The organism is Sphingomonas pokkalii, from assembly GCF_003096275.1.
In the GTDB taxonomy this organism is placed as follows: Bacteria; Pseudomonadota; Alphaproteobacteria; order Sphingomonadales; family Sphingomonadaceae; genus Sphingomonas; species Sphingomonas pokkalii.
The window spans coordinates 1,082,651-1,253,143 of the sequence record NZ_QENQ01000001.1 but is presented as its reverse complement, the minus strand read 5'-3'; the positions used below and the strand labels follow the sequence as shown (position 1 = coordinate 1,253,143).

145 protein-coding genes, 2 tRNA genes and 4 pseudogenes (1 of these 151 running past the window's edge) are annotated in these 170,493 nt (G+C 64.8%); 79 read left to right on the top strand and 72 right to left on the bottom strand.

Annotated features, from left to right (window positions below; translation table 11 throughout):
• The 6 genes from DD559_RS05670 to DD559_RS19750 form a co-directional block, all read right to left on the bottom strand.
• Positions 1-929 (bottom strand): alpha/beta hydrolase family protein (locus DD559_RS05670; RefSeq protein WP_116468325.1); only part of this gene is annotated, 929 nt, incomplete at its 3' end.
• Positions 930-932: 3 nt separating this feature from the next.
• The gene (locus tag DD559_RS05665; RefSeq protein ID WP_116468324.1) at positions 933-1,835 is read right to left on the bottom strand and encodes a VOC family protein; all 903 of its coding nucleotides are present in this window, start codon (positions 1,833-1,835) and stop codon (positions 933-935) included.
• A gap of 10 nt (positions 1,836-1,845) precedes the next feature.
• The gene (locus DD559_RS05660) at positions 1,846-2,961 is read right to left on the bottom strand and encodes an FAD-dependent oxidoreductase (RefSeq protein ID WP_116468323.1); all 1,116 of its coding nucleotides are present in this window, start codon (positions 2,959-2,961) and stop codon (positions 1,846-1,848) included.
• Positions 2,948-3,361 (bottom strand): C-glycoside deglycosidase beta subunit domain-containing protein, encoded by a 414-nt coding sequence (locus DD559_RS05655; RefSeq protein ID WP_240610137.1) that lies wholly within the window; start codon positions 3,359-3,361, stop codon positions 2,948-2,950. The genes DD559_RS05660 and DD559_RS05655 overlap by 14 nt, the downstream gene beginning before the upstream one ends.
• Positions 3,361-4,377 (bottom strand): sugar phosphate isomerase/epimerase family protein, encoded by a 1,017-nt coding sequence (locus tag DD559_RS05650; RefSeq protein WP_116468322.1) that lies wholly within the window; start codon positions 4,375-4,377, stop codon positions 3,361-3,363. The genes DD559_RS05655 and DD559_RS05650 overlap by 1 nt, the downstream gene beginning before the upstream one ends.
• A gap of 14 nt (positions 4,378-4,391) precedes the next feature.
• The gene (locus DD559_RS19750; protein ID WP_165830994.1) at positions 4,392-4,532 is read right to left on the bottom strand and encodes a hypothetical protein; all 141 of its coding nucleotides are present in this window, start codon (positions 4,530-4,532) and stop codon (positions 4,392-4,394) included.
• Between the two features lie 326 nt (positions 4,533-4,858).
• Here DD559_RS19750 and DD559_RS05645 point away from each other — a divergent pair, with 326 nt between their 5' ends.
• The 4 genes from DD559_RS05645 to DD559_RS05630 all read left to right on the top strand — a co-directional run bounded on the left by DD559_RS05645 (position 4,859) and on the right by DD559_RS05630 (position 9,820).
• Complete coding sequence (locus DD559_RS05645; protein WP_240610136.1) at positions 4,859-5,998, top strand: Gfo/Idh/MocA family protein; 1,140 nt, start codon at positions 4,859-4,861, stop codon at positions 5,996-5,998.
• A complete protein-coding gene (locus tag DD559_RS05640) occupies positions 5,995-7,188 on the top strand; it encodes an MFS transporter (RefSeq protein WP_165830993.1) in 1,194 nt (397 codons plus the stop codon). Before DD559_RS05645 ends, DD559_RS05640 begins: the two co-directional genes overlap by 4 nt.
• A 13-nt stretch (positions 7,189-7,201) precedes the next feature.
• Positions 7,202-8,836, top strand: coding sequence for a GMC family oxidoreductase (locus DD559_RS05635; protein WP_116468320.1), 1,635 nt, complete (start codon positions 7,202-7,204; stop codon positions 8,834-8,836).
• A 78-nt stretch (positions 8,837-8,914) separates the two neighbouring features.
• Positions 8,915-9,820: a LysR family transcriptional regulator gene (locus DD559_RS05630; protein ID WP_116468319.1), complete on the top strand. Its 906-nt coding sequence runs from the start codon at positions 8,915-8,917 to the stop codon at positions 9,818-9,820.
• A gap of 9 nt (positions 9,821-9,829) precedes the next feature.
• On the opposite strand, the gene DD559_RS05625 is transcribed toward DD559_RS05630, so the two are convergent.
• From DD559_RS05625 to DD559_RS05610, 4 genes are all read right to left on the bottom strand, one after another.
• Positions 9,830-13,081, bottom strand: a complete 3,252-nt coding sequence (locus DD559_RS05625) for a glycosyl hydrolase (RefSeq protein ID WP_206364455.1) — start codon at positions 13,079-13,081, stop codon at positions 9,830-9,832.
• A gap of 130 nt (positions 13,082-13,211) precedes the next feature.
• Positions 13,212-13,613 carry a C-glycoside deglycosidase beta subunit domain-containing protein gene (locus DD559_RS05620; RefSeq protein WP_116468317.1) on the bottom strand — a complete coding sequence of 134 codons (402 nt, stop codon included), beginning with the start codon at positions 13,611-13,613 and terminating at the stop codon, positions 13,212-13,214.
• The gene (locus DD559_RS05615; RefSeq protein WP_116468316.1) at positions 13,606-14,523 is read right to left on the bottom strand and encodes a sugar phosphate isomerase/epimerase family protein; all 918 of its coding nucleotides are present in this window, start codon (positions 14,521-14,523) and stop codon (positions 13,606-13,608) included. Before DD559_RS05615 ends, DD559_RS05620 begins: the two co-directional genes overlap by 8 nt.
• Positions 14,520-15,746 carry an FAD-dependent oxidoreductase gene (locus tag DD559_RS05610; protein ID WP_116470738.1) on the bottom strand — a complete coding sequence of 409 codons (1,227 nt, stop codon included), beginning with the start codon at positions 15,744-15,746 and terminating at the stop codon, positions 14,520-14,522. Before DD559_RS05610 ends, DD559_RS05615 begins: the two co-directional genes overlap by 4 nt.
• 141 nt (positions 15,747-15,887) lie before the next feature.
• On the opposite strand from DD559_RS05610, the gene DD559_RS05605 reads away from it, so the two are divergent.
• Positions 15,888-16,535 carry a TetR/AcrR family transcriptional regulator gene (locus tag DD559_RS05605; protein ID WP_116468315.1) on the top strand — a complete coding sequence of 216 codons (648 nt, stop codon included), beginning with the start codon at positions 15,888-15,890 and terminating at the stop codon, positions 16,533-16,535.
• Between the two features lie 132 nt (positions 16,536-16,667).
• On the opposite strand, the gene DD559_RS05600 is transcribed toward DD559_RS05605, so the two are convergent.
• The gene (locus tag DD559_RS05600; protein ID WP_165830992.1) at positions 16,668-17,822 is read right to left on the bottom strand and encodes an ROK family protein; all 1,155 of its coding nucleotides are present in this window, start codon (positions 17,820-17,822) and stop codon (positions 16,668-16,670) included.
• A 125-nt stretch (positions 17,823-17,947) separates the two neighbouring features.
• On the opposite strand from DD559_RS05600, the gene DD559_RS05595 reads away from it, so the two are divergent.
• Positions 17,948-19,240 carry an MFS transporter gene (locus DD559_RS05595; protein ID WP_165830990.1) on the top strand — a complete coding sequence of 431 codons (1,293 nt, stop codon included), beginning with the start codon at positions 17,948-17,950 and terminating at the stop codon, positions 19,238-19,240.
• Here DD559_RS05595 and DD559_RS05590 read toward each other — a convergent pair.
• Both DD559_RS05590 and DD559_RS05585 read right to left on the bottom strand, forming a co-directional pair.
• The gene (locus tag DD559_RS05590; RefSeq protein ID WP_116468312.1) at positions 19,237-20,187 is read right to left on the bottom strand and encodes a glycerophosphodiester phosphodiesterase family protein; all 951 of its coding nucleotides are present in this window, start codon (positions 20,185-20,187) and stop codon (positions 19,237-19,239) included. The two genes, DD559_RS05595 and DD559_RS05590, sit on opposite strands and share 4 nt — an antisense overlap.
• A gap of 2 nt (positions 20,188-20,189) precedes the next feature.
• A complete protein-coding gene (locus DD559_RS05585; protein WP_116468311.1) occupies positions 20,190-22,943 on the bottom strand; it encodes a TonB-dependent receptor in 2,754 nt (917 codons plus the stop codon).
• Between the two features lie 310 nt (positions 22,944-23,253).
• Here DD559_RS05585 and DD559_RS05580 point away from each other — a divergent pair, with 310 nt between their 5' ends.
• Genes DD559_RS05580 through DD559_RS05570 form a run of 3 tightly spaced genes read left to right on the top strand, consistent with a single transcriptional unit; the run spans position 23,254 to position 25,695 of the window.
• Positions 23,254-24,477, top strand: coding sequence for a glycerophosphodiester phosphodiesterase family protein (locus DD559_RS05580; RefSeq protein ID WP_165830989.1), 1,224 nt, complete (start codon positions 23,254-23,256; stop codon positions 24,475-24,477).
• 55 nt (positions 24,478-24,532) lie between these two features.
• On the top strand, positions 24,533-25,141 hold the full coding sequence (locus tag DD559_RS05575; protein WP_116468309.1) for a DUF2059 domain-containing protein: 609 nt from the start codon (positions 24,533-24,535) through the stop codon (positions 25,139-25,141).
• A complete protein-coding gene (locus tag DD559_RS05570) occupies positions 25,138-25,695 on the top strand; it encodes a hypothetical protein (RefSeq protein WP_116468308.1) in 558 nt (185 codons plus the stop codon). Before DD559_RS05575 ends, DD559_RS05570 begins: the two co-directional genes overlap by 4 nt.
• A gap of 264 nt (positions 25,696-25,959) precedes the next feature.
• Here DD559_RS05570 and DD559_RS05565 read toward each other — a convergent pair whose 3' ends face one another.
• The gene (locus DD559_RS05565) at positions 25,960-26,925 is read right to left on the bottom strand and encodes an IS481 family transposase (RefSeq protein ID WP_116468307.1); all 966 of its coding nucleotides are present in this window, start codon (positions 26,923-26,925) and stop codon (positions 25,960-25,962) included.
• A 379-nt stretch (positions 26,926-27,304) separates the two neighbouring features.
• Here DD559_RS05565 and DD559_RS20350 point away from each other — a divergent pair, with 379 nt between their 5' ends.
• A complete protein-coding gene (locus tag DD559_RS20350; protein WP_368389693.1) occupies positions 27,305-27,622 on the top strand; it encodes a transposase in 318 nt (105 codons plus the stop codon).
• 192 nt (positions 27,623-27,814) lie between these two features.
• On the opposite strand, the gene DD559_RS05550 is transcribed toward DD559_RS20350, so the two are convergent.
• The 4 genes from DD559_RS05550 to DD559_RS05535 form a co-directional block, all read right to left on the bottom strand.
• A complete protein-coding gene (locus DD559_RS05550) occupies positions 27,815-28,273 on the bottom strand; it encodes a MarR family transcriptional regulator (RefSeq protein WP_116468304.1) in 459 nt (152 codons plus the stop codon).
• A 99-nt stretch (positions 28,274-28,372) separates the two neighbouring features.
• Positions 28,373-28,870: a response regulator transcription factor gene (locus tag DD559_RS05545; RefSeq protein ID WP_116468303.1), complete on the bottom strand. Its 498-nt coding sequence runs from the start codon at positions 28,868-28,870 to the stop codon at positions 28,373-28,375.
• A gap of 126 nt (positions 28,871-28,996) precedes the next feature.
• Positions 28,997-30,145, bottom strand: a complete 1,149-nt coding sequence (locus DD559_RS05540) for a sensor histidine kinase (protein ID WP_116468302.1) — start codon at positions 30,143-30,145, stop codon at positions 28,997-28,999.
• Positions 30,135-31,343 (bottom strand): sigma-54-dependent transcriptional regulator, encoded by a 1,209-nt coding sequence (locus DD559_RS05535; RefSeq protein WP_116468301.1) that lies wholly within the window; start codon positions 31,341-31,343, stop codon positions 30,135-30,137. Before DD559_RS05535 ends, DD559_RS05540 begins: the two co-directional genes overlap by 11 nt.
• 126 nt (positions 31,344-31,469) lie before the next feature.
• Between DD559_RS05535 and DD559_RS05530 the strand changes: the two genes are divergently transcribed.
• The 12 genes and pseudogenes from DD559_RS05530 to DD559_RS05485 all read left to right on the top strand — a co-directional run bounded on the left by DD559_RS05530 (position 31,470) and on the right by DD559_RS05485 (position 45,250).
• Positions 31,470-32,756 (top strand): efflux RND transporter periplasmic adaptor subunit, encoded by a 1,287-nt coding sequence (locus tag DD559_RS05530; protein WP_240610135.1) that lies wholly within the window; start codon positions 31,470-31,472, stop codon positions 32,754-32,756.
• A 12-nt stretch (positions 32,757-32,768) separates the two neighbouring features.
• Complete coding sequence (locus tag DD559_RS05525; RefSeq protein ID WP_116468300.1) at positions 32,769-33,446, top strand: ABC transporter ATP-binding protein; 678 nt, start codon at positions 32,769-32,771, stop codon at positions 33,444-33,446.
• A gap of 10 nt (positions 33,447-33,456) precedes the next feature.
• The gene (locus DD559_RS05520; RefSeq protein WP_116468299.1) at positions 33,457-35,868 is read left to right on the top strand and encodes an ABC transporter permease; all 2,412 of its coding nucleotides are present in this window, start codon (positions 33,457-33,459) and stop codon (positions 35,866-35,868) included.
• Positions 35,861-37,108: a TolC family outer membrane protein gene (locus DD559_RS05515; RefSeq protein WP_116468298.1), complete on the top strand. Its 1,248-nt coding sequence runs from the start codon at positions 35,861-35,863 to the stop codon at positions 37,106-37,108. Before DD559_RS05520 ends, DD559_RS05515 begins: the two co-directional genes overlap by 8 nt.
• Positions 37,109-37,259: 151 nt before the next feature.
• Positions 37,260-37,425, top strand: a pseudogene (locus tag DD559_RS20345) (transposase); the annotation flags it as partial.
• Between the two features lie 189 nt (positions 37,426-37,614).
• The gene (locus tag DD559_RS19745; protein ID WP_165830988.1) at positions 37,615-37,761 is read left to right on the top strand and encodes a hypothetical protein; all 147 of its coding nucleotides are present in this window, start codon (positions 37,615-37,617) and stop codon (positions 37,759-37,761) included.
• A gap of 118 nt (positions 37,762-37,879) precedes the next feature.
• Positions 37,880-39,289 (top strand): radical SAM protein, encoded by a 1,410-nt coding sequence (locus tag DD559_RS05510; protein WP_116468297.1) that lies wholly within the window; start codon positions 37,880-37,882, stop codon positions 39,287-39,289.
• Complete coding sequence (locus DD559_RS19740; RefSeq protein ID WP_116468296.1) at positions 39,282-39,476, top strand: hypothetical protein; 195 nt, start codon at positions 39,282-39,284, stop codon at positions 39,474-39,476. Before DD559_RS05510 ends, DD559_RS19740 begins: the two co-directional genes overlap by 8 nt.
• Positions 39,477-41,660 carry a peptidase domain-containing ABC transporter gene (locus tag DD559_RS05500; RefSeq protein WP_116468295.1) on the top strand — a complete coding sequence of 728 codons (2,184 nt, stop codon included), beginning with the start codon at positions 39,477-39,479 and terminating at the stop codon, positions 41,658-41,660.
• Positions 41,661-41,712: 52 nt separating this feature from the next.
• A complete protein-coding gene (locus DD559_RS05495; protein WP_133243781.1) occupies positions 41,713-42,942 on the top strand; it encodes a radical SAM protein in 1,230 nt (409 codons plus the stop codon).
• Positions 42,939-44,114, top strand: a complete 1,176-nt coding sequence (locus DD559_RS05490; RefSeq protein WP_116468293.1) for an aKG-HExxH-type peptide beta-hydroxylase — start codon at positions 42,939-42,941, stop codon at positions 44,112-44,114. Before DD559_RS05495 ends, DD559_RS05490 begins: the two co-directional genes overlap by 4 nt.
• A complete protein-coding gene (locus DD559_RS05485; protein ID WP_133243780.1) occupies positions 44,108-45,250 on the top strand; it encodes a hypothetical protein in 1,143 nt (380 codons plus the stop codon). The genes DD559_RS05490 and DD559_RS05485 overlap by 7 nt, the downstream gene beginning before the upstream one ends.
• Before the next feature lie 41 nt (positions 45,251-45,291).
• On the opposite strand, the pseudogene DD559_RS20090 reads toward DD559_RS05485, so the two are convergent.
• Together DD559_RS20090 and DD559_RS05480 are read right to left on the bottom strand one after the other, a co-directional pair.
• Positions 45,292-45,415 (bottom strand): annotated as a pseudogene (locus tag DD559_RS20090) (transposase); the annotation flags it as partial.
• A 138-nt stretch (positions 45,416-45,553) separates the two neighbouring features.
• Positions 45,554-46,041 (bottom strand): annotated as a pseudogene (locus DD559_RS05480) (DDE-type integrase/transposase/recombinase); the annotation flags it as partial.
• Positions 46,042-46,131: 90 nt separating this feature from the next.
• On the opposite strand from DD559_RS05480, the gene DD559_RS05475 reads away from it, so the two are divergent.
• From DD559_RS05475 to DD559_RS05460, 4 genes are all read left to right on the top strand, one after another.
• Positions 46,132-46,680: an RNA polymerase sigma factor gene (locus DD559_RS05475; RefSeq protein ID WP_116468291.1), complete on the top strand. Its 549-nt coding sequence runs from the start codon at positions 46,132-46,134 to the stop codon at positions 46,678-46,680.
• Positions 46,664-47,611, top strand: coding sequence for a FecR family protein (locus DD559_RS05470; RefSeq protein ID WP_116468290.1), 948 nt, complete (start codon positions 46,664-46,666; stop codon positions 47,609-47,611). The genes DD559_RS05475 and DD559_RS05470 overlap by 17 nt, the downstream gene beginning before the upstream one ends.
• Before the next feature lie 77 nt (positions 47,612-47,688).
• A complete protein-coding gene (locus tag DD559_RS05465; protein ID WP_240610134.1) occupies positions 47,689-50,655 on the top strand; it encodes a TonB-dependent receptor in 2,967 nt (988 codons plus the stop codon).
• An 11-nt stretch (positions 50,656-50,666) separates the two neighbouring features.
• Positions 50,667-52,301 carry an FAD-dependent oxidoreductase gene (locus tag DD559_RS05460; protein ID WP_116468288.1) on the top strand — a complete coding sequence of 545 codons (1,635 nt, stop codon included), beginning with the start codon at positions 50,667-50,669 and terminating at the stop codon, positions 52,299-52,301.
• 107 nt (positions 52,302-52,408) lie between these two features.
• Here the strand turns inward: DD559_RS05460 and DD559_RS05455 are convergent, their stop codons facing one another.
• The 4 genes from DD559_RS05455 to DD559_RS05440 all read right to left on the bottom strand — a co-directional run bounded on the left by DD559_RS05455 (position 52,409) and on the right by DD559_RS05440 (position 61,831).
• The gene (locus DD559_RS05455; protein WP_116468287.1) at positions 52,409-55,489 is read right to left on the bottom strand and encodes a TonB-dependent receptor domain-containing protein; all 3,081 of its coding nucleotides are present in this window, start codon (positions 55,487-55,489) and stop codon (positions 52,409-52,411) included.
• A 658-nt stretch (positions 55,490-56,147) separates the two neighbouring features.
• On the bottom strand, positions 56,148-57,539 hold the full coding sequence (locus DD559_RS05450; RefSeq protein WP_116470736.1) for an NAD-dependent succinate-semialdehyde dehydrogenase: 1,392 nt from the start codon (positions 57,537-57,539) through the stop codon (positions 56,148-56,150).
• Between the two features lie 105 nt (positions 57,540-57,644).
• Positions 57,645-59,408 carry a DUF885 domain-containing protein gene (locus DD559_RS05445; protein ID WP_116468286.1) on the bottom strand — a complete coding sequence of 588 codons (1,764 nt, stop codon included), beginning with the start codon at positions 59,406-59,408 and terminating at the stop codon, positions 57,645-57,647.
• A 47-nt stretch (positions 59,409-59,455) separates the two neighbouring features.
• Positions 59,456-61,831 carry a glycoside hydrolase family 127 protein gene (locus DD559_RS05440; RefSeq protein ID WP_116468285.1) on the bottom strand — a complete coding sequence of 792 codons (2,376 nt, stop codon included), beginning with the start codon at positions 61,829-61,831 and terminating at the stop codon, positions 59,456-59,458.
• Positions 61,832-61,957: 126 nt separating this feature from the next.
• Here DD559_RS05440 and DD559_RS05435 point away from each other — a divergent pair, with 126 nt between their 5' ends.
• Positions 61,958-64,717 (top strand): DUF5695 domain-containing protein, encoded by a 2,760-nt coding sequence (locus DD559_RS05435; RefSeq protein ID WP_116468284.1) that lies wholly within the window; start codon positions 61,958-61,960, stop codon positions 64,715-64,717.
• Between the two features lie 251 nt (positions 64,718-64,968).
• Positions 64,969-66,468 carry an OprO/OprP family phosphate-selective porin gene (locus DD559_RS05430; RefSeq protein ID WP_116468283.1) on the top strand — a complete coding sequence of 500 codons (1,500 nt, stop codon included), beginning with the start codon at positions 64,969-64,971 and terminating at the stop codon, positions 66,466-66,468.
• 38 nt (positions 66,469-66,506) lie between these two features.
• Here DD559_RS05430 and DD559_RS05425 read toward each other — a convergent pair whose 3' ends face one another.
• The gene (locus DD559_RS05425) at positions 66,507-67,691 is read right to left on the bottom strand and encodes a M24 family metallopeptidase (RefSeq protein WP_116468282.1); all 1,185 of its coding nucleotides are present in this window, start codon (positions 67,689-67,691) and stop codon (positions 66,507-66,509) included.
• On the bottom strand, positions 67,688-68,929 hold the full coding sequence (locus DD559_RS05420; RefSeq protein WP_116468281.1) for an NAD(P)/FAD-dependent oxidoreductase: 1,242 nt from the start codon (positions 68,927-68,929) through the stop codon (positions 67,688-67,690). The genes DD559_RS05425 and DD559_RS05420 overlap by 4 nt, the downstream gene beginning before the upstream one ends.
• A gap of 140 nt (positions 68,930-69,069) precedes the next feature.
• On the opposite strand from DD559_RS05420, the gene DD559_RS05415 reads away from it, so the two are divergent.
• Positions 69,070-69,714, top strand: coding sequence for a GntR family transcriptional regulator (locus tag DD559_RS05415; RefSeq protein ID WP_116468280.1), 645 nt, complete (start codon positions 69,070-69,072; stop codon positions 69,712-69,714).
• A gap of 3 nt (positions 69,715-69,717) precedes the next feature.
• Here the strand turns inward: DD559_RS05415 and DD559_RS05410 are convergent, their stop codons facing one another.
• The 3 genes from DD559_RS05410 to DD559_RS05400 are packed head-to-tail and all read right to left on the bottom strand — an operon-like array spanning position 69,718 to position 73,081.
• Positions 69,718-71,124, bottom strand: a complete 1,407-nt coding sequence (locus tag DD559_RS05410) for an amino acid permease (protein ID WP_116468279.1) — start codon at positions 71,122-71,124, stop codon at positions 69,718-69,720.
• Positions 71,125-71,149: 25 nt separating this feature from the next.
• Positions 71,150-72,148 (bottom strand): 4-hydroxyproline epimerase, encoded by a 999-nt coding sequence (locus DD559_RS05405; RefSeq protein WP_116468278.1) that lies wholly within the window; start codon positions 72,146-72,148, stop codon positions 71,150-71,152.
• Positions 72,149-72,157: 9 nt separating this feature from the next.
• Positions 72,158-73,081 carry a dihydrodipicolinate synthase family protein gene (locus DD559_RS05400; RefSeq protein WP_116468277.1) on the bottom strand — a complete coding sequence of 308 codons (924 nt, stop codon included), beginning with the start codon at positions 73,079-73,081 and terminating at the stop codon, positions 72,158-72,160.
• A 282-nt stretch (positions 73,082-73,363) separates the two neighbouring features.
• Between DD559_RS05400 and DD559_RS05395 the strand changes: the two genes are divergently transcribed.
• The 3 genes from DD559_RS05395 to DD559_RS05385 all read left to right on the top strand — a co-directional run bounded on the left by DD559_RS05395 (position 73,364) and on the right by DD559_RS05385 (position 78,436).
• Complete coding sequence (locus DD559_RS05395) at positions 73,364-76,249, top strand: TonB-dependent receptor domain-containing protein (protein ID WP_116468276.1); 2,886 nt, start codon at positions 73,364-73,366, stop codon at positions 76,247-76,249.
• Between the two features lie 111 nt (positions 76,250-76,360).
• Positions 76,361-77,086: a response regulator transcription factor gene (locus tag DD559_RS05390; protein ID WP_116468275.1), complete on the top strand. Its 726-nt coding sequence runs from the start codon at positions 76,361-76,363 to the stop codon at positions 77,084-77,086.
• Between the two features lie 3 nt (positions 77,087-77,089).
• Positions 77,090-78,436, top strand: coding sequence for a HAMP domain-containing sensor histidine kinase (locus tag DD559_RS05385; RefSeq protein ID WP_116468274.1), 1,347 nt, complete (start codon positions 77,090-77,092; stop codon positions 78,434-78,436).
• A 55-nt stretch (positions 78,437-78,491) separates the two neighbouring features.
• On the opposite strand, the gene DD559_RS05380 is transcribed toward DD559_RS05385, so the two are convergent.
• Positions 78,492-80,882, bottom strand: a complete 2,391-nt coding sequence (locus DD559_RS05380; RefSeq protein ID WP_116468273.1) for a TonB-dependent receptor — start codon at positions 80,880-80,882, stop codon at positions 78,492-78,494.
• An 841-nt stretch (positions 80,883-81,723) separates the two neighbouring features.
• Between DD559_RS05380 and DD559_RS05375 the strand changes: the two genes are divergently transcribed.
• The 6 genes from DD559_RS05375 to DD559_RS05350 all read left to right on the top strand — a co-directional run bounded on the left by DD559_RS05375 (position 81,724) and on the right by DD559_RS05350 (position 92,955).
• Entirely contained in the window at positions 81,724-82,977 is a 1,254-nt protein-coding gene (locus tag DD559_RS05375) for a tyrosine-type recombinase/integrase (protein ID WP_206364454.1), read from the top strand.
• Positions 82,978-83,671: 694 nt separating this feature from the next.
• The gene (locus DD559_RS05370) at positions 83,672-86,818 is read left to right on the top strand and encodes a hypothetical protein (RefSeq protein ID WP_133243779.1); all 3,147 of its coding nucleotides are present in this window, start codon (positions 83,672-83,674) and stop codon (positions 86,816-86,818) included.
• Positions 86,819-86,925: 107 nt separating this feature from the next.
• Positions 86,926-88,227, top strand: coding sequence for an SIR2 family protein (locus DD559_RS05365; RefSeq protein WP_116468270.1), 1,302 nt, complete (start codon positions 86,926-86,928; stop codon positions 88,225-88,227).
• The gene (locus DD559_RS05360) at positions 88,224-90,320 is read left to right on the top strand and encodes an ATP-binding protein (RefSeq protein WP_116468269.1); all 2,097 of its coding nucleotides are present in this window, start codon (positions 88,224-88,226) and stop codon (positions 90,318-90,320) included. Before DD559_RS05365 ends, DD559_RS05360 begins: the two co-directional genes overlap by 4 nt.
• A gap of 234 nt (positions 90,321-90,554) precedes the next feature.
• Positions 90,555-91,775 carry a hypothetical protein gene (locus DD559_RS05355; RefSeq protein WP_206364453.1) on the top strand — a complete coding sequence of 407 codons (1,221 nt, stop codon included), beginning with the start codon at positions 90,555-90,557 and terminating at the stop codon, positions 91,773-91,775.
• Positions 91,776-92,008: 233 nt separating this feature from the next.
• Positions 92,009-92,955, top strand: a protein-coding gene (locus DD559_RS05350) for an IS630 family transposase (RefSeq protein ID WP_116468268.1) whose coding sequence is annotated in 2 segments (ribosomal slippage) — positions 92,009-92,345 and positions 92,345-92,955 — 948 coding nt in all. Because the reading frame shifts where the segments join, the coding sequence is not laid out codon by codon here.
• Positions 92,956-93,191: 236 nt separating this feature from the next.
• Here DD559_RS05350 and DD559_RS20340 read toward each other — a convergent pair.
• The 3 genes from DD559_RS20340 to rlxS form a co-directional block, all read right to left on the bottom strand.
• A complete protein-coding gene (locus DD559_RS20340; protein ID WP_206364452.1) occupies positions 93,192-93,635 on the bottom strand; it encodes a helix-turn-helix domain-containing protein in 444 nt (147 codons plus the stop codon).
• A gap of 11 nt (positions 93,636-93,646) precedes the next feature.
• Positions 93,647-94,072, bottom strand: coding sequence for a CopG family transcriptional regulator (locus DD559_RS05340; RefSeq protein WP_116468266.1), 426 nt, complete (start codon positions 94,070-94,072; stop codon positions 93,647-93,649).
• Between the two features lie 75 nt (positions 94,073-94,147).
• A complete protein-coding gene (rlxS, locus tag DD559_RS05335; RefSeq protein ID WP_116470734.1) occupies positions 94,148-96,109 on the bottom strand; it encodes a relaxase/mobilization nuclease RlxS in 1,962 nt (653 codons plus the stop codon).
• Positions 96,110-96,418: 309 nt separating this feature from the next.
• Between rlxS and DD559_RS05330 the strand changes: the two genes are divergently transcribed.
• Entirely contained in the window at positions 96,419-96,781 is a 363-nt protein-coding gene (locus tag DD559_RS05330; RefSeq protein WP_116468265.1) for a hypothetical protein, read from the top strand.
• A 1-nt stretch (position 96,782) separates the two neighbouring features.
• Here DD559_RS05330 and DD559_RS05325 read toward each other — a convergent pair whose 3' ends face one another.
• From DD559_RS05325 to DD559_RS05305, 5 genes are all read right to left on the bottom strand, one after another.
• Positions 96,783-97,706 carry a nucleotidyltransferase and HEPN domain-containing protein gene (locus DD559_RS05325; protein ID WP_116468264.1) on the bottom strand — a complete coding sequence of 308 codons (924 nt, stop codon included), beginning with the start codon at positions 97,704-97,706 and terminating at the stop codon, positions 96,783-96,785.
• Positions 97,707-97,777: 71 nt separating this feature from the next.
• Complete coding sequence (locus DD559_RS05320) at positions 97,778-97,987, bottom strand: sigma factor-like helix-turn-helix DNA-binding protein (protein ID WP_116468263.1); 210 nt, start codon at positions 97,985-97,987, stop codon at positions 97,778-97,780.
• A complete protein-coding gene (locus DD559_RS05315) occupies positions 97,984-98,892 on the bottom strand; it encodes an ArdC family protein (protein ID WP_116468262.1) in 909 nt (302 codons plus the stop codon). Before DD559_RS05315 ends, DD559_RS05320 begins: the two co-directional genes overlap by 4 nt.
• An 866-nt stretch (positions 98,893-99,758) precedes the next feature.
• Positions 99,759-100,535: an anti-sigma factor family protein gene (locus DD559_RS05310; protein WP_116468261.1), complete on the bottom strand. Its 777-nt coding sequence runs from the start codon at positions 100,533-100,535 to the stop codon at positions 99,759-99,761.
• Complete coding sequence (locus DD559_RS05305) at positions 100,532-101,059, bottom strand: RNA polymerase sigma factor (protein ID WP_206364451.1); 528 nt, start codon at positions 101,057-101,059, stop codon at positions 100,532-100,534. The genes DD559_RS05310 and DD559_RS05305 overlap by 4 nt, the downstream gene beginning before the upstream one ends.
• A gap of 131 nt (positions 101,060-101,190) precedes the next feature.
• Between DD559_RS05305 and DD559_RS05300 the strand changes: the two genes are divergently transcribed.
• The 9 genes from DD559_RS05300 (at position 101,191) to DD559_RS05260 (ending at position 108,494) form a co-directional block, all read left to right on the top strand.
• Positions 101,191-102,270: a catalase family peroxidase gene (locus DD559_RS05300; RefSeq protein ID WP_116468260.1), complete on the top strand. Its 1,080-nt coding sequence runs from the start codon at positions 101,191-101,193 to the stop codon at positions 102,268-102,270.
• Positions 102,267-102,869, top strand: coding sequence for a cytochrome b (locus DD559_RS05295; RefSeq protein WP_116468259.1), 603 nt, complete (start codon positions 102,267-102,269; stop codon positions 102,867-102,869). The genes DD559_RS05300 and DD559_RS05295 overlap by 4 nt, the downstream gene beginning before the upstream one ends.
• Entirely contained in the window at positions 102,866-103,756 is an 891-nt protein-coding gene (locus tag DD559_RS05290; RefSeq protein WP_116468258.1) for a LysR family transcriptional regulator, read from the top strand. The genes DD559_RS05295 and DD559_RS05290 overlap by 4 nt, the downstream gene beginning before the upstream one ends.
• A 206-nt stretch (positions 103,757-103,962) precedes the next feature.
• A complete protein-coding gene (locus DD559_RS05285; RefSeq protein ID WP_116468257.1) occupies positions 103,963-105,042 on the top strand; it encodes a YeiH family protein in 1,080 nt (359 codons plus the stop codon).
• 43 nt (positions 105,043-105,085) lie between these two features.
• The gene (locus tag DD559_RS05280) at positions 105,086-106,066 is read left to right on the top strand and encodes an MBL fold metallo-hydrolase (protein ID WP_116468256.1); all 981 of its coding nucleotides are present in this window, start codon (positions 105,086-105,088) and stop codon (positions 106,064-106,066) included.
• Between the two features lie 20 nt (positions 106,067-106,086).
• On the top strand, positions 106,087-106,380 hold the full coding sequence (locus DD559_RS05275; protein ID WP_084584471.1) for a hypothetical protein: 294 nt from the start codon (positions 106,087-106,089) through the stop codon (positions 106,378-106,380).
• Entirely contained in the window at positions 106,368-107,207 is an 840-nt protein-coding gene (locus DD559_RS05270; protein WP_116468254.1) for an MbnB/TglH/ChrH family RiPP precursor modification enzyme, read from the top strand. The genes DD559_RS05275 and DD559_RS05270 overlap by 13 nt, the downstream gene beginning before the upstream one ends.
• Positions 107,194-107,889 (top strand): HvfC/BufC family peptide modification chaperone, encoded by a 696-nt coding sequence (locus DD559_RS05265; protein WP_240610132.1) that lies wholly within the window; start codon positions 107,194-107,196, stop codon positions 107,887-107,889. The genes DD559_RS05270 and DD559_RS05265 overlap by 14 nt, the downstream gene beginning before the upstream one ends.
• A complete protein-coding gene (locus DD559_RS05260) occupies positions 107,886-108,494 on the top strand; it encodes an HvfX family Cu-binding RiPP maturation protein (RefSeq protein WP_116468253.1) in 609 nt (202 codons plus the stop codon). Before DD559_RS05265 ends, DD559_RS05260 begins: the two co-directional genes overlap by 4 nt.
• Before the next feature lie 133 nt (positions 108,495-108,627).
• Here the strand turns inward: DD559_RS05260 and DD559_RS05255 are convergent, their stop codons facing one another.
• The 13 genes from DD559_RS05255 to DD559_RS05195 form a co-directional block, all read right to left on the bottom strand.
• A complete protein-coding gene (locus tag DD559_RS05255; RefSeq protein WP_116468252.1) occupies positions 108,628-109,251 on the bottom strand; it encodes a 2-dehydro-3-deoxy-6-phosphogalactonate aldolase in 624 nt (207 codons plus the stop codon).
• A gap of 2 nt (positions 109,252-109,253) precedes the next feature.
• Positions 109,254-110,483: a 5-aminolevulinate synthase gene (gene hemA, locus DD559_RS05250; protein WP_116468251.1), complete on the bottom strand. Its 1,230-nt coding sequence runs from the start codon at positions 110,481-110,483 to the stop codon at positions 109,254-109,256.
• Between the two features lie 13 nt (positions 110,484-110,496).
• On the bottom strand, positions 110,497-110,619 hold the full coding sequence (locus DD559_RS05245) for a DUF2474 domain-containing protein (RefSeq protein WP_116468250.1): 123 nt from the start codon (positions 110,617-110,619) through the stop codon (positions 110,497-110,499).
• Complete coding sequence (cydB, locus tag DD559_RS05240; RefSeq protein ID WP_116468249.1) at positions 110,619-111,626, bottom strand: cytochrome d ubiquinol oxidase subunit II; 1,008 nt, start codon at positions 111,624-111,626, stop codon at positions 110,619-110,621. Before cydB ends, DD559_RS05245 begins: the two co-directional genes overlap by 1 nt.
• A complete protein-coding gene (locus DD559_RS05235; RefSeq protein WP_116468248.1) occupies positions 111,616-113,022 on the bottom strand; it encodes a cytochrome ubiquinol oxidase subunit I in 1,407 nt (468 codons plus the stop codon). Before DD559_RS05235 ends, cydB begins: the two co-directional genes overlap by 11 nt.
• A 62-nt stretch (positions 113,023-113,084) precedes the next feature.
• Positions 113,085-114,464, bottom strand: coding sequence for an aminotransferase-like domain-containing protein (locus DD559_RS05230; RefSeq protein ID WP_165830986.1), 1,380 nt, complete (start codon positions 114,462-114,464; stop codon positions 113,085-113,087).
• A gap of 57 nt (positions 114,465-114,521) precedes the next feature.
• Positions 114,522-114,839 carry a hypothetical protein gene (locus DD559_RS05225; protein WP_116468246.1) on the bottom strand — a complete coding sequence of 106 codons (318 nt, stop codon included), beginning with the start codon at positions 114,837-114,839 and terminating at the stop codon, positions 114,522-114,524.
• Between the two features lie 5 nt (positions 114,840-114,844).
• Positions 114,845-115,276 (bottom strand): DUF983 domain-containing protein, encoded by a 432-nt coding sequence (locus DD559_RS05220; RefSeq protein ID WP_116468245.1) that lies wholly within the window; start codon positions 115,274-115,276, stop codon positions 114,845-114,847.
• A 76-nt stretch (positions 115,277-115,352) separates the two neighbouring features.
• Positions 115,353-116,405: a HoxN/HupN/NixA family nickel/cobalt transporter gene (locus DD559_RS05215; protein ID WP_116468244.1), complete on the bottom strand. Its 1,053-nt coding sequence runs from the start codon at positions 116,403-116,405 to the stop codon at positions 115,353-115,355.
• Entirely contained in the window at positions 116,402-117,103 is a 702-nt protein-coding gene (locus DD559_RS05210) for an aquaporin (RefSeq protein WP_165830981.1), read from the bottom strand. The genes DD559_RS05215 and DD559_RS05210 overlap by 4 nt, the downstream gene beginning before the upstream one ends.
• A 1-nt stretch (position 117,104) precedes the next feature.
• Complete coding sequence (locus DD559_RS05205; protein WP_206364450.1) at positions 117,105-117,440, bottom strand: SH3-like domain-containing protein; 336 nt, start codon at positions 117,438-117,440, stop codon at positions 117,105-117,107.
• Entirely contained in the window at positions 117,440-118,093 is a 654-nt protein-coding gene (nthA, locus tag DD559_RS05200; protein WP_116468241.1) for a nitrile hydratase subunit alpha, read from the bottom strand. Before nthA ends, DD559_RS05205 begins: the two co-directional genes overlap by 1 nt.
• Complete coding sequence (locus DD559_RS05195; protein ID WP_116468240.1) at positions 118,093-118,422, bottom strand: SH3-like domain-containing protein; 330 nt, start codon at positions 118,420-118,422, stop codon at positions 118,093-118,095. The genes nthA and DD559_RS05195 overlap by 1 nt, the downstream gene beginning before the upstream one ends.
• A gap of 492 nt (positions 118,423-118,914) precedes the next feature.
• Between DD559_RS05195 and DD559_RS05185 the strand changes: the two genes are divergently transcribed.
• Positions 118,915-119,850, top strand: a complete 936-nt coding sequence (locus DD559_RS05185; RefSeq protein ID WP_206364449.1) for an MBL fold metallo-hydrolase — start codon at positions 118,915-118,917, stop codon at positions 119,848-119,850.
• Positions 119,851-119,861: 11 nt separating this feature from the next.
• Here the strand turns inward: DD559_RS05185 and DD559_RS05180 are convergent, their stop codons facing one another.
• A complete protein-coding gene (locus tag DD559_RS05180) occupies positions 119,862-122,942 on the bottom strand; it encodes a sensor histidine kinase (protein WP_165830980.1) in 3,081 nt (1,026 codons plus the stop codon).
• Positions 122,920-123,669, bottom strand: a complete 750-nt coding sequence (locus tag DD559_RS05175; protein WP_116468237.1) for an ATP-binding protein — start codon at positions 123,667-123,669, stop codon at positions 122,920-122,922. The genes DD559_RS05180 and DD559_RS05175 overlap by 23 nt, the downstream gene beginning before the upstream one ends.
• 173 nt (positions 123,670-123,842) lie before the next feature.
• Between DD559_RS05175 and DD559_RS05170 the strand changes: the two genes are divergently transcribed.
• Entirely contained in the window at positions 123,843-124,475 is a 633-nt protein-coding gene (locus DD559_RS05170) for a response regulator (RefSeq protein WP_240610131.1), read from the top strand.
• Here the strand turns inward: DD559_RS05170 and DD559_RS05165 are convergent.
• The 3 genes from DD559_RS05165 to DD559_RS05155 are packed head-to-tail and all read right to left on the bottom strand — an operon-like array spanning position 124,462 to position 127,312.
• Positions 124,462-125,643: a M48 family metalloprotease gene (locus DD559_RS05165; RefSeq protein WP_165830979.1), complete on the bottom strand. Its 1,182-nt coding sequence runs from the start codon at positions 125,641-125,643 to the stop codon at positions 124,462-124,464. The two genes, DD559_RS05170 and DD559_RS05165, sit on opposite strands and share 14 nt — an antisense overlap.
• A 58-nt stretch (positions 125,644-125,701) precedes the next feature.
• On the bottom strand, positions 125,702-126,466 hold the full coding sequence (locus DD559_RS05160) for an SDR family oxidoreductase (protein WP_116468234.1): 765 nt from the start codon (positions 126,464-126,466) through the stop codon (positions 125,702-125,704).
• A gap of 42 nt (positions 126,467-126,508) precedes the next feature.
• Positions 126,509-127,312 (bottom strand): SDR family NAD(P)-dependent oxidoreductase, encoded by an 804-nt coding sequence (locus tag DD559_RS05155; RefSeq protein ID WP_116468233.1) that lies wholly within the window; start codon positions 127,310-127,312, stop codon positions 126,509-126,511.
• A 98-nt stretch (positions 127,313-127,410) separates the two neighbouring features.
• Between DD559_RS05155 and DD559_RS05150 the strand changes: the two genes are divergently transcribed.
• Complete coding sequence (locus tag DD559_RS05150) at positions 127,411-128,364, top strand: GlxA family transcriptional regulator (protein WP_240610130.1); 954 nt, start codon at positions 127,411-127,413, stop codon at positions 128,362-128,364.
• Between the two features lie 109 nt (positions 128,365-128,473).
• On the opposite strand, the gene gstA is transcribed toward DD559_RS05150, so the two are convergent.
• Together gstA and DD559_RS05140 are read right to left on the bottom strand one after the other, a co-directional pair.
• Positions 128,474-129,097 carry a glutathione transferase GstA gene (gene gstA, locus DD559_RS05145; RefSeq protein WP_116468232.1) on the bottom strand — a complete coding sequence of 208 codons (624 nt, stop codon included), beginning with the start codon at positions 129,095-129,097 and terminating at the stop codon, positions 128,474-128,476.
• Positions 129,094-129,504: a hypothetical protein gene (locus DD559_RS05140; protein WP_133243778.1), complete on the bottom strand. Its 411-nt coding sequence runs from the start codon at positions 129,502-129,504 to the stop codon at positions 129,094-129,096. The genes gstA and DD559_RS05140 overlap by 4 nt, the downstream gene beginning before the upstream one ends.
• A gap of 170 nt (positions 129,505-129,674) precedes the next feature.
• Here DD559_RS05140 and DD559_RS05135 point away from each other — a divergent pair, with 170 nt between their 5' ends.
• The 4 genes from DD559_RS05135 to DD559_RS05120 all read left to right on the top strand — a co-directional run bounded on the left by DD559_RS05135 (position 129,675) and on the right by DD559_RS05120 (position 134,375).
• Complete coding sequence (locus DD559_RS05135; RefSeq protein WP_116468230.1) at positions 129,675-130,136, top strand: (2Fe-2S)-binding protein; 462 nt, start codon at positions 129,675-129,677, stop codon at positions 130,134-130,136.
• The gene (locus tag DD559_RS05130) at positions 130,133-132,277 is read left to right on the top strand and encodes a xanthine dehydrogenase family protein molybdopterin-binding subunit (RefSeq protein WP_116468229.1); all 2,145 of its coding nucleotides are present in this window, start codon (positions 130,133-130,135) and stop codon (positions 132,275-132,277) included. Before DD559_RS05135 ends, DD559_RS05130 begins: the two co-directional genes overlap by 4 nt.
• Position 132,278: 1 nt before the next feature.
• Positions 132,279-133,613, top strand: a complete 1,335-nt coding sequence (locus DD559_RS05125; protein ID WP_116468228.1) for a c-type cytochrome — start codon at positions 132,279-132,281, stop codon at positions 133,611-133,613.
• A gap of 117 nt (positions 133,614-133,730) precedes the next feature.
• The gene (locus DD559_RS05120; protein WP_116468227.1) at positions 133,731-134,375 is read left to right on the top strand and encodes a response regulator transcription factor; all 645 of its coding nucleotides are present in this window, start codon (positions 133,731-133,733) and stop codon (positions 134,373-134,375) included.
• Positions 134,376-134,386: 11 nt separating this feature from the next.
• Here DD559_RS05120 and DD559_RS05115 read toward each other — a convergent pair whose 3' ends face one another.
• Positions 134,387-136,333 (bottom strand): ATP-binding protein, encoded by a 1,947-nt coding sequence (locus DD559_RS05115; RefSeq protein WP_116468226.1) that lies wholly within the window; start codon positions 136,331-136,333, stop codon positions 134,387-134,389.
• Between the two features lie 190 nt (positions 136,334-136,523).
• Here DD559_RS05115 and DD559_RS05110 point away from each other — a divergent pair, with 190 nt between their 5' ends.
• Complete coding sequence (locus DD559_RS05110; protein ID WP_240610129.1) at positions 136,524-136,868, top strand: carboxymuconolactone decarboxylase family protein; 345 nt, start codon at positions 136,524-136,526, stop codon at positions 136,866-136,868.
• Between the two features lie 46 nt (positions 136,869-136,914).
• Here the strand turns inward: DD559_RS05110 and DD559_RS05105 are convergent, their stop codons facing one another.
• On the bottom strand, positions 136,915-137,787 hold the full coding sequence (locus tag DD559_RS05105; protein WP_116468225.1) for an aldo/keto reductase: 873 nt from the start codon (positions 137,785-137,787) through the stop codon (positions 136,915-136,917).
• Between the two features lie 3 nt (positions 137,788-137,790).
• Entirely contained in the window at positions 137,791-139,218 is a 1,428-nt protein-coding gene (locus DD559_RS05100; RefSeq protein ID WP_116468224.1) for an aldehyde dehydrogenase family protein, read from the bottom strand.
• 197 nt (positions 139,219-139,415) lie between these two features.
• On the opposite strand from DD559_RS05100, the gene DD559_RS05095 reads away from it, so the two are divergent.
• The 6 genes from DD559_RS05095 to DD559_RS05075 all read left to right on the top strand — a co-directional run bounded on the left by DD559_RS05095 (position 139,416) and on the right by DD559_RS05075 (position 145,533).
• A complete protein-coding gene (locus DD559_RS05095) occupies positions 139,416-139,787 on the top strand; it encodes a response regulator transcription factor (protein ID WP_206364448.1) in 372 nt (123 codons plus the stop codon).
• Between the two features lie 193 nt (positions 139,788-139,980).
• Positions 139,981-140,127 carry a hypothetical protein gene (locus tag DD559_RS19735; protein ID WP_165830978.1) on the top strand — a complete coding sequence of 49 codons (147 nt, stop codon included), beginning with the start codon at positions 139,981-139,983 and terminating at the stop codon, positions 140,125-140,127.
• A gap of 55 nt (positions 140,128-140,182) precedes the next feature.
• Complete coding sequence (locus tag DD559_RS05090) at positions 140,183-140,902, top strand: hypothetical protein (protein WP_116468223.1); 720 nt, start codon at positions 140,183-140,185, stop codon at positions 140,900-140,902.
• A gap of 3 nt (positions 140,903-140,905) precedes the next feature.
• The gene (locus DD559_RS05085) at positions 140,906-142,534 is read left to right on the top strand and encodes an FAD-dependent oxidoreductase (RefSeq protein ID WP_116468222.1); all 1,629 of its coding nucleotides are present in this window, start codon (positions 140,906-140,908) and stop codon (positions 142,532-142,534) included.
• Between the two features lie 80 nt (positions 142,535-142,614).
• Positions 142,615-144,627 carry an ATP-binding protein gene (locus DD559_RS05080; protein WP_133243777.1) on the top strand — a complete coding sequence of 671 codons (2,013 nt, stop codon included), beginning with the start codon at positions 142,615-142,617 and terminating at the stop codon, positions 144,625-144,627.
• Positions 144,628-144,699: 72 nt separating this feature from the next.
• Complete coding sequence (locus DD559_RS05075; protein ID WP_116468220.1) at positions 144,700-145,533, top strand: alpha/beta fold hydrolase; 834 nt, start codon at positions 144,700-144,702, stop codon at positions 145,531-145,533.
• Positions 145,534-145,681: 148 nt separating this feature from the next.
• Here DD559_RS05075 and DD559_RS05070 read toward each other — a convergent pair whose 3' ends face one another.
• Positions 145,682-146,512 (bottom strand): alpha/beta fold hydrolase, encoded by an 831-nt coding sequence (locus DD559_RS05070; protein ID WP_116468219.1) that lies wholly within the window; start codon positions 146,510-146,512, stop codon positions 145,682-145,684.
• A 613-nt stretch (positions 146,513-147,125) separates the two neighbouring features.
• On the opposite strand from DD559_RS05070, the gene DD559_RS05065 reads away from it, so the two are divergent.
• The 3 genes and pseudogenes from DD559_RS05065 to DD559_RS20080 all read left to right on the top strand — a co-directional run.
• Positions 147,126-147,983: an alpha/beta fold hydrolase gene (locus tag DD559_RS05065; protein ID WP_116468218.1), complete on the top strand. Its 858-nt coding sequence runs from the start codon at positions 147,126-147,128 to the stop codon at positions 147,981-147,983.
• 44 nt (positions 147,984-148,027) lie between these two features.
• Positions 148,028-148,828: an alpha/beta fold hydrolase gene (locus DD559_RS05060; RefSeq protein ID WP_206364447.1), complete on the top strand. Its 801-nt coding sequence runs from the start codon at positions 148,028-148,030 to the stop codon at positions 148,826-148,828.
• Between the two features lie 45 nt (positions 148,829-148,873).
• A pseudogene (locus tag DD559_RS20080) lies at positions 148,874-149,126 on the top strand (IS3 family transposase); the annotation flags it as partial.
• Between the two features lie 263 nt (positions 149,127-149,389).
• On the opposite strand, the gene DD559_RS05055 reads toward DD559_RS20080, so the two are convergent.
• Positions 149,390-149,465: transfer RNA gene (locus tag DD559_RS05055), tRNA-Ala, on the bottom strand.
• Positions 149,466-149,678: 213 nt separating this feature from the next.
• On the opposite strand from DD559_RS05055, the gene DD559_RS19935 reads away from it, so the two are divergent.
• Positions 149,679-150,773: a DUF2171 domain-containing protein gene (locus DD559_RS19935; protein WP_206364446.1), complete on the top strand. Its 1,095-nt coding sequence runs from the start codon at positions 149,679-149,681 to the stop codon at positions 150,771-150,773.
• Positions 150,774-150,976: 203 nt separating this feature from the next.
• Here the strand turns inward: DD559_RS19935 and katG are convergent, their stop codons facing one another.
• Entirely contained in the window at positions 150,977-153,175 is a 2,199-nt protein-coding gene (gene katG, locus DD559_RS05045) for a catalase/peroxidase HPI (protein WP_116468216.1), read from the bottom strand.
• A gap of 253 nt (positions 153,176-153,428) precedes the next feature.
• On the opposite strand from katG, the gene DD559_RS05040 reads away from it, so the two are divergent.
• Complete coding sequence (locus DD559_RS05040; protein ID WP_116468215.1) at positions 153,429-154,745, top strand: cystathionine gamma-synthase family protein; 1,317 nt, start codon at positions 153,429-153,431, stop codon at positions 154,743-154,745.
• A 21-nt stretch (positions 154,746-154,766) separates the two neighbouring features.
• Here the strand turns inward: DD559_RS05040 and DD559_RS05035 are convergent, their stop codons facing one another.
• Positions 154,767-155,198, bottom strand: coding sequence for an acyl-CoA thioesterase (locus tag DD559_RS05035; RefSeq protein WP_116468214.1), 432 nt, complete (start codon positions 155,196-155,198; stop codon positions 154,767-154,769).
• Between the two features lie 373 nt (positions 155,199-155,571).
• Complete coding sequence (locus tag DD559_RS05030; RefSeq protein ID WP_116468213.1) at positions 155,572-156,780, bottom strand: LL-diaminopimelate aminotransferase; 1,209 nt, start codon at positions 156,778-156,780, stop codon at positions 155,572-155,574.
• Between the two features lie 130 nt (positions 156,781-156,910).
• On the opposite strand from DD559_RS05030, the gene DD559_RS05025 reads away from it, so the two are divergent.
• From DD559_RS05025 to clpS, 3 genes are all read left to right on the top strand, one after another.
• Positions 156,911-158,647, top strand: coding sequence for a PHA/PHB synthase family protein (locus tag DD559_RS05025; protein WP_116468212.1), 1,737 nt, complete (start codon positions 156,911-156,913; stop codon positions 158,645-158,647).
• 303 nt (positions 158,648-158,950) lie between these two features.
• Complete coding sequence (locus DD559_RS05020) at positions 158,951-159,520, top strand: phasin family protein (protein ID WP_240610128.1); 570 nt, start codon at positions 158,951-158,953, stop codon at positions 159,518-159,520.
• A 167-nt stretch (positions 159,521-159,687) separates the two neighbouring features.
• Positions 159,688-160,020, top strand: coding sequence for an ATP-dependent Clp protease adapter ClpS (clpS, locus tag DD559_RS05015; protein WP_116470728.1), 333 nt, complete (start codon positions 159,688-159,690; stop codon positions 160,018-160,020).
• A 17-nt stretch (positions 160,021-160,037) separates the two neighbouring features.
• On the opposite strand, the gene DD559_RS05010 is transcribed toward clpS, so the two are convergent.
• The gene (locus tag DD559_RS05010; RefSeq protein WP_116468210.1) at positions 160,038-160,745 is read right to left on the bottom strand and encodes a Crp/Fnr family transcriptional regulator; all 708 of its coding nucleotides are present in this window, start codon (positions 160,743-160,745) and stop codon (positions 160,038-160,040) included.
• A gap of 147 nt (positions 160,746-160,892) precedes the next feature.
• Here DD559_RS05010 and murA point away from each other — a divergent pair, with 147 nt between their 5' ends.
• From murA to trmB, 4 genes are all read left to right on the top strand, one after another.
• A complete protein-coding gene (gene murA / locus DD559_RS05005) occupies positions 160,893-162,176 on the top strand; it encodes a UDP-N-acetylglucosamine 1-carboxyvinyltransferase (protein ID WP_116468209.1) in 1,284 nt (427 codons plus the stop codon).
• 85 nt (positions 162,177-162,261) lie between these two features.
• The gene (locus tag DD559_RS05000) at positions 162,262-163,023 is read left to right on the top strand and encodes an EAL domain-containing protein (RefSeq protein ID WP_116468208.1); all 762 of its coding nucleotides are present in this window, start codon (positions 162,262-162,264) and stop codon (positions 163,021-163,023) included.
• Positions 163,024-163,192: 169 nt separating this feature from the next.
• Positions 163,193-163,930, top strand: a complete 738-nt coding sequence (locus DD559_RS04995) for an EAL domain-containing protein (RefSeq protein WP_240610127.1) — start codon at positions 163,193-163,195, stop codon at positions 163,928-163,930.
• 49 nt (positions 163,931-163,979) lie between these two features.
• Positions 163,980-164,660: a tRNA (guanine(46)-N(7))-methyltransferase TrmB gene (gene trmB / locus DD559_RS04990; protein WP_116468207.1), complete on the top strand. Its 681-nt coding sequence runs from the start codon at positions 163,980-163,982 to the stop codon at positions 164,658-164,660.
• 80 nt (positions 164,661-164,740) lie between these two features.
• Here trmB and DD559_RS04985 read toward each other — a convergent pair whose 3' ends face one another.
• From DD559_RS04985 to DD559_RS04975, 3 genes are read right to left on the bottom strand one after another with little or no spacing between them, the layout of a single operon-like run.
• Complete coding sequence (locus DD559_RS04985; RefSeq protein WP_116468206.1) at positions 164,741-165,376, bottom strand: heme exporter protein CcmB; 636 nt, start codon at positions 165,374-165,376, stop codon at positions 164,741-164,743.
• A complete protein-coding gene (ccmA, locus tag DD559_RS04980; RefSeq protein WP_165830933.1) occupies positions 165,373-165,942 on the bottom strand; it encodes a heme ABC exporter ATP-binding protein CcmA in 570 nt (189 codons plus the stop codon). The genes DD559_RS04985 and ccmA overlap by 4 nt, the downstream gene beginning before the upstream one ends.
• On the bottom strand, positions 165,939-166,343 hold the full coding sequence (locus tag DD559_RS04975) for a metallopeptidase family protein (RefSeq protein ID WP_206364445.1): 405 nt from the start codon (positions 166,341-166,343) through the stop codon (positions 165,939-165,941). The genes ccmA and DD559_RS04975 overlap by 4 nt, the downstream gene beginning before the upstream one ends.
• Positions 166,344-166,392: 49 nt before the next feature.
• Here DD559_RS04975 and DD559_RS04970 point away from each other — a divergent pair, with 49 nt between their 5' ends.
• Positions 166,393-166,686 carry a 4a-hydroxytetrahydrobiopterin dehydratase gene (locus DD559_RS04970; RefSeq protein WP_116468203.1) on the top strand — a complete coding sequence of 98 codons (294 nt, stop codon included), beginning with the start codon at positions 166,393-166,395 and terminating at the stop codon, positions 166,684-166,686.
• A 58-nt stretch (positions 166,687-166,744) separates the two neighbouring features.
• Here the strand turns inward: DD559_RS04970 and DD559_RS04965 are convergent, their stop codons facing one another.
• The gene (locus DD559_RS04965) at positions 166,745-167,479 is read right to left on the bottom strand and encodes an energy transducer TonB (RefSeq protein WP_116470726.1); all 735 of its coding nucleotides are present in this window, start codon (positions 167,477-167,479) and stop codon (positions 166,745-166,747) included.
• Between the two features lie 93 nt (positions 167,480-167,572).
• Here DD559_RS04965 and DD559_RS04960 point away from each other — a divergent pair, with 93 nt between their 5' ends.
• Together DD559_RS04960 and DD559_RS04955 are read left to right on the top strand one after the other, a co-directional pair.
• Positions 167,573-167,893: a hypothetical protein gene (locus tag DD559_RS04960; RefSeq protein WP_116468202.1), complete on the top strand. Its 321-nt coding sequence runs from the start codon at positions 167,573-167,575 to the stop codon at positions 167,891-167,893.
• 114 nt (positions 167,894-168,007) lie between these two features.
• A complete protein-coding gene (locus tag DD559_RS04955; RefSeq protein ID WP_116468201.1) occupies positions 168,008-169,804 on the top strand; it encodes an aminopeptidase P family protein in 1,797 nt (598 codons plus the stop codon).
• A gap of 51 nt (positions 169,805-169,855) precedes the next feature.
• Here DD559_RS04955 and DD559_RS20250 read toward each other — a convergent pair whose 3' ends face one another.
• Positions 169,856-169,987: a hypothetical protein gene (locus tag DD559_RS20250; RefSeq protein WP_276308173.1), complete on the bottom strand. Its 132-nt coding sequence runs from the start codon at positions 169,985-169,987 to the stop codon at positions 169,856-169,858.
• A gap of 101 nt (positions 169,988-170,088) precedes the next feature.
• On the opposite strand from DD559_RS20250, the gene DD559_RS04950 reads away from it, so the two are divergent.
• Both DD559_RS04950 and DD559_RS04945 read left to right on the top strand, forming a co-directional pair.
• Positions 170,089-170,163 (top strand) — tRNA-Thr (locus tag DD559_RS04950).
• Positions 170,164-170,465: 302 nt separating this feature from the next.
• A protein-coding gene (locus tag DD559_RS04945; RefSeq protein ID WP_116468200.1) for a hypothetical protein crosses the window boundary here: on the top strand, positions 170,466-170,493 show its 5' portion. 155 nt of this gene lie beyond the right edge of the window; only the first 28 of its 183 coding nucleotides appear in the window; it begins with the start codon at positions 170,466-170,468; its stop codon lies off the right edge, out of view.

Below are 170,493 nucleotides of genomic sequence, written 5' to 3'. Positions count from 1 at the left end.
CCCATATGGCCGTTGAGGTTCATGTCCTCGGCCTTGGCGAAGAAATCGTCCATGTCCTTGGCGCCGAACGCCCACATGACGTGCGCCCAGTAATGCGGCACCGGGTTCTCGCCTTCGCGCTTCAGGCGCTTCTGCTGGACCTCGGCCCAATTATGGTTGGCACCCCAGCAGGCGCCCGAGGCGAAGCGCGGCTCATAGGCAACCGCGCGTGGCGCGAAATGGCCGCCGAGCGAAATGCCGGTCATGCCGATGCGCTTGGGATCGACGTCCGGCTGCTGCTCCAGCCAGTCCACCGCCTTGGACGCCCAGTTTTCCGAATGCGGATCGACCGGCAGGCCCTGCAGCCGCAGCGCCTCGCCCGAGCCGGGCTGGTCGACGCAAAGAGCGGAGACGCCGCGCCGGGCCAGCGCCTCGGGCAGGCGCGACCAGTAGAGCAGCTCCTTGCAGCTATCGAGGCCGTTGCAATAGACGACCACCGGCTTGGGCCCCTCGCCCGGCGCGCGGGTGTAGAGCGCCGGCATGGTGCCCTGCGCCAGCGGGATCTCGACGCGCTCGCGGTCGATCTTGCCGAGTATGGTCGCCTTGTCGAAGGCGCCGCGTGCCTTGGCATAGGTCTCGGTGCGGCCGGGATGGCCATGGCCCTGCATCCGCTCGGCGGTGAACAGATAGAGTGCAGCGCGCTCCAGCTTGGTCGCGGCGGAGAAGGCGCGGCCCTTGGCCTCGTCCTCGCCGGCAAGATCGATCAGCTTGTCGCCCATCGCCGCCCATTGCGCCATGAACTGCGGGGTGCCGGCGTCCGCGCCGCTCGCCGCCGCGTCCTTGATCGGCTGGCACATGTCGACGATCTCGCCGATCTGCCCGCCGCTCTCCATCGCGATCGCGACCGAGAGGTTCCAGATGTAATTGGGGAAGACTTCGAACAGCGCCACCGCTCAGGCCTCCACGGCAGTGAACAGGCCGGGGTTCGGCGCCGGATGCGGCAGCGTCTGCGGGCCGCCGGTGCCGATGCCCCACTGGTCCATCACCAGCGGCGCGGGCGTGTAGACCTGGTGCTGGTGCGCGTCGAAATCGACCTCCTCCAGCTCGGACGTGTATTCGGCGACGAAACCGTTCGGCGTGACGAAATAGCTGAAGGTGTTGTTGCCCGCGGTATGGCGCCCCGGGCCCCAGCCGATGCCGGTGCCGTGCTGCTTCAGCCGGTGCGCGCCGCGCATCATGTCGTCCACGCTCGGCATGTCATAGGCGACATGGTTGAGGCAGGGCGGCCCGGGCAGCAGCGCGATGCGGTGGTGCGCCGAGTTGCAGCGCAGGAAGCACATGAAGTCGCCCAGCCAGTCGGACACCTTGAAGCCGAGCACCTCGGTGAAGAACCGCACCGCCGCCTGGTGGTCCGGCGAGTGCAGCACGATGTGGCTGATCTTGAGCGGCACGCCTTCCCAGCGCGCCAGATCGCGCTTCGGGCTGCGGGCGACGTCGCTCGACACCTCGAACAACAGGCCGTCGGGCGAGAAGAAGCGGAAGCCATAGCCGCCGCCGGGGCTGGTCAGCGCGGCGGGCGCGCCGACGATACGGCAACCCGCCGCGCCGACCTTGGCGTGAAGGGCATCGACATCGCCGCGGCTGTCGGCGGCGAGCGCAATCACGTCGACGCGGTTCTCGTCGGCGGCACGCAGACGGACGACATGATGCTCGTCATGCCCCTGAGTCTTGAACCAGGCCATGCCGTCCTCGCTCGGCACCGGCTCCAGGCCCCATTGCTCGGTATAGAAGGCGCGCTCGGCGTCGAGGTCCTGCACCCCATAGCCGACATAGCGGATTTCGGTGACACGGCTCATTTCGGTTTCCTCAGATCGGCTGGGCGGTGACGGCGAACATCTCGGCCGTCGCCTTGTGGTTATCGATCGCCGGGCCCTTGCCGAGCTGGCCCATGCAGATCGCCAGGCTGGCGTTGACGATATAGGCGCAGCGTTCGTAGCGGCGGGCGCGATAGGCGGTGAAGGCGGCGTCCACGCTGTCGGCCTTGGCAAGCTCGTCGGCCAGCACCAGGCTGTCCTCGATCGCCATGCCCGCACCCTGCCCCAGATGCGGCGTGGTGGCGTGGGCCGCGTCGCCGAGCAGGCCGATCCGCCCCTTGTGCCACGGGCCTTTGACCAGCATGGCTTCGAGCGGCCGATAGACCACGCCGTCATCGTCGGTGATCTGCACGGCGAGATCGCGGATCGCCGGCGCGCATTCGGCGAGCTTGGCGCGCATCGCCGCCGCCAGCCCCTCGCGCGGATACCAAGGATTGCCCGGCTCCGGCGTGGTGGCGAACATGTACATCAGCGCTTCGCTGATCGGCACCAGCCCCAGGCCGGTACGGCCATTATAGACCTGCAGCGCATCCATGCCGGCAGGACGCGGGAAATTGTACCGCCAGACCGCCTGGCCGGTATATTCGGGCGCCTCGGTATCGGGCAGGATGGCCGCGCGGGTCTGCGAATAGACGCCGTCGGCGCCGATCACCATGTCGTAGATGCCGCTGGTGCCGTCCGAGAAGGCCACCGCGACCCGCTCGCCATCGTCGACCATCGTCTGCACGGTCACGCCCAGACGCACGTCGGCGCCGTTGTCGAGCACGCGGTCGCCCAGCACCTTGTGCAGCGCGGGCCGGCCGATGCCGACATTGGCAGGATAGCCCTCGGCCAGCTTGGGCGCGGGCACGCGGGCGACCTTCGTGCCGTCCGGGGCGAAGATCTCCACCGCGTCGAAGCCGACGCCGGCCGCGATATATTCGTCGAGGATGCCGAGCTGGGCGACCGCACGCACGACATTGGCCTGCTGGATGATGCCCACGCCATAGACCGACCAGCTCGGGTCGCGCTCGATCACCGTCAGCCGGTGGCCCTGCGGCGCCAGCGCGATCGCCGCGGTAAGCCCGCCGATCCCGCCGCCGACGATCAGGATATCAAGCGGCGGCATCGGCCGCCTCGGCCAGCTTCACGCGCTTGGTATCGCTGTTGACGGCGGGGAAGGGCAGATAGGAGATGCGCAGCTGCTCGGTGAGCGACAGCTCGTGCTCGCCGGCCGGGAAACCGCCGGGATGCTCGACCAGGATCGTCGCCTTGGCGCCGAACGCCCAGCGCCGGTCATAGGCGGTTTCCATTTCGTCGAGGGTAAGCGGTCCCCGCCCCTCGTCGAACCGCACCGCCTCGCGTGGCAGCAGATTGCCGTCGATCGCGACGTCGAGCTTCTCGACCATCGAAAGGGTCAGGCCGCGATAATAGCCGAGCTTGGCTTCGAAGGCGAAGCCGGTCGGCGCCTCGGCCGGGCCGGTGTTCCGCACGCTGCCGGCTTCGATCAGATATTTGTCGAACATCATCAGGCGGGTTCCTTCTCGGCGCCGAGCGCGGCTTCGGCCTGGGCGATCAGCCGATCGAACATCACGTGCTGGCGGCGGACCTGCTCGCGGCTGTCCACCTCCATCGCGTCCTGGATCCAGCGATTGCCTTCATATTCGCTGGAAAGCGTGCCCTCCCAGCCGCACTTCACCAGCTCCGGAATGACCTCGTCATAGGCGATCGCCGGATCGGTGCAGTCCTCGTTCATCTCGTAGAACTTGGCCTGGATGTGCCGGAAGTACGGCGCATAGTCCTTGAGCCGCTTCGGGTTCGCATAAGGCGCGTGGCGCAGCGTCTCGGCCATCGCGATCTCGGCCTTGTTGCCGCCGCGCTTCACCGCGACTTCGTAGATCGTGTATTCGGCCATCACCTTTTCCTCGTGCTGATCCACGATGAACTGGGTGATTTCCGGCCGCGCGCCTTGGCGCTCGAAGCGGGCGCGGAAGGCGGGCGGGTAATGCTTCATGAAGATGCCCATGTCGGGCAGGATGCCGAGATGGCGCGTGTTCAAGCGGTCGGCGACCTCGATCGTGCGCAGGATCCAGGCATGTTCGAGATGCCAGGGCGCATGGACTTCCACACCCATATGCACGTCCAGCTCCTCGGCATAGGGGACGCAGCGCTCCAGAATGTCGGGGCGCACGAACACCAGCACGCGCATGTTCTTGATGCCGAGCCGGTTGCACAGCGCCAGATCGCGGCGGATGCTCGCGACCTGCTCGTCATCCGACAGCAGTTCGCCCTTGCGCAGCTTGGTGTCGAGGAACATGTCGTAGCAGGTGAAACACGCACCGTGCCTGGCGAGCATGTCCTGCCAGCGCGCGATCTCCACATCGTCGATATTGGGGAAGGCCGGCATGTTCTGCTCGGGCAGGAGCTCGATGCCCCTGGCGCCGAGCGACACCGCATGGGCGATCGCGTCCTCGACCGTCATCTGGCCGAGGAACATCTCTTCCTGGTAGCTGTAGAGGCTGACGCCCCGCTGGATTTTGGACACGATGGCTCCGTGGGTTACAGGCGGCAAAGGGCGGCGCCCTGCGCCATGGCGAATGCCCATGCACGCGGATCGACCGGGCCGGGAGTCGGGGCAGTCGTCGGAAGAGTCGCCGCGCCGAGCGGCGGCGTCCGGGTGCGCATGGTCGCGTGCAGCATTTCGAAGCTCCTCTCACTGCCGAGCGGCTTTGCTGCCGTGCCGAAACCAGGCCCACCGCTTCTTGCCAAATATGTAGGCCGCAATGTCGAAATCCCGGAAATCGATTGTTTTGATAGCAATCAATCCAAAACAGTGATTGGAAACGGATTACATATCCGTTACCTGGATTATCTTCGATCCATACAATAAATTTCAAAAATCGTCGGGTCGGCGTCAGAAGAGCAGGGAGCCCGACAAGAAGGCTCGGCTGAAGAGGAGAGGCCATGCGCCGGAGCCCGCTGCGGGTCCCCATGTGGGGGCCCTGCCCGTCCGAAGGGATCGCCTGATGCGCCGGCTGCGCATGGGGCTGATCGGGGGCGGACCCGGCGCGTTCATCGGCCCGGTGCATCGCATCGCCGCGACGCTCGACAACGAGATCGAACTGGTTGCCGGCGCGTTCAGCCGCGCACCGGAAAAGTCGCGCCAGGCGGGCAAGGCATATGGCGTCGCCGCGGACCGCAGCTATCCGAGCTGGATGGCGCTGATCGAACAGGAGCGCGTTCGCCCCGACGGCATCGATTTCCTGACCATCGCGACACCGAACGACACCCATCTGCCGATAGCTCGCGCCGCGCTGGCGGCGGGGATCGCGGTGATGAGCGACAAGCCACCGACCGCCACCCTCGCCCAATCGCTGGAACTGGCCAAAGCCGTGCGTGACGCCGAGCGTCCCTATGCACTCAGCTACGCCTATAGCGGCTATCCGCTGATGCGACACGCCCGCGCGCTGATCGCAGCGGGCGGAATCGGCACGGTGCGCAAGGTGGTGGTGGAATATCTCCAGGGCTGGCTCGCCGCCCCGATCGAGCGCGCCGGCAACAAACAGGCCGAATGGCGCACCGATGCCGGCAAGTCCGGCGTCGGCGGCGCGATCGGCGATATCGGCGTGCATGCCTTCCACCTTGCCGAGTTCGTGACCGGCCTGCCGGTAGGGGCGATCAACGCCGATCTCGCCGCAGTCGTGCCGGGGCGCGCGCTGGACGATGATTGCAGCGTACTGCTGCGCTTTGCCGGCGGTGCGCGCGGCGTGCTGCTCGCCTCGCAGATCGCGATCGGCGAAGCCAATGGGCTGACGCTGCGCGTCTATGGCGACAAGGCGTCGATCGCCTGGCGGCAGGAAATGCCGAATCAGCTGCTGCTACACCACCTCTCCGGCCGCACCGAGATCCTCACCGCGGGCGGTGCCGGATTGCTACCGGCCGCGACCGCCGTCACCCGGCTGCCGGCCGGGCATCCCGAAGGCTATCTCGAGGCCTTCGCCAATCTCTACCGCGACTTCGGCCGCCGCCTGCGCGGCAAGCCGGCGCCGGACCTGCCGGGAATCGAAGAGGGCATCCGCTCAATGCGCTTCATCGAACAGGCGGTGGCGGCCAGCCGCGACGCATGCGGCTGGGTGCCGCTCGAACCAGCGAGGGAATACGCATGACCAGCATCGCCTCCCCAATCCCAGCCGCCCCCGCGCCGATCCGCGGCGAAGCTGGCAAGGGCATCACGCTCATCGCCGCCCAGATCCTGCCGGTGATGGCGGTCGTCTCGCTCTTCCCCGCCATTCCGCGGCTGTTCGCCCAGTTCGGCGGCCACCCCCAGGCGGGGCTGCTGGTGCCGATGATCGTCACCATGCCGTCGCTGTGCGTCGCACTGTTCGCGCCGTTCGCGGGCGCGATCGCCGACCGCTTCGGCCGCCGCCCGAGCTTCCTGCTGGCGCTGGCCGTCTATGCGCTTGCCGGGCTCGCGCCGCTGGTGCTCAACGATCTGTATCTGGTCGTCGCGAGCCGCGGCGTCCTCGGCCTTGCCGAAGCGGTGATCGTCACCAATTCCAGCGCACTGATCGGCGACTATTTCGGATCACAGCGACATCGCTGGGTATCCTGGGTGGGGGTCTCCATTTCGATCGCGGGCACCCTGCTGGTCGCCGCCGGCGGCGCACTGGCGGACATCAGCTGGCGCGGCCCCTTCGCCATCTACGTGCTGGCCATCCCCACCCTGCTGCTCGCGCTGCTCTACATCGACGAGCCCGCGCGCCGCGACACCGACAAGACCGCACCGCTCGGCTTTCCTTGGGGCCCGGCGCTGGTCATCGGCGCCGTCACCATGGCAACCTCGATTCTCTATTATGTCGAGCCGCTGCATGTCGCGAGCGCGCTGATGGCCAAGGGCGTCGGATCCTCCACCGCGGTCGGGCTGATCCAGGCCTGCACGTCGCTCGCCTATATCGCCGGCGCGTTCCTCTATCGGCGGATCCATGCCCAGCCGGTCGGCGTGCTGCTCGGCCTGGCCGGGATCCTTACCGCGATCGGCCTGGCCATGATCGGCCTCGCCACCCACTATCCGCTGGCGGTAGCGGGTGCCGCGATCCAGCAGTTCGGATCCGGCCTCGTCATCCCCGCGCTGATGGCCTGGGGCCAAGCGATGCTGCCGCTCGAGCAGCGCGGCCGCGGCATGGGCATCTGGGCGACCGCCTTCTTCGCCGGGCTGTTCGTCTGTCCGCCGCTGGTCGGGCTCGGCCAGCGCGCGGTCGGCGGCCTCGACCAGGCGCTGCTGCTGTTCGCCGCGATCACGCTCGTGCTTTCCCTTCTCTCGGCGCTGTTCTTCCGCACCAGCGCCGCCCGCCACTGACGAGACCCGATTCATGACCGAGACGACCGAGAGCTTCGACTATATCGTGGTGGGCGCTGGCTCGGCGGGCTGCGTGCTCGCCGAGCGGCTGAGCGCCGACGGCCACGCCCGCGTGCTGCTGATCGAAGCCGGCGGCAACAACGAGACCGAACTGGTCAACATGCCGCGCGCCTTCATGAAGATGTTCGGCAACCCGACCTATTTCTGGCACTTCCCGATTACCGAGCAGGAAGGCCGCCCGGCCGGCGAAACCTGGTCCTATGGCCGCGGCCTGGGCGGATCGAGCTCGACCAACGGTACCTGGTATCTGCGCGGCGAGCCCGCCGATTATGACGGCTGGGCGGCAATGGGATTCCCCGATTGGCGCTGGGCCGAGATCCAGCGCTGCTTCCAGGCGATGGAAAGCTATCGCGGCCCCGGCGCCGGCGCCGGGCGCGGCCGCAACGGACCGCTGCAGATCACCCGCCTGCCCTTCCGTTCGCCGGCGATCGGCGCGGCGATCGAGGCCGGCAGCCAGATCGGCCTGCGCGCGGTGGAGGATATCAACGCGCCCGACGGCCCGCGCATCGGCTATACCCAGGCGACGGTGTCGCGCCGCGGCCGACGCGCCTCCAGTTACCAGGCGTTCCTGAAGCCGGCGATGCGCCGCCCGAACCTCACCGTCCTGCTCGACTCGCTGGTCGAGCGGGTGAAGATCGCGAATGGCCGGGCCACCGGCGTGGCGGTGCGCACGGCCCAGGGCAGCCGTTCCATCGCAGCGACACGCGAAGTGATCCTCTCGGCGGGCGCGCTGCAGAGCCCCAAGCTGCTCCAGCTTTCCGGTATCGGCCCCGTCGACGTGCTGGAGCGCGCTGGCGTACCGACCATCCTGCCGCTGGCACAGGTCGGCCGCAATCTCGCCGACCATCTGATGTTCACCATGTCGTGGCGGCTGCACAAGGATCCGGGCGCCAATCGGGAATTTTCCGGCTGGCGGCTGACCAGCCACGTCCTGCGCTACTATCTGACCCGCAAGGGCATGATGGCCTATACCTCGCCCGAGGTGACGGCCCTGCTCGCGATAGACTCGCCGCCCGAATGGCCGGACGCGCAGTTCGGCGTCGGCCCCTATTCGCTGCGCACTACCGAAGAAATCAAGGCCGATCCCGGCCGCGGCGCGCTGGAGGACCAGCCCGGCATCAGCGTCAACGGCATCGCGCTGCGCCCGAAGAGCCGCGGCACCGTGGCGATCCGCTCGGCGGACGTGGCCGATCCGATCGACGTCCATGCCAATTGGTGGGGCGATCCCGCCGACAAGGCCTTCCTCGTCAAGATGGTCCGCCTCGCCCGCCGCTATATGCGCCAGCCTGCGCTCAAGGACTTTGTCGGCGAGGAGCGCGTGCCCGGCGAGCGCTTCCAGAGCGACGAGGATATCGCCCAGCAGATGGAATGGCTGGCCAGCCCCGGCCTGCACTCCACCGGCACCTGCCGCATGGGCACGCCGGAGACCGGCGTGGTCGACGGGCGTCTCCGCGTCCACGGCATCCAGGGCCTGCGCGTCGTCGATTGTTCGGTGATGCCGGTTCAACCCGCCGGCAACACCAACGGCCCGGCGATGGTGATCGGCTGGCGCGCCGCCGAGCTGATCCTGGAGGACAATGCCCGCTGATCCGGTGATTGCGGCACCCGCTATCCATCGATAGCATCGATAGAAAAGGGGCGAACACGCCCGCCGGAGAGGAATGGAATGCGGTTCAAGGGCTTGGATCTCAACCTGTTGGGCGCGCTCGACGTGCTGCTCGATACGCGCAGCGTCTCGGCCGCCGCCCGGCAGATGAACCTGAGCCAGCCGGCGATGAGCGCCGCGCTCACCCGGTTGCGCGACTTTTTCGGCGACGAATTGCTCGTGGCGCAGGGAAAGCGCATGTACCCCACCGCCTATGCGGAGGCGCTGGTGCCGCAGGTGCGCGAGTGCCTGGACGCGGTGGAATCGATGCTGGTTACCTCGGGCCGGTTCGATCCCGCTACCAGCCAGCGCCGCTTCCGTCTGATCCTCTCGGATTATGTGATGACCGCCGTTCTCGCGCCGGCGTTGCAGACGCTGGCGGCAACCGCCCCAGGCATCCGGCTGGAGATCACCCTGCCCAGCCCGGAGACGGGGATCGAACTGCGCGAGGGCCGCGCCGATCTGTTCGTCGCCCCTGAACAGTTCATCTTTGCCGACCATCCCAGCGAACTGCTGTGCGAGGAGCGCTATGTCGTCGTCGGCTGGGCGGAGAACCCGTTGTTCGAGGATGTGTTGACGCTGGAGGATTTCAGCAATGCGGGCCATGTGGTGGTACGCTTCGGCGGCCCGCGTGACCTGTCCTTCGCCGATCGCCAGGTCCGCCTTCTGGGTATCGAGCGGCGGATCGAGGTAGAGGCGCCGTCTTTCACCACCCTGCCCTGGCTGCTGGTCGGTTCGCAGCGGCTGGCACTGATGCAGGAGCGGCTGGCGCAGCGCGTTGTCCCCACGCTGCCGCTGCGCACCGCACCGATCCCCTTCCCGTTCCAGCCGATGCGGGAAATGATCCAGTATCACAGCAGCCGAAAGAACGACGAAGGGCTGCGCTGGATGATCGAGCGCCTGCGCGAGCCCGCCGTGCTGATGTGACGCCGCCGCTCACGGCGAGGTGAGGATCCGCACCGGCCCGATCAGCCCGGAGTCGCGCAGCGGCGCGCCTGGGCGATACACGTCGTCTGGACCGCCCTTGGCAACGCCGATGAGGTGGTTCACCCAGAGATTGGCGACCTCCACTTCGATCCGGTTCGCCCCTGGCCGCAGCCGGCCGGTCACCGCAAGCCGGAAGGGCGGCTTCCAGGCGATACCCGCTTCCACGCCGTTGATCCGCACCCGCGCCACCTCGCGCACCTCGCCCAGGTCGAGCATTAACCGATCCTTGGTCGCCAGCGCAGCGGGCACATCAAGCGTGCGACGGTAGACGGCGGTGCCGGAGAAATGATGAAGCACCGCCTTGTCGGTCTTGGTCCAGGAGCCTGTCGGAAGTGGCAGAGTGCCGATTCCCGGAAACGTCACATCCCAGCTGTCGTCGATCACAAGCGCCTGCTCCCAGGGGCGCTCCGCCACCGAAGCGGCGACAGCCGTTGCCGCGCGGCGGAAGAGGACGAACACCGATCCGCTTGCTTCCAGCGCAAGCGGAACGAAGGTGCGGCCGTCCTCAATTCGATAACGGATGGGCCGGATCTCGCCAGTGTCTGCGAACCACAGCTCGGGAACCAACCCCGTGATACGAAACGCCATTTCGCCCCGGACCGGCGCCGTGCCATGGTTGGCGACAAACCAGAGATGGCCGGCGTCGAGTGCGCGATGGACGACGCCGAGCGCACTATCGGCGACGCCCGGCATTTCCCAGTCGCGCACCACGCCGCGCGCCTTCAGCGCTGCCGCACAATCGGTCCAGACGTGGTTCCGCGCCTGCCTGTCCCACAGCCGATCGACCAGCGTCGCGACACGGCGGGGGTCATCGGCAAGGCTGGGCGAGCCCGCGGGGCGCGGGCCCACCACCGTCGCCCCGCGTTCGACCAGCGCGGCAATCCGCTCCAGCACCGCGAGCGTCATCCTGTTCGCGCTGTCGCCGCCCAGTTCGAGCAGCGCATAGCGCGCACCGCCTTGCGTCCGCAGCGTACCATCGGGTGCCACCGAAAGTGCCCCGAGCAGAATTTCGCGGCTGACGAAATCGAAGCCATGGCCGGGAAGAACCGGCACCGGTGATTCGCCATACAGGCCGGTGATCGGCGCATCTTCGCCCGCGAAATAGGCGATGTCCGCCACCGGTCTGCCCTGCTGGAGCAGATAGGAGGCGCGGGCGAGATAGTCGGTCCATCCCCGCGCCATTTCGGCCCAGGTCTCGTGCCGGCTGAAATATTGGCCGAGCAGCGGCGCCAGCGACATCCCCGGCCGGTCCTCGGTCGGCTGGTGCGGCGAGGTGTGGATCATCACCCGGTTGACGCCCAGCGCGAAGGCCCAGTCTGCCGTCGCCTTCAGGTCGCGCGGCGCGAACCCCCAGGGACTGCCGAGGGCAGTGAAAGTCTCCGCCGCAACCAGCGGCTTGCCGGCGACATGTGCGACCGAGGCGGCGCCCTGGAGATCGGCGACGAAGGTCTGGCGCGGCGTGCCGCCAGGCGGCACGGTCCAGATCGCCCCCATCGGCACATCCGCCACCGCGCGCATCGCCAGATCGTCGCCCAGTTGCGGGCGGTGATCCTCCAGCGCCTCGGCATAATAGGTCATGCCCCGCGCCCTGGCAGCCGCCGCCAGCACGCCATAATGGTTGCGGGCCAGCAGTTCGGCTATCGTCTGGCGGAAGTCCCAGAGGAAGCGGTCGGTCTTCCCGGCGCTCTCGACAATGCGGCCGGTCAGCGTCGGCAGCCACGGAACCGGGTCATAGCCGCGCGCCCGGCGGAAAGCCTCGATCATCGCGGGCGTCCAGTTCTGCGGACCCGCCTCAATGCTGTCACTGAGCAACGCCGAGAGGGGTGCAGGGCTTGCCGCCTGCCCATATTTGTCGAGATAGGCCTGCGCATAGCCGCGCACCGCATCGGCATCGAGCTTGTCGACTTCCAGCCCGGTCGCCTCCGCTGGCGCGGGACCATTCTGCTGACCGGTCAGGGCATAGCCGAACCTGAGGATCGTCCAGTTGCCCGCTGGCGGCCGCCAGTCGAGCGTGCCGTCCGGTCGCAGGCGCCGGGTAAGGTCGATCATCTTGGCCATCGCGATCGGTGCATCCGCAGCACCAACCTCCGTGGGGATCGCAGCATAGCGCTCCGCCGCCGCGAAGCCCGCTTTCTCGGCGGCATGATCGACACGGCCATGCGCGAACAGCGCAAATTCGGAAAGGGGCACGCTATCGGATGGCGGCGGTGCTGGCAGCGGCACGACGCCGGATGCGACCGGCGGCATACCGGCGTCCGCAGGGATCGTCAGCCGCACCCGGAAATAACGTGCGCGCACCGGTGCGAAGGCCGAGGTGCGCACTTGCGCCCCGCCCGCCGGAAGCGTGGCGACGCGTCGGTAGCTGCGCCCGTCGTCGCTCGCCTCGAGCGTCGCGTCAGCGGGCGGTGGTGCGCCGAAGCCGCGACGACCGGGCAGGCCCAACGTCACCGAGCGCGCCGTGATGCCGCGTCCGAAATCCTGCACGAGCCACGCCTCGCGCGTGCCGGGCGCGAAGGGCAAGGCGATGGCGGTGCCGAACATGCCGTCGGACAGCAGCGCCCGGCGCACCGCGCCGCCGGTCGACCGCGCCGCGAGGGGCCGCAACCGATCGTCGGCCTCGGGCAGCGCCAGCACCCGGACGTCGCGGTAGAACGGTGCGAGCGGCGTCGGGCCAGCCATGTCCTGATAGGGTCCAGCAACAGCCGGCGGCAGCGGCAGGCGGCCATCGAATCGGCGACCACCGGTCACCCGCGTCTCGCTCCACACCAGCTTCTTCATCGCCTGACCGGGCGTGACGAACGGGGCGCCACTGCTGCTCCAGCCGGGCGAAGAGGCGATGCCGAAGCGCAGCCCCAGTCGAGCGGCGGTGTCGGCACTGCGCCGCAGCGCTGCCGCCCATCCTGCGCTACCCCACGCCAGACGATCGGGCACGGTCTGCGGCGTGGCGAGGTTCCCCTCGAACAACTGCACGCCACCGATGCCGGCACGCGCCATCCATTCCAGGTCGCGCTCGGCGCCCTCGGCGGTGACGTTGCCATTCATCCAGTGCCACCAGGCGAAAGGCCTAGCTTCCGCCGGCGGTGTGCGAAATCCGGCCTCCAGCGGATCCGGCTGCTGCTGGGCGACAGCAAAACCGGGCACCTGCAACAGGCAAGCCGCGGTGCCGGTCAGCGCCGCCTGCGCACGAGACTTCAACTTCACGGTTGCGACATTCCCTCTCCGGCTCGTTGCGAGCCTTGCAGGGACTGTCTGCCATGCGCTGCATCGTCAGGAAAATCGATGCTATCGATCCGGAGCATCCATGTCGCGGATCGATGGCTGTGACCGTCCCTCACAATATGATGGTCACCTCCCGGGAATCGCGCATCGGCACCGGCCGAAACTGCGGCGGGAAATAGGGATGCCGCATCCAGATGATGGTCTCCACCCGATGGACTCCCGGCACCAGTCCGCCCGGCCGATCGATCAGCACGTCGATCGTCTCGCCTACCGACCAGCGGGTCTCGGTCTCGCCGTCCAGGTCGGCCAGCCCGAAGGTCCGCCCCTGAAAGAGGATGCGATTGTCGGCAGCGGCAAAGTGCTCCCCGTCCACCGTCACGTCGACGCCTTCGATCAGCGACAGCCGCATGCCGCGATAATTGGGCTGGCGCAGGCGCAGGCGAAAGCCGGTGCGGGCGCCCTCCGGCCCCAGGTTCGAAAAGCCGCTGCTCTGGATCGTGCTGCGTTCAAGCATGGGCCTGCTCCCCGTTGCTGGTCTGGGCATCGTAGGCGCGTTCGAGGCTGCGGATCAGCGCGTGCTGCCGCCGAACCTGCTCGATCGCCAGCCAGGGATCGCGCACGCCTTCATATTCGCTGGACAGCCAGCCGGTATAGTGAAGCTTCTTCAGCGCCGGTACGATCCGCTCCCACGGAATGTGGTGATCGTGCAGCTGCGCATCGATGTGATGGAACTTGGCCTGGATGAACACGACATGGTCGATCACCTCGGCGAGGTGCTCCACCGGCACCTTGATGCCGTTCAGGAAGCGCATCGCCTTTTCGCGCATCTCGGGCGTCTCCCCCGGCCAATAGGGCAGCGGCCGATCCTGGAAGATGCCGGTATCGATCAAAAGCCCGAAATGGCGCGTGCCGGTGCGCTGGATGAAGTCGACATAGCTCTCCACCACCGGGTGCCGGATCGGCGTCGGCGCGTGAATTTCGGGGCAGATCACCACATCGAGCTTGGCGGCAAGGTCGAGCACCCGCTCCACGGCGGGCTCCCAGATCGGATGCGGGGTCAGTTCGTCGTCGATCACCCCGAATTTCGGCCGCACGAACCGGAAGCCGAGCCGGTGCGCGAGCTGCAGGTCGCGCGCCAGCGTTGCACTTGCCTCTTCCGCCGTCAGCACCCGCTGCTTCTGCACGCAGGTATCGACCCAGCAGCCATAGTTGGTCGGTTGCAGGCCGAAGCGAGCGACCAGCGTGAACCAGCGATCGAACCATGCGGCCGGCGGCTCGGGATAGCCGGCCAGATGGGTTTCGCCGAGGATCTCGATGCCCGCCGCCCCCGCCTCGGCGACATGGTAGAAGGCATCGTCCAGCGTCAGCGCGGTGCCGAAGTCATCGGTATAGCTGTAGAGCGATACGCCATAGTTGAACGTCATGCCGCGGCCTCCTGGCGCCGATGGATGGGGACATAGGGTTCGGCGTCCTCGATCTCTGCGAGCTGGGCCACGATGTGCGCGGGCATGTCGTCACCCACCATCTTTTGCAGGAACGGCGTATGATCGAACACCAGGTCGCGGATCGGCCGCAGCGGCGCTGGCAGGTGATGGAACATGCGGCCGGTATGATAGGCACCCTGCGTCACCTGCGCGGTGTGCGGCTTGCGGCGATCCTCGTAGCGCTGGAGCGCACCCTGCACCGCCGCGGTGTCAGCAATATCCACCGCTGCCAGCTCGCGGGCGAGGAAATAGCCATCCTCGATCGACATGCCGGCGCCATAGGCGGCGTAGGGCGAGGTCGGGTGCGCCGCGTCGCCGACCAGCGTCACCCTGCCCTTCGACCATTGCGGTAGCGGCGGCCGGTCGCGGATCTCCCAGCGCTGCAGATGGGCTGGCGGGGTCGCGGCGATCAGTTCCTGCACCTTCGCCGGGAATTGCGTTGCCCGGTCGCGGCAAAAGCCGTGGAGATCCACCGGCGGTGGCGCATCGGGATCGCAGGCCTCCAGCACCCACCATTCATAACCCGATTTGCCCTCGTGGCGGATCGGCGTGTAGCTCACTTGGGTCGTGCGGTTGTGCGAGATCACCCCGATCCCGTCCGGCGCTTCGTCGAGGAATAGATAGCCGCCCACCAGATGCAGCCGCTGGTGCCGGATCGGCTGATCGCCCCAGAGCTGCGCGCGCACCATCGATCGCAGACCGTCGGCACCGATCACCACATCGGCTTCGGCCGTGGCGCCGTTGGCGAAGGCTAGCTGCACCGCATCGCCGGCATCACGCATTTCCCGCAGTTCGTGCCCGAGCTTCAGGACGGCGGGCGGGAGCGCCGCGAGCATCCGCTGGTACAACCCCCAGCGCAGCAGCCCGATGAAGCCGCCACCATATTCCCGCACCACCGCATCCGGCAGGTTCACCACCGCGCGGTTCTTGCCCTTGGCATTGCGGAAGAACACCTGGCACGGTGCGCCCAGATCGACGGTGTCGACGCCGATCAGCTTGAGGACTTTCTGGGGTGGCGGCCACAGGTTCAGGATGTTCCCTGCCGCCTTCACCTCGCCCGCGCGCTCGTACAACGTGACGTCGAATCCCACGCGGATCGCCGCTAGCGCGGCCGCCATCCCGCCCGGCCCCGCGCCGATGATCGCAATACGACCTGATGCCATCGTCAACCTCCTCATCCCGTTCGTCGCGCCCGTCGGTCCGGGGCAATCTGATTCGTGATTAGATTGCCTTCTAATCATTGCTTAGATTCTTGGCAACGGCCTCTTTCGAGCATAAGGCGAGGTTGGAGGTACCCGAGAACCATGGCTGCAGAGCCCGCCGAGCGGCGCCCCTATCATCGCGAGGATTTACGCCGAGACCTGTTGCAAGCCGCCGATGCGCATGTGCGCGAGCACGGCCATCACGGTCTTTCCGTCCGCACGCTGGCGCACGCAGTGGGCGTCTCGCCGGGCGCGCCCTATCACCATTTCAAGGACCGTCGCGAACTGCTGCTGGCCGTCGCGCTGGATGGCTATGCCAGGCTCGGGGAAGCGGCGGCGCTGGCCATATCGGCAGGCGCGAGTCCGGCCCAAAATCTGTTGGAACTCTGCCTGTCGTTCATCGACTTTGCACAAGCGAATCCACGCCTTCTCGAGTTGATGTATGAAAGCGAGCTGACGAGCCCGGCACCCGATCCAGCGTTGCTGCACCATCAGCAGGCCGGCCGCCATGCGCTACAGGTGCATCTGGAAGCAGCCCTGCCGACGCTTTCGGAGGAAGAACGAACGCTGCGGCTGCTGTCCTTGTGGTCAACGGTTTACGGCTTCGCGTCCTTGCGCAATAAACATCTGATCGACCCCTTCGAACCCACCGGCAGCAGCGCAGATGCCGTTACCCGCGGTACGATGGCCCTGGCGGTACGCGCCGCCTTGAGTCCAGCGCCGTTATTCGAAGAACATGCGCGCGAATAAGCTGGGCTCCGCCGTTAGCGCGCGATGTCGTGATCAGCCTGGACGGTGCGCCCGATCCCCTGCCGGTGCAAGGATGCGCGCGTCGAATGAGTTGGGAAGGGCATCAGCATCCCGAAAACATCATCTCGCTCTCTAGGTCTGTTCCAGGAAGAACGCCTTGCGCAGCGGCAACATCGCGGCGCCGATGCCGACGGCGTCCCCGTGCACTTCCGTCGGAACGACAGCCGGCAGGGGAAACGGCATATCGTTGCGCGTCGGCGTGGCGGGCAGGATGGTCTCTCGTGCCAGCGCCGCGGCGATCGGGGCGGGAAGGCGGCCGCCGATCACCACCTTTTCCGATGCGACCATATGGCCCAGCAAAAAGGCAAGTCGTCCGATGGACTTCCCCGCCTCGCGCACCCATTGCGCGACGCCGGGGGTGTCCAGGCATACCCGCCGCACCATCGCTTCCACGCCTTCGTCGGGACCGCCCGCCGCGCGAACCGAGGCGTGCAGCGTATCCAGGCTCGGATACAGGCCGCCGAGAAGCCACAAGACGCCACCGAAGTCGCCGGCATTCCCCAGCCGCCCCTGCACGACCCGACCATCGACCGTTACGCCCCCGCCAAAGCCATTGGTAAGGTGGCAATAGCCGAAATTCCTGCACGTGCGACCGACACCGACCAGCCCCTCTGCGACGGTTGCGGCGGTCCCGTCATTCTCGCTCAGCATCGGCAACGCCAGCGCGGCCCCGAGCGCCTCCGCGACGTCCAGGCCCGCCCAACCGGCGAGTTGGACCGGCGGATTGAACCGCGACGGCTCGCCCGGCACGAGAAAGCCCGAAACCCCGGCGCCGGCGCCGATAATGCGTGTCGGATCGATTCCCGCCTCGGCGATCAGCGCCGTCTTGAGCGTTCGCAATGCTTCGAGGACCGACACGGGTGCCATGTCGGACAAGCCGATCGTGCGCGCGCCGCGGACCTTGCCGGCAAGGTCGAGGATCGTGACTCCCACCGCGTCGCCCACCAGCGTCACGCCAATCGCAAAGGCATAGTCGGGCGCTAGCGTCACCTGCACGCTGGGATGCCCGCGCACCCCCGGCGAGCGCTCGCCCAGCACAACGATGCCGGCGGCGTGAAACGTACCGATCAGCCGGGCGACACTGGGTTGCGAAAGATCGAGCACCTGGCTGAGCGACGCCTGGCTGGCCCCGCCGGTACGCAGCAGGTGATCGAGAACGGCCCGCCCGCCGCTGCTGATGCTGGGCACCCAATCCGGCGCACGGAACGAGGAAACAGGCGAAGGCAACTGGGTTTCTCCCTTGGGCGACGGCGCGACCACAGCTCATTGCATACCGCGCGGATACTATTCAAGAAACTGCCACATCCATGTGGCAAGCCGCATGGCTCTCGACGGCGAGAAAAGGAACCGGGATGGCGAGCGTCACCACGGCGATCGATCGATGCGGCGCCATGCCCCGCAATCGCTGGAGCCCCGCCCGGGTACGGCACCGCTTTGGGGCCGCCCATTTCGCCAAGAGCATGGTCTGGTCGTTTTCGGACCTGCTGCTCGCCTGGTTCCTGCACGCGGTGCTGCACATTCCGGTGGAGCGAGTGGCATTGTTGCTGTTCGTCCTGCTGCTGGTCGGCGCGGTCTGCAACGCCGCCGCCGGCGCGCTGATCACCTGGTCGCGCATGTCGCGGCGCGCGCTGGTTCGCCTGCATTTCCTCGCCAGCATCGCAACGACGATCGCGCTGCTGGCGCAGTTCGCGGACAACGGCGGTGTCGGCACCGCGCTCGCCGCCGGCATCCTGTTCCGCATCGCCTATGCCTTGTACGACGTGCCGCAGACCGCGATGACCTCGCTGCTGCCGCGCGACAGCGGCGACGCCCATCGCTATGTCGCGCTGCGGACGACGCTGGGCGCGGTCGCGCGGCTGATCGTCACCGCCGCGAATTTGGCGATTGCCCAGCTTCCAGCCGCCCTGTTCACGACCGGCGCGCTGCCGCTGCTGCTCGGCTTTGGCGTGCTGGTGGTGGCGACCGCCTGGATCCTTCGCGATGCCGATGCGGGTGCGCCGCCCGCCGCATCCTGCGAAGCCCCCGCCCGGGCATCGCTGCGACCGCCCCAGGGAACGCTTCCGATCCTGACTGCCTTCTTCCTGTCGACCCTCGGGTTCGCGACGCTCAGCCGGCTGCTTCTCTTCTACCCGCCGGCGCCCGGCCTCACGGCGCTGGGCGCGTGGCTGCTCCTGCTCTTCAGCGTGGGAACGGTACTTGGGCCATCGTTGGCGCTGCACTGGATCCGCCGCTGCGGCTGGAACCGCGCCTGCATTGCCAGCGCGGCGCTGGGCATGGCCTGCGCATTGCCGCTGTTGACATTGCCTGGCCTGCCCGGGCCGCTGCTGGGGGGAGCATTCGGCTATGGCCTCGGCCTCGGCGCTGCCGGCGCCCTGCTGTGGCAGGCGGCGACCGATGTGGTTCGCGTCCATGCGGAGCGGTGCGGCGAGCGTGCCGATGCACTGGTGTTTGGGCTGGTCATCTTCACCATCCATATCGCCATCGCCATCGCCCTCGGCGCGCTGCCGCTGGCCGTTCTGGTGCCCGCGCTCTCCAGCGGCGCGGGCATCGTCTGGCCGGGCCTGGCGATCACCTGGGGCAGCGGCGCGGCCGTGGTCGCGTTGCTGCTGTACCGCCGCGCTGCCCCCGCATCCGCACCCGCCTAGGTCTTCCGCCGCGGCAGGGAGGCGCGAAACACCAAGAGTGCCTCGGGCTCGTCCGTCTGAAACACGGTCACGCCGTCGGTCAGCAGGCGGCCCCACACGGCCGCCGGATCGCGGAGCGCATCGAGATCGCTGTACGCCCCTTCCACAAAGCCCTCGAAGATGGTGTTGACGAGCAACCGCAGCCCATGGCGCCGGGCAAGCGCGGCGACGGACGACAATTGCTCCGGGCGCAGGCGCGGCAATTCGGCGCCGATGGGCCGCTTGCCGTCCAGCTGCCGGGCAAGCACCGCGGCCAGGTCCGCCTTGCCCTCGGCATTGAGCAGGATCGGCATGAACGGCACCCGGTCATAGGGCGTCAGCCCGGCGAGCGGCGGCGTGGCGATTCCTGCCTCGGTCTTGATGAACACCCGGTCCTGCGCCCCTGCCCGCACGACGGCCTCGATCACCTCGGGATAGATCGCCGCCTTGATGTCGAGGTTGAGCAGAATCCGCCCGCGCGCCGCCGCCAGCATCTCGTCCAGCGTGACGATGTGCTCGTCGGTGAGCGGCGCCGCGGCGCCGCCCAGATTCTGCCGCAACCGCAACGCGCGCAGTTGGGCGAGGCTCTGCGCCGCCACCCGCCCGGTGCCATTGGTGGTGCGGTCGACGCTGTCGTCGTGGATCATCACGAGATGGCCGTCCGCCGTGCGCAGCACGTCGGTTTCCATCACATCGGCGCCGATCGTCACGCAATGCTCGAGCGCCAGCAGCGAGTTTTCGGGCGCCGGCCCGAGACCATGCCTCGGCGCGGGATTGTGGCAGCCCCGATGCGCGACGACGATCACGCCGTCGAGTTCGGCGAAGCGTGCCTGGACGCCGGGCGCCGCCTCCCGCGGCGCGGCGAGCGCCAGGGGGGCGGGCAGCAGGAGAGCGAAGGCCAGGACGCCCTGGCGAAGGACCGACACCATGCTCAGAACTTCGGCGTCAGGCGGATGCCGACCCAGAAGGTGGTGGGCACCGAATAGCTGTCCTTCAGCAGATTCTTGCCCGGCCCGGTAAGGCTGGTGATCCGCGAATGGGTGACGTTGCTCACCTGCCCGAACAAGCTGATGCCCGATCGCACCGCATAGCTGGCGGAGAGATCGACCTGGTCGCGCGCCGCCCAGTAGAGGTCCTGCCAGGTCACGTCGTTGACGATCGCCCGCAGCGCCTTGCCTTGCCGGTTATAGGCCGCCCGCAGCTCTAGCCCGCCGCCGTTGTAGAACAGGGTGCCGTTCAGCGTATAGTCGGGCTGGCCGACCAGCCGGTCGATCGCGCGCTGGCCGCCGGCGCTCAGCGGCACGGTGATCCGGCCATCGAGATAGGCGGCGTTCACGCTGGCGCCGAATCCTTCGAGCAGCGTGCCGGGGGCACCGAACGAGTTGATCACCGCGTTGAACTCGGCGCCGCGGATACGGGCATCCGAGGCGTTGACCGGGCGGCTGACCAGCGCGTTGACATAGGTGACGCCCGACGACGGATCCGTGAAGCCGGGGCTGGAAAGCGTGAAGATCTCGTCGTCGATCTTCTTGTTGAACAAGGCGACCGAGACCATGCCGCCGCGGGCGCCGCCGAAGCGCCAGTCGGCGGCGAGGTCGAGGTTGGTCGACTTGCGCGGGCGGATGTCCGGGTTGCCGATGGTGACGGTGACGCCGGTGGCGTTGGGATTGCCGGCATCGGACGCGTTGACGAAGTTGATCGCGCTGCGCGCCGCATAGGCGTCATAGGGCGGGCGACCGATCGTGCGGCTGGCGCCCGCACGCAGGTCGATCGCCGGCGTGGCGTGCCAGGTCAGCAGCGCGCTCGGCAGCAGATAGTCATAGTCCGAGCGGGTCGGGATGTCCTGGAACACCCCGGCGCGGCGGATGCGGCCGGTCGTCGCCTGCCTGGTGCTGTCGAAATGCACGCCCGCCTGCGCATCGATCGCGTCGCTGGCATAGCGCACCAGGCCATAGGCACCGAAGATCTTCTCGCTGTGGCGGAAATCGTCCTGGTTGTTGAAGCCGCTCTGGTCCGTCCGGTTGAACATCGACGTGGGCAGCGCCGAAAGGATCGCGTTGGCGCGGCGCGGATCGATCGTGATCAGGTTCAGCCCGTCCGAATAGCGAAGCGGCGCCCCCTGCGGCCCGAGCACGTCGGCGATGCCGAGCCGCGGCGCGCTGCTGTTCGGGGCATATTCGGTGCGATCGACATTATAGGTCGGCCGATCGTCGGTATAGCTGGCGCCCGCATCGAAGCCGATGCCCTGCTCGCCCGGCCGGAAGCTATAGTCGATCCTTCCCGTCCAGATCTTGTCGTCGGCATAGCGCTTATAGTCGGGCCGCCAGTAGAACAGGCTGTAGGCGCTGTAATCGTAGAAGGCCGATCGCGCGACCGGGAAGCGGAAGTTGAACGCGCTGGTATCGTACGTGAAGCCGAGCGCCGGCGAGGTGTTGACGCTGGTGCCACCGCCGCCGGGCGCCGCACGACCGACATTGGTGATGTATTTGATCATTGCGATCGGTTCGTCATAGGTGGCGAAGGAATAGCCGCCGCGCAGGCTCAGCCGATGTGCGGGCGTCGGCGTGAAGTCGATCCCCGCCTGGCCCATGCGCGTCCGGCTGGTGAGCTGCTGGCTGGCATAGCCGATCTCGATGTCGCCGGCCGGATAGCTGCCCGACGTCGCGGTCTGGCCGGTGACGATGCCGCGGTTACGCGGATCGATCAGCAGCTCGTTGCGCTGCATGTCGTCCTTGAAATAATAATAGCCGCCCGTCACGAAGCCGTGGACGGTATCGCTCAGCCGCGCCTCGAACTTGCCAGTCACGCCGTAACGGTCGCGCTTGTCCTGCACATACCAGTATTTGTCCTGCTGCGGCACCGCATAGCCGTTGCCGAGATTGGTGCCCGACTGGAGCTGGCCGGCAGCGTTGTAGAAGCCGTAATGCACCGTGTCGGTGGTCATATGGGTTTCGGTATAGCTGCTCAGCGTCTGGTAATTGGCCGAGACAGTGAGGCCGAACTGCTGCTCCGCGCCGAAGGTGAAGCTGCCGGTGCCGACCAGGCGATAGCCGAGGTCCGGCTGGTCATAGGGCTGGCCGTTGTCGCTGGCGTGGCCGAGCGAGGCTTCCAGGTTGAAGAAGGGCTTGCCGCCATTCTCGAAGGCGCTGCGCGTCTTGAGGTTGATCGCGCCCCCGATGGCGTTGGGATCGAGATCGGCACTGAAGGTCTTCACCACCTGGATCTCGCTGATCATCGACGAAGGCAGGATGTCGAGACGAACACCGCGCGTGACCGAGCCTAGATTGCCGTTCGGCGTACCCGGCGAGGCGACCAGCAGACCGTCGATGGTGACGTTGTTGTAGCTCGGCCCCAGGCCGCGGATGACCGGCGTCGAGGCCTCGTCGCGCGGATGCTCGTTATCGATCGCCGGCAGCGCCGACAGGCCGGGGACGCGGCGCAGCGCCTCGACGATGGTGGCATCGGGCAGTGCACGCACGTCGGTCGCACTCACCACGTCGATGATGTTGGCGGCGGCACGCTTGCTCTCGATCGCCGTCAGGTTCGCGCGGCGGATGCCGGTGACGACGATGTCGCCCTGGCTGTCCGGCTGGTCGCCCGGCGCGGTTTGCGCGTGCGCCTGGCAGATCGAGGCCGCGAGCGCCGTTCCGGCGAGCGACAAGAGCAGTTGCGTACGTATGGACATGAGACCCCCTTAGCGAATCATTCTTGCATCATATTATTCACAATGTATTACATTTGCGCGACTGCCTCAAAGGGCCGCACCCGCCTCCTGGGTATAGGTCGAAAAGCACCGAGGGAGCAGCTAGCCAAGAGCATGCCCCGACATTTTTATGTCATGCATCGCGAATACAACTCGTTCCGTAGTACGTTGGAAGGGGAATCCGGCGCGCTACCGGCATCGCGACCGTCCGGCCTTGGCGACTGTCTTTCCGTTCCTGTCGTGCCGGCACCGGTCTCGATGTGCGTTCGTCACCACACCCCAAGGAGAAACCATGATACGCCTGCTTCATGCCGCGCTGGCGCTCGCCGTCGGCCTGTTTCTATGGGCCGGCCCGGCCGCAGCCCAGGGAAACCCCTGCGGCCTCAATCCAGCCAAGATCATCACCGAGATTCGGCATCCGCATAAGAGCGAACTGACGGTACTCGTCGCCCATCGCGGCCTGCATGCGCAGCTGCACACCGACGCCTTCAGCAGGACGCCCGAAAACTCGCGCGAGTCGCTCGACAATGTTGCGGCAACCTGCTTCGAAGCGGCCGAGATCGACATTCGCCGGACCAGCGACGGCGTTCTCGTCCTCTCGCACGACTTCAAATGGGGGCGCGAAGCCGAAGTGCCCCAGGGCGGCATCTGTTGCTACGATCCGTGGAAGGATACCGGCGGCAATCCCGACGTGGGCAGCGTCACCTTCCAGCAGACGAAGATCTGGAAGCTGCGCAATTTCAAGAACTGGCAGACCGGGATCTGGGCGGAAACGCCCGTGTCGCTCCCGGAAATATTGAATCACTACAAAAGCAAGGGATTCGGCTTCGTCCTGTTCATCGACGTGAAGAACAAGGACGACTTTCGTCAGGCATGGATCAACGTCGTCCAGGCCGGCATGAATGAGCGCGTCGTTTTCAAGATCGGAGCCACTGAATTCCCACGCGCGATTGATTTCAGCAAGTTCATGTCCACCAATTACCTGGGAAGCTGGGGAACGGACGCGAACCATATCAACTTCATGCCCGTGTACAATACGGGCGACATCGGCAACCGGGGCATTGCCGGCGGGCGAGGTGAAAGCGGCGTCCTTGATTCCCTGATCTCCTACGAAGATTGGGAAGACGATACCGGCCAGAATTTCTTTGCCGCCGCCGAGGTCAACATGAAGGCACCGGGCGCCATTCTCGCCAGCCTGCTGATAAACCTGCAGCGCGGCGATCGTGGGAATTTCAGCTCCGGGATCTTCCACCCGATCACGGAATATGGCGACCCCAAGACAAACAGCTATTATTATCGCAGCGATGCGAGCTGCTGTAACAAACTTTCCGCCTATTACTTCAACGGAGGATCATCCCTTCCTTCCGACACGGTCGACCTTCGCGAAAATCGGCCATTCATCCTTCAACATGTTTCTGGAAATTACTTCAACATCGTCACGAGCGACGATGTTTACAATTTGAACAGCGAAATAGCCAAACTCAATCGCCGAAATACCCTGAAATACTTCAAGTGAAAAATCTGGGTGATCGGCGCCGCCGGTCACCCATGCACGACCATCAGGAGCATCCATGTCGCAGATCCGAACCCTCCGGCGCGCGTGTGCCGCCGGCCTGTTTTGCAGCGCCCTCGCCCTTCTGGGCAGTTGCGCGCAGGGGCCCTCCGAACCGTCGAAGGACGGCCAGGCCAAGGCAGCCGCCGGCATAGACGCCGCCACGGCGCGCAAGCTGATCGAGGTGAGCGGCGCGAAGGCCGAAGTGGAGCAGATCCTCGCCGAACAGCGGGCGAGCTTCGCGAAATATGTCGACTATGCCGTCAGCAGCTTGCCGGAACCGAAACCGCATTTCGCCGAGCGCAAGGCGGAACTGGTCGCAGCCTATCGCAAGGAACAGGCGAAGTACGCCGAGAAGCTCAACTGGGCGCGCATCGAACCCGGGGTCATCAAGGCGTTCGGGGGAATCGACCCGAACGACGCGGCCGCAATCGAGGCCTTCTACCGCACACCTGCCGGAAAGGCATGGGCCAAGGCGTCGCCGGCCTTGAAGATCGGCATCGCGGACGCCGTCACGAAGGTCACCAAGGAGATCGCGCCAGACACGTTCGAGGCAACGGAACAGCTGCAGAAGAAGGTCGATGCGATCAAGCTGGACCGGCTGAACCGCGCAGGAGGAAAGGAATGATCCTCGATCCTTCGCGGCGCCTGCCCGCAGGCTTGCCGGCGTTCTGGATCGCCGCGGGTTTCGGCTTGCTGTCGCTGCCCGGATGCGGCTGCACTCCCAGCGACGACGCGACGGGTGTCGTCGCGTTCGTCGCGAGCAACGGCGCGATGCCTGCCGGGCATGCGAAAGCCATGTCCGGCCCCGTCGATGCCACACCCCGCCGTCATGCGCCGCCGATTCCGCCGACACTGGCGCCGATCGCAGGAGGCGAACGCACCGACAAATGGGTCGGGACCTGGCGAAGCGATACTGCCGGCATGCTGATTGTGGAAGGCACCGGCGTGGCCGGCAACTATACCGTCACCAGGCCGCTCGCCGGGCACGACGCTGAAATGCGTACCTTCCCGGCGAAGACAAACGGAGCTGGAATCGTTGTCGCTCTCGGCAATGCGGTCTCGACGCTGCGCGAAGCGTCGCCGGCCGAAGCGCGGATAAGCAGCGATGCGGCCACACAATGCATCGTGGACGACGCGCGGAACTATTTCTGCAGGCGCCAGCCATCGCCCCAGTTGTGAGCTTTCAGAAGCTTGTTCCCCTGCGTGCCGGGCAAGGCTGATGTTGCGACACGTCCGCATGTTGGGAGCGCCCGGATGCCGCCTGCTGTCCGTCGTCAGGGCATTTGGCGCAGATGGGGCCGCCATACCGACTCCTGGCGCGCAGCGTCGCTTCCAAACCGTAGGCGGGCCGGTAGCGGCCTTTTCATTCGTCGGTAGCCAGTCTCATCCGCGCAAGCCTGCCGAGGCGCGCTGCACAGAGTCCTGCCAGACGCTGTCCCGATACTAGGTGTTTAGTCCCGAGGTGTGGCGATACGGGTCGATTTTGAATCGGGTTGGATCTTCTGTCCAGACGCGAGCGACGTATTCATAAGGCGTCAGGCCACGGAGCGTTTTCAGCCGGCGGGCATGATTGTAGGCGTCGATGAAAAGGCGGAGGTGCTGGCGCAGTTCGTCATGACTACCGTAATGGTAGCGTTTGACGGTGGCGTCCTTGATGGTGCGGTTCATCCGCTCGACCTGGCCGTTGGTCCACGGATGGTTGGGCTTGGTCAGACGGTGCTCAATGCCGTGTTCACGACAGATCTGGTCGAAGCGGTGGACGCGGTAGCGGGCGGTTGGGCCGTTCCGGTTGCGTGGGAGGTCGGCGAACTGGATGCCGTTATCGGTCAGGATCGTATGCAGATCGTACGGCACAGCTTCGAGCAGGGCCTCCAGAAAGGCGACAGCGGTCGGTCGATCGGCTTTCTCATGCAGTTGAGCAAAAGCGAACTTGGACGTGCGGTCGATGCCGACATAGAGATGCAGCTTCCCCTCTTCGGTGCGCACCTCGGCAATGTCGATGTGGAAATAGCCGATCGGGTAGACCTTGAAGCGCTTCTTCTCAGCAGCCTGTCCTTCAAGCGCTGGCAATCGGCTGATGCCGTGGCGCTGGAGGCAGCGGTGTAGCGACGACCGCGTGAGGTGCGGGATCGTCGGTTGCAAAGCATAGAGGCAATCGTCGAGCGGCAGCAGCGTATGGCGCCGGAACGCCACGACCATCGCCTCTTCCTCAGCGGTTAGCACGGTGGAATGAATGGCCTTCGGCCCCATTGGGGCATCGCTGACACTCCCCCGCTTGCGCCACTTCTGCACCGTCGTCGGGCTGATCCCATAGCGACCGGCGAGCGCCCTTACGCTCTCTTCACTCCGCTGTATCGCTCGACGCACTGCCTCCGTCGTTCGGGCGCTGCCGTGTAGAACCTGGCCCATAGCTCCTCCCGCGCTGCATGCTGGCCCATCGTACCACCACACTGCGGGATCAAACAGTCCGTCCAAGACGATCTACAACCGGTTCATTCGCTGGAGCCGCATGGGTGTGTTCAACAAGATTTTCGCGGCGCTGGCGGCCAAAGGTGGAAAACCGGATCAGCTGATGATCGATGCCGCCCACCTCAAAGCGCACCGTAGCGCAGCCAGCCCGCTTAAAAAGGGATGTTCCCCGGCGTATCGGGCGCACCAACGGGAGCCTGAATTCCAAGCTGCATGCCGGCTGCGACGGCAAGGGCCGGCCTGTGGTCATGCTGCTTAGCGAAGGGCAGATGGGCGACTACAAGGGCACGGCCCTGATGAGCGACGCATTGCCAAAGCCCTGCTGGCCGATCGCGGCGACGATGCCGACTGCTTCCGCGCCGCCCTGACCGAGCGCGGCAGCACCCCCTGCATCCCGCCAAAGGCCAACCGCAAAGTCCCGATCTCACACGACACAGGGCTCTACCGCCAGCGCCACAGGATCGAAGACATGTCCGGGAAACTCAAGGACTGGCGCCGCATCCATGCCCGCTACGACCGTTGCGCCCACACATCCATGTCCGCGATCTGTATCGCCGCAACCCTTCTCTCCTGGCGCAATCAATGCGCCCTGAGCCTAGGACAATACCAGCCCTTCGGCCCGGCGAGCCCCGGCTGATGCATTCGCGGGCGATGATCAGATCCTGACCGAAATCATCGCCCCCGTGCAGCAGCACATCCGCGCAAGGTTCTGATTGCGGATGATAATGCACCAGGACCGCCCTAGGCTGTTGCGGCGGCCCTGGCTGCGGGGGATGATATTGCACGTCGAAGTCTGTCGCGCCGAGGCCGGCTTAGAAAGAAAAGGCGCTCACCCTCCGAGACGCGATGCGGCGGCCTGAACATCCAGCCAGTGCTCCGCGGCCTCGATCAAGCGCGTGCGCATGGTCACATTGGCCCTGCGTCTGTCGGTGGTATCCCAGTTACGGCGAATATACCCCAGCGCTTCCAAATGCTCGATATGACGCAGCGCCGTCGTGGTCGAACCGCCGCTCAAGCTACAGAGCTGCGACACCATAAGTTGTCGGCGTTCACGCATTGCGACGTAGAGCTCGAGGATCATGTCCCAGCTCGGATCGTAGAAGCGAACGCCGTCGAAACAGGCCGCTCGTCGCCGCCGCCCGGTCAGCAGTGCCTTTGCGTCGCGCAGGCGACGCTCGTCAACGTTGGTGGCGGAAGAAGCGGCGGCGAGCAGCGTGTTCTCGACCTGTTTGCGCGGCATTCGTACGACGATGTCGACCAGTTCGTCTTTCTCCGGAGCTGTACCCATAATCGTCTCGATCCCTTCCAGATGTGGGATTCAGGACGTCCTCCCCGGAGAAGATTTGGCAAATGCTTGCATGACGGCTTCTCCGGCGCAGAGCACCCCTCAATATGATCCCAGCCGAAGCAGCAGCAGCAGTGTGAAATAGGCCAACCCTGCAGCAGCCAGCCCGATAGGAGTTACGATCGCGATAATCGCGGTCCACGACACCACCTGCCTCAAGGAAAGCGTGTTTGCTGCCGCCCCCACTGTCGGCCACGGGCGAGAGAGCGCAGAATCGCCATGGGTGGAAGGTAGAGCGTTTGCAGGGTGCAAACCCTCTACCCCCTCCTCATGCTCCGCCAATAGACGAGCAGCTTCAAACCGATTGGCCACGCCAAGAATATTATTGGCCTTCAACAGCTGCTTATCGACGGCGCGATAGCTAGAGCCGGTCAGTGCCGCAATTTCCTTTGAGCTCCGGTTCTGGCGTACAAGCTGCAGGTAATGACGCTGCCTTTCACTCAGTTTCTCGACGGAGGCGGCGAGTCCCGTAGCTGGTGGATGCACTTGCCGCGCTTTTGAAATCGGGCCTGATCTGGGCTGGACGGGCGGAATCGGCATGAAACCACATTGCAAGATGGAAAGGTTCGCTTCCAGATCGTAAATGGGAGGAAGGGATAATTTTATCCGAAGCTTGGTCCGCGCATTGAAGGCGTTTCCCCCCCGTCGGGAGTGGTTCATACGCGATCAGGCGAGGCCTGCCTTCATCTGCAACGGTATCTGCAGCCGAAATGTGGTGGCCGGTACAGACAACATCACCAACGTCCCGCCATGCGCCTGGGCGATCTGGCGGGCGAGGCTTAGGCCGATGCCGGTGCCGGCGGGCTTGGTTGTTGTAAACGGTCGGAAGATTGCTCTTGCCTGTTCGACCGGGACGCCTGGGCCGTTGTCAACCACGTCAATTGTCAGCGCCGCGCCATCGGCGCTCGCGGAAAGATGTACGCTCGGTGGAGCGGAGCCAACACCTGCAGCCTCGACCGCGTTCTGCAACAACGCCCAGATCGCCTGGTTCAACTGGTCTCGATCGCACCTTGCGGACAGATGCTCCGACACGTCAATGCTTAGCAGCGCGTCGGGCCAACGGCCGACAAAGAGACGCGCCAAATCTCCGATAAGCTCTGTCACCGAAATTTCCTGCGCCATCGGCGGAGGAAGCCGCGCCAGCGAGCGATAGGCCTCGGTGAAGCGTTGCAGGCTCTCGGCGCGACGCGCAAGCGTGGTGAGTATCTCCGCCAACAGTCCAGGATCGCGTGCCTGAGCCGCCACGGCGGTAACCCCGCTCTCGGCGAGCGCGACGATAGGCAGGAGGCCATTGAGCAGTTCGTGCCCCAGCACCTGGATCATCTCTGCGCTGGCCCGGGCTTCGGCGGTGCGTTCCTCGCTCTCGACATCGACAAGCGCGACGACGACCTGCGCGCCCACCTCAACGCGATCTGCGCGCCAGCTCCGCCCCGCATGGCGCAGGTGCGAGGCAGCCCGATCAAGCAGCGGCAACGGTGGCGGCATCACCCGGTCGTCAGTATCAAACAGCCTCCGCGCCGCGCGGTTGAGCGTACGTACGACGCTGCCGTCTATCAGCAACAGCGGGGTGGGCGAAGCATCTAGAAGCAGCCGGTGGACGCTGGCTTCTCGCTCCGCCCTACAGGCTGGCGGCGGCGTGATTGGTGGTGGCTGCCGCAGCGCCAATACGATGAGCACGGTCAGCCATGCTACGCCCAGTAGCGCGCCGGTTAACGCTAGCCAAAGGCCCCGCGCGCCCGCCGCACCCGCTGCTGCGCCCGCCATCGCGAGCAGCAACGCGAGCGTGATCGCGGTGCGGGTGCGACTAGAGGCCATGCTGCGCCATGCGGCGGTAGAGCGTGCCGCGGCTGATCCCCAACGCTGACGCGGCACGCGAGACGTTGTAGCGATGCTCCTTAAGCGCGGCCTCGATCATCAGCCGCTCGGCATCGTTGAGGCTAAGGGCAGGCGTCGGGGCCGGCCCGGTATTGCTAGAGATAGGACGGATCGCGGCGGCGTCGATCATGCCGTCATTGGATAGCAAGGCGGCCCGCTCGATCGCCGCCGCTAGCCCGCGTACCTCGTCGGGCCAGTCGGAAACGATGACCATTGCCTCGGCGGCTGGGCTGAGCCGGACCGGGCCGCGGCCATAGGCCTCGCCTGCGGCCAAGGCGAAGTGGCGGGCAAGGATCACGGCATCCCCGCGACGCTGCGCAAGCGGCGGTATCGCGATTTCAACGGTCGCCAGGCGCCGGCGCAGCGCAGGGGACAGGGTAGCCACATCGTCGGCGATCCCGATACAGCGCAGCCCCGGCAGCAGCCGATCCGCCAACCGCGCCTGGGCGACGGGCGCGAGTTGATCCGGATAGCGCAGGATGACGGTACCGCTCTCGGCGTTGAGCGCCTGCCATTGTTCCGAATCGCGCAGGTCGATCCGCACCGCTTTGACGGCAGCATCTGCAGATGCTGCGTGGATCGCATTCGCGACCAGCGTACGCCCCGAACCTGACGGACCGGTAACGCACACGCTTGCCGCCGTCGGCCCGACCCGACGCACCAATGCCCGAACTTGTTCGATACCCGCGGAATCGCCGAGAATCGTGCTGGCGGTAGGGCGGGGTGCGTCCCGCCTGCTGCCCCCCCCCTCGCTCGTCTGGGCGATCACCGCCGCGCATTTGGCGAACAGATCATCCTTTCGCCACGGCTTCATCAGAAAGTCGCGCGCGCCCGCCTGCATGGCGGCAACGGCGATTCGGATACCGCTATGAGCGGTGATCACGATCACCCGTGCATCCGCGTCATCGGCCATGATTCGAGCGATACAGGCCAGTCCCTCCTCGCCACTAGACATGCCTGGGACGAAGTTCATGTCGAGCAGGATCACATCGTAGCGATGGCGCGCGAGTAGTGAATATGCAGCCGTGGGATCGGCCGCGATCGTGAGACGGTGGCCGGCAAGACGAAAAAGAATCTCGGTGGCACGCGCGACGGTCGAATCATCCTCGACCAACAGCACATTCCATGCACTTGACATGTTCTGAGACTGCCCAGTTCCGGACAGATTGTGCAACCCAGTTTGGTGGTTGGTAGCGCTCGAAAAAGAACATTCTTTTATAACAATGCGTTAGATTCTTCGACGACGGACAGTGACAGTGTCGTCATGATGACCGAACAGCCGATGCACGCAACTAGCGCTTCCGGTGCAGCGATGGACCGCAGGGTCACGCGGTCGCGTGCCCCTTGGTGGCGGCGGCGCGCCGTACTGGTGCCGCTGGCGGTTGTCGCCGTTGCGATCGCGATCTGGCGTCTGATCCCCGCAACCGGTTCGACCAACGTCGTCGGCACCGACATCGAGATCAACGCGGTAATCCGTGCGCCTTTTGCCGATTACCTTCCCGTCCGCGCTACCATTGCGCCGCGAGTCACTACGCTGGTCGGGGTACTCGCCGGTGGCCAGGTCGAGAAGCTCGTCGTCCAGGACGGCGTCATGGTCGCCGAGGGCGAGCCGCTGGCGACGCTCGCCAACCCGACGCTCAAGCTCGACGTGCTGACCCGCGAGGCGCAGATCGCCAGCCAGCTCGGGGGCGTCGCCGGCGAGAATTTGGGGATCGAGCGCAATCGCCTCGACCGCGCCGGTCAGATCGCCCAAGCCAACTACGATCTTATCAAGGCACGCCGCGAGCTGGGCATCCGCCAGCAACTGCACGACCAAGGCTTCCTGTCCGATGCCGGGGTCAAGAGCTATGCGGAGGAAGTCGCCTATCAGGAGAAACGCGTTTCCCAACTCCAGTCAGGCGGCGCTGCCGAGGCGCGCATCACCGCCACCCAAGGCAGTCGCCTCAACGATACGCGCGGGCGACTCGAGCGCAATCTCGCTGCGGTGCGCGCCGGGCTAGACGCACTCGTCATTCGCGCGCCGATGGCAGGTCGTCTCACCAACTTCATCCTCCAGCCGGGCCAGACCCTGAAGCCAGGCGATCCTGCGGGACAAGTCGATAGCGAAGGCTCTTGGAAGCTGATCGCGGATGTCGACGAATATTATCTAGGCCGCGTCGCCGTTGGCCAAAGAGCGCGGACGGCGGACAGCGTCGCATTGACGGTTTCGAAGGTACTGCCCGCGGTGACGGACGGGCGTTTCCGCGTCGAGCTGACGTTCGACGGTACGCCACCCGCGGGCTTGAACCGCGGTCAGACCCTGGACATCCGCATCACCCTCGGCAGCACTGCGACCGCACTGGTTGCGCCGGTCGGCGGCTGGCTCGAGGCTGGCGGCGGCACCTCGGCCTTCGTTCTCGACCCCGACGGTTCCCACGCCCGCCGTCGCGCCGTGAAGACCGGGCGCCGCAATCCCGAACAGGTCGAAATTCTCTCCGGCCTCCGGCCGGGCGAGCGCATCGTCACCAGCAATATGTCGGCCGTGAAGGGCGACATCCTCAACATCCGCTGAAAGGGAAGCTCCGTGATTCGCCTCGAGAAAATCCAGCGCCGCTACGTCTCCGACGAGGTCGAGACGACCGCACTCGCCGATATCGATCTCCATGTGGCGCCTGGCGAATTCCTTGCCATCATGGGCCCCTCCGGCTGCGGCAAATCGACATTGCTCAACACACTCGGCACGGTCGATCGACCGACCGGCGGGCGCTACTTTTTCGGCGACCGCGATCTGGCATCACTGGATGAGAGGGAACTGGCGAAATTCCGGGGCGCAACGCTCGGCTTCGTGTTCCAGAGCTTCAACCTCATTGACGAGTTGACCATCGAGGAGAATGTCGCACTCGGTCTCGCCTATCGCAAGGACGCCGGCGACCGGAAGGCGCGGGTCACATCGGCAATGGACAAGGTCGGTATCGCCCACCGCGCCCGCCACTTCCCGCACCAGCTGTCGGGCGGTCAGCAGCAGCGCGCCGCCATCGCCCGCGCCATCGTCGGCGATCCAAAGCTGATCCTCGCCGACGAGCCAACCGGCAATCTCGACACCGCGAACGGCGAGCAGGTGATGAACATCCTCACCGGCCTCAACGCAGAGGGCGCGACCATCGTGATGGTTACCCATTCCCCGAGCCATGCCGATATGGCGAAGCGCCGCATAGACATGCTCGATGGCCGCATCGTCGCATCCGCTCTGCGCATGATTTGAGGGCCAGACGATGAACTATTTCGCTCTAACCTCGCTCTATCGTTCGCTGACACGCCATAAATTCTATGCCGTGCTCAATATCGGCGGTCTGGCAGTTGGAATCGCGGTGTTCTTCGTGCTCGCTCTCTATGTGCGGTTCGAAACGAGCTACGAGAAATGGCTGCCGGATCATCATAAGATCTATGTCGTGCAAAGCGTATGGAATACGCCGGGCAGCCCGCAGGACGGTGCGTACAACTCCACGATGGGCAGTCTTTTCGAGCAGCTTAAGGAGGATTTTCCTGATATTGTAGGCACGCGCATTCGAAGCGGCCCTGGAAGTGTTCTTCGTGATGGGGTTGCCACGTCTGAGTCGTTGGCCCAAGTAGATCCATCCTTCTTCGAAGTTTTCGATCTGCCGATGATCCGCGGGGACGGCAAGCGTGCCCTGAGGGCGCCAACTGCCGTCGTGATCAGTGAAAGCACGGCGCATAAATATTTCGGCGGAACTGATCCCATCGGTCAGACCATGACGATCGTGAGGGGCACTCCCGCGTCCTTCCGTGTTACCGGCGTCTTTCGCGATTTACCCAAGAACAGCGATTTTGATTACAGCATATTGATACTTCTCCCCAATATTACGTCCGACGAATCTTGGTTTCACTGGGGGAATCGCTCTCTCGAGACGTATTTGCGCTTTGATGATCCAGCTGCAGCCCGCGCCTTTGCCGGTAAACTGAAGCCCTTTGTAGATCGCCGCGGTGTCGCTGATCTGGGAGAAAATCCTTCAGCAAGATTCCGCTTGGCGCTGTTGCCCCTGGATCGCGTGCACTTGGAGCCAGAGGGGCAGGCAAGTTCTAGCAAAAAAATGCAAGTGGTGACACTCGGACTAGTTGGATTCTTGGCGTTTCTTATCGCAATCGTTAACTATATAAACCTCGCGACAGCGCGCGCTGGGCTCCGATCCAGAGAAGTGGCAATGCGCAAGGTGCTGGGGGCACACAGATCTACCTTGATACGGCAGTTTATGGGTGAATCCATGCTGACTGTCGCGATAGCGGCACTCGTCGGTCTAATACTCTCCGAACTCAGCCTGCCACTTATAAACGCAGCAGGTGGTTTATCGTTGAGCATTCCATACACAATAGCCGTTCCAGTGCTTTTAGCGTTGATAGTGATTGGAGGAACTATTGCTGGCTTCTATCCGGCAATAATGTTGTCCCGCTTTTCAGCAGCGGCAGTGCTAGCGTCAGCGCGCACTCCGGGTGGCGGGCGTACGGGCACGCGGATACGCGAGACGCTGGTCGTGTTCCAGTTCAGCTTGGCCATCGCATTCATAATCGCCACCAGCGTGCTGGTCGCGCAGATTCGACATGTCCGGCAGTCTGATCTGGGCTTTAAACGCGACGGATTGCTAATCATCCGTTCATTCAGAAACGAACAGATCGATGATGCACGCGGACGAGCCCTGCTCGCCTCCATTCGCCGCATCCCTGGCGTGACCGGCGTGGCGATCGCGGACAGTGCAGCCGGTGGCAGCGGAAGTGACAGCAGCATCAACGTTCCCCTTCCGGGCGTCCCCGGCAAAGGGCCCTCCCTGCGCAAGATCACCACGGGCGCTGGTTTCTTCGACGTGTACGGCGCACGCCTGCTTGCAGGCCGCGTCTTCGACGATGCGCATGGCGGTGACGACATGACGAATCGCGCGAAGAGCGATGGACAGAACATCGTCATCAACCGTCGGGCCGTCGGCACCTTGCGCTTCCGCTCGCCAGAGGACGCGATCGGCAAAACGGTCGGCGGCGACGAACCGCGTACGATCATCGGCGTGATCGACGATATGCGCTTCTTTTCGCCACGTTTGCCCAATGATGCGACCTATTATCTTTTTCGACGAGATTTGTCGTCAGGTGCTGTCGCGACCGTTCGGTTCTCCGGAGATCCGCGCAGCATCGTTGCCGCAGCACAGCAGATATGGCGGCGCACCGCACCGCAAGTGCCGTTCGCGGGCGAAACCGCCGATAGGCGACTGGACCTGTTCTATGAAGCCGATGACCGTGCCGCACGCCTATTCGGGATCGGCGCAGGCCTTGCCGTTCTAATCGGTGTTGTCGGGCTATGGGGGCTCGCCTCGTTCAACACCCAACGGCGCATTAAGGAAATCGGTATCCGCAAGGTCCTTGGCGCCTCATCGCCAGATATAGTGAAGCTGTTGGTCGGCCAATTTATGCGACCGGTGCTGATCGCCAATCTCATTGCGTGGCCCCTGGCCTTCTTGGCGATGCGGACCTGGCTCGCCGGATTTGAAGACCGGATCGCATTGTCACCGCTCTATTTCATCGGCGCGACGCTATTTGCGATCGGCATTGCTGTTCTGACGGTAATCGGTCAGGCGCTACGTGCCAGCAGAGCGGCGCCGTCATGGGCGCTGCGGCATGATTAAGTGGCTCATAATGGCGTCTTCCCTGGTGCTCGCCGGTCCGGCACCGGCGCAGACGCTGCGCGAGGCGATCGCGGCGGCCTACGAAAGCAATCCGCAACTTGCCGCTGCCCGGGCACGGCAAGAAGCCCTAGCCGAAGCACCGGAACAAGCCCGAGCGGCCGGGCGGCCCGTTATCAACTCAACGGGCGATACGGGATACGACCGGTTCACCTATGGAAGTTCCGCGTCTGCCAGAATCGGTGCCGTATTACCGATCTGGACTGGCGGGCGGGTAGCGTCGGCGGTCCGCGCGGCAACCGGTGACGTCGCGGCTGGCGCCGAAGGGCTGCGGGATACCGAGGCCGCGGTTCTCGAGGACGTCGTAGCCGCCTACGCGGCGCTTCTCTATAATCAACAGGCAGTCGAGGTGGCAAGGGTCGGCATCGAGCGACTCGATCGTCAGGTAGCGGAAGCGAAATCTCGTTTCGATCTGGGCAAGGCGACCCTCACCGACATTGCGCAACTGAAGGCGCAACGCGCAACCGTGGTTGCGAACCTTGCGGACGCGGAAGGCGCTCTGGCCACAGCCGCCGCCGCCTATCGCGCCGCCGTGGGGCAAGATGCCGGCACCCTGTCCGCAGACGTTCCCCCGCCCGTCGCGTTGCCGGCCACGCGTGCGGCAGCGCGCGAAGCGGCAAAGGCGGCCAACCCCTTGCTGCTCCAGCAACGACGCGTGCTTGAAGCCGCGGCGGCACGAGTTGATCAGGCACGCGCAGAGCGGGCACCATCGATCGATCTGGCGGGCAGCTATGGCGGCGGCGCCCGGCTCGTGGACCGTGAAGTGCACGGATACCGGTCGGCGGCGGCGATCGGCATAGCCTTTAGGCTGCCATTGTTGACCGGCGGCTTGGTTTCCTCCCGCGTTCGCCAAGCCGAGGCGGGCGCGCGCGCGGAGCATTTCCAAGCCGACGCGGCCGAACGCGAGGCCTTGCGAGCAGTCGATGCCGGATGGGCAGCGGTTACTGCCGCGCAACTGCGCTTGCGGGCAAGTATGGAAGGGCTCGACGCAGCGGACATCGCACTGAAGGGCGTCCGTGCCGAATATGGCTTCGGTCTTCGCTCAACGATCGACCTTCTCGTCGCAGATCAAAGCTTCCGTGCGGCGCAATTGGCAGTCGCCTCGTCACGTGCCAACGTGCTGGTGGCGCAAGCGGCGCTTCTGCGCGCGACGGGGCAATTGGACGAGGCTGCGTATCAATAGGCAAGCTTGTTGTACCAAGCAGCGGTGGTTCGACCGCATTGACGCATCGCCTCCACCCGGGTGCTTGGGCATCTCCCGTGCTTTGACGATTGAGATGCGTTCCCGCGCCTCCTTTCCATGCCTCGCAATCCGGGTCACCATGCTCTGACACAGGCCCTACCGCCAGCGCCACAGGATCGAAAACATGTTGGGGAAACTCAACGACCGGCGCCGCATCCATACCCGATACGACCGTTGCGCCCACATTCATGTCCGCGATCTGTATCGCCGCAATCGTCCTCTCCCGGCGCAATCAATGCGCCCTGAGCCAATTTTAGTGAACGATATTTTGGAGTGGTAATGCTCCAAATCTTGAAGTTAATAAGGTTATTTTAGAAGACATTGGTCAGACTACTTGATAGTTATTGGAATCGTGGGATTATGAATTGCCGGTATCGAAAGAACCGAGTCGATGTGAATTGTCTCTCGTTCTCGATGAATCGGTTTCATTAGTGAAGGAGGTAGCAATGAATCCCACGCACGATCTTCCCGAAAATTCGGTCACCGAAGAAAACTCGGCAAATCCGAGTGAGATGTCTGAGCTGATGCGCGCACACCTCGACATGGTCGAGGGCGGCGCGGCAAGCTTCTCGGCTTGGTACTCCAACCCCTAAAGCAAGAGCGATTCGCATCGTATCGCCACGTTCGGTTGCCGATACTCAACGGCAATTCCGCAACCAGCGAACGATGCGAATCATTCATCGCGTCTCAAATGGGCTCAATAGATTTTAGTTGACCCAGCTGCTCCACTGCAAAGTCCCGGACGGGCTTTCAATCGAGCCGACGCATTCACCGATGGAGGCTCATGCGATGGACGCCCAACACTTAGTAGCAGGCAGGTGGCAGAACGTTTCACCGAGTGCGCCCCGTCAGCTATATGTAGCTTTCAAAGTTGCAGAGGTATGTAACCTGGCGTGTGGCTATTGTTACTTCTTCGAGCAGGCTGATCAGAGCCACTCGACTGCGCCCCGCTATATGTCGGATACTGTTGTTGAGCAGTCGGCACGCTTTCTAGGCCTGGGGGCAAAGGCGCTAGGAATTCCGAACGTCGCATTGGCGCTGCATGGTGGAGAGCCACTGATGCTAGGGAAGAAGCGGTTCGATCGCGTCTGCGAGATATTAAAGGCAGGCGTAACGCCACACGCGACATTGCGGCTAGCGGTGCAGACGAATGGGGTTCTGCTCGATCAGGAATGGATCGAGTTGTTCGCCCATCACGACATCGCCATCGGCCTTAGCATCGATGGCTCGCGGGAAATCCATGATGCAGCACGGCCCGATAAGAAGGGCCGCGGCAGCTTTGACCGAGTCGTCAAAGCTTTGCGGCTGCTACAGGAAAACGAATCACGCGGCACTATAAAGAAATTCGGGATTCTGTCGGTCATCGACCCGGCGATGTCATGTGATGACGTCTATGACTTCTTCTTCAGAGAGTTAGGTGCGAAAAGCCTGTATCAGCGTGCGCCCAATCTGAACTGGGCAGATTCCAGCGAATCCACGATTGCACATGTCAATCATTTTATGGCTGCGATGTTCAATCGGTGGGCGTATGAAGATGATGCGGTCGTTCAGATCCGACACAATATAGAGGCCCTTCATCCTCTACTCCACGATGAGGGAGCCTTCGCGCGGGTCACCAATATTCTGGATCTCACCCAGGCCATCAGCATTCGCAGTAATGGTGATGTCTGCCCTGACGATTCCCTGCCGCCAGTTTCGATGCGGTACCGCCAGCTAGGTACAAACGTAACAAACTGTTCCCTCGAGACCTTCTATTCATTGCCGATCTGGAATGAAATCAATGAGGCATTGGGCGAGAATGGGTCGGAATGCCGAACATGTGAGTGGTTTGGACTCTGCGGAGGTGGCCCGGCAGTCACGCGCTATCATGAAGAGGATAAGTTCTCCAAGCGTAGCGTCTTCTGCGCTGGCTACAAACGGCTTTACGAAGCCAGCCGAGAATATGTGGAACAATATCTCGATCCATCAGACGTTCGCGCCCGAATGCGGCTCGCATCGGAAACGCTGACGCGGCACGCGGATGCATTGAACGCGGGTACACCTCTCTCGAGCGACACCGATCGCGCATCGAGCGTGCCTTCCGCCGCCATCCTTACCCATTCTTCCCTCCTTCATGCCTGAGCCGGTCGATCATGACACGCCGTTCTTGGCCGAAGCGTTGCGCTTCCGGTATCGCAGGCACTGGGGCACCGTGCCCGAACAGGAACGGTGGACCTGGCTGTACCATGTGTACCTTATCGTGGGTTGTGTGCTCGCCAGCGTGGCCATCCTCCTTATCGATCACATCGCTGGATGGGGGGTGTTCTAGATGAGCCGCTGGCCCCGACGCGCATCGAAGATCGACCCTGTCCTTCAAGGTGCTCACGCGGAATGTGGATTGGCTTGCGTTGCAATGATATTGCGGCACGCGGGCGCCGAACATACCTTGGCCGAGTTGCGCGAGCGTTGGAGCGTGGGGCTGCGCGCGATATCGCTTCGGCAACTCATTCAAATTTTTGGGGATTACGGCATTTCCGGCCGCCCGATTAAGACGTCGTTGGATGGTCTGCGTCGGATCAAATATCCCGCGATACTTCACTGGGACTTTGGCCATTATGTCGTGCTTGAGCGGGCCACGACGAAGTATCTCGAGATCGTGGATCCGGCGGTCGGGCGTCGCCGGATCACTGCTCGGGAGGCGTCTCGGCATTTTACGGGCGTGACACTGGAGTTGGAAATCACCGCCTGCGCGCCGCGGACTGCGACGGATCGGCGGGAAAGTGCCATTCAACTCCTATTGCCGGACCTGCGAGCGCAGTTGATCGCCGCCGTCCCAACCTTGCTCGTTTCGATCACCGTGAGTCTCGCCGCGCTGGTGCTGCCGCTGTTTCTGAAGGTCGGATTCGAGCGGTTGATTCCAGATCGCAGCTTGCCACTGATCCATCAAACTGCCTTGCTTTTCGCCATTGTCGCCTGTGCGCACTTGCTTCTGCAACTGTCCCGGGTCGGCCACATGGCAAAGGTTCGGGCGCGCCTGACGCAGACGATGGCGCAGGCACTATTCAGGAAGCTGATATACGCCAAGGCGAGCTTTTTCGAAGAACGCCCTGCCAATCGCCTCGCAAGCCAGTACCAGGCGGTCCAATCCATCTCGTCGGTCATGACCGAACAGATACTGACCAACGGTGTTGACATTTTATTCGTAGTACTAGGCGTCGCCCTACTGCTCGCGACCGATCTCCTGATCGGAGCGACGTTTGCAATCGGCATTCTCGCCTTCTTTGCGTTCCAGCTTGCCGCCATGCGCGAGACCAACGCACGGCTCGGCGCGAGCATTCAGGCTGAGCTTACAGAAAATGGCTATGTATTTGAAACAATGGACAGTATGTCCGCAGTAAAGGTATATGGCGCAGCTAGTGAGAGAATTTCAAGCTGGCACAATGTTCACGGCGAAACTGCTCGTGCCCAAAGTCTATATTGGTCATATCTGGAAGGTTTTCGCGCCAAGCAGGAATGGTTAGGAAATCTTACATGGATATCAACGGTTTATCTATCAATTTGCCATAATTTGGCTGGATATATTTCGGTTGGAACCGTAGCGGCCATCGCATCCTGGGGTGGTTTCATTTTGGTCCGAGCGCGGGAGGTTGCGCGGGGAGCACTTGCAGCGGCTTCGTTGAGGACGCATTTCGCGCGGATCGACGATATTATTCACGCTCCCGATGAAACGCGCACCGCAACGACATCGTCTTGCGGAGGCAATGTCGGCCCTGTTCTGGATGAAGTTGGCCTGGACGAGCTGTGGTTTCGCTACAGTGTGTTCTCTCCCTGGATACTTAAAGGCTGCAGCCTTACAGCAAGAAGCGGCGAACTGGTGGGGATCACCGCGCCATCGGGCACCGGCAAAAGCACGCTCATCAAGCTCATGGTCGGACTTTTGGAGCCCGCCAGCGGCACCATCGCCGCCGGGTCCTGCCGGGAAACCGGCGCCGCGGTTGCGCGAATCCGCTCCAACGCCGGTGTCGTGCTTCAGAACGACGTGTTGGTCACGGGCACGATCCTCGACAACATAACCTTCTTCGATGTCGAGCCAGACCTTAATCGCGCGGCGGAATGTGCGCGCCTAGCTTGTATTGACGACGTCATCGAAGGGCAGCCGCTTGGCTATGGTGCCCTTGTCGGCCGTCGTGGCGCAGGCTTCTCGGCCGGGCAGATCCAGCGGCTGCTCCTGGCGCGCGCGCTGTATCGGGATCCTGACGTCCTGCTGCTCGATGAGTTCTCGGCGAATATGGACGAGGCACTTGAAGCACAGATTCTGTCCAACCTGCAACAGTTGAAGAAGATTATCATCGTAGTAGCACACCGTCCGCAGGTTCTATCGGCATGTTCAAAGATTTTTTCTTTGAAGGATGGCAATCTGGTCGAGCAACCATGTGCATCATCGCCGTCGATGGATTCCATGATGCGGGCAGAATGCCACTCGGTGGCTGCACCATTTTCGTCCTTACTTTAGGAAAGCGAATTTCCAGCAAAGGCCCCGTGATAGAGTTTTGCAGGAGGCGAAAATGCCCGATAAAAAGATATCTCTATACGTCGTTATTAAGGTTGCAGAGGTGTGCAACATAGCTTGCACATACTGCTATTTTTTCTTCGGCGGCGATGAGAGCTATAAAGAAAAGCCCGGCTTTATGCCGCATGCCACAATGGTAAAGACGGCAAATTTTCTTCGAAAGGGCGTGGAGGATTTAGGTATCACGGATCTTACGGTTTGCTTCCACGGTGGCGAACCATTGATGGTAGGGAAAAGACGATTTGGTGCATACTGTCGGGCGCTTAGAGAAGCGCTCGATGATATCGTGCGGCTGCGGATCGACGTTCAGACAAATGCCATGTTGGTCGATGATGCCTGGATACAATTGTTTTCCGAGCATGACGTTGGCATCGGTGTCAGTATAGATGGTCCCGCGGCAATGCATGACCGTGTGCGTATCGACAAAAACTACGTCGGCACTCATAGTCGGACCGTTGAAGGTCTTGCAAAATTGCAGCAAGCAGTTGCCAATGGGCAAATTCGGGCTCCAGCAGCAATCTGCGTGCTCGGTGAAGATTCCGATGCAGCCACGCTTTTTGATTATTTTTTCGATGAGCTGAAGGTTCGGGCTGTCTCGTTCCGTGCGCCGATTATGGACTGGGGCACGCTCTCACCCGAGGTGGAAGCGCGAACCCGCGTATTTTATCGAGAACTTCTCGACCTATGGCTGTCGAGAGGTGATCCAGGGCTCACGATCGAGCTGTTCCGGCGCTTGTTCGGCGGCCTTCTTGCTGACCATAACTGGTTTCCGGCAACCCATGAACTTCCGCTGATCGTTGTGCGATCCGATGGTGCACTCTGCCCACACGACGCACTCGGCCCGCTCGATCTGCAATATCAGAACTCCGGTTGCTCGATCTTCACGCATTCGCTCCAGTCCTTCTTCGATCACAATCTCTGGGGCACAATGGCCTGGGGATTTCACCTTCCGGAGCAGGAATGTAGCAGCTGCAAATGGGCGGGTGCCTGCGGTGGCGGCGATGTGGAAAACCGCTTCGACCCGGTCGCGGGTTTCAAGCGGAAGAGCGTGTATTGTGAGACATATCGGGATGTCTGCGACCGGTTGCACCTTTATGCCGCAAGATCGATGTCGACGGTCGAGATCGACAGAAGGTTATCGCGGCGGCGAGCCACGCTATTATCCCTTCGACAAAAAGAAGTCGATCGATCGGCGGTGATTCCAGTGCTCGGAGAGCTGACATGATCGATGTGGCTGGTATCTTGAAAGGGGTCGCCACATTTCGGGATAATGGCCATGCCACCGTCGCGCAGCTGTCCCGCGCCTATGGGCGCGCAACCCTGGATCGAGTCCGGGGGTTGCCTGCGATCGCAGGAAAGTATGAGCAGCTTGTTTGCGACGCGCCTGCGGTGTTGGCGCGCAGCGGGGTAGAATGCTGGTCTCCTGCCTTCGGGCGGGCCAACGAACTGGCGGCGGGCTCCGTCGAGTTGCATCCATTGGCGTTTACGCAAGCCGTGCTGGCGCTGGCCGGCTTAGGATGGTCCGGTGACGCCACTCTGAACGTGGGCGCCGGCGGCACATTATTACTACAGCACTTCCAGGTGCGCGTAAATGGGACGGTAGTCATCACGTCTCGTGATGGCCGGATCGATATTATATCGGATGGGGATGTCATGCACTTCGAGCGGAAATCGAAAGAATTATACCTGGTCAATGCTCCGATCGCTGTGCAATCTTCAACCTTCGGTATTCCAATAACCTTCGGCTATGCTATTGATCCTGAACTTGTTCGGCCCTCCGATATACCAATTAACGAGTCGGGTATGGCCGCTGCCAAGCAGTCTATCGAAGCGGCGATCGACCTGCTGTCCGAATTGGGATCGGGCGCCGTGTCCTGGGTTTTGCAGGCAGTTCGTCAAATTTCGGCGGTGGGTGCAAACAGCAGTCACGGTTTCGTCGGCAGAAGTGTTTCGATGCGACCAGGGCATATTGTCACTTCGGCGCCGCACCATCCGGTACTGATCGCGGAAACGCTGGTGCACGAAAGTTCGCATCAGATGTTCAATCTCTGCCGCTGCCTTGGCCCATATGTTCGCGACGGCGGTGGCGACCGCATGTTTTGCTCTGCGATAAATGGGCGCCAGCGAACGATCGATCGGGTTGCACTGGCGCTGCATGCTATGGCCAACATGTACATGTTGTTTGATGAAATCGTTGCTTCCGAACATGAATATAGCGAAATAGCGCGTGCTAGACTTCGCAATTTCTCTCAAGTCGCTCTTTCTCTAGCGAGAACGGTGTCTGAAGAGATGGAATTATTCACGGATCTGTCACGCGAATTTATCGAGAATATTGTCGATGTAACACTGATGATACACGGCAAGCATCACCTCGATAATGCTGAAGTTCTATGCTGATACCCGATCTCACCTCCGGAAATACACTATCTTCGCATTTCATGCTTAACGTGTTTATCGGCCTTCCAAAGACGGGAACCACCTTCATCCAGCAGCGATTGCACGCGCTGGCGGCGCCGATGCGGAATCAGGGCGTCCATGTCTTTCGTGGCCGTCCAAATTACAATGATCTGTATCTCCTATTCAGCCCTGAGCCGGAAAAGGAGCACGATAATGTTCGGAAAGGTCTCACGTCTCGAGATGCAGCGGAAGCGCGCAACCGAACGATCGTGCGAGAATTCCGCAGCGAGCTCGATTCGTGGCGGGCTGGGCCGTTCCGCACCGGGGTCTTATCCGGCGAAGCATTGGGGCTTCTTTCGCCCGAAGGCGCCGTCGAGCTGCATTCGATGCTGGCTGAATATGCCGATGCGATCAACATCATCGTCTTCACCCGTAACCCAATCGACTTCGCAACGAGTTTTGCGCAGGAACTCATCAAGGGTGGCAGCACCATCGCACGCGAAGAGAAATGGCCGTCGCTGCCGTGCTATGCTCGCCGGATCGGTGGGTTTGCAGAGGCATTTGGGCGCGATAACATCACCGTCGTCGATTATGATCACGCCTCCAAACAGCATGGAGGGATTTTGCGACGCGCCCTTCAGGTGATGGGGTTGCCGCCGGCGGTAGACGAGGACGAGCCGGCAGGTACGCGACCCAATGCTTCGCTCTCTATGAATGCAGTGCGAATCTTGAGCAGAATTAACGAAATTTATCCCGTTATAGGTGTTCCTGAACCAAAGTTGGTTGGCAGAAAGACGATCATTGATCTTCTTTCGAAAATTGGCGGGGATAAGTTTTCTATGCCGCCACATTGGCGGAAGATGGTAAAAAATCTCTCGCTGGATGATTGCATCTGGTTAAGGGACGTATTCGGGATTGACTATACGTCGTTTGATATCTCTCGTTTGCATAGTAAAACGGTGGATATTCCGGAGATTTTTCTTGATGATCTCGCAAATATTATTTATGAGGCGAGCTGTAAAGTAGAGGTATTTATTTCAGATAGCTTGAGATTTCGATCCGAAGCTGCAGCCCATCGTGGGGATGTTGATAGCGTAGCGATGCTGCAACGTTCTTTGCAGATGATACTTTCTTGAACAGACTCAAAATCCTCCAGGCTCAGGGCGCATTGATTGCGCCAGGAGAGAACGGTCGCGGCGATACAGATCGCGGACATGAATGTGGGCGCAACGGTCGTAGCGGGTATGGATGCGGCGCCGGTCCTTGAGTTTCCCCAACATGTTTTCGATCCTGTGGCGCTGGCGGTAGAGCCCTGTGTCGTGTGGGATCGGGACTTTGCGGTCGGCCTTGGAGGTGGCTCGGTTTGTCTGCACAGGCTCGCGGCATGGATAAGTGGAGGGCCGCTGGTTGCTCATGCCGCTGCGGGTAGCGGCTGGTCGAAGTGTATCTAGCCAGGCGCGCGGCTTTCCGTCCATGCTGATGGCGATCTGCTCGCGGTGCAGGATGGCGGTGAAGGCGGTGCTGGTGAACTGCGAACCCTGGTCGCCGTTGAAGATTGCCGGCTTGCCATGGCGCGCCAGCGCCTCGATGCAGAACGCAGCATCGAGCGAGATCGATATCCGCGATGCCAGCACCCTCCGCTTGAACCAGTCAACAATGGCGACGAGATAGACGAAGCCGCGTGCCATCAGCACATGGAGCCTGCCCCGGCGAAGGCCGGGGTAATGTCGGTTGCCCCCCGCCTTCGCGGGGGCAGGCTCTGGTTGGGCCGGATTACCGCCAGATTGCGCAGCAGATAGGGATAGACCTTCTGCCAGGGTGTCGGCTTCAACGTATTCGGGCGCCGGTAGAGCGCCTCCAATCCCATCCGCTTCATCAGCGTCGCCACGTGAAGCCGCTCCCTCGCCACGCCCTTGCTCGTGTAGAGTGGCGATTATTTCTGCTCGCAGGGTGACGGAAAGCGCGATCTCGTGTCTCGAACGATCGGTATAGGAGAGCGGCCACGGAACGGACAGCTTTGGCGGAATGGGTAGGGCGCGAGATCCTGCCCCATGAACGCGATCTGCGCACTTGGTTGCGCTCGCGTGTGATGGCGGCTGCCGACGTGGAGGATATCGTGCAGGAATGCTATTGCAGAATCGCACAGATCACCGACGTCTCCCATATCGCCGAGCCGCGCGCCTATCTGTTCGCCATGGCGCGCAACCTCGCCCACCGGCAGCGGCGGCGCGCCCGCGTCGTGCGGATCGAGCCGATCGCGCAGAAGGAAGACAACGAACTGGCAAGCGATCTCCCCCTGCCCGATCGGATCGCAGCGGGCCGGCAGGAGCTTGATCGCGTGCGCGCCGCGCTCGGCACCTTGTCCGATCGCGCCCGTCGGATCTTCCTGCTCCGGCGCATCGACGGGCTCAGCCAGAAGGAAATCGCCGCGCGCCTCGGCGTCACGGAGGCGGTGGTGGAGAATGATGCCAGCCGCAGCCTTCGCGCGATCCTGCGGATATTGACCGAACCGTCGGACGCCGCATCCCCGGCGGAGGAAGGAAGAGCCCATGTCCGATCGCGTTGAGCAAGCGGCGGCCGAATGGGCGCTGCGCCATCCGCTCGATACGGCGGGGGCTGCCGCGCTCGAAGCGTGGCTGGCGGAAGATCCCGCCCATGCCGGTGCGCTGCTGCGGGCAATGGCGGGGCTCAGCCTTGTCGATCAGGCCATCGCCCCGCCGCGCGCCGACCTCGCGGACGAACCGCCCCCGCCGTCGCGCCTGCGCCGCCGCCTTCTCGCCGGTGCGGGCGCCGCGCTTGCCGCGAGCATCACCGGCCTGTTCGGATGGCAATATTGGCGCGCGCAGCACGTCGAAACCGCACGGGGCGAGATCCGCCGCCTGCCGCTTGCCGATGGATCGGTTGCGATGATCAACACCGACAGCGCGCTCAGCGTCGCGCTGGAGCGGGATATTCGGCGCGTCTCGCTCGATCATGGCCAGGCCTGGTTCCAGGTTGCCAAGGATCGTGCCCGCCCCTTCGTGGTCGATGCCGGGATCGCGCTGGTGCGGGCGGTGGGAACCGCCTTTTCGGTCGAGCGCCGCGATCAGGGCGTGGAAATCGCCGTGACCGAAGGCAGCGTGGCGGTGTGGGCCGCCGACGCCAGCGGCGCGATGACGATCATCGAGGCCGGCCAGTTCGCACGCTTTCATGCCGGTGCGACAGCGCCCGTCGTCGGCACGGCGCCTGCCGCCATCACCCGCGCGCTGGCCTGGCGCAGCGGCGAAATCGCGCTGGAAAACGAAACCGTCGCAAGCGCCGTCGCCCAGTTCAATCGCTACAACCGCCAGCAGCTGGTGGTGGAAGATTCGCAACTGGCGCGCGAGCGGCTGATCGGCCTGTTCCAGATCGACAAGCCGGGCGACTTCGCCGCAACGCTGGCCGCGTCGTTCGATGCGCAGGTCATCGCCACGCCGCAGGAAATCCGCGTCACACGCAAAAATGTGGATCGGCGCTGACGGAAACGCGGTTGCGCCGGCTCGTAGGGTGGGAGCGTCTCGCAACAGAAGGCGCCGACACAGGGAGAGGTTCACCCATGATTTCCGTGCGTTCGCAGATGCTCGGCTCCGCGGCCATTCTATTCGCGTCGGTCGCCCCAGCGGCCGCGGCGGCCGCCCAGACCCGCCAGTTCGATGTCGCGGCGCAGCCCGCCCGCACCGGCATTCCCCAGTTCGCGCACCAGGCCGGCATCCAGATCCTGGTGCCCGGTCCGCTGGCGGAGCACCTCCGGGTCAACCGGGTGAAGGGCGCGCTGGATGTCACCGCGGCGCTGCGCCTGCTGCTCGACGGGACGGACCTTGTGCCGGTGCGCGCGGGCGGCGCGATCGTCCTGCGCCGCCGCGCTGCGAACGAGTCCGCCTCGCTCACCCCCGCTGCCGCGCAGGTCGAACCGGCGCCGATGCCGCTGGCGGCCGAGCCCGCAGCACAGGCGGAGCCGACCGCCGGCGAGGAAATCGTCGTCACCGGCATCCGTGCCTCGCTGCAGCAATCGATCAACGTCAAGCGCGCCGCCGGCAACATCGTCGACGTCATCACCGCGCAGGACATCGGCAAGCTGCCTGACCAGAATGTCGCGGAGTCGATGAGCCGGATCACCGGCGTGCAGATCACCCGGCGCGAAGGCGATGGCTCGAACTTCACCGTGCGCGGCATTTCGCAGAACCGGCTGGAGATCAACGGCCGCACCTTTCTCGGCCCCGGTGCCGGCGGAAGCGCATCGCTGGAATCGGTGAGCCCGGAGATCATCTCCAGCATCGTCGTGTCGAAATCGCCGACCGCGGACATGCCGGAAGGCGCACTGGGCGCCACCGTGAACCTCAAGACCAAGCGGCCGCTGGAGCTTGCCGATTTCGTCGTCAGCGGTCGCCTGCAGGGCGCCTATACCGATCAGGCCGACCATCTCGGCTATCGCGGCTCCGCGCTGGTTTCGAAGACGTTCGGCGACAAGGTCGGCATCCTGGCGAGCGCCGCCTATTCGAACACCCACACGCGCGGCTATGCGTTCGACACCGGCGGCTGGACCCGCACCAACAATATCGACGGCAATGGCGACGGGGTGAACGATCCCGGCCTGTACCGCCCCAATCGCTATATGGCGCGGATCTACGATCGCGCCGAGGAACGGCTGACGCTCAACAGTTCGCTCCAGTATCGGCCGGGCGAACGCTGGGAGATGATCCTCGACGGCACCTATACCCGGCTGAAGCGCAACCGACAGAGCGCCAACTACCAGATCCTGTTCAACGACAATGACGTCGGGGCGGTGGCGGACGGGAGCGGCACCGTGGTGCGCTCAACCTATACCGGCGTCACCGTGCGCCCGCTGGTCTATGACGAGCCGACCGAGTTCAAGTCGACCAATATCGGCTTCTCCACCAGATATGCGGGCGAGATCGTGACGGTGAAGGCCGACGCCTCCTACGCCAAGGGCCTCGGCACCGATGGCGGCCCGGGCGCATCCTTCACCTATGTGGTCGTGCCCCGCGCGGGGCGCACCGCCAACGCCACGATCGACTTTTCGCGCGGCGGGACCGTCCCGGACCTGTCGCTTGCCTCCAACTTCAACCTGAACGATCCGACGCAATATCAGCTCGCCTCGATCTTCGAGAACGACTTCCGCACCGACAATAGCGGCTATGACGGCCGGGTGGACTTCACCATCCGCACCGATGCCGGCCCCCTGAAATCGATCGAGGTCGGCAGCCGGTATGAATCGATCCAATTCTATTCCGAAGCGCCGCAAAACATTCCGACCGCGGCCAGCCTGTTGTCGCGCGGGGACAAGAATGGCGACGGGATCCTGACCGTCGATGAGCTTCCCGGGCTGGTCTACAACAACCGGCAGGGCAGCTTCTATCCGGGCGTGCCGGGCACCTTCCCGCGCGACATCCTGGGCGGCACGACGAGCAAACAGGCCGCACGCGATGCCTTCGGCCTGCCGGTGCCGCGCGCAGACACGATTCCGTTCGGGCGCGTGTCGATCAAGGATGTCCGCCAGGACACGCTGGCCTTCTATGCCAAGGGCAATGTCGAAGGCACGATCGGATCGCTGCCGCTCACCGGCAATGCCGGCGTCCGCTACATCAGCTTCGAACGGATTTCGTCAGGCTATCTCTCCGATACGCAGCCAACGGCATCCAAGTCGCGCTTCGGCTATTGGCTGCCGAGCGCCAACGCCTCGCTCGAGCTTCGCCGCGATCTCACCTTCCGGCTCGCCGCGGCGAAGGTCGTCGCGCGGCCCAGCCTCAGCGACGTGGGCGTGAGCTTCGTGCCGCTGTTCGTCTCGCGCACCGGATCGCGCGGCAATCCGGCGCTGCGCCCGTTCGAGGCGACGCAATATGATGCCACGCTCGAATGGTATTTCGCGCCGTCCAGCGCGTTGACGGTCGCCGGCTTCTACAAGAATGTTGATTCGTTCACGCTCAACCGTACCCAGAGCGAGTTCATCCCCGGCCTGTCGGACCAGATCGATCCCAGCACCGGCCAGACCTATGGCGCCTTCCAGATCACCCAGCCGGTCAACGGCGCATCGGGCAAGATCAAGGGCGTCGAACTCGCCTATCAGCAGTCGCTCCGGTTCCTGCCGGGCCTGCTCGGCAATCTGGGCGTGCAGGCCAACTACACCTATGTCGACAGCGAGACACCGCTGATCGACGAGGCGACGCGCGCGCGGCTGCCGCTGCCCGGCCTGTCCAGGCACAGCTACAATCTCATCGGCTTCTATGAAGACAAGACGCTCTCCGCGCGTGTCGCCTATATCTATCGCTCCAGCTATCTTCTCGGCCAGGGCAGTGCGGCAGCCGGTGGCAGTTCCTATGCCGCCGGGCGCGGACAGCTCGACGCCTCGGCACAGCTCAACCTTACCCGCAGCCTGCGGCTGACGGTGGAAGCGATCAACCTCACCCGCTCGATCGACCGGCAGTATCTGCAGGAACAGCTCCGGCTGTTGACGAGCGCGCGCGAGGATCGGCGCATCTTCTTCGGTCTGGCGGCGACGTTTTGAGGCGCGCGGGGATGCGATCGCTGCTTCTCGCTTCAGCGGCGCTGCTTGCCGCGCCCACGCCCGCCATGGCGCGGCAGGCCCCAGCCCCCGCCGATATCGTCATCTATGGCTGCACCGCAGGGGGCGTGATCGCCGCGATCGAGGGACGGCGGCTCGGGCGCAGCGTCACGCTGGTCTGCCGGGACGCCTATCTCGGCGGAATGACCACCAATGGCCTTAGTTGGTCCGACACCGGCAACCATCGAGCGATCGGTGGGCTCGCGCTCGAATTCTATCGGCGTGTGAAGCGGCACTATGACGACCCGGGCGCCTGGATCCACGCGCCGCGACCGGCACGCGCCGAGAATTTCGTCGATGATGGCGCAATGTGGCAGTTCGAACCGAAGGTTGCAGAACGCATTCTGGAGGATTGGGTGCGCACCGCCGGCGTCCGTGTCGAGCGGAGCCAGCCGCTCGACCGCGGTCGCCGCGGTGTTGAGCGCCGCGGCACGACGCTGGTCGCCTTCCGGTCGAAGGCAGGAAGGCGGTTCGCCGGGCGCATGTTCATCGACGCCAGCTACGAGGGCGACCTGATGGCGGCCGCGGGGGTCTCCTTCACGGTCGGGCGCGAGGCGAATGCCACCTATGGCGAAGCGCTGAACGGCGTTCAGCTCGGCAAAACGACCAACCATCAGTTCACGCTCGATATCGACCCGTACAGGGTGCCCGGCGACCCGAGCAGCGGCCTGCTTCCGCGGATCAGCGCCGATAAGCCTGCGCCGGACGGGAGCGGTGACACCAAGATCCAGGCCTATACCTACCGGCTGTGCCTGACGGACGTGGCGGCGAACCGTTTGCCGCTGCCGAAGCCGGCCGGCTATGATCCCAGCCAATATGCGCTGCTCCAGCGTTACATGGACGCGGGCTATCGCAACTTCTTCCAGAAGTTCGATCGCATTCCCAACGGCAAGGCGGATGTGAACAATTTCGGCGCCTTCTCCATCGACAATATCGGCCGGAACTATCGCTACCCGGAAGGCAGCGATGTGGAACGCCAGGCGATCGCCCGCGAGCATATCCGGTATCAGCAGGGCCTGTTGTGGTTCATGGCGCACGATCCGCACGTGCCGGCCGAGACCCGTGCGGAGATGGGGCGCTGGGGGCTGTGCCGCGACGAATTCACGGCAAACGCCGGCTGGCCGCGGGAAATGTACGTCCGCGAGGCGCGGCGGATGGTCTCCGATTTCGTGATGGCGGAACCGCAGGTGCGCGGGCTGCAGCCGACGCCGCGACCGATCGGCATGGGTTCGTACCAGATGGATTCGCACAACACCCAGCGGATCGTCGACGGCGAAGGCCATGTGCGCAACGAAGGCAATATCGAAGTGCCCGTCGGCCACGCCTATCCGATCAGCTACGATGCGATCGTGCCGAAACGCGCGGAGGCACGCAATCTGCTGGTGCCGGTGGCGCTGTCTGCGTCGCACATCGCCTATGGCACGATCCGGATGGAGCCGGTCTTCATGATCTTGGGCCAGTCCGCCGCCGCCGCCGCCGACCTGGCGATCGCAGGCGACCTGCCCGTGCAGGCGGTGCCCTATGCGCAGTTGCGCCAGCGACTCCTGTCCGAGGGCCAGATTTTGGCGCTCGCCGGTGGACCACGATAGGCCTGGAGCAGGGGATATCGCCGCACATCTGCGTGGAGATGCGATACCCCATAGGCATCGGGGCGGCACAAGGGCCGCCCCGATGTGTTTTGGTCAACGCTGTGCGTTCAGAAGTTGACGTTCACGCCTGCGCTGAAGTTGCGGCCGACGAGACCGGCATAGTGCCAGCTGCTCAGATAGTTGGGGTTGCTGGTATAGGCACCCGCTGCCAGCGGCGCGCGGGCATCGGTCAGGTTCTGGACGTTGACGAAGAACCGGAACTGCTCGTTCACCTTCACCGCGGCGTTCAGGTCGACATAGATGAACGGGCGGATGAAGCACTGGCGGGTCTTGTCGACGCCGTCCGGCACGGGAGCCAGGTTGTTCTTGCACGACAGGTCGATTACGCCGGTTGTTTTGTCGGCCGCGATGCGATCGGCTGCGACCTGCTTGATCCGACCGACATAATAGGTCGTCGCCGTGAGCGAGAGCTTGCCCATTTCGAGGCTGTTCTGCCAGTTGCCACGGATGCGCGGCGTGCCGCCACCCGAAGACAGCCGGTACGGCCCAAGCGTACCTGCATATTTCTGCACCACGCCCTCCGGGGTCACCAGATCGAGGCGAAGCACGCGCGTGACGTCGAGGCGGCTGATCAGGCGCACATTGTCGGACAGGCGCAGGTTGGCGCTTGCCTGCATGTCGATGCCCGAACTTACCTGATAGTTGGCGTTGACGTAGGGGACATCATACACCAGCAGGCGCGGCAGCGCGTTTGGGTTGACCGGATCCGGCGCATCGATGACGCGGCAGGCATAGCCCGGCCCCACTGCGGCGAGCGCGGCGCAGCCATCGACCGCGTTGGTCTTGCTGTAATAGGCGTCGACGGCCTTGGGACCCAGCGGGCCGCTGACAATCAGATGCGATTTCTTGATATTGTAATAGTCGACGGTCAGGTTCAGCCAGCGCGTCGGCTTCAACATCGTGCCGACCGTGATGCTGCGCGACACTTCCGGCAGGATGTTCGGGTTACCCTGGGAGCCGCTGCCGATATTGTACGTGGTGGTGTAGGCAGGATTGCCCGGATGGGCGAGGACGAACGCCGATTTCGGATCCAGCGTAAGGGACGAGAAGCCGGCATAGCTGCTGGCCGGATTGTTTTCCGCGAAGGTCGGTGCGCGGAAACCCTGCGAGTAGGTAGCGCGGAACGAGACCTGCTCGATCGGCGTGTATTTCACGCCCACCTTGGGCGAGAAGTGGCTGTAGCCCTGCGAGTAATGGTCGTAGCGGCCCGACACATTGAGGTCGATCGCGCGCGTGAACGGCGCGTCGATTTCGAAGAAGCCGGCGGTAACGGTCTGGCGGCCCTGGGCCGACGAGGTGTTCATGCCGTAATAGGCCAGATCGAAATTCGCGTTGCGGTTCATCAGCGTTTCGCGACGGATCTGGAAGCCGGCGCCCACGTTGAGGTCCCCACCCGGCAGTTCCATCATCGACTTGATGAGCGAGCCACCGATCGTCGCCACCGTCGAATAGGACGGGGTGGTGCGATCCGGCGATACCTGATTGCGCACCGCCGCGCTGTTCTGTTCCGGATTGACGAAATTGTAGGCGCCGGTGTTGATCGCGTTGATCAGGCCCTGGATGTTGATGAAGCCGCGTTGCGTGACGCTGAGATTGTCACGGGCATAGACGCCGTTCAGGCGGAAGCGGAAACCGTTGCCGAGATCGCCCGAAATACCCGCGGTCGCGCGGTACACGTCGACAGCGCGGAAGCTGCCGGCCGGGATGTCGCCGAACAGATAATAGATGCGCGCGGCGCCTTCGGCAGGTGTGCCTGCGGCGTCGGCAGCAGCAGCGTAGGGGTTATTGGGGTTCACCCGCCGGTCCGCCGCGGTGGCGCAGTTCACGCCGGCGGCGCAGACATAGACCGGCAGCACGATGCCGGGATTGTTGGACGCAATCGCCGCGGAGCCGCCGAACGGCTGGGTCTGGCGGATGCCTGCAGGCGTGCCCGTGATCGTGACTTCGGAACGCGAATAGCTGCCCGAGGCAAAGGCCTCCCAATTGTCGGCCAGGCGCACGGTTAGGCGAGCGGTCGTCGAATAGCGCTGCTGCTTCGGCTGGATGATCGAATATTCATCCGGAAGGTTATGGGCGCAGCCGGTGCCCTGTGCTGCACCCGAAGTCACGGTGAAGGTGCCGAAGGGGCAGCCGTTCGGGTTGAGCAGCTGATACTGGTTGCTGAGCGGCGCACCGACCTGACCGGCCAGGGGATTGTTGAGGTCGGTCTGCCGCACGCGGGTGACGACCGCCTGCGGGTTGGGGGTCACCAGCGATTCGTCGTTGAGGTTCTGGTCCTTCAGGCCGCTCGGACGCAGGTCCAGCGTGTTGAACGGATAACCGCGCGAATGGTTGGTGATGAACCCGTCATAGGTGTATTCACCGTTGACATAGAAGTTCCAGCCCTTCTCGCGATAGTCGCCCACGCCGGCGGTCAGCGTCGCCCGGTAGTGCGAACCGTCGCCATGGCCCGTGGTGCCACCCTGCACCGAGCCCGAAACGCCCTGGACGTTCTTCTTGCTGATGAGGTTGACCACACCACCAATCGCATCCGCCCCATAGGTGGAGGAGGCGCCGTCCTTCAGCACTTCGATGCGATCGATGGTGCTGAACGGAATCGAGTTCAGGTCGACATAGGCGTTGTGGCCGTCGTCGTTGAGCGGAAAGTTCGCCGAGCGCAGGCCATCGATAAGCACGACGGTGGACGAAACGCCCAGGCCGCGAAGCGATACGGCGGCACCGCCGGCCGAGAAGCCGTTGCGGAAGCCGGTCGAAATCGAGCCGGCGCTGTCGGCCGAAACCGAGCGGATCGCGTCCTGCGCGGTGGTGATGTTGGCCCGCTGCAGCGTCGCAGCGCTGAGCACGGTCACGGGCGAGATCGAGGAGGCGTTGGAATCGCGGAACAGCGTTCCGGTGACGACGATCGCGGTGCCCTGGCCAGCGTCGGGTTGCGCTGCGGGTGCGGCATCAGCCTGCCGATCCTGGCCTGTGGTCGCATCGGTCTGCTGCGACGCAACATCAGCATCGGCGGCAACGGCTCCCGTCATCGTCGACGGCACAGCGTCCTGCGCGTGCGCTGGGGCCACAATCGCGGTAAGCAACGCCGCCGTCGAGATCCCGTATCGCAGAGTTAAAAACGCGGAATTCATTAAAGTCACCAAGCCCTTCCCTTTAACGCAGCAGCGACTTTTCGTCGCTTGCACACCCCATGCCCGGGTGCTGCGATGGGCGCGCGCTATCATCGGCGACGTTAATGATCCTTTAAAAGGACCCGGAAGCTCAATGGATACTTCCGCAACATCATCCAGAAATTTCTCACTAAGCAGACCGATCTTCAATAAAACTAAGCAATACTTCTATGTTTCAGATATAGTATCGCAACTTTTTACAAAGTTTATCATTGATAACATTATAAGTTCAATGCCATTAAAAAATATGTATCATAAACATATCGTAAAATGATAAAATAATACCCATCATCTTCAAAAATATTACAACTATTCTGGACATTCAGAATAAAATGAAAAGAAATATATAATATATAAACTTCAACAATGTTGAATTTATTCTACCTTATAACGATAGTATACAATATTTACGCAAGATTACCGATCGCAATCGCGAACGATTTGACAGAAATTATGACATATTTGCATTCTACAATGTCACAGTATTTTGCATTGCAGATGGCATCCATTTCGCATTTGCAGCAATAAGCGAGGCACCGCCATTGCGCGGAGACGAAACGGTCCGGTTTCGAGCGGGGCTTTCCGCGATCTGAACGGCGGCGCCCCGCGTCCTTCGCGTTCAGAACGGCGCGTCGATATCGACGATGTCGATCAGCTTGTGGTTCACAAACTCGCGGATCCCCAGACCGAGCAGTTCCCGGCCATAGCCGGAACGGCGGATTCCGCCGAACGGCAGATCGGCCTTCACCATCGTCGGGTGATTGACGAACACCATCCCGGTCTCGATCCGCCGAGCCACCGCCGCGCCGCGTTCGGGATCGCAGGTGAACACCGAACCGCCGAGACCGAAGGGCGAATCATTGGCGATGCGGATCGCATCCTCCTCGTCGCGGGCACGGAACAGCATCGAAACCGGGCCGAAAAACTCCCAGTGCCGGGCAGGATTGCTGTCCCCCACGTCCGTCAGGATCACGGGCTGCACGAACGCGCCCTGGTTCGGCACGTCCGGGCCCACGGGCGTGGCGGTCGCGCCATGGGCGACGGCCTGGGCAACCATCGCCCGCACATCGTCCGCCGCCTTTTGCGAGGAGAGCGGCGCCAGCGTCGTCTCGGCATCGAACGGATCGCCCATGCGCAGCGCCGCCACGCCCTCCCGGTACCGCGCCAGGAAGCTGTCATAGAGTTCGTCGGCGATGATCATCCGCTTCGAGGAGACGCACACCTGCCCGCCATTCCAGTGGCGGCCGAACACCGCCCATCGCACGGTCTTTTCGAGGTCCGCGTCCTTCAGCACGACGAACGCATCGGCACCGCCCAGTTCCATCGTCGATTTCTTCAGCGCCTTGCCCGCGATCGCGGCCACCTGCGCGCCGGCCGCTTCCGACCCGGTAAGCGCCACCCCGTGCACGCGCGGATCGGCGAGGATCAGTTCGACCTGATCATGCGCGGCATAGAGGTTCAGGAACCCTCCTTCCGGCAGTCCCGCCTCGCGCATCAGCGCCTCGAACGCCGCTGCGCATTGCGGCACGTTCGAGGCGTGCTTCAACAGGATCGTGTTGCCGGCCGAAAGCTGCGGCGCGATGATCCGGGCGATCTGGTAATAGGGGAAATTCCACGGCTCGATCGCGAGCAGCACGCCCAGCGGATCGCACACCAGCACCGCCTGCCCCTCGGCCGGATCGGCCACCGGCAGCGGTTCCGGGGCGAGCAGCCGCTCGGCATTTTCCGCATAATAGTCGAAGATCGCGGCGGACAGTTCCACTTCCGCCTTCGCCTCGCCGATCAGCTTGCCCATTTCCAGCGTGAGCAGCGGGGCATATTTCTCCACGTCGCGGCGCAGGATCGCCGCCGCCGCCCGCATCACCGCCGCACGTTCGGCAAAACTGGCATCGCGCCAGCCGAGAAAGGCCCGATGCGCGCGATCGATCGCGGTGCGAACCTCGTCGTCGGTCGCCGTCGGAAAGGTCTTCAGCGTTTCGCCGGTATAGGGATTGGTGGTCGCGAAGGACATGCCGGGCTCCATGCTCGTGCCGCGCGGGGGCGGCGGATGCGGGTTTCCGGCATGTCATGCGCCGCGCGAGACCGCGGCTGAATTGGGGCTAGTACGGACTCCGGCCTATTCCTCGTCGGGATAGGGCCCCTTGCCGCCGTCCCGGATGAACTGGTCGGTGCGCAGGTCGATCACCGTCAGCGGCACGGATCCCAGCTGCAGCATCGCATCGTGCCAGGCACGGATGTTGAAGCGCCCGCCCAGTGCCTTTTCCGCCCGCGCCCGCGCGTCGAGCAGCGCCAGTTCGCCCATATAATAGCTCAGCGCCTGCCCCGGCCACGCGATGTAGCGATCGACTTCGGTCTCGATCTCGTGATTGCTCAGCGCCGTATTGTCGCGCAGGAACTGCTGCGCCTTCTCGCGACTCCAGCCGAGCGCGTGGATGCCGGTGTCGACCACCAGTCGCGACGCGCGCCACATCTGGTAGCTGAGCATCCCGAACCGGTCATAGGGCGTTTCGTACATGCCCATCTCGACGCCCAGCTTCTCCGAATAGAGCGCCCAGCCCTCGCCATAAGCGGAAAGATAGGTTTCGCGCCGGAACGCCGGCAGCTCCTTGTTCTCATTGGCGAGCGGCATCTGGAACGCATGGCCCGGCGCGCTTTCGTGCAGGGTCAGCGCGGTGAGCTGATAATTGGCCCGCGATTTCAGGTCATAGGTGTTGAGCAGATAGATGCCCGGCCCGCCCCGGCCGCTGGTGTAGAAGGGCGCGAGATCGGCCGGCACCGGCTTGATCGCGAACCGGCTGCGCGGCAGCCGGCCGAAATACTGGCTGGCCTTGCCATCGAAGGTCTTGGCGATCCAGGCGGCGTGCTCCAGCAATTCCTGCGGCGTCTTCGGGTAGAAGCGCGGATCGGTGCGCAGAAAGGTGAGGAAGGCGGTCAGATCGCCATCGAACTTCACCTCGCGCATCACCGCCAGCATCTCGGCGCGGATCTTCGCCACTTCCCGCACGCCGATCGCATGGACCTGCTCGGCGGTCATGTCGCGCGTCACATATTCGCGGATCTTGGAACGGTAATAGGCCTGGCCATCGGGCAGATCGGTGGCAGCCAGCGCCTTGCGCGCACCGGGCATATATTCCGTGCGGAGGAATTGCAGCAGCTTGGCGTGCGCCGGGATCACCGCCTCGCGTATCGCCGCCATCCCTTCGCGCCGCAGCGATTCCTGCACGGCGGCAGGGATCGCGGCCGGAAACTGCCGGAACGGCGCATAGAACAGATTGTCGTCGCCCGGCGCCTCCACCACCTGCGCCACGCCGATGTCGCGCCCGGCCAGGGTGATTTGCGGCGGCGTGAAGCCGCGCTGCAACCCGGCACGCATATTGGCGATGTTCTGATCGAAGTAGCGCGGCACGTCGCGCAGCGTCTTCAGATAGGCGCGGTAATCGGCCTCGCGCACGAACCGCCCGCGCGCCGCTTCCGCCACGTCGCTCCAGAAGCTGGTGTCCGAGGTGAGCGGCTTTTCATAATCGCGGAACCGTTGTTCGGCGAGCAGTGCATCGATCTGCCCCTTATAGACGAGGTAATCGATCCGCCCCTTGGCCGAAAGCTTGGCGGGATCGATCGCCGCCAGTTGCCGTGCCGTCTCGGTCCAGCGGGCAAGGCGCGCGGCCTGGGCGGCAGGGCCGGCATCGGGCAGGCCGCCGGCGGGGCCGTTGGGCGTATCCTCCCCCGGCCCCTGCTGCTGGCGGCGCCAGGCATATTCCGCTGTGTAGAGGGCCTTCAACCGTGCGTCGGCGGACATCGGCGTCCGCGCGGGCGGCGTGCCTGCAGCGGCAGGCGCGGCGAGCGCGAACAGGATCAGGGGCAGCAGGGGCTTGGCGTTCATCGATGCAGGCTCGCTCGCAGGAGGAGAAGGAGAGGACAGGCGTCAGGCTATCCGGACGTGCGTGCGGTGAACAGCACCACGCCGAACACCGGACCGGCGGTATCGCGATCCTTCGGCACGAACCGCACGCGGATCGATTGCTTGCCCTTGGTCAGCGCTTCCGGCAGCGGATATTCGACATCGAAGAACTTCCCCGGCCGATCGCTCTCCTCCAGATGCTGGGTCGCGATCTTCACATCGTCGACCAGAATGTCGAAAGCGCGGCTGCGCTCGCCGCCCCAATAGGTCGCCTGGAGCACCAGCGGGCCTTCGCGCGTCTTCAACCGGAAGTCGAACCAGCCGCCCGAGCGCGCATCCCGCCCCTGTCGCCCGCGATAGGCGACGGGGTAGGACGCACCGCCCGTGCGCAGATCATGATCGCGTTCCGGCTGCATCTCGCCCAGATGCATCACGTCCACCGCGCGCGCCTGCACGTCCTTCAGCCGTGCCTGCTCGGCGAAATAGGTAGCCTGCTCGGCCTTCCATGCGTTTTCGCCGAAGCGCTTGAAATAGACGGCACTGCGCCGATCCGCCTGGCGATAGAAGGGGACGAAACGCAGATCGCCGGGGCGCACCACCCCTTGGGTGGCATAGACGGCAGGCTCGGCCTCGGCACGGAATCCGGCGAGCAGATCCTGCCCCACCATCGCCGGGTCCGCCCCGTCCCACGGATCGGATGCCGCGCCCAGATCGCCCGCCAGCACCAGCGGCCCGTGCAGCACTGCCACGACCGAATCATCGCCCGGCGTCGCTTCCAGCCGGGGCTCCATCGGCAAGGTGATCGCCAGCGCGTCGCCCGGCTTCCATGCCCGTGCGACGATCGCATAGCCCTTGTCGAACATGGCGCCGGCCGGCTTGCCGTTGACCGTCACTACCGCCCGGCCCTTCGCCCATCCCGGCACGCGCAACGCGATGGCGAAGCGGCCCGGCTTGGCCAGCGCCGCCACCGTCAATGTCGCCGTGCCGCCGATCGGATAGCTGCCATCGAGCACCAGCCGCGCCCCTTGCGCCTTCCACGTCACCTCCGCCGGCACGTACAGGTTGACGAGGAACGTCCCTTCGCCTTCCCAGAACGCCGCTTCGCCATGCTTGGCATGGCTTTCCATGCCGGAGCCGACGCAGCACCAGAATTCCTCCCGATCGGGCTGCGCGAACTGGCGCACTGCCCCGCTCATCAGCGGCGTCATATAGGTGAAGCCGCCGGTCTTCGGATCCTGCGCCGCCATCACATGGTTCAGATGTGCCCGCTCGTAAAAGTCGAACAGCGACGCATCGGGCTTCCAGGCGAACAGATGTCGCGTCAACTTGAGCATGTTGTAGGTGTTGCAATGCTCGCACGTCTGATCGGTGATGTGCAGCGCAATGCTGTCCGGCGCGGCGAAATATTCGCGGTCGGCATTGCCGCCGATCACATAGCTGTGGTGCTGCGTCACCCGCTCCCAGAAGAACCGCGCTGCCGCGGCGTCGCCGCCATCGCCGGTCAGTTCGTGGATGCGCGCCAGCCCGATCAGCTTGGGCACCTGGGTATTGGCGTGGAAATTGGCGAGCTTGTCCTCCCCCGCCTTCAGCGGATCGAGCACCCGGTTGTCGTACAGCCGCTTCGCCACCACCATCCAGCGCGGATCGCGGGTGCGGGCATAAAGCTCGGCGAAGCTTTCGTTCAGCCCGCCATATTCGCAGCCCAGCACCTGCTGCATCCGATCGTCGTCGAGCGCAGCGAACACCCGTTCGAAATAGCTGGCCAGGCCCAGCGTCACCTGCAGCGCCTGGGGGTTGCCCCAGCCGACATGGACGTCGAGCAGCCCGGCGAACAGCTTGTGCACCGTATAGAGCGGCGACCAGGACCCGTTGAGATCGAACCCGCCGGACTTGATCTCCCCGCGCATGATCTCGCCGAAGATCGCCTCGCCATCGACGATCGTGCCGTCTGGCTGCTTGCGTCCCAGTGCACCGACATAGCCGGTGCCGCGCTTCGCCTGCGCCGCCGCCAGTTCGGCGACGATATAGTCCGCGCGACGACGCATCTCGGCATCGTCGGTCTGCTGCCAGGTGAGCACCAGCGCCGTGAGGTAGTGACCAAGCGTATGGCCCGCGATCGTATCGCTTTCCCAGCCGCCATAAATCGGCGCCTTCGGCTCCATTCCCGCATATTTGCGGAAGTTGTGCAGCAGCCTGTCGGGGCTGAGCGCCAGCAGGTAGCGATGGTTCAGCGCGACTGCATTGGCGAAGTCGGACGGGCGCAGCCGCAGCGCGGTAAGCGGCAGCGGCGTTAGCTTTGCAGGCAGCGCTGCGACCCCAGCCGCCCGGGCAAGCCCGATGCCGCCGCCGGCGGCGAGAAAGACACCGCTCGTACCCGCCAGCACTTCCCTGCGCGTTCTGTTCATTCGTCATCCCCTCGCATTATCGTATACGATCTACGAAGCTCTGCGCTGCCGGTCAACGCCGGATCACGCAACAATATACCGTATAATATCGTTGACGCGTTTCCGCCCCCATGATCTACAACGGGAATGCGCAAGCTTCGCTCGATTTTCCTCGCCGCCGTCGCCTTTGGCGGCATGACGATGCCGCTGGTGGCAGTGCCCGCTGCGCCCGGCGCAACCACCACCTTCCCGCCGGTGCACAGCACCGCCTTTCGTATCGGCGGCTTCGCGCTTGCCCTGCGCAGCGATACCCAGACGCTGGCACGGCTATCCCCCGTCACAGAACCCGCCTTCGATTTCGTGCCGGGCAACCGCGAGGCGGAGCGACAGGGCGATGGCTATGCCCATATCGGCGATATCGATGTGCGGCTGCGCAGCGCAGGCGGCGGCTGGCGGGATTTCGCATCCTGGCACCTCCGCCGGCCGATCCGGCTGCTCGCCACCGGCGGCAATGTGTTCGCAGCCGCGGATATCAGCGCCAGCATGGGGCCGGGCTTCCCGCTGCGAATCGAACGGCGCTGGCTGAACCAGGGCGGCGTGCCGGTGCTGCGCTTCCGGCTGGTGAACCCCACCGACAAGCCGATCGAGATCGGCGGCCTCGGCCTGCCGATGGTATTCGACAATATCATCCGCGATCGCACGCTCGAAACCGCCCATGCCCAGGCGAGCTTCGTCGACCCCTATATCGGCCGCGATGCCGGCTATCTTCAGGTCACGCGCCTGAACGGCAAGGGGCCGGCGCTGCTGGTGCTGCCCGATGGCCGCACCCCGCTCGAAGCCTATGCACCGCTCAAGACGCCGAAAGAGGCCGGCGCCGGCGCGGTGTTCACCGACAAGAGCCCGCGCAGCCAGGTCTCCGAAGGCTTTTACGACTGGACGATCGCGTCCAGGGGCTTTGCCGAGCAGGAATGGCGCGGCGCGGGCGAGCAATGGAACGTGCCGACCAGCTTCACCCTGGCCCCGGGCGCGGCGCGCAGCATCGGCGTGCGGCTGGTGCAGGCGCCGTCGATCCGTGGCATCCAGCCGGCGCTGGTCGCGCAGGGCCGCCCCGTCGCGCTGGGCGTGCCCGGCTATGTCGTGCCGAACGACCTCGAAGCCTCGCTTTTCCTCCGCTACCGGGCACCCGTCGCCCGAATCGACGTGGCACCGGCCGGCGCGATGACGGTCTCGGCAGCGGGAACGGTGAACGGCTGGCGCCGCTATGCGGTGCGCGGGCTGGGCTGGGGGCGCGCGCGGGTGACGATCACCTATGCCGATGGCACCGCGCAGACCGTCAGCTATTTCGTCACCAAGCCGCTCGAACAGACAATGGCCGATCTGGGCCGCTTCACCACGACGGAACAGTGGTTCGACGACGCGAACGATCCCTTCCATCGCGCGCCCGCGATCCTCAGCTACGACCGCGCGAGCGCGCGGATCCTCACCCAGGAGCCGCGTGTCTGGATCGCCGGGATGAGCGACGAAGGCGGTGCCGGCGGCTGGATCGCCGCCGTGATGAAGCAGCTCGACAATCCCGATGCGGGCGAGATCGCCAAGCTGGAAACCGTGATCGACCAGACGATCCTCGGCAAGCTGCAGGTCGCCGGGGGCGATCATGCCGGAGCCGTGAAGAAAAGCCTTTTCTATTACGATCCCGCCGCGTTCCACGGCTTCTACGATCCGGCATCCGACTGGTCGAGCTGGACCAGCTGGCCGAAGAAAGAGGCCGACGATCTCGGCCGCTCGTTCAACTATCCGCACGTCGCGCTCGGCTATTGGGTGCTCTACCGGCTCGCGCGCAACCACCCGGGGCTGGTGACGCATCACGATTGGCGCTGGTATCTCGACCATGCCCGCTGGACGATCGTGGCGATGATGCGCGACGCGCCCTACTACACCCAGTTCGGCCAGATGGAGGGCAACGTTTTTGTCGATATCCTTAACGCCCTGAAGCGCGAAGGACTGACGCAGCACGCCGCCCAGATCGAAGGCTTGATGAAGGGCCGCGCGGATCACTGGAAGGGCCTCGCCTATCCGTTCGGCAGCGAAATGGCCTGGGATTCGACCGGCCAGCCCGAAGTCTATGCCTGGATGCGCTATTTCGGCCATCCCAAACAGGCTGCGGAAACGGTGGAGGTGATCCTCGGCTATGATCCGCTGATCCCGCACTGGGGCTATAACGGCAATGCCCGGCGCTACTGGGATTTCTTGTACGGCGGCAAATATCCGCGCATCGAGCGCCAGATCCACCATTATGGCTCGACCAACAACGCGCTGCCGCTGTTCGAAGCGTTCCGCGCCGACCCCACCGACCTGCACCTGCTGCGCGTCGCCTATGGCGGGTTGATGGGCGGCATCACCAATATCGATCGCGATGGCTTCGGATCCGCCGCCTTCCACGCCTGGCCCGATCGGATGGCCTGGGATCCATATACCGGCGACTATGGCTCCGGCTTCTTCGCGCACGCCTATGCTGCCGCCACCTATCTGGTGCGGGATCCTGTGTTCGGCTGGCTCGGCTATGGCGGCAATGTGCGAACCGCTGCCGATGCAGTGACGATCGTTCCGAAAGACGGCGCCCGCAGCCGGCTGTTCGTGGCCCCGGCGGGGCTGTGGATCACACTGGAGGCGGGGAAGATCGCCTCGGCACGCTATCAGCCATCCACCGGCGTGGTGACGCTCACGCTCGATCCGCGCACCGCAACGACGCCGCGCGCCCTGCTGCGGCTGGAAAGAACCGTCGCCGGGCCGCGCTACGTCGTCGAGGCAGGTGCTCCCGAGCGCGGCGGAACGACGCTGCCGCTCACGGCGGCACCGCAGGAAATCAAGCTAGTAAAGTCCAGAACCGACAGCAAACCCGCCTTGTAACACCTAAGGAACTCTACCTATCCGAAAGACGGCAGTGCAAACCCATCGCTCGCCACAGTGTTTTCATTTATATATGATTTTCTTATATTTACTGAAAACACCTTACAAATGCATGCCTTCTTGGAGCCTGCTGCTCCACAAATATAGTGAACCGCTTTCTGCGGGGCGGAGTCCGGCCTGCGACTTCTTCGGCCTATAGTAGGGAAGATCGCTGGACACGGCGATCCCATCTCAATCATGTCGGGGAACTCATGAAAATCTCGCTGCTCGCGGGTGCGGCTGCGTCCGTGCTCGTTTTCGCTACGCCTACGCTCGCCCAGAGCGCACAGTCGGACCAGGCCGAGCTGATCAGGCTCCTGCGCGCGCAGACCGAAGAAATCGCCGCCCTCCGGGCCAGGCTCGATCGACTCGAAGGCCGCCAGCAGGCCGCACCGGCGGCGCAGGCGGTAACGCCTGCAACCACGCAGCAGGCACCGCAGGCACCGCGCACCCAAGTCGCCAACGACGACGGCGTGCCGGACTCCTTCGCCCCGCAGCTCGCCTCTGCGGATCTGGCCGACCAGACCGTCCAACAGGCCCGCTCGGCGCAGAATCTGTCCAACGTCACCACCGAATGGCGCGGGGGCCTGCCGATCTTCCGCTCGGCGGACGGCAAGTTCCTGTTCAAGATGCGCGGCCGCATGATCAACCACGTCAGTTCGACGTTCGGCTCGAAATATGGTGCGCGCAATGAAACCACCACCGGCGCCCGCGCGCTGCGCATCGGCATCGAAGGCGCGGTCGGCCCGCATTTCTTCTACCAGTTCGAAAACGACTTCGCCGACAACACCTCGGACGTCGGCACGATGTTCGTCGGCTGGCGGGACGACATTGGCAAGGTTTCCTACGACGTCCGCTTCGGCAACATGTTCAACGATCGCAGCTTCGAAGGTTCGGGCGGTTCGGACGCGCCGCCGTTCCTGGAGCGCAACGTCGTTGCCACCTCGATCATTCCACAGCGGGGCTTCTACGGCATCGCGCTCATGTCCCGCCTGTTCTGGGATCGCGGCCACGCATCCATCACGCTCAGCGGCGACAGCGTCGATGCCAGCCAGGGTATGAACGACGGCCGCACGGTGATGAGCCGCGTGCATTGGAACCCGTTCAAAACCGATCGCTCGATCGTCCATCTTGGCCTCTGGGGCTTTGATGAGTCGCTGTCCTCGCGCAGCCCGGGCACGCTTACCCGCAACACTGTGATCGGTGGCCGCTTCAACGGCAATCTTCGCGTGCAGACCGGCACGCTTGTCGGCGGCACCGGCACCACCGGCTATGGCGTCGAGGTGGGCGGCTATACCGGCCCCTTCTGGGTGATGGGCGAAGCAGGCAAGCGCAATGCGCACCTGAATGGCGGCCGGCCGGATTTCGAAAGCAAGGCGTGGAGCCTTTCCACCGGCTTCTTCGTCACCGGCGATCTACCGCCCTACAACCCGCGTCTCGGCACCTTCGCCCAACCGCGCGTGCTGCGGCCGGTGTTCGAAGGCGGCCCCGGCGCGATCGAGCTGCTCGCCCGCTACGAGAGCGTCGACTATTCGGGCCTGCCGACTGGCGGCAAGGGCACGGCGGCCACGATCGGCACCAACTGGTTCCTGGACAGCATCATCCGCGTCCAACTGAACCTGATCCAATGGAACACCAACAACCGCGCGGGCTCGTTTACCGGCAAGGATAATGGCCAGACGGTCACTGCCGGCGTCGGCATCACCTTCTGATCTGCAAGCGGCCGCCGTGCGAACGGCGGCCGCTTCGTTTATGCCAGCCGGTCGATCGCCGCCTGCGGCTCGGTGAACCAGCGCGGGCCGGTTTCGGTCATGTGGAAATGGTCCTCCAGCCGTACGCCGAAGCGATCGGGCACCACGATCATCGGCTCGTTCGAAAAGCACATCCCCACATCGAGCGGGGTTCGGTCCCCGCGCACCAGATAGGCCGGCTCGTGAATCGACAAGCCGATGCCGTGGCCGGTGCGGTGCGGCAGCCCCGGCAGGCGATAGTCCGGCCCCAGCCCCGCCTTCTCCAGCACCGTCCGCGCCGCCATATCTACGCGCTCGCACGGCGCACCAAGCTCGGCAGCGGCGAAGGCGGCGGCCTGCGCTTCCTTTTCCAGCGACCAGATCGCCTGCTCCTCGTCGGAAACCCGGCCGAACGCATAGGTGCGGGTGATGTCCGAATGATAGCCTTCGACGGTGCAGCCGGTGTCGATCAGCACCAGCTGGCCTTCCTCCAGCGCCTGCTCGCCGGGCAGGCCGTGCGGAAAGGCCGTCGCGCGGCCGAACTGGACGATGCAGAAGCTCGATCCCGCCGCACCCAGCGCGCGATGCGCCTGATCGATGAAGCGCTTCACCGCGCCGGTGGTGATCCCCGGCGCCAGGATGCGCGCGGCGGCGAGATGCACCGCCAGCGTCATGTTCTTCGCCTGCTGCATCAACGCGATCTCGGCGGGAGACTTGCGCATCCGACAGCCGTCGATCGCCGGCGCGCCGTCGACCAGCGACACCCCCGGCGCGGCACGACGCAATCGCTCAGCCATCTGGAAGGGCAGCGCCGGATCGATCGCAAGCGTTGCAATACCCCCCAGCGCATCGGCAACGAGCGCGAAGGGATCCTCATCCTCCTCCCACAGCCGCATGTCGGCGGTGATGCCCAGGTCGGCGCTGAGCGAGCCCAGTTCGAAGCGCGGGCAGATCAGGATCGGCTCGCCGTGGAGCGGCAGTAGCATCGCTACCAGCCGCTCGGTCGCCCCCCAGGGCACGCCGGCGAAATAGCGCAGCGACGTGCCGGCATTCACCAGCAGCGCCTGCGCGCCCATCGCCTCCAGCCGCGCGCGCACCGCGGCGATGCGCGCCAGCCGCTCGGCCTCGCTGATCGCCGGCGCGCGGTCCGCCCAGGGAGTAAGTGCGGCCAGTTCGGCCGCGGCAGTGGAGCCGCCGATCGTCATTGCTTGGTCCTTGATCCGAAACGTTCGATAGAAAAGGGCGCGAGGTCCACCACCGGGGGCGCATCGGCGGCCAGGGCGGCAACGATCTCTCCGGTCAGCGCCGCGAGCGTGAGCCCGAGATGCTGGTGGCCAAAGGCATAGAGCAGGTTTGGCGCCCGCGCGCTCCGCCCGATCGCGGGCAGGTAATCGGGGAGCGTCGGCCGCGCGCCGATCCAGCGGGTGAACGGTCCGCGTAGCGGCAGGCCCAGCGCGGCGACATGCGCTTCCAGACGTTCCCATTTCGCGGGATCGGCGGGCGTATCGATAGCAGCGAATTCGACAAAGCTCGCCACCTGCACGCAATCGGCATAGCGGGTGACGATCATCGATCGATCCTCGAACACCATCGGCGGCAGGTCGGCAGGCCAGTCATGGTCCGAGGTGCGCAGGTGGTAGCCGCGCTCGGCGATGATCGGTACCCGCCGCCCCAGCGGCGCGAGCAGCGTGCCGGAACGCGCACCTCCCGCCACCAGCACCGGCCCTTCCGCCAGCAAACTGCCGTCCAGCCGCACCCGCGCCGCGCCATCGACCATTTCCAATCCCGCCGCACCGGCGCGAAATACGCCCCCCGCCGCCGCGAGCGCCGCCCGCAACGCCCGATCCAGCCTCCCCAGATCGGCAATCTGCGCCGTATTGGTGAAGCGGATCGCGTCTGCCAGCGGGCCACCGGGGAACGCCGCGCGCTCGGCCCGGCTGGTGTCGCGAAACGCGGCCGTGCCGATGTCTGCGGCCATCCAGGATCGCCAGCCTGCCGCTGCCGCTGCCGGACGCGACCAGGCGACGATATGCCCGTCGATGCGCAGCAGACCAGGCTGGCCCAGCGTTTCGCCCAACCGTTGCCAGGCCGGCATCGCCTCCGCCAGCAGGCCGCCCAATGCCGCCTTGCCGACGGCAAATCGCGCCGGCCGCGCCGCACCCAGCAGCCGCAGCCCGAAAGGCAGCCAGCGCCGCCACGCCGCCGGCGGCAACCCCACTGCACCGCCCGCGGCGAAGCGCCGCCGCGGCAGGCTGCGCACGGTAGCCCAGGATGCGAGCGGCGCCACCTGCTCGATGGCGATATGGCCGGCATTGCCCCAGGACGCGGCCTGCCGACCAGGATCGTCGTCGATTACCGTCACCGCGAAGCCGGCGCGGGCAAGGGCAAGCGCGCTCGCCAAGCCTACCACGCCTCCGCCGATCACATTCATTTCTCGCTGCATCGGCCTCATCTTGCCGATCCCACCTCCGATGTATACCGTATTTCCAATGCTGAACCGTTAGATGATGCTAGTGCCACTAACGGTTGCCGAGAACCGGCGCGGTTGGCAGAAGCGATCGCCCCGACGGAGGATTTCCTATCATGAGTATCGTAGTCCGCACCTTGTCGGAGCAGATTTTCGCGATCGTGCGCGAGCAGATCGTTTCGGGCAAATTGCCGGTGGATCAGGCGATCCGGCAGGATGCCCTGGCCAACTCGCTGGGGGTCAGCAAGATCCCGCTGCGCGAGGCGCTGGCGCGGCTGGAGCAGGAAGGGCTGCTTGTCGGTCAGGCGAACCGCGGCTATTTCGTCCGCGCCATGTCGTCCGGCGAAGCCGAGGAGATCTATGCTCTCCGGCTCGCCATCGAACCCGATGCCGTCGTGGCGGGTGCGTTGTCTGCCACGGATGCGGATCGCGCGGCCGCGCGCGAGGCACTGGCCGCGCTCGATCTCGCCGCCGCCGAACATCTCGATGAAGTCGCCGCGCGGAATCGTGAATTCCACATGGCGCTGGTACGCCCCGGCGGTCGACTGCTCACCACCCAGCTCGTCGAACGGCTTCAGATCCTGTCCGAGCGCTATGTCCACAAGCACCTCGAACCGGCCGGCCGGGAAGATCGCGCCCATCTCGAACATGCCGATCTGATCGACGCATGGGAAACGGGTGACGTCGATCGCGCCCGCGTGCTGGCCCGCGCGCATATCGAAGGCACCCTCACCGATCTCCGCCGCCAGTTGAACGGCTGAGCCTCAGCCCCGCGCCAGCACGCTGCGCGCGCGACCATAGAGGAAATAGACGGCAAGCCCCGCAACGTTCCAGAGCAGGAAGCGGAGCAACGTCTTCTCGGGCAGCGAGAAGAGCAGATAGAGGCAGCCTAGCACCGCCAGCGTACCGACGACATAGGGCTGCGGGCAGCGGAAGATACGGGGCGCCTCGGGCGCGCGGCGGCGCAGCAGCATCATACAGATGCCCACGGCGATGAACGCGATCAGCGTGCCGGCATTTGCGAGTTCCGCGATCTCGTCGAGCCGGAGGAACCCAGCGACAGCTGCCACGAACAGTCCGGTGATGCCAGTCACCAGCACCGGTGCGCCGGTGCGCGGGGATACCTTGGCGAGGCTTCGCGGCAACAGCCCGTCCCGTGCCATCACGAAGAAGATGCGGCTCTGCCCGTACATCATGACGAGGATCACCGAGGGCAGCGCGACCAGCGCCGCGGCAGCGATCGCCCAGGCGGCGAGCGGATGGCCCAGCGTGCGCAGCACCAGCGCCAGCGGCTCCGGCGAGTTGCCGAGCACGGTATAGGGCATCGCCCCCACCGCCGCGACCGCGACCAGGATATAGATGGTGGTGCACAGCGCCATCGATCCGACGATGCCGATCGTCAGGTCGCGCCCCGGCCGCTTGGCTTCCTCGGCCGAGGTGGCGACGGCGTCGAAGCCGTAAAAGGCGAAGAACACGATCGCCGCAGCCGCCATCACGCCGCGCGTGCTGCTGCCATCGGCATGGGATGCGAAACCGTACGGCATGAAGGGGTGAAAATGGGCGGTGTCGAAGCCGGGCAGCGCCAGCAGCACGAACACGGCGAGCGCGACCAGCTTGATCACCACCAACACGATGTTCAGCGTGGCGCTCTCCCGCGTCCCGGCCATCAACATGCCGGCGATGGCGAAGGAAACGAGCACCGCAGGCAGGTTGACGATGCCGCCGGCATGCGGCCCCTGCAACAGCATCGCCGGCAGATGGACGCCCGCCGATTGCAGCCAGCCGACCAGATAACCGGACCAGCCCACCGCCACCGCCGAACAAGCCAGCGAATATTCGAGGATCAGGCTCCAACCGACCACCCAGGCGATCGTCTCCCCCAGCACCGAATAGCTATAGGTATAGGCGCTGCCGGCAGTGGGAATCATCGTCGCCAGCTCGGCATAGGCAAGCGCGGCGCAGGCGCAGACCAGACCAGCGATGACGAAGGCCAGGATCACCGCCGGCCCTGCCCGCTCCGCTCCTACGCCGGTCAGCGTGTAGATGCCGGTGCCGACAATGGCGCCGACGCCGAGCGCGATCAGGTGCGGCCAGGAAAGCGTGGGGCGCAGCCGATGCGCGCTATGGCCCGTGCTGCGTTCGATCGGTTTGATCGGTCCCCAAAATCCCATGCAACCCCCGTTTGTGTCGTTGTCGTCAGACGACCGAGAAACCAGCCCAGAACGGGTCTTCGCGATCGATCCAGATGGTGTTGAAACCGGTCGCGATCGCCGATCCTTCGATTGAAGGAATGATGCCGGGCCGGTCGCCCACCATCACGCTATCCTCCACCCGGCCGATGAACCGGCTGCCGATATAGCTTTCATGGACAAATCGATCACCCACCTTCAGCCGGCCCTGATGGGCCAGATGGGCAAGCCGCGCCGAGGTGCCGGTACCGCACGGGCTGCGATCGATCGCGCGCTCGCCATAGAAGACGGCGTTGCGGCCATCGGCGCCCTCGCCCTTCGGCTTGTCGGCCCACAGGACATGGCTGACCCCGCGGATGCGGTCGTCGAGCGGATGCACCGGCTCGATCGCGGCGCGCATCAGCGTGCGGATCGTGCGGCTGAGCTCGACGATGCGCGAGGCGCCGAGATCGTCGAGCCCGGTATAAGGCCCCTGCGGCTCGATGATCGCGTAATAATTGCCGCCATAGGAAACATCTACGGTCAGCGGGCCGAAGCCAGGCACCTCGATCTGGATTCCGGTGGCGGCAACATAGGCGGGCACGTTGCGGATGCGCACCCAGCGCACCCGGTCGCCCTCCATGCCATATGCGATGTCGATCACCCCCGCCGGTACTTCGATCCGCAGCTGGCCTGGCGTGCGCGGGGTGATCAGGCCGTGCTCGAGCCCGAAGGTCACCATGCCGATCGTGCCGTGGCCGCACATTGGCAGGCAGCCCGAGGTCTCGATGAACAGGATCCCGCAATCGGTATCGTCGCGGGTGGGCGGGTAGAGGAACCCGCCCGACATCATGTCGTGCCCGCGCGGCTCGAAGCACAGTCCGGTGCGGATCCAGTCGAAGCGCTCCAGAAAGTCCGTGCGCCGCGCCAGCATGTCGCCACCGCGTAGCAGCGGCGCACCGCCCGCCACCAGCCGCACCGGGTTTCCCGCGGTGTGGCCGTCGATGCAGAAGAAGGTGTGGCGCATGTTCGGGATTTACGCTGCCTTGGCCTCGCGCCGGCTCGGCCGCGTCGCCGCGGCTTCCTCAACGAAGCGGATCACCTGCGCACGGCGTTCCCCCGACAGCGGCAGGCGCGGCATCCGCACGCGTTCACTGCCCCGGCCCATGATCTGCTCGGCGAGCTTGATTGATTGGACGAGGTCATGTTCGGCGTCCAGGTGGAGCAGCGGCATGAACCAGCGATAGATAGCCCGCGCCTCGTCGAACCGCCCCTCGTTGAACGCCGCGACCAGCCGCACCGATTCTTCCGGGAAGGCGCTGGTTAGACCCGAAACCCAGCCCGATGCGCCCAGGAACAGCCCTTCGAGCGCTACATCGTCCAAGCCCGCCATCAGCGTGTAGCGATCCCCGTAGCGGTTGAAGAGATCGGTGAAGCGGCGCGGATCGGGCGCGCTTTCCTTCACCGCAACGATGTTCGGCACGTCCACCAGCCGGTCCAGCGTGTCGGTGTCGATCGAGACGCGATAGGCCGGGGGGTTGTTGTACAGCATGATCGGCAGCGACGTCGCCGCGGCCACCGCGCGAAAATGCGCCTCCAGCTCTTCGGCGGTCGGCACATAGACCATGGCAGGAAGCAGCATCAGCGCATCGATGCCGATCTTCTCGGCATCGCGGACATATTCGATCGCGCGCGCGGTGGTGAATTCCGAAACGCCCGCCACCAGCGGCACGCGTCCGCCGACCGCCTCGACACCGGCGCGCAGCACCTGCCGCTTCTCCTCGGCTTCCAGCGAGTTGTTCTCGCCGCAGGTACCGAGCAAAATCAGGCCATCGACACCGTCGTCGACCAGCGCCGTCTGCGTCTTCTGGGTGGCAGCGAGATCGACGGAAAGGTCCTCGGCGAACTGCGTCGTCGCTGCAGGGTAAACACCGGCCCATAGCGGCTTGCGTGCATTCATCGAAACATCATCCTCCAAAGCATCACGTTTTCGTATACGGTATTCTTCCTTAACGCAAGCGTTGTCCTACCATTTGCGGCGTCGCTCCGCCATCCGGCGCCCACCAGCGCATCACCCCACAACCCCCAGTCCCGCTGCTATTTTTAGGATATCGTATAAAATATTTGACGGATTGGTGCAAAAAATGCTGCAATTGCGCGACTCATAAAAAGGGGGTTACGGGCCGTGTGTAATAATAATACAATTCGGGCATCGGTAGCGGCGGGCGCGCTTGCGGTCGCGATGTTGGCGAGCAGTGCGCAGGCGCAGCAGGTTGCAGAGCCGGCAAGCCCATCGACCGAAGCCAGTGACGGCCCCAGCGAAATCCTGGTCACGGGCACGCGCATTGCCCGCCCCGATCTGGCGAGCAATAGTCCCCTGACCACCATCAGCGACAAGGAAATCCGCTATCAGGGCGTTGTGAATGCGGAGACGCTCCTCGCCCGGATGCCGCAGTTCACCCCGGACGCGAACGACAATGTCTCAAACGGTGCAGACGGGTCGGCACAGATCAACCTGCGCAATCTCGGCTCGAACCGGGTGCTCACGCTGATCAATGGCCAGCGCATCCTTTCTTCGCAGGCGACCGACATCAACTTCATCCCCACCGCGCTGATCGAGCGTGTCGACGTCGTGACCGGCGGCGCCTCCGCGGTCTATGGCTCGGATGCGATGTCCGGCGTCGTCAATTTCGTGCTGCGCGATCATCTCGACGGCTTCCGGCTCGACGCGCAGACCAGCTTCGCCCAGCACACCAACGACAATGCCTATGTCCGCGGCCTGGTGTCGGCAAAGGGCTATCAGTTGGCGCCGCGCAGCGTGATCGACGGCGGGAAGCAGGACATCAACGGCGCGTTCGGCAAGACCTTCGCCGATGGCCGCGCCAAGATCATGCTCTATGGCGGCTATCGCCACACCGAGCCGGTGCAGCAATCAACCCGCGATTATTCCTCCTGCGCGCTCAACGCCGCCAGCCAGACCAATCTGGTTTGCGGCGGGTCGAGCAACACTACCTTCGGCACCTTCGCGCCGCTCGCAGGCCCTAGTGCCGGCCTGGGCTATCTCACCAATGCGCGCGACGGTTCGAAGAACTGGGTACCGTACGACGCCAGCTACGCGTATAACTACTCGCCGACCAACTACATCCAGCGCTCCGACGAGCGCTATACCGGCGGCGGCTTCGCATCGTTCGAGATCGCGCCGGTCGCCAAGGTCTATGGCAGCTTCATGTGGATGAAGGATCACACCTTCTCGCAGGTCGCGCCGTCCGCCCTGTTCCTCGGCACCACCTTCACCATTCCCTGCAACAACCCACTGATGAGTAGCGCGCAGGCCAGCGCGCTGTGCGGCACCGCCGCCGGCACCAGCGCCACCACCGATACGCTGATCGGCTATCGCCTCGACAGCACCTATTCGCGCCGCGACGATCTGCGCCACCAGGACTATCGCTACAATGCCGGCGTGAAGGGCGATATCGGCCAGGGCTTCCGCTATGACGTGAGCTATCTCTACGCGCTGTCACGGTTCGACGAGACCTATCTCAACAACGTCGACAATGTGAAGGCGCAACGCGCCCTGAACGCCGTGCTGGTCGGCAGTACGCCTACCTGCCAATCCAAGATCGACGGCAGCGATCCGGCCTGCGTGCCGATCGACATCTTCCGCGCCAACGGCATCAGCGCATCCCAGGCGCAATATCTGTTCAGCCCATCGAATACCGCCTCGCGCAACACGCTCGAAGTCATGTCGGGCACCGTCAGTGGCGACCTCGGCACCTTCGGCCTCCAGAGCCCCTGGGCGCGCCGGGGCGCGGGCATCGCGCTGGGCGTGGAACATCGCCGAGAAACGCTGCGCTACACCGTCGATGAAGTTGCAGCCCAGGGCGGCGCGGCCAATGCAGACGGGGTGATCAGCGTGAACGAAGCCTATGGCGAACTCGAGCTGCCGCTCGTCGCCGACGTTCCGTTCCTTCACGAACTCACCGTCAACGGCGGCGTGCGCTACTCCTCCTACACCAACGAACAGCGGTCGACCTCGACCAAGTCGTCGTACAAGGTGTGGACCTACAAGGCCGAACTCGCCTGGTCGCCGGTGGACGGCGCGCGCTTCCGCGCCAGCTACAATCGAGCGATCCGCGCGCCCAATATCAGCGAACTGTTCGGCGCGCGCGGCATCGGCAACGTGTCCCTGAACGATCCGTGCGCCGGTGCCACGCCCGAAGCTTCGCTGACCACCTGCAAACTTACCGGCGTAACCGATGCGCAATATGGCCATATTATCCAGTGCCCGGCCGACACCTGCTCGCAATCCTATGGCGGCAATCCGGCGTTGAAACCGGAAGTGGGAGACACCTACACCTTCGGCGTGGTGCTGACGCCGAAGCAGGTGCCCGGCTTCTCGCTTTCGGTGGACTATTACCACATCAAGGTGAAGGGCTATATCGGCGGGATCGGGCCATCGCTGGTGGTCAGCCAATGCACAGCGACCAGCGATCCCTTCTATTGCGGGCTGTTCCGGCGCGATCCGCGAACCGGCGCATTGTTCGGGTCGAACGGCTATGTGGTCGGCAGCACGCTAAACACCGGCTATCTGCGCACCTCCGGCATCGATGTCGGCGCAAGCTATCTCACCCGTATCGGCAGCCTCGGCAAGCTCGACGCCAGCATCGTGGGCACGTGGCAGGAACAACAAACGGTGGAAACGCTGCCCAACCTCGGCACCTATGACTGCAAGGGTTATTACGGTTATAGCTGCGGCCAGCCCAATCCGGCCTGGCGCCATGTCGGCCGGCTGACCTGGATCGCGCCGGGGGAGAAGGCGACGCTATCGCTCGCCTGGCGGCATTTTGCCGGCACACAGCTGTCCAGCCTGTCCTCCAATCCGTTCCTGACGGGTACGCCCAGCATCATCAACGCCAGAATCCCCAGCTATAACTATTTCGATCTCGCCACCACCATTTCGGCCGCGAAGCAGCTGCAGTTCCGCGCCGGCATCAACAACCTGACCGACAAGTCGCCGCCGGCGATTGCCTCCGGCGTCCTCGCCAGCTTCGGCAACGGCAACACCTATCCGGGCGTGTATGATCCGCTCGGCCGCACCGTCTTCTTCGGCGCGACGCTCACCTTCTGATCCGGCCCGAACCCGGCCCGACGCCCCGTCCCGCATCCGCGCGACAGGGCGTCGACGGCGGGCCAAGAGCTGCGTAAAGGGGAAGCCATCCGCCGTGAGGACGATTTCGTGATGCGTACCCCTGCCTCCCCTTCGCCTGATGCCGACGATACCGCTATCGCGCTCCGCGCGCTGGTCGTGGAAGACGATGCCGAGCTTTCCGCCTTGCTCGCCCGCCAGCTGGGCGGCCTCGGCTACGAGGTACAGGCGGTCGGCGATGGACGTACCGCGATCACCGCGCTGGCCGATACGCGGTTCGATGTCGTGCTGCTCGATCGGATGCTGCCCGTGATCGACGGAATCGATGTGCTGCAGCGAATGCGCGGCGAGGGCGTCGAAACCCCGGTAATCCTGCTCACGGCGCTTGGGATGACCGCCGAACGCGTCGAAGGGCTCGAAGCAGGCGCCGACGACTATATCGTCAAGCCGTTCGAGATCGAGGAACTCCATGCCCGCATCCGCGCGGTGCTTCGCCGCCGCGCCGCCCCGGCAACGGACAATGCCACGCTCACCGCCGGCGATGTTACCGTCAGCGTGCTGCGCCACCGCGTCACCCGCGCGGGCAAGGTGATTCCGCTGCAGAAGACCGAGCTTCGGCTGCTTGCCGAACTGGTGCGCGAAGCGGGCAATGTGCTCACGCGGCCGATGCTGCTCGAACGGGTATGGGGCTATGATTTCGTGCCCACCGCGAATGTCGTCGACGTACACATCCTGAAGCTGCGCCAGCGGCTCGACATGCCGGGCCTGCCCGACCCGATCGTGACGGTGCGCGGCGTCGGCTACATGTTCTGCGCTTGATCGGTGCGGCGGCTCCGATCGCTGCGCGGGATTTCGGCATGGTTCGCCCTGCTGCTTTCGGGGGCGACGGCGGCCAGCGGCGTCGCCGTCTATCTCGCGCTGGTTAGCGCGGTCGATCGCCAGGTGGACCTGCGGATCGAAACGGAAATGCGGGACGTGCTCGCCGGCCATCCCACATTGGCGGAGATCGCACGGCGCATCGCGCGCAAGCAGCAGACGCGCGAAAGCGGCGATATCGGCTTCCTGCTACGCGACATCCGTGACAGGCCGATCGCCGGCAATGTCGTGCCTGCGAAGCCCGTTCCCATCGGCTTGTCGACGCTGGGCGCGGAGGCCGCAATACCGGGGCTCAGCCGCGGTCGCGCGTTGCGGACCGCATTGGCTGGCGGCGGCACGCTGACGCTGATCGCCGAGAGCGAGCCGATCGACCGCCACGATCGCAAGCGCCTGCTGATCCTCGCCGCCGGGTTCGGTAGCGTCGTGCTGATCGTAGTCGCCGGTATCTACGCGCTGACCGCGACCATCCGCGCCAATATTCGTGCCCTGCGCGGCACCGCTGAGGCGATCATCGACGGGGATCTGCGCGCGCGCGTGCCGGTGGAATCCGCGCGCGGCGCCTTTGGCGGGCTTGCGGCGACCTATAACCGGATGCTCGATCGGATCGGCGAGTTGATGGCGGGAATGCGCAGCGTCTCCAACGATGTCGCGCACGATCTCCGCACGCCGCTGGCGCGGCTGCACGGCCGGTTGGCGGCACTGGCCCGCGCGCCCGAAGCGGCGCCGGTACGACAGGAGATCGTCGCCGCCGTCGCCGAGAGCGAGGAGATCCTTGCCCTTTTCGCCGCCATGCTGCGTATCGCCGAAGTCGAAGGCGGCGCCCGGCGGGCCGGCTTTACCCGGATCGACCTTGCCGAACTGGTCGCGGATATCGTCGAGGGGCTGGCATTGTTGGCCGAAGATGGCGGCCGGCAGCTGGTTGCCGCACCAGCCGGCGCACCGATCGTGATCGACGGCGATGCGCGGCTGCTGACGCAATTGCTCGTCAACCTGGTCGAAAACGCGATGGCACATACTCCCCCTGGCACCACCATTCGCGTCGAGCTGGCCACTGCGCCGGGCGAAGCACTGCTCAGCGTGTGCGACGACGGGCCGGGCATCCCGGCCGAGGCACGGGAACGGGCGCTCCGTCGCTTCGGCCGACTGGAAACGAGCCGAAGCAAACCTGGCCATGGCCTGGGCCTGCCGCTCGGCGCCGCGATCGCCCAACTCCATCGCGGCAGTCTGGTACTGGAAGATGCCGCGCCGGGGCTGGCGGTGCGGGTTCGCCTGCCGGCGGCCGGCATCGCATGAAAAAAGGGGTCGGGCGACATCGCCGCCCGGCCCCTTTTCAGCATCGTTAACCCGATCAGAATTTCAGGCTGACATCGCCGCCGAAGGTGCGCGGCGGGTTGTAGTTCGCATACTCCCCGAGCACGGCGGCATTCGCTGCCGAACGGCGATAGATGTAGGTAGCGTCGAGCAGATTGCGCGCCCACACCGAGAAGGTGACTTTCTGTCCGCGATCGTTGAGCGGCACGTCCGCCAGCGCGATCCGGCCGTTGACCACGAAGCTGGCATCGGTCTTCACCGGTTCCGCCTGGAAGCTGTACTGGCTGGAGGCATAGTTGGCGTCGATGTGCATCCGCACCGCCATGCCGTCGCCGCCCACCGGCACTTCGTAATCGGCATAGGCCGATGCGGCGTTGCGCGGCGTGAACACCGTATAGACCTGGAAGGGCGCGTTGTTGAGGAACGGGTTCGCCGTCGGCGGCACCTTGGTGTACGTATAGGCATAGGCCGCGCCCAGCGTGACGTGGTCCACCGGCCGCACCGTCAGATCGGCCTCGACACCACGAATCTTCGACGTGCCGGGGGCGTTACGCGTTTCTTCGGTATGAAGGTTGAACGTGGGGCTGGCCGGGTTGGTGTCGACATTGTCGAAATCGGTCTGGGTGCCGGTGCGATCCATGATGTAACCGGCCAGGTTCAACCGGACATGGTGATCGACCAGGTCCATCTTCGCGCCGATCTCGTAGGACTTCACCTCTTCCGGGCCGAACGCGCTGAAGGTCTGCGAACGATCATTGGCACCGCCGGCGCGGAAGCCGGTGGCGTATTTGGCATAGACCTGCGCCGTCGGCGCAACATCCACCGCCAGCGTCACCATCGGATCGAAGCGGGTCTTGTCATAATCGAAGGTGAAGGCCGAGCTTTTGCCCTGCACGGTGTAAAGCAGGCCGCTGCGCTTGTCCTTGGTCACGCGGCCACCGACGGTGAGGTGCACCATCGACAGTGCTTCGGGGGAATAAGTCGCCTGGGCATAGGCGGCGTAGCTGGAAGCCTTGGCGCGGCTGGCGCGCTGAACGAACCAGCTGTCGCGATCCCAGCCCTGGTTACCCGAAGTGATCGCGCCGGACACGGTCGGGCTCAGCACGGTATAGCCGGTACCGTCCGCGTTCCACTGGTTGCTCGACGGCGTAGCGGCGAATTCGGTGGCGTGCTCGTTGAAATAATAGAGGCCGGCGACGTAATCGATCTGGTCGCTATGCCCGACCAGCTGGAATTCCTGGCTGAACTGGCGCTGGTGCAGGTTCGACAGGCTGTAGCGGCTGAACTTGCCGTTGGGCGCGAAGATGGTGCGATGCGCGCCACCCGAATTGTCCCACTGCGCCGTGTCGACGCCGCGCCATGCCGTGATCGAACGCAGCTCGATATTCGGTGCGACATCATACTTCAGGTTGGCGGTGAAGCCGTGCGTATCGTCGACACTCACCTGCTGCGGTACGCCGATATCGGCGACCTTCATGCGATCGCCCCCGCTCACCTTCACCAGCGGCGAAAGCGGCGCGATGCACTTGGCGGCGCCCGCCGGGCAGGTCAGCGTGCTGCCGGTATAGCTGCCGACCGGGAGGTTCAGCGGGTTGTAGTTAACCAGCTGGCTGTAGTTGGGCGTGTTCTCGTCCCGCGCCTTGTCATAGGAGAAGGTAGCGGTGAAACCGTCGACCGGCTTCCACTGCGCCGTCGCGCGGCCACCGACGCGGTTGAACTGGTTCCAGCCGGCCTGGCCGTCCAGCGGGTTCTTCACGGTCGGATCCTGGTGCTGGATCAAGCCGTCCAGCTTGACGGCGACATTCGCGACCGCCGGCAGATCGAGGTGAAGCTCGCCATTATAGCTGCCGTAATTGCCGAAGCCGGCCTGCGCACGGCCATCGAACACACCGGTCGGCGCCTTGGTGACGATGCTGACCGCGCCACCTTCGGTGTTGCGGCCGAACAGCGTGCCTTGCGGGCCGCGCAGCACTTCGATGCGCTCGACGTCGAACAGCGCGGCGTTCAGCCCCTGCTGGCGGCCGAGATACACGCCGTCGATATAGACACCGACACCCTGGTCACGTGCGGTCTGATTCGCGTCGAACGGCACGATGCCGCGGATGCCGACGGTGAGCGCGGACTGGCGCGCTTCGAACGTGGCGACGCGCAGCGACGGCACGCCGCCATCGGCCAGATCGATCAGGCTCTGGATGTGGCGGTCCTTCAACATCGTCGGGTCGACGACGGAGATCGCGATCGGCGTGCGCTGCAAATTCGTCTCGCGCTTGGTGGCGGTGACGACGATCTCGGTAAGGCCCTTGTCGTCCGCGGCAGCATCGGTGCCGGCGGCGACCGCTGCCGCGACCGTCTGGCCATGCGCCAGCGCCGGGCTCGCAAAAGCGGCGCCCAGCAGCAGGGCGGCGCGAATGCGGTTGATGTTCGACATGGTGGATTCCCCTAGCCGGGATCATTCCCGGTCGGGGCGGCTTCTATGTATAATTATAGTCAGTTCGATGACACTGTATGTAATATATTAGCACAAACCATATCATTTTCGCTTAATGTTCACCACTGCGCAAATTATATAACGTAGATTTTCAACCACTATTTACAATTATACGACGTTTATCAATATTTTTCTGGAAATTTAATCCTCCCAAGCAAGAAATGAACGCGTATTACTTTACACAATATCATCATCCGGTGATCCTAAAATACATCAAATCCCGTATCTAACCCGGAAACTCCGTCACAGCGGCAAATCCACTCTGCTATGCGCACGCATCAGGCCTCTCCGTTCACCCAAGCGACGGATATCGGCAAGAACATGAGATCTATGCGAAAAATGCGCTCCTCCGTCGGGCGAGCTTCATTCTCCCGGCATTCATTTGGCGCGGCAACGCTACACATGATCGACGGCAGAGCGAACCGACAGTCTTTAGAGAAAAACAGCGCGAACGCACTTGCGAGACCAGCGATAGCAACGTCGCCGAACCGGCTCCGGCGCACTGTCGTCGCCGAAGGGAGAAGCTGAAATTTGTGCTAGAAGGCGGTGGTGGAGCTGAGGGGAATCGAAGTGCCGCATGCGCAGGGGGCCGCGGCAGTGCACACTCGTCCGTTATCACATTGATATAAAGCGATTTATGCATTCATAAATGAGTGCGCCCAATCCGGAGCTGTTCGGTCGCGTTTAGGGCTTTCCGCCGCTGATTTTATGACCGATATTATGACCGAGATTGTCACCCAGAAGCCGGTTGATCTTATGACCGGGGCGAGGGATTTCAGCCATGCTCAACAAATTGTCTGCGCGGGGAGTTGCCGCTTACTTGAACCAAAGGGTCTCGAAAGCCGTCGCCTACGGGGATGGGGGAGGATTGTACCTGCGGCTGAGACCTAACGGTGTGGCGTCTTGGTTCTTTGTCTCAAGCGTTGGCGGGAAGCGTCGGGAGATCGGACTGGGCTCCGCGATCGACGTCAGCCTGAGCCATGCGCGTCAGCGTGCGGCCGAGTTTCGGCAGGCGATTGTTGAGGGGAACGACCCATTCGCTGACCTTGCCGCGGCGAAAGCGGCCGCTCGAAAACAGAAGTTCGACAACTTCGGGCAGTTTGCCGACGCCTTAGTGGACGAACTCTCAGCCGGCTGGTCAAATCCAGTCCACTTGAGGCAATGGCGTGAGACCTTCCGAACCAAAGCAAAGATACTGCGCCACCTTGAACTTGAGGAAGTCACCACGGACGCTGTGCTGGATGTCCTCAGACCGCTATGGATAACGCAGAACGAAACCGCGAGCCGAGTTCGAGGTCGCATCGAGCGAGTTCTGGATGCGGCTCGAGCTAGGGGACTGATCACCCCACCTTGGGAGAACCCTGCGAGATGGCGGGGGCATCTCGCTCACCTACTACCGCCGCGTCGCAAGCTCACTGCGCGAGGGCATCAGGCGGCAATGCCCTTCGAAGAGATCCCGCAGTTCATCCACAAACTGCGCCAACGCTCCGCGTTGGCCGCTAGGGCGCTGGAACTCACCATTCTTTGCGCCACCCGCACGAACGAAACCCTGAAAGCAAAACGGAAGGAATTCGATCTGGAGCGCCGCACGTGGATTGTCCCTGCGGAGCGAACCAAAATGCGGAGAGAGCATCGCATACCCTTGAGCGATCGCGCCGCTGAGATCCTCGCGCCCCTCTGCGAGCCGTTGGGAAGCGACGACTACGTCTTCGCCGTGTCCGAAGGTAATCCGCTCTCGCAGATGTCTATGATGATGCTCCTCCGGCGGATGGGATATGGAGATTACACGGTCCACGGAACGGCGAGATCGTCCTTTCGAGATTGGGCCGGCGAGTGCACCATGCATTCGGAGTCAGTCGCCGAAGCTGCGTTGGCCCATAGCGCCGGTGATGCCACTGTCCGAGCGTATCGCCGCGGCGACGCCTTCGAGAAGCGGCGATCACTGATGGCCGATTGGGCGACCTACTGCGCTTCCGCCAGCGCGGGCTCCCTCCCGACGGATGGCCCTGAACTGGAAGAACCCCCGGCAACGTAGGCGCCCTAAGGCTGCAAAGATAACGCTTCGAACGAAATAGATTCATGCAAAACCTAACTCTCACGGCGAAAACACGGGTTCGAGTCCCGTAGGGGTCACCAGCGATTTCAATCGCTTAGCTGCTGAATGGCTGCACGAAGGTGCAACTTACTGCAAATTTACTGCAAAACCGTAGCTGGAAATCGGCGGACTTTCACAGATTGTTCCGGAGCTGCGACGTTCGTCTCCTCAGCCGGTCGAACGCTGAAAATGCCCGATTCGCACCGGGTCTTCGGCGCCGGATGCAGTGATCCCGAAAGCCATCCATTCAGCCATGAATCAATGGCCATCAATTGCGTGGAAACCTGCCGACCCACTAGTCGTTAAGGCAAAGGCGGGCCGCATCGACCGGTTCGCTTGCGTGTAATCTGCGTGTCGATGTCGACGTAAAGACCAGCCTAACTGGGCGGCGCAATCTTCCCTAGGTGGGCCGGAACAGTCCACCGCCTCGACCTTCCACCAGCCCGTTCGCAAGCGCCTCGATGGGCGGCGCTATGAGTCTCGACCACACAATCAAGCGTGTCGCAGGACCGCCTACTGTGTCGATCTCCAGTACCACGTGCGCCTCGTCACGACAGCGTCCGCTTCAAAGGTTGAGGCTTACCAACACGTGTTCCATAACCCTAGGATAGTGCTCCGACGACGAAGGGGAGAGATGACAGACGGTGGATCCGCACTGCTCGGCAGAGGTGCCGGCGCGTTTTTGCCGCCGTTGTTCCGCCGTGTGCGCGAGGAACTCGCTCGCCGCGGCGCCGGCGACTTGCAGGCGAGCAATCCGGCCTCCATCGACAATGAGCTCAACGAAGCGATCCAAGTCCTCCTCGGCGAAGCAGACACCTTGCCGGACCACATCCTCGGCTGGATCAAAGGCCGATTGTCTGATCCACCGTCAATTTTCGCGGACGCGGAGGCGCGCGACTGGTTGCGGCGGGACGACGTGCGTGCGCTTCTCAAGCGATCGGCCTTGGCATTGGTGGCCGGCGCCGATCTCACTGCCGAGATCGAGGAGGCGAAGCGGCTCTATGCAGTTTCGTCGGACGACGGCGCTTGGCTCGGTGAGCCGCTGTTCGTCTATGGCGTCTCGTTCCTCGCGCTCACTCTGAAAGCCAAGGTCAGCAGCGATACCAGGCTGATCCTTTCCGCAGCCAACGTGCACGCCGAGCAGAGCGCCGCCCTTCTGGAGCGGATCGAGACCAAGCTCGACGGGGTCGCAGTCGCCGTTCGCACTGCGAGCACAACCGCAGAAATTACTGCAGAGGGGCGCTGGCTTCCGGTCGCATTCGGCAGCGACCGAGGCATAGCCCCTGCGCTGCTCGGTGAGATGCTCGGTCCAGCCGATGTCGCTGCCTGCCCAAGACTGATCGAAGCGGACACGCTCCTTGCCCAGCTCGAGGCAGTCGGCGCTGCTCGCATCGCCGGTGTGCCCGGCGCTGGCAAATCAATATCGATGCTGCAGGTTGCTAACCAGATTGCTGGGCGCGGATGGCGAGTGGTCCGCCTGGATGATGCGAACGCGTCGCTGCCCCCACTCATTGCTTCGAACCAGCCTGTTCTGCACCTCATAGACGATGCGCACCTCGCTAATCCCGTGCACGTGCGGCGTCTGGAGGAAGGCTGCGGCCCATCCACCTGGCTCTTGAGCGCTCACACGATCGCCCCCGGCAAAGTCGCCGCGCGCGGAACCGTGCATCTCGATGCCGTTCGCGCCGTGAAGACCATCGCCAACGGGCTCGAGGCCGATTACGGGCGAACTTTTGAAGCCGTGCGTCGGCTTGATGACCGGATCGGCGCATCGATGGGCGACGAGCGGCTGGAGGATCGGCTGAGAGCAGCGGCGACTGCGGATGTTCCTTGGCAGTTCTGCTTCATCCTGAGCGGCGGATGGCGCCGCGCTACGGCATTCGCTGCATCGGCCCGCTCGGCAGGGGCCGATCTGACGCTGGCAGCACTCGCGATCCGTCAGCTCGCAGCGCGCGATGCCCATTTCGCTCCAGAGGAAGCCCACGTGCTGCTCGACGGCATTGTGGAAGACCAGCGGATCGCGTCCGCGATTGACTGGCTACTCGCCCAGCGGCTGCTCCTGAGGCCCGATGATCTGCGATGCCCGCACCAGCGCTTCGGGTCCGTGCTGATCGACCAGGTTCTAACTGGAGTCGAGGCCGAGGAGCGGCAGCGCTTCCGCCTGGTTCTGCAGCGTGTCTTGAGCAATCCGAGCCTGCCCCTTGCCGGACTCGCGACGTTGATCCATGATTTGCGGTATGCGCATGCCGGGAATCGGTACCGCGGCTGGTCCTCGATGGTCGATCCGGACTGGCTAGAGCCGGGGCTGGCAAGATGCTGGAGCGCGCAAAGCCCGATCGAAATTCGAGATGCCGCTTGGTTCCTATCCGAGATCGGCGGAATTCACCCAAACGAGAAGGCGCTCTTCGCGGCACACCAGTCAACGATCTCGGACTGGATCGCCACCTGTCCAACTGGCGCCTGCTATGCCCTTGGCAACCTGGCAAACCATATCCTCAACATCGACGAGGCGCTGGGCACAGCGATCAGGTACCGTATCGACAGCGCGGTCTTCACGCGGAATATCGATGCGGGCGACGCGCGGCGCACAGCAGAAGTGATTGCACTGGCATCAAAGCTGCGTTTGCATTGGGACAAGTCAGCGGGACGGGCGGCATTCCTGCAGGCGCTCGATCGGCCCGCACTATCCAGATTGATGGCAGAGTGGCCCGCATCACTACCGCTTTCCTACGCTGCCGAAATCTCCAAATTCATGGTCTACGCAGACGAAGCCTATGGCTTAGAGATCACAGAGGCGCTTTCCGGAGCCATTGGAGCCCCGATTGCAGCCGACCCGATAGACGCGTTTCACGAACTGAACGATGTAATATCGCATTCGCTCAGACTGCTGGATGTGCTGGGCATCTATGTTGGCAAACGCGCGCCCAATCGGAGACGCAAGGCGATCGGCAGGAAATACGCTGCTGTGTTCGCCAAGGCGTCGCTCGCGGCGTCGATCTCGTCCGCGAAGAAGCGCGATTACCAAAGCTGTGCGATGCTGCTGTCGTTCCTGCAGGACATCGCGCACGAGACTTTCTGCACGGTTGTCCGAGCGATCGACTGGGACGCAGTGAGCAGGACGATTGGCGACGACTGGTCTGGTGGCGGAGGCGACGGAGAAGTGCTGCTAGGCGTCGCCTTTGGTGATCCCCAGATCAGGCCGGTACTCAAAGACCTGATCGCACCACACCTCCCGTCCATGAGGGTTATGGCTGCACGCCTCGCCCTCATGTTCCCCGACCTCGCGATCGAACAACTCAATGCCGGCCGCCTGGTCGGCTTCGATCACCGATGGGAATGGGGAGCTCTTATCACCGGTCATGTTGCGGCGGTCCGCCCCAATCTTCTCGACCGGTTGCTGCAAACCAACTTGAAGGAACTGGCGGACAGCCTTTCGCAACAGCACCCCAATTATTTGCACGAGAAACTCCTGCTGATACGCATCATCGCCGATGTCACGCCTGATGCATTCGATCGTTTGCTGAGCCTTATCGAACCGGCCAGTGCTGCGATTGGCTGGCGCAAGGCGCTCCGAGGAATTCAAAACGAATATGAGCGTGACGCTCAGTCGAACGCTCGGGCACTCGCTGCCTTTCTCGTGGAGCACGCGTTGAGAAAACAGGACGCAGTCGGTGCGATGGCGCGCGAACTGCGCCGGTCCTTTCCTCGCGCGTCTGTTCCCGACGTGAAGACCCTTGAGTCTCCGGGCCCCTACGCCGCCATGAACCATAGCAACGCATGAGAGGGTACGAAGAACCGTGACCGAGCCAGCGGAGAATGGAGCTTACGGCGTCTCGGTTGACCGGGTCAGTTATGGCACAGCTTCATTGATACAGGTCGGGGGAAAGTATGGAGTGGAAGGCGCACGGCTACCGGGTGGGAGCTTCAAATGAGACCTTTGACGACATCCCGACGGACGCGGATGAGCTCGATCAGTTCGTCTCGCTGCACCGTCGCCGAATCGAGCCCTGGCTATCTGCGGTTTTTCAGGCAGAGCATCTCAACCTGCTGCTCGGCAGCGGATTCACGACATCTGTCGCGTTCGCGGCGGGGGTACCCGCAACGGGAATGGATGTGGCTGCTGGCACTTCGCCCCATGCCAAGGCAATCATGGATCATGCTGCCGCCAGCGCCAAGAAGATGGGACGCGGCGAAGCCAATATTGAGGATCAGCTGCGCAGCGCCATTGCCGTGCTCGACGGGCTCGACATCATCGATAAGGATGCTGCGAAATCCGTCCGTTCCGACATCAACTCTGCAATCGAGACCTTTCTCTATTCGCTCCTCGCGACCGAACGGGGCATCGCCGACGCCGACAGCGCGCCAGCCTCCGCCATGCTCCAGTCCTTTCTTCTGAGCTTCGCCAGCCGTGCGGCATCACGCGAGCGGCTGCACGTGTTTACGACCAATTACGACCGACTGATCGAACGCGGGTGCGACGATGCCGGCCTGCGCATCATCGATCGGTTCGTAGGCACCTTGCGCCCCTTGTTTCGCAACACTCGCATCGAGCTGGACTATCACTATAATCCGCCGGGAATCCGTGGTGAACCGCGCTTCATGGAAGGCGTCGTTCGCCTGACGAAGTTGCACGGCAGTCTCGATTGGCGCTTCGACGAGGCTACGCGGCGCATTTATCGCGCCGAGACTCCCTTTGGGGCGGCGGAAGATCATCCAAGCCTTCCGGATTCTCCCGTCGATACTGTCATGATCTATCCAAATCCGGCGAAAGACGTCGAGACGACTCAATACCCCTATGCGGAGTTGTTTCGAGATTTCGCTTCTGCGACGTGCAGGCCAAATTCCGTCGTCGTCACCTACGGCTACGGCTTTGGTGACGATCACATCAACCGGGTGCTCCTCGACATGCTGTCGGTGCCATCTGCGCATCTCGTTATCATCGCGTTCGATCTCGATGATCGCATCAAGGGGTTCCTTGCGCTGACCCGGCCAGCCCAGGTCAGCCTCCTTGCTGGCCGACATTTCGGAAGCCTTCAGCGTCTGGTCGACGACTATCTGCCAAAGCCCGCGCTTGACTATATTACCGGACGGATGTCGGAGCTCCTGAAGAACCGGGCCTTCACCGAAGTCCCGGTTATCGTCGCGGCACCGGCTGCGGATGCGCCGGCTGAACAGGGCGGTGCCGCATGAGGTCTCCTATCGAGCGGTTGTCCGAGTTGGTCATCGGCACGGTCGAGTCCATCTCGTCCGACGAAATCCGCGTCCTCCTAGATCTCGATGCGCCACAATCAACCGCACTCAATACCGGTACGCCGACCAGTTTTCCCCGCCTCAACAGCTATGTTCTGATACCCAATGAGGCTGGCGCGACGGTGGCCTATGTCACCTGGATCGGCATCGAGCGCTCGCCATATCCAAAACGCTCGGGGCTGAAGGACTTCGGCCTCATCGACCTGCCGTTTCCGCTGCGGAAAATGACGCTCACTCCGATTGGCACGCTGACCGTGCGCCGCGATCGCCGAGCAGGAGCCAGCGTTTACGACCTCAGCCGCGGCGTGGTCGCTTTTCCCTCTGTCGGCGATCAGATCCTCATACCGACGCCCGAGCAGATCGCAGCCATTGTCGGTGCAAAGGACAAGGATCGCCGTGTCCGGATCGGCTCTTCGCCGCTTGCCGCAAACACCTCGATCATGGTCGACCCTGACAAGATTTTTGGGCGACACGTCGCTGTGCTCGGTAATACCGGCAGCGGCAAGTCCTGCTCGGTTGCAGGTCTAATCCGATGGTCGCTCGACGCCGCGCAAACTGCGCTCACAAACCCGGCTCAAGGGCCCAACGCTCGGTTCATTATTCTCGACCCCAATGGGGAATACGCCAAAGCGTTCGCCGATCGCGCTGGCAATGTCCGGCTGTTCCGCGTGCCACCCGTCGACGACCAGAAGGGTGAGCGAGCGTTGCGCCTGCCGGCCTGGCTCTGGAACGGCCATGAATGGACGGCGGTGTCGTTCGCCCGCCCGGGCGCGCAGCGACCGCTATTGCTCCAAGCCCTTCGTGACCTGAAAAGCGGCAATATCGCCGGCGTGCCGGCGGAGGCGCTGGTTCGGCGGCACATCTACTCGTACAGGCTGCTGGTCGATGCCTTGCTCGCGCGCGGACCGGCGGCGTTTGCGGGCGATGCCGGGCCACGACGCCAATGCGGGGACCTGATGGACAATATGGCGGCGGATTGCGACGCGATGAGCGCGCGGCTCGACGGCAACGCTGCGGCAATGCTCACCGACATTGCCGCGACCATTCGAGATGTCGCCAATAATCGTCGCGGAAACAATGGTTGGTTCAACAGCTTCTCTGTCGAGGAAATTGAATCTGTTCAGGCTGCCCTGCAATCATTCCTCGATCAGGTCGAGGATGCCTTGGCGGCCGCGCAAATCACCGAGGATGCGCCGATCCCCTTCGACGTACAGATGTTGCCGGATCACCTCGAGCGGATCGCCGCGACCGAAGGGGGCGGACTTGCGGGCTTCATCAGCACGCTTGGGATGCGAATCCGGGGAATGATGGCGGATCCCCGGCTCGGGCAGGTTGTCGGCAGCGAACCGCAGATCAGCTTCGATACTTGGCTAGACGACTTAGTCGGCAGCAACGCGTCGGCGAACGGTCAGGTGGCGATCATCGATCTTTCGCTCGTTCCCTCCGAGATCATCCATATCGTTGTCGCTGTGCTCGGCCGACTGACTTTCGAGGCATTGCAGCGCTACAGACGGCTGCATCCGGACGGCAGGCCGCTGCCCACGACGCTGGTCCTGGAAGAAGCGCATAGCTTCGTTCGCCGCGGCGGGAACGATGAGGGCGTTCCTGAAAACCCCGCGCAACTCTGCCGCGAGACGTTCGAAAAGATCGCGCGTGAGGGACGAAAGTTCGGCCTGGGCCTCATGCTATCTTCACAGCGACCGTCCGAACTGTCGCCAACCATCCTTGCCCAGTGCAACACCTTCCTGCTTCATCGGATCGTGAATGACCTTGACCAGGCGTTGGTCGCACGCCTTGTTCCGGATAACGTTGCTGGTCTGCTGAAGGAGCTTCCCAGTCTGCCATCGCGTCAGGCCGTGCTTCTTGGTTGGGCGACGCCGATCCCGTTGCTGGTCGAAATGGACGAACTGGCAGAGGAACATAGACCGCAATCTTCAGACCCTGATTTCTGGGACGTGTGGACCGGCAAGAGTCTGCGCGTGATCGACTGGCCTGCGCTCGTGCAGGACTGGATTGGCGAGCCGCCCGCGTGATCCTAAGCGGGAAGTTCGGCAAGTTCACTTGGCGATCAGTATGCGCGGTCTGAAGGCCGCCTTGCGCGCTGGGCCATCGACGGGCTGATAGCCGCTCTTTGAGCGGAGAGGTGATGTCGGACGAGATCGGGTCAACGGACGTTGGGGCGAGTACCCGCAATCGCCTATAGCGCTCGCCGCAGCGGAAATATAACGTCTGGCCTAAGATGGAGAATCGAGAGAGACAGTCCCGACGTGCCGAAAGAAACGCCCAGCAAAACGCTCGTGAACAAGCCTAATCCGAAGAAAATTGTTAAGTCGCCTCCGTCTAAGGCAACCAAGCCTGCGGTGACTAGCCCGGCTGCTGCGAAGCTTTCTGCGAAGGCGGCTGCAGGACCAAAGAAGACTCCCAAACCGCGCGATCCGAGCAAGACCGAGCGCAACCGGATCATCAAGAAGATGTCTGAAGAACTGCGCTCGATGGTCGACCAGGTACTGGCTGAAACCGGCTGGAAGACCGAGGCTTCGCTCAACGCGGTAATCGGGGGCAAGGCGGCAGAATTCATGGACCTTCACCATGCGCAAATACTCTCACCCGATTCCTACCTTTCGCTCTACATAAAGGGCTTTGACGAAGCTAAGGCGCAATGGGGCGCACAAACTCATCGCGAAAATTATGAGCGATTCAAGAATTCTGAGATCGCACAGAAATATTTTGCACTGTTTCTCAAGCGTTCCTACCTCAAGCATTTCGACGAATATTCGCGGATGCGTCCGCAGCTCGAAGAGTCGATGATCTGGATCGGCCAGAACAAGGCGCATTATGGCCTGTTCATCACCCCCACCTGGCGCAAGGGCGAGTGGGTCAATGACCGCAGCGAGATCCGGCACTTCCCCAAGCGTTATTGGACGATCGGCCATGTGCTCGCATCGGGCCTTGTCGTCGACGGCGACGAGGATCCGATCCGCTTCGCCGACACCGAGGCCTATCTTGCCTTCTTCAAAAACACTTTGGTGCGCGCCTCAGGCTCGCCGTATGAGAGGGCGATCGCCCAGCACTATATCGACTTTGTGCGCGCGGCACCTGAGCCCGAGCATGTGCCGCTCCTCATCCCGGAATTTCGCTATGGCGGCAAGGATGCCAAGCACGGCTATCGCCTCGACTTCACGATCATCAACCCGTTCACGATGGAAAAGGTCGGTTTCGAGCTTTCGCCTTGGTCAACCCACGGTCAGCTTAAAGGAATAAAAACAAAGACACAGGCCGAGATAAACGAAGAAGCCAAAGCCAATTTCGAGAAGGAGGCAGATAAGCTTCGCGCATATTTCAAGAAGCATGGCGTCTATGCGCTGATCTACACCGACGCCCAGCTTGCCGATATCCCCGGCCTTTTCGCCGAGATGGAGAAATATCTGAGCCCGGTCGACAAAGTTCAGCAACTCGATTTCGAACTTCTTAACGCGTTTTTCAAATGAACGACCCCGCTACGCCCGTTTGACTCGGCGGGCAGATCAGGCGGGATCTCCCTCGTGGCGTGTACAAACAACGCCCATGCCATGACTGGCTTTCTTTTAATTCAGGTTCTGGTGTCATCTCATATTTTTCCCAAGCACCTAGAGCGGTTTCCACACGATCTGAGTCGTCGGGGATTCCCATTTGCGGCGTGATGTGATTCACGCTTCCTGCTGGTGGCAGGAGGCCAGCATGGATGGCGCGAACGCTTTCACAGGACCTTCGAGACAGGGTTGTCGCCGCAATTGACGGCGGCCTGAGCTGCCGTGCCGCGGCGGCGCGCTTTGGTGTCAGCGTGTCGAGTGCGATCCGCTGGCGACGTCTTGCGTTGGAACATGGCCGTGCCGTGGCCAAGCGACGCGGCGGCGACCGGCATTCGGGCAAGATCGAAGCGCACGGCGACTTCATCCGGGCACTGATCGCCGAGCAGGGCGACATGACCCTGGCGGAGGTTCAGGTGCGGTTGATCGAGCGCGGTGCCATGGTCGGGATCGGCACGGTGCATCGCTTCTTCGTCCGTCACGGGATTACGCGCAAAAAAAGACCGGGCACGCGATCGAGCAAGACCGTCCCGACGTCCTGAGGCAACGCCAGCGCTGGTTCGACGGCCAGATCGATCTCGAGCCCGAACGCCTCGTGTTCATCGACGAAACCTGGACTGCGACAAACATGACCCGCAGCCACGGGCGCTGCGCCAAGGGCGAGCGATTGCGGATGGGCTTCCCGCATGGCCATCGCAAGACCACAACGCTGGTCGCCGGCCTGCGCATGACCGGCATGGTCGCGCCGATGGTGCTGGACGGGCCGATCAACGGCGATTGGTTCGAAGCCTATGTGGCGCAGGTCCTGGTGCCAGAGTTGCGGCCCGGCGACGTCGTCATCATGGACAACCTCTCGAGCCACAAGCGGGCCGCCGTGAAAGAGCGGATCGAAGCGGCCGGAGCAGCCCTCCGCTTTCTCCCGCCCTACAGCCCCGACTTCAATCCCATTGAAAAGGCCTTCTCCCGCCTCAAGGCCATGCTGCGCAAGGCGGGCGAACGAACTGTCAACGGGCTGTGGGGTTTGATCGGCAGGCTCGTCGACATCTTTCAGCCCGCCGAATGCGCCAACTACTTCAGCTCGTGCGGCTACGAACCGGAATGAGTGGAAACCGCTCTAGATCTAACAATATTCTCGTATAAACTCACTCCGTCTTAGCGGAGGATCCAAAAAGCCTAGAAGAAGTAGATTTTGCGCACTGCCGAACGTGCGAATGGCCGGTGTTGGCGCAAACCGACGCCCCCGGTCACTGTGACGAACGGCAGAAAAGTCCCAAATTCATTCTATCTCGCATGTCAGCTCTACGAATGTTCCAAGCAGAGGCCCAAGCCAATACTATCTCAGCGAGAGGGCGTGAGGGGGGATGAACGATCCACGCCGGCCCCGTCGTCTCGATCATAGAGCGCCAAAATCATACGCTCGACAACGCCGTCTTCTGCTTTCCTCCGCCGTCCCTCGTCCGACGACGAAAGTTCGCGACGAACCGCCTCGGGGGTCGAGGCAAGGCTCGCCGTCAAAATGGCATTGGCCAGAAACGGGTGCATCACCTCGGCTAAGGGGGGCCGGGCGCCGTCGCCTGCGGTGGGACCGCCACGCTGAAGCAACGCATCGATGCTGGTCATAGGCACAAGGGTGATTGCCCCCACCTTGATCACCCCGATCTCGCCGGCCTTAATCAGCTCGTAGAACTTCGACCGGCCGATGCCGGTGATACGGCAGGCATCAGCAATCCGCAGCGTGATGGGCGACAGGTCGGTGTTCGGCTTGCTCAGCGTAGGACGCATGGGACGCTCCTTCATCTGTCCCTCCCCAGTTCTGGGGATTGACGGTTGGCGATGCGGTTGTTCGTGTCGCCCCGGGCGATTGCTCGACCGACGAGCTCGACGAAGGCGTCGTAGCGAAGCCGGCCGAGACGCTGCGTCTCGGTATCAAAGGCCGGCTGGTGCGCCGTGAGGGTAAGCTGGTGGCGGACGAAGAGCCCGAGGGCTTCGGTCAGATAGTCGAGCTTCTGCTCCATCCGGTCGGCGGCGCGGTTCTGGCGGTCGAGCCGCGCGCCGAAGCGCTGGTCGAGTTCATGGCCGGCACGGCGATCGAACCAGGCGGTCAGCGCGTCGGTCAGGATCGCGGTCTTCGACGATCCCGGCTGCGCAGCCATCGCGTCGAGCTTCGCCGACAGCTCGTCGGGAAGATAGAATTGGTGGCGGGTCTTGCGCGTCTGCATGTGGTGCAGAATCCGCCTGTTCCCGCTTCCGTTACAGGTCCTGGCTGGTGAATCCCGGTACCTCTTTGGGGACTCTCAGAACCCGCCGATCTCCGGACCCGAACGCCGGCGCCCAAATGTCCAGCTGATCGCACCGCCGCGATCGATGCCGGAAACGGTCCGGCCGATCTGCTTTTCCAGCACCGGCCGCCAAGGCACCAGCGTGAATTCCCGCGATTTCTCGATCACCGCATATTTCGCGGCGCCGACCTGCACCGCCTTGCGATAGGTACCCTCAATCGCGCCACCGCGATGCTCGGCATAGCCGAGCCCCGTTTCCTTCGAGAGCTGATCCGCGACCTGTCGCAGTTTCCGGCGGCGGAGCTCGGTCAGCAAATTGGCGCGGAAGCGGACGGCGTCGCCGTCGCGCCAAGCGAGGTCCTCCTCGATCAGCCATTGGCGGCGAAGCACCAATGCCTGCCGCACCTGTGCCCCGAACCCGCCGCCCAGCGCTTCCGGCTCCTTCGCGACATGCTGCTCGTCGAGCCAGGTCACGCCGTTGTGGCGGACCAGTTCCAGGACCGGGCGCTCGGCAAGCGCTTCGATCTCGACGGGCCGTGCCGCAGCCGCCCTCCGTTCAAAGGTCAGGACCTTGTCGAGATGATCGGTGCCGATTTTCCAGCTGCCATCGGCACGCCGCTCGACCTCGCCCCCTCCCCGCCGCATCGCTTCCAGCCGCCGGGCATGGGCTTCGGCGAAGCGCTGACTGGCACTGGCATCATGGCGCAGGTGCCCGTCGACGCTGTAAATGCCGTTGTTGGCGGCAGCGACCTCGGCAACCGTTCGATCGACATCGCGGATGCCAGCGATGACCGGCGACACCCGCACAATCTCGGGGCGCTCGCTCACTTCCGAGAGCGACCGATTGCCCAGCTCGACATAGTGGCTGCGCCCGTCGGTCGCGGCCACGATCAGGTAATGGCGGTCGCGATGCTCGTCAGCCAGCCCGGTCGCCACGACACGGCCGACCAGCGGCTTGCCCTCGGCCGGGTCGTAGATCGCATAGTCCTGCGGATGCACCTCGGGCGCACGCGCCTTCAGCTGCACGTGCATCGCCGCGATGATGTCGCCTCGGCGGCCCATCGCCCGCAGCGTGGCCTCCAGGTCGTCGGCGAGCCGGAAGCGCCCTTTCCCCTCGACGGTCGCCAGTCCCATCCGCGCGAGCGTGCCGAGGCGCGCGGCGCGCAGCCCCTGCTCGACGTGGTCGCCATGCCAGAACGACACCAGCCCGTCGGCCTCGCGCCCAGCCAGCAACCTGCGATCGATGCTGGTGAACCGCTCCTGGCCGACCTCGCGCTCGCGGCCCTCGAAAATCTCGCGGTCGGTGCGCGGCCCGAGGTCGACATTGACCAGCTCCGCCGCCCGCGCGGCGAGACCCCGGCTGATATATTCGCGGGCGATGATCAGATCCTGGCCGCGATCGTCGACCCCGCGCACCAACACATGGGCATGCGGATGACCGGTGTTGAAATGGTCGACGGCCACCCAGTCGAGCTTCGTGCCGAGGTCCTGCTCGACCTGCGCCATCCAGCGCCGCACCAGCGGCTTTAGATCTTCGTACTGCGCGCCGTCTTCGGGCGCGACGATGAAGCGAAACTGGTGCCGGTCGTCGACGCCGCGTTCGAGGAATGCCTTGCCGTCGGCGACATCATGGTCAGCGGCATAGAGCGTGCCGCGTCCGCCCTCGCGGGTGGTGCCGTCGCGCTGCAGATACCGCAGGTGCGCGGCAGCGCCCTTCGCCCCCTTCCCTGCCAGCTTCACGAAGCGGGCCTTCACGACGACGCGGCGCGTGCGAATTCCGGCAAAACGATCGGACGCCCCGAGCACCCGGCCGACGCCCGAACCGCGCCCAATCCTGCTGCCATCGAAATGCCGGGCGCGGGCGGCCGACGATCGCACCGACCCGCCCGCCAGATTGGTCGCCTTGCGAAGCTGGTGCGCGAACGGGCGATCCGCGCCGACCCGCCCCAACCATAGCTCGAATGGATCCTCGGCCATGACGCTATCCCATGCTGGAAAGTGCCAGATGAGGGTGCGCAGGCGCAGCCCTTCAAGGGCCTCCATTCGGGGGGCCGGAAAGCCGCAGAATTGCTGGTGTTCCGGCAACTGCGCCTTCCAGATGGAGGCACCGCCATGGGCATGCCTCCATCAAAAACGACGTGCAGACGCCACTTCCGGGGCCGCTTGGAGGCACCGCTTTTATCTTGCCATCCCTTCTATCCCCCCGCCGATCCCCGCCAGTCTTTCATATGTTCTTTCTATGTTCTACTATCGGGGCCTTTCCGATTCGCTAGAAATAGGCCCGATATGTCGATCAGGATCGAACCACTGGAGAACGGCCGGCTGAAGCTTTCCGGCGACGTGGAGGACGAGATTTGCCTGTCCGCACGGGCGCTCGATGAGGGCTTCGCCATCGCGATTTCGGACGGCACGCTGGTGCAGGGACGCTTCGATAATTGGGTAGACGAATGCCGATTTTCGGTCACCGTCGAGGGCGCCGGTATCGCTACAATCAGCCGCGCGGAGCGCGGCGACGTGCTCGATCTGGCGTGGAAAATCGAGTGGATCAGCGTCGCGATTGCCCGCGACATGCACTGCGCCGAACGCAGTGAAGCGCTGCAGATGCAGCGCGAATTGTCGTTCGCGGACGCCGGGAAAATCGCCGCCTAGGTCAGGCGGCGGCGCTGCGTTCGAGTGCCGCGATCCGCTCTTCGCAGATCACCTGCACGGCCTGACCGAGTGCCTCGACACGCTCGCCGAGCCACGCCAGTTCTTCCTCGCTGATGCGGTAGTGCTTCGAATAGCGCGCCTTCACATAGGCCTCTTTCAGCTTCTCGAAGCGGGCGCGGTCGGTTCGCGTATCGCGCGGCCAGGCATCGACCAGTCGCGGGTCGATGCGCTCTGCTTGGGTGCGCAGGAACCCCAGATTATGCACATGCGGCGTGTAGAAGGTGCAGACCAGGAGCACGCAGTGGTAGAGCCGCTCCGTAGCCTGATGGAGGTCGAAAGCTGCCTTCTTTAGCCAGCCTTGCTCGATGGAGTGCTTGGCAGAACCGTAGAACTCCCCCGCGGTTGGCAACCACTCCTGAAAATATTCCCGTGCCATCGCCAGTGCGCGATCAGGCGTTTTCGGCTTGGGCTGATGCAGTTCGGTGTCGTCGATCTGGTAAAGCGCGATGCCGTCGCGAGCGACATCCATGAAGAAATAGCGCCCATGCGCCAGCCCGTCATTCACCTCCTGCAGCGTATGGACGATGAAGTTGACCGGCGTGCGCAGCGTCTTGGTGATCGCCAGTTCGCGGTTCAGCCGATCCTCGGCGGTAGCCCAGAATTCGACGCGGTCGGTGAGCTTGTCGTGATTGACGATGACCAGCAGGTCGAAGTCCGACTGATAGCCCTTGGCAGTATGCGGCTCGTCGACCCATCCGCCGCGCGCATAGCTGCCGTAGAGGATAACCTTGAGGATGCGCGCCTGCTTCTTCCAATCAGAGGTGGCAATGGCGATCGCGTCGCCAAATTCCTCGAACAGGATCTGGACGACGCGCTCCAACTCGCGCTGTTTGGCCGGGGGCAGATGATCGAGGCTGGTCCTCATATTCCGATCCTAACGCGCTGATGCAGCGGCGTACACCTCGCCCGGTTTGACCGGGCGAGGTGTCGCATCGCTCATGGCTGTTCGCCCCGCTCCGCTCGACCCAGCGCGATCAGCACGCGGGCGACGGTTTGCACCACCTCTTCCACGGAGCAGCCATGCCGCCGGGCCGTTTCGATGTAGTCCAAATCGTCGAACCGAACCGATCCGAAGATTGCCCGATCCCGCTCGGGGAGAGCGCGAAAGGCGCGGCGCATCCGCCGCAGTCGAAGCCGACGCATCATTGCCCCGCCTCCTCGTTTGAGGTGAACGAAAGCAGGTAATCCGCCGCCTTGCTGGCAGCGCTCGCCGCCCGAAAGATCGCCTTTTCGTCCTCGCGCAGCACCGCCAGCCAGCTGCCGATATAATCGGCATGCCGCACGGTTGGCCGGATCGCCAACAATGCGCAGGTGAACGCGCTTGCCATTTCGGCGACCAGTTCTTCCCGGCTATAGGCGGCACTGCCAAATGCCCCGGACTGGTCGCGGCCAAGGCGGGAGCCATGTCCGGTCCAGTGCCCCAGCTCGTGCAACACGGTGCGATACCAGTTGATGCGGTCGTAAAAGGCGAGCTGCGGCGGCACCGCGACATAGTCGCCCGACGGACTGTAATAGGCCTCTCCGCCGCCGATCCGGATATCTGCACCACACGCTTCCATCAGCGCATGTGCTGCGGGAATGCGATCCGCCTCGGCCACCGGTTCGGTGTGCTCCACCGCCGTCAGACGCTCGGGCAGGCCCTCGCACTGGTCGACGTTGAACACGGTGAACCGCTTCAGAAATGCCAGCTGCCGCGCCTCGCGATCCTCGTCGCGCGCCCGTTCGGCTTCGTCCTTCGGGGTGAAGCGATCCGCATAGCAGATCGTCGTCCCCCGCTCGCCGCGCCGTACGCTTCCCCCCGCCGCCCGGGCCTGCCGAAAGGTCAGCCAGCGCTGCGAGGCGTACCGCCCCTCGATCACCGCCGCCCAGAGGATCAGCACATTGATCCCCGAATAGCGCCGCCCGGTCATGGCATTGGCCGGCATAGCGCACCCGCACGCCGCAACATCCCAAGGCTGCACCCAGGGCAGCCGCCCCTGCTCCAGCTCGGCAATCACCCGGCCTGTCACCTCGGCATAGAGGCTTGCACGGTTCTCGTGTCCAACACCCATGATCCTGCTCCTTCCAAAACACCGCAACCGGCGCCGGAAGGGCGGGGGAGCGGCAGGAGCGAACCGGCAGTCCTGCCGTCAGAGGCAGGCTGCACCCGCGAGGGCCGGAACGAAGAGGAGTAGCCGGGCACCGCCCGGCTTGCAGCATGCCGCGGCAGGACTAGAGGCGAGCGACGCTCCCCCGTCCTTTCCCGCGTGCCGGCGCACCAACGCCGCCGCGCTGAGGCGCGGCGACCATCCTGTCAGCGCGACCGCGCTGCCGGGCGCCCACCGGCGCCCGAACAAGAACCGCACCCTTGCAACCGGGCGGGCCTCGCGCGGGCGGCGTGCGCGCGCCAGCACGTGCGCCAGCCGCCGCCCGTGCCTCCCGCCCGGGCAAGTGTGCCCACGCGGGCACCAGCAACCTGCAAGCCCTGGTGTCGCCGCAGGCGTGCGCCAGCGCGCGCACCGAACCCGCGTTCCGCTGCCGGCACCTGCCGGCCGCCGATCCGCAGGATCGGGCCAGCGTCAGCGATCAAATTTGAAGGGCTGAGAAAGCTCGCTAACTCGGCGCTGCGCCAGCGACGCCGTAGTACCCGACTTCAGTCGGAGGCCTTCTTGCCCGCCTTGCAACGTCGACACCCGGCCGCATCCTTCGGATCGACGCCGCCCTCGCCTTCAATGATCCGACCCAGTAAGGGAAAAGCGACTGACCTTACCTTACAAGATGATTTGCCTAAGCCACACCTCTATAATATTATCGATCTTTATGATCTATAAAATATTGCAGTTCTCTAATCGCGGTGAGATTGGTCAAACCTCGTAAACGCATACCATTATTGCCATGCAGACCGTAATATTTTGCGATATTCACATTCGCACCTTGGCTAGACGCTTTTCAACTGCGACCGCACGATATTGGCAGCTCCGTGCAGACTATCCACCGGTGCCGTTCCGAAAACCCCGAAGCCCAAGCCGTCATCTGCCCAGGTCCAGCCCCCAATCGCGCCGTCCCGCCGAGGCTGCATATGATCAGTCCGCTCCACTTGCATCGGCCGAAGATAGACGACCAGACGGCGCCCCACCTGATCCTGGTAGAGATAAAGCGCCGCAGCGCCGTGCTCCGTGGCGACGAGGCGTCCGCCGATGAGCGTAAGACCCGCAGCTTGCAGATTCGGCGCCCGGATGGGACGCGCGAGCCGCCGCGAAAACCAGCTGTCGAGCGCCCCGCGCTCTGCGGCGGCCAGTTCCACCGGCCGGGTGGCATCGTTCGCGTAGACCGCATAGCTCGACGCCGCCTCCCGCGCGAGCGCTGCGGTCCCGGTCTGCGGCGGCAACGCCTTGCCTCGCAGCGCCCAGCCGCCCGCGCCTCCGGCGAGGAGCAAACCTGCTGCACAGGCAGCGGCAGCAGCGGGTCGCAGCCCGGCTCGACGGCCGAGATGCTGCAGCTGCAGGCGAAGGTCGAGCGCCGCCGGCACGGGTTCGTCGACGATCCCCTCCAGTGCCTGCCGAAGTGCATCGGCCTGCGCACGGTACGCCGCGATCCGGCGCGCCTCCTCTGGGTGCGCCGCCAGCCAGGCAAGGACGACCGGCTCACGCGCCGGGAGCAGGTGTCCGTCGACATGCGCCTGCAGTTCGGCTTCGGTTACAGGCTCTTCACTCACCGTACGACCCTCAGTGTGGGGTGCGCGCGCACCCCGTCTCTCATCTGGCGGCGCAGCCGTTCTCGGGCGCGGGAAAGGCGCGACATCACCGTTCCCATCGGAATGTCCAGCACGACGGCAGCCTCTGCATAGCTGAGGTCCTCCACACTCACGAGCAGCAGCACAGCACGCTGATCGTTGGGCAGCTTTGCGAGATGCGCCAGAACGTCCTGTTGACCGAGCCCATGTTCCTGTTCGGGCGGACACGCCAGCCGCGCTTCGGGTACCGACTCGATAGTCGCGTCGATCCCGCGCCGGGCACGATGCCGCAGCCTGTCGACCGCCAGATTGTGCAGGATGGCGAACAGCCAAGATCGCAAGCTGGCTGCCTTGCGACGGCCCTGCCAGTTCGCCAATGCACGCTCCAGCACGTCCTGCACCAGATCGTCGGCATCATCGCGGTTGCGCAGCATCGCGCGCGCATAGCGCCGCAATGCTGGAATCAGCGGCTGCACTTCCGCGATCATCTGCGCGCTGACCGACATTGAGACCATCATACGAAGGAGACGCGCTGGCCGCGCCAGTATTCCATGGTCTAATGTTTCTTGCCGGTGCAGGGAATATTGACGGGACAGCATCGTCCAACCGGACAACTTCAGCTTGGATCGGAGCCGTCATGCCTTCGCTTAACCCGCGCGCGATCGGCGCCTTCGCGCTGATCGGCGCTATCGTCCTGGCGCTGCTCGCAGGCTTTTGCTGGGCCGCCGGCTGGCTCGGCGGCGGACGCATCAACGGCGGCGACATCACGACCGCACTCGAAGCGAATACCGGCGGCACGAAGCCGGGTTACCGCCGCGCACATGCCAAGGGCCTGTGCTTCACCGGCGACTTCGCGGCGAACGGTGAGGGCAGCGCGCTCACCACCGCGCGGATGCTACGCGCCGGCACGCTACCGGTGCTCGGCCGCTTCTCGGTGGCAGGGGGCAATCCCCTGGCGGGCGATGGCCGCAACGTGTTCCACTCGATGGCGCTGCTGCTGAAGACGCCGGACGGGCAGGAATGGCGCATGGCGCTGGACCATACGCCGATCTTCCCGGTGGCCGATGTCGCCTCGTTCATCGCACTCCAGCGCGCGACCACGCCCGATCCCAGGACCGGCAAGCCCAACCCCGCGGCGATGAAGCCGTTCCTGGCAGCCCATCCGGAGGTCAAGGCGTTCCAGGCATACATGGCCAAGGCGGTGCTGCCGAACAGCTTCGCCAACGCGACCTATTATAGCATCAACGCCTTCCGCTTCACCGATGCCGGTGGGACGACACGGTTCGTGCGCTGGCAGTTCGTGCCCGAGGCGCCGCTTGCCGGCCTCGACAAGCAGCATCTTGACCTGCTCCCCCGCGACGCGCTGTTCCAGGAGATGATCGCCCGCACCGCCAAGGGCCCGTCGCGCTGGCATCTGCTGCTGGTCGAGGCCAATCCCGGTGACGTGACCGATAAGGCGACGGTCGCCTGGCAAGGCCCGCACCGAACGATCGATGCCGGCACGCTGACGATCCGCGCGACTCAGCCGGAGGAAACCGGCAGCTGCCGCGACTTCAACTTCGACCCCACCATCCTGCCGGAGGGCATTGCCTTGTCCGACGATCCGCTGCTCGCCGCCCGCTCCAAGGGCTATTCCTCGTCCTTCACCCGCCGCGCCGCCGAAGGCCCGCATCCCAGCGCCGTCGGGCAAGACCTGGCCAAGGGAGCGCAGCAATGACGCGCGTGTCCTCCGATTTCCACCCGGCTTTGCGCGTGCTGCACTGGCTGATGGCGGCGCTGGTGCTGGCGATGCTGTTCATCGGCGTCTTCATGGTGTCCACCAGCGGCCCGGCCTATGTGGCGCTGCTCGATCTGCACCGTCCGATCGGCATCGCCATCCTCGTCCTCGTGCTGCTGCGCCTGCCGCTGCGTCTCGCCACCGGCGCGCCCGCGCTGCCGAAGGATCTTGCGCCGCTGCAGAAGCGCATCGCCTGGGGATCGCACGTGCTGCTCTACGCCACGCTGTTCGCCCTGCCGCTGATCGGCTGGGGGATGCTGTCCGCCGGCGGTTATCCCGTCCGACTGGAGTGTGGAATCGTGCTGCCGCCGATCCTGCCGCACGATCTCGCGCTCTATGCGCTGCTGCGCGCCGCGCACACGGCGATCGCGCTGGCCTTCTTCGCGCTGATCCTGCTCCACCTCGCCGCGGCGCTGATGCACGGGGTGGTCCGGCGTGACGGGGTGCTGCGGAGCATGACCACCGGGCACCGCAAGACATACACGCCGGCGATCGCCGACGATGACAAACCCGGGGAAACCGCTACGTTCCCGGCATGACCCTCGAACAGCTTCGCATCTTCGTCGCGGTCGCCGAACGCGAGCATATGACGCGGGCGGCGGAGGCGGTGGGCGTCACCCAGTCTGCCGCATCCGCCGCCATCGCCGCACTGGAGGCACGGCACGACATCAAGCTGTTCCACCGCGTCGGCCGCGGCATCGAGCTGACCGACACCGGCCGCTTCTTCCTCGACGAGGCGCGCGCCGTCCTCGCACGGGCGGCCGAAGCGGAAGTGGCGCTCGGCGAATATGCCGGGCTGAAGCGCGGCCATCTCCGGCTCGTCGCCAGCCAGACCATCGCCGCCTACTGGCTGCCCGAGCGGCTGGCCGCCTTCCACCGCCGCTATCCCGATATCGAATTGTCCGTGGCGATCGCCAACACCGAAGGTGCCGCCCGCAGCGTACGCAACGGCGAGGCCGAGCTGGGCTTCGTCGAAGGCATGATCGACGATCCGGCGCTGGCGCACTGGAAGGTCGGCGAAGATCGCATGCTGCTGGTGGGCAGTTCGCCCGCGGAAGCGATCACCAACGCCTGGCTGGCTGCCGCGCCCTGGGTAATGCGCGAGCCCGGCTCCGGCACCCGTTCGACCTTCGAAGCCGCCATGCGTGATCGCGGGCTGGACCCCCGCGACCTCAATGTCGTGCTGACCCTGCCCTCCAACGAATCCGTTCTCGCGGCGGTGCGGGCGGGGGTGGGAGTGGCGATGCTGTCCCAGCTAGTTGTCCTGCCGCTGCTCGAGGCCGGTGCATTGTCCGCCCTCCCCTTCGCACTGCCCCCGCGCCTTTTCCACGGCGTGCGGCAGAAAGAGCGCTATCGCAGCAAGGCGGCGGACGCGCTGCTGGACGCCATCAAGAGCTTCGACGCGCAACCCGACTGGGTGATCTAGCAACGGAAGCGATCGGTTTGGTCATCGCACATCCGCCAGATTGCGCGATATTGCACAATCATCCGACGCTTGAGGTCCAAACTGGCCGCACGCCGCTCGACAAAGCGGCGGATCAATCAGTGATTCCGATCGAAACCATATAAACTGATCGTTGGATTGATCGGTGGAGCGATCGCATCTGTGTCTCACCAAGGAGACGCAATGTGATGACGCAGAGCCTGTCCCGCCACCCATCGCTGCCCGGCAGCACCCTGTTGCCCGGCCTGGCGCTTTGCCTGACCGTCACCGGCGGCGCATTCGTGCTGCAGCGGATCGAGGAGGCGGTGTTCGGACGCGCCTGGCTGGAAGCGCTCGTCCTCGCCATCCTCATCGGAACGGCCGTACGCACCGCCTGGACGCCCGACAAGCGCTGGTTCCCCGGCATCAGCTTCAGCGCGAAGTTCCTGCTCGAACTCGCCGTCGTCCTGCTCGGCGCCTCGGTAAGCGCCGCGACGATCCTCGCCGCCGGGCCTGGCCTGTTGATCGGCATTGCGGGCGTGGTCTGCGTGGCGATCGCCAGCAGCTATCTGATCGGCCGAATGCTGCGGCTGCCGAAGCGCATGGCGCTGCTCGTCGCCTGCGGCAACTCGATCTGCGGAAACTCCGCCATCGCGGCGGTGGCGCCGGTGATCGGTGCGGACGGTGACGACGTCGCGGCCTCGATCGGTTTCACGGCCGTGCTGGGCGTGGTGGTAGTCCTGTCGCTGCCGCTGCTCGCCTTCGGCCTCCACCTGAGCGGTCACCAGTTCGGCGCGCTTGCCGGCCTCACCGTCTATGCCGTGCCGCAGGTGATCGCCGCCGCTGCACCGGGTGGTGCCACCGCCGTCCAGATGGGTACGCTGGTCAAGCTGGTGCGCGTGCTGATGCTCGGCCCGGTCTGCCTGATCCTGTCGCTGATCGCGTCCAAGCTGCGCGAGGAAACCGACGAACTGCCGCCGCACGTCACCACCGGCGAGCGCCCTGCGGCCGGGCGGCCGGCGCTGCACCACCTGGTGCCCTGGTTCATCGTGGGCTTCCTCGCTCTGGTCGGCCTGCGTTCCTTCGGCCTGATCCCGCATGCGGCCCTTGCCCCGGCGAACGAGGCCGCGACGCTGCTCACCGTCGTCTCGATGGCAGCACTGGGCCTGGGGGTCGACGTCCGCACGGTGGCCCATGCCGGCGGCCGCGTCACCGCCGCCGTGGTCCTTTCGCTTCTCGTGCTCGGGGCGATCAGCCTCGGCCTGATCCACCTGCTGGGGCTCGCCTGAACCTGCCCGCCCCGGCCCTTCCTTTCTCGCAACGGAGACCATCATGAAGCCGTCCCTGCCCCTCTCTGCCTTGGTCGCCGCGCTGGCGCTGGCCGGGTGTTCCGCTTCCTCGGCGCCCAGCGGCAACGCCGCTGCGCCCGCCACCACCGCCGCGGACGATAGTGCCACCACCTGCAAGAGCGGCATTACGCTGCAGCTGCTTGGCTCCGGCGGTCCGATCTCCGACGATGCCCGCGCTTCCTCCGGCGCGGTCGTGTGGATCGACGGCAAAGCGCGGCTGCTGATCGACGCGGGCGGCGGCACCTATCTCCGCTACGGCCAGGCCGGTGCCCGGCTCGAAGACCTCGACTTCATCGGCATCTCGCACTTTCACACCGATCACGTGGCGGATCTGCCGGCGATCCTGAAGGGCGCCTATTTCCTGAGCGGACGCCATGACGTGGCGCTGGTCGGTCCCAGCGGCAACGCCAACTTCCCCAGCATGACCGCCTTCTTCGACCGCGAGTTCGGCCGCGGGCATGGCGCCTTCGAATATCTGGCCGGGCTGTCGGGCGGTACCGACGGTCTGCAGCTGTCGGTCCACCCGTCCGACGTCAACGTCGCCAGCCCAGTCGCCACCAGGGTCTGGCAGGGCGACGGCGTCACCATCTCCGCCTTCGGAATCCCGCATGGCGATGTGCCCGCGCTCGCCTATCGCATCGAAACCCCCAAGGGCGTGATGGTGCTTTCGGCCGACCAGAATGGCAGCCGCAAGGGATTTGTCGACTTCGCCAAGGGTGCTGACCTGCTGATGATGCCGGCGGCGATCGACGACGATGCCGATGCCCAGTCCCGCTTCCTCCATGCGACGCCGACGGTCGTCGGCAAGATCGCGGCAGAGATCAATCCGAAGATGCTCGTCCTCGATCACTTCATGGGCCGCGCCCTGAAGGACAAGGACAAGAACGTCGCGACCATCCAGCGCTATTATCACGGCCCCGTCTATGCCGGCCGCGATCTCTCCTGCTTCCCGCTTTCCCACTGAAGACAAAGGAGTATATCGTCATGAAGCATGAACTGATCCTGGGCATCGCCGCCACCTCGCTGCTCGCTGCCCAGGCCTATGCGGCACCCCAGGCTCCCGCCCCGGCCACCGCATCGCAGCCTGCCAAGGGCGGCGGCAAGTGCGCCAGCGGCAAGTGCGGCACCGAGAAGATCTACAGCCAGACCAAGCTCCAGCACGATCCGAACGGCGTGCTCGTCCGCGCCCGCGACGGCAAGTGCGGCCTGACCGGCAAGGGTTACAAGGTCGCCGACACCAGCCGCAGCCGGCTGGCGGAGGGCGTATGCGGACGCTGACCGCAGGGTCGCGTGGACTCGGGCTTCGGCCCGAGTTCGTCGACACCCTCCTCGAATCGCCCGCCGTACAGGGTCTGGATTTTCTGGAGGTCGCCCCCGAAAACTGGATGCAGATCGGTGGTCGCAAGCGCGATCAGCTCGACCGCATCGCCGATCGCTACCCATTGATCGCGCATGGTCTGAGCCTGTCGATCGCCGACACGGAGCCGCTCAACACCGCGTTCGTGCGCGATGTAGCCCGGTTTCTCGACGATTATGGCATCGCCCTCTACAGCGATCATCTGAGCGCCGCGCGGGACGGCACGGGCTATCTCTACGATCTGCTCCCGGTTCCCCGCCGCGCGGAGAACCTGCCCTATCTGGCAGGCCGTATCGCACAGGTGCAGGACATTACCGGCCGGCAGCTCGTGCTGGAAAATGTCTCTGCCTATCATCGCTATCCCGGCGAGATGCCCGAGGGCGCGTTCTTCGCCGAACTCGCCCTACGCTCCGGGTGCGGCATCCTGCTCGACATCAACAACGCCTATGTGAATGCGCGCAACCATGGCACCGATGCGAGCGCATTCCTGCGCGCCCCGCCGTCCGACGCGATCGTCTATTATCACATCGCCGGGCACCTCGAACTTGCCGATGGATTCCTGCTCGATACCCATGGCACGCCGGTGGCCGATGCGGTCCTCGACCTCGCCCGCGAGACATTGGCGCTGCACGGCCCGCGCCCGCTGTTGCTCGAACGCGACAATCACATGCCCCCGCTCGACGTCCTGCTCGCGGACCTCAACGCAATCGCAACCGCCATCGACGAGGGCCGCCATGTCCTCGCCTGAAGCCGCCGCACCGCCCGCCATGGCGGCGGAATTTGCAAGCTTCTGCATGGGCGCCCGAGCGAACGGCTCGGGGCTCTATGGCCAGCTGCTGCGCGAGAATGTCATCGACGCGCTGCGGGCGAGCTTCCCGCTGTTCACGGACCGTATCGGCAACACGGCACTGGAAGCTGCGATCGACGCCTTTCTCCTGCGTCACCCGGCGACGCGACCGCAGTTCCATCATATCTCCACCGAGTTCCTGCTCTTCGCGCAGCACGCACTTCCGGCCGTCCCGCACCACCTCGCGCTGCTGGAATATGAGTGGGCACTGCTCGCCGCGGAGATCGCCCCCGCAAGGGTGCCTCCTGCCAGCGAACAGCTGGACCGTCTCGCGCTGAACCCAACCACCCGCCTTGTGCTGTTGCAGTTCGATCCCGCCCGACCGTCTGCCGCAGGAGACGGGGTCGATCGCCCGCATGCGATCTTCCGCACCGCCGATCATCAGGTACTCACCCTGCCGCTGACACTGCCCGACTGCCTCGTGGTCGAGCATCTCCGCGAGATCGACGCGGTGTCGCTCGCCGCGCTCTTCGAGGCGCTGGCACCCCATTGCTCGACCGTTGAGCTCCAGACCAGCCTCGCGCGCGGCCTGATCTACGGCCTGTTCTGCTCCCCCCCAAAAATCACCGGAGACCTCACATGAAACTGTTTGCCTTTGTCGACACCGCGCTGGAGAAAGCGCGCGCGCTGGACTTTCTGGCCCCGCTCGCCATCCGGCTCTATCTGCTGCCGATCTTCTACGAGGGCGCGCATGCCAAGCTCACCGGCTTCGAGGGCCTGGTGCAGTGGTTCGGCGCACCCGCATCCCAGGGCGGGCTCAACATGCCCGCCCCCTTGCTGATGGCAACGCTCGCCACCGCGACCGAAACCGCGGGCTGTGTCCTGCTGGCACTCGGGCTGTTCACTCGCCTGATCTCCATCCCCTTGATGGTGACGATGACGGTCGCCGGCCTGTCGGTCCACTGGTCGCATGGCTGGGCGGCGATCGCAGGCAAGACCGCTGAATCCACGCTGCGGCTGCAGGGATTCATGGAATGGCTGGCGCAGAACTTCCCCGGTCGCTTCAACTACATTACCCAGTTGGGCGACCCGGTGATCCTGAACAACGGCATCGAGTTCACGGTTACCTACGTGATCCTGCTCGCCGTCCTCTTCTTCTACGGCGGCGGTCGCTATGTGAGCCTCGATTACTGGCTCGGGCGGGCTCGCAATCACCAAACCGGCAGCCTGAAGCCAGCCATCGCCTGATCGACGAGCTCGGGCGCCCGGGGGGCAATGCCTACCCCGGGCTTGCGCCGCTCGGTTTTTCACCCGTGGACCGAATGGAACATCAGCCCCCGACGCTTGTGCGCCGCGAGGCTATCTCCGCTCGCTCCTCTCTTCAGCCGGATCGTGACCACCCCTCGACAAGCGCGAGGGCCTTGTCGCGGACCGCTTCGGCAGTGTCGCCCGGACGGTAAAGTGCGCCCCCCAATCCAAATCCCGAAGCGCCTGCCTGTCGATACCTCGCCATCGAAGTCGAGGTGATGCCCCCTGTCGGCATCAGACGGACCGTCGGCCCAAGCACCGTGCGGAAAGCCGCGACACTCGGGGGCGAAATCATCTCAGCTGGATAAAGCTTAAGAGCATCGGCACCGGCGTCGGTGGCGCAAAATGCCTCCGTAGGCGTGGCGACGCCCGGGAGCGTTGCAAGGCCGCGCGACTTGGCAGCGCGAATCAAGCCCGAGTCAGCATGCGGTGTAACCACCAGTTGGCCACCAACCGACACCAGCCGGTCAAGCTGGGCCACCGTCCGTACGGTGCCCGCACCAATGATCGCGGTCTTCCCAAACCGACGCACCAGCCGCTCGATGCTCAGGAACGGATCAGGGGAAGTCAACGGTACCTCGATCAACCGAAAACCTGTGGCCACCAGCACCTCGCCCACCGGCTCCGCCTCGTCGGAGGATATGCCGCGCAAGATCGCAACAAGCGGCAGTTCGGCCATCGCCGAATCGAAGGACATATTCACGCCGCCGCTTTCTTCGGTTCACCCCACCCGACCCGTGCCCGGATGGATACCAACGCCGACACCAATTTGCGAATATGCCCTTCGTCATGGAAAGGCGTAGGCGTGATGCGCAGCCGCTCCTGCCCAACGGGCACGGTGGGATAGTTGATCGGCTGAACGTAGATGCCGTGCTCCTCCAGCAGCGCGGTGCTGATCGCCCGGCAGAGATGCGCGTCGCCCACCATCAGCGGCACGATATGGCTGGCGCTGCCCCGCGCGACGGGCAGACCCTCCGCGGCGAGCGCCGCCTTCAGCCGGGCGACGGCGGCCTGTTGCAACGACCGCTCCCCGCCGCTCTGCCGCAAATGCCGCACCGCCGCCAGCGCGCCCGCCGCGAGATGGGGGCAAAGCGAGGTGGTGAAGATGAAGCTCTCGGCAAAGCTGCGGATCACGTCGATCAGCAGCGCCGGCCCCGCGACATAGCCGCCGATCACCCCGAACGCCTTGGCAAGCGTGCCCTCGATGATGCTGATCCGGTCCGCCAGCCCCTCGCGCTCGGCGATGCCGCCGCCATGCGAGCCGTACATGCCGACGGCATGGACCTCGTCCAGATAGGTGATCGCGCCATAGCGATCGGCCAGGTCGCAGATCGCCGCGATCGGCGCGACGTCGCCGTCCATCGAATAGACGCTCTCGAACGCGATGATCTTGGGTCGCGCCGGATCGACCGACCCGAGCAGTTCCTCCAGATGCGCGACGTCATTGTGGCGGAAGATGAAGCGCTCGGCGCCCGAGCGGCGAATGCCCTCGATCATCGAGTTATGGTTGAGCGCGTCCGAGAAGATCGCGCAGTCCGGCAGCAGCCGGCCCAGCGTGCCCAAAGCTGCCAGGTTCGAGATCCAGCCCGAGGTGAACAGCAGCGCCGCCTCTTTCCCGTGGAGCCCCGCCAGTTCCTGCTCGAGCGCGACATGCTCGCGTACCGTGCCGGAGATGTTGCGCGTGCCGCCGGTCCCCGCCCCCGACCGGGCGATCGTCTCGTGCATCGCGGCCAGCACCTCCGGATGCTGGCCCATGCCGAGATAGTCGTTGCTGCACCACACGGTGACTTCCTGGCTGCCACCGTCCGGCCGATGCCAGCGGGCGCGGGGAAAGGCACCGGCGATGCGCTCCAACTGCGCGAAGGTGCGGTAGCGGCCGTCCAGCCGCGTACGGGTCAACAGGTCTTCGAAGAACGCATTCGTATCCATGCGTCGGCTCCTTTCAGGGGTGCAGCCACCAGCGGATCACGCTGGCGACGATACCAAGGGCGGAGACGCTGAGAGCCCATATCAGCACCATCCAGCCCAGCCGCTGCCACAGCGGCGCGAGCGGCCGGGGGGGCATCAATGATACCCCTCGGTCACGGTCTTCCCCCGGAACACGTAATAGGCCCAACCGGTATAGGTGAGGATCAGCGGCAGGACGAACACCGCGCCCACCAGCATGAAGATCTGGCTGCTCTGCGGCGCGGCCGTGTCCCAGATCGTCAGCGCGCGCGGGACGACATAGGGGAACATGCTGATCCCAAGCCCGATGAAACCGAGGCCGAACATCACGAGGGCGATGAGGAAGGGCAGGCGCTCGCGACCGCGCTTGAGGCTCCAGAAGAACAGGAACGACGCGATCGCGGTCATCAGCGGCACCTGCGCGGTGAACAGCACGCCGGGCATGCGGAACCAGCGGTGCCAATAGTCGATCGCCAGGAAGGGCGTGGCCAGGCTTACCGCCGACAGGGCAAGGATCGTGAGGATGCCGAGCGCGAACGCAAGGCGCCGGGCATGATCCTGCGCGGCACCATGCGTCTTGCCGATCAGCCAGCTCGCCCCCAGCATCGCATAGCCGATCAGCAGCGATACGCCGGTCAGCAGGCTGAACGGAGTGAGCCAGTCGAAGCTGCCGCCCGCATAGGCGCGGTCGACGACATGGATGCCCTGCAGCACCGCGCCGAGCATCACCCCTTGCGCGAAGGTGGCGACGACGGAGCCGATGCAGAAGGCCAGGTCCCAGGCGGGACGATGGCGCGGGTCGCGCCAGCGATATTCGAACGCCACGCCGCGAAAGACGAGGCCGAGCAGCATGGCGATCACCAGCGGATAGGTGGCCGGCAAGATCACCGCATAGGCGAGCGGGAATGCGGCCATCAGCCCGCCCCCACCCATCACCAGCCAGGTTTCGTTGCCGTCCCATACCGGCGCGATCGAGTTCATGGCCTGGTCGCGCTCCGCGCCAACCTTCAGCGTGGGAAAAAGAATGCCGATGCCCAGGTCGAACCCGTCCATCACGACATAGGCGAAGATGGCAAAGGCGATGATGAACGCCCAGACGGTGGCGAGATCGGGATTAATGAGCATCGCCGCTGACTCCTTCGAACGCGGGTGCGGGGGTGATGCCGGCGGCGCGCTGCGGGATTGCGGCCGGCTCGGTTTCGTGCGGCGCGGGCGGCTTGGCCATCAGGCGCAGCAGGTAATAGGTGCCGGCCCCGAACACGATGAAGTAGACAATGACGAAGCTGGCCAGCGATGCGGCGACCGCAGAGGTTTGCAGCGGCGAGTGCGACTGTGCCGTCCGCAGGAAGCCATAGACGGTGAAGGGCTGCCGTCCGACTTCGGTCGTCACCCAGCCGGCGATCACCGCGACGAAGCCGGTCGGCCCCATCAGTACCGCCAGGCGGTAGAGCCACGGCGCGTCGTAGAGCTTGTGCCATACGCGCATGACGATGCCGAACAGCGCCAGCCCCAACATCGCGAAGCCCAGCCCCACCATGATGCGGAAGGTGAAGAACACGATCGGCACCGGCGGAATGCGATCGTCCGGCACGCTGTCCAGCCCGCCCAGCGGTGCGTTGGGATCATGCTTGAGGATCAGCGACGACATCTTCGGGATCTGGATCGCATAGTCGATGCGCTTGGCAGCCGGATTGGGGATGCCGAACAGGATCAGCGGGGCGCCGTGCGGGTGGCTTTCATAATGCCCCTCCATCGCCATGATCTTCACCGGCTGGTGCTCGAGCGTGTTGAGGCCATGCGCGTCGCCGGCGAGGATCTGGGCCGGCGCGGCGATCGCCACCATCCACATCGCCATGGAGAACATCTTGCGCGCACCCAGGTTGGTGCGGTCGCGCAGCAGATGCCAGCCGCCCACGCCCGCCACCACCAGCGAGGTGGTGAGATAGGCCGCGATCACGACATGGACGACGCGATAGGGAAAGCTGGGGCTGAAGACGATCGGCCACCAGGAACCGGCGGGCACGAACTGGCCCTTGTCGCTGATCGCGAAACCTACCGGGGTCTGCATCCAGCTATTGGTGCTGACGATCCAGGTGGCGGAGATCAGCGTACCCAGCGCAACCATGACGGTAGCGAAGAAGTGCAGCTTCGGCCCCACCTGGTTGATGCCGAACAGCATTACGCCCAGGAAGCCGGCCTCCAGGAAGAAGGCGGTCATCACCTCATAGGCCATCAGCGGCCCGACGATCGGCCCCGCCTTGTCCGAAAAGACCGACCAGTTGGTGCCGAACTGATAGGCCATCACCAGACCCGAGACGACGCCCATGCCGAACGCCACCGCGAAGATCTTCAGCCAGTAGCGATAGAGATTGGCGTACACGCCGCGGCCGGTCTTCAGCCACAGCGCCTCCAGCACCATCAGGAAGCTGGCCGTGCCGATCGAGAAGGCCGGGAAGATGAAATGGAACGACACCGTAAACGCGAATTGGGCGCGCGCGAGGAGAAGGGCTTCGTCTCCCATGGCAGGAAACCTCCCGGATTGAGTTGCAGCCTGCCAAGGCAGGCGGAGGGTTGGTCGAACCGCTAGACCAGCGCGATTTTTCGCGTCACGTCGGGCGTGGTAAGTGCATCGAGCAATCGCAGCGCACGCTCCAACCGGTCGCGTGGCGTCGATCCGCCGATGGAAATTCTGAGCGCGGGCGGAGCGCTGGCCGGCTCCACGGCAAAGGCGTCGCCCGCCACAACGGACAGGCCCTGCGGCCGGAGCGCGTAGACGATCTCCGTTGCATTGGCGCCGTCCGGAAGCGGCATCCACAAATGATAGCCTTCCTCCTGCGCGTGGAAGCTATCGGCACGCAGCACCGAACGGGCAATCGCCTGTCGCGCCCGCGCCTCTGCGCGCGTCGCAGTGCAGAGCGTATCGAAGGTGCTGCCGTGCAGCCAGTCCGCCACCACCGCCACGTTGAGCGGCGGGGCCATCACTGCGGTCTCATGCAGATCCGCGGCGAGGCGCCAGGCAGCCGCTACGTCGGGCGCCGCGACCCAGGCCACGCGCAGGCCGGGCGACAGGATCTTGGAGACGCTGGCGATATGCCAACTCCGCTCCGGCACCAGCGCGGCGATCGGCGCCAGCGGCCGCTCGGGCAGCATGCCATAGGCATCGTCCTCGATCAGCTTGATGCCATGCTCGCGGATCACCGCCGCCAGCGCCGCGCGCCGCGATTGGCCCATGGTCGCCGTGGTCGGGTTGTCGTTGGTCGGCACCAGATAGACCGCCACTGCGCCCTCGGCGCAGGCCATGGCCAGCGCATCGGGCAACATCCCCTCGGCATCGCTCGGCACCGCCCGCAGCTTCAGGCCGTAGCGCCGGGCGACGGAGAGCAGGCCGGGATAGACGAATGCCCCGACAGCCAGCACGTCGCCCGGCTGGAGTTCGGTGCTGATCACCGCGTGCAGCGCGTGCTGGCCGCCCGCGCTGACCAGCACCATATCCTCCTGCGCGGGGATGCCCCTGCCACGAAGCAATGCCGCGCCGGCTTCACGCGCGAGCGCCATGCCGCCGCGTGGCTGGTAATGAAAGGGTGCTGGACCGTCGCTGCGGCCGAGAAGCTGCGCTACCGAAGCAGCGAAGGCCTTTTCCAGCAGGCGGTCCGGCGCCTCGGGCGGCGCGTTCATGCCTGCATCGGCAGGCTCCTTGTAGAGGATCCCCGCCGGCTCGCTCTTGCCGCGGACAAAGCTGCCGCGTCGGCCGTCGCCTTCGATCAGGCCCAGCCGCTGTGCCTCGCCATAGGCGCGGGTGATGGTGGTGAGGTCCACGCCCAGCGCCTCGGCCAGCATGCGCTGCGGCGGCAGGCGATCGCCCGCATTGAGCATGCCGGCCTCGACGTCGCGGGCGATGGCCTCGGCGATGGCGAGATATTTCGGACCCAGGGTTCCGGTGATGTCGGGTTTCCAGCCTTGCATGGCCTTCTGCCTAACCGATCCCATACGTAATACCATACAATGCGCGCATGACGGGCCTCAATCCCGGTGCTGCGCGAAGCCGTCGCGGCCGCGCAAGGCAGCGCGGGCGACATCGCCGCGATCATGATAGGCCAGCATCGCCTCGCACGGCTCCGCTTCCCAGAAATCGGGATCGGCATAGCAGTGCAGGGCACGTTCCAGCAGCGCGACCCGACTGCTTGCCCGCTGGACCGCGAGCAGCGCGGTGCGGACCTCCAGGAAATCATCCCCCTGCCCGCGCACGACCATTTCCGCCTCCGCCGCCCGCCCCATGGCGGCGAGCACTGTCGCGGCGGCCTGCCGCGCAGCCTCTATCTGGGAGCGAAGCGTGTCCACGGCGCTTACCCGTCGAACAGGTCGCTGCCGGCGGCGCGGCCGTCGAGCCTGTTCCACAATTTCTCGGTACCGGCCTCGTGGGCGCGGTTCACATATTGCGACGCGACCAGCCAGCCCTTGATGGGCCGTAGCGGCAACAGGCTGCCGAGCACCATCAGCGGCAGCGAGGTGAACAGATGGATCCACCAGGGCGGCTCGAACGCCACCTGCACCCACACCACCACGAAGGTCAGCGGGAACACGACGATGCAGAGCGAGAAGAAGGCCGGGCCGTCGTCCGGCGACGCGAAACGATAGTCGAGGCCGCATGCCTCGCACTTGTCGACGACCTTCAGCCAGCAGCGGAACATCCGCCCCTTGCCACAACGCGGGCACAGCCCCTTCCACTCGGACTTCAAGATCCAGGGAAAGGCACCCGTATCCGTTGCAATCGCCATGGCTCCTACTCCCGAGTCGATCCCTACAAGCCAAACATAATGCGGTTTGCATCCATACACAATGCGTTTTGCTTGGTTATTGCATGGCGGCCGCCGCTGTCTTGCGGCCGGCCGCGCGGAAGATCAGGAAGGACAGCGCCCAGGCCGCTGCGAACACGCCGATGATGGCGAAGCCTAGGCCGTTGAAATTCTCGTTGAGCGCGAGCGCCCATGCGGCAAGCGGCCCCTCCGCCCCGAGCCTGCGGACGGCCAATGCGCTGATCTCCACGCCGCCGATGAACAGCGCGACGGCGATCGACATCATCGTGATGGTGAGGTTGTAGTAGAGCTTGCGCAGCGGCTCGACAAAGGCCCAGCGATAGGCGCCGACCATCATCACCCCGTCGGTCGTGTCGAGCAGCGACATGCCCGCCGCGAACAGTACCGGGAACACCAGGGTCGCGCCGGGCGAGACGCCGTGGCCGGCCTGGGTGGCGGAAAGACCAAACAGCGTCACCTCGGTCGCGGTGTCGAAGCTCAGTCCGAACAGGAATCCGAGGGGGGCCATGTGCCACGGCCGGCCGATGCAGCGGAAGAGCGGGCGGAACAGTCTGGACAGGGGGCCGCGCCCGGCGAACATCAGGTCCAGCGCGCCGTCGTCGATCGGCTCCCCTGCGCGCACGCGCTTGAGCGTCCGCAGGATGGTGCCGAGGATCAGGAAGTTCATCGCCGCGACCACCAGCAGGAACAGCGCGGAGATGCAGGTGCTGAGCGTGCCGCCGGCCTGGCGAAAGGCTTCGAAGCCCTGGAGGTTGTTTGCCGCGACGACAACTGCGGCGGTGACCAGGATGACGACGGTGGAATGGCCGATCGCGAACCAGAAACCCACCGCCACCGGCGGCCGCTTCTCCTGCAGTAGCTTTCGGGTCACGTTGTCTATCGCCGCAACATGATCCGCATCCACCGCATGGCGCAGGCCGAGGCCGTACACCACCAGCGCGACGCCGAGCAACGCCGGCTGCCCATGGAAGGCGAGAAGCGCCCAGGCCCAGCCGCCGAAGTTGAGAACGGCAAGCACGCCATAGACCAGCGCCAGGCTGCGCCGATAGCGGCGGTCCTGCGGCAGATGGCGGAGCAGCCGGGCGATCATGCGGCGCTCCCCGCACGAAAGAATGTGTGGATCAACCCGAAGGCAACCAGCGCACCAAGGGCCTCGCCAAGCAGATAGGGCACGGCCGAGCCCGTAGCGAGGTGCAAGGGTCCGTTGGTGACAAGCGCGCCGAACACGACGGCGGGATTGGCATAGGCGGCGGTAGGGGTCGCGATGATGTCCGACACCAGCCACGCGCCGACCGCAAAGGGGCCGGTATCGGTCCGTCCGCTGCGCATGCAACCGAACACCACCAGCATCAGCCCCGCGCTGGCGACCAGTTCGCCACCCACGCCGTGCCAGCCGAGCCCGCCCGTCGATCCGTTCGGGCCGCCCCAAAGTGCGGCCGCTGCCGCGCCGCCCAGCGTGCCACCCACCAATTGGGCCGCGACATAGGCGATCGTACACACACCCGAGCGCTCGCGGCCCAGCCATTGCAACAGCGTGATCAGCGGATTGTAATGTCCGCCCGATACGCTGCCCAGCGCGACGATCAGCCCGACCAGCGCCGCCGCAATCGCCACCGCCGTCACCGGCAGGATCATCCCCGGCTGCGCGGCGAACACCCGTGCGGCCGCGATGCCGCTGCCGGTCGCGGCCAGCACCAGCGCGAAGGTGCCGAGCCCCTCCACGCCGGCCCGGCGCCACAGCGCCAGCCGCGGATCGGCTTCGTGGAAGCAAGTGGGCTGGGCTGCCATGTCAGCCCGCCTGCTGCTCCGCGAAGCGGGCATCCACCTCGGCCATCTTTTCCGCGAGTTCGGTGGGGGTAAAGAAGCCCTTGGTGAAGCTGATGTTCGCGAAGGCGACGATCCAGCGCTCATAATAAGGCAGCTTGCCGATCAGCGTCTCGCCCAGCGCTTCCACGCCTTTGCGCTTCTCCTCGGTGTTGATCAGCTTCTTGAAGTCGAGCACGTCGGCCAGCGCGTGGCAGCGCTTTTCCCACGGCTCCAGCGCATGCTCGACGCGCATCACCGAGCCGGCCTCGAACCCGCCAATGTCATTGGGAAGGCGGCTGACGAAATCCTGGGTGGGCATCACGCGGCCTCCTTCTCGAGTGTTACGGGGATCACGCCGATCATGGCGTCGCGGGTGACGATCGAGGCAAGCTGCGCCTCCGACCAGCCTTCGGTTCCCTCTGGGCGACGGGGCAGGACGAGGTAGCGGATGACCGCGGTTGAATCGCTAACCCGGATCTCGACATCGTCGGGGATGATCGTGCCGAATTCGGCGAGCACCTTGCGCGGTTCGCTCACCGCGCGGGCGCGATAGGGCTTCAGCTTGTACCAGTCGGGCGGCAGGCCCAGCACGGGGCGCGGATAGCAGGAGCATAGCGTGCACACGATCAGGTTGTGCACCTCGGCCGTGTTCTCGAGCACGATCAGCTGGGTATCGTCGTAAAAGCTGATGCCCAGTTCCTCGCAGGCGGTGCGGCCGTTTTCGAGCAGCCGCGCCTTGAAGGCGGGGTCGGTCCAGGCGCGCGCCACCGCCGCTGCGCCGAGCGCGGGCGTGCGACTGTCCAGCACCTCGATCTGGTGGCGGATGTCGTTGGCGGTGAGATAGCCCTTCTCGATCAGGATTTCGCGAACCGCGGTCTCCATCACCTCGTAATAGCCGGGCGCGGCCTCGGCGGTGATCGGCGTGTGGTCATCGTGATCGTGGTCGTGATCATGCGCGTGGTCCTGTGCCATCAGGCTTGCTCCAGCCAGGTTTCGAAGATTTCGATGTGCAGTTCGTCGCGCGGGGAACCGTCATAGCGGGTCCAGACCTCGGTCATGCGGAACGACACGCGATAATAGTGCAGCCTGTTGCCGGCGTTGCGGCCATAGCCTTCTTCTTCATTGTCGATCATGGCGGGTTCGATCACCCGCTCGACGGTACCGACATGGCGGCGAAGATAGATCGGCACGCGATAATGTCCGATCGGCGCGCGCTCCAGCACGCGGACCCGCTGTCCTTCGGAAAAGGCGGGCAGTTCCTTCAGCGCCGGCACGACCGACGCCAGGGGTGATGCATTCATCCGATCGGCTCCCAAGTCTTCTGGCGGAAGGCTCTCAAATCAGGACGATGGCAGCCATTCTACAGGGTGAGGGCGCACCCCATACGGCGGTACGCCTCGCCGGGCTCACTCGGCAGCGAACGCCTGCAGCATCTCGTCCAGCGAGTAGCCGATGCCCGGCGCGATGTTAGCGGGCGAAAAGCCGCCTGCTCCACTTCCGGGTGATGATTTCCGGGGTCGCGGTTGCGCTCGACTTCGCCGACCTCGATCCACGATTACGCGCCCGGACAGTCCGGCACCTCCGGCTTTGCATGCCGCAGCGATGGCAGCACTTCGCAGGTACCTTGCGATACACCGGTATAAAGGCGCTCGCCTGTCCCCCGACATATTCTGCCGACGCTCGCTGCCACCACCATCCTGACGAGCTTCGCCCCACCGCCATGGGCGCGCGGCAAGGCGCAGATACGTGTGCCGGCGGTGGCTTTGCGATCACCTTCCAACAGGGGAATGAGAATGAAAGACGCAGGATTGTATCGGCTCGCGGTTTCGGCCGCAGCCCTTCTCGCCGGCCTCGGCGCGCCGACCCTGGCCGCCGCGCAGCAGACGCCGTACGAAAAGATCAACGCCGCCGCCGCGTCGTCCGAGATCACCACCACCCCGCTGCGCGGCGGCGTAGTGCTGCTGCAGGGCTCGGGCGGCAACATGGTCGCGATGCCGGGTCCGGACGGCCTGCTGATGGTCGACGACGGCATTGCGCTGTCCAAGACGAAGATCGAAGCCAAGCTGCACGAAATCCAGCCGGCCGGCATCAAATATGCGGTGAACACGCACTGGCACTGGGATCATACCGACGGCAATGCCTGGGTCCATGATGACGGCGCGACAATCATCGCCCAGGCGAACACCGCGAAGCATCTCGGCGAGACGATCCGCGTCGTCGAATGGGGCCATACCTTCACGCCGCTGCCCGCGGGCGCCCGGGCGGCCATGCTGGTCGAGACGGAAAAGATGCTGCCCTATGGCGCCGATGTCCTCCGCCTGCGCGCCTATATGCCGTCGCACACCGATGGCGATCTCTCGGCCTATTTCACCAAGGCGGATGTGCTGCTCACCGGCGACACCTATTGGAACGGCCTCTACCCGTTCATCGATTATGTCGCGGGCGGCAGCATCGACGGGATGATCGCTGCGGCCAATGCCAATATCGCGATGGCCGGCCCGAATACGATCGTCGTTCCCGGCCATGGCCCGCTCGGTGACCGCGCCAGCCTGATCGAATATCGCGACATGCTCGTCGCGATCCGCACCAACGTCGCCGCACTCAAGAAGCAGGGCAGGACGCTCGAACAAACCATCGCTGCGCACCCGACAGCCGCGTTCGACGCGAAATGGGGGCAGATGATCATCAGCCCGGCCCTTTTCACTACGCTCGTCTATCGCGGCGTCTGACGGTCGAAGGGCTATTGCGCGTCCGGCGCGATAGCCCTCCACGCCCGCCGCCAGAAGGAGCGCCGGCGATAGGCACGTCCGCCCGGCACGACGACGCGAACCACCGTGCCGCCCGCCGCCGCTCGCTCGACCGTCAGCGTGCCGCCGATGCGCGCCGCACGCTCGCGCATGCCTATCAGCCCGAAATGATCCTCGTCGGGCGTCTCGATCCGCGCTGCGGCAATGCCGATACCGTCGTCGATGATCTCCAGCACCAGCCGTGCGCCCTGTTCAAGGCGCAGCGTGATGCGTCGCGCGCGTGCATGGGCAATGACGTTGCGGATCGCCTCTTCGCCGATGCGGACCAGTTCGTCCGCCACCGCCGGCACGATGGGGCGAGACCGCCCGACTCGCTCCGTGTCGAGACGGAGACCTATACCGCTCAGCATGGGCGCGGCGAAGCCGGACAGGCTTGCGAGAGGATCGCCCTGGCTGCCGGTGCGCAGGTCCAGCACGCGGTGGCGGGCCTCCACCACTACTTGCTCGGCCTGCACCAGCGTCTTTTCCAGCGCCGCACGCTGGGCGGTGTCGACGGGAAGCTGGTCCGCCACGGTCTGGAAACGCAGCATCAGCCCCTGGACGCTCTGCAACAGCGTGTCGTGCAGGTCGCGGGCGATGCGGGTACGCTCCAGCGTGCGGATGTGGAACTGGCGGCGCATCGCGCGCGTCACCTGCCGCATGCGCAGCGTGTAGAGCAGCACCACCACGCAGAGGCAGGCGATCCCGCACAGCCAGAAAAAGGCATTCGACTGGACGAAAGTGGGTGGCACTTCGATGGCCAGCGTCGCACTTTGGCCCCAGCCGCCGTCACGCCCCGCCGCCTGCACCTCGAACCGATAGCTGCCGGGGCGCAGGTTGCCGAACATTGCCTCCCGCGCGTTCCCCGCCTCGATCCACTCGCCGGGGGCGCCGTTCAGCCGATAGCGGAAACGGAGCTGGTCCGGCGCGGAGAGCAATGCGCCGGTGTAGCGGATGCGCAGCTGCCGGGTGCCGGCAGGCAGCGTCAGCTGCTTCGGATCGCGCGCGGCGCCGGTCCCCCAATTGGCCGCCAGGATCGCCGCGCGCACCGGGGCCGGCGACACTGCCAGATGGGCAGGATCGACCCAGGCGACCGCGCTGAGCGTGTTGAACCATAGCCGGCCGTCGCCGCCGGTCACTGCGCCGGGGCCGGATCCGCTGAAGCCCAGGTCCGGCAGCCCCTGGGCAAACGACAGCATCATGGGACGAAGCACCTGCCCCGCCCCGCGGAAGGCCCGGTCCAGGCTGGCCGCGTCGATCCGGGCGATTCCCATCCGCCCGATCATCCACATGCTGCCGTCGCGCGCCTGCGTGATGCCGGTGATGCGCGCCGCCCAGGGCGCACGCGACTGGGGCAGCAATTCCACCGTGCCCCCGGTCACCCGATAAATGCCACTGCGCCCGGTGAAATAGGTGGCGGCGCCGACGCGCGCCGCGCCGTCCGGGTCGAGCCCGTCGTCGAGCGCGACGAGCGTAGCGACAGGGCGGCCATCTTCACCGAGCCGTTCGAGCCGACCGTCCTGCGTACCGGCCAGCACCTGTCCGTCCGCCGCCGTCAGCACGATCAGGGGGTAGCGCGCACCGGGCGCCGGGCGATCCAGCACGCGCCAGCCGCTGCCGTCGCGGCGGAACAGCCCGGCACGCCCGCCATTCGCCCAGAGCCTGCCCTTGCTGTCCACGGCGCAGTTGCTCACGCCCAGCGTCGGCCGATAGGGCCATGGCTCGGTCGAGGCGCGCTCTCCGCGAAACCGCAACAGCCTGTCCTGCACGAAGACGAGCGCGCTGCCGTCGCGATCCTCACAGCTGCCGGCGCTGCCGGGGTCGCCCCGCCAGACCATCCTGGGCCGCATTCCCGGCGCGACACGATACACGCCGTCCTGCGCGGCGAGGAACACCGCCCCGTCGCGCATGCGCAGCAACTGGTAGCCATAGGGGGGCGGCGCCCCGATTTCCGGCTCGGCCACCACGGCGGTGCGCGAGATCCGGTTGAGCCCCAGCGACGACCCCACCCACAAATTGCCCTCGGCATCTTCCAGCAACGCGCCGAGCTTGCTGGAGGTGAGGCCGTCCTGCCGGGTCAGCGTCTCCACCGCCGCCGCGCGCGGTGCGATCCGGAACAGCACCTCCCCGTTGATGCCCCACAGATTGCCCAGGCGGTCCACGCGGAGCGCGATGTTGCGTACAGCGGCGGGTGTCCGACGAGGCGCATCCTGCGAAACCGGCGCACCCTTTCGGAATACCGGGCGCGCGCCATCGTCATCGGCCAGCCAGACCGTCCCCGCCCTGTCGCTGGTGACGCCGGCATGGCCGTGTACCGCCATTACGCGCTCGAACCGCCGCTGCCCCGGCGGCAGGCGATACAGCGCGTCCAGGGTCGTTACCCACAGGCTGCCCTCGTCCGCTGCATGGATGCTTATCAGCCATTGCGCGGGCAGGCCCCAATTCTCGCCAACCGACTGCCAGCGGCCGTCCGCATAGCGCAGCAGCGGCATGTTGGGCTGCGCCAGCGCCGCCCAGACGGCGCCGTCGGCGGTCTGCTCCAGATACATGGTCCGCTTGCGCACCGGCGGCGGCGGCAGCGGGCGCAGCGCACCGTCGCGGTAGATCGTGAAGCGACCGCTCTGATACCCCGTCCAGATGGTGCCGTCGCGGGCGGCAAGCATCGCCGTCGGCATGTCGGCGACCGCCAGACTGGCGCCAGGGCCGATCCGGTCGAACTGGGTGCCGTCGAACCGATAGACGCCGGTGGATGCGGCGATCCACAACAGCCCGTCCGCCGACTGCGCCAGCCCGATGATGCCGGGCGGCGCTCCGTCCTGCGTGCGCCAGGTGGTCAGCCGATATTGCGCCAGCGAGCGCTCCGGGACGGGCTGCGCCGCCGCCGGCGCGAACGCGATCGCCAGCAAGACTGCCGAAAGGACGGCCAGCACCCGTCTGACCCGCGCCTGCCCCACGCCCGATCTCCACCCCGTCTCCGGTCGCTGATACCGCCTGGCCCGCCGCAGCGCCAGTTCAGCTCGCGGGACGATCGCCATGCGGCAGTTGCAACAGCACCCGCATGCCGCCACCCGCTCCCCGCTCGGCGGACAATTGGCCGCCATTGGCGGTTGCGAAGGCACGGGCAACACTCAGGCCAATACCGGCATGCCCCGGCTTGGTCGTCTGAAACATCGCAAAAGCGAGTTCCGGGTCGTCGCACCCGGGGCCGTCGTCCTCAATCGACACGATCAGGAATTCCCGCTCGACGCCGGTGGCGATGGCGATGCGGAATTGCCCCGCACGCTTGCCGCCGCTCGCCTCGGCGGCATTGCGGATCACTTCCCACAACAGCCGTTCGACCTGCGACAGATTGGCCGAAATGCCCGGCAGCGATGGTGCAAGGTCGAGCACGAACTGAAGCCGCCCGCCCAGCGCCGATGCGGCAATGCGCATCGCAACGTCGCGGATCAGCAGGTTCAAGTCGATCCGCGCCCATTCGTTGGTCTTGTTCAGGACGCCCAGAGCTTGCAGCACGACCGCGTTGACCTGGCGGCTGGCAGCACGCAGCCGCCGCGCACTTTGGCACACGCGATCACGATGCACGCTGAGATCAGCCTCGCCGAGCCGGCACATCGCCTCGGTATCCGCCGCGATCGCGGCGAGCGGCTGCGACAGGGCCTGCGCCAGGGCGATCGCAAAGCCGAACATCGTCACCGCATCGGACGCCTGCACCGGGCGCGGCGCGATCCCCGGTCCCATCGTGGCGTTGTTGGACTCTTGCATGGCTGATCTCCCCGGCGCCGCACGCGGGTGCCAAGGCTGCTTATGCGCCGCTCTAGCAAGGCAGCACAGGACCCAAAGAGCGGCTTGTGACTACCTAGATTTAGGTAGTCACCTGTCTTAAGAGCAGGCTTTCCGCTGTTTCGGCAGGAAGGGGGCGCACGCTGCATACTGGTTTGGACGGGGGCCCGGCGCCAATCCGCGTCGTCCTGGCGGACGATCACGCACTATTGCGGGACGGCGTCGCTGGCCTCATCGCCAACATGCCCGCCGTCACCGTGGTCGGCGAAGCGGAGAACGGCGCGCAGGCGATCGAGATGTATCGCCATCTCGTGCCCGACATCCTGCTGCTCGACCTGCAGATGCCGGTAATGGGCGGGCTTGAGGTGATCGAAACGCTCCTGCGCGATTTTCCCGACGCACGCATCATCGTGCTCACCACCTATCATGGCGACGTCCAGGCAATGCGTGCCATGCGCGCCGGCGCGCGCGGCTACCTGCTCAAGAGCGGCCTGCGGCGCGAACTGGGCGAGGCAATCCGGCAGGTCCATGCCGGCCGCCGGGTAATCCAGCCCGAGATTGCCGCAGCCATGGCGGTAGGCGCGATCAACGACGCGCTGAGCCCGCGCGAATGCCAGGTGCTCAAGCTGGCGGCGAGCGGCAATGCCAATCGCCAGATCGCCCATCTCCTCGGCGTTACCGAGGAGACGGTGAAGACCCATATGCGCAGTATTCTCTCCAAGCTCGACGCGAAGGACCGCACCCACGCCGTCACCATCGCGCTGCGGCGGGGGATCATCGAGCTGTAGCTGGCGCCGCCGCAGGGTGCTCGGCTTTCCAGGCCACGGCGTTCTCAATCCGGTGGCGGATGCTGGGATGCTCATAGAACAGGATTTCCTCGATCCGGCCCGGCGACGGCGCGCGGTAATCGACCGTCTTGAGCAGCGCGCGGGCGGCGCCGTCGGGTTCGCGGGCATGGTCCAGCCCATAGCGGTCGGCGTCGAGTTCCACGCTGCGCAGGGCGGTGTTGATGAGTGGGGTCGTGACGAACACGAACGTAGCAAAGATCACCGCCAGGACGGGCAGGGCTGCGGGATCGGCAATGCGAGTGTCCCCCGCCCCCAGCAGCCGCGCGACGTTCGTAAACAGCCGGTCGATCGCCAGCAGCGCGACGGCGACCAGCACGGTCATGAACAGGGTCAGCCACAGCAGGTGCTGGTGCTTGTAATGGCCGATCTCGTGGGCGACGACGGCACGGAGCGCGGCGGTATCGACCGGGGTCGCCACCAACCCCTCCCCCAGCACGATGCGGGCGAAGCTGCCGAGTCCGTCGACGCGGGCGGTGTAGCTGGGGCCGTCGCGGCCATGCGCGATCACGATCTGGTCGGCCGCGGTGCCGGTCTCGTGCGCGATCGCCACCACCGTCTCGCGCACCGGGCCTTGCGGCAATGGCGTGAACTTCTGGAACACCGGGCCAAGCAGCAAGGGTTGCAGCACGATCGCACCGAACAGCGCCACCGCCGAGATGCCGGTCCCCCAGAGCCACCAGTGCCGGCCTGTCCTGCGGATCAGCAGATATAGCAGCACCAGGAAGACGCCGCCCGAGATGGCAGAGAAAATCGCGCTGATCAGCGATTGGGCGAACCAGGCGCCGCCGGCGATGCTGGTGATGCCGTAGCTGCGCTCGCGCCACCAATCGGCATAGGCGTCCCAGGGCAGCAGCAACAGCCAGTGGAGCAGGAAAAAGGTAACCGCCACCGCGAACACCGCGCGGTTCTTGCGATCCTTCTCGCCTGCCACCTTCGCGGCAATGCGGCGCATCAGGCCGGTGCGCAGGATCAGGATCGGCACGAGGACGGAGAAAAGCCACCCCCACAGCACCAGCCAGTGCCCGCCCTGGGTGTAGGCGGTGGCCAGCGCCGCGCGGGCAGCAGGAATGGTCGCGAGATACCGATCGGTTGCGCTTACGGGGTCCATGGAACGATTGCCTTGGGGAAAGAGAAAGGCGGCGGGGCGTCCCCCGCCGCCGGAAAGATCAGGCGCCGACCGGGATCGGGTTCTCGACCAGCGACTGGTTGAAGGCGTCGAAGAACGCGTGTTCGCCCGAGCCCGGATTGTCGCGCAGCATCTGGATTGCATCCACGAACACCTCCGGCGCGTCCCCGTCCAGCTTCGACATCGTCTCGGCAATGAAGGCGTCGAGCGGCATCGCGCGCGGATCGCCGCTCTTGTGGATCAGGTCGGTATCGACCCAGGGCGGCGCGATTTCCTGCACCTGCACGTGCGTGTCCCGCAGCTGGAAGCGCTGCGACAGAGTGTAGGAGTGCAGCGCCGCCTTCAGCGCCGAATAGACGCCGTTGGTCGCGATCGGCACATAGGCGAGCACCGAGGTGTTGTTGAGGATCGCGGCATAGGGCTTGGTCTTCAGATGCTCGATCAGCGCCGAGGTCATGCGGATGGGACCAAGGAAATTGGTCGTGTAGATCCGGTCGACCAGTTCGTCGGCGATCGGCGCGCCGGGATCGTCGAACGGCATGATGCCGGCATTGTTGATCAGCACGTTGACGTCCGGGTGCTCGGCCAGCAGCTGCTTCGCGGCCGCCTGGATGCTCGCCGGATCGGTGATGTCGAGCGCGATGCCCGCCATGCCCGGATTGGCGGCGACGATCTCGTCGATCAGCGCCTGGCGACGGCCCGAGACGATCACCTTGTTGCCCAGCTTGTGGAACGCCTCGGCCAGCGCGCGGCCGATGCCGGAGGTGGAGCCGGTGATGAAGATGGTATTGCCCTGCATCTGCATGGGATGGGTCCTTCTACTTGGATGTGAAGCTGAAAATTCGGGTCAGGCGAGCGCGGCGGCGCGATAGCGCGGGGCCGGCTGGGCATGGGCGAGGTCGGCGGCAATGGCGCGACGCTCGGCGTCATGCGCTTCCCAGCGGCCGTCCTGCTGAAGCGGCGGAATGGTGACGAGTTCGCCCAGGTCGAAGCCGGCAAGGGCGGCATCGACCATGTCGGTCGCGGCCATCACCTTGGGGCTCTCGGCATAGGCGCCGAAGCCGGCGATGCCCCAGAACTCGGTCGCCGTGCCGCCGGGCAGCACCGCCTGGACGCGCACGCCCTTGTCGGCCAGTTCGTGATGCAGGCTCTGCGAGAAGGCGAGGACATAGGCCTTGCTGCCGCCATAGACGCCGTTGAGGATTTCCGGGCCGATCGCGACGATCGAGGAGATGTTGATCACCGCCCCCGCACCGCGTGCCACGAAGCCGGGCACCGCTGCATAGGTAAGCCGGGTCAGCGCGGTGACGTTAAGGTCGATCATCGCTTCCATCTTGTCGATGTCGCTGCCGAGCAGCGGCGTGACCGAGCCGAAGCCGGCATTGTTCACCAGCAGGGTGATGCTGGCATTGTCGCGCAGGATCGCCTCGACACGGCGCAGGTCCTGCGGGGCACCCAGATCGGCGGCGACGACATTGACCGAGCAACCGGTTTCGTCGGTAATCTTGCGGGCGACCTCCTGCAGCCGCTCCTGGTTGCGGGCGACGAGGATCAGGTCATAGCCGCGCCGTGCCAGCCGGTCCGCGTAGATCGCGCCGATGCCGCTCGATGCGCCCGTGATGACGGCGGTGCCCTTGGAATTCGCGTTCATGTTCAGTCTCCCTTGAAAGGCCGCACTGGCCATGGCGCGGTTCTAGGCTTGTCGTTCTCCGTCCGAAATGTCATAAGCACGGCGATTTCGGACATTGGATGACGCTCATGCGCAAGATCGGTTTTCTGATGCACCCGGGCTTCTCGCCGATGGGCTTCGCGGTCGCGACGGCGTTCGAGATCGCGAACCTGCAGGCGGGCGCGCCGGTCTACGCGGTCCACATGCTGTCCGAGCGCGGCGGCCCGGTGCGGACCTCGGTCGGCTTCCCGGTAATGACTGAGGCGCCCGACGCCGAGGATTATGACCTGCTGCTGATCGGCGGCGGCATGGAAGAATCGAGCGCCGAGACGATCGCCTTCGTCCGCCGCGTCGCCGAGCGGGCGCGCCGCGTGGCGGCGACCTGCACCGGCGCGTTCCTGCTCGCGCAAGCCGGTCTGCTCGACGGCCGGCGCGCGACGACCCACTGGGCCCGTGCCCGCGAGCTGCAGGAACGCTTCCCCGCCATCAAGGTGGAGGAAGACCGCATCTTCATCGCCGACGGCCATGTCTGGACCTCGGCCGGGATGACGGCGGGCATCGATCTGGCGCTCGCCCTGATCGAGGAGGATATCGGGATCGAGGCGGCGCGCGGCGTCGCCCGCAAGCTGGTGATGTACCACCGCCGCACCGGCGGCCAGTCGCAATTCTCCGCGCTGCTGGAGCTGGAGCCCAAGTCCGATCGCATCCAGACCGCGCTCGCCTATGCCAAGCGCAACCTCGCCCAGCGGCTGAGCGTCGAGGATCTGGCGGAAGTCGCGCATCTCAGCCCGCGCCAATTCAGCCGGGCGTTCCAGGCCGAGACCGGCCAGTCGCCCGCCAAGGCGGTCGAGCATCTGCGGCTGGAGGCGGCGCGCGCGATGATGGAGGATTCCAACCACTCGATCGACGTGGTCGCGCAGCAAACAGGCTTCGGCGATCGCGACCGGATGCGCCGTGCCTTCCTGCGCGCCTTCGGCCAGCCGCCGCAGGTGATCCGGCGCGCGGCGCGGCCGAACATGTCGATCGCCGCCTGAACGCCGGCGGCCGGGCATGGTGGGATGCTGCATGGGGTGAAGCTTAGCGACACCCCGCCCCGACTGCCGATCATACCCGGGTATCGCCGGCTACAGACGTGTGCGGCGGTCAGGGCTGCGGAATGACCACCAGCCCGTTCCCCTCCGCCGCCAGCGCCGCCTGCACGGTCGGGCGCCGGCTCACCTCGGCGAGGAAGCGTTCGATCTGTGGCAGCTTGGCAACCTCGAACTGGAAATAATAGGCCCAGCCGGCAATCACGAAGAGATAGGCATCGGCGGCAGTGAAGGTGTCGCCGGTGAGGTAGCGTCGCCCATCCAGCGCCGCATCAGCGATGGCCAGCCGCTTGAACAGACGCTCCCGCGCAAAGGCCATCGCCTCCGGAGGGAGCGTCCAGCGCAGCGGGATATAGCCCTTGTGCAGTTCGGCAGCGACGAAGCTCTGCCACTCCATCACGCGGTACCGCGCCATGCTGCCGGCTTCGGGCATCAGGTCGTGCCGGCCGGCGCGGTCGCAGACATATTGGGCAATTACCATGTTCTCGGTGAGGCTGGTACCGTCGTCCAGTTCGAGCAGCGGTACCATGCCGCGTGGCGCCACGCCGCGATAATCGCTGCCGTCGGACCGGGTCTTGGCGCTGACGTTCACCACCTCCAGATCGAACGGCAGGCCGGCTTCGCGCAGCAGGATGTGGACCGACAGCGAGCTCGCGCCGGGATGGGTATATAGCTTCACCGGAGCACCTCATGGCCATGCGGTCGCGCTTGTTCGAGGCTTGCGAGCAGCAACAGCAGCTGACCGTTGGAAAAGCCGGCGCGACGGAACAGTGCGACATCCTCGTCCGCCAGCCGCGCGCCGCAAAGCTCGGCGCTGGCGGCGGCACGGCTCAGCACCTCCAGCCGGTCTACCGCCATCCGCCGCACGCGCGGGCCGCCAAACACGCCGCGGAGCCGGGCACCCAGCCGGATCAAGCCGCCCCGTGCATCGATCCCCTCCTGCTGCCCAATGGCGATGGCCAACCATTCGAGCGGCGTGAACCCACTGCGCTCTCCGCTCGCCGTCATGCCATCGGCGGCAAGTTCCCTTGCATGGGGACCGGGACGATCGTGGCAATCGAAGCGAAGCTGCGGGCCTTGCATCATCTGCGCCTCCTGATGGTGCGGTTGGTGGTTGGAGGCCGCAAGGATCGTCGCCTTTGCCGTCCGCCGAAATCGTACGGTCGGCCAACGCATCCATACGCCCGTATGGCTCCGCGCGCAGGGCCAGTCAGGATAGTCTAATGGCCGTTCCGAACTGATAATCCGAGGCGCGCATGCTGGAGCTATCGATCAACGGCGAGGTCCATCGCGCCGACGTGACAGCGGACGTACCGCTGCTGTGGGTGTTGCGCGACGTGCTGGGCATGACCGGCACCAAGTTCGGCTGCGGCATCGCCCAGTGCGGCGCCTGCACCGTGCATCTCGATGGCCGGCCGGTGCGTTCGTGCCAGTTGCCCGTCGGCCTGATCGGCGACCGCAAAATCACCACGGTGGAGGGGATCGGCGCCACGCGCGCCGGGGCCGCGGTGCAGAAGGCATGGCTCGATCTGGACGTGATCCAGTGCGGCTACTGCCAGTCCGGCCAGATCATGTCTGCAGCGGCGCTGATCGCCAGCACCCCCGCCCCCAGCGATGCCGATATCGACGCGGCGATGGCGGGCAACATCTGCCGCTGCGGCACCTATGTTCGCATCCGCGAGGGCATCAAGAAGGCCGCGGCGGAGCACCACGCATGAATGCCGCGACGCCTACCCGCCGGCAGCTGCTGCGCGGCATGGCGGCGGGCGGCTTCATCCTCGCGGTAGGCATTGCGGGCAACCGGATCGCCGTCGCAGGCGACACCAGCACCGGTGCGGTCTTCGCGCCCGACGCCTTCATCCGCATCGGCACCGACGGCGCGACAACGCTGATCATGCCCCAGGTCGAAATGGGCCAGGGCATCTACACCACGCTCGCCATGCTGATCGCGGAGGAACTGGACGTCGACCTCGCCACGGTGACGCTGGCGGAGGCGCCGCCCAGCGATGCGCTGTACGGCAACCCGATCTTCAAGATTCAGGTTACCGGAGGCTCTACTTCGGTCCGCGGCTATTTCCTGCCGATGCGCAGGGCCGGCGCAGCCGCGCGCACGATGCTGGTGCAGTCGGCGGCAGCGCGCTGGAATGTTGATCCGGCAAGCTGCTCCACCGAACTCGGCACGATCCGCCACGCCGCCAGCGGCCGCACGATCGGCTATGGCGCTGTCGCCGGTGCCGCCGCCCGGCTGAAGCCACCCGCTGAGGTGCAGCTCAAGGATACGAGGCATTTCCGGCTGATCGGCAAACCGCATCACCGGCTCGACACCGCACACAAGGTGGATGGCAGCCTGCAATATGGCATCGATGTGATGCCCGAAGGCGTCAAGTTCGCCACGCTCTGCGCCAGCCCCGTGCTGGGCGGAAAGGTGGCGCATGTCGACGACTCCCAGGCAAGAGCGCTTCCCGGCGTCCGGCAGATCGTCGTGCTCGACAATATCGTCGCGGTCGTCGGCGACCATATGTGGGCGGCCAAGCAAGGCCTTGATGCGCTCGCCATCACCTGGGACGACGGCGCCAACGCCGCAGTCTCCACCGAAACGCTCTGGCAAGGTCTGCAGGCTGCCGCCACGCAACAGGGAGTGGCGGTGACGAAGGGCGCGGCGGTCGAGGCGAACGGCGCCGACGTGGTTTCCGCCCGGTACGAAATTCCCATGCTGGCCCACGCGCCGATGGAGCCGATGAACTGCACCGTCCACGTAAAGCCCGGCGCGTGCGAATTGTGGGTCGGCACGCAGGTAAGCACCAAGGCGCAGCGCATCGCCGCGCAGGTGCTGGGCATCCCGCCCGAGGCAGTGACGCTCAACAATCATCTGATCGGCGGCGGTTTCGGCCGACGGCTTGAAGTCGACATGGTCGAGAGGGCGGTGCGCGTCGCGCAACATGTCGACGGTCCGGTCAAGATCGTCTGGACCCGAGAGGAAGACATCCAGAAGGCGATGTACCGATCGGTCTATGGCAGCTGGATGGGCGCCGAGCTGCAAGACGGCAAACCCGTCGCCTGGTCGCACAAGGTCGTCGGCCCCGCGGAAGTCGCGCGCTTCCTGCCACCCGCCTTCAAGAACGGAATCGACAGCGACGCCGTCGACGGCGCGGTCGAGACACCGTACCTGCTTCCCAACCCCGCCATCACCTATGTCCGGCACGAGCCGGTGGGCATCCAGACCTGTTTCTGGCGCGGCGTCGGGCCGAACAACAACGTGTTCTCGACCGAGTGCTTCGTCGACCTGTTGGCGAAAAAGGCCGGCAAGGATCCGCTCGACTATCGCCGCAGCCTCACCGATCCCAAGGGCCGCGCGCACCACGTGCTCGATCTCGCTGCGGAGAAGGCCGGCTGGAGCATGCCGCTGCCGGCTCGCGCCGGCCGGGGCATCTGTCTGCAGTTTGCGTTCGGCAGCTATCTGGCGACGATCGCGGAGGTCGCCGTCGATGATGACGGCACGGTGCGGGTGCAACGCCTCGTTACTGCGGTCGATTGCGGCATCATCGTCAATCCGGACGGCGTGGTCGCGCAGATCCAGGGCGGGCATGTGTTCGGCCTGTCGGCGGTGCTGCACCAGCAGATCACCCTGGAAAAGGGCCGCGTGCAGCAGAGCAATTTCCACGACTATCGCGTGCTGCGCATCGACGAGATGCCGCAGATCGACGTAATCCTCGTACCCAGCGCCGAGGCACCCGGCGGCATCGGCGAGCCCGGCACGGTAAGCGTCCAGCCTGCGGTGGCCAACGCCGTCTATGCGGCAACCGGCGTGCAGCTCACCCGCATGCCGATCGACCCCGCTCTCCTCGCCCGAAAGGCCTGACATGGCGCCCCGCACCCGCACCGTCGCCCTGCTGGTGCGCGCTGCCGTGGCCCTTGGCGGCGGCGCCGTCGCCAGCCGCATGCTGTTCCTCCCCGGCCCGCTCGATTTCGCGGGCGGTACCAAGGTCGCGCTGGCCGACTATGAGGGCCCCTCGCCCGTCGGCGTGCCGGCCGAACTGGCCAATGCCAGCCTGGTCGAGAAGGGCCGCTACCTGACCGACGCGGCCGATTGCCGCGCCTGCCACACCACCAAGGGCGGCACGCCGTTCGCCGGCGGACGGCCGTTCAAGCTGCCCTTCGGCACGCTCTACACGCCGAACATCACGCCGGACAAAGCCACCGGCATCGGCAACTGGACCGACGCGCAGTTCCTCCGCGCGGTGCACCAGGGCATTTCGGCGGACGGCACGCGGCTCTACCCGGCCTTTCCCTATGCCTCCTATTCGCTGATGCCCGACGCCGACGTGCTGGCGATCAAGGCCTATCTATTCTCGCTTCAGCCGGTTCGGCAGCGCAACCTGCCCAACAGCTTCACCTTCCCGTACAACCAGCGCTGGCTGATGGGATTCTGGGGGTACTTCTTCAACAAGGACAAAAGCTTCGAACCGATCGCCGAGCGTAGCGCGGCGTGGAACCGCGGCGCCTACCTCGTCGAGGGCCCGGCGCATTGCGGCGAATGCCACACCCCGCGCACGCTGGCGCAGGCGATGAACACGCGGGCGAAGTTCGCCGGCGGCGTGGCGGAAGGCTGGAATGCCTACAACATCACCGGCGACCGCACGACCGGCATCGGCGCGTGGAGCAAGCCCGAGATCGAGGCCTATCTCGCCACCGGCCACGCGAACGGCCGCAGCGTCGCCTCGGGCCCGATGCGCGAGGCGGTGGACCTCAGCTTCTCCAAGCTGACCAAAAGCGACATCGCCGCCATCGCCACCTATCTGCAGACGATTCCGCCGATCCACAGCGCGCGCCTGGGCGCGCCGGCCGCATTCGCCGCCGCGTCGCACGCACAGGGGCCGACCGACAACCCGATCGGCAAGCGCGTATTCGAGCAGGCGTGCGTCAGCTGCCATGCCTGGAGCGGCAAGGGCGCGCTGGTCGCCGATGCCCAGCTCACCGCCAAGAAGGCGGTGAGCGATCCCACCGCCGCCAACGTCGCGCTGATGGTGCTGCAGGGCACCGGCCCGCAGACCGCCGGCCGACCCTATATGCCCGGCTTCGCGCACAGCTACAGCGACACCGAGATCGCCGCCGTCGCCAATTACGTGACCGCGCGCTTCGGCACGATGCCGTCGAAGATCGCACCGAAGGAAGTGGGGAAGCTGCGGGCCGAATAGCCCGCACCCCATACCCCGGTAGGGGCGCCCGGGATTTTACGGAGTGCGGCGGATGCGATATGCTTCGTTTCGTTGCTGCAACGCGCCGATCCGGTTCGCTCGAGCAGGAGGATGGGAATGCTGGCCTTGCGAGAAGAACCCGCCCAGGCGCTTTCGCCCGAAAGCCAGGTTTTCATCGTCGACGATGACGCCATGATCCGAGAGGCGCTGGTTGATTTGTTCGGTTCGGTGGGGCTGACCGCCCAGGCATTTTCCTCCACCCGTGCATTTCTCGACGCGCCGCGCCGCGATGTGCCCAGCTGCCTCGTTCTCGACGTGCGGATGCCGGAGGAAAGCGGGCTGGATCTCCAGCGCCGGATGAACGACCGAGGCCTGCGCATACCGATCATCTTCATCACCGGCCATGCCGATGTGCCGATGTCGGTGCGCGCAATGAAGCTGGGCGCCGTCAATTTCCTGCCAAAGCCGTTTCGCGACCAGGAACTGCTCGATGCGGTCGGGGAAGCGCTCCGCCAGGATGCCGCGCAACGCGCTGCTGACGCAGGCACGGCGGAGCTGCGAAAGCTCGCCGAACGCCTCACCCCGCGCGAGCTGGACGTGCTCAAGGCGGTCGATCGCGGGCTGCTCAACAAGCAGATCGCCTATGAGCTCGGCATCGCCGAGATCACAGTGAAGATGCACCGCAGCAGCGCCTTCAGAAAGCTGAAGGCAACCACGGTGGCGGACATGATCCAGAAGGTACGCGCGCTCAATCTGCGCTGAACGCGGACTTCCTAGGTCACCGGCGGCAGGGTGAAGCGGAAACAGGCGCCGCCCTCAGGCCGGTTTCCAGCTTCCAACCACCCGCCCATCCCCTCAATGATCGAGCGGCAGATCTGCAGCCCCATGCCTATGCCGCCGGCCTTGGTGGTGAAGAAGGGCTGGAACAGCTTGTCGAGATGCGCCTCGGCGATGCCCGGTCCGCTATCCTCCACGCGCACCTCTATCCCCTGCCCCACAGGCTGGACAGACACCAGGATCTGCCGCGCGCCTTCGACGTCCCGCAACGCATCGGCGGCGTTGGTTACCAGATTGACGAGCACCTGCTGAAGGTTCACTCGGTCCGCTAGCACTTGCGGCGTGCCTTGCACACACGCAGTCTCGAGGGTTGCCCCAGCAGCACGCAGCGGGCGTTCCAGCAACTCGCGCAGTTCGCCGGCGAGCGCGCACACGTCCACCGGCTCGCAGGGGCGATCGCCGGCGACGATCGTATCGCGCGCCCTATCAATGATCGCGGCAATCCGCTGCGCCGCCTGGTTGATCCGCTCCAGCACCCGAACCGCCAGTGCCGGATTGGGGGGCTCACCCTGCAGCGTCCGCAGCCCCGTACGCGCGTCCATCAACAGGGAGGCGACCGGCTGATTGAGCTCATGCGCGATCGATGCCGAATAGGCTCCCAATGTCGCCGCCCGGTTGGCGCGAGCCAGTTCGGCCTGCGCGCCCCGCCGCAGCTCTTCGATACGCTCACGCTCGGTGAGGTCGACAAGGCTCGACAGATGCAGCCCATCTCCCAGCGTACTCACCGAGAAGTAGACCGGGATTCGCCGATCGTCCTTGCCGATCAGCACGGTGTGGCCGCTCAGCGCCTGTCGCCCGGCATAGATCATCTCCAGCTGCTGGAGCACAACTTCGGTGCCATCCTCGGCATTGGCGGCGGGTGGGTTCGCCGCCAACTCGGCAAGGTCGGCATAGCCCATCAATTGGGCGAGCGCGGTGTTGACGCGCGTCGTGCGGATCAGGCCGAGGCAGCGTTCCAGCAAGGCCGGATGCTGGCTAAAATGTGCACGCAAATCCTCGACGCCAGCACTGCGGAGCGCATCTAGGATCGGCTGAGTCGCGCTGAAGTCCATCTCGGCGAAGCTGATGCTGCTCAGCTCGAACAGGCCGGAATTGCGCACCTGCTCCTTGCTGAGCGCCGCCGTCCGCTCTGCAACAAGCTGCTCCAGCGTCGCGTTGAGGTCGCGAACCTGTTGCTGCATCACGATCTGGTCGTGGATGTCGGTGTTGCTGCCGTAATAGGCGACGATCCTCCCCTCGGCATCGCGGGCAGGTCGCGCTGCAATCAGCAGCCAGCGATATTCGCCATTGGCGTGGCGCAGCCGATAGGTAAAGCGGACGTCCTTGCCGGCGGCAAAGGTCTCCTGCGCATGGGCAAGGAAAGCCGCAGCATCCTCGGGGTGGAGGTCGGGCGTCCAGTCCTGCGTGGCGATCGCATCCGCGATCGAGCGGCCGGTGATCTCGCCATAAGCACGGTTGAAGAAGTCGATGCGCATTTCAGGCGTCGCACGCCACAGGATCTGGGGCACGGAGTCGGTGAAGCGCTCCAGCTCCTCGCGCGCCTTCTCCAATGCTTCCTGCGCGCCTGCCAGCCGCTTTTGGTTGACCAGCAGTGCTCCGGTGACGCCGATGGCCACACAGGCCAATGCCCCCCGCATCACATTGGCAGCGTCGGTCGCAGTTCCATGCACGATCCCCCAGGAAAGCAGTGCCAGCACGATGCAGCCAATCGTGGCGGCACGCACCTCGGCTTCGCTGCCGACCCAGGCTACCAGCAGCGGCACCAGCAGGTACAAAATCGCGATCGCCCCCGCGAAGTCGGCACCGCAATCGATGCAGAACAGCGCGCCCGCCAACAGGGTGGCAGCGGCAAGCAACGCCGGTCTGGTTCCCTTCGCGATCATCGGACCTTCGCTCCCCGTCGCTGGCAGCCTTCTTACGCGATGCGTGACCGAAGCAGCCCCATACGGAGGTAGGTAACCTGCACCGAACCTGCTGCGAAGGCCCTGTCATACCCGCGTCTAGGCCAATTCGAATGCCTGCGCCTGCTAGTCTTGCGGCACCCCACAAGCTGCGGGAAACGGGAGACATTCGATGCACATGTTGGACTGGAATAGCTATCGCGAGCAGGTGCTGGCCGGCGTCGGCGCACTCGGCAAGCTCACGCCGGATACCGTGCGCGGCTATGCGATGATCGGCAATGCCGGCACCAAGACCGATCATCTCGATGCCAAGACCCGCGAACTGATCGCGGTGGCGGTGGCGATCAGCCTGCGCTGCGACGGCTGCATCACCGTCCATACCGATGCCGCGCGGAAGGCAGGGGCGACGCAAGAAGAACTCGCCGAAGCGCTGGGCGTCGCGATTGGGCTCAATGCGGGCGCCGGGCTGGTGTATTCGACCCGCGCGATGGACGCCTTTGCCGCCGCCGGCGAATAGGCACTCGCCCCTATCCCCTCCCGCTAGCGGGAGGGGAATGCAGGTGTCAGGCCCGGCCTGCGGCGTCCAGCTCGGCAAAGGCCGCGTCGCTCAGGCGGATCGCGGCCGCGGCAACATTCTCCTCGAGATGATGCACCTGGCCCGTCCCCGGAATCGGCAGGATCACCGGGCTGCGCCGGAGAAGCCAGGCGAGCGCGATCTGCCCCGGCGTCGCCTGATGATCGCGCGCGATGCGATCAAGCACCGATCCCTTCTCGGTCAGCCGCCCTGCCGAGAGCGGGTACCAGGGGATGAAGCCTATCCCCTCCCGCTCGCAATAGGCGAGCACATCCTCGCTGCTGCGATCGCCCAGATTGTAGCGGTTCTGCACCGTCGCCACCGGGAACACCGCGCGCGCCGCCTCGATCTCCTCGACGGTCACCTGGCTGAGGCCGGCGTGACGGATCACGCCCTCGGCCAGAAGCCGCGCGATCGCATCGAACTGCTCGGCTGCTGGCACCTTGGGGTCGATGCGATGGAGCTGCCAGAGGTCGATGCGCTCGACCCCAAGCAGGTCGCGGCTGCGATGTGCCTGTGAGACCAGATACTCCGGATCGCCATGCGGCGCCCACTGGTCCGGCCCCGGACGCTTGAGCCCGGCCTTGGTCGCGACGAACAGCCCGTCATAGGGATGCAGACCCTCGCGGATCAGCGGCTCCGACACGTCGGGACCATAGGAATCCGCCGTGTCGATGAAGTTCACGCCCAGCTCGGGCAGGCGGCGGAGCGTCGCCAGCACCGCGTCGCGGTCGCGGGGCGGACCCCATACACCCGGCCCGGCGATCCGCATCGCGCCATAGCCAAGGCGGACGACCTCCATGTCGCCGCCGATCGCGAAGGTGCCGGCGGCGCGCGCATCCGGCGTATGAGTGTCGGTCATTGCTCAAAAGCTCCTTGCGACGTTGATGATGCGCAGCTGGGTGAAGTCTTCCATGCCCTCGTGCCCGTTCTGCAGGCCGAGGCCGGATTCCTTGGCGCCGCCGAACGGCACGTCATAGGGCAGCGACATGTGCCGGTTAACCCATACCGTGCCGCTCTGGATCCGCGAGGCGACGGCGATGCCGCGCGCCACGTCACCGGTCCAGATCGATCCGCCCAGGCCGAATTCGCTGTTGTTCGCCTCGGCGATCACCTCGTCCACGGTCTCGTAGCCGAGCACCGGCAGCACCGGGCCGAACTGCTCCTCGCGCACCAGCCTGGCGGTCAGTGGCAGGTCGCGCACGATCGTCGGCGCGATGAAATAGCCGCGGCCCAGCGCTTCGCCGCCGCTGATGATCGTGCCCCCCTCGTCGCGCGCGCTCTGGAGGTAGCCGAGCACCTTCTCGAACTGCATCTTGTTCTGCACGGGGCCGATGGTGGTGGCGGGATCGAGCCCGTCGCCCAGCACCGCCGCGCGCGCCAGCGCCGCCAGCCCCTCGCTCACCGCATCGAGCATCGCGGCGGGGGCGTAGATTCGCTTGGCGGCATAGCAGACCTGGCCGGCGTTGATCATCGCGGCGGCGAAGATCCGCGGCAGCACCACGTCCAGATCGGCATCGTCGAGGATGATCGCGGCGTCGTTGCCGCCCAGCTCCAGGGTGAAGCGCTTCATCGTGCCGGCGGCGCTGGTCAGCACCTTCTTGCCGGTGGGCGTCGAGCCGGTGAAGCTGACATGCGCAACGCCCGGATGGCTGGTGAGCAGCGGGCCGAGGTCGTTGGCATCGGTCAGCGTCTGGAACACGCCGGGGGGCAGGATGGTGCTGGCGATCTCGCCGAGCAGCAGCGTGGCGAGCGGGGTGGTCGGCGCGGGCTTGGAGATGACGGTGTTGCCGGTGATCAGCGCCGGGCCGAGCTTGAACGACAGCAGCGTCATCGGCCGGTTCCATGGCGTGATCGCCACCACCACGCCCTGCGCATAACGCTGGCCGACGATCAGCTCCGCCTCGGTGTCGCGGCGAACCTCGTCTTCCAGCCGCTGGTCGGCAAAATGGCGAATGGCGCCGGCGGCGATGCCCACCTCGCGTCGGCACTCGGCGATCGGGCCGCCCCGCTCGCGGGTCAGCACTGTGGCAAGGTCGTCGACCCGGGCATCCAGTGCGTCGGCCAGCGCATGCAGATAGGGGCGGCGGCCGTCATAGCCGAGCGCTTCCCAGCCCGGCTGGGCCGCCTTCGCGGCGGCGATCGCCCGCTCCGCCTGCGCGGCACTGGCGCGAGGTGCGTGGGCGAATACCGCCCCGGTGGTGGGATCGACCACGTCAAGCTGAGCGTCGCCAGCGACGAGCGCACCGTCGATCAGCAGGTGGCGGAGAGCAGCGGGATCGGGCAGGGGCATGGGCGTCAGGCCTCGCATATTCGGCTAGGGAGAAGCCCGATCTGGGACGGGGTGGCTCTCTTGCGGTAGCCATACGCCAGTATGCGCGCGCGGCGGCCAGGCGAGGTCCACGCCAGCGCATACTTGGGTATGGGTTGCCCGGGGCGCGGAAGGGCGGAGAGGTGGCACGGTGAGAGGTCGACAAGAAGGTATTCCGAGTGCGTGACATTCCGCTCGTCTCTATTGTCGACGACGATGCCAGCGTGCGGGATGCGCTTGCCGACCTGTTCGAAAGCAGCGGCCTGCGGACCTGCAGCTTCGCGTGCGCCCGCGACTTCCTGGAATCGGAGGTCGCCGCAAAGTCGCAGTGCATCGTCAGCGATATCCAAATGCCCGGTATGAGCGGCATCGAATTGTCGCGCACGCTGCGCGCCGGGGCGATCGATACTCCCATCATTCTCATCTCCGCCTATGCGACCGATGCGATCCGCCGCAGCGCCGAAGCGATCGGCGTCACCTGCATGCTGGCCAAGCCGTTCGATCCACTGGAACTCCTTGCCTGCGTCGAGGCAGCCCTCTCGGCGGCATAGCCCCCTACCTCCAGTGCCGTTTTGGATACGTCCGTATACTGTGTCGGCACGGGAGCGCCGGGTAGGGTGCAGACGTCGGGCGGCATTGCCCCTGCCCCCCCCCCCCGCCGTCCGACACCGGATCCAGATCCGCGCAGGGCCGGAGCAAAAACACTGCTCGGCGCTTGTTTCGAAAGGCTTCAGGAGGTCGAAGATGCGCATCAGCTATCCCCGCAATGCAGGCCGCCCCTGGGCGGTACGGATCCTGCTCAGCGGCCCGCAGCCCGGCGCTGCGCGCCGCGCCCAGGCGATGCCGTTCGAGCAGGTGCCTGCCCAGGGAGCCGCTCCTACCCGCGTATGATGGCGCCGCGGTTCCCTGCCCCTAAGCTTGGGCGAAACCGCAAGGAACGCCCATCATGCACAAGCTCGCCTCTCAGATCATCGACGCCCATGGCGGACTCGATCGCTGGAAGCGCCACGATACGCTGACCGCGCATCTGATCCAGGGCGGCGTGCTCTGGCCGCTCAAAGGCCAGGCCGGCGTGCTTGACGACACGAGTGTCACGGTTAGCCTGCGCGAGATCCACGCCTCCCACGCGCGCTTCGGTACCATCGCCGCGCGGTCCGACTATCGCCCGGACCGCGTCGCGCTGCTCGATGCGACAGGTGGCGAGATCGACGCGCTCAACCAGCCCCGCACTTCCTTCGCCGGCCACACGCTGGAGACACCCTGGACCGCCCCCCAGCTCGCCTATTTCGCCGGGTGTGCGATGTGGACCTATTTCAACATGCCGTTTCTGCTCGCCTGGGACGGCGTGGAGACCGAGGAACTGGACCCCTGGGAGGAAAACGGCGCCCGCTGGCGCCGCCTGCGCGTGACACTGCCTCCGACGATCGTGAGCCACAGCAGCGTACAGACGCTCTACATCACCGAGGAAGGACTGATCGTCCGCCAAGACTACGACGTGGAGATCGCCGGCAACACGCCGGGCGCACATTATCTGAGCGACTATGTCGAGGTCGACGGGATCCACCTGCCGACCCGCCGCCGCATCTATCCGCGCCAGCCCGACGGCCAGCGCGTACCCGAGCCGCTCGTCGTTTCGATCGACCTCGACTCCTACGTGTTCGGCTGAGCCATGGCCGTTGCCGACACTCCCCTGCGGCCGGAACCGCCAGCCCATGCACGCGAGACACAGATATTTCCGCGTCTGGACACGCCACTGATCGAGCGGATCGCCGCTTATGGCGCGGAGGAGCAGCCCGCTTCCGACATGTTGCTGTTCGCGCGCGGCGATCGCAACCCGGACTTCTTCGTCGTGCGCGAAGGCGCCATCGATCTGTTCGACGGCGAAGGCGACTATGTCCGCAGTTACCTGCCAGGCCAGTTCAGCGGAGAGCTGCATCTGTTCAGCGGCCGCGCCTCGCTGCTCGACGGGCGCGCGGCCGCTGGCACGCGGCTACTCCGCCTTTCTCCCCAGGCTTTTCGCCGCATGGCTTCGGCCGAGCCGGACATCGGCGAGATCATCATGCGCGCCTTCATCCTTCGGCGGGTCGATCTGCTCGCCACCGGCTTTGGCGGCATCACCCTGGTCGGCTCGGCCGAAGACCCGGAAACGCATCGAATCCGCGAATTCCTCACCCGAAACGCCCATCCCCACCGCTTTGTCGACCTGCGCGACCCCGCCGCGCCCGCGGCACTCGCGACGGACGAGCTGCCTGCGGTACTTCTGCCCGAAGGCAGGGTGCTTTCCCGGCCCTCGGTGACGCAGCTCACCGAACTTCTCGGCCTGAACGGCGTGCCTGACAGCGACGCGCTCTATGACCTGGTGGTCGTGGGGGCTGGACCCGCCGGGCTCGCGGCGGCCGTGTACGGGGCGTCCGAAGGCCTTTCCACCTGCGTCGTCGAGGCGGAAGCACCCGGCGGGCAAGCCGGCACCAGCAGCCGCATCGAAAATTATCTCGGATTTCCCACTGGCATCTCCGGACAGGCGCTGGCGGGCCGTGCGATCACCCAGGCGCACAAGTTCGGCGCAGTTTTACGCGTCTCGTGCCGGGCGAAGCATCTCGACTGCCGCAGCAGCCCGCTGCAGGTCTCGCTGGAAAGTGGCGAGACGCTAAAAGCCCGAGCGGTGGTGATCGCCACCGGCGCACGCTATCGCCGGCTGGACGTTCCCAACTATGCCGCGCTGGAAGGCCGCGGAATCTATTATGCGGCAACGCCGATGGAGGCCCAGCTCTGCGCCGGGGCGGAAGTGGTTGTAGTCGGCGGCGGCAACTCTGCGGGCCAGGCGGCGATGTTCCTTTCGCGCAGCTGCGCCAGGGTCCATATTCTCGTCCGCGGACCCGGCCTCGCCGCCACCATGTCCGACTATCTCGTCCAGCGTATAGCGGGCAGCGCAAACGTGCAGCTGCATTCCTTCTGCGAGGTGACAAGCGTAGAAGGCACGGATTTCCTTACCCGCCTGAGCTGGCGCGACTCCGCCAGCGGTACCACGGAAACGCGCGACGTGCGGGGGCTGTTCGTGATGATCGGTGCCGCGCCCAACACCGAATGGCTATCGGATTGCCTGCCGCTCGATCCTGCCGGTTTCGTGCCCACCGGCGTGGACACGGCGGGGCGCCCGCTCGCTTCGCCCTATGCCACGATCATCGACGGCGTGTTCGCCGTGGGAGACGTGCGCGCCGGCTCGGTGAAGCGAGTAGCCTCCGGCGTCGGCGAGGGAGCAGCCGTGGTTTCCGCAGTCCACAGTCATATTGCCGGTTGACCCATGTACCTCAACCGCAGCCCATGATAGCACGACCGAATTGACGCTGCGCACGGTGGCGTGAGGAGCGGGGAACCTGCGTGCAGCGAGTGCCAGCGGAATTGCTGGATCTGTCCAGCGAGAGCATGATCTCCACCGCCGACGGTGCTTTGATCACCAGCTGGAACCTGGCCGCCACGGCAATCTATGGCTGGCAGCCGCAGGAAGCGCTGGGCGAGGCGCTGGCCGATCTGGTCGGCCCCTATCCTGATACTGCGATTGAGGAAGTCCGGAACCGCGGCATCTGGGAGGGCCGGATCGAACGCCGTCGGCGTGACCGCTCGACCTGTACGGTGCGTATCCGTCTCGCACGTGCGGCCCAGGCAGATCGCGAATGGATGGAAGTCTCTTCGCCGGTTGAGACAGGCCATCCGGCCGAAATCGCGCTCGCGGCCAGCGAGTATCGCTACCGCAACCTGTTCGGCGCGGTCGCGGCGTCGTTCTGGGAACTGGATTTCAGCGGGGTCGGCGCGTTGCTTCGCGAAGTGCGCGAGCAAGGCGTCACGGACATCGCCGCGCATCTTCGCGCAACGCCCACCCTCATCCGCGCGATGATGCGGGCGACGCGAATCGTCGATACCAACGATCGGTCGATCGAGATGTTCGGGCCCGGCACGAAGCGCGATCTGATCACGACGCCGCTCGACCAGTATTGGCCGGAAGCGAGCTCGGCAGACTTCGCCGAGAGCATTCTTTCCGCGATCAGCGGCAAGCCCCGCCACGTCGCCGAAACGCGGATGCGGGCGCGCGACGGCCGCGAATTCGATGCACTGTTCACCGTATCGTTCCTGCCGGGCACGGTCGGCAACGGCACGCTGCTGGTGGGCTTCACCGATATCTCGGACCGGGTACAGGCCACGCGGCAGCTCGGCGAAGCTAGCACCCGCCGCAAGATGCTGATGGACGTGCCGACCATCGCATTGTCCGAACTCGCTGCGCCGGAAACGAGCGCCGTCTTCAAGCGCCTCCGTGCGGAGGGCGTGACCGACCTTCACGCCTATATCGACGCGCATCCGGGCTTCGTCGACGAGGTGGCGTCGAGCCTGCACTTCACTGCGGTCAACGACGCGACCGTGCGCCTGTTCGGTGCACGGTCGGCGGAGGATCTGATCGGTCGGTCGCTTACCGGGCTCGTTCAGCCCGGCTGCGACGTGCTGCGCCGCTCGATCGAGGGCGCCTACGACCGCCAGCCGATTTTCCAGAGCGAAATCAGAATGTTCAAGCTGGACGGCGCGCCGGTCGATACGCTGTTCTGCCGCGTCTCCAGTCCCGATCCCGCCAGCGGCGAAGCCGTGATCGCACAGATCGACATCACCGAGCAGGTAAAGGCGCGGCAGGAAATCGAGCGGATGCGCCAGCAATCGGCCCATGCTTCGCGCATCACCCTGCTCGGCCAGCTTTCCGCCTCCATCGTCCACGAGATCAGTCAGCCGATCACCGCCATCGCCATGCATGCCGCCGCCGCCGAGCGGCTGGCGAGAGCCCCGGAGGCGCAGCTGGAGAAACTGGCCAGGATCACCAGCCAGATCGGGCAGAACGCGCTGCGCACAGGCGAGATCGTCGAGCGCATCCGCGCGCTCGCAGCAAATCGCGAGATCCCGATGGTATCGCTGTCGATGACGGACATCGTCGCGGAAACCCGGCTGCTCCTCCAGCAGGAACTCACCGAAAAGGGGATACAGGTGACGCTTGCCCGGGACGCCGTGCTGCCGAACGTCTGCGGCGATCGCATCCAACTGCAGCAGGTGCTCGCCAACCTCATGGTCAACGCGATTCAGGCGATGGACGGCACGCCCGAGGGGAAGCGCCGAATCGACCTGTCGCTGCGCACGAAGGAAGGTATCGTCCTGCTGGAAGTCGCCGATACCGGTCCCGGCCTATCGGCCGCCTTCCGGGCCGAGCCCTTCCAGACCTTCCGCACCAGCAAGCCGGACGGACTGGGCATCGGGCTCACGATATGCCGCTCGATCGCCGAGGCGCATGGCGGCCGGATCGAAGTGCGCGATCGCAGCCACGGCGGTGCCGCGTTCACGCTGGCCCTGCCGGCTGCCTGAACCAAGGCATACCGCAGTTCAGATCGTGCGCCGCCACCGCTGCAGCCAAACTGCCGGCCGAGGAGAACGGCCATGCACACCCATGTCACTGCCCCCACCCGGTTCGTCGAAGCAGGGAGCATTCGCTACGCATATCGCCGCTTCGGCACGCCTTCTGCCACGCCGATGGTGCTGCTCCAGCACTTCACCGGCGGACTGGATCATTGGGACCCGGCGGTCACCGACGGGCTGGCGCGCGACAGGGAGGTGATCCTGGTCGACAATGCCGGCGTCGGCAGTTCGACCGGCGAGACGCCGACGACAATCGAAGGCATGGCCGATTGCATTCGCGACTTCGTCGATGCGCTGGACCTGGAGCGCTTCGACCTGCTCGGCTTTTCGATGGGCGGCATGGTCGCCCAGGCGTTTGCCAAGGAACATGCCGATCGCATACGCCGGCTGATCCTGGTCGGCACCTCGCCGCGCGGCGGCGACCCGACGCCGTTCGGCGCCGAAGTTTCCCAACGTGCGCGCGGCGATGCCGGGCTGGAGGAGATGGCCTGGCTGTTCTTCGGCCACTCGGATGCCGGCCGCGCTGCTGCCGCAGCGTTCTGGGAACGTCGGCACGCCCGCATCGAAGATCGCGACCCGCCCAGCGGCACTGCGACGATCATGGCACAAGTGGCTGCCGGTCGAGACTGGCTTTTGCCACATGGCGAGCGCTTTGCCGATCTCGCGAGGATTACGGTGCCGACCCTGGTCGTCAACGGCCACACCGATGTCATGCTCCCGACAATCAATTCCTTCTACCTGCAACAGCATCTGCCTGATGCGCAGCTGATCCTCTATCCGGATTCGGGCCACGCTGCCCATTTCCAGTATCCGAGCCAATTCCTGGCCCACGCCCGGTTATTCTTGTCCGAGTGATAGCGGGGGTGCCGGACTGGGGAACTGCAGTCCGGCACCTTTGCAAGCACTGCGGCACCCGTCCCCGCCGACAATAATTCGCCGGCAGCGCATCGAAGAAGCGCTGCCGGCGACTGATATCTTCAACGGCGGTAAACCTGCCCGCGCTTCAAGCTTTGATAAAGGCGAGCAGATCAGGGTTTAGCACGTCTGCATGTGTCGTCAGCATCCCATGTGGATAGCCCTTGTACACCTTGAGCTCACCGTGCTGCAGCAGCTTGACCGACAACAAGGCCGCATCTGCGATGGGAACCACCTGATCGTCATCCCCATGCATGACCAACGTCGGCACCTGGATACGCTTCAAATCCTCGGTGAAGTCGGTCTCGGAAAAGACCGCAATGCAATCATATTGCGCCTTGGCGGAGCCGATCATTCCCTGGCGCCACCAATTCTGAATGGTGCCGGGATAAATCTTCGCACCATCGCGATTGAACCCGTAAAAAGGACCGCTGGCGATATCCATGTAAAGCTGGGCCCGATTGGCTGCGAGCGCGCTTCGATAGCCGTCGAACACGGATTTGGGCAGGCCGCCGGGATTGCGATCCGACTGGAGCATTACGGGCGGAATCGCCGCGACGAGCACGAGCTTCGCGATCCGGCCCGGCTTTGCCTTGGCAGCGTAGCGCGCGGCCTCACCGCCGCCGGTGGAATGCCCGATATGCACGGCGTGCTTCAGATCCAGGTGATCCGTCAGTTCGATCACGTCGGCGACATAGGTGTCCATGTCGTTCCCCACATCCGTCTGGGTCGAACGACCGTGACCACGGCGATCATGCGCCACCACGCGGAAGCCATGCGACAGAAAAAACAGCATCTGCGCGTCCCAGTCATCGGACGACAGGGGCCAGCCATGATGGAAAAAGATCGGCGGCGCGTCTTTGGGGCCCCAGTCCTTGTAGAATATTGCTGTGCCGTCCTTGGTTGTAATCGTACCCATGGTCAGGTCTCCGTGCGATGGTAAGGGAGAGGCAAAGAGCGGGCTGCTGCCAAGGTGAGACAACATGCCCGCAGCAATCAGGCCCGCTAACGCGTCGCGGCGGGTCAGATCCCAACCTGCGTGCGTTTGGCCACACGGAACGCCGCGCACGTCGTCCGCGCCCTCTTGGGTGTCGTTCTGTTGCGCCCCGGCAAAGGCCGGACTCTTTGGGGTATGTGCCATGGTGAAGCCTCGCTCGGCGGGAGTCGCTGCCCCGCTGCGCCAGATGACGCGCTTGCCCGCCTCTTTCCTATCCTACCGTCTCAGACCTCTCCCCATACCGGGGTTCAGTGTGGCCGCGCAGGGCGTCGATATTCGGCCCAGGCGGCTTCGATCAAAGTAAGGAGCTTGGCATCGAGCATTGCCGCGAAGCGGTCGAGCCTCTGGGATGGCCCGCCCGATCAGCGTGAACGAGGTTAAGGCTGACTCGGGTTCTGCCTCCCCGCGCATGGCTCTCCCGATTCCTGGTGCAAGACCTACCTCGGGACTGGGGTGCCCAGCCTCCGGACTAATGGTGCATCGCGCCGGAAACAGGGATTTTGCGCCCGGCACTTCAGCCGAAAGGAAGTCCCGCATGTACGATGCCAGCGCCGATACCACGCTTACCGCACTGACCCGCTTCCTCGAAGCCGCCAATGGTGTGCGCTATGCCTATCGCCGCTTCGGCAAGCCTGGCGGGACCCCGCTCGTGCTGCTGCCGCGGTTCCGCGGCGACCTCGACACCTGGGACCCTGCACTGCTCGATGCCCTGGCTGCCGAGCGCGAACTGATCCTCGTCAACAATCGCGGCGTCAGCAGTTCCAGCGGGACCACCCCGGCCTCCATCTTCGAGATGGCCCGTGACCTGCTTGCCTTTGTGGACTCGCTCGATCTGTCCCGCATCGACCTGCTCGGCTTTTCGCTCGGCGGCTTCATCGCACAGGAAGTCGTGCTGACCCGTCCGGACCTGGTCCACCGCCTGATCCTGGCGGCAACCGGCCCCCAAGGCGGACCGAATATGCACGGCTGGCGAAAGGACATCGCCGATGCGGTCCGCAAGGATATGCCCGGTGCAGCGGAACTGCTCTACACCTTCTTCAAGCCGACCGAAACCAGCCAGTCGGCAGGACAGGCCTATCTGGGCCGCTTCCTCGCTCGCACCGCGGACCGCGACGTGGCGAGCAGCCTGCAGACCCGCGATGCACATTATGACGCGGTATGTTCCTGGGGTGTGGCCGACCATGCGAAGCTGCAACGTCTGCAGAGCATCCGTCAGCCGACCTTCGTCGCCAATGGCGATGCAGATGCGATGATTCCGCCGAGCTTATCCTACCTGATGGGCGGCCTCATCCCGAACGCCGAGGTGAAGATCTACCCCGATGCGGGCCACGGCTTCCTCTTCCAGCACCACGCCGAGTTTGCGCGCGACGTGAACACCTTCCTGAACGCTTGAAAAGACATCCCGTGCCCGATGATATCGCCCCTGCGCTGGAGACCGTGACCGTCAACGGCCTCCGCATCCGCATCCGCAAAGGCGGAACCTGTGCTGGAACACCCCTCTTTCTCACCGCGCCCTATCCGGAGAGCGTCCGCGCTTTCGACGCGATCTGGCCGGCGCTGGAGGCACTCGGCCCGCTGGTTGCCGTCGACCTGCCAGGCTTTGGCCGCTCGGAATTCGACGAACGCCTGATGTCGCCGAGCGCCATGGGCGCGTTTCTGCCGATGTTGCTGGACGAACTCGGGCTCGATCGCGTGCATGCGATCGTACCCGATATCGGCACGCTGGCGGCCTTGTTCGCCGCCGCCCGGCATCCGGAACGGTTCGAAAGCATCGTTGCGGGCAGCGGGGGCACAGCCATGGCGCTGCTCGGTGAACCGTTGCGGCAGATCGTCGCGAGCAGCCCGGAGGATTTTGCCGGTATAGACGGGGGCGAGCAGGTAGTAGAACTGATCCGAACCAGCACGCGCGTGCCGATCGCCGATGCGGTACTGGAGGATTACCGCCAATCCTCGTCCGGTAGCCGCTGGAACGAGGCCGCAGCATTCGTTCGGGCGTATGCACAGGACCTGCCGCGGCTGGAAGTGCTTCTGGGTAGCGTCGCGACGCCGGTTCTGGTCATCTCCGGCAGCGACGATCCGTTCGTGCCCCCCAGCAATGGGGCATTCCTGCAAAAGCATTTGCCCCGCGGCGTTCATCGTATCGTGGAGAGCGGCCACTTCGTCTGGGAGGACGCTGCGGAGCGCTATGCCACCCTGATCACGGAGTGGGTGCAGGGCGGCTACCGCGCGGCCGTTTAGGCGGAAAGAGCTTCGCCGTCTGCGGCGTGCCCAAGAGCCTGCCCCGGCGAAAGCCGGGTCTGGCGGCAGATGTTTCAGAAGCGCTTTCCGGTCGCCCGCTGTACGGTCCCGCAGTTGATGCGTGCGATGGGCGTGGCAGGGGCAAGCCGACACGCGCGACCATTAGCGACAACGCGGCGTCGTGCCCGCTCGGTCACGTCAATCGCCAGTTCTACACGCCAGCGCCGAACATGCTGTGGCTGTCGGACTTCACCCACGCCGCGGCTTGGCGGGGTTCGTGTACATTGCCATCTTCCTCGGCAGAATACACCTCGTCGCCAGCGTCATGTGGTTTTGTGAGTCCCAGCGGTGGGACAAATATCTGTCGTTTGAGAACATCTGCAACATAGGGTCCTGGCTTCGAACCTGAGTCGTCAGGCCAGTGCCAAGCCGACGTATGGCGCGATTGGTGCGCGCTCGCTGAGAGGCACCCACGACCGTGCAAATCAGCAGACAAAATTATGACCTAGATTATGACCGAAGAAAGACTTTGGCAAAAAAGCCAATATAATCAATGGCGGCTGGTGGAGCTGAGGGGAATCGAACCCCTGACCTCTGCAGTGCGATTGCAGCGCTCTCCCATCTGAGCTACAGCCCCGCCGCCGGACCTGGGTGGCCCCCAGGAGGCGATCCCATTAGCGACACCCGCGCTGCGATGCAACTGGCTTATCGCGTCGTCGCAAATCCGGAGAGATCCAGCGAAGCGGCTGTGATCGAAGTAAAAAGTCCGGAACCGTTCGCAATCCTCTCAGTTGAATCGAACAGACGGCACTGAAGCCGCGCCCGCCCACACACAGCAGGAGAGATAACGATGGACAACCGTAACAATCCTTACGGCGCCACCGGATATAGTGACGCCCGGAATCGGGGCGACTACGGTCAGGATTTCGGTTCGCATCGCGACTATACCTACAGCAGCGCACGCGATTATGCCGCCGCCGGAGAATTAGGTCGTGGCAGACGCGAAGGGCGCAGCAGTTGGGACCGAGATCGCAATGATTGGCGCAGCGAGGGCTATGCGTACCGTCGCGAGGAAGGTGACAGCCGTCGCGACCGGGATCGCGACTGGAACGATTATGGCCCGCATAGTTACGGCAACCAGGGCGCGCATGGGCAGGATCGGCGTTACGACTATGGTGCCGGCAGCACCGACCGCGACTGGAGCGATCGCAATCGCTTCGCCGGACGCTATGGCACGCCGCCGCAGGGCCGTTTCGGTGACGGAATGAGTCCCGGAACCCAGCGCCGCTACGACGACGAGCGCGAACTTCGCGGCTATGATCGCGATCGCGGCTTCTTCGACCGTGCGGGCGACGAGGTACGGTCGTGGTTCGGTGATGAGGAAGCGGAGCGCCGCCGTCGCCAGGACCAGCGCTATGACGAGATACAGGCGCGCAACGAAGGCGCCCACGATCCGCATTATGGCGAGTGGCGTCGCAGCCGCATCGCCGAATTCGACCGCGATTATGACGAGTATCGCCGCGAGAATGCCCAGCGTTTCCACAGCGAATTCGAGAACTGGCGTACCGAACGCACCAGCCAGCGCGATTCGCTGCGCCGCGTGACCGAGCATATGGAAGTGCTGGGGTCGGACGGCAGCCATGTCGGCACGGTCGACAAGGTACGCGGAGACCGCATCATCCTGACCAAGAACGACACGGATGCTGAGGGTCGCCATCACTCCATCCCGTCACGCTGGATCCAGGCCGTCGATGAGAAGGTCACGTTGCGCAAGACCGCAGAGGAAGCCAAGAACCATTGGCGCGACGAGGAACAGTCTGGCGCGATGTTCGGCGCAGACAAAAGCAAATCGACCGCCGCCACGGATCAGACCAGCACCGCCGACCGATCGCAGGATTGGAGCACGACGGGCAATCTGAATTCGAGCTTCAAGGGCACGTACTGAAACGAAGCGAAGGTGTAGCCGTCTCCTCCCCCGCCAGGGGGAGTGGCAGGCGCAGCATCACGGAGGGAGAGGAAGCACGACGGCTTCCGTTCTGGCATCCTCCCCCTCCGACGCCTTCCGCGCCACCTCCCCCTGGCGGGGGAGGAAACACTGAAGGAGATTAGGGCCGTCCGGCAGTGCCGGGCGGCCCGTTCTTCAAGCGCTCACAGGTCGACGCGGTCCGCGTTCATCACCTTGGTCCAGGCCTTGCCGAATGCGGCGACGAACGCCGCCTCGGCATCGTCGGTGGCATAGGCTTCGGCCAGCGCCCGCAACTGCGAGTTGGAGCCGAAGATCAGGTCGACGCGGGTACCGGTCCACTTGGCCTCCCCGGTCTTGCGGTCCTTGGCGACGAAGCTGCCGTCGCCTTGCGCTTCCCACTTGGCCGTGAAGCTGGTGGTCAGCAGGTTGCGGAAGAAGTCGTTGGTCAGCGTCTCCGGACGGTCGGTGAACACGCCATGCTTCGAGTCGCTATGATTGGCGCCGAGCACGCGCAGGCCGCCGACCAGCACGGTCATCTCCGGTGCGGTGAGCGTCAGCAGTGCCGCACGGTCGACCAGCAGTTCCTCTTCCGACCAGCCCATCGTGTCGCGGGCATAATTGCGGAAGCCGTCGACCTTGGGTTCAAGCGGCTCGAAGCTGTGCGCGTCCGTCTGTTCCTGGCTGGCGTCGGTACGGCCCGGCACGAACGGCAGGCGCAGATCATGCCCGGCCTTCTTCGCCGCAGCCTCCACCGCCGCCGTGCCGCCGAGCACGATCAGATCGGCGAGCGACACCTTCTTGCCCCCGCTTTGGAACTTCGCCTGGATTGCTTCCAGTACGGCCAAAGCCTGGCTGAGTTCGGCAGGCTCGTTCACCGCCCAGTCCTTCTGCGGGGCGAGGCGGATGCGCGCACCATTGGCACCACCGCGCTTGTCCGAGCCGCGATAGGTGCTGGCCGACGCCCAGGCCGTCTTCACCAGCCGCGAAATCGACAGGCCCGAGCCGAGGATATCGGCCTTGAGCGCTGCCACGTCCGCGTCGTCGATCAGCGGATGGTCGACCGCCGGAACCGGGTCCTGCCAGAGGCGCGGCTCGGCCGGCACTTCGGGGCCGAGCAGCTTGGCGTGCGGGCCGCTGTCGCGGTGGGTCAGCTTGTACCAGGCCTCGGCAAAGGCATGGGCGAACTGGTCCGGATTCTCGTAGAAGCGCCGCGAGATCGGGCCATAGGCCGGATCGAAACGCAGCGATAGGTCCGTGGTCAGCATCGTCGGGAGGTGCTTCTTCGACGGATCATGCGCGTCCGGGATCACCTCGCCGGCATCCTTCGCCACCCATTGATGCGCGCCCGCCGGGCTCTTGGTCAGTTCATACTCATATTCGAACAGGTTCTTGAAGAAGCCCATCCCCCACTGCGTCGGGGTCTCGGTCCAGGTGACCTCCAGGCCGCTGGTGATCGTGTCGCCGGCATTGCCCGTGCCGAAGCTGTTCTTCCAGCCGAGCGCCTGCATCTCGATCCCTGCGCCTTCGGGCTCCGGGCCGATATACTGGCTCGGGTCCGCCGCGCCGTGCGTCTTGCCGAAGGTGTGGCCGCCGGCGATCAGCGCGACGGTCTCCTCATCGTTCATCGCCATGCGCGCGAAGGTCTCGCGGATGTCGTGCGCGGCGAGCAACGGATCGGGGTTGCCGTCCGGGCCTTCCGGATTGACATAGATCAGGCCCATCTGAACCGCCGCCAGCGGGTTCGACAGGTCGCGCTCGCCCGAATAGCGGCCGCCTGGCTTGTCGCTGGTCTGCAGCCATTCGCGTTCGGGGCCCCAGTTGATGTCGCGCTCGGGCTCCCACACATCGGCGCGACCGCCGCCGAAGCCGGCGGTTTTGAAGCCCATCGATTCGAGCGCGCAATTGCCGGTGAGGATCAGCAGGTCCGCCCAGGAGAGCGCCCGGCCATATTTCTGCTTGATCGGCCACAGCAGCATGCGGGCCTTGTCGAGATTGGCATTATCCGGCCAGCTGTTGAGCGGGGCGAAGCGCTGCGTGCCGGACCCCGCGCCGCCGCGCCCGTCGCCGATGCGATAGGTGCCGGCGCTGTGCCACGCCATGCGGATGAACAGCGGGCCATAATGGCCGAAATCCGCCGGCCACCAGTCCTGCGAATCGGTCATCAACGCGAAGATGTCCGCCTTCACGGCAGCCAGATCGAGCTTCTGAAACGCGGCGGCATAGTCGAAGTCGGCGCCCATCGGATCGCCGGCGGGCGGGTTCTGGTGGAGCACGGTCAGGTCGAGCTGGTTGGGCCACCAGGTCCGGTTCGTCATGTCGAACAGGACGGCATTGCCCTCCATCTTGCCACCATGCATCGGGCACTGCGATTCGGCGTTCATTCGGGCATCTCCTTGCGGGATCGGGCTATGGTCTGCGCAAAGCCTCGCACGGCCAGAGCGATCGATGAAATGGATTAGTCCGCGCACACTGATCGATCTTGCCGCTCATGTCAGTATATCCGATTAGATAGGTCTCGGCCACGGCGCGCAGACGAAACGATGTTGCGCCACGGCGGTTACGGACTTGGCTGGTTTGCCCGCCCGAACTGGTTACACTCGCAACCAACCGTAGAACAGATTTCGGAGAGCCTGCATGACCGACGCCACCGAAGCCGACCTGACCGGCGGCACCCCGCGCCCCCGCCCCGAAGGCGAGGTCGAGAAGATCGGCGATCGCAAGCTCAAGCCGGCGACGATGATGATGGGGCACGGCTATGATCCGATGCTCTCGGAAGGATCGCTGAAGCCGCCGATCTTCCTCACCTCTACCTTCGTCTTCCCCAATGCCGCAGCGGGCAAGCGCCACTTCGAAGGCGTGACCGGCAAGCGCCCCGGCGGCGCCGAGGGCTTGGTCTATTCGCGCTTCAACGGCCCGAACCAGGAGATCCTGGAAGACCGGCTCGCGATCTGGGAAGAGGCTGAGGATGCGCTCGCCTTCTCCTCGGGCATGTCGGCGATCGCGACGCTGTTCCTGTCGATGGTCAAGCCGGGCGACACGATCGTCCATTCTGGCCCGCTCTATGCCGCGACCGAGACGCTGATCGCCCGCATCCTCGGCCGCTTCGGCATCCACTGGCTCGACTTCCCGGCGGGCGCCACCCGCGAGGAGATCGACGCGGTGCTGAGCAAGGCGGCGACCGGCAATGTCGCGCTGATCTATCTGGAGAGCCCCGCCAACCCGACCAACGCGCTGGTCGACGTCGAAGCCGTGGCGGCCAGCCGCGACGCGATCTTCAAGGGCGACACCAAGCCGCCGATCGCGATCGACAATACCTTCCTCGGCCCGCTCTGGGCGCAGCCGCTCCGCCAGGGTGCGGATATCGTCGTCTACTCGCTGACCAAATATGCCGGCGGCCATTCGGACCTGGTGGCGGGCGGCGTGCTGGGATCGAAGGCGCACATCAACACGATCCGGCTGATGCGCAACACGATCGGCACGATCTGCGACCCGAACACGGCCTGGATGCTGCTCCGCTCGCTCGAGACGCTCGAGCTGCGGATGAGCCGCGCAGGCGAGAACGCCGCCAAGGTCTGCGAATTCCTGGCCGCCCACCCCAAGGTGGAGAAGGTCGGCTATCTCGGCTTCCTCGATCGCAGCGAGGACAAGCGCCAGGCCGACATCTATCGCCGCCACTGCACGGGCGCGGGATCGACCTTCTCACTCTACCTGAAGGGCGGTGAGAAGGAGGCGTTCGCCTTTCTCGATGCGCTCAAGATCGCCAAGCTGGCGGTGAGTCTGGGCGGCACCGAGACGCTGGCATCGCATCCTGCGGGGATGACGCATTTGTCGGTGCCGGAGGCGCGCAAGCAGGCGCTGGGGATCACCGACAATCTGGTGCGCATCTCGATCGGCGTCGAGGATGCCGACGATCTGATCGCGGACTTCGAGAATGCGCTGAAGGCGGTCTGAGTCCGCGTGGCGCGGTAAGGCCTAAACCTCCCCAGCGCCCAGCGACAGCAGCCGCGCCCGCACCCCGCCGGGAATCGGCTGCGGCCGCCGCGTGACGAGATCGAGATGCACGCTGACCATCTCGATCTCGGCATGCAGGTCGCCTGTTTCCGCGTGGCAAAGATCAACCCGCATCGTCATGCTGGAGGTGCCCACCCGCTCCACGCGAACGAACGCTTCGACCAGATCGTCGAACCGGAACGGCCGCTTATACTCTAGCTGCGCGCGGACGACATTGAACTCGGCTTCAGTCCATTCCTGCCCCAGCTCGGCCAGGTCCGCCCAGCGCCAGAATTCGGTGAGTCCGACATCGGCATATTCGAGATAGCGCGAGTTAAAGACGATCTTCTGCCCGTCGATCTCGGAATAGCGCACGCGGAAACGGGTGGAGAAGGGGAAACCGGGGCGTAGCAAGTCGGACTCCTGGTAAGTCTAGGGCGATGTTAAAGCGTCGTTATTGGAGAGCGAAACCCCCAAATTGCAGGGCTACTGAAAAATTGCCATTCTAATGTCCGGCGGTAATTCCACCGCCGCATTCGTGAGGACGCATAATGTCATTCGCAAACTTGTGCGCCTTCCTCCTCGTCGTGTTTGCTTTTGCCACCCTCATCCTGAAGGTGGTGGAAGTTTCGCGCCGGGATTAAGGCCAACGGGCGGGGGGCGCGTTGCAGCGCGCTCCCCAAACGAAAAGCCCCCGCCGTTGCAGCGGCGGGGGCTCGCATCATGGGAAACCCATGTCATTCGCTACATCCATATAGCCGAACCGGGTTTCCGTTTCAATTGGGCCCTATCCCGCGTTGGCCGCCGGTGTGTTGACACCCATCGACTGGAGGTACTTGCGAACGTTGCGCGCCGCCTGGCGGAGGCGCTGCTCGTTCTCCACCATCGCGATGCGGACGAAGCCTTCGCCATTCTCGCCATAGCCCACGCCCGGCGCCACCGCGACCTTGGCGTGGGTAAGCAACTGCTTGGAAAACTCCAGGCTACCCAGATGCGCCAGCGCCGGCGGCAGCGGCGCCCATGCAAACATCGATGCGCGGGGGCTTGGGATATCCCAGCCGGCCCGAGCAAAGCTCTCCACCATCACATCGCGGCGCTTGTGATAGAGTTGGCGATTCTTTTCGACGATGTCCTGCGGCCCGTTCAGCGCCGCGCAGGCCGCCGCCTGAACGGGCGTGAAGGCACCGTAATCGAGATAGGATTTTACGCGCGTCATCGCCGCGATCAGTTGGCGGTTTCCGACGGCGAAACCGATGCGCCAGCCGGCCATCGAATAGGTCTTGCTGAGCGAAGTAAACTCGATCGCGACGTCCTTGGCGCCCTTCACCTGCAGGATCGATGGCGTCGGCTTGCCATCGAAATACAGCTCCGAATAGGCAAGGTCGGAAAGGATCCACACCTTGTTGTCGCGCGCCCAGGCGACGAGGCGTTCATAGAAGGCCAGGTCCACCGTCTCCGCCGTCGGGTTGGACGGATAGTTGATCACCAGGATCGACGGGCGCGGCACGGTGAAGTTCATCGCGCGCTCGAGGCTCTCGAAATAGGCGTCGTCGGGCGTCGTCGGCACCGCTCGGATCGTGGCACCCGCGATGATGAAGCCGAAGGTATGGATCGGGTAGCTGGGATTCGGTGCCAGGACCACGTCGCCCGGCGCGGTTATCGCGGTAGCCAGGCTGGCCAGCCCCTCCTTCGATCCCATCGTCACCACCACTTCGGTCTCGGGATCGAGATCGACACCAAACCGGCGGCCATAATAATTGGCCTGGGCGCGACGGAGGCCCGGGATGCCCTTGGACTGCGAATAGCCGTGCGCATCGGGCTTGCGCGCGACCTCGCAAAGTTTTTCGATCACATGATCGGGCGGCGGCAGATCGGGGTTGCCCATGCCGAGATCGATAATGTCCTCTCCGCCCGCGCGCGCCGCTGCCCGCATCGCGTTCACTTCGGCGATGACATAGGGGGGCAAGCGCTTGATGCGGTAGAATTCTTCGGACATTTCCTCGACTTTCAAGGGTTCTAGCACGCGACACAAAATTGTGTCGTGCGCGCGTTCTACGCCATAAAAGCGCATCCGGGAATGACGCATTGCTTTGCCTGCGCTAAGGCGACGTAAAGGAGAGGACCGAATGGCCGATACGCTCACGCCCGCCCTGCCCCGCCTGGAAGACCTGCAGCATTGGACCTGGGTACTGGGCCGCGCACAACAGATGATGCTGGAGCATGGGCTGGACCTGATGGAGCATGTGCCGTCCGCCCCGCCGTTCGGAATGCTGCTTGATCCCACCCCGGCCGTCCGCGCAAGCGCCGATTTCTGGGCGGACACGATGCAATTATGGCAGCGATTTCTCGATCCCGCCCATGCCGAGCCGTTCGTCGAAACGACCGAACAGGCCCGGGACAAGCGCTTCAAGGCGCCCCAATGGCGCGAGGATCCGATCTTCGACTTCCTGCGCCAGAGCTATTTCGTGATCGCCGATCACATGCTCAGGAACGTCGAGGCGCTGGAGCATGTCGATGAACGGCAGAAAGACCAGATCCGATTCGCCACAAAGGGATTCATCGATGCGATGAGCCCGTCCAACTTTCCTGCCACCAACCCGCAGGTGATCGAGAAGATCGTCGAGACCAAGGGCGAGAACCTGCTGAAAGGCCTGCAGCACATGCTGCAGGATATGGCCAAGGGCCAGATGACGCAGACCGCCGCAGGCGCGTTCGAGCTTGGGCGTAACCTGGCGATGACGCCAGGCAAGGTGGTGAAGCGCACGCCGCTCTACGAGCTGATCCAGTATTCCCCGACCACCGATGAGGTGCTGGAAACACCGCTGGTGATCTTCCCCCCCTGGATCAACCGATTCTACATCCTCGATCTGACGCCCGAGAAAAGCTTCATACGCTGGGCGGTGGATCAGGGCATCACCGTGTTCGTGGTTTCCTGGCGCTCTGCCGACGCATCGATGAAGGATGTGGTCTGGGACGATTATGTCGAACGCGGCCAGATCGACGCGATCGACACGGTGCGCGAGTTGCTCGGCGTTGAGGGCGTGCACACGATCGGCTACTGCGTAGCGGGCACCACACTGGCGGCGACGCTGGCCGTCCTTGCGGCCCGCGACCAGGCCGAAAAGGTCAAGAGCGCCACCTTCTTCACCGCGCAGGTGGACTTCGCCGATGCCGGCGAATTGCGGGTGTTCGTCGATGACGATCAGCTGGCAATGATCCGCAGCCTCAGCGCCGAAGGGTTTCTCGACGGCCGCTATATGGCCGCGACGTTCAACCTGTTGCGGGGACGCGATCTGATCTGGAATTATGTGACCAACAACTATCTGATGGGACAGGATTATGCACCGTTCGACCTGCTCCACTGGAACTCGGACGTAACCAACCTGCCCGCCGCCTGGCACCTGAGTTATCTGACGGACCTGTATCGCGACAATAAGCTGATCGCCCCCGGCGCGCTATCGATCGGCGGCACCCCGATCGACCTGTCGAAGGTAAGAACCCCAAGCTATATCCAGGCAGGACGGGAAGATCACATCGCCCCACCCAAAAGTGTCTGGAAGATGACACATCATTTCTCGGGTCCACATCGGTTCGTTCTGGCGGGATCCGGACACATCGCCGGAGTCGTCAATCCGCCCGCCGCGAAGAAATACCAATACTGGACCAATTCTAGTCCTGCCGACTCGCTCGAAACATTTTTGGAAAGCGCCTCCGAAACGAGCGGAAGCTGGTGGCCGGATTGGCTGCGCTGGCTGGCGGGGATAGACGGTGCAAAAACAACGACAAACGGAGCGAGAGTTCCTGGGATGGGCGCACTTGCGGCGATCACCGAAGCGCCCGGCGAATATGTTAGAACACGCTGAATAATAAGTCTTTTCTTAGATCCCTCCCGCTCATTGTGCACTGCACAAATTGCCCTTGCAAAATAAAGCTGCGAAGCGTATATGCTGCAGCGCAGCAATAGGTAGGAAGCTAGTCATATGGCCAGCAAGGGACCGAAGACGACCTCCAGGTCCACCGCGAAAGCGGGGGGTCGCGCCAGCACGGCGCCAAAGACCGAAGCTGCTGCGGCCAAGCCAGAGGCCATTGCCGCGCCCGCAGTCGAGACGCCCGTCCCGGCTGCGGCGGTGGTTGCCCCTCCGGCCAAAGCCGCTGCACCGCAGGAAGTGAAGAGCAACATCGAAGAACCGATCGCCGCCGCGGCAGCGCCTGCAAAGGCGATTGTCGAGGAAGTGATCGAGGCCGCAGAGACCGTCGCGCCGGCGGTCACCACCAGCACCGCGAAGGAAACGACTATCATGGCTACCCATTTCGAAAATACCACCGCCCAGGCCCAGAACCTGTTCAGCGACATCAACGAGCGCGCCAAGGTCGCCGTGGAAAAGTCGACCAAGCTGGTTGAGGAAGCCAATGAATTCACCAAGGGCAACATCGAAGCGCTGGTGGAATCCGGCCGCATTGCAGCCAAGGGCTTCGAATCGCTTGGCCAGGAAGCCGCCGACTACAGCCGCCGTTCGTTCGAAAGCGCCACCGCTGCGATGAAGAACCTGGCCTCGGTCAAGTCGCCGGCCGATTTCTTCAAGCTGCAGAGCGAGTATGTGCGCGGCGCGTTCGACGCCTATGTCGCCGAAACCTCGAAGCACACCGAAGCGATGCTGAAGCTGGCTGGCGATGCCGCGCAGCCGCTGTCGAACCGCTTCGCGGTCGCCGTTGAAAAGGTCAAGGCAAACGCCTGAGCCCGGCTTTGACCGCATCGGTCACCAAGGGGGCGGTCGCAAATGCGGCCGCCTTTTTTGTTTCGATCACCGACAAAATCGTCCCTGCATACCTGCACTGCCTTGCCCTTGCGGGCCGTGCGTCATATTTTGCCGAGGCTATGGCCGAGATCACCCCGCAGATTCACATGGCCGAAGACGGCGACCAGGATGACCGCGGCAATGACGGCCAGGCCGGCATCGCAACCCGCACGCGCACCCGCACCAAGAAGCCGACGCCCTATCGCGTGCTGATGTTGAACGATGATTACACACCGATGGAATTTGTCGTCCTCGTCCTTCAACGCTTCTTTCGGATGACGATCGAGGAGGCGACGCAGGTGATGCTCCACGTCCATCAGCGCGGCGTGGGCGTATGCGGCGTGTTCAGCTATGAAGTAGCGGAGACCAAGGTTTCCCAGGTGATCGATTTCGCCCGCCAGAACCAGCACCCGCTGCAATGCACGCTGGAAAAGGCCTGACGGCGCTTTCCGATCGATCAGGCCGCCGACGGCAGCCAGCGCAGGTCCAGGCCCTCGTAGCGATTGACATAATTTGCCGCGAACGCGAGCCCGGAGCTATCAAGCAGGGTGACCCGGCCGCCTTCGCGCGCGATCATCCCCTCCTCTTCCAGTTGTCGCAGCATTCGGTTGACATGTACCGCCGTAAGCCCGGTCGCGTCGCCGATCTCTTCCTGCGTCAGTCCCAGGACGAAGGTTGAATCGATTGCCTTGTCCGTCGCCCGTAACCGGTTACGCAAATCGAGCAGCAGCGCCGCCACGCGCGCCTTAGCGCTGGTCCGGCCCAGCGCAGCGAGCCGATCGGTCAGCGATACCCGCTCGATCTGGCTGTACACGAGGATCATCGCGGAAAGCCGCGGATGCGTCCGCATGATATCCGCCAGCGCTGCCCGATCGAAGGGAGACACCACGGAATCGGAAAGCGCACACAGCGTCTCCGGCGCCTCGCTGTAGATTGCGGAGGAGATGCCCAGCATGTCCCCAGGGAACAGGAAGCGGAGAATCTGGCGACTGCCGTCATCCAGCAGCACATAGCTCATCATCAATCCCCGCCGCAGGATGAACAATTCGCCGCATGGCTCGTTCTCCCGCTGCAGGATCGCGCCGCGACGCACGTGTCGCTGGCGCAGCTCGAGCGCGTCCAGCGCGTCGCGTTCGCGCTGGGTCAGTTCGACCAGCTCACTCAATACGTCAGCAAAACAACTTCTTGACACGCTTGCACTTCCCCCGGTTCCCCCTGCAAAGCAGCGCAGCGAAAACAGCGCATTAAAATCGATCAAGCTTCCCTTCAGCCTACCGCTTGCACCTGCGGACAGAGCGGCTAGAAGCTCGCCATGGACCGTATCCTCATCCGCGGCGGCAAACGCCTCACCGGCAAGATCGCGATTTCCGGAGCGAAGAACTCCGCCCTCACCCTGATGCCGTGCGCGCTGCTGACCGACGAGCCGCTCACGCTCAGAAACCTGCCACGCCTCGCAGATGTCGACAGCTTCGGACATCTACTGAATGAACTCGGCGCTTCTACCTCGGTAGAGGGCACGCGCCCGAACGAATTCGGCCGGGTGCTCTCCGTTCGCGCCAGCCGGTTGACGTCCACCGTCGCACCCTATGACATCGTCCGCAAGATGCGCGCCTCGATCCTCGTGCTCGGCCCGCTGCTTGCCCGCGAGGGCGAGGCAACGGTGTCGCTGCCGGGCGGCTGTGCGATCGGCAACCGCCCGATCGATCTACACTTGAAGGCACTCGAAGCTCTGGGCGCGGAGATCGAACTGAGCGCCGGCTATGTGAAGGCGAGCGCGCCAAACGGACGGATCGCAGGCGGGCGCTACCGTTTTCCCGTCGTGTCGGTCGGGGCCACCGAAAACGCGCTGATGGCGGCAGTTACGGCACGCGGCACCAGCGTACTCGACAATGCCGCACGCGAACCCGAAATCGTCGATTTGTGCAACCTGCTGGTGGCGATGGGTGCAGTGATTCGCGGCATCGGCACCGAAACGCTGGAAATCGACGGTCGAGATCGCCTGCACGGCGCAACCTATGCCGTGATGCCGGACCGGATCGAAGCGGGCAGCTATGCCTGCGCCGCGGCTGTCACGGGCGGTGACGTCGAACTGGTCGGCGCGGCGCCCAACGACATGCGTGCGACACTCGATGCGCTATCGGAAGCGGGTGTCCTTGTCGAAGAGACGGCGAACGGCGTGCGCGTGGCCGCCGCTAACGGCATCCGGCCGCTGACGCTCAACACGGCGCCCTTCCCGGGCTTTGCCACCGATATGCAGGCGCAGTTCATGGCCATGCTGTGCAAAGCCGATGGTACCAGCACGCTGACCGAGACGATCTTTGAAAATCGCTACATGCACGTGCCGGAACTGGCGCGGATGGGCGCAGATATCGAAGTGCATGGCCGCACGGCCATCGTACGGGGGGTGCAAAAGCTTACCGGCGCGCCGGTAATGGCCACCGATCTGCGCGCCTCGATGAGCCTGATTCTCGCCGGTCTCGCTGCTGAAGGCGAGACCCAGGTCAACCGCGTCTATCACCTCGATCGCGGCTATGAGCGGCTGGAGGAAAAGCTGCAGGCCGTGGGCGCCGATATCGAACGCGTCGGCGACGGCTGACGGGCCCACCCGGAGGTGGTCGTCAACGCGTGGTAAACCGTTCCGCACTATTGTGATGCATGGGGATCTTGTCGGGAGACGCCCCGTGCTCGAATGCCAGACCGTCCTTGCGGCGCCGGCGCCGCTTCCCCGGGAACTCTTCACGATGGCGTTCCAGCCGGTCGTGAATACCAATACCTTGGTCGTTACGGCTTATGAGGCCACGTTCTGCGGGCCGAACGGGGAAGGCCCGGCCGCCTTTGCCGCCGCGCTGCCCGAATCGGCGCGCCCCACCTTCGATCTGCGCTGCCGAGTCGCCGCCTTGGAACAGGCGATCGAGCTGGGGGTCATCGATCGACGGGTACGCCTCGCCGTGAAGGTGATGCCCACCTATATCGCCGATCCGCTCGCAGATGCGGAACGGATGCAGCGGATCGTACGACGCCTCGGCTTTCCTGCCCGGGAGCTGGTTCTCGAGTTCAGCGATCGCGATCACCTGGAAAGCGATCACATGGTCGCGTTGGTCAAGGCCTATCGCAAGCTGGGATTTCTTATCGCGTTCGACGATTTCGGTGCCGGCGATATGGGCCTGGAGCTGCTTTCGCTGCTAACGCCGGACACGCTCAAGCTCGCGCCCGAGTTGGTCCATAGCCTGTCCACGAGTTGGGCGCGGCGTTTGGTGGTCGAGCGGGTGGTGGAGATTGCCCGCAAGGGACGCATCCGGCTGATCGCCGAAGGCGTCGATACGCGCGCGGAGCATGATCGCCTGCATTCGCTCGGCGTTTCGCTGATGCAGGGTGAAGCGATTGCGCCACGCCAGGTCGGCGCACTTCCCGCCCCCGCCTTGCGGTTCGACGGAGCGAACTGACCCCTTGCGCATCGCAGGTGCTCCGCACCCGGTGCGGCAAGCACCTGCGTAGATTCCCCATTCGGTCGAACCCAATGCGGCAACGCCCGGAATGGGCGCTGCGGGATCGATTGTTTACCCGTTGTTCAGGCTTGAAACGGCCGGCAACGGGAGAAACGAGATGGGCGACATGGCGGATATCCGAATTGGGCTGGAGCCCATTCTGGCGCATGGATCGAACGAGCCCTTTGCCTGGCACGCGGCCATTCTCACCCGCCCGGAGGTCTTCCACACGGTGGATGCCATTCTGCTTCCGCAGGATCGCCTGTCCCTCGAAGCAACGCGGCTGGATCGCACGCTGGAGGCAGCTGCCGCTGCCCGCATCGCGGACAGCGGTTGCCTGCTGGTGGTGCCGGTGAATGCCCGTGCCGGTGCCCCCGATCGTCTGCTTGCCCAGCTTTTCCGTGCCGCGCTCCGTCATGCCTTCCCGCTCGATCGCCTGGTGATTGAAATCCAGGCGGGGGAAACGGCGGATCATGCCGCTGCCGCCGCGCTGATCCGCGCCAGCACCGATCGCGGCCTGATGCTGGCATTTTCCGGTTTCGCGGCAGGCCCGCTCGGGTTGCGGCTGCTGGCACATTGCTCGCCCCGTCTGATCCGGCTTGATCCAGCCTTGGCCCGCCGCCTCGATGCCGCGCCCGCCCGGGCGCGCATGGTGGAAGCGGTTCTTCGGATCGCGCGCGGCATGGGCGTTGCCGTCATTGCCCCGGCGCCGACGCTGGAGGCGGAGCGCGACGCTGCCCTCGCGATCGGACTGCGGCACTTCCACGGGCGCGCGGAACCCGCGCCGCGGCGGACCCGCCCGTCCGTTCGCAGCCTCTGGCACCCCGCGGTCGCCGGTGCCCGCTTGGCGCGTCTGCAGGCCTGACGCCGCCGGATTTGCCTCTGGCGGGCCGCGCGACTATGCGCTCCACCCCATGGCCGATCCCACTACCATCCGTCGTCTCTATGGCCGCCGCCAGGGGCATAAGCTGCGCCAGGGCCAGTCCGAACTGGTCGAATCGCTGCTGCCGAAGGTCAGCGTGCCCGAACAAGGCCCGCTGAACGCCCAACGCCTGTTCGGCGACGATCGCCCGCTGGAACTCGAGATCGGTTTCGGTGGCGGCGAGCATCTGGCCGGTCAGGCAGCGATGCGGCCCGATCACGGCTTTATCGGCTGCGAACCCTTCCTCAACGGCGTGGTCGGCGCGCTCAACCATATCCGCGATGGCGATCTCAAAAATGTTCGCCTGCATATGGGCGATGCGCTGGAAGTTGCAGAGCGCCTCCCCGATGCCAGCCTGAGCCGCGTCTATCTCCTCCACCCAGATCCCTGGCCCAAGGCGCGACACGCCAAGCGCCGCATGGTCAATCATGGCCCGATGGATCTTATCGCGGCGAAGCTGAAACCCGGCTGCGAATTCCGGCTGGGAACCGACGATCCTACCTATTGTCGCTGGGCGATGATGATCATGGGCCAGCGCAGCGATTTCGTCTGGCAGGCGCAGACGGCACAGGATTTCCTGACCCGCCCTGCCGACTGGCCGGAAACCCGCTACGAACGCAAGGCTCGCCGCCAGGGGCACGAGGTGTGGTATTTCCGGTACGTGCGGCAATAGCGCAGGTCCTTGAACGACGCCGTTCGGCCCGCCCGGCGACGTCAGTCCCTGATGCCGACGTCAGGCCCGGATGCCGCGGTTCAGCCCCGTCCCATCCGCATGGCAGCGGCGGCGACCCAGGGGCACCCCGCGACGAGCAGCAAGCTGATCGCCGCCAGCAGCTTGAAGGCTCCCGGCGTACCGCTGGTTGCGGCTGCCCCGAAGATCAACAGCGGCACTGCGAAGGGGAGCATCACCAGCCCGGCCAGCGCGCCCGCGCCCCGCAGCCCGGCAACCAGCCCCGCCGTAGCAATGCCCAGCGCCGCCAGCCCAGGCGTGCCGATCGCCAGTGCCAGCAGAATCGTCCCCGGTGCGGCGCCCGGCACATGCAGTAGCGCCGCCGCAACGCAGGTCGCCGCCATCAGCGCAGGGCCGAATCCCAGCCAATGGCCAAGCATCTTCGCGGCCGCGATTCCTGCATCCGAAAAGCCACGCACCACCAGTTGGTCGAGCACGCCGCTCTCGACATCGGGCGCGACCAGTCGCTCGACCGGCAGCAACGCGGCGAGCAGTGCCGCCGCCCAGATCACCCCACCGCCGATCCGCCCCAGCAGCCGCGCGTCCGGCCCGACCGCGAACGGAAACAGAATCGCGACAAGCAGGAAAAAGGCGATGGGCAGCATCACCCCGCCACTGCTCCACGCCCGCCGCAGTTCGCGCCAGACCAAGGCGATCACAGCCGGATTTCCTGCGCGCCCGGCAACGCGATCGGCTGGTGCGTCGCCACCAAGACGATGCCGCCGGCCGCCCGATGCACCGCGATCCGCGCCTCCAGCATCGCGAGCGAGGCGGTGTCGAGGCCGTTGCCCGGCTCATCGAGCAGCCAAACCGGGGCGGCGCTGGCCAGGACGCGCGCAAACGCAGCCCGGCGTCGCTGTCCGGTAGAAAGCAGCCGGACCGGGACGTCCGCGATATCCCTCAACCCCACTGCCGCCAACGCCTCGGAAACCGCATCGCCGTGCGCGTCCAGCCTCGCCCAGAAGCCCAGCGCAACTGCCAGCGTGCGCTCCGAATCGAGTGCGGCAGCTTCACTCAACAGCGCCCGCGCACCCTCGCCCGTCACCCTTCCGCCCAGCGGCGCCAGCAACCCGGCGGCGATGCGGATCAGGCTCGACTTGCCTACCCCGTTCGGCCCGAGCACCAGTCCGGCCTCTCCTGGCCCGAGCGCGAAGCCCAGCGCCTCGAACAGGATCCGGCCGCCGCGAAGGCAGGTGACGTCCTCAAAGGCCAGGCTGGCGCTCAACCGGCAGCGTCTTCCAGCGCGTGCATGTCGCCGTCCGACAGGCCGAAATGATGTCCAACCTCGTGCACCACGACATGTTGCACCAGCCGTTCGAGCGATTCGCCGGTCTCCACCCATTCGTCGAGGATCGCACGGCGATAGAGGTGGATACGATCGGGCAGTCCGCCCGAATCGAACGCCGACTTCTCACCGATCGGGCGGCCATGGTACAGGCCGCTCAGCGCGAAGGGATCGTCGATGCCGAGCGCATCGAGCGTCTCCTCGTCGGCGAATTCCTCCACCAGCAGCACCACGTCCGCCAGATGCGTCTGGAACGGCTCGGGGATGCGCGCCAGTGCGGCGCGCGCGAGACATTCGATCAGGGCCGCATCGGGGGCGAAGGTTGGTGCTTGCTCCGGCATGACCGAATGCATAGGCGGACGGGCAGAGTGGGAGCAAGGAGGGGATAGCATGGTAGCGCGTTTGACCGATGGCCTGCGCGAGGAATCGCTCGCGGCACTGCCGGCCTGGAGCTACGAACCGGGGCGCGACGCGATCACCCGCCGGTTCCTGTTCACCGATTTCACCGAAGCCTTCGCCTTCATGACGCGCGTCGCGCTGATCGCGGAGAAGGCCGATCACCATCCCGAATGGTCGAACGTGTGGAACCGGGTGGACATCTTGCTGACTACCCATGACGCGGGCGGCCTTTCGACCCGCGATTTGCAACTGGCCGCCGCGATCGACGCGCTGGTGAAGGCATAATCTGCCAGAAACTGTGCGGCACCTGCGCTCCCCGCTCGCATACGGGAGGGGAGCAGATTCACTCCCCCGCCTCTGGGCTTTCATACAAGTCCCAGCGATGTTCGCCTGTCACGGTATCGGCATAGGGCCGGCCCGCGGGATCCTTGCTCGGCACATAGCGGAAGCGCTTGCGGATCAGCGCGCAGGTCGTTTCGTCGAGGTCGCGGTTGCCGCTCGACCGGGTGACGGTACAGCTCGAAACCCGGCCGTCCACGCCCACCACGAAACGTAGCCCTACCGTACCGCTCGCCCCCACCTTCAATGCCGCGGGCGGGTAATCGTCATCGGTGATCCGTCCGCCGATCCAGCGGAGCGGCTCCCCGCCCCCGCCGCCCGGCCCGTTGCCGCGCCCACCGCTACCGGTTCCCTCACCGGTGCCGCCCGCGCCGGTCCCCGGCCCCGCCACCAGGGCAGCACCGGAAGCGGAATCACTGGCGGCGGCGGGCTTGGGCGCGGTGACCAGGGGCGGCGGCTGGAGCACCACCGGCGGCGGCGGCGCGACCACCTCGGTCGCCTTGGAAACGCGATTGGGTGGCGCGGCGGCCCCCTGCGCCTTCGGTGCCGCCCGATCTTTTGCCGGTTCCGGCGCCGGCGGTGGCGAGGGTGACCGAACGTCGAAACTCAGAAGATCCGGATCGGGATTGTCGCGGACGAGCACGCGCGGCTGCAATCCGGCGAGCAGCAGCGCCGCCAGCAGCCCCTCCACCACGATCGCTGCGACCGTGCCGCGCAGCCGGGAGCCACCGGAAATCATCGGCTGCGCCCCGGTTGTTTCGGGTTCATGCAACCGAAATGCGGTGTGGCACATTGATACGCATCGAACACGAACCGAAGATGGGGTCCGAATATGCGTAAGACAATTGCCGCGCTCGCCGCCTTTGCGCTGGTCATGCCGGTCGCGATGCCGATCAGCACCGCCAGCGCCCAGTCGCGCTATGAAGGCAAGTCCAGCCGCGGCTATCGCTATGTGAAGAAGTGCCGCAGGTCGAAGGGGGAAGCCGGCCTGATCGCTGGCGGTGTCGCCGGCGCGCTCGCCGGCCCGGCGATCGTGGGGGGTGGTCTGCTCGGTGCCGCGGCGGGCGGCGTCGCCGGTGCGCTCGGCGGCCGCGCGATCGATCGCACGCTCACCGCGAAGAACCGCTGCTACTATGTGAAGGTCCGTCGCTGACGAACCCCAGGGGCGGGTCCGACCCCGCCCCTTTCCAAATTCCCCTGCATCGGCCAGAAACCGGGCCATGTCGCGGTGCGCCGCGCCCGCCCCAAAGATGCAGGAAGCACGCGTATGTCCAGCTATGCCGATCGTCTGAACGCCCTTCGGGAACAGCTTTCCCGTGATGCGCTCGACGGATTTGTCGTGCCGCTCACTGACGAGCATATGTCCGAATATGTCGGCGCCTACGCCCAGCGCCTGGCGTGGCTCACCGGCTTCCAGGGCTCTGCCGGCACCGCGGTCGTGTTGCCACAGGAAGCCGCGATCTTCACCGACGGGCGCTACACCCTTCAGGTCCGCCAGCAGGTCGCGGCCGATCAGTGGGAATATGTCGGCGTACCCGCAACCAGTGTCGCCGATTGGCTGGGCACGCACGCCCCCAATGGCGGTCGCATCGGCTATGATCCCTGGCTCCACACCCGCGCCTGGGTGGAAGAAGCCCGCCAGGCGCTGTCCGACAAGGGCGCGACGCTCGTTCCCGTCGCTCGCAACCCGATCGACGCCGTCTGGGCGGAACAGCCCAGCCCCTCCGACGCACCGCTGGCGGTGCTCGACGATGCGCTGGCAGGCAAGTCCTCCGCGGCCAAGCGCGCCGACATCGCCGACTGGCTTCAAGCCCGCAACGCCGACGCGGTAGTAATTGCGGCGCTCGATTCAATCGCCTGGACCTTCAACATACGCGGCGGCGACGTCACCCACACCCCTGTCGCGCTTGCCTACACGGTGGTCCACGCCGACGGTACCGCCGACCTGTTCGTGGCACCCGAAAAGGTGACCGACGCGGTGCGCCAGCACCTCGGCAACGCGGTGCGCATCCAGGATCGCGCAGCGTTCGCACCCTCGCTGGCGGGCTTCACCGGCAAGCGCGTCGTTGCCGATCCTGGAACGGCGGTAGCGGCGATCTTCGATGCATTGGAGACAGGCGGCGCCACCGTGATCGCGCTGCGCGACCCTGCGATCCTTGCCAAAGCAATCAAGAACCCCGCCGAAGTCGCCGGCCACAAGGCCGCGCAGGCCCGCGACGGCGCCGCGCTCAGCCGCTTCCTGAAGTGGTTCGAGGAAACCGCGCCGCAGGGGGGCCTCACCGAGATGTCGGCGGCGGACAAGCTGCGCGCGTTCCGCGAGGCGACGGGCCGGCTCAAGGACCTGTCCTTCGACACCATCTCCGCCACCGGTCCCAACGGCGCGATCCCGCACTATAAGGTCACCGACGAATCGAGCCTGCCGATCGAACGTGGCCAGCTGTTCCTGATCGATTCGGGCGGCCAATATGGCGACGGCACTACCGACGTCACCCGCGTGATGCCGGTGGGCGAGGCTGCCCATGAGATGAAGGACCGCTTCACCCGCGTGCTTAAGGGCCATATCGCCATCGCCACCGCGATCTTCCCCGACGGCACGACCGGCGCGCAGATCGACGGCTTCGCGCGGCGGCCGCTCTGGGAAGCCGGGCTCGATTTCGCGCACGGCACCGGCCACGGCGTCGGCGCCTATCTCTCGGTCCACGAAGGCCCGCAGCGCATCGCGCCGCCTTCCTATCCGGGCGGCCAGGCACTGGAGCCGTTGCGGGCCGGCATGTTCCTCTCGAACGAGCCCGGCTATTACAAGGCCGGCGAATACGGCATCCGCATCGAGAATCTCGTGCATATTGTCGAGCGGACGATCGCTGGCGGCGACAAACCGATGCTGGCGTTCGAGACGCTCACCTTTGCGCCGATCGAGCGCACCCTGATCCTGCCCGAGTTGCTGACCCCGGAAGAGCGCGCCTGGCTGGATGCGTATCATGCCGAGGTGCTGGCGATCGTCAGCCCGCAGCTGGATGGTGCGGACCGGGCCTGGCTCGAAGCCAAATGCGCGCCGATCGGATGAGGCCTTTGCGATCCTCCCTATGGCGGGGAGGATCGCAGCCGCTCGATTCGTCTATTTCTCTGCAGGCTGCTCCGAGGCCTGCCCGGCGGCTTCGGTCTTTGCCCCGCGCGCCTGCGCTTTGCGCCGTCGCAGATTTTCGCGCAGCTTTTCGGCCAACCGGGCCTGCTTTTCCACATCCTTCATGTCAAAAGCGATAAACCGGCACGATGCGGGTTGACAATCGGCACCCGCGCTGCACATAGGCGCCTCCCGATTGGCGCTGGCCAACGGGTATCGGAAACAGTGCTGCCGTAGCTCAGTGGTAGAGCGCATCCTTGGTAAGGCTGAGGTCGCGAGTTCAATCCTCGCCGGCAGCACCATTTTCCCTCCCCCCGGCCATGAGTCCGGCCCCATTCCCGCCTCGCTAGCGCCCAGGATTTGATCCATTTCGGTTAAGCCGATCTGCTGCGCTCCATCGGCAATCGGTCAAGCTGCGATGATGATGGGCATAGTACAATATCCGATATCGACTCATCTGGCGGGGCAGAATAATTGACCTTCTTCAGGCCCGGTCGCACAATGACCATGCCTTGGAAGCACTCGATACTTGGCATCAGTCTATCTATATATTTCGTCGGATCGATTTCCGGGGCGCTCTCATCCTGCTTGAAAGGAAAGCGTCATGTCGACTCCAGGTCATCTGCATACGC

Coding starts and splice junctions, on each gene's coding strand:
- DD559_RS05570 (WP_116468308.1), top strand. CDS start 25,138: ATGATCCTCGATCCTTCGCGGCGCCTGCCCGCAGGCTTGCCGGCGTTC.
- DD559_RS05315 (WP_116468262.1), bottom strand. CDS start 98,892: ATGGGTGTTGGACACGAGAACCGTGCAAGCCTCTATGCCGAGGTGACA.
- DD559_RS05260 (WP_116468253.1), top strand. CDS start 107,886: ATGAAACTGTTTGCCTTTGTCGACACCGCGCTGGAGAAAGCGCGCGCG.
- DD559_RS05635 (WP_116468320.1), top strand. CDS start 7,202: ATGACCGAGACGACCGAGAGCTTCGACTATATCGTGGTGGGCGCTGGC.
- DD559_RS05155 (WP_116468233.1), bottom strand. CDS start 127,312: ATGAACGCGAATTCCAAGGGCACCGCCGTCATCACGGGCGCATCGAGC.
- clpS (WP_116470728.1), top strand. CDS start 159,688: ATGGCCGAAGACGGCGACCAGGATGACCGCGGCAATGACGGCCAGGCC.
- DD559_RS05440 (WP_116468285.1), bottom strand. CDS start 61,831: ATGAACAGAACGCGCAGGGAAGTGCTGGCGGGTACGAGCGGTGTCTTT.
- DD559_RS05660 (WP_116468323.1), bottom strand. CDS start 2,961: ATGCCGCCGCTTGATATCCTGATCGTCGGCGGCGGGATCGGCGGGCTT.
- DD559_RS05465 (WP_240610134.1), top strand. CDS start 47,689: ATGATTTCCGTGCGTTCGCAGATGCTCGGCTCCGCGGCCATTCTATTC.
- DD559_RS05435 (WP_116468284.1), top strand. CDS start 61,958: ATGCGCAAGCTTCGCTCGATTTTCCTCGCCGCCGTCGCCTTTGGCGGC.
- DD559_RS05075 (WP_116468220.1), top strand. CDS start 144,700: ATGCACACCCATGTCACTGCCCCCACCCGGTTCGTCGAAGCAGGGAGC.
- DD559_RS05290 (WP_116468258.1), top strand. CDS start 102,866: ATGACCCTCGAACAGCTTCGCATCTTCGTCGCGGTCGCCGAACGCGAG.
- DD559_RS05485 (WP_133243780.1), top strand. CDS start 44,108: ATGCTGATACCCGATCTCACCTCCGGAAATACACTATCTTCGCATTTC.
- nthA (WP_116468241.1), bottom strand. CDS start 118,093: ATGGCACAGGACCACGCGCATGATCACGACCACGATCACGATGACCAC.
- DD559_RS05175 (WP_116468237.1), bottom strand. CDS start 123,669: ATGCAAGAGTCCAACAACGCCACGATGGGACCGGGGATCGCGCCGCGC.
- DD559_RS05120 (WP_116468227.1), top strand. CDS start 133,731: ATGCTGGCCTTGCGAGAAGAACCCGCCCAGGCGCTTTCGCCCGAAAGC.
- DD559_RS05165 (WP_165830979.1), bottom strand. CDS start 125,643: ATGGACCCCGTAAGCGCAACCGATCGGTATCTCGCGACCATTCCTGCT.
- DD559_RS05040 (WP_116468215.1), top strand. CDS start 153,429: ATGACCGACGCCACCGAAGCCGACCTGACCGGCGGCACCCCGCGCCCC.
- DD559_RS05285 (WP_116468257.1), top strand. CDS start 103,963: ATGACGCAGAGCCTGTCCCGCCACCCATCGCTGCCCGGCAGCACCCTG.
- hemA (WP_116468251.1), bottom strand. CDS start 110,483: ATGGATACGAATGCGTTCTTCGAAGACCTGTTGACCCGTACGCGGCTG.
- DD559_RS05545 (WP_116468303.1), bottom strand. CDS start 28,870: ATGCCGATTCCGCCCGTCCAGCCCAGATCAGGCCCGATTTCAAAAGCG.
- DD559_RS05180 (WP_165830980.1), bottom strand. CDS start 122,942: ATGGCGATCGTCCCGCGAGCTGAACTGGCGCTGCGGCGGGCCAGGCGG.
- trmB (WP_116468207.1), top strand. CDS start 163,980: ATGGCCGATCCCACTACCATCCGTCGTCTCTATGGCCGCCGCCAGGGG.
- DD559_RS05450 (WP_116470736.1), bottom strand. CDS start 57,539: ATGTCCTTCGCGACCACCAATCCCTATACCGGCGAAACGCTGAAGACC.
- DD559_RS05530 (WP_240610135.1), top strand. CDS start 31,470: ATGATGACCGAACAGCCGATGCACGCAACTAGCGCTTCCGGTGCAGCG.
- DD559_RS05370 (WP_133243779.1), top strand. CDS start 83,672: ATGACAGACGGTGGATCCGCACTGCTCGGCAGAGGTGCCGGCGCGTTT.
- DD559_RS05265 (WP_240610132.1), top strand. CDS start 107,194: ATGTCCTCGCCTGAAGCCGCCGCACCGCCCGCCATGGCGGCGGAATTT.
- DD559_RS05540 (WP_116468302.1), bottom strand. CDS start 30,145: ATGGCCTCTAGTCGCACCCGCACCGCGATCACGCTCGCGTTGCTGCTC.
- DD559_RS05455 (WP_116468287.1), bottom strand. CDS start 55,489: ATGAATTCCGCGTTTTTAACTCTGCGATACGGGATCTCGACGGCGGCG.
- DD559_RS05030 (WP_116468213.1), bottom strand. CDS start 156,780: ATGTCCGAAGAATTCTACCGCATCAAGCGCTTGCCCCCCTATGTCATC.
- DD559_RS19740 (WP_116468296.1), top strand. CDS start 39,282: ATGCCTGAGCCGGTCGATCATGACACGCCGTTCTTGGCCGAAGCGTTG.
- DD559_RS04965 (WP_116470726.1), bottom strand. CDS start 167,479: ATGATTTCCGGTGGCTCCCGGCTGCGCGGCACGGTCGCAGCGATCGTG.
- DD559_RS05615 (WP_116468316.1), bottom strand. CDS start 14,523: ATGACGTTCAACTATGGCGTATCGCTCTACAGCTATACCGATGACTTC.
- DD559_RS05220 (WP_116468245.1), bottom strand. CDS start 115,276: ATGGCGATTGCAACGGATACGGGTGCCTTTCCCTGGATCTTGAAGTCC.
- DD559_RS05645 (WP_240610136.1), top strand. CDS start 4,859: ATGCGCCGGCTGCGCATGGGGCTGATCGGGGGCGGACCCGGCGCGTTC.
- DD559_RS05655 (WP_240610137.1), bottom strand. CDS start 3,361: ATGATGTTCGACAAATATCTGATCGAAGCCGGCAGCGTGCGGAACACC.
- DD559_RS05140 (WP_133243778.1), bottom strand. CDS start 129,504: ATGATGCAAGGCCCGCAGCTTCGCTTCGATTGCCACGATCGTCCCGGT.
- DD559_RS04960 (WP_116468202.1), top strand. CDS start 167,573: ATGCGTAAGACAATTGCCGCGCTCGCCGCCTTTGCGCTGGTCATGCCG.
- DD559_RS05425 (WP_116468282.1), bottom strand. CDS start 67,691: ATGACGATCGGCGGCTCCACTGCCGCGGCCGAACTGGCCGCACTTACT.
- DD559_RS05195 (WP_116468240.1), bottom strand. CDS start 118,422: ATGAATGCATCACCCCTGGCGTCGGTCGTGCCGGCGCTGAAGGAACTG.
- DD559_RS05090 (WP_116468223.1), top strand. CDS start 140,183: ATGCACAAGCTCGCCTCTCAGATCATCGACGCCCATGGCGGACTCGAT.
- DD559_RS05375 (WP_206364454.1), top strand. CDS start 81,724: ATGCTCAACAAATTGTCTGCGCGGGGAGTTGCCGCTTACTTGAACCAA.
- DD559_RS05305 (WP_206364451.1), bottom strand. CDS start 101,059: ATGTCGGTCAGCGCGCAGATGATCGCGGAAGTGCAGCCGCTGATTCCA.
- DD559_RS05100 (WP_116468224.1), bottom strand. CDS start 139,218: ATGCCCCTGCCCGATCCCGCTGCTCTCCGCCACCTGCTGATCGACGGT.
- DD559_RS05270 (WP_116468254.1), top strand. CDS start 106,368: ATGCGGACGCTGACCGCAGGGTCGCGTGGACTCGGGCTTCGGCCCGAG.
- DD559_RS05160 (WP_116468234.1), bottom strand. CDS start 126,466: ATGCAGATGCAGGGCAATACCATCTTCATCACCGGCTCCACCTCCGGC.
- DD559_RS05105 (WP_116468225.1), bottom strand. CDS start 137,787: ATGACCGACACTCATACGCCGGATGCGCGCGCCGCCGGCACCTTCGCG.
- DD559_RS05535 (WP_116468301.1), bottom strand. CDS start 31,343: ATGTCAAGTGCATGGAATGTGCTGTTGGTCGAGGATGATTCGACCGTC.
- DD559_RS05605 (WP_116468315.1), top strand. CDS start 15,888: ATGGCTGCAGAGCCCGCCGAGCGGCGCCCCTATCATCGCGAGGATTTA.
- DD559_RS04955 (WP_116468201.1), top strand. CDS start 168,008: ATGTCCAGCTATGCCGATCGTCTGAACGCCCTTCGGGAACAGCTTTCC.
- DD559_RS04975 (WP_206364445.1), bottom strand. CDS start 166,343: ATGCCGGAGCAAGCACCAACCTTCGCCCCCGATGCGGCCCTGATCGAA.
- DD559_RS05245 (WP_116468250.1), bottom strand. CDS start 110,619: ATGCCCCCCCGGCCGCTCGCGCCGCTGTGGCAGCGGCTGGGCTGGATG.
- DD559_RS05235 (WP_116468248.1), bottom strand. CDS start 113,022: ATGGGAGACGAAGCCCTTCTCCTCGCGCGCGCCCAATTCGCGTTTACG.
- DD559_RS05620 (WP_116468317.1), bottom strand. CDS start 13,613: ATGCTTGAACGCAGCACGATCCAGAGCAGCGGCTTTTCGAACCTGGGG.
- DD559_RS05445 (WP_116468286.1), bottom strand. CDS start 59,408: ATGAACGCCAAGCCCCTGCTGCCCCTGATCCTGTTCGCGCTCGCCGCG.
- DD559_RS05575 (WP_116468309.1), top strand. CDS start 24,533: ATGTCGCAGATCCGAACCCTCCGGCGCGCGTGTGCCGCCGGCCTGTTT.
- DD559_RS05395 (WP_116468276.1), top strand. CDS start 73,364: ATGTTGGCGAGCAGTGCGCAGGCGCAGCAGGTTGCAGAGCCGGCAAGC.
- DD559_RS05380 (WP_116468273.1), bottom strand. CDS start 80,882: ATGTCGAACATCAACCGCATTCGCGCCGCCCTGCTGCTGGGCGCCGCT.
- DD559_RS05255 (WP_116468252.1), bottom strand. CDS start 109,251: ATGTCCTTCGATTCGGCGATGGCCGAACTGCCGCTTGTTGCGATCTTG.
- DD559_RS05215 (WP_116468244.1), bottom strand. CDS start 116,405: ATGATCGCCCGGCTGCTCCGCCATCTGCCGCAGGACCGCCGCTATCGG.
- DD559_RS05325 (WP_116468264.1), bottom strand. CDS start 97,706: ATGAGGACCAGCCTCGATCATCTGCCCCCGGCCAAACAGCGCGAGTTG.
- DD559_RS20250 (WP_276308173.1), bottom strand. CDS start 169,987: ATGAAGGATGTGGAAAAGCAGGCCCGGTTGGCCGAAAAGCTGCGCGAA.
- DD559_RS19745 (WP_165830988.1), top strand. CDS start 37,615: ATGAATCCCACGCACGATCTTCCCGAAAATTCGGTCACCGAAGAAAAC.
- DD559_RS05405 (WP_116468278.1), bottom strand. CDS start 72,148: ATGCGCCACACCTTCTTCTGCATCGACGGCCACACCGCGGGAAACCCG.
- DD559_RS05360 (WP_116468269.1), top strand. CDS start 88,224: ATGAGGTCTCCTATCGAGCGGTTGTCCGAGTTGGTCATCGGCACGGTC.
- DD559_RS05410 (WP_116468279.1), bottom strand. CDS start 71,124: ATGGGATTTTGGGGACCGATCAAACCGATCGAACGCAGCACGGGCCAT.
- DD559_RS05630 (WP_116468319.1), top strand. CDS start 8,915: ATGCGGTTCAAGGGCTTGGATCTCAACCTGTTGGGCGCGCTCGACGTG.
- DD559_RS05400 (WP_116468277.1), bottom strand. CDS start 73,081: ATGAATGCACGCAAGCCGCTATGGGCCGGTGTTTACCCTGCAGCGACG.
- DD559_RS05330 (WP_116468265.1), top strand. CDS start 96,419: ATGTCGATCAGGATCGAACCACTGGAGAACGGCCGGCTGAAGCTTTCC.
- DD559_RS05490 (WP_116468293.1), top strand. CDS start 42,939: ATGATCGATGTGGCTGGTATCTTGAAAGGGGTCGCCACATTTCGGGAT.
- DD559_RS05500 (WP_116468295.1), top strand. CDS start 39,477: ATGAGCCGCTGGCCCCGACGCGCATCGAAGATCGACCCTGTCCTTCAA.
- DD559_RS05460 (WP_116468288.1), top strand. CDS start 50,667: ATGCGATCGCTGCTTCTCGCTTCAGCGGCGCTGCTTGCCGCGCCCACG.
- DD559_RS05070 (WP_116468219.1), bottom strand. CDS start 146,512: ATGGGTACGATTACAACCAAGGACGGCACAGCAATATTCTACAAGGAC.
- DD559_RS05065 (WP_116468218.1), top strand. CDS start 147,126: ATGTACGATGCCAGCGCCGATACCACGCTTACCGCACTGACCCGCTTC.
- DD559_RS05595 (WP_165830990.1), top strand. CDS start 17,948: ATGGCGAGCGTCACCACGGCGATCGATCGATGCGGCGCCATGCCCCGC.
- murA (WP_116468209.1), top strand. CDS start 160,893: ATGGACCGTATCCTCATCCGCGGCGGCAAACGCCTCACCGGCAAGATC.
- DD559_RS05430 (WP_116468283.1), top strand. CDS start 64,969: ATGAAAATCTCGCTGCTCGCGGGTGCGGCTGCGTCCGTGCTCGTTTTC.
- DD559_RS05280 (WP_116468256.1), top strand. CDS start 105,086: ATGAAGCCGTCCCTGCCCCTCTCTGCCTTGGTCGCCGCGCTGGCGCTG.
- DD559_RS05295 (WP_116468259.1), top strand. CDS start 102,267: ATGACGCGCGTGTCCTCCGATTTCCACCCGGCTTTGCGCGTGCTGCAC.
- DD559_RS19735 (WP_165830978.1), top strand. CDS start 139,981: ATGCGCATCAGCTATCCCCGCAATGCAGGCCGCCCCTGGGCGGTACGG.
- katG (WP_116468216.1), bottom strand. CDS start 153,175: ATGAACGCCGAATCGCAGTGCCCGATGCATGGTGGCAAGATGGAGGGC.
- DD559_RS04995 (WP_240610127.1), top strand. CDS start 163,193: ATGGCGGATATCCGAATTGGGCTGGAGCCCATTCTGGCGCATGGATCG.
- DD559_RS05520 (WP_116468299.1), top strand. CDS start 33,457: ATGAACTATTTCGCTCTAACCTCGCTCTATCGTTCGCTGACACGCCAT.
- DD559_RS04970 (WP_116468203.1), top strand. CDS start 166,393: ATGGTAGCGCGTTTGACCGATGGCCTGCGCGAGGAATCGCTCGCGGCA.
- DD559_RS05185 (WP_206364449.1), top strand. CDS start 118,915: ATGAAAGACGCAGGATTGTATCGGCTCGCGGTTTCGGCCGCAGCCCTT.
- DD559_RS05130 (WP_116468229.1), top strand. CDS start 130,133: ATGAATGCCGCGACGCCTACCCGCCGGCAGCTGCTGCGCGGCATGGCG.
- DD559_RS05205 (WP_206364450.1), bottom strand. CDS start 117,440: ATGCCCACCCAGGATTTCGTCAGCCGCCTTCCCAATGACATTGGCGGG.
- DD559_RS19935 (WP_206364446.1), top strand. CDS start 149,679: ATGGACAACCGTAACAATCCTTACGGCGCCACCGGATATAGTGACGCC.
- DD559_RS05665 (WP_116468324.1), bottom strand. CDS start 1,835: ATGAGCCGTGTCACCGAAATCCGCTATGTCGGCTATGGGGTGCAGGAC.
- DD559_RS05275 (WP_084584471.1), top strand. CDS start 106,087: ATGAAGCATGAACTGATCCTGGGCATCGCCGCCACCTCGCTGCTCGCT.
- cydB (WP_116468249.1), bottom strand. CDS start 111,626: ATGCTCATTAATCCCGATCTCGCCACCGTCTGGGCGTTCATCATCGCC.
- DD559_RS05495 (WP_133243781.1), top strand. CDS start 41,713: ATGCCCGATAAAAAGATATCTCTATACGTCGTTATTAAGGTTGCAGAG.
- DD559_RS05115 (WP_116468226.1), bottom strand. CDS start 136,333: ATGATCGCGAAGGGAACCAGACCGGCGTTGCTTGCCGCTGCCACCCTG.
- DD559_RS05415 (WP_116468280.1), top strand. CDS start 69,070: ATGAGTATCGTAGTCCGCACCTTGTCGGAGCAGATTTTCGCGATCGTG.
- DD559_RS05585 (WP_116468311.1), bottom strand. CDS start 22,943: ATGTCCATACGTACGCAACTGCTCTTGTCGCTCGCCGGAACGGCGCTC.
- DD559_RS05590 (WP_116468312.1), bottom strand. CDS start 20,187: ATGGTGTCGGTCCTTCGCCAGGGCGTCCTGGCCTTCGCTCTCCTGCTG.
- DD559_RS05135 (WP_116468230.1), top strand. CDS start 129,675: ATGCTGGAGCTATCGATCAACGGCGAGGTCCATCGCGCCGACGTGACA.
- DD559_RS05085 (WP_116468222.1), top strand. CDS start 140,906: ATGGCCGTTGCCGACACTCCCCTGCGGCCGGAACCGCCAGCCCATGCA.
- DD559_RS05320 (WP_116468263.1), bottom strand. CDS start 97,987: ATGATGCGTCGGCTTCGACTGCGGCGGATGCGCCGCGCCTTTCGCGCT.
- DD559_RS05640 (WP_165830993.1), top strand. CDS start 5,995: ATGACCAGCATCGCCTCCCCAATCCCAGCCGCCCCCGCGCCGATCCGC.
- DD559_RS05610 (WP_116470738.1), bottom strand. CDS start 15,746: ATGGCATCAGGTCGTATTGCGATCATCGGCGCGGGGCCGGGCGGGATG.
- DD559_RS05210 (WP_165830981.1), bottom strand. CDS start 117,103: ATGGCAGCCCAGCCCACTTGCTTCCACGAAGCCGATCCGCGGCTGGCG.
- DD559_RS20340 (WP_206364452.1), bottom strand. CDS start 93,635: ATGCGTCCTACGCTGAGCAAGCCGAACACCGACCTGTCGCCCATCACG.
- DD559_RS05470 (WP_116468290.1), top strand. CDS start 46,664: ATGTCCGATCGCGTTGAGCAAGCGGCGGCCGAATGGGCGCTGCGCCAT.
- rlxS (WP_116470734.1), bottom strand. CDS start 96,109: ATGGCCGAGGATCCATTCGAGCTATGGTTGGGGCGGGTCGGCGCGGAT.
- DD559_RS05515 (WP_116468298.1), top strand. CDS start 35,861: ATGATTAAGTGGCTCATAATGGCGTCTTCCCTGGTGCTCGCCGGTCCG.
- DD559_RS05025 (WP_116468212.1), top strand. CDS start 156,911: ATGGCCGATACGCTCACGCCCGCCCTGCCCCGCCTGGAAGACCTGCAG.
- DD559_RS05565 (WP_116468307.1), bottom strand. CDS start 26,925: ATGGGCCAGGTTCTACACGGCAGCGCCCGAACGACGGAGGCAGTGCGT.
- DD559_RS19750 (WP_165830994.1), bottom strand. CDS start 4,532: ATGCTGCACGCGACCATGCGCACCCGGACGCCGCCGCTCGGCGCGGCG.
- DD559_RS05110 (WP_240610129.1), top strand. CDS start 136,524: ATGCACATGTTGGACTGGAATAGCTATCGCGAGCAGGTGCTGGCCGGC.
- DD559_RS05150 (WP_240610130.1), top strand. CDS start 127,411: ATGACGCTCATGCGCAAGATCGGTTTTCTGATGCACCCGGGCTTCTCG.
- DD559_RS05230 (WP_165830986.1), bottom strand. CDS start 114,464: ATGCAAGGCTGGAAACCCGACATCACCGGAACCCTGGGTCCGAAATAT.
- DD559_RS05420 (WP_116468281.1), bottom strand. CDS start 68,929: ATGCAGCGAGAAATGAATGTGATCGGCGGAGGCGTGGTAGGCTTGGCG.
- DD559_RS05340 (WP_116468266.1), bottom strand. CDS start 94,072: ATGCAGACGCGCAAGACCCGCCACCAATTCTATCTTCCCGACGAGCTG.
- DD559_RS05390 (WP_116468275.1), top strand. CDS start 76,361: ATGCGTACCCCTGCCTCCCCTTCGCCTGATGCCGACGATACCGCTATC.
- DD559_RS05300 (WP_116468260.1), top strand. CDS start 101,191: ATGCCTTCGCTTAACCCGCGCGCGATCGGCGCCTTCGCGCTGATCGGC.
- DD559_RS05580 (WP_165830989.1), top strand. CDS start 23,254: ATGATACGCCTGCTTCATGCCGCGCTGGCGCTCGCCGTCGGCCTGTTT.
- DD559_RS05125 (WP_116468228.1), top strand. CDS start 132,279: ATGGCGCCCCGCACCCGCACCGTCGCCCTGCTGGTGCGCGCTGCCGTG.
- DD559_RS05550 (WP_116468304.1), bottom strand. CDS start 28,273: ATGGGTACAGCTCCGGAGAAAGACGAACTGGTCGACATCGTCGTACGA.
- DD559_RS05365 (WP_116468270.1), top strand. CDS start 86,926: ATGGAGTGGAAGGCGCACGGCTACCGGGTGGGAGCTTCAAATGAGACC.